The organism is Streptomyces roseifaciens (assembly GCF_001445655.1).
GTDB classification, from domain to species: Bacteria; Actinomycetota; Actinomycetes; order Streptomycetales; family Streptomycetaceae; genus Streptomyces; species Streptomyces aureoversilis.
In genome coordinates, this window is sequence record NZ_LNBE01000006.1 from 1 (window position 1) to 226867 (window position 226867).

Genomic DNA, 226867 nt, shown 5'->3' on the forward strand with positions numbered 1-226867 from the left:
CGACGGGCTCGGCCTTGCCGATCGCGTAGGCGACCTGGACCTCGCAGCGGGACGCCAGGCCTGCGGCGACGACGTTCTTGGCGACCCAGCGCATCGCGTACGCGGCCGAGCGGTCGACCTTGGACGGGTCCTTGCCCGAGAAGGCGCCGCCGCCGTGGCGGGCCATGCCGCCGTACGTGTCGATGATGATCTTCCGGCCGGTGAGGCCCGCGTCGCCCATGGGGCCGCCGATCTCGAAGCGGCCGGTGGGGTTGACCAGCAGCCGGTAGCCGTCGGTGTCGAGCTTGATGTCGTCCTCCACGAGCTCCTTGAGGACGTGCTCGACGACGAACTTACGGATGTCGGGGGCGAGGAGGGAGTCCAGGTCGACGTCGGAGGCGTGCTGGGAGGAGACGACCACGGTGTCGAGGCGGACGGCCTTGTTGCCGTCGTACTCGATGGTGACCTGGGTCTTGCCGTCGGGCCGCAGGTAGGGAACGGTCCCGTTCTTGCGGACCTCCGACAGACGGCGCGAGAGCCGGTGCGCCAGGTGGATCGGCAGCGGCATCAGCTCGGGCGTCTCGTCGCACGCGTAGCCGAACATCAGACCCTGGTCGCCCGCGCCCTGCCGGTCGAGCTCGTCCTCGTCACCCTCCACCCGCGACTCGTAGGCCGTGTCGACCCCCTGGGCGATGTCCGGCGACTGCGCGCCGATCGACACCGAGACGCCACACGAAGAACCGTCGAAACCCTTCGTCGAGGAGTCGTAGCCGATGTCCAGGATCTTCTTGCGGACCAGGCCGGGGATGTCGGCGTAGGCCCTGGTCGTCACCTCTCCGGCTATGTGCACCAGGCCGGTGGTGAGGAGCGTCTCCACGGCTACCCGGGAACCCGGGTCCTCCTTCAGGAGGGCGTCGAGGATCGTGTCGCTGATCTGGTCGGCGATCTTGTCGGGGTGACCCTCGGTCACGGACTCCGAAGTGAACAGGCGGCGGGACATCCACACATCCTTTTCTTGAATTCCGGGTCGGTAAGGCGGGCGACTCGCTCAAAGGGGTTTTGTTCAGGGGCGGTTCACTCGGGCTGAAGGGCGTCGGGGAGTGCCGAGGCCCTTTCGCGCAGCAGGTTCTTCTGCAATTTGCCCGTCGACGTCGTGGGGAGCTGCCCGAAGACGATCCGGTGCGGCGCCTTGAAGCGTGCGAGCCGGGCGCGCACGAATTCGATGAGTTCCTCCTCGCCGACGGCGCCTCCGGGGCGGCGGGAGACGAAGGCGACGGGGACCTCGCCCCAGACCGCGTGCGGGCCCGCCACCACGGCTGCCTCGGCCACCTCGGGGTGCGCGGTCAGGGCGTTCTCGACCTCCACCGAGGTGATGTTCTCGCCGCCGGAGATGATGACGTCCTTGGCGCGGTCGCGGATCTCGACGTAGCCGTCGGGGTGGTGCACGGCGAGGTCCCCGGTGCGGAACCACCCTCCGGCCGAGGCCTTCGCGGTGGCCTGCTCGTCGCGGTAGTAGCCGAGCATGACGTTGTTTCCGCGGAGGAGGATCTCGCCGATCGTCCCGCCGTCGGCGGGGACGTCGTCGCCGTTGCGGTCGACGACGCGCGCGGGTTCCCCGACGACGTTGGCGACGCCCTGCCGGCCGGCCTTGCGGACCCGGTCCTCGGGGGCGAGCGCGGCCCATTCGGGCTGCTGGATGCCGAGCAGCGCGTTGCCGAACGTTTCGGTGAGTCCGTAGAAGTGCGTGATGTTCAGGCCCAGTTCGGTCATCCGCGCCAGCAGGGCCGGCCGGGGCGGTGCGCCGCCCGCGAAGATCCGTACGGGGTGCGGGACGGGAGCCGCGTCCGGGTGGTCGGCGAGCATGGTCAGCACGGTCGGGGCCGCGCAGAGGTGGGTGACGCCGTCGGACCGGAGCGCCCGCCAGACCTCGGCAGGGTCGACCTTGCGCAGGCAGTGGTGCACGCCGCCCGCCGCGGTGACCGCCCAGGGGAAACACCATCCGTTGGTGTGGAACATGGGCAGCGTCCACAGGTAGCGCGAGGCCGGGTCCATCCGGGTGTGGAAGGCCATGGCCAGCGCATTCAGGTAGGCGCCCCGGTGGTGGTACATCACGCCCTTCGGGCGTCCGGTGGTGCCGCTGGTGTAGTTGACGGACAGCAGCCCGCGCTCGTCGGCGACCTCGACCTGGTGCGGCGCCGCTCCGGCGACCGCCTCGTCGTAGCGGTCCGAGCCGATGACGGCCGGCCGTTCGGCGAGCAGGCCGAGCGCGTTCTCCAGGCGGGGCAGGAGCTCTGTGTCGGCCAGCACCAGGCGGGCGCCGCTGTGTTCGAGGATGTAGGCGATCTCGGCGGGGGCCAGCCGGGTGTTGAGGGCGACGAGCACCGCACCGGCCAGGGGCACCCCGTAGTGCGCTTCGAGCGTCATGTGGGTGTTCGGCGCGAGGACGCACACCCGGTCGCCCGGCCGGACGTCGTTCTCCGCGAGCAGCCCCGCCAGCCGCCGGGAGCGGTCCCACAGCTCCGCGTACGTGCACCGGAAGTCGCCGTCGACGACGGCGGGGCGGTCGGCGAACACGGCGGCGGCGCGGCGCAGGAAGGAGACCGGCGTCAGCTCGGTGAAGGCGTGCCCCGGTGCGCCGGCCGCCGCCACCGCCGGCATCGTCACGCGCGCCTCGCGACGATGGCGAACATGTCCAGGGAGAGCGGGAGGACGGAGTGCAGGGCGAGGCCGGACTGCGCGAACAGGTCCGCGTACTCCTTCTCGCTGCGCTCGGTGCCGCCGACGAGGACCATCATCTGCAGGTCGAACCAGAGCCCGAGGGAGGACTCGCCGGTCGGCGGGATCGTGCGCTCCAGCACGATGACGGTGCCGTCCGGGTTCATGGCGTCGTGGCAGCGCTTCAGCAGGTCGACGCAGGACTCGTCGGAACGGCTGTGCAGGATGCGCGACCACAGGTAGACGTCGCCGCCGGTGGGGAGCGAGGCGGTGTAGTCGCCCTCGGCGTAGGAGACGCGGTCCGTGAGCCCGCGGTCCGCCATGGCGGCCTTCGCGGCCTCGATCACGTGCGCCTGGTCGAAGAGCACGCCTTCGACGTGGGGGGCCGCCTTCAGGACCTCGGAGAGCAGGGCGCCGGTGCCGCCCGCGATGTCGACGACGGTGCGCGCCGACGAGAAGTCGAAGACCTGCGGCAGGTCGCGGAAGAACGCGCCGCCGGCCATGGTGCCGTCGAACCGGCGGGCCGACTCCTGGTTGGCGGTGAAGTACGGGTACATCGGGGCGCCGAAGGTGGCCTCGAACGCGGGCTGGCCCGTCCTGACGTTGTGGAGCAGGTTTCCCCAGGTCTCGTAGAACTCCTCGCCGTACATCAGGGTGAGGTCGCGCAGGGAGTCGGGCGCGTCCTCCTTGAGGAGCTCGCCGGCCGGGGTGAGCGAGAAGCCGGTCTCGTCGTCGCCCTGCAGGATGCCGAGGCCGGTGAGGAAGCGCATGAGCTGGAACAGCGAGCGCTCGTGGGAGCCGGTGGCCTCGGCGAGCTCGCGGCTGGTGGTGAGGCCGCTCTCGATGTGCTCGGGGAGGCCCAGTTTGGTGGCCACGTAGACACTCTGCGAGGCCCAGTAGCCGATCATCAGGTCCAGAACCTTGCGGGACGGTGACGCAGTCATTGCATGGCCTTTCGGGGAACGTGCCGGATCACCGGCGGTTTCGCTGCTGTTCGGGCGCTTCCGTGCGGGGCGCTGCTGTTCGGGTGCTTCTTCTTTTAAAGAGGCGGGCCGTCTACGAGGCCCGCTTCGGGACGTTCTGCAGCCGCAGCTGTCCGCGGGCCAGGAGGGGGCCGGTGCCGCCGCCGGCCGTGATCTCCACGGACCACACCTGCTGGAGGCCGCCCTGGAACACCGGGTGCGCGGTGACGAGGGCCGGGCCGCCGGTGGTCGTGACGAACACGTCCGTCGCGTTGTGCACGCCCACGGCGAAGAGGCCGCGGTCCGCGACGGCCTTCGAGGCGCCGACGCTGGCCGCCCGTTCGACGACGGTGCTGTGGACGCCGCCGTGCACGACGCCCCAGGGGTTGTGGTGCTGCGGGCCGAGCTCGATGCGGCCCCGGACGCCGTCGCCCGCGACCTCGTCGAACTCCAGGCCCAGCGCCACGAGGAAGCGGCTCGCGGTGTCGAGGCCCAGGGCGGGGAATGCGGTCATGCCTGCTCCTGTCCCGTGCCGGCGCCGGTGTTCTGCAGCCGCACCTGGCCGCGGGCGAGGGGCTGTCCGTCGGAGACGGTGACCACCCAGATCTGCTGCGTACGGCCCTGGTGCACGGCTTCGGCGACGACCTCGGCCCGGCCCTCGGTCCGCGAGCGCAGCAGGTCGGTGGAGACGTGCACGGCCATGGCGTGCCGGCCGGGGCCGGCCGCCGCCGACGCCCCGAAGGAGGCCGCGCTCTCGACGGCGGTGGTGTAGACGCCGCCGTTGACGATGCCCCACGGGGTGTGGTGGTCCGGTCCGAGGTCGATGTGGCCGCGGACGCGGGTGGGGCTCACCTCGGTGACGACCAGCCCCGCCGCCGCGACGAACGCGCTCTCGGCCGGCCGGGGGTCAGCGGAAGGCCTGGACACCGGTCACCGCCTTGCCGATGGAGAGCAGGTGCATCTCCTCGGTGCCCTCGTAGGTGAGCACCGTCTCCAGGTTCACCATGTGCCGGAACACCGGGTACTCCAGGGTGATGCCGTTGCCGCCCAGGATCGTCCGGGCGCTGCGGGCGATGTCGAGCGCCGCGCGCACATTGGCGAGCTTGCCCACGCTGATCTGTACGGGGTCCAGGCGGCCGGCGTCCTTGAGCCGTCCGAGCCGGGCGGCCAGCAGGGACGCCTGGGCGACCTGCACGGCCATCTCCGACAGCTTCCGCTGGGTGAGCTGGAAGCCGGCCAGGGGACGGCCGAACTGCTCGCGCTGGCCCGCGTACTCCAGGGCCGTCTCGTAGCAGGCGCGGGCGGCTCCCACCGCGCCCCAGATGATCCCGAAGCGGGCCTCGCTCAGACAGCTCAGTGGCCCGGAGAGGCCCGCGGCGCCCGGCAGGACCGCGTCGGCGGGCAGGCGCACGCCGTCGAGGACGAGTTCACCGGTCACCGAGACGCGCAGCGACAGCTTCCGGGTGATCTTGTTGACGGTGAAGCCCGGCGTGCCGACCGGGACGACGAAGCCGCGGATGCCCTTCGCGCCCCGCTCGGGGTCGGTCTGCGCCCACACCACGGCCACGTCGGCGAACGGGCTGTTGGTGATCCACATCTTCGAGCCGTCGAGCACCCAGTCGTCGCCGTCGCGGCGGGCGCGGGTGCGCATGGCGCTCGGGTCCGAGCCGGCGTCCGGTTCCGTCAGGCCGAAGCAGCCGACGGCCTCGCCCGCGGCCATGGCCGGCAGCCACCGCTGCTTCTGCTCCTCCGAGCCCCACCGGTGGATGGCGTACATCGCCAGCGAGCCCTGGGTGGAGACGAAGGAGCGCAGCCCCGAGTCGACGGCCTCCAGCTCCCGGCAGGCCACCCCGTACGCCGTGGCGCCGGTGCCCGCGCAGCCGTAGCCGTCGAGGTGCATGCCGAGCAGTCCCAGGGCGCCGAGGTGCTTGACGACCTCGCGCGGCATGGTGTCGGCCTCGAACCACTCGGCGACGTGCGGGGCCAGCTCGGTCCGGGCGAAGGCCCGTACGGTGTCCCTGATGTCCCGCTCGGTCTCGCCGAGCTCGTCGTCGACCGCGAGGACGTCCACGGGGTCCAGTTCCGCGACGGAAAGCGGACTCATGATGACTTCTTTCTTGTGTCGGGCTGGTGTCAGGTTCCTCAGGAAAGGCCGAGCACGGCCCGCGCGATCGAGTCGCTGTCGCCCACGGTGATGGAGTTGACGTTGGGGCGGATGCCGGTCTCGGTGACCCAGTTCGCCCCTTCCGTCGGCACGCCGAACACATAGCGCCGCGGGTGGACCGACCCGTCGCTCCGGATGACGCGGAAGGGCCGCTCGGTGACGGCCACGCCGCCGGTGACGTACTCGCCGGCCGAAGCGGTCTGCACCGTGAAGTGCTTCACCTGCTGGTGCTTCTTGAGGTGGACGAGGATCGAGTTGTTCGTACGGGCGAGGTCCACCTTGGGAAGCCGGGCGTCGATGAGGACGGTGCCGGTGCGGACGTCACCGGGGACGGCCGAGCTGCCGACGAAGACGCCCCGCTCGTGGTCGCAGTCCACCGTGAACCGGGGACCGGCGACCTCGACCACGCCGGCGTCCATCAGCGCCACGAGCTCCTCGACCCGGCTCCAGGGCGGCCCCAGGGAGAGGAACGCGTGCAGCGAGTTGAACCAGCCCTCGACGTCGTCCTGGTACGAACGCCCCTCGATGCCGCCGTTGTTCATCACGTAGCGCATCTCGTTGCGGATGTCGCGCAGGACGTCCAGCGCGGACTTCACGGGGCTGCTGAGGTTGCCCCGGCGTGCCTCGGCGATGTCGTCCACCAGGTAGGAGCGCAGGAATCCGGTCCAGGCGCGGGAGGACGCGATGTCGCCGTCGGCCCACGGCCGGGCCACCCGGGCCCAGTCCCAGTACTGCTCCTCCGGGACGTCGAACTTGCGCAGGACGGTGCGCTCGGAGTCGCAGGACCAGGGGAGCAGGCTGTAGAGCGCGCCGAATTCGTCCGCGACCTCCTCCGACTCCCTGATCGCCACCAGGCGCCGGTAGTAGACGGTCTCGACCTCTTTGGCGATCAGCGGCCAGCAGTCGCGCCGGAAGTCGAGGGCCCCGGTCGGACCGGCGTTCGACCGCAGCTTGTCGATGTAGGCCTCGGTGAGGACCTTCGGCTCGTAGCGCAGGTCGCCCTTCTCGTTGTCCGCCCGGCCGTGCAGGGGCACGCCCCGGCGGGAGCCGCAGACGATGTGCGGCTCGCGTCCGGATGGGCGGTACGTCAGCCCGTCGCCGGTCCGTACGTACGTGCCGCCGCGGCCCTGGGTGAGCAGGGACATGTAGTCGAAGAAGGACAGCCCGAGGCCGCGGATGAGTACCCGCTGACCCGGGGCGATGCCGCTCAGGTCGGCGTCGGCGGGGTTGGCGGGCGGGAGGAAGAGGCCGCCCGTCGCCGCGGCGAAGCCCCGCAGGGTCTCCTCGTCGGCGGACGGGTGCACGGCCCCGTGCCCCGTGGCCAGCACGAGCTGGCCGACCTCGGCCGACCGCCCGGCGTCCGTGGTCACGAGCTGCCCGCCGGCCGCGGTGTCGGCCACCGAGACGACCTTTCCCCGGTGCTCGTGGACGTCGATGGTGTCCGGGCGGTTGCGCAGGATCTCGCCGTAGGCCCATTCGAGGTAGTGCCCGTAGAAGGACCTGCGGCAGTAACTGTTCTCGTGGACCTCCCGGGCCTCGGCCAGCACGGCCTCGGAGTAGCTCCCGGAGATGTCTCCCGCCGCCAGCCGGGCCGACCACTCGTACAGGCTCGGGCCCTTGCGGACCGGGCCGGACATCTTCACGGTGTCGTCCGCGAAGGCGGTGATCTGGGAGGCGACGATGTTCATGATGAGGTCGGGGGACTGATCGGTCCGCCAGACGTCACCGGAACCGAAGTTCCTGGGTTCGAAGAGATGGATGACAAGAGAATCGCCGATACGGTCACGCGCGTTCTCGACAATGCGCTCCAGGACGGACAATCCGCGAGGGCCCACGCCGACTATGCCAACCGTGTGCACTGCCCTAGGTTTCACAGTGGGACTCCGTTGAGGTTTTCCCAGTTCGGGGCGGCTTTGCCAGGTCCGCTGGTCAGGACATCGCGTCGCTGATCTGCTTGATCGACCGCACGGTGTCGATCGCGGCGGGAAACCCGCAGTACACGGCGCACTGGAGGGCGACCTCGACGAGTTCGTCGACCGTGCACCCGTTGCGCAGCGCGCCGCCGATGTGGAGCTCCAGCTCGTGCTTGCGGTTCATCGCCGTGAGGATGGCGACGGTGAGCAGGCTCCGGAACTTCCGGTCGAATGCGGGCCGTTGCCAGACGGTTCCCCAGGCGAGGCGTACGACCAGGTCCTGCAGCTCGGCTGCTCCTGCCCATGTGTCGGACACGCCGTCGACATAAGTGTTTCCCAGGACCTCGCGTCGCAGCGCGTCGCCGGCCGCCCACTCGGATCCAGGCATGCGTCATTCCCCCATGAATTACGTGAACTGCCGCCGCGCCTCTGCGGGACGGCAAGTCCTTGAGGGGAGCTGCCGGAGCGCTCCCTGGGAAAGACCCTGCCAGCGGGCCGTCCTGCTGCGACAGCTTCCGGGGGCGTCGTGATTGCGACTGTCGTAAACAGGAGAGTCACAAGACGGGTGTATGGGGCATGTATCGCCCGGCCGGGGGTCGGACCTCGTTCCGGATCCGGACGGCCGCCCTGTTCAGGAGCCGGACGGGGCCGTGTGGACGGGTGCCGGGAACAGGTCCGTCAGGAGCCGGTGGGGCCCCCTGCGCAGGGCCGTGCTGACCCGGTCGTCGCGCAGCGTCGCGTCGGCGCCGGGGCCTTGGCGGATGAGGAGGTCGGCGGGCGGGGGGACGGTGCCGCACGCGGGACACGCGCCGCCGGCGCCGATGTCGGTGCCGCACGCGGCATGGCTGAAGAGCCGGCGCGAGCCCTCCGGGGCGAGCCAGCGCTCACCCCACTGCGCCAGGGAGAACACGATCGGCCAGAGGTCGAGCCCGCGCTCGGTGAGGACGTAGTCGACCTCGACGCCCGTGGTGTGGGGGCGGCGCTCGACGACGCCCACCGCCGCGAGGGCCTTGAGGCGGTCGGCGAGCACGGCGCGCGGGATGCCGAGGTGGGCGTGGAAGTCGCCGAAGCGCCGCACTCCGTAGAAGCAGTCGCGGAGCACCAGGAGCGTCCACCGCTCCCCGACCACTTCGAGTGCCCGGGCCAGCGAACAGTCCTGGTCTGCGTAGCCACGTCCCAATGCCATGACGAAAGTCTAGCGGTGCAGTCACTGAACTATGTGGTTCAATGACTGAACTCCACCGATCTCCTGGGGGTAGTAGTGACGACCGAACCGGTCGAGCGCCGGTCCTCCGCCCGTGCGACTCTCGCGATCTCGTGCGTGGCCACCCTGCTCGTGCTCATCAACTTCACCGCCCCCGTGTCGACCGTGCAGACCGTCAGAGCGGCGCTCGGCTCCGGGCCGTCCGGGCAGACCTGGATCCTGGGCAGCATCAGCGTCGGCCTCGCTGCGTGCCTGATGGTGGCGGGGAGCCTCGCCGACGACTACGGCCGCAAGCGGATGTTCGTGATCGGCGGAGCGCTCCTGGTGCTCTCCACCGTGGTGTGCGCCGTCGCGCCCGTCACGCTCGTGTTCGTCCTCGGCCGCATCGTCCAGGGCGCGGCGAGCGCCGCTCTCCTGGCGTCCAGCCTCGGCCTCCTGGCCCATGCCTTCGCCCCCGGCCCCGAGCGGGCCCGGGCCACCGGCCTGTGGGGAGCGATGGTGGGCGGCGGCATCGCCATCGGCCCGGTGTTCTCCGCGCTGCTGGGCCGGGCCACCGACTGGCGGGTCACGTACTGGGTCCTCGCGGTGCTCGCCGCGCTGGTCATGCTCTGGGCCGCCCGCTCGCTGGAGGAGTCCCGCAGCGCGCACAAGCGCGCCTTCGACCTCGCCGGGGCGCTCACCCTCGCCGCGGGCATCACGCTGCTGATCGCGGGGCTCACCGAGGGCCGGGGCGGCTGGGGCAGGCCGCACGTCCTGATCTTCCTGGTCGCCGCGGTCGTCCTGCTGGCCGGCTTCGTGGCGGTCGAGAAGCGCGTCGCGGAGCCGATGCTGGAGCCGGGCTTCTTCCGGCGCCCGGCGTTCGTCGCCTCGGTCGTCGGCGCGCTGGTGACGGGCATGGGCGTGATCGGGCTGATGACGTACGTGCCGACGGCGGCGCAGAGCATGCAGGGGCTCAGCCCCCTGGGCAGCGCCGGCCTGCTCGCGTTCTGGTCCGGCCTGTCCTTCGTGGCCGCACCGCAGGCCCGCCGGTTCGTCGCCCGCGTCGGCGACCGCCAGCAGGTCGCCGCGGGCCTGGCCCTGTGCGGGATCGGCGAGCTCGCCCTGGCCGGGATCGGCGAGGAGTCCTCGTGGTGGCGGTTCGTGCCCGGCCTCGTGCTGGCGGGCCTCGGCAGCGGCGTGGTCAACGCGGCCCTCGCCGGGCTGGCCGTACGGAGCGTGCCCGCCCACCGCGTGGCGGTCGGCTCCGCGGCGAACAACGCCTCGCGCTACCTGGGTTCGTCCCTGGGCGTCGCGCTGGTCGCCGCGATCCTGGCGCTCGCCCCGCGCGGCGGGGGAGCCGCCCACGAGATGAGCACCGGCATGAGCTACGCCGCGGTCGTCTCCGGCTGCCTGGCGATCGCCGGCGCCGTCCTCGTCGCCCTGTGCCGCGAGCGCACGGAGCCGGCGGGTGCCGCCGTACCGGCCCCGGAGCCGCAGTTGTCGGAGCCGGTGTGAGGAACCCCGGGCCCGGCGGAGGGCCCGGTGGCCCCGGCCGTGCGGACCTCCGCACGGCCGCGGGCCGTTCCTGCCGTGGGCGGTTCCGGCCCCGGGCGTCCCGGCCGTGGAGGGTTCCGGCCGTGGCCGGTCGTTCACATCGTGGCGACCGGACTTCGTCCGCCCAGCAGCTCCTGCTCCCGTAGGAGGAAGCCCAGTTGGAGCCTGCTGGAGGCGCCGAGCTGCTGCATGATGTCGGAGACGTGGCGCTGGCAGGTGCGCACCGAGATGCCCAGGGCGCGCGCGGTCGTCCGGTCGTCCGCACCGTCGATCAGGTGCTGGAGGATGGAGCGCTTGGTCTGGTTCGCCAGGCCCTGGACGAACGTCCTCTCGCGCGGTTTGTCGATGGGTTCCCCGGTCGACCAGGCCGCGTTGAACATCTCGGCCGCGAAGGCGATGAGGTCGGCGTCCCGGACCACGAGCGCTCCGCCCGGGCTGTTGCGCAGCGGCACGACGAGCACCTCGCGGTCGAAGATGACGAACCGGGCCAGGTCCCCGGTGACCGTCCTGATCTCGACGCCCGCGCCGATGGCCTCCTCCGTGTGCCGCACCGTCGGCGGGTGGAAGCGCGCGGAGTACTGGTAGAGGGCGCGCAGGTGCACCCCGCGCCCGAGCAGCTGCTGGTAGCGGTAGCGGGCCTCGATCAGTTCCGCGTCGGGGTGGGCGCCGCCCGGCCGGGCGGACAGGACCTCCTCGCGGCAGTCGTCGGCGTACCGCTCGAGGGCCCGGACCACCTCCTCGTGCGATTCGATGCGCTCCAGGTGGGGGCCCTGCAGCGCCTGCTGCTGGGTGGCGTAGATGAGGCCGAGCTCGGCGATCTGCCCGCGCATCCACTGCAGGCCCAGCCGGGCGTTCTCCACCCGCTCTTCCCACTGCTCGAGGAGCCGGTCCGACACGCGGGCGGGGTCGACGGCGGCCAGGCAGTCGGCTCCCAGCCGCCGCACCAGACCGGTGGCGATGAGCTTGTCCACGGCCTGGATGCTGACGTCGCCGTGGGCGCCGGACATCAGCTCGTCTATGCGTACGAGACCCTGCCGGGCGATGTGCCGGTAGGTGACCAATTCGGCGGATGCCAGCTCTATCGACCCGGGGCCGGCGGCTGAGCGTTCTTTAACCAATGTGTCCATGTCAGCACCTCTCTGTTTATGTGTGCCGCAAAAGGGCGGAGAGTGGAGAAACAGGAGAACTCGGGAGTCAGCAGGGGCCGGTCTTCGCAGCTTAGATGTGGGAACGGGCGGGCAATCCGGTTAAATCAACCCCAATCACCGGGCACTTTTCCAAAGAATTACCTGTAATCTATTGCACACAACAACTTGTTTGCGGGCGTGCTTTCCCGGATAACCCGGGTCCCGGATCCGGGTCCCGGATAACGCCGAGGCCCCCCGGACCGCGCGGGAAGCGCGGCCCGGGGGGCCTCGGTGAATTCGCTCTGCCGGCCGGCCGCCGTCAGAACGGCCGGTCGTCCGTCCCGCCGTTGTCGGGAGAGGACTCGGCCTCGGCCTGCTTGGCCTGGACCTCGGGGTCGAGCGGCGAGGAGGAGGCCGCGGGACCCTTGCCGTCGACCGAGCTCAGCGGCGGGCGGTCGTGCACCTCGGTGGCCTCGGGCGGCTCCACCAGCCAGTCCGGGTTGGCCTGCCGGTCCCACCACTTCCAGGCGGCGTACGCGCCGCCGGCGATCAGGCCGACCACGGCGAGGCGCCGCAGCGCCCGCCCCGCCCGGCACCGCCGGTCCCGCCGGGCGATCAGCTTCTCGATCTCCTGGGGGCTGACCTGTCCGCGCAGCGCGGCGAAGGCCGCGGCGCTGCGGGCGACGGCCTCGTCCCGGACCGGCTCGACGGCCGTGCGGGCCCGCACGGCGGCCTGGTCGATCTTCGGGGGCAGGGCGTCGCGCGCCTGCTCGATCCGCGGGTGCAGGTGTGCGTCGTACTGGCAGCGGGCCTGGTGAGCGGCCTGGTGCGCGGCCTCCGCGACCTTGGGCGCCAGCCGGGTCCGGGCTTCGTGCGCATAGTGCACGGCGGCGTCCTTCGCGGTGCCGGCGTAGGGCGCCACCACTTCCGCGGCGTGCCGGACGCTGTCCTTCGCCGTGCTGGTCGCGGCGCGCACGCTGTCCTTGCGGGTCACGAGAACCTCCTCCTCGGTGGCGTATGTTTTGTCGCCTTTCCACCCAGTGAAAAATCATGCCTGGGGACGGGCGGTCCGGCACGTGCGGGCGGGCATCCGGGTCATCGGGGGACGGAGCGGGTGGGGACCCGGCTCGACCATGCCACGGTTCGGCGCGGCGCGCGGGCGTTTGCCCGCTACTCGCCGCGATCCCGTCCGTGCGAGGATCGGTAGCCGTCAGTGAAGACTATGGAAGGTAGATCGTGGCCGAGCAGCTTTACGCCACCCTGAAGACCAACCAGGGCGACATCGAGATCCGGCTCCTGCCGGACCACGCCCCGAAGACGGTCGCCAACTTCGTGGAGCTCGCCAAGGGCGAGCGCGCGTGGATCAACCCCGAGACGGGTCAGAAGACCACGGACAAGCTGTACGACGGCACGGTCTTCCACCGTGTCATCGAGGGCTTCATGATCCAGGGCGGCGACCCGCTGGGCAACGGCACCGGCGGCCCGGGCTACAAGTTCGCGGACGAGTTCCACCCGGACCTGTCCTTCAACAAGCCCTACCTGCTGGCCATGGCCAACGCCGGCCCGGGCACCAACGGCTCGCAGTTCTTCATCACCGTGTCGCCCACCACGTGGCTGACCGGCAAGCACACCATCTTCGGCGAGGTCTCCAGCGAGGCCGGCAAGAAGGTCGTGGACGCCATCGCCACCACCGACACCAACCCGCGCACCGACCGTCCGGTGAACGACGTGGTCATCGAGTCGGTCGTCATCGAGACCCGCTGACGGCGGACTCACGCTCCCTCGTCACGCCACGGGGGAACCCGGCGCCCCGCTCGTCCGTATGACGGGCGGGGCCGCGCGTCCCGGACAGGCCCGCCCACCACCGGCGCAAGGGGAACGCATGAACGACCAGGCCGTCGGCTGTTACCGGCATCCCGACCGGGAGACGGGCATCCGCTGCACCCGCTGCGAGCGGCCCATCTGCCCGGAGTGCATGGTGAGCGCGTCGGTCGGGTTCCAGTGCCCGGCCTGCGTCGCCGGCGGCTCCGGCACGGGGCACGCGCCGCAGGCCAGTGCTCCGCGCACGCTCGCGGGCGGCACCCACACGGCCGACCCCCGGCTGGTCACCAAGATCCTCCTGGGGATCAACGTCGCCCTGTGGATCGCGGTCATGGCCACCGGCGACGGCCTGCTGGACGATCTCGAACTGTTCGGGCGCGCCGTGCTCGGCGGCGAGCCCCAGGGCGTCGCCGAAGGCCAGTGGTACCGCCTGCTGACGTCGATGTTCCTGCACCAGGCGCCGATGCACATCGCCTTCAACATGCTCTCGCTGTGGTGGATCGGTCCCCCGCTGGAGGCGGCGCTGGGCCGGGCCCGCTATCTGGCGCTGTACCTGCTGTCCGGTCTGGGCGGCGCCGCCCTGACCTTCGTCGTCGCCGATCCCCGCCAGCCCTCGCTCGGCGCGTCGGGGGCGGTCTTCGGCCTGCTGGGCGCCACGGCGGTGCTGATGCGGCGGCTCAACTACGACATGCGCCCGGTCGTGGCGCTGCTCGTGCTCAACCTGATCTTCACCTTCACCTGGAGCAACATCGCCTGGGAGGCCCACATCGGCGGTCTGGTGGTGGGCACCGCCGTGGCCTACGGGATGGTGCACGCGCCCCGGGAGAAGCGGACGCTGGTCCAGGGGCTGACCTGCGGCCTGACGCTGCTGGTGATCGTCGCCGCGGTGGTCGTGCGGACGGCGACGCTGCCCGCGCTCACCGTGTTCCCGGGCTGACCGGGCTGACCGGGCGGTGGGTTGTCCACAGCGGGTACGGAATCTTGTGCATGGCGTGGGGAACACGTGTCCGTCCGTGCACACAGCTGCGTTTCCGCTGGTGGGCGGGGGCGCCCCAGGGCACCCCGCGCTGCCGACCAGTCACACCGGCGTCAACCCCGGGGAAGTTATCCACAGATCTTCTGAGTTTTTCCCCACTGTGGACGAGGGTGTGGATAACTCCTCGGAAGGCTCCCCGGAAGGCTTGCTACTTCCACTGCGTGGAGACTACGAACCCCGCTGCGATAAAGCCGAAACCGACCACAATGTTCCAGTTGTGGAGGGACTCCACGGGCATGTCACCGCTGGTCACGTAGAAGATGACGATCCAGGCCAGCCCGATCAGGAACATCGCCAGCATCAGCGGCGCCACCCAGCCCCGACCACTGCTGAGCTTGATGGTCTGCTGCTTCGCCGGCGGCGGCGTGAAGTCGTCCTTCTTGCGGATCCGTGACTTCGGCACGAGGAACTCTCCTGTCGATGCGCTGCGTGACCGCGCTGGGGAACAAGGCAAATGTACAAAGGGCTGGTCCGAGGCGGCGAGCGGCGGGAACGCCACCTTTCCCCGGGCGTCCGTTAGCGTAGTGCTTCCGTGGCGCCGGAGAGGATAAGGGTACGTTGAGTAATTCTGCGGACTCCACCAGCAGGCCGTCCCGGCGCTTCAAGCCCGTCCGGCTGCTGACCGGGGCCGTCTTCGCGCTGGCCGGTCTCATCTTCTGGATGAGCTTCAACACCGCCCACGGCACCAACATCCGCACCGACGACTCCATGCTCCGGCTCTCCGACCTCATCCAGGAGCGCAGCCGCAAGAACGCCGGTCTGGACGAGAGCGCCGCGGCCGCCCGCGCCCAGGTGGACGCCCTCGCCCGGCGCGACAACGGCAACACCGCCGCCCAGAACAAGAAGCTCGCCGACCTCGCGGCGGCCGCCGGCACCACGCCGATCAGCGGCTCGGGCCTGACCGTCACCCTCACCGACGCCCCGCCCAACGCCACGGCCAGGATCCCCGGCGTGCCGCAGCCGCAGCCCAACGACCTGGTCATCCATCAGCAGGACCTCCAGGCCGTCGTCAACGCCCTCTGGCGGGGCGGCGCCAAGGGCATCCAGGTCATGGACCAGCGGCTGATCTCCACCAGCGCCGTCCGCTGCGTCGGCAACACCCTGATCCTCCAGGGCCGCGTCTACTCCCCGCCCTACAAGGTGACGGCCGTCGGCGACCGCGGCGTGCTGCGCAAGGCGATCGACTCCTCCCCCGCGATCCAGAACTACCTCCAGTACGTGAACGCCTACGGGCTCGGCTGGAAAGTCGACCAGCACGACGCGGTGACTCTTCCCGGTTACTCGGGCACAGTGGACCTCCACTACGCCAAGCCCCTGGCGTGACCCCTGTGGTGGGTGACGCCACGACCCGGGAGGGGGCCCGCGGTGAGGCCCAGGACCGTCGTCCGCACCCTCAGCGAACTGTGCGTCACCACCGGCACCCTGCTCGTCCTCTTCGTCGTCTACGTCCTCTACTGGACGGGCGTGCGCGCCGACAGCGCCATGGACCGGGAGCTCAGCCGCCTCCAGGACCGGTGGTCGGGCGGCGCAGCGGTCACGGCCGGGGCCCCTGAGGCGCCTGTGCCGGGGGAATCGTCCGGAGAGCCGGCCGAAGGGCCCGGGGAGACCGGCCGGCCGCCTGACAGGCCCGCAGCGCCCTCCGCACAGCCCCCGCCGCCGCAGCGCCCGCACCCCGCGCCGGGCGGCGCGGGCGCAGGGCAGGCCGCGCCCGCGCGGCAGCAGGCCGCACCCGCCCGCCCAGGCGAGGCCTTCGCCGTCATGTACATCCCCCGCTTCGGCGCCGGCTGGGCCAAACCCGTCCTCGAGGGCACGGGCACCGGGCTCCTCAAGAAGGGCCTCGGCCACTACGAGCGGACGGCGCGCCCCGGCGGGACCGGCAACTTCGCGGTCGCCGGGCACCGCCGCACCTACGGCGACCCGTTCAAGGACCTCGACGAGCTGCGCCCGGGCGACGCCGTGGTGGTGGGCGACGGCACGACGTGGTTCACGTACCGCGTCGACCGCCGCCCGTACCGCACCCGGCCCGACGACACCGGCGTCATCGACCCCGTCCCCGCAGGCTCCGGCTTCCGCGGTCCCGGCCGCTATCTGACCCTCACCACCTGCGAACCGGAGTGGGGCCACAGCCACCGGCTGATCGTCTGGGCCCACCTCGACGCGACCTCGCCCGCGGCGCGGGGCCGACCCGGGGCTTTGTCCGGCTGACCCCCTCGGACCCCGCCCGCCCCTTAGTCTGGTGCTGCAATTTCGACTACGTCATCGGCAAGTGGGGACGGCATGTACGGCTGGATCTGGCGGCATCTGCCGGGCAACGCGTGGGTGCGGACACTGATCTCGCTGGTTCTCGTACTGGCGGTCGTCTACGCCCTCTTCCAGTACGTTTTCCCCTGGGCGGAACCGCTGCTGCCGTTCAACGACGTGACGGTCGACAACGGAATGGCGGTCAACCAGTGAGTGCGCGCATCCTCGTCGTGGACAACTACGACAGCTTCGTCTTCAACCTCGTCCAGTACCTCTACCAGCTAGGCGCCGAGTGCGAGGTGCGGCGCAACGACGAGGTCGAGCTCGGCCACGCCCAGGACGGCTTCGACGGCGTCCTGCTGTCCCCCGGGCCGGGAGCGCCGGAACAGGCGGGCGTGTGCATCGACATGGTGCGGCACTGCGCGCAGCACGGCATCCCCGTCTTCGGGGTCTGCCTGGGGATGCAGTCCATGGCCGTCGCGTACGGCGGCGTGGTCGGGCGGGCGCCCGAGCTGCTGCACGGCAAGACGTCGCTGGTGACGCACGAGGGCGCGGGCGTCTTCCAGGGCCTCCCCTCGCCCTTCACCGCCACCCGCTACCACTCCCTGGCCGTCGAGCGCGAGCACTGGCCGGACGAGCTGGAGATCACCGCCTGGACGGAGTCGGGCATCGCGATGGGCCTGCGCCACCGCGACCTGCCGGTCGAGGGCGTGCAGTTCCACCCCGAGTCCGTGCTCACCGAGTGGGGCCACCGGATGCTCGCCAACTGGCTGGTCGCCTGCGGTGACACCACGGCCGTGGAGCGATCGGCGGGCCTGGCCCCGGTGGTGGGCAAGGCCGGGGCGTGACCACGCCCCCGCGGGTCGTATCGCAGCCCCTGCCGCCCGAGGACCGGGCGACCATGGAGCTGCGCAGGGTGGAGGTGCCGTCCCAGGCGGCGCCCCGGCCCGTACGGACCGGGGGGCGTGCCGCGCGGCGGCATGCGGCCCGGCGGGCGCGCAGGGGCAGTCTGGGCGTGCGGCTGTGCCGTTTCACGGGCGAGCTGTTCATCACGGCCGGCCTGGTGATGCTGCTGTTCGTGGCCTACCAGCTGTGGTGGACGAACGTCCGCGCCCTGCAGCAGGCCGGCGGGGCCGCCCACCACCTGCAGAGCCGCTGGGACGAGGAGGAGCAGGGCGCCGACCGGGACGCCGGGGCGTTCTCGCCCGGCGAGGGCTTCGCGATCGTCTACATCCCGGCGCTGGACGTGAAGGCCCCGATCGCCGAGGGCGTCGGCAAGCAGAAGATCCTCGACCGCGGCATGGTCGGCCACTACGGGGAGGGTCCCCTCAAGACCGCGATGCCGTGGGACGAGAAGGGCAACTTCGCCCTCGCGGGGCACCGCAACACCCATGGCGAACCGTTCCGCTACGTCAACCGCCTGAAGCCCGGCGACAAGATCGTGGTGGAGACGCGCAGCGCCTTCTACACGTATGAGATGACGAGCCGTCTGGAGCAGACCCCACCGGCGAACGTCGGGGTCATCTCCCCTGTCCCCGCCGGCTCCGGCTTCCGCGGCCCCGGCCGCTACATCACGCTCACCACCTGTACCCCCGAGTTCACCAGTACCTACCGCCTGATCGTGTGGGGCAAGATGGTCGACGAGCGGCCCCGGAGCAAGGGAAAGCCGGATGCGCTCGTCAACTGAGACACGCGGGAAACGCGGGAAGAACAGCGAAGCGGGGGACGAACGTCTGTGGCACGGACTGACCGGGGACGGGGGCGCCTCGCCGTCGCCGTGAGCGTCATCGGCGAACTGCTGATCACGGCGGGCGTGGTCATGGCCCTCTTCGTCGTCTACTCCCTGTGGTGGACGAACGTCCTCGCCGACCGCGAGGCGAAGCGCCAGGGCCACGCGGTGCGCAACACCTGGGCGAAGCAGGGCCCGGGCGCCCTCGACACCAAGGACGGCATCGGCTTCCTGCACGTGCCGGCGATGAGGAACGGCGAGGTCCTGGTCAAGAGCGGCACCGCCACCGACGTCCTCAACGAGGGCGTCGCCGGCTTCTACCGCTCCCCGGTGAAGGCCGCCATGCCCTGGGACAAGCAGGGCAACTTCACCCTGGCCGCCCACCGGGACGGGCACGGCGCGAAGTTCCACAACATCGACAAGGTGAGGACCGGCGACCGGGTCGTCTTCGAGACGCGCGACGTCTGGTACGTCTACAAGGTCTACGCGGAGCTGAAGGAGACCTCGAAGTACAACGTCCAGGTCCTCGACCCGGTCCCGAAGGAGTCCGGCGTCACCAAGCCGGGCCGCTACCTGACCCTGACGACCTGCACGCCGGTCTACACCTCCGACTACCGCTACATCGTCTGGGCGGAGCTGGAGCGTACGGAGAAGGTCGACGCGGAGCGCACGAAGCCGCGCGAGCTGCGCTAGGCCTTTCCCCGAAGCCAGGTTCGGCACCGCCGGGCCGCGCCGTCGTGGTGGCCCGCCGCGGCGGCGGAAGAAAATGCCCGCCGCCACGGCGAAGTGCCACAACGGCGAGGGTCCGGCGGAAGAAGCACCCCGCCGGACCCTCGGTTCTGCCTGAACGCCGGAGGCGCTAGTGGCGGCGGCCGCCGATGAAGCCGCCTCCGATGAAGCCCGTGTCGCCGGTGGTGCCCTGGTCACCGCCGGGGGTGCCGGGGGTGCCCGTGTCACCGCCCGGGAGGCCCGCCGTGGTCGTCACGTCGACCGGGGAGTTCTTGGCGACCTGGGTGCCCGGCATCGGGTTCGTGGTCTGCACGACGGCGTTGTCGTCCTGCGGGCCCATGATGTTGCCGACCTTCAGGCCCGCGCCCTCGATCTCCTTCTTGGCGTCCTTGAGCTTGTGCGTCAGCACGCCCGGCACCGCGACGTTCTGCGAGCCCTTGGCCACGGTCAGGGTGACCGTGGAGCCCTGGGCGGCCTGGGTGTTGCCGTCGGGGCTCTGCTTGGTGACCGTGCCCGGGGCCTGTCCGGGGGCGTCCTCCTCGGTCACCGACACCTTGAAGCCGTTGTCCTGCAGCTGCTTCTTCGCGGCCTCGACGTTCTGGCCCACCACGGACGGCACCGTCTTGGTCGGCTTGGACTCCGCGACGGTCAGGGTGACCTCGGAGCCCTTCTCGGCCTTGGTGTCGCCCTTGGGGTTCTGCGAGAGGACCGTGCCCGCGGTGACGCCGTCGGTCACCTTGGTCTTGGTGCTGACCTGGAAGCCCTTGCCCTCCAGGATCTGCCGGGCGTTCTCCAGCTGCTTCTCGGTGACGTCCGGGACCTCGACCTTGGCCGCGCCCTCGGACACCTTGACCTTGACCTCGCCGCCGCGGTCGATCTTGCCGCCGCCCGTCGGGTCCTGCTCGCAGATCTTGCCCTTGGGCTGCTCGCAGGTGGCCGTGCCGTTCTCGACGACCTTGAAGTCGCCGTTGACGCCCTGCTGCTGAGCATCCTTCAGCGTCTGTCCGACGAGGTTGGGCACCGACACCTTGGAGGCGTTGTTGCTGCCGCTGAAGAGCGACTTGCCGATGAAGATCGCACCGACCAGCACCAGCACGCCCGCGAGGATCAGCAGGATCGTCGACAGGTTGCTCTTCTTGCCGCCGCCTCCGCCGCGCCGCCGGCCGCTGCCGTCGTCGTAGCCGCCGTACCCGCCGTCGTCGTCGCGGACGGGCGGCAGCATGGAGGTCTGACCCGGGCCCTGCTGCGGGGCCTGGGGGCGGAGCATGGCCGTCGGGGCGTCCGCGCCGTAGCCCACGACGCCCATGGAGGCCGTGGCGGCGACGGGCTGGCCCTCCAGGGCCGCCTCGATGTCGGCGCGCATCTCGTCGGCCGACTGGTAGCGGTAGTCCGGGTCCTTGGCCAGCGCCTTGAGGACGATGGCGTCCATCTCGGGCGTGATCTCGGGGTCGTGGACGCTCGGCGGGTTCGGCTCTTCCCGCACGTGCTGGTAGGCGACGGCCACGGGGGAGTCGCCGATGAACGGCGGCCGCACGGCCAGCAGCTCGTAGAGCAGGCAGCCGGTCGAGTAGAGGTCCGAGCGCGCGTCGACCTGCTCGCCCTTGGCCTGCTCCGGGGAGAGGTACTGGGCGGTGCCGATCACGGCCGCGGTCTGCGTCATCGTCATGCCGGAGTCGCCCATGGCGCGGGCGATGCCGAAGTCCATGACCTTGACCTGGCCGGTGCGGGTCAGCATGACGTTCGCCGGCTTGATGTCGCGGTGGACGATGCCGGCCCGGTGGGAGTACTCCAGCGCCTGCAGGACGCCGATGGTCATCTCCAGCGAACGCTCGGGCAGCAGCTTGCGCCCGGAGTGCAGCAGCTCGCGCAGCGTCGACCCGTCCACGTACTCCATGACGATGTACGGGATCGAGACGCCGTCGACGTAGTCCTCGCCGGTGTCGTAGACGGCGACGATCGACGGGTGGTTGAGCGAGGCGGCCGACTGGGCCTCACGGCGGAACCGGGCCTGGAAGGACGGGTCGCGGGCGAGGTCCACCCGCAGCGTCTTCACGGCGACGGTGCGGCCGAGCCGGGTGTCGTGGGCGAGGTAGACCTCGGCCATGCCACCGCGGCCGAGCACCGAGCCCAGCTCGTACCGGCCGCCGAGGCGACGCGGCTCTTCCATAGCTCCAGCCCTTCCGTTTTCCTGACCGCACCTTCACTACGTCCGGCGGTGTGCTGTCCGGCATACCGTACCCGGCACGTCGCGCCCCTTCCGGCCGCGACGGCCACCTGATACACGACCGGTACCGTCACCCGCGTCGCCGGACGCGGAGGTGAGCGGCCTCACTTCGAGGTGCTGAGCACCGCCTCCATGACCTTCTTCGCGATCGGCGCGGCGAGCGCGCCACCGGCGATGTCGTCACGCATCGTGTCCGAACCCTCGATCACGACGGCGACCGCGACGGGAGAGCCGTTGGCGCTCTTGGCGTAGGAGATGAACCAGGCGTACGGGTTCTCGCTGTTGGCCACGCCGTGCTGAGCGGTTCCGGTCTTGCCGCCGACCGTGACACCGGGGATCCGGCCGTTCTTGCCGGTGCCGTCGTTGACCACCGTCTCCATGGCCGACTGCAGCTTCCGGGCGGTGTCCCGCGACATCGCCTGGGACAGCTCCTTCGGCTGGTGCGTCTCGATCACGTTGAGGTTGGGGGCGCGCACCTTGTCGACCATGTACGGCTCCATGAGCTTGCCGTCATTGGCGACCGCGGCGGCCACCATGGCCATCTGCAGCGGCGTGGCGCGGTTGGAGGCCTGACCGATGCCGTCCATGGCGTTCTGCGGACGGTTGTCCTTGGGGTAGATGCTCTGGGCGGCGCGCACGGGGGTGTCGAGCTTGTCGTTGTTGTAGCCGAACTTCTGCGCCTGCTCCATCATCTTCTTGTTGCCGAGGTCGGCGCTGACCTTGCCGAAGACGGTGTTGCAGGACCACTGCATGGCCACCCGCAGCGAGGCGTCCTTGCAGGGGATGTCCCCCTCGTTCTTCAGCGGGGTGACCGTGTCCGGCAGCGTCCAGGGCAGCGGCGAGTCCGTCTTGGAGTCGACGTCCTTGTACAGCCCGTTCTCCAGGGCCGCAGCGGCCGTCACGACCTTGAAGGTCGAACCCGGCGGGTAGGTCTCGCGCAGCGCCCGGTTGAGCATGGGCTTGTTCTTGTCGCCGTCCAGCGACGTCCATTCCTTGCCGTCGTTGGCGCCCGCGATCTTCGACGGGTCGTAGGACGGCGTGGACGCCAGGGCGAGGATCTTGCCGGTGCGCGGGTCGATGGCCGCGACGGCGCCCTTCTTGTCGCCCAGGCCCTCGAAGGCGGCCTTCTGGGCCTTGCTGTTCAGGGTGGTGATCACGTCACCGCCCTTCTTCCCCTTGCCCGTGAGCATGTCGACGGTGCGGTTGAAGAACAGGCGGTCGTCGTCGCCGATGAGGACGCTGTCGTACAGCTTCTCCAGCTGGGTGGCGCCGTAGACCTGCGAGGAGCGGCCGGTGACGGGCGCCCACATGGCGCCGTCGTTGTACGTCCGCTTGTACTTGAAGTCCACGCCGCCGGTCTCCACGGAGCCGGTGATGGCCTGGCCGTCCACGATGATGTTGCCGCGGGGCTGGCTGTAGCGGGCGATGTCGACGCGGCGGTTGTTCTTGTGCGTCTTGAGGTCGTCCGCCTGGACGAACTGCAGCCAGTTGTCCCGCAGCAGCAGGGCCAGAACGAGGAGGCCGCAGAAGATCGCGATCCTGCGTACGGGCTTGTTCACGGGCGGACCACCTGGGTCATCTCGGCGTCTGTGGACGGGGCGGGGGCCGGGGCCGGACGCCGCGCCGTGTCGCTGATCTTTATCAGGATGGCGATCAGCGCCCAGTTGGCGATCACGGACGAACCGCCCTGGGCGAGGAACGGCATGGTCATACCGGTCAGCGGGATGAGGCCCATGACACCGCCCGCCACGACGAAGACCTGGATGCCGAAGGCGGCGGCGAGGCCGGTGGCGAGCAGCTTGCCGAAGGGGTCGCGGGCGGCGAGGGCCGTCCGCATGCCGCGCTCCACGATCAGGCCGTAGATCAGCAGGATCGCCATGGCGCCGGCCAGTCCGAGCTCCTCGCCGTAGGAGGCGAAGATGAAGTCGGAGTTGGCGGCGAACTGGATCAGGTCGGAGGCGCCCTGGCCCCAGCCGGTGCCGAAGACGCCGCCGGAGCCGAAGGCGAACATGGCCTGGGCGATCTGCTCGGTGGTGGCCCAGGACGGGCGCGGGTTGTCGTAGACCGCGAAGGGGTGCAGCCAGGCCATCACTCGGACCTTGACGTGCGGCTCGACGGAGCCGACGACGGCCGCGCCGCCCGCCGACATCAGCAGACCGAAGACGATCCAGCTGGTGCGCTCGGTGGCGACGTACAGCATGACGACGAACATGCCGAAGAACAGCAGCGACGAGCCCAGGTCGGTCTCGAAGACGAGGATGACGAGGCTGAGCGCCCAGACGGCGAGGATCGGGCCGAGGTCGCGGCCGCGGGGCAGGTAGAGCCCCATGAAGCGGCGGCTGGCCAGGGCCAGGGCGTCCCGCTTCACCATCAGGTAGCCGGCGAAGAAGATCGCCAGGATGATCTTCGCGAACTCACCGGGCTGGATGGAGCCGAGGCCGGGGATCGTGATCCAGATCTTGGCGCCGAACTTCCCGGGGAAGAACACCGGGGCGACCAGCAGGATCAGCGCGACCACCATCGAGATGTAGGTGTAGCGCTGCAGGATGCGGTGGTCCTTGAGGAAGATGATCACACCGACGAACAGTGCGATGCCCAAGGCCGAGAACATCAGCTGGTTGGGGGCGGAGGCCTGGAAGGTGAAGCCCTGGGCCTTGGCCAGGCGCGCCAGGCGCTCCGACTGGTCCAGCCGCCAGATCATCACGAGGCCGAGCCCGTTGAGCAGGGTGGCCAGCGGCAGCAGCAGCGGGTCGGCGTACTTGGCGAACTTGCGCACGACCAGGTGGCCGACGCCGCCGAGCAGGCCGAGGCCCAGCCCGTAGCCGAGCATGCCGGAGGGCATCTCGCCGTTGAGCGCGAGGCCGACGTTGGCGTAGGCGAAGCACGGCAGGATGACGGCGAACGCGAGCAGGGCGAGCTCGGTGTTGCGCCGGCTGGGCGGGCCCACGGTGCTGATCGTGGTCGTCGCGGTCGTGTTGCTGCCCGCGCTGGATGGCATGGATGGCATGGCTGACATGAGTTGATGGCCCCCTACGGCTTCACTGCTGAGCGCTGCACTGCGGGACCAACTTCTGCTCTTCCTCGGTGAGGGTGGGGACCGGGCTGGGCACCGGGCTTGCCTGGGCGGAGAGGCCGGTGGCTCCCGGCTTGGCGTCGGTCTTCGGGTCCTTGGGGTCCTTGGGGAGGTCGCCCACGGCACCGCCGGCCCGGTCGCCGCTCTGCTTCTCCTTCTCCCGCTGCTGCTGCTCGGCCTTGCGCCGCTCGTCTTCCTTCTTGCAGGCGCCGGCGAGCAGGGCGAGGTCCTTGGCCTTCTGCTCCGCCTTCTCGCGGCTGTCGAGGGCGATGGTGTCCTCGACGCGGCTGCGCTGGTCGACGGGCAGGTACTTGAGTTCGATCTCGGGGTGGTCCCGGTAGAGCTTGCTCAGGCTGACCCACGCCAGGTCCTGGTTGATGCCCTGGTAGACCGCCACGTGGTTGTTGTCCTTGGCGCCCACGTAGTACTGGGTCTGGGTCCAGCTGTAGCCGCCGTAGAGGCCGCCCGCGACGACGCCGAGGACGACGGCGAGGATCAGCGACCGCTTGAGCCACCGGCCGCGCCCGGGCTCCTTGACGAAGTCCTCGTCCATGAAGGCGCCGAACGAGCCGTCCGGTGTGCCGCCCATGCCGCCGTCGCCGCTGCCGGGCGGGCCGAAGGCGCCGCCGGGCTGCTGCACCGGCGCGGGCCGGTTGGCGCGGGCGTGCTCGGCGGCCCGCCCGGCCGGGGTCTGCATGGCGCCGTCGACGCCCATCTGCAGCTGGTTCTCGGCGACCGCGCCGACGATCACCGGCGTGTCGTTGAGCTGCTGGGCGAGGGTGTCGCCGCCGTCGACGTCGAGGACGTCGGCGACGATGCAGGTGATGTTGTCGGGACCGCCGCCGCGCAGGGCGAGCTGGATCAGCTCCTGGACCGTCTCGTGGGGGCCCTGGTAGCTGGCGAGGGTCTCCTCCATCGTCTGGTGGCTGACGACGCCGGACAGGCCGTCGGAGCAGATCAGATAGCGGTCGCCCGCGCGGACCTCGCGGATCGAGAGGTCGGGCTCGACGTGGTCGCCACTGCCCAGCGCGCGCATCAGCAGGGAGCGCTGCGGGTGGGTGGTGGCCTCCTCCTCGGTGATCCGGCCCTCGTCCACCAGCCGCTGCACCCAGGTGTGGTCCTGGGTGATCTGGGTGAGGACGCCGTCGCGCAGCAGGTACGCGCGGGAGTCGCCGACGTGCACGAGGCCGAGCCGCTGGCCGGTCCACAGCAGGGCGGTCAGGGTCGTGCCCATGCCCTCCAGCTGGGGGTCCTCCTCGACCATCACGCGCAGCTGGTCGTTGGCGCGCTGCACGGCGGTGCCGAGGGAGGTCAGGATGTCCGAGCCGGGGACGTCGTCGTCGAGCTGGACGAGGGTGGAGATCACCTCGGAGCTGGCGACCTCGCCCGCGGCCTGGCCGCCCATGCCGTCGGCGATGGCGAGCAGGCGCGGGCCGGCGTAACCGGAGTCCTCGTTGCCCTCCCGGATCATGCCCTTGTGCGATCCGGCGGCGAAGCGCAGTGACAGACTCATGCGCACCTCGCCCGTCGGCTCCGGGTACAGCCCCTTCCCAGCCACGCTGCCCACCCTCCGGTCGTCATGGTCCTACTACTTCCGCAGCTCGATGACGGTCTTGCCGATGCGGATCGGCGCGCCGAGCGGGATCGGGGTCGGGGTGGTCAGCCGCGTGCGGTCGAGATACGTGCCGTTGGTCGAACCCAGGTCCTCGACGATCCACTGGCCGTCGCGGTCGGGGTAGATCCTGGCATGCCGGCTGGAGGCGTAGTCGTCGTCCAGCACGATCGTGGAGTCGTGGGCGCGTCCCAGCGAGATGGTCTGGCCCTGGAGGGCGACCGTGGTGCCCGTGAGGGAGCCCTCGGAGACCACGAGCTTGGTGGGGGCGCCGCGGCGGCCCCGGTCCGCGCGCCGGTCGGCCCGGCGCCCGCCCGCCTGCTGCTGGCGCTGCTGCGGGGGCGCGGTCTGGGCCTGCGCGCGCTGCGGCTGCCGCTCGGGACCGCCCCGGCGGGAGCCACGCTGGGTGACCCGGGTGCCGAAGAGATCACTGCGGATGACCTGTACGGCCACGATCACGAACAGCCACAGTACGGCGAGGAAACCCAACCGCATGACCGTGAGGGTCAGCTCTGACATTGCCCCCGCTTCACCCTTCGGCTTGCCGATAAACGATGGTGGTGCTGCCCACGACGATCCGTGAGCCGTCGCGGAGCGTAGCGCGAGTGGTGTGCTGTCCGTCCACCACGATGCCGTTGGTCGACCCCAGGTCCTGAATGGTCGCGGGGGTGCCGACGCGGATTTCGCAGTGCCGGCGCGAGACGCCGGGGTCGTCGATCCGTACGTCCGCCTCGGTGCTGCGGCCCAGCACGAGGGTGGGTCGGGAGATCTGGTGCCGGGTGCCGTTGATCTCGATCCAGCGCCGGGTCTGGGCTCCGGGCACGCCTGCCGCGGGACCCTGGCCGCCCGTGCGCGGCGCGGGCCGGCCCGGGGGCGTGGAGGGCGGCGGCGACGCGGGCATGGGCGGCAGCCCGGACGGCGGTGCCGGATAGCCCGCGCCGTGCGTGGCGGGGCCGCCCGGGCGCGCCGGACCGGGGCGTGCGCTCTGCTGGCCTTGGTGCTCCTGCGACTCGCTGGCGGCGAGGGTGCGGCTGCGCACCCGGTACAGCCCGGTGTCGAGGTCGTCCGCCTTCTCCAGGTGGACCTTGATGGTCCCCATGAAGGTGTACCGCTGCTGCTTGGCGTAGTCGCGGACCATGCCGGAGAGCTCATCGCCGAGCTGTCCCGAGTACGGGCTGAGCCGCTCGAAGTCCGGGGTGCTCAGCTCCACGATGAAGTCGTTCGGGACGACGGTGCGGTCACGGTTCCAGATGGTGGCGTTGTTGTCGCACTCGCGCTGCAGCGCGCCGGCGATCTCGACCGGCTGCACCTCGGACTTGAACACCTTGGCGAAGGTGCCGTTCACGAGACCCTCGAGACGCTGCTCGAAGCGCTTCAGTACTCCCACGGGGCACCTCCTTCCCTCAGTGACGTTCCTGATGCTCGGTGTCGTTCCTGATACTGCTTACTGATCGTATCCACGCGTTGGGGAAACGGCCGGTTCCCCTTCGGGGCCAGGAGTGACGAGTGTCGCCCCGGCCTGCCCGGCGCGCCCCTTCCCGTCCCCTTCATTAGGGATCGTAGAGGCGGCCGGGAGCCAGTGTCCCGCAACCGGCGGGGTCCCCACCGGTCCCGGCGGCCCGGCACGGCTCCCAGCGGCCCGGACCGGGGAGAACGAGTGTGAAGGCACCCGCCAAGGCGTGCTAATGTTCTCGATGTCGGAAGGCGAACGGCGCAGAACCGGAAGGGCAAGCCCCCCGGAAAAGCTTCGGAAGCCCGAGGACGACACCCATGCGCGGGTGGCGGAATAGGCAGACGCGCTGGATTCAGGTTCCAGTGCCCGAAAGGGCGTGGGGGTTCAACTCCCCCCTCGCGCACAGTGAGGACAGACCCCTCAGAGTGACTCACGTCACTCTGAGGGGTCTGTCTCGTTTTGCGCCGGCTTGAACCGGAAGAGCTTGGCCGGAACGTGGCGCGCCGTAGTGACCGGAGTGGGAACATCATTCTGTAGTCGCACCAGGGCGCTGTGTGATCCGGAGGGGGACGCGGGGTGACTGGTAACCAGACGTCCGTTCTTTCGGAGTGGATCCTGCCCGCCGCCGTCTGTGCGCCCGTGACCTGGGTGTGCCTCGTCCACCGCTTCCGCGGGCAGGGGCGGCTGCTGGGGACGGTCAGGTCGGTGTCCTCGGCGCTCGCCGTGGTCCTGTGGACCTCCGCGATGGCCGCGCTGGCCAGTGGCCTGCTGTTACCGCACGCCTCCAGCGTGCCGCCGGCGGCGGTCGGCGTCGTGGCGGGGGCGGGGCTGGTGCCCAAGAAGAGGACCGAGCAGGCCGAGCATCCGGTGATGGCGATTGTCACACTGGGACATTCGCTGCTGATCAACAGTCTGATGCTGCGCCTGCAGACCGACCGGGCCGAATGGTGCGCCCGGATGACCGGCGGTTTCGACAACTGCTGGGAGCTCGACGTCTTCGCCGACCGGGTCGCGCGGCACCTGAGGGCCCGCGTGGACGTCCCCGGGCGCACGCCCAAGGGCAAGAGCGGGCTGGTGACCTCGATCAGGGACCGGTACGAGGAGGTGCGGGCCGCGGTGCAGCAGGCGGACATCCTCGAGACCGAGATCGAGAAGGCCTGCAAGGACGAGCAGCGCGAGCGGACGCCCCAGGAGGCCGGGCGGATGCTGCGGGCGTTCGGCGAGGCCGAGCACCTCTGTGCGTATCTGCTGGAGCTGGCGCACGCCCACGGCAAGCGCAGCGACGACAAGAAGATCCTGGCACTACGGCGGCAGCACTTGTACGCAGCTGCCGCCGAGGTCCCGGCGCGCTGAGTCAGTGGTGGGTCTTGGCCAACGCGCGTGCTGCCGCGGGCCCCTGGCGCTCGGCCGAAGGCGAATCGGAGAAGGAGATCTCCATCCTCAGGTCGAGCGCATCGGCCACGGCGGCCAGCGAACGCATCGTCAGATTTTCGTCGCCGGAGAGGATTTGGCTCACCCGGCCCGGGGACACGCCCATGCTGTCCGCCAAGTCCTTGCGCGTCATGCCCCGTTCGGCGAGGAGGCCCGCCAGGGATGCCGTCGCGTGGCGGGCGAGCCGGGCCCCGGCCGCATCGGCCGTCCGTCCTTGATCGTGCCTGTCACGCCACGCCATGCCTACCCCCAGGAACAGAAATCACGGCGCCCTTGGGCGCCTTCCCAGATAGAGGATGCCACCTTTAGCGCTAACTAAAAGCCTGCTTCCGGCTAAAGATTGCTCTGTCGGCGGAGAGTTCACCCTTTGATCAATCTGTGACCAGGCGTGATACGGCAATCGGTCGATTCCGGCCAGACTTCGGCCCGTCCGCGGAAATGGGGTTGCGGACGGGCCGGAGGGGCGCCCGGGGCGGGGCGCCGGGCGCCGGTCAGCGCGCCGCCGTGCCCTCCTCGTCCGCCGGCTCCTTGGGTGCGGCGGACGGAGCCGCGGCGGGGGCCGGGTCCTTCAGGAGGAACAGCAGCAGGAACGACAGCGCGGCGATGCCGCCGGCGATGCGGAAGCCGGTGGCGATCGACGTCGCGCCGACGGCCGGGCCGATCACCAGCGGCGCGGCGAACTGACCGGTGAAGTTGGCCGTGCCCGACAGGGACGTGGCCTGGCCGCGCAGGGCGGGCGGCGCGGTCTCGCCGATCATCACGGCGAGCGCGGGCACGGACATGCCCATGCCGAGCCCGAACAGCGCCGGGGCCAGGACGATCAGCACCGAGTTGCCCGCGGTCCCGGCGACCAGGAAGGCGGCCACCCACAGGACGACGGAGACCCGCAGCAGCCGGATGTAGCCCAGGCTCTTCTTGATCTTCGCGTAGGCCAGGCCGACCAGGGTGCCGGCGACCGAGGTGCTCGTCGTGTACAGCGCGACCAGGAACGGCGTCTCGACGCCGAGCTGCGCGAGCCGCTGGGGCAGGAAGACGGCGAGGACGTAGAGCAGGAACGAGCTGGTGAGCGACAGGGCGTACAGGCCCAGCAGACGGGGGCGCGAGCGCAGCAGAGTGATCGTTCCGCCACCGCCGCCGGGACGCTTGGCGTTCAGGCTCTTGGGCAGGGTGAACATCATCGCGATGCCGACCGGGATGCCCAGCAGGTAGATCGCGAAGGGGCCGTGCCAGGAGATCCCGCCGAGCGCGCCGCCGAGCAGCGGCCAGATGATCCCCCCGACGCTGATGGCGACCGAGCGCCACCCCGCCACGCGGTCCCGCTCCGGCCCTTCGTAGAGAGCCAGCAGGGCCACCGTCGTACCGGCGAAGACCGCGGCCGCGCCCACGCCGAACGCGAAGCGGCTGATTATCAGCGCCGTGTACGAGGTGGTGACCAGCCCGGCGCCGCCCGCGACGCCGTACAGCAGGAGCCCGGCCACCAGGGGCGTCTTCAGCCCCCAGCGGTCGATCGTCCAGCCGACGAGCGGGCTGGCGATCGCCAGGGACAGGCCGTGGGCGGTGAGGATCAGACCGGCACCGGTGCCGCTGACCCCGAGCTCGCCGCGGATGACGCCCACGACGGGGGTGAGGATCGTGCCCGCCATGACGGTGAGGGTGGACGCGAGCAGGAGTACGGCCAGGGCGGCCCGGCCGCGTGAGGCGGGCGGGGACGCGGCGGGTGATGACGGGGTGGGTGATGCCATCGGCGGAACCTTAGCTACATGACGGGGGTGGATGGTGCCGGGCGGCTCATGGGAGCGCCCTCCGGGAGCTCTCGCGCTAACCGACGACAGTCCAGGTGTCGTTGCCCGAGAGGAGGCTGGTGAGGTCGCCCTTGCCGTACTGCTCGACGGCCGCTTCGAGCTGGTCGGCCATCTGGGTGTCGTAGACGGGGCGGCGGGTGCTGCGGAAGATGCCGATGGGGGTGCGGTGGAGGGTGTCGGGGTCGGCGAGGCGGGAGAGGGCGAAGGCGGTGGTGGGGGACGCGGAGTGGGCGTCGTGGACGAGGACGTCGGCCTCGTTGCCGGGGGTGATGGTGACGGCCTTCAGGTCGCCGGTGGCGGGGTCGCGGACGATGCCCTTGTCGTTGTCCGTGCCGAAGCGGATGGGTTGGCCGTGTTCCAGGCGGATGACGGCTTCCTTGGCCTGGTCGCGGTCCTTCAGCGGTTCGAAGGCGCCGTCGTTGAAGATGTTGCAGTTCTGGTAGATCTCGACGAGGGCGGTGCCGGGGTGTTCGGCGGCCTGTTGCAGGACTTCGGTGAGGTGCTTGCGGTCGGAGTCGACGGTCCGGGCGACGAAGGATGCTTCGGCGCCGAGGGCGAGGGAGACCGGGTTGAAGGGTGCGTCCAGGGAGCCCATGGGCGTGGACTTGGTGATCTTCCCCGTCTCGGAGGTGGGGGAGTACTGGCCCTTGGTGAGGCCGTAGATGCGGTTGTTGAACAGCAGGATTTTGAGGTTGACGTTGCGGCGGAGGGCGTGGATGAGGTGGTTGCCGCCGATGGAGAGGGCGTCGCCGTCGCCGGTGACGACCCAGACGGAGAGGTCGCGGCGGCTGGTGGCGAGGCCGGTGGCGATGGCGGGGGCGCGTCCGTGGATGGAGTGCATCCCGTAGGTGTTCATGTAGTACGGGAAGCGGGAGGAGCAGCCGATGCCGGAGACGAAGACGATGTTCTCTTTGGCGAGGCCGAGTTGGGGCATGAAGCCCTGGACCGCGGCGAGGATGGCGTAGTCGCCGCAGCCGGGGCACCAGCGCACTTCCTGATCGGACTTGAAGTCCTTCATGGACTGCTGGGCTTCGGCCTTGGGCACCAGCTTCAGTGCCTCAGTCATCGATGGCCTCCTTGAGCACGGTGGCGAGCTGCTCGGCCTTGAACGGCATGCCGCTGACCTGGGTGTAGGAGCGGACGTCGACCAGGTAGCGGGCCCGCAGGAGCGTGGCGAGCTGGCCGAGGTTCATCTCCGGCACGACGACGGTGTCGTAGGTCGCGAGCACGTCCCCGAGATTGGCAGGGAACGGGTTGAGATGGCGCAGGTGCGCCTGCGCGACGTGGCCGCCTTCCGCGCGGACGCGGCGGACGGCTGCGGTGATCGGTCCGTAGGTCGAGCCCCAGCCCAGGACGAGGGTGCGGGCCTGCCCGGAGGGGTCGTCGACGGTGAGGTCCGGCACCGCGACACCGTCGGTTTTGGCTTGGCGGGTGCGGACCATGAAGTCGTGGTTGGCGGGGTCGTAGGAGATGTTGCCCGTGCCGTCCTGCTTCTCGATCCCGCCGATGCGGTGTTCCAGTCCCGGTGTGCCCGGGACGGCCCACGGGCGGGCCAGGGTCTGCGGGTCACGCTTGTACGGCCAGAACACCTCCGTGCCGTCGGCGAGCGTGTGGTTGGGGCCGGTGGCGAACTGCACCCGAAGATCCGGCAGTTCATCCGCCTCGGGGATCCGCCACGGCTCCGAACCATTGGCGAGGTAGCCGTCGGAGAGCAGGAAGACGGGGGTGCGGTAGGCCAGGGCGATCCGGGCCGCATCCAGGGCCGCGTCGAAGCAGTCCGCGGGGGTTTTCGGGGCGACGATGGGCACCGGCGCTTCGCCGTTGCGCCCGTACATCGCCTGCAGCAGATCCGCCTGCTCGGTCTTCGTCGGCAGGCCGGTGGAGGGGCCGCCGCGCTGGATGTCGACGATCAGCAGCGGCAGCTCCAAGGACACCGCGAGCCCGATCGTCTCCGACTTCAGCGCCACACCCGGCCCCGACGTCGTCGTCACCGCCAGCGCACCACCGAACGCTGCACCGAGGGCGGCGCCGATGCCGGCGATCTCGTCCTCGGCCTGGAACGTCCGCACACCGAAGTTCTTGTGCCGGGAGAGTTCGTGCAGGATGTCGGAGGCCGGGGTGATCGGGTACGAGCCCAGATACAGCGGCAGGTCGGCCTGCCGGGCGGCGGCGATCAGGCCGTAGGACAGGGCCAGGTTCCCGGAGATGTTCCGGTACGTACCGGCCGGGAACGCGGCCGTCGCCGGAGCCACCTCATACGAGACGGCGAAGTCCTCCGTCGTCTCGCCGAAGTTCCAGCCCGCCCGGAACGCGGCCACGTTCGCCTCGGCGATCTGCGGCTTCTTCGCGAACTTCTTCCGCAGGAACGCCTCGGTACCCTCGGTCGGCCGGTGATACATCCACGACAGCAGGCCCAGCGCGAACATGTTCTTGCTGCGCTCGGCCTCCTTCCGCGACAGCCCGAAGTCCTTGAGGGCTTCGATCGTCAGCGTCGTCAGCGGCACCGGATGGACGTTGTAGGCATCCAGCGTGCCGTCGTCGAGGGGGCTGGTGTCGTAGCCGACCTTGGCCATGGCCCGTTTGGCGAATTCGTCGGTGTTGACGATGATCTCGCCGCCCCGGGGCACGTCCGCGAGGTTCGCCTTCAGTGCCGCCGGGTTCATCGCCACCAGCACATCGGGGGCATCTCCCGGCGTGAGGATGTCGTGGTCGGCGAAGTGCAGCTGGAACGAGGAGACGCCCGGCAGGGTCCCGGCAGGAGCCCTGATCTCGGCGGGGAAGTTCGGCAGGGTGGAGAGGTCGTTGCCGAACGAGGCGGTCTCGGAAGTGAAACGGTCACCCGTCAGCTGCATGCCGTCCCCGGAGTCACCCGCGAAACGGATGATCACCCTGTCCAGCCGGCGCACCTCCTTGGCCGGTGGGCCCGGCAGGCCCGGCGGCGGGCCCGGCGGGCCGGGCTCTGCGGACGGCGACGACGGGCCGGTGTGCCCCTCCGTGACGGACATCAGGACGTGCTCCAGGGTTGTGGCTGCTGCAGGGGTGAGTGCCGTCCTGCCACTCCTTCAGATGCCGCTCGAGGATCACTCGAGCGGCACTCGAAGGCGGTGGCATGGATTCCGCCAAGCCGTCCGTTCTCAGTCATCGAGCAGCGGCTTCCACCACTCCGGGTGGTCCACGTACCAGCCGACGACGCGCTTCAGGCCCTCGTCGAGCGTCCACTGCGGCGCGTAGCCGAGCTCGGCGCGGATCTTGTCGTCGTTGATCGCGTAGCGGAAGTCGTGGCCCTTGCGGTCCGGGACGTGCTGCACCTTCGACCAGTCGTGGCCGGTCAGGTCGAGCAGCCGCTCGGTCATCTCGCGGTTGGTCAGGGCGGTGGCGCCGCCGATGTTGTACGTCTCGCCCGCGCGGCCGGCCGTGAGGACGAGCTGGATGGCCCGGCAGTGGTCGTCGACGTGCAGCCACTCGCGGATGTTGGTGCCCTCGCCGTAGAGCGGCACCTGCTGTCCCTGCAGGAGGCGGGTGACGAACTGCGGGATGAGCTTTTCGACGTGCTGGTGGGTGCCGTAGTTGTTGGAGCACCGGGTGATGCGCACGTTGAGCTTGTGGGTGCGGTGGTAGGCGCGGGCGAGGAGGTCGCTGCCGGCCTTCGACGCGGAGTACGGGGAGTTGGGCAGCAGGGGCGACTCCTCGGTCCACGTGCCGGTGGCGATGGATCCGTAGACCTCGTCGGTCGACACGTGCACCACGTTGTCCACGCCGGTGTACAGACAGGCGTCGAGGACGCTCTGGGTGCCCAGGACGTTGCTGTGGACGAAGGCGACCGCGCCGTCGACGGAGCGGTCGACGTGGGACTCGGCCGCGAAGTGGACGACGGCGTCGTGGCCGGGGAGCAGCTGGCGCAGCAGGTCCTGGTTGCAGACGTCGCCGCGGACGAAGGTCAGCCGCGGGTCGTCCATCGGCAGGTTGTCCGTGTTGCCGGCGTAGGTGAGCTTGTCGATGACGGTGACGTGCGCGTCCTCGTAGCCGCGGTAGCCGCCGGAGAGCATGGTGCGGACGTAGTGCGAGCCGATGAAGCCGGCGCCGCCGGTGACGAGGACCTTCATGCCATTACCTCCGCGCGCGTGTGGTCACCGATGATCAGCCGGCTGCCCGATGTGGCCGTGACGGGCGCCTGGACCCGGGCCCAGCGGCCGATGACGCAGCTCTGCAGGTCGCGGACGTCCTTGATGGCGGCGCCCTCGAGGATGATGGAGTCCTCGACGCCGGTGTCCTCCAGGACGCAGTCGCGCCCCACGGCCGTGTACGGGCCGACGTTGCTGCCGGTGATGACGCTTCCGGCGCCGATCACGAGCGGGCCGGTGAGCCTGGACCGGACGACGCGGGCGCCCGGCCCGAGGACGACGGGCCCCTGCAGAATGCTTTCCGCATCGACCTCGGCGCCCTCGCGGTCGGCGGCGGTGCCGGCGATGCGGTCGAGGATCTCCCGGTTGCACTCCAGCAGGTCGTCGATCTTGCCGGTGTCCTTCCAGTAGCCCTCGTACTCGCGGGCGGTGACCGTCCGGCCCGCGTCCACCAGGTGCTGGATGGCGTCGGTGATCTCCAGTTCGCCGCGGGCGCTGGGCTCGATGGCGCGCACCGCCTCGTGCACGGCGGCGGTGAAGAAGTACACGCCGATGACGGCGAGGTCGCTGCGCGGCGCGCTCGGCTTCTCCACGAGGGCGAGCACCCTGGAGTCGGCGTCGACCTCGGCCACGCCGTACTGGCGCGGGTCCTCCACCTTGGTGACCAGCACCTGGGCGTCGGGGCGGCGCTCGCGGAAGGCCTCGGCGGCCTCGGCGATGCCGTCGGCCAGGACGTTGTCCCCCAGGTACATCACGAAGTCGTCGTCGCCGAGGAAGCCGGCGGCGAGGGCCACGCAGTGCGCGAGCCCGAGCGGGGCCTCCTGGCGGATGTAGGTGAGGCGCAGCCCGAGCTGAGAGCCGTCTCCCACCGTGGCCTCGATCTGCGCCGCGTGGCCGCCGACGATGACGCCCACGTCCTCGATGCCGATGTCCCGCAGGTTTTCCAGGCAGTGCACCAGGACGGGTTTGTTCGCCACTGGGACCAGTTGTTTCGCCATCGAGTAGGTGAAGGGCCGCAGCCGCGTACCTTCGCCACCGGACAGGACCAGTGCTTTCATGGGTTCCCCAGAAATTCTCGCAAGGAGACAGGATCGGGGACAACGTGGTCGACCGCGCTCGACTCCGATTCGAGTCACCGTCGAACTAATGTTGACAACTTCTCTCCCCGTCGCGGTCGATGAGGACGAGGAGCTGAGGATCCATGGCGGAGCAGACGCAGGAGCAGCAGGCGCAGGCCCTGTCGCCGGACGAGGTCGGCGAGGTCTACGACGAGAAGGGCTGGCTCTGGGAGATCTTCATGGGCCAGAACCTGCACATCGGCTGGTGGGACGACGAGGCTCCGGAGACCGACCCGAAGGACCGGCTCACGGACGTCCTCATCGAGCAGGTCGGGCTGCGGTCCGGGCAGCACCTCCTGGACATCGGCTGCGGCCAGGGCCGCCCGGCGCTGCGGCTGGCCGAGGCCAGTGGCGGTGAGGTCACCGGCATCACGGTGAGCGCGGAGCAGGTCGCGGCCGGCACGGAGGCGGCGGCCGGGGCGGGCCTCGCGGACCGGGTGCGGTTCGCGCTGGCGGACGTGTCGGAACTGCCCTACGCGGACGGCGAGTTCGACGCGGCCTGGGCGATGGAGTCGCTGATGTACCTGGGCGACCGGCCCGCCGCGCTGCGCGAGATCGCGCGGGTGCTCAAGCCCGGCGGGGTGTTCGTGCTGTCCGACTACGTCGAGTCGGCCGAACTGGACGAGGAGTGGCGCAAGGTCCTGCTGGAGGGCTTCACGGTGGGCTCGCTGCCGACCGCGGACCAGTACGTCGAGATGATCGCCGGGGCGGGGCTGGCCGTCGAGCGGAACTTCGACGCGACCGCGCACCTGCGGCGCTCCGCGGCGCGGATCGACCAGCTCGTGGCGGACAACTACGACAAGGTCGTGGAGAAGGGCGGGCTGCAGTTCGCCGAGGAGTTCAAGGAGATGATCGGCCGGGTCTCGAAGCTGGAGCGGGACATGCTCGGCTACTCGGTGATCACGGTCCGCAAGCCGCTCGCCTGAGCCGCGGACTCCTTGCCGCTCGCCCGGGCAGCCGAGGGCCCCTTGCCGCTCGCCCGGGCCGCGGGTCCCCTGCCGTTCCGCCCGGGCCCCGGACCCCGGCGGAACGGGCCCGTCGAGCCGCCGTCGAGCAGGGTTCGAGGCCCGGTTCCAACGATGACCGCATGAAGATTCTCTTTGTTGCGGGAGGCACCTCCGGGGTGATCTTCGGCATCGTCCCGCTGGCCCAGGCCGCCCGCAACGCCGGGCACGAGGTCTTTATGGCCGCCCCCGAGAACATGATGGCGACCATCACGGGCGCCGGGATCCCCGGCGTCCCGGTCTCCGACGTGCCGATGATGGATCACCTCGTCGACCGGCGCGGCATCCGCGTGCCCATCCCCGAGGATCTTCACGAGCGCTACATCTTCAACGGGCGCACGTTCGGCCGCTACGCCGCCGCCTGCCTGGACGGCCTGCTGTCCCTGGTGGCGGACTGGCGTCCGGACGTCGTCGTGGGCGGGGCGCTCGCCTTCGCCGCGCCGCTGATCGCCGGGCACCTGGGCGTGCCGTACGTGAAGCAGGCCATCGACATGGGCGAGCCGCGCACGATCGACCTCGCGGCCGCCGCCGAGCTGGGCCCGGAGCTGGAGCGGCTCGGCATGTACGAGATGCCGCGCACGGATCTGTTCGTCGACATCTGTCCGCCCAGCCTGCGGCCCTCCGACGCGTTGCCCGCGCAGATGATGCGCTACGTGCCGTTCGCCACCCAGATGCCGGTCGAGCCGTGGATGTACACCAAGGGCGACCGGCCGCGGGTGCTGGTGTCGGCCGGCAGCCGGGTCACCCCGGAGTCCGACTTCGACATCCTCAGCGGCCTGGTCGACAAGGTCGGCAAGCTGGACGTAGAGCTGCTCATCGCCACGCCCGAGGCGGTCGCGGAGAAGCTGCGGCCGCTGCCGGACCACGTGCGGGCCGGCTGGATCCCGCTGCACCTGGTGGCCCCGACGTGCGACCTCGTCGTCCACCACGCGGGCGGCAACACGACGATGGGCTACCTCTCGTACGGCGTCCCCCAGGTGCTGGTGCCCTACCTGCCCTACTGCGTCGACTACTCGACGCGGCTCAGCGCGTACGGGGCCGCGACGATGATCGACCCCGCCGACGACAGCGCCGAGAACATCGCGCGCGTCTGCGCCGAGATGCTGGCCACCCCCTCCTACCGCGAGCGGGCCGCGGAGCTGGCCGCCGAGGTGTCCGCGCTGCCCACGTCCGCCGACGCGGTGCGGGCGATCGAGCGGCTCGCCGCCGCGGCCTGACCCCCGTACGCCCGCCACCGCACGCGTCCGTGCCACTTCGCGCCACATCGACTCCCAGGGGTACTACCAAATGATCAATCTCTTCCAGCCGCAGGTCGGTGACGCGGAACTCGCCGCCGTGGCCGAGGTGTTCGACAGCAAGTGGCTCGGGCACGGGCCGCGCACGAAGGCCTTCGAGGCGGCGTTCGCCGAGCGCCTCGGGGTCGCCCCGGAGCACGTCCTGTTCGTCAACTCCGGTACGGCCGGGCTGTTCCTGGCGCTCGAGGTCCTCGACCTGGCCGAGGGCGACGAGGTCGTCATCCCGTCCATGAGCTTCCTCGCGGCCGCCAACGCCATCGTCTCCACCGGCGCGACGCCCGTCTTCTGCGACGTCGACCCGCGGACGATGAACCCCACCTGGGAGCACATCGAGGCCGCGGTCACGCCGCGCACCAAGGCGGTCGTGGTGCTGCACTACGGCGGCTGCCCGGGCGACGTCGTGGAGATCGCCGAGCGCTGCCGGGAGCGGGGCCTCGCCCTGGTCGAGGACTCGGCCTGCTCGGTGGACTCCCGCGTGGACGGGCGTGCCGCCGGCTCCTTCGGCGACCTGGCCATGTGGAGCTTCGACGCCGCGAAGGTGCTGGTCACGGGCGACGGCGGGATGCTCTACGTACGGGACGCCGAGCGCGCGCAGCGGGCCCGCCGGCTCGCGTACCACGGGCTCGTGCAGGCCACCGGCCTCGCCTACGCGAAGGTCTCGCACCGCTGGTGGGAGCTGGAGGTCCCCGAGGTGGGCCGGCGCGTCATCGGCAACGACCTGACGGCCGCGATCGGCCTGGTGCAGCTCGGGCGGCTGCCGGAGTTCACCGGCCGGCGCAAGGAGATCGTCGCCCTGTACGACCGCGAACTCGCCGGTGTCGAGGGCGTGCGGACGCCTCCGCCGCTGCCGGCCGGGCACGAGTCCTCGCACTACTTCTACTGGGTGCAGATGGACGCGCGGATCCGCGACCAGGTCGCCTCCGACCTGCTGGCCGCCGACATCTACACGACCTTCCGCTACGCGCCGCTGCACAAGGTGCCCACCTACAAGTCCGGCGCCGAGCTGCCGGGCACCGAGCAGGCGTCCGGCGAGACCCTGTGCCTGCCGATCCACCCGGGGCTCGCCGACGCGGACGTGCTCACCGTGGTGGCGGAGCTGCGCAAGGCGATCGAGACGCGCACCCGGGACCTGGCCCCGGCCGCGGGCTGACCGGACGGGAGACCACGTCATGCGACTGCTGTTCATGTCCCCGCTGTCCAAGACCCTGCACGAGACGACCATCGGGCTCGACCTCGCGGACCAGCTCAAGGACGCCGGCGTCGTCAGTCACTTCGTGATCGACGAGTTCAACGAGGACCAGCTCAAGACCGCCGGATACGCGTACACCGTGATCACGCCCGCCATGGGCGGCCGGGTCCGCGAGGAGGTCGGGCGCGTCGTCGGGGAGTTCCGGCCGGACGCGATCGTCCTCAGCGACTACCTGGCGCACTGGCTGACCCACCTCGTCAGCTACGAGACCGACCCCTGGTACGTCGAGGACTTCGGCGTCCCGGTGATCCCCATCGACCTGCACGACCTGACGAACATCACGCGGGAGCTGGAGGTGCTGGGGAAGACCGTCGTCGCCGACGGCAACATCCTGGACATGCCCGTGCACCTGCACCCCGTGCCGATGGGCCGCCCGGAGGCCAGGGCCGGCGGGCAGGGCCTGCCGTACCGCGCCAACCGGGGCATCGCGCCGCTGACGGACGCGGAGCGGGCCGAGGTGCGCCGGTCGCTGGGGCTCGGCGGGGCGGAGCGGCTGCTGATGTTCCCGACGCTGCCGTGGCAGGAGACCATGCAGACGCGGGCCGGTCCCCGGACGCGCGAGCTGGCGGTCCGCGTGCCGCGGCTGATCGGGCACTACCTGCGGCAGCTCCCGGACGACACCCACTTCGTCGTCGCCGGGCCGTACCTGGACGGGCTGGGGCTGCCGCCCGAGCGCGTCCACGTGGAGTCCTCGTACACCGCTCAGCGCTACCACGCCCTGGTCGGCGCCTCGGACGCCGTGATGTCGGCCTTCGTGCCGTCCTACGCGCTCGAACGGGCCGTCCTCGCCGACGTGCCCGGGCTGTTCGCCGTCAACACCCACGACATGGCGGAGGCGGCGGGCGACGGCGGGCGGGCCGGGGCGCCGGACGGGCTCTCGCCCGCGGTCCGGGCGTGGCTCGCGGACTTCCCCGGCGCCGTCCCCGCGTTCCACATGTGGCCCCTGAGCTGGAACAAGGTCATGGGTCCGCTGCTGGTGGACAACCCGTTCGCCGACACCGCCGTACGCGCCGAGCTGTTCGACGAGCGGGCCGTCGTCGAGGGCCTGACGGGCATCCTCCACGACCCGCTGGTCCGCGGCCGCCTGGCGGAGGCGCGCGCGGCCTACCGGGACGGGATCGACCGGCTCCCGGAGACCGCCGAGGTCTTCGCCACCGCGGCGCAGCGCGTGGGCCTGACGCTCTGACGCGGGCCCGGCGGCTCTGAGCCTCCTTCGAGCGGCGCTCTAACCGGGTGCCGAATGCTGAAGCAACCGCACATCATGAGGAGGGCTGCCGTGTTCCGGCAGACAAGCGAATTCCACGACTGGTTCGCCGAACAGCGCGCGGCGCAGAACCACCGGGTGACGCCCGCCCCGCTGCGCGGGCTCGACGGCTGGTCGTTCGAGCCGGGGACCGGCGATATCCGGCACCGCAGCGGGCGGTTCTTCAGCATCGAGGGCATCGCGGCGGAGACCGACAACCGCGAGGTCGCCGTCTGGTCGCAGCCGATCATCGTGCAGCCGGAGTCCGGGATCCTGGGCATCCTGGTGAAGGAGTTCGCCGGCGTCCCGCACTTCCTGCTCCAGGTGAAGATGGAGCCGGGGAACATCAACATCCTGCAGCTCTCCCCGACCGTGCAGGCGACGCGGAGCAACTTCACCCGGGTGCACCAGGGGAACGCCGTCCCGTACCTGGAGCACTTCCTGGCGCCGCGCACCGGGCGGGTGATCTTCGACGCGCTGCAGTCGGAGCAGGGGTCGTGGTTCCTGGGCAAGCGCAACCGCAACATGATCATCGAGGCGGACGGGGACGTCCCCGTCCGCGACGGCTTCTGCTGGCTCACGCTCGACCAGATCGGCGAGCTGCTGAACGTCGAGAACCTCGTCAACATGGACACCCGCACCGTGCTGTCGGGCCTCCCCGACGGCTGGGCGGTCCAGGGCCGCACCACCGGCGCCGAGGGCCGGGCCCTGCACGGGACGGCCGCGCTGCTCAGCTGGTTCACCGAGGCCAAGGCCTCGCACCGGCTCGACCGCCGCCGCATCCCGCTGTCGGAGGTCGGTGGCTGGGCCGAGTCCGACGGGGCCGTGGTGCACGAGAGCGGCCGCTTCTTCAAGGTCATCGGCGTGGACGTCGAGGCCCAGGGCCGCGAGGTCGCCCGCTGGTCGCAGCCCATGATCGCGCCGGTCGGCCGGGGCGTGATCGCCTTCCTCACCCGGCGGATCGAGGGCACGGTCCACCTGCTGGTGAAGGCGCGCACCGAGGCGGGCAGCTTCGACGTCCTCGAAATGGGCCCCACCGTGCAGTGCGCGCCCGCCAACTACGAGGGCCTGCCCGCCGGGAGCCGTCCGCGGTTCCTGGACGAGGTGCTCTCGGCCGCCCCCGGGCGGGTCCTGCTGGACGTCGTCCACTCCGAGGAGGGCGGCCGCTTCTACCACGCGGAGAACCGCTACCTCGCGGTCGAGGCGCCCGACGACTTCCCGCTCGACGCCGGCCCGGACCACATATGGATGACGCCCCATCAGCTCGGGGCGATGGTCCGGCACTCCCACCACGTGAACGTCGAGGCCCGCAACCTCCTGGCCTGCCTGCGGTTCCTGCGGTGAACGCCGCGGAGCGGGACCCCGCGGCCGGGACCGTGCGCCTCGGCCTTCTGGGCTGCGCCGACATCGCCCTGCGCCGGGTGCTGCCCGCCGTGGCCCGGACCGGGGGCATCGCGCTCACGGCCGTGGCCGCCCGCGACGCCGCCCGGGCCGCGCAGGTCGCGCAGCAGTACGGGGCCGTGGCCGCCGCCGGCTACGCGGAGCTGCTGGAGCGGGACGACGTCGACGCCGTCTACGTGCCGCTGCCCTCGGCGCTGCACGCCGAGTGGACCGAGCGCGCGCTGCTCGCCGGGAAGCACGTCCTGGCCGAGAAGCCGCTGACCCTGGACGCCGGGGAGACGGCGCGGCTCGTGGACCTGGCCCGCTCCCGCGGGCTGGTGCTGATGGAGAACTTCATGTTCGTCCACCACCCGCAGCACCGGCGCGTGCGGCAGCTGCTGGACGAGGGCGCGATCGGCGAGCTCCGCACCCTCCACGCCGCGTTCGCCATCCCGCCGCGGCCCGACGACGACATCCGCTACCGGGCCGACCTCGGCGGCGGCGCGCTCTTCGACGTCGGCGTCTACCCGCTGCGGGCCGCCCAGCTGCTGCTCGGGCCCGGCCTGGAGGTGACCGGCGCGGACCTGCGCACCGATGCGGAGCGGGGTGTGGACGTCGCGGGCAGCGTGCTGCTGCGGCGCCACGACGGGGTGACCGCCCACCTCACGTTCGGCATGGAACACCACTACACGTCACGTTACGAAGTGCTCGGCAGCACGGGCCGGCTCCGCCTCGACCACGCCTTCACGCCCCCGGCCGGCCACCGCCCGGTGGTCGTCGTCGAGCGGCAGGGCGGTGTCGAGGAGCTGGAGCTGGAGCCGTTCGACCAGGTCACGGCCGCCGTCCGAGCGTTGGTGACGAGCATCGGATCCGGCGCCGGTACGACGACCGGCGAGGCGACCGTCCGCCACGCGGAGCTGGTCGCCGACGTCCACCGGGCAGGGCACGCGCGCAGAGGCCGGGCCGGCACTGCCCGACGACTCGCTGAGTACGCCGTAGGAGGCGAAGAGAAATGAACGAAGCCAAGGCCCGCATTCTGGAGCAGGTCCGTGCCTACCACGGCACGGACGAGAAGGAGTTCGTCCCCGGGGAGACCGGCGTGTGGCCGGCCGGTGCCGTCTTCGACGCCGACGACCGGGTGGCGCTGGTCGAGGCGGCGCTGGACATGCGCATCGCCGCCGGCGTGAGCTCCCGCCGCTTCGAGCGCCAGTTCGCCAAGTACTTCAAGCTGCGCAAGGCCCACCTGACCAACTCGGGCTCCTCGGCCAACCTGCTCGCGCTGTCCGCCTTCACCTCCCCGCAGCTGGAGGACCGGCGGCTGCAGCCCGGCGACGAGGTGATCACCGTGGCGGCGGGCTTCCCGACCACCGTCAACCCGATCATCCAGAACGGCCTGGTGCCCGTCTTCATCGACGTCGAGCTCGGCACGTACAACACGACGCCGGAGCGCATCGCCGAGGCCATCGGCCCGCGCACCAAGGCGATCATGATCGCGCACTCGCTGGGCAATCCCTTCGCCGTCGAGGAGGTCGCGAAGCTCGCCGAGGAGCACGACCTCTTCCTCATCGAGGACAACTGCGACGCCGTCGGCTCGCTCTACCGCGGCAAGCCCACCGGCACCTTCGGCGACATCGCCACCACCAGCTTCTACCCGGCGCACCACCTCGCGATGGGCGAGGGCGGCTGCGTGCTGACCGACAACCTCGCGCTCGCGCGCATCGTCGAGTCCATGCGCGACTGGGGCCGGGACTGCTGGTGCGAGCCGGGCGAGGACAACCGCTGCTTCAAGCGGTTCGACTACCAGATGGGCGACCTGCCGCACGGCTACGACCACAAGTACATCTTCTCGCACGTGGGTTACAACCTGAAGGCGACCGACCTCCAGGCCGCCCTCGGCCTCAGCCAGCTCTCCAAGATCGATGCGTTCGGCGAGGCCCGGCGCGCCAACTGGAAGCGGCTGCGCGAGGGCCTGGACGGGGTGCCGGGGCTGCTCCTGCCGGAGGCCACGCCCGACAGCGACCCCAGCTGGTTCGGCTTCGCCATCACCGTGCGGCCCGAGGCCCGCTACACCCGCAAGGACCTGGTGGCGTTCCTGGAGGGCCGGAAGATCGGCACCCGCCGCTTCTTCGCCGGCAACCTCACCCGCCACCCGGCCTACCTCGACCGCCCGCGCCGGATCAGCGGCTCGCTCGCCAACAGCGACCTCGTCGCCGAGCACACGTTCTGGATCGGCGTCTACCCCGGCCTCACCCCCGAGATGATCGACTACTCGGCCGAGTCCATCCGGGACTTCGCCGCGAAGAACTCCTGACGCCCGTACCTCCTGACGCCCGTACCTCCTGACGCGCGCCGGCCCCTCCCGGCGCGCCCGCACCGCTATCCACCGCACCACCGCACACCACAGGAGCCCTCACGATGACCAGGGACGCAGCCGCACCCACCCTGCTGCAGGCCGCCGCCGCGGCCGCCCCGCTCGCCGCCGCGCACGCCGCGGACGCGGAGGCGGACCGCCGTCTCTCCCCGCCCGTCGTGGAGGCGATCGTGGCCGCCGGGTTCTCCAGCCACTTCGCCCCGGCGGCGCTCGGCGGTGCGGCCGGCACCTTCGCGGAGCTCCTCGACGCCTCCGCGGCGCTCGGCGAGGGCTGCGCCTCGGCGGCCTGGTTCGCCTCCGTGATCGCCAGCGCCGGGCGGCTCACCGCCTACCTGCCGCAGGAGGGCCGCGAGGGCGTCTGGGCCAAGGGGCCGCAGACCGTCGTCGTCGCCGGGCTCATGCCCTCGGGGACCGCCGAGCGGGCCCCCGGCGGCGGCTGGCGCGTCACCGGCTCGTGGAACTACGTCAGCGCCGTCGACTTCTCCGACTGGACGCTCGTCGCCGCCCGCACCGGCGAGGAGGGCACCGGCGTGCGCGTCCTCGCCGTGCCCCGCACCGACTACGCGATCAGCGAGACGTGGCAGGTCATCGGCATGCGCGGCACCGGCAGCAACACCGTCGTGCTCGACGAGGTGCTGGTGCCCGACGCGTTCACCGTCCCCCTCGACGTGCTGCTCGCCGGCCTCGCCCCCGAGGCGGAGGCGGCCTGCCACCGGGTGCCGATGAAGGCCGCCAACGGCGTCACCCTCGCCGGGCCCCTGCTCGGCGCTACCCGGGGTGCGCTGCGCCGCTGGCGCGAGCTCGTCGCCGCCAAGCTGGCGGCCCCCGCGGGCGCCATCTCCGGCGGCTCCGACCACGGCACCTTCGAGCAGCTCCTGGCCCGCGCGGAGGGCGAGATCGACGCGGCCGGGCTGCTGCTGGAGCGCGTCGCCCGCACCACCGACTCCGGTGCCGTCGACGCGCTCGGCACCGCCCGCAACGGGCGGGACTGCGCGCTCGCCGCGGAGATGCTCGCGACGGTCTCCGACCGGCTGCTGCGCTCGGCCGGCACCCGCGCGCAGGCCGAGGGCGAGGAGCTCCAGCGGCGCTGGCGGGACGTCAACTGCGGTGCGGGCCACAGCGGTCTGCAGTTCCCGACGGCGGCGGGTGCGTACGCGCGGCTGCTGAACGCCTCCGCCTGACGATTCTTCGTACGAAAGCGCCGGACGGACCCGTCGCGGGTCCGTCCGGCGCTTCGTGTGCGGGGGGTCGGGTCAGATGCCCGCGGTCACCAGGCGGCGCTGCTGCGCGGGCACCTTGTCCGACGGGTTGAGCACGTCCAGCTGCAGCCGCTGCAGCTCGGGGGAGGGCTCGAGGCCCAGCTCGTCATTGAGGATCCGGCGCAGGCTCTGGTACGCCTGCAGGGCCTCGGCGCGCCGCCCGGAGTGGTTGAGGGCGGAGATCAGCTGGCCGTGGAACCACTCGTTGAGCGGGTAGTCGTTGACCAGCGCGCGCAGCAGCGGGATGGACTCGCGCTGCCGGCCGAGCTGGAGCTCCGCCTCGATGCGCAGCTCCAGGGCCCGGATGCGCAGCTCGTTGAGGTGCACGATGCGGCCGGTGAGGACGTCGCCCGCGGGGATGTTGGAGAGCGCGGGACCCCGCCAGAGGGCCAGCGCCTGCTCCAGGCGCTGGACCGCGGCCTCGGGCCTGCCGTTCTCCAGCGCCGTCTTCCCCTGCAGCACGAGGCGTTCGAAGATCTTGATGTCGACCTCGTGGTCCTCCACGCGGATGAGGTAGCCGGGCGGCTGGGTGATCAGCAGGGCCCGCTCGGCGGGCACCAGCCGCTCGGCTATGAACATCTTGCGCGCGTGGTAGATGTACGTCTGCAACGTGGTCAGGGCGCTGCGCGGCGGGGATTCGCCCCAGAGCTCCTGGATCAGCGATTCCGAGGTGACGATCTCGTTGGGCCGGGTCAGGAGCAGGGCCAGCGTCTGGCAGACCTTCGGCGTGCTGGGCAGGTGTGGTGGCCGTCCGTCTCCGGTGACGATCTCGAACGGGCCGATGAGGTTGAATCGCACTGCACACACTCCTGTACCGGGTGCAAAGATCCCTGTGCCGCGTTGAGCAAGATTGCTGACAACGTAGGTGTCTGCCGCACAAACCCCCCACTCCGATACGGTGAGAGTGTCAGGCTACCGACCGGTAGGTTTTCTTTTGTACGGGTCCCGTCACGTGTGCTTCATGCCTGTGTCATGCGTGGCACACGGGAAGCCCGCCGTGGTACTCGACCATCTCGGAGAAGAGCAGGCCCACGTCCAGCGGACGGCCGGGAGGCGCCCCCTTCTCCTCCGCGTAGGCGCGGTGCAGATTGGGCACCAGGCGCTCGGAGTCGAGCAGTTCGGCGTACTCCCCGAGATCCGCCTCGCGCGCGGCCTCCAGCGGGCCGATCCCCGCGGCGAGGCCCGCCTTCGCGATCTCCTGCACGCGCCGCAGGTACCCCTCCGTGACGTCCAGCAACTCCGGTCCGCCCACGGGGCCGTGGCCCGCCACGACCGTCACCGGACCGAGCGCGCGCAGCTGCTCGGTCACGGCCAGGGAGCCGGAGATCGAGCCCATCAGGCAGAACGGCGTGGCCCCCGACATCACCAGGTCGCCGGTGAACAGGACCCGCTGCTCGGGCAGCCAGACGACCGTGTCGTTGGTGGTGTGCGCGACGCCGAGGTGCAGCAGCTCGGCCGTGACGTCCCCGATGTGCAGGGTCAGCCGGTCGCGGAAGGTGAGGGTGGGCAGCTCGACGGAGACGTCGCCCCAGCACACCTCGGGCCACAGCCCCGTCAGGTGCAGGCCGACGTCCGCCATCTCGGTGCGGGTGCGCTCGTGGGAGACGACCACCGCGTCGTCGGCGAACAGGTAGTTGCCGAAGGTGTGGTCGCCGTGGGAGTGGGTGTTGACGACGAACTGCGGGGGCCGCGCCGTGAGCGGCGTGACGGCGTCCTTGAGGGCGCGCGCCCGCGCCTCCGTGGCGGCCGTGTCGACCAGGGCGGAGCGGTTGCCCGCGACGATGAGGCCGGCGTTGTTCAGGCACCAGCCGCCGTCGGGCTGGACGTAGGCGTGGACGTTCTCAGCGACCTCTTGGAGGCGGGGGGTGTCGTGGGTGTTCCTGGTGTTCCTGGTGTTCCTGGTGTTCACGGGGTGCGCTCCGTGGGTGGTCGGGGTGGGACCCGATCACTGTGGCCAGCGGGGATCGAGTGCGGGTCGAGGGGGGCGGGGTTGGATTTCCCCTGACCCGCCCCTTCCCGTAACCGGGGGCCAGCCCCCGGACCCCCGTATCGCGCTGAACGCGCTCGTCCTCAAGCGCCGGACAGGCTATTGGTTTGCTGAGCTGACAGCACCGCCGCCGCCAAACCCGCGTCCAGGACCGTTCCCGCCGTCGGTCTTCTCGTCGTGCCGAAGACCGCCGGGGCCACCGCCGCGCTGACCGTGTAGCCCGCGTCCAGCGTGTGGGACTCCAGGTGCCAGTCGCCGTCGTCGGCCGGCGAGCCGTCCGAGCGCAGCAGGCGGGACGTGGCGCCCGACGCGGCCGGGATCGTGAAGCCGAAGGAGGTGAAGGGCAGTCGCAGGCCCAGGCCCAGGGCCTTGCTGTACGCCTCCTTGAGGGTCCACAGCCGGATCATGGACGCGTTGCGGTCCTGCTCCGGCAGCCAGCCCAGCGCGGCCCGCTCGTAGGCGGTGAAGGACTCCTCGGCCAGGCCCGTGCCGTGGACGGTGCGTGCCGAGGACTCCACGTCGACCCCGATCGGGCCGACGTGGCTGAGGCCCACCGCGAGGATGTCCCCAGTGTGGCTCAGGCTCACCTCCAGCTGGCCGCAACCGCGCAGGTAGGGCCTGCCGTTGGGGTTGCGGGCCAGTTCCAGTTCGGCCGGGTCGGCGTCCAGGACGGCGGCCGCCGCGTACTTCAGCAGGAGCCGGGAGGCGGCGAAGCGCCGCCGCGTCCGGTCCTGGCGGATCCCGGCGTGGCGCTCCGCCTCCTGCCCGAGCAGCCTGCCGAGTTCGTCGTCCGGCAGGCCGTGGTCGCCCCAGTCGGCCATCAGCCCGTAGACGAGCGCGAAGCCCCGCTCCTCCATGGCGGTGTCCGTGGCGGTCCACGGGCCGTCCGGGGCCGTCACCCGGACCGGCGCCGAACCGGCCAGCCCCCGGCGACCGGATGTGGCCATGTCATCTCCCTCTATACGGTTGCCGGTTACGCGGCAGGTGCTACGCGGCGGGTGCGGCGCGGCGGGCGCTACGTGGCAGGCGGCGCGCCGCCCAGCAGCACGTCGTACAGGTCGAGGCTGCGGCCCTGCGTGCAGCGCTCCACCGCCGTCGCGAGCAGGGCCTCGCCGCGCCTGCCGTCGGCCGCGGGCTCCGGCAGGCCGAGGCGGAACTGGACCCTGCCGAGCGCGGCGATCAGCCAGGCGGGGTCGGACAGGAAGCCCGCCTCCCGCTCCTGCTCCCGCTCCCGGTCGCCGTGCAGCCACACGCCCAGGCAGGCGGCCGCCGCCGCGAGGAGGGTGTAGCGCTCGGCGAGGGCGTAGCCGTGCGGGGTGGCCAGGGCGGCGAGGTCCTGCTCGGGCAGCGCGCGGCACTCCTCGCCGAGCGCCCGCAGCTCCGCGGCCAGCGCCCGCACCTGGGAGCGCAGCGCCTCCCCGTCCGGGCCGGTGACCGGCAGGGCGTCCAGGGTCTCCTCGGCGTGCGGCAGCACCGCCATCAGCGTGTCCCCGCCGGCGGCGAGGTCGAGCCGTGCGGGGTCGAGCGGAGGCAGGGGCGCCGAGGCGGAGAACAGGCCGGGCGGCGGCGGGGCTGCGGTCCACGCAGTCCGGGCCAGGAAGGGGAGTTGGGGGACCAGGGTCGCCAGCGCCGCGGCGGCGCCGATGGGCCCGGGCGGGATCTCCGACAGGTCGCGCAGGTGTTTGCGGAACGTGCCGAAGCCGCCTTCCTCCTGCAGGGCGCGCGGCCCCAGGACGGCGGCGAGATCGCCTGTGCTCTGCTGCAGCATGCGTACCACCAGGCACATGGCGGCGGCCGTCCACACGCTGGACTCCTCCGGCAGGAGGTGCAGCGAGCGGATCGTGGCCAGCAGGAGGCAGTCGCACACCAGCATGTCCGCGAACGAGGACGTGATCGCGCGCCGCGCGTACCGCGAGGTCAGCGGGCGCACCCCCGGTGTGCGCTCCAGTACCGCCCCGACCACCGAGCGCAGCGCGGTGTCGGCGCAGCCGACCGCCATCGACGGCACGAGCGGCCTGCTGACCTGCAGGGACCGCAGCGCGACCGCCGTTCCGTCGCCGGGCGCGCCGAGCACGCTGCCCTCCGGTACGGGCCACCGGTCGAACTCCAGGAAGCCCGCGGGCAGCCGGCGCACCGCGGTGGCGTGGTACGGGGACAGCAGCCGCACGGCGTCCGGGGGCAGGTCGGCGCGGTCCAAGAGCAGCGCGGAGTGGGCGCCGTCGCCGTCCGCGTGCCGGGCCAGCAGAACGAAGCCCGCGGCGAGGGGGGCGTTGGCGATCAGCGGGCTGCGGCCGTCCAGCACCGCGCCGCCCTGCGGCGCGGGGGTCAGGGTGAGGTCGCCGCTGCTGAACTCGTTGCCGTAGGACATGTTCTGGAACGCGACGGACAGCCGCCCGCCGTCCAGGAGCAGCCGGGCCGTGCGGGCCTGCTGCTCAGCGGTCCCGTGGCACCAGGCGAACACCGCGGAGACCAGGGAGGCCGAGCCGTGGCCGCGGCCGAGGGCGAAGTCCCGCCGGAACACCGCGCGCAGCAGCTGCGTCGCGGTGTCCAGGCCGGTCAGCCGGCCGCCGAGGGGCTGCGGGACGATCTCCTCGCGCAGGCCGAACGCGTCCAGCAGGGGCTCGCCGCCCAGCGGCAGCTCGCCCCGGCGGTCGGCGGCCAGCACGGCGGCGTGGCCCAGCGGGTTGCCCGGGTCGCGGGGGTCGCCGAGGCTGCGCTCCAGTGCGGCCACACGCTCGGCGGAGGGGACGTCCTCGCTCGGGGAGCCGATGTCAGAAGACCTGGTCATGGGTGATCAGGCGGGACTTCAGCTGCACCTCGCCGCCGGTCACCACCAGCGTGTCGTGCACCGTGCAGCTCGGGTTGATCTCGGGCTTGCCGCCGGGGCGGACGGTCACCACGAGGGCGTACACGGTGGACTTGACCGTGCCGTCGTCCTGCGGGTCCAGGGCGATCTGGTTGAACCAGTGGCGGCGCGTGACCGGGTCGCCGTCGAACTTCTTGTGGAAGTTCACCAGCTCCTCGACGATGCCGGGGCGGCCGACGGCGGGCTCGGCGCCCGGCGAGTGCTGGAAGACGCCGTCCTCGGTGAACGTCGCCGCGTACTCCTCGAAGCGGCGGGCGTCGAGGTGGTGCATCTGGTGGGCGTAGAAGTGCTGGACCTGGGAGTGGAGCTCCGTCAGGGACTGGGTGGCGGTCATGGTGCCTCTCCGGGAAGGAAGGAAGAAGGGGGAGGGAAACGGGGGGGAGGAAAGGGGGGAGGGAGGCGTCAGCCGGCCTGTGCGGCGGCGCGCTGCTCGGCGTACGTCGCGGCGTGCGCCATGGTGGCGAGGCTGTTGCGGCCGAGGGCCTCGCGGAGGTAGGCGCGGGCGTCGGCGAGGGTGGCGTCCGCGCCCAGGACCTCGGTGACCGCCTCGGGGTTGACCGCCACGGTGTGCCGGGCGGTGGCGACGGCCCCGCCGCCGGGCTTGTCCGCGAAGTGCCACAGGCCGCTGTGGCCGAGCAGCAGCTTCGGCATGACGTGCTGCTTGTAGGCGATCCACTCCGGGCCGCGGCAGATGCGGGTGGAGCGGGTGGTGTGGGCGGAGCCGTCGGCGGTGACGGTGTCCATCTCCAGGTCCTGGATGCCGGGGACGTCCTCGGTCAGCCGGGCCTGCCGGACGTGCGGGAGCCGCTCCGCCCACAGGTCGGCGCGATCGACGAAGTCGAAGGCGTCGGCGGCCGAACCCGTCAGCTCCACGGTGTCGGTGAAGGAGAACACCACGTCGGACGCGGTGCCGCCGTACTCGGCGATCCGCGCCAGCGCCGCCAGCTCCTCGGGGCTGTTGCGGTCGAGCGCGGCGTTGACGGCCGCGACCGTCTCCGGCGCGTCGCCGACGGCCGTGAAGTCGTGGAGCAGCACCACGCGGGTGCCGCCGCCCGGCAGCGCCTCGAAGATCCACTCGCCGCCCATGGAGGCTATGGGGGCCGTGCTGCGCTCCTGCCGGAAGGTCACGCGCAGTGCCTCGGGGTCGAGGGTGCGCCGGGAGGTCCAGGTGCTGACCTTTCCGTTGACCGTGGCCCAGATCTCGAAGCGCTCCGCCCGCTCGCCGCGCTCCAGGTGGTGGACGTGGACGCTCGGCCCGAAGATCGCGGGCCAGGTCGTGACGTCCGCGACGAGGCCGTAGAGCACCTTGGGGGGCGCGGAAACATCCAGGGTGTGCTCGGTGTGGTGCCGGCGCGGTTCCGTCATGTCGTTCGTCTCCTCGGTGCGTACGGGGCCGGGCCCGGGCACGTGGGTGTCCCGTGCCCGGACCCGGGTGCTGCGTGGCCGCTCGGTGCGGCGCGCGGCGCGTCAGGCGGCGGCGGCCTCGGTGACCAGGCCGTTGACGAGGTCGATGAGCGCGCGCGGCGTCTCGACCTCGACGAGCTCGTCGTCCGGGACGACGACGCCGAACTCCTGCTTGATCTGGGCGGCGCTCTCCATCAGGGCGAGCGAGTCGTAGCCCAGCTCGTCGAAGGGACGGTCGGAGATGTCGCCGGTGATGTCGATGCTGTCGTCGACGCCGGCGCACTCGACGAGGATGCGGCGGACGTCGTCAACGGTCATGTGGGCCATGGGAAGCAGCACTCCAAGTGGGGAAGGGAAGGGGAGCCGGCAGCCGCCGGCGGGCATTACGCCCGGACGACGACGGCCGAGTTGAAGCCGTGCCGGCCGCGGGCGAGCACCAGGGCGGTGCGGACCGCCTGGTCGCGGGGCGCGCCCTGGACCAGGTCGAGGCCGTAGTCCTCGGGCACCGGGGCGCCCGTGGGGGTCGGCGGGATGACGCCGTCGCGGATCGACAGCAGCGCCGTCGCGACGTCGAGCGGGCCGCCGCCGGAGTAGAGCCGGCCGGTGAGGGCCTTCGGGGCGGTGACGGGCACCGCTCCGGCGCCGAAGAGGCCGCTGATGGCCGCGGCCTCCGCCGCGTCCAGCTCGGGCACGCCGGCGCCGTCGGCGAAGACCACGTCGATGTCGCCGGGCGCGAGGCCCGCGTCGGCCAGGGCGGCCTCCGCGGCACGGCGCAGGGCCGGGGGCCGGCCGGTGCCGGGGGCGGGGTCGAAGGTCGCGGCGTAGCCCGCGAGTTCGCCGTAGACCTGCTGCACGCCGCGCTCGCGGGCGCTCGCCTCGTCCTCGGCGACGAGGATGGCGCCGCCCTCGCCGGGCACGTAGCCCGAGGCGTCGGCGCTGAAGGGCAGGTAGGCGCGGGCGGGGTCGGTGGCGGTGGTGACGCGGCCGCCGGCCAGCTGGGAGACGTAGCCCCACGGGTCGAGGGCGGAGTCGACGCCGCCGGCCACGACGAGCGGGGTGCCGCGGCGGATCGTGCGGCGGGCGTGGCCGAGCGCGTCCAGGCCGCCGGCCTGCTCGCCGACGAGGGCGGCGCTCGGTCCGCGCAGCTTGTGGCGGATGGAGATCTGGCCGGTGTTGACCGCGTAGAACCACGCGAAGGACTCGTAGACGCTGACGAAGTCCGGGCCCTTGTTCCACAGCTTGTCGAACTCGCGGTGGGTGAAGTCGAAGCCGCCCAGCGCGTTGGAGGTGACGACGCCCATGTCGTAGTCCGGCAGGGTGTCGGGGGAGACGTCGGCGTCGGTGAGGGCCCAGTCGGCGGCGACGAGCGCGAGCCGCGTCGAGGGGTCGGTCTGCGGGAGCAGCCGGCTGTTGAGGTGCTCGGCCGCGTCGAAGTCGTCGATCTGGCCGGCGAGGGAGGCCGCGTAGCGGGAGGCGTCGAAGCGGGTGACGGGGCCGATGCCGGTGTGGCCCGCGAGCACCGCCTTCCAGAAGGCCTCGGTGCCGAGGCCGTTGGGGGCGGTGACGCCGATCCCGGTGATCACGGTCCGCCCGTTGAGGCCGTCCTTGCTGGTCATGCCTTCACTCCTTCCGGGGCGCGCAGGATCATCGCGCTCTGGAAACCGCCGAAGCCGCTGCCGACGGTCAGGACGGAGTCCACCCGCTGCTCGCGCGCGGTCAGCGGGACGTAGTCGAGGTCGCACTCGGGGTCGGGCGTGTGCAGGTTGGCCGTCGGCGGTACGACGTTGTGCTTGATGGCCAGGGCGCAGGCCGCGATCTCGATGGAGCCGATGGCGCCCAGGGAGTGGCCGACCATCGACTTGATGGAGCTGACCGGCACGTCGTAGGCGTGCTGCCCGAGTGCGATCTTGAACGCAGCCGTCTCGTGGCGGTCGTTCTGCTTGGTGCCGGAGCCGTGCGCGTTGACGTAGTCGACGACGGTCGGGTCGACGCGGGACTCGTCGAGCGCCGCGCGGATGGCCTCCGCCATCTCCCGGCCGTCCTTCTTCAGACCGGTCATGTGGTACGCGTTGCAGCGGGTGGCGTAGCCGGTGACCTCGGCGTAGATCTGTGCGCCGCGGGCCTTGGCGGCCTCGTACTCCTCCAGGACGAACATGGCGCTGCCCTCGGCGAGGACGAAGCCGTTGCGGGAGGCGTCGAACGGCCGGGAGGCGTGCTCGGGGTCGTCGTTGCGCGTGGTGGTGGCCTTGATCGCGTCGAAGCAGGCCAGCACGATCGGGGAGATCGGGGTGTCCGACGCACCGGCGATCATCACGTCGGCGGAGCCCTCGCGGATCAGCTGGACGCCGTAGCCCACGGCGTCGAGGCCGGAGGTGCAGCCGTCCGAGACCATGGTCACGGGGCCCTCGGCGCCGGCCGCCCAGGCGACCTCGGCGGGCATGACGCCCGGGCTGAGGTAGTCGAACATGTGCGGCGACAGGTAGTCGGGGTCGACGAGCCACTCGCGGCCCTTGTCGGCCATGACGAGGTACTCGTTCTCCAGGCTGGTGGCGGAGGCGACGGCGCTGCCGAGGCTCACGCCCACGCGGTGCGGGTCCACGCCGGCGAACTCCAGGCCGCTGTCGGCCACGGCCTCCCGGGTGCAGGCGACGGCGAACTGGGTCGCCCGGTCCATCCTGCGGATCTCCCGGGGGGAGAAGCCCTCGGCCTCGGGGAAGAAGTCGGCCTCGGCCGCCACCTGGGACCGGAACGCAGCCGCGTCGAAGAACGAGATCCGCCGGGTGGCGGTGCGGCCCGCGGTGAGCAGGTCCCAGAACTCCTTGGTGCCGGAGCCGCCCGGGGCGCGGACGCCGATACCGGTGATCACCACTCGTCGGGTCATCGCGTGGGCACGCCTTCCTTCGAGCTGAACATCGAGTCACGTTCCTTTCCGCTTGCCCTGCAGCGATGTCCACCGCTGCCTGTCCGGGACAGCGCCGTTGGCAAGGGAAACGGTGCGTCTCCGGCCTCGAACACCACTCGAAGACGGATGGGGTACCTCCACAAGAAACCGGCTGGCCGGTTTCTCTTGGTAATCCGACGTCAGAGGGGCCGTAGACAGGGCGCCTGGTCGGTTTCCAGTGGGGTTTGGGGTGGCGCAGAGGGGGACTAAAGCGCACAAAAGCGGGCATGGAAGATCATCGGATCAAGGTTTCGAAGAGTAATAGAAACAACGCAGTCGGTTTGGTACGGTCAAATGCGCCGTCGGTAGCCATCACGTGGGGAGAGACGATGGAAGCCAGATCCGTGCAACTCAGCCCTGTGTCCACCACTCCGTCCAGCACTCCGACCAGCACCTCGACCAGCACCCTGACCGCCGGGGAACCCCCCTTCGGGGAACCGTCCCCCGCCGGCCCCTGGGACGTGGAACCGGAGCTCTTCTCGTCGCTCACGCGCAACGACCAGCGCAGGATGGCGGAGCAGTACGTACGCGGCCTGCTGGAGGCGGAGGGCCGCAAGACCCTGCGCAACGTCGCGGAACAGATCGGCGGGAAGGCGCTCCAGCAGAGCGTCCACCACTTCATCACCGCCTCGTCCTGGAACTGGGCCCCGGTGCGGCGGGCGCTCGCGCGCCGCGCGGAGGAGGAGGTGCGCCCCCAGGCGTGGGTGGTCAACTCCACCGTCATCCCCAAGGCGGGGGTGCACTCGGTCGGCGTCGACCAGCAGTTCCTCCCCCACCTGGGCCAGACGGTCAACGGCCAGCGGGCGTTCAGCGTCTGGAGCGCCTCCGAGCGGGTCAGCGTGCCCTTCAACTGGAGCCTGGTGCTGTCCAGGAGCTGGCTGGAGGACCCGGCCCGGCGCAGCCGCGCCCACATACCCGACGCCAGCCGCGCCATCTCCCTGGAGGAGCACGCCGGCGCCGTGGCCCTGGAGGCCGCCGACTCCTGGGGGCTGCGCAGGCGCCCCGTCGTCGTGGACGTGGAGGGGCTCGACGCGGGGGCGACCGTGCGGCGCTTCGCGCGGGCGGGCCTCCCGCTGATCATGCGCATCGACGGCACGACCCCGCTGCGCGTCGACGGCACCCTGCTGCAGGGCTACAGCGACCGGGAGGTGCCCGCGCAGAACCTGATCGGCTCGATGAAGCGGATGCGCCGGCAGGTCGAGTGGTCCGACACCTCGGGGACGGGCTCGTACCGCGGGGTGGTGAGCGCGATCCCGGTGATCCTGTCGTGCCCCGCGCCCGCGGGCGGGCCCGGCGGCAGCCACCACCGGCCCATGCTGCTGATGGGCGACTGGGGCTCCTCCGACCGGTGGCCGTCGCGGATGTGGCTCACCGACTCGCGGCGGCTGCCGCTGGTCACCCTGCTGCGCCTGACCCGGCTCACGGGCGTCGTCCAGCGCGACTTCGCGGAGATCTCCGAGCACACCGGGATACGGGACTTCGCGGGCCGCTCGTTCCGAGGCTGGCACCGCCACGTCACCCTGGCCTCGGTCGCCCACCTCATCGCCGTGCGTGCGGGGGCGCGGCGCCTCCCGGCGCAGCGGCGGCGCGCGGCGGGGTCCGTCGCGCCGCTGTGTGCGTGAGCGGGGACGGACCCGGCGGATCAGCCCGCTGCGCCGGGGCCGGCGATCCCGTGGAAGCCCTTCCGGTAGTACAGGAGGGGCTCCCCCTCGCCGGCCTCGGCGTGCTCCACCTCGCCGAACAGCACGAGGTGGTCACCGGCCGGCACCTGCCGCTCGGTGCGGCACTCCAGCCGGGCGAGCGCGCCGGGCAGCAGGGGCAGCCCGCGCCGGGAGCGGGCCGTCCCCGGCTGGGGGAACTTGTCCGCGCCCCTGCGCGCGAAGAGCGCGGCCAGGTCCTGCTGGTCCCGGCCGAGCACGTGGACGACGAACCCCTCGGCGCCGGTGAAGGCGTCGAAGCAGTTGGCCCGCAGGTCCAGGCACACCAGCACCAGGGGCGGTTCGAGGGAGACGGAGGTGAAGGAGCTGGCAGTGAAACCGTGGCTGCGGCCCTGCGCATCCACGGTGGTCACGACCGTGACCCCGCTGGCCCAGCGGGCGAGGGACGTCCGGAACCGTTCGGCGGTGATCGTCTCTGCGAGCATCCCCCCACGCTGCTCAGCCCCGCTTGAGCCGGGATCGAGCCGTGGCGGAACCGCCGCGGCGGAACCCGGGCTTCGACCCCCTTTCGACCGGCCGTCGAGGCCACGGCGGCACCCTCGGCGCGACCGGCGTCATGGCGCCGTCAGTATTCGCAAACAGCTACGGAGGAACGATGGGCACGCAGAACGCCAAGGTCGCACTGGTGACCGGGGCAACCAGTGGCATCGGTCTGGCGATCGCCACCCACCTGGCCCGCAACGGCGCCCGCGTCTACCTGTGCGCCCGGGACGCGGAGAAGCTGGCGGAGACCGTCAAGTCCCTGCAGGACCAGGGCTTCGAGGCCGACGGCACCACCTGTGACGTGACCGACCGCGAGGACGTCAAGCGCTTCGTGGCCGCCGCGGTGGAGCGCTTCGGCACCGTCGACATCCTCGTCAACAACGCCGGCCGCAACGGCGGCGGCGCGATCGCCGAGATGTCCGACGAGCTCTGGTACGACGTGATCAACACCAACCTCAACAGCGTCTTCCTCGTGACGCGCGAGGTGCTGAGCGCCGGCGGCCTGCTCACCAAGGGCTGGGGCCGGATCGTCAACATCGCCTCGACCGCCGGCAAGCAGGGCGCCGTCACCGCCGCCCCGTACTCCGCCTCCAAGCACGGCGTGGTCGGCTTCACCAAGGCCCTCGGCCTCGACCTCGCGAAGACCGGCATCACCGTCAACGCCGTCTGCCCCGGCTTCGTCGAGACGCCGATGGCCGAGCGCGTCCGCGGCCACTACGCGGAGATGTACGGGATCACCCTGGAGGAGGCCGCCGAGAAGGTCACCACCCGGGTGCCGATCGGCCGTTACGTCGACGTCGAGGAGGTCGCGGCCATGGTCGACTACCTGGTCGGCGACGGCGCCTCGTCGGTGACCGCGCAGGCCCTCAACGTCTGCGGCGGCCTGGGCAACTACTAGGCGTCCCCGCGGTGCCGGGCCGGGCGCGGAACACACGTGTCCGGTTCGACCGCCGCTCGAATTCCGCACGAGCCCGTCGCGGCAGCCTGTGCAGGCACCACCCACAGGCAGGCAGGACGACAGGAGCGAGCGGTGACGGAGCGAGCGGTGACCGAGCAAGCGGTGACGGAACAAGCAGTGACGGATTCACCCGTAGGGACACGCATACGGACGGCGGCCGTGATCGGCGTGGGCACCATCGGCCTCGGCTGGGCCGCGCTGTTCGCCTCCGCCGGGCTGACCGTCCGGATCAACAGCCGGCGGCCTGACGCCGAGACGCACGTCAGGAATGCGTTCGAGCTGTACGCGGCCTCGCTGCCGGGCGGCCCCGCCGACCCGGCCGAGCTCGCCGCCCGCCTGGAGTTCGAACCCGACGTGGCCCGCGCCGTCGAGGGCGCCGACGTCGTCCAGGAGAACGCCCCCGAGAACCTGGCCCTCAAGCAGGACCTCTTCGCCCGGATCGGCGCCGCCGCCCCCGCCCACGCACTGCTCCTGTCCTCCACCTCCACGCTGCTCCCCGACGACCTGGGAGCGGGGATGGCCGACCCGGGCAGGCTGCTGGTCGCCCACCCCTTCAACCCGCCGCACATCGTGCCGCTGGTCGAGATCGTCACGGGCGAACGGACCGACCCGCAGGCCGTCGAGGAGACCGTGGCCTTCTACCGCGGCCTCGGCAAGACCCCCGTCGTGCTGCGCCGGGCCGTCCCCGGCTTCGTCGCCAACCGGCTGCAGTCCGCGCTGCTGCGCGAGAGCATCCACCTGGTCCGCGAGGGCGTCGTCTCCGTCGCCGAGCTCGACGAGATCGTCACTTCCTCGATCGGCGGCCGCTGGGCGGCGGTCGGCCCGTTCCGCGCCTTCCACCTCGGCGGCGGCCCCGGGGGCCTGCGCCACTGGTTCGAGCACCTCGGCGCCGGCCTGGAGAAGAGCTGGCAGGGGCTCGGCAACCCGCCGGTCGACGAGGAGACCGTCGCCCGGATCCTCGCCCAGGCGGAGGAGGCGTTCGGCGGCCGCACCTACGAGGAGCTCGCGGCCGAGCGCGACGCGAAGCAGACGCGGGTGATCGCGGCTGCGGGCACCGACGCCGACGCCGGTCCGGCGGAACGGGCGTAGCCGAGCGCGCCCATTCTGCGGACGGTCGGGTTCCGCTCGAAGAACGCTCGAAGTCCGCTCGAAGCCGGCTCGAAGAACGCTCGAAAGCCGCGCGGAATATCCGTTCGCCCGTTGACCTCAACTCTGGTTGAGGTTGAAAGATAAAGCGCACCAGCCCCACCAGAGTTCATCAGAGCCCAGCAGAGACCAGCAGAGTCCAGCAAAGTCCAGCAGCGTTCAGCAGAGAGAAGGACATGCCATGAAGGCGGCAGTTTTCCAGGAGTTCGGCGGCCCCGAGGTGCTCAAGGTCGAGGAGGTCGAGACCCCCCGTCCCGGCACCGGCGAGATCCGCGTGCGCGTCAAGGCCGCCGGTGTGCAGGCGTACGACACGGCCGTCCGCTCCGGCTGGAACCCGCCCGGCATGACCATCTCCTTCCCGCAGACCATCGGCAACGACTTCGCGGGCGTCGTCGACGAGCTCGGCGAGGGCGTCACCGAGTTCGCCGTCGGCGACGAGGTCCTGGGCTGGGCCCTGCTCTCCTGCTCCGCCGAGTACCTGGTCGTCTCCACCGAGCAGGTCGTCGCCAAGCCGTCGGGCATGCCGTGGGAGGTGGCCGGCGCGTTCTCCGCCTCGGCGCAGACCGCCCACACCGCGCTCCAGGCGCTGGAGATCGGCGCGGGCGACACCCTGCTCGTCCACGCGGCCGCCGGCGGCGTCGGCACGATCGCCGTGCAGCTGGCCCAGGTCCTGGGCGCCACGGCCATCGGCACCGCGAGCGAGCGCAACCACGAGTACCTGCGCTCGCTGGGCGCCACCCCCGTCACCTACGGCGAGGGCCTCGCCGACCGCGTCCGCGAGCTCGCCCCCGGCGGCGTCACCGCGGCCCTCGACGGCATCGGCGGCGACGCCCTCGACGTCTCCGTCGAGCTGGTGAAGGACAAGAACCGCATCGCCACCCTCGTCGACTTCGGCCGCGTCGAGGAGCTGGGCGTCCGCGCCGTCTTCAGCCAGCGGGCCAAGGAGCGCCTCGCCGGGCTCACCGCCCTCTACGCCGAGGGCAAGCTGCGCGTGGAGGTCTCCAAGACCTTCCCGCTGGAGCAGGCCGCGGACGCGCACCGCGAGATGGAGACCGGCCACGTGCGCGGAAAGATCGTCATCACCGTCGGCTGAACGATCGACCGAACGATCGACCGAGGAGACCTGCCATGAAGATCGAGATCTACTCCGACGTCCTGTGCCCGTGGTGCTACATCGGCAAGCGCCGGATAGCCGCCGCCCTGGACGGCTTCGCCCACCGCGACGAGCTGGAGATCGTCTGGCGCAGCTTCGAGCTCGCCCCGGGCGAGGGCAGCGAGCCCGGCCCGACGGCGGCCGAGGCCATGGCCGAGTGGACGGCCCCGGACGTGCTGCCGGGCCGGATCGAACTGATCAAGTCCCAGGGCCGGCAGGAGGGTCTGGAGCTCAACCTCCACAAGTCCCGCCCCGTGGGCACCTTCGACGCGCACCGGCTGACCCACTTCGCGGCCGAGCGCGGCCTGCTGGAGCCGGTCATGGAGCGGCTGTTCCACGCGTACCACACCGAGGCCCTCAACGTCGGGGACCGCGAGGTGCTGGTGCGGCTGGCGGGCGAGGCCGGGCTGGACGAGGACGAGGCCCGCGAGGTGCTGGAGAGCGACCGCTACGCGGACGCCGTGGTCGCCGACGGGAACCGCGCCCGCCAGTTCAACGTGACGGGCGTGCCGTCGGTCGTCATCGACGGCCGCATGCCGGTCTCCGGCGTGCAGGCGCCCGAGAAGCTGCTCACCTTCATCGAGCGCGCGTGGGAGCGGGCGCAGAAGGAGCCGGCGGCGTCCGTCTGAGGACGCCGCGAGGAGCCGGCGGCGGGTCCCCAGGCCGCCGCCACCAACAGTGATCTCCGCAGGTCCGTAGGGGTCCGCGCAGGTCCGCCCCAGGCCGAAAACCCGCTGCCACGGCCGGAATTCGATCCGCTCTCCATCGGGACTCCAGCCGCCTTCCGGAGTCTGTTCCCGGCGCTGGAATTGCTCCACGCCGTCTGAGAGAGGAAATGCAGTGCAGCACAAGTGGAAGCTGACGGGCGGACTTGCGGCCTCACTGGGGCTTGCTCTGACGGGGATCATGTCCTCGGCCGGAACGGCGAGTGCCGACACCGCGACGAAGACGCTCGATTACACCTGCCAGACCCGGTACGACGGCAACTGGATCCCGGTTCCGTACGCGCGTGACTTCACGACCACGGCGCCGGCCAAGGTCGCCCCGGGTCAGACCTTCAAGGTCACCTTCGACTCCGCCCCGATCAAGGCCGTGGCGGACTTCAACAAGCGCCTCAACACCGTGAACATCGCGTACAAGGTGCCGGCCAACGCCAAGGTCGTCGGCTACAAGCTGACCGGCGGCAGCAACCTCGGCTCCGCGAAGCAGTGGGTGGAGCGCAACGGCACCAACTTCGCCGTCAAGTCCGACGGCGAGTGGGCCGGCGGCGTCGAGTTCGACTTCCCGAACCTGGAGGTCACGCTCAAGGCCCCGACCACCAACGGCGCCATCCTCACCACCGGCGCGGGCGGCTCCAGCTTCAGCGACCCGGCCTTCTCCTGGAACCGGCTGCAGACCCAGCTGAACACCTGGGACCCGTTCCAGTGCTACGCCGACCCGGCCAAGCCGGTGACGTTCTCGACCACCCAGGTCGGTTACTGACCCAGCGGGTGACCGTCCCGGGCGCGGCTGCCGGAATGCCTCCCGGCAGCCGCGCCCGGGCGTCCGCCGCGCCGAAGTCCGCCGAACGAGAACGGGCACGTGATGAGCAGCGCAGTACAGCCTCCCGAGGACGCCGTACGGCCTTCCGGGGACCGGACCGTCGTCGCCGTCATCGGCGCGGGCACCATCGGGCTCGGCTGGATCGCCCTCTTCCTGGACCGGGGGCTCCGGGTCCGGGTCAACAGCAGACGCCCCGACGCCGAGCGGGTGGTCAGGGAGGGCCTCGCGGTCTTCGCCCCCACCCTGCCGGGCGGGCCCGCCGACGTCGACATGCTCATGGAGCACGTGGAGTTCGAGCCCGACATGGCCCGCGCCGTCCGCGGCGCGGCGGTCGTGCAGGAGAACGCACCCGACGACCTCGCCCTCAAGCAGGAGCTCTTCCGTACGGTCGAGCAGGCCGCTCCCGCGGAAGCCCTCCTGCTGTCCTCCACGTCCAAGCTGCTGCCCGACGACATGGGCGCGCTGATGGCCGAGCCGGGACGCGTCGTCGTGGGACACCCCTTCAACCCGCCGCACGTCGTCCCCCTGGTCGAGGTCGTCGGCGGCCGGCACACCCCCGCCGGGCTGATCGACGAGGTCACGGCGTTCTACCGGGCGGTGGGCAAGGTCCCCGTCGTCGTCCGCAAGCCCGTACCGCGCTTCGTCGCCAACCGCCTGCAGTCCGCGCTGCTGAGGGAGAGCATCCACCTCGTGCAGGAGGGCGTCGTCACGATGGCCGAACTCGACGCCGTCGTCACGCAGTCGATCGGCCTGCGCTGGGCCGTCGTGGGGCCGTTCGAGGCCTTCCACCTGGGCGGCGGCGAGGGCGGCCTGCGCCGCTGGCTGGGCGGCACGGCACCCGGCCTGGAGCGCGCCTGGCGCGCCACCGCCGTCCCGGCCCTGACGCCGGACGCCGTCGAGGCGCTCGGCGCCGAGGCGGACCGGACCTTCGGCACGGACCACGCCGCGCTATCGCGCGCCCGTGACGAGAAGCAGAACGCCGTGCTCGACGCGCTCGCGCGGATCGACGCCCGGCACCAGTCACACAGGGAAGACGAGAACATGGAACCCCAGCCCCAGTCCCAGCCTCAGCAGACCCAGCCGGCCCAGCAGCCCGAACCCCACGTCGTGGACTTCTGGTTCGACCCGCTGTGTCCCTTCGCCTGGATCGCCTCCCGGTGGATCACCGAGGTGGCCGAGAAGGCCCCGGTGACCGTCCGCTGGCACGCGATGAGCCTGGCCCTGCTCAACAGCGGCAAGGACATGCCCGAGGCGCGGCGCACGATGCTCGGCCTCTACTGGGGCCCGGTCCGGGTCCTGGCCGCCGCCCGCGCCGCCCACGGCGACGCCGTCACCGGCCCGCTCTACACGGCGATGGGCTCCCGCTTCCACGCCCCCGGCGGCATCTTCGAGCCGGTCCGCACCGCCCCGGCGGAGGAGTTCCGCGCGGCGATGATCGAGGGGCTGAGCAGGACGCGCCCGGACATCGAGGCGGCCCTGGCCGAGACCGGGCTGCCCGCCGGTCTGATCGACGCGATGGACGACGACCGCTGGGACGACGACCTGCGCGCCTCGCACGACCGGGTGCCCTCGGACGGCCTCGGCCAGGAGCTGATCGGCGTCCCGACGATCTCCGTGGACGGCGGCGCGGGCCAGTTCGGCCCGGTCCTGACGGAGATACCGCGCGGCGAGCGGGCGGTACGGCTCTGGGAGGCCTTCCGGACCCTGGCCGGCGACCCGGCGTTCTTCGAACTGAAGCAGAGCACGGGGCGCACCGAGCCCCTGACCCACTGACCCACCGATCCGACGGTCCGACGATGCGACCGAATCAACTGGAGGAATCTCAGATGCGTGTGATCCGTATCCGTGAGTTCGGGGGCCCGGAGGTCATGCGGGTCGAGGAGACCCCCGTGCCGCAGCCGGGTCCGGGCGAGGTGCTGATCGCCGCCGAGGCGATCAGCGTGGGCTTCGCGCAGACGCAGATGCGGCGCAACATCTTCCCCGCGCCGATGTGGCGGCCCGAGTTCCCGATCGTGCTCGGCGGCGACGTCATCGGCCGCGTCGCGGGCGTGGGCGCCGGGGTGACGGGCTTCCGCGAGGGCGACCGGGTCGGCGCGTTCACGCTCCACGGGGCGTACGCCGACTACGTGGTCGTCGATGCGGAAACGGTTCTGTCCGTGCCGGAGGGCCTCGACGCCGCACAGGCCACCGCCCTCCCCTCGCCCGGCCCCATCGGCACCGGCACCCTGGGCACGGCCGGCCTGCGCCCGGGCGAGAGCGTCCTGGTGCACGCCGCGTCCGGCGGCATCGGCCACCTGAGCGTGCAGTGGGCCAAGGCCCACGGCGCCGGCCCGGTCATCGCCACCGCGAGCTCGGCCGAGAAGCTCGACTTCGCCCGCGCCCTCGGCGCCGACGTCGTCGTCGACTACAGCCGCGAGGGCTGGGTCGACGAGGTCCGCGAGGCCACCGGCGGCGCCGGCGTCGACATCATCCTCGACAGCATCGGCGGCGACGTCCTCCGCCAGGGCGTCGGCCTGCTGGCCCCCTTCGGCCGCCTGGTCTTCTACGGCTCCGCGGGCGGCGGCCTGGAGATCCCCCGGATCTCGCCCATGGAACTCATCGAGATGAAGTTCATCACCGGCTTCGCCCTGTCCCGCTGGCGCGCCGCCCGCCCCAAGGAGTACCTCGCCAACCACGAGGAGCTGGCCGCCGGCCTCGCCGACGGCACGATCCGGCACGCGGTGCACGCCACGTACCCCCTCGAAGAGGTCGGCCGGGCCCACGAGGAGATCGAGTCCCGGGCCCACATCGGGCGCATCGTGCTGCTCCCCTGACACCCCCGAACCGAGATTGGAACCGCCTTGCCGGACACGAACGCCCTGAGCCCCACCCGCCTCGCCGTGATCGTCGGCAGCACCCGCAAGGACCGCTTCGGTCCGGTCGTCGCCGACTGGTTCACCGCCCACGCCCGTGAGCGCGCCGACCTGGACGTCGACGTCATCGACCTGGCCGAGGCCGACCTGCCGCACGTCCTGGAGGGAGCCGGCGAGGACGGCACGCACCCCTCGGCGGCGGTGCGCGCCTTCGCGGCGCGGATCGACCGGGCGGACGTCTTCGCCGTCATCACGCCCGAGTACAACCGCGGTTACCCCGCCTCGCTCAAGCAGGCCATCGACTCGGTGTACACCGAGTTCCACGCCAAGCCGGTCGGCTTCGTCAGCTACTCCGGCGGTGCGACCGGCGGCGTGCGCGCCGTCGAGCAGCTCCGTACGGTCTTCGCCGAGCTCCACACCGTGACCCTGCGGGACGGCGTGGCCATCCCCTCCGCCTTCGCCGCCTTCGACGACGACGGGCAGCCGCGGGACACCGAAGGCGTCAACGGCGCCGCGAAGAAGCTGCTCGACCAGCTGCTGTGGTGGGCCGTCGCCCTGCGCGAGGCGCGGGCCAAGACGCCGTACGCCGCCTGACGGTCCGCGGGCCGTGGTGGTCCGGCCGCCCGCGCCCGGCCGACAGAGCACCGTCCTGAAACGTCCAACATCCCACGTCCTAGGGAGCGATGTGTCCCGCCGCCTGTTCACTTCGGAGTCCGTGACCGAGGGTCACCCCGACAAGATCGCTGACCAGATCAGCGACACCATTCTCGACGCCCTGCTCAAGGAGGACCCGACCTCCCGCGTGGCCGTCGAGACCCTGATCACCACCGGCCTGGTGCACGTGGCCGGCGAGGTGACGACGAAGGCGTACGCGCCGATCGCCTCGCTCGTGCGCAACAAAATCCTCGAGATCGGCTACGACTCCTCGACGAAGGGTTTCGACGGTTCTTCGTGCGGTGTCTCGGTGTCGATCGGCGCGCAGTCGCCGGACATCGCCCAGGGTGTCGACACGGCCTACGAGTCGCGGGTGGAGGGTGACGAGGACGAGCTCGACCGGCAGGGCGCGGGCGACCAGGGTCTGATGTTCGGCTACGCGTGCGACGAGACGCCCGAGCTGATGCCGCTGCCGATCCACCTGGCGCACCGGCTCTCGCGCCGTCTGTCGGAGGTCCGCAAGAACGGGACCGTTCCGTACCTGCGGCCCGACGGCAAGACCCAGGTGACGATCGAGTACGACGGCAACAAGGCCGTCCGCCTCGACACGGTCGTGGTGTCCTCGCAGCACGCGTCGGACGTCGACCTGGACTCTCTTCTGGCTCCCGACATCCGTAAGTTCGTCGTCGAGCACGTCCTCAAGGAGCTGGTGGAGGACGGCATCGCACTGGACACCGACGGCTACCGGCTGCTGGTCAACCCCACGGGTCGCTTCGAGATCGGCGGCCCGATGGGTGACGCGGGTCTGACCGGTCGGAAGATCATCATCGACACGTACGGCGGCATGGCCCGCCACGGCGGCGGTGCGTTCTCGGGCAAGGACCCGTCCAAGGTCGACCGCTCGGCGGCGTACGCGATGCGCTGGGTCGCCAAGAACGTCGTGGCGGCCGGTCTGGCGTCGCGCTGCGAGGTGCAGGTGGCGTACGCGATCGGCAAGGCCGAGCCGGTGGGTCTGTTCGTGGAGACCTTCGGCACGAACACCGTCGACACGGACAAGATCGAGACTGCGATCGCCGAGGTGTTCGACCTCCGCCCGGCCGCGATCATCCGCGACCTCGACCTCCTCCGCCCGATCTACGCACAGACCGCCGCCTACGGCCACTTCGGCCGTGAGCTGCCGGACTTCACCTGGGAACGCACCGACCGCGTCACCGCCCTGAAGAAGGCCGCAGGGGCGTGATCAACCGAGCCGCAGGCAAGGAGAGAGCTCCCGTGCGCATCGCAGTCACCGGTTCGATCGCCACCGACCACCTGATGGTCTTCCCCGGACGCTTCGCCGACCAGCTCATCACCGAGCAGCTCGACAAGGTGTCCCTGTCCTTCCTCGTCGACCACCTCGAAGTCCGCAGGGGCGGTGTGGCGGCCAACATCTCCTTCGGCCTGGGCCGCCTCGGCCTGCGGCCCGTCCTCGTCGGCGCGGCCGGCGTCGACTTCGCCGAGTACGAGGCCTGGTTGCGCGCCGGCGGCGTGGACACCGGGTCCGTCCGGGTCAGCGAGACCCTCCACACGGCTCGCTTCGTCTGCACCACGGACGCCGACCAGAACCAGATCGCCACCTTCTACGCCGGCGCCATGGCCGAGGCCCGCGAGATCGAGCTGGCGCCGGTGGTGAGGCGGGTCGGTGGCCTCGACCTGGTCGTCGTCGCCCCCAACGACCCCGCCGCGATGCTCCGGCACACGGACGAGTGCCGGGCCACGGGCCTGCCCTTCGCCGCCGACCCCTCGCAGCAGCTCGCCCGGCTGGGCGCGGAGGAGACCCGCCGGCTGGTGGACGGCGCCCGGTTCCTGTTCACCAACGAGTACGAGGCCGCGCTGCTGCAGGAGCGCACCGGCTGGACGGCGGCCGAGGTCCTCGCGCGCGTGGGCACCTGGGTGACCACGCTGGGCGAGAACGGTGTGGTGATCACGGAGGAGGGCGGCGCGGAACTGCGCGTGCCCGCCGTTCCGACCGCTGACATCAAGGACCCGACGGGCGTCGGCGACGCCTTCCGGGCCGGGTTCCTCGCCGGCATCGTGTGGCAGCAGCCGTACGAGCGCGCCGCGCAACTGGGCTGCGCGCTGGCCACGCTGGTGCTGGAGTCCGTCGGCACGCAGGAGTACAAGCCGGCGTGGAGCGACCTGCTGGCCCGTATCGAGGACGCCTACGGGGCGCAGGCCGCACGGGAGATCGCCCCGCATCTGCCGCAGCTGTCGCCCCTGCCGGATCCGTCGACCGCGGGCGGCGCGTCGTGACTGCGGCTGCGACCGATGCTGCCGTCCGGGCCTCCGAACTGCGGGAGGCGCTCGCCTCCCGGGTCGTGGTGGCCGACGGCGCGATGGGCACGATGCTCCAGGCGCAGGACCCCAGCATGGAGGACTTCGAGCAGCTGGAGGGCTGCAACGAGGTCCTGAACGTGACCCGCCCCGACATCGTCCGCTCCGTCCACGAGGCCTACTTCTCCGTCGGCGTGGACTGCGTGGAGACCAACACCTTCGGCGCGAACCTGGCGGCGCTGGGCGAGTACGACATCCCCGAGCGGATCTTCGAGCTGTCGGAGGCGGGCGCCCGCATCGCGCGGGAGGTCGCGGACGAGTTCGCGGCCGGGGACGGGCGGGCCCGCTGGGTGCTGGGCTCGGTCGGCCCGGGCACGAAGCTGCCGACGCTCGGCCACGCCCCGTACGTGGCGCTGCGGGACGCGTACCAGCAGAACGTCGAGGGCCTGGTGGCCGGCGGCGCGGACGCGATCCTCGTGGAGACGACGCAGGACCTGCTGCAGACGAAGGCGTCGGTGATCGGCGCGCGGCGGGCGATGGCGGCCGCCGGGGTGGACCTGCCGCTGCTGGTGCAGGTCACGGTGGAGACCACCGGCACGATGCTGCTGGGATCGGAGATCGGGGCGGCGCTGACGGCCCTGGAGCCGCTGGGCATCGACATGATCGGCCTGAACTGCGCAACCGGCCCGGCCGAGATGAGCGAGCACCTGCGCTACCTCTCCCGGCACGCCCGTACGCGCGTCTCCGCCATGCCCAACGCGGGTCTGCCGGTGCTGGGGAAGAACGGCGCGCACTACCCGCTGTCGCCCGCCGAGCTGGCGGACGCCCACGGGTCGTTCGTGCGGGAGTACGGGCTCTCGCTGGTGGGCGGCTGCTGCGGCACGACGCCGGAGCACCTGCGGCAGGTCGTGGAGCGGGTGCGGGGCCTCACGCCGGCCGAGCGGGCGCCGCGCCCCGAGCCGGGTGCCGCATCGCTCTACCAGACGGTGCCCTTCCGGCAGGACGCGTCGTACCTCGCGATCGGCGAGCGGACGAACGCCAACGGTTCGAAGAAGTTCCGCGAGGCCATGCTGGAGGGCCGCTGGGACGACTGCGTGGAGATGGCCCGCGACCAGATCCGCGAGGGCGCGCACCTGCTGGACCTGTGCGTCGACTACGTGGGGCGCGACGGCGTCGCCGACATGGCCGAGATCGCGGGCCGCTTCGCCACCGCCTCCACCCTCCCCATCGTGCTGGACTCCACCGAGGTGGACGTGATCCGCGCGGGCCTGGAGAAGCTCGGCGGCCGGGCCGTGATCAACTCCGTGAACTACGAGGACGGCGACGGCCCCGACTCCCGCTTCGCGAAGGTGACGCGGCTGGCGGTGGAGCACGGCGCGGCGCTGATGGCCCTGACCATCGACGAGGAGGGCCAGGCCCGCACCGTCGAGCACAAGGTGGCCGTCGCCGAGCGGATCATCGCGGACCTGACCGGCAACTGGGGCATTCATGAGTGCGACATCCTCATCGACACCCTGACGTTCACGATCTGCACGGGCCAGGAGGAGTCCCGCAAGGACGGCGTCCACACGATCGAGGCGATCCGCGAGCTCAAGCGCCGCCACCCCGACGTGCAGACGACGCTGGGCCTGTCCAACATCTCCTTCGGCCTCAACCCGGCCGCTCGTCTCGTACTGAACTCGGTCTTCCTGGACGAGTGCGTGAAGGCCGGCCTGGACTCCGCCATCGTCCACGCCTCCAAGATCCTGCCGATCGCCCGGCTGGAGCAGGAGCACGTCGACGTCGCCCTCGATCTGATCCACGACCGGCGGCGGGAGGGCTACGACCCCCTCCAGAGGTTCCTCGAACTGTTCGAGGGCGTGGACACCAAGTCGATGAAGGCCGGGAAGGCCGAGGAGCTGCTGGCGCTGCCGCTGGAGGAGCGCTTGCGGCGGCGGATCATCGACGGGGAGAAGAACGGTCTCGAAGGCGATCTGGATGAGGCGCTGGCGGGGCGTCCGGCGTTGGAGATCGTCAATGACACGTTGCTGGAGGGCATGAAGGTCGTCGGTGAGTTGTTCGGGTCGGGGCAGATGCAGTTGCCGTTCGTGCTGCAGTCGGCCGAGGTGATGAAGACGGCGGTGGCGTATCTGGAGCCGCACATGGAGAAGTCGGATGCGGAGGGCAAGGGCACGATCGTGCTGGCCACGGTCCGTGGTGACGTCCATGACATCGGGAAGAACCTGGTCGACATCATCTTGTCCAACAACGGCTACAACGTCGTGAACCTGGGGATCAAGCAGCCGGTCTCGGCGATCCTGGAGGCGGCCGAGGAGCATCGTGCCGATGTGATCGGGATGTCGGGGCTGCTGGTGAAGTCCACGGTGATCATGAAGGAGAACCTGGAGGAGCTCAACCAGCGCAAGCTCGCCGCGCAGTATCCCGTGATCCTCGGTGGCGCCGCCCTGACCCGGGCATACGTCGAGCAGGATCTGCACGAGATCTACGAGGGTGAAGTCCGCTACGCGCGTGATGCTTTCGAGGGTCTGCGGCTGATGGACGCTTTGATCGCGGTGAAGCGGGGTGTGCCGGGTGCGGTGCTGCCGGAGCTGAAGCAGCGGCGGGTGGCGAAGCGTGCGGCGGCGGCCGTGCTGGAGGTGGAGGAGCCGGAGGGTTCCGGCCGCTCGGACGTCGCGATCGACAACCGGGTGCCGGAGCCGCCGTTCTGGGGCACGCGGGTGATCAAGGGGATCGGGCTGAAGGACTACGCGTCCTGGCTCGACGAAGGCGCCCTCTTCAAGGGCCAGTGGGGCCTGAAGCAGGCCCGCGCAGGCGGCCCCACCTACGAAGAACTCGTCGAGACCGAAGGCCGCCCCCGCCTGCGCGGCTGGCTGGAGAAACTCCACACGGACAACCTCCTGGAAGCGGCCGTCGTCTACGGCTACTTCCCCTGCTACTCCAAGGGCGACGACCTCATCCTCCTCAACGAGGACGGCACCGAGCGGACGCGTTTCACGTTCCCGCGGCAGCGGCGCGGGCGGCGGCTGTGCCTGGCGGACTACTTCCGGCCCGAGGAGTCGGGCGAGAAGGACGTCGTGGGCCTGCAGGTCGTCACCGTCGGCTCCCGTATCGGCGAGGCCACGGCCGAGCTGTTCGCCGCCGACGCCTACCGCGACTACCTCGAACTCCACGGCCTGTCCGTCCAGCTCGCCGAAGCCCTCGCCGAGTACTGGCACGCCCGCGTCCGCGCCGAACTCGGCTTCGCCGGCGAAGACCCCCAAGACGTAGAGGACATGTTCGCCCTCAAATACCGCGGCGCCCGCTTCTCCCTCGGCTACGGAGCCTGCCCCAACCTCGAAGACCGGGCAAAGATCGCCGACCTCCTGCAGCCCGAGCGGATCGGCGTCCACCTCTCCGAGGAATTCCAGCTCCACCCCGAACAGTCCACCGACGCCATCGTCATCCACCACCCCGACGCCACGTACTTCAACGCGCGCTGACTTCAACGCGCGCTGACTTCGACGTGCGCTGACTCCACCGCGTGCAGAGCCGGCCGCGCATCGGCGTATCCCTGTGAGGAAAGGAAGAGCATGGACGCGGAGGCCACACGGTCCCGAAGCACTCTGCGCGAGGTACTCGCGAGCGGCGGACGCTCGCGCTCGTACTCCTTCGAATTCTTCCCGCCGAAGACGGCGGACGGCGAACAGACCCTGTGGGACGCCGTCCGCCGCATCGAGGCGGTGGCCCCGACGTTCGTGTCGGTGACCTACGGGGCGGGCGGGTCCTCGCGCGACCGCACCGTGGCCGCCACCGAGCGCATCGCCTCCGAGACCACGCTCCGGCCGGTCGCCCACCTGACCGCGGTCGACCACTCCGTCGCCGAGCTGCGCCACATCATCGGGCAGTACGCCGCCGTCGGCATCAGCGACATCCTGGCCCTGCGCGGGGATCCGCCGGGCGACCCGCAGGGGGAGTGGCGGCGTCACCCCGAAGGCTTCTCCCACGCCCGGGAACTGGTCGAGCTCATCAAGGACTCGGGCAGCTTCACGGTCGGCGTGGCCGCGTTCCCCGAGCGCCACCCCCGGTCGGCGGACTGGGAGGACGACATCCGCCACTTCGTGGCCAAGTGCCGGGCCGGTGCCGACTACGCGATCACGCAGATGTTCTTCCACGTCGAGGACTACCTGCGGCTGCGGGACCGGGTCGCCGCGGCGGGCTGCACCGTCCCCATCATCCCGGCGATCATGCCGGCCACGCACGCGCGGCAGATCCGCCGGTTCGCCGAGCTCAGCAACGCGGCCTTCCCGCAGGACCTGGCTGACCGCCTCACCCGGGCCGCGGACCGCCCGCAGATCGCGCACCGCATCGGTGTGGACTACGCGACGGACATGGCCCGCAGGCTCCTCGACGAGGGGGCGCCGGGGCTGCACTACATCACCCTCAACCGGTCCACGGCGACGCTGGAGATCCACCAGAACCTGGGCTTGGGCTTGGGCTCGGGCTCGGGGCGGCGCGCGGCTGCGGCCTGACTTTCCTCTCTTCTCTTCCTTTCGTCTTTCGTTCAGTTCATTCGATTCATTCAGTTCATTCGGTTGATTCAGCTAAATCAGGGAGCTTTCGATGGCACGTCCCGCTGCCCAGGATTCGGCCCAGGACTTCAAGGTCGCGGATCTTTCGCTGGCGGCCTTCGGCCGTAAGGAGATCACGCTGGCCGAGCATGAGATGCCCGGTCTGATGGCGATCCGCAAGGAGTATGCGGAGGCGCAGCCGCTGGCGGGTGCGCGTATCACTGGTTCGCTGCACATGACGGTGCAGACGGCCGTTCTGATCGAGACCCTCGTGGCGCTGGGCGCGGAGGTGCGCTGGGCGTCCTGCAACATCTTCTCCACGCAGGACCACGCGGCCGCTGCCATCGCCGCGGCGGGCATTCCGGTGTTCGCCTGGAAGGGCGAGTCCCTGGAGGAGTACTGGTGGTGCACGGAGCAGGCCCTGACCTGGCCGGGCCACGCAGGTCCGAACATGATCCTGGACGACGGCGGTGACGCCACCCTCCTGGTCCACAAGGGCGCCGAGTACGAGAAGGCGGGCGCGGTTCCCGACCCGTCGACGGCCACCGACGAGGAGCACGCCGCTGTGCTGCGTCTCCTGCAGAACAGCGAACTCAACTGGTCCGTTGTGGCGTCGGAGATCCGTGGTGTCACGGAGGAGACGACGACGGGTGTGCATCGTCTGTACGAGATGCAGCGTGAGGGCACGTTGCTGTTCCCCGCGATCAATGTGAATGACGCGGTGACGAAGTCGAAGTTCGACAACAAGTACGGTTGCCGTCATTCGCTGATCGATGGGATCAACCGGGCCACGGATGTGCTGATCGGTGGCAAGGTCGCGGTGGTGTGTGGTTATGGCGATGTGGGCAAGGGGTGTGCGGAGTCGCTGCGCGGGCAGGGTGCGCGGGTGATCGTGACGGAGATCGACCCGATCAATGCGCTGCAGGCGGCGATGGACGGCTACCAGGTGACGACCCTGGAGGACGTCGTGGAGAGCGCGGACATCTTCGTGACCACGACGGGCAACAAGGACATCATCATGGCCTCGGACATGGCCCGGATGAAGCACCAGGCGATCGTGGGGAACATCGGTCACTTCGACAACGAGATCGACATGGCGGGTCTGGCGAAGATCCCGGGGATTGTGAAGGACGAGGTGAAGCCGCAGGTCCACACGTGGACGTTCGAGGACGGCAAGGTCCTGATCGTGCTGTCCGAGGGTCGTCTGCTGAACCTGGGGAACGCGACGGGTCACCCGTCGTTCGTGATGTCGAACTCTTTCGCGGACCAGACGCTGGCGCAGATCGAGCTGTTCACGAAGCCGGAGTCGTACCCGACGGATGTGTACGTCCTGCCGAAGCAGCTGGATGAGAAGGTGGCGCGGCTGCACCTGGATGCGCTGGGTGTGAAGCTGACCGAGCTCCGTCCGGAGCAGGCGGCCTACATTGGTGTCCCGGTCGAGGGTCCGTACAAGCCGGACCACTACCGCTACTGACACCGCTACTGGCACTGCTACTGGCACCGCTACTGACGCGTGGTCACCGAGTCGGCCGGCCTTCCTGGTCGGCCGACCGTTCTTTTCCGGCCCAAGAGTCGGAAAAGGGCTGGTAATGAAAACCATCTAGTTGGTTTTGTTTTGCTACACTTCTCACACGTTGAATACGGGTGACATGTCCCCGTCCACTTCCCACATCCCCGCGTCGGGGCGCCGGGGTTCGAGTTCGCGCGGGAGTCGTCCATGAGGAAGCAAGAGCGAGCAGAACGCACCCGCCGCGCACTGATCCACTCCGCCGCCGCCGCGTTCGACGAGTACGGGTACGCGAGTTCGCGGGTCTCGGGGATCAGCGCCAGGGCGGGGGTCAGCACCGGCGCGTTCCACTTCCACTTCGAGGACAAGGAGTCGCTGGCCGCGGCCGTCGAGTCCGAGGCGCGCGAGGCGCTCCTCACCATCACGCGCTGCGCGGACAGCAGCGACGAGCCGGCCCTGCAGGTGCTCGCGGACGCCTCCCACGCGATGGTGAGCCGCCTCCGCAGCGACCTGGTCGTGCGCGCCGGATTCCGTCTGAGCTGCGACGTCGCCGATGCGACGAGGCCCGACCTGCGCCGCCAGTGGCAGGACTTCGTACGGCGGCAGCTGGTGCGGGCGGGCAGCGAAGGGGCGCTCGCCGAAGGGGTGGCGCCGCAGGACGCGGCCACGGTCATCACGGCGTCGACGACGGGGCTGGAGGTGCTCGGCCGGGGCGACCAGGAATGGCTGTCCCGGGAGGCGGTGACGGCCTTCTGGCGGCTGCTGCTGCCCCGGCTCGCCGCGTCGCACATGGTCGGCCGGCTGGACCCGGCGGGGTCGGACGTGACGGCGGGGTACGGCGACGCGTACGCGACCCCGCCGATGCCGCAAGCGGTGGAGCAGGCTGCGTCCTGACCTCGGGGCGAGGCCGGGCCTGGGTGAAGGGGTGCTGGAAAGGCCCTGGAGGGGCTCTGGAATGGCTCTGGAGGGGTCCTGGAGCGGTGGTCGAGCCCGATCGCATAGCGTGACGAACTACCCCGTACATCCTTGACATACAAACTGGTCGGTTTGCTACGTTCGCGCTATGCGTCGGGGGTGTTCCGCGTGTGCCCTGCCGCTCATCCGCGAGGGCGCCCGCTGCGGTGCCCGTGGCTTCGAGGAGGCGTCGGTGCGAGCGTCGAAGGAAGAGATGACGGGGCCCGGTCTGGGGTCCACTTTCGCGGCCGCCCTGCATGACGGCCTGGCGCGTTACGGCTCGCTGAGGTCCTGGCGCGAGACGCCTGCTGCTCCTGCTGCCGCTCCTGCTGCTGCTCCTGCTGCGCACGCCGCTTCTGCCGCGTCCGCCCCGGCGTCCGAGCGGAAGGTTCCTGCCGCGGCCGCGCCGGATGCGGTGTCCGTCGCCGCGATGCTCGAAGAGGCCCTGCCGCCGTCCGCGCTGGCCGCGGTCGCCGGCGTGCTGCTGGAGTCCACCGCGCGGCAGATGCTGGGGGAGTCCGAAGCCGTCGGCGGCGACGAGGCGTTGCGCGCCCTCGGCATAGCCCAGGTGCTGGGCTACGCCACGGCGCGGGAGACCCGGGAGACCCGTGAGACCCGGGAGGCCAGGGAGGCCGCGGGGGCGGGGTCCGTGCCTCCCGCGGCCGTGTCGGCTGCGCTGCGAACGGTCAAGCAGTCGCTGGAACTTGCCGTGGGAGGCGCTACGGGCGCGGCCCGGGCGTGACCTCGTAGGCGAGGTAGGTCGGCGCCCCGGGCATGTTGATCTCGGCCTTGCCGGGCAGGTTCTCCAGCGCCTGCCGGATGGCGGCCATGCGGCCGTCGGTGTCGGAGTTCTCCACGAAGTTGCGGTAGTCGGCCTCGGTGGCCCAGTGGACGAGGTTCACGACGCGGGTGCCGTCCGTGCTGAGGTGGAACTGGGCCGAGCGGTATCCGGGGTGGAAGCGCACCCAGGTCTTCTGGATCTCGGTGAACGCCTTCAGGAGGGCGCGCTGCGTCTCGGGCCCGTCGACGGTGTAGTCGATGATCGAGTAGAAGCCGGATTCCTTGGTCATGGGTTCTCTCGCTCTCTCCCCCGCGTAGCCGGTGTGAGGCTTGTGATCGCATCATCGAACCTCGACTTTGCTTGAGGTCAAGGGGGCGCGGTGGCGTACGGCAACGATCCGGCCACGCCGTGCGCGGGCCGGGGCGGAGGTCCTCGGGCGGCGTCCCTTGGGTAGGTTCTCGGCAGCCGGGAAGGCCCATGCGAAGGGGGAGGTGGGTCGCGATGTCGCGACTGCCGTACGTGCCGGGGTTCGCGCGTCCGAAGGCGGAGGGCGGGTCGCCGAAGGCCGAGGGGAAGGCGCTGCGGGAGCGGGTGCCGCGGTCCGCGCACGCGGAGTGGACCGCCGGGCCGCGCCGGCCGGACGCGGTCGCCGCGGTGGAGGCGTCGAACGCGGGGCGGCTGCCGGAGCTCACGCCGATACGGGTCGGCCGGATGGCCGCGTCCCCCTTCGCGTTCCTGCGCGGGTCCGCAGGGCTGATGGGCCACGACCTGATGGACTCGCCCGTGACCGGGGTCGGCGCCCAGATCTGCGGAGACGCCCACGCCGCCAACTTCGGGCTCTACGGGGACGCGCGCGGCGAACTCGTCATCGACCTCAACGACTTCGACGAGACCCTGCGCGGGCCGTGGGAGTGGGACGTGAAGCGGCTCGCCGCGTCGCTGGTGCTGGCCGGGCGGGAGGCGGGCGCGGACGAGCCGACATGCCGGGCGGCGGCGCGGGACGCCGCCGGCTCCTACCGGCACACGATGCGGCTGCTGGCCCGGATGCCGGTCGCGGAGGCCTGGAACGCCATCGCCGACGAGCGGCTCGTCTCCCACGCGGACGCCCGCGAGCTGATCGGCACGCTGGAGCGGGTCGCGGAGAAGGCCCGGCGGAACACGAGCGCCCGCTTCGCGGCCAAGGCCACGGAGAAGACCGACGACGGGCGGCGCTTCGTGGACGCCCCGCCGGTGCTGCGCCGGCTGCCGGACGGCGAGGCGGGGGCGGTCGCCCTCGCCCTCGGCGACTACCTCGGCACGCTCCCGGAGGACCTGCTGCCGCTGACGGCGCGGTACGAGGTGCAGGACGTGGCCTTCCGCATCGTCGGCACCGGAAGCGTGGGGCTGCGCTCGTACGTGGTGCTGCTCCTGGACCACCGTGGCGAGCCGCTCGTCCTCCAGGTGAAGGAGGCCCGGCCCTCGGTCCTGCTGCCGTACGCGGAGAAGGCCGGCTTCGGCCTGCCGCCGGACGGGCACGAGGGGCGGCGTGTGGTGCTCGGCCAGAAGCGGATGCAGGTCGTCAGCGACGTGCTGCTGGGCTGGGCGACGGTCGAGGGCCGGCCGTACCAGGTGCGCCAGTTCCGCAACCGCAAGGGCAGCGTCGACCCGGCGGCCCTCACCCCCGACGAGCTGGACGACTACGCCCGCCTCACCGGCGCCCTCCTGGCCCGCGCCCACTCCCACACCGCGGACCCCCGCCTGATAGCGGCCTACTGCGGCAAGTCCACAGCCCTGGACGAGGCCGTAGCAGATTTCGCCCATACCTATGCAAACCAAACGGAAGCAGACCACGAGGCTTTGACGAAGGCAATCCGAACGGGCCGAATAGCGGCGGAGGCGGGCGTCTAGCGGGCGGGGCGCGGGGTGCGGGGCGCGGCGCGGGCGAGGCGGGGGGCGCGGGGCGCGGCGCGAGGCGTGGGGCGTGGCACGGGCGAGGCGCGGGCGAGGCGCGGGCGTGGCGCTCGACGCCGGGTCCGGGTCCGGGTCCGGGTCCGACGCCGGGTCCGGGGCCAGGTCCGGGGCCAGGTCCGCGGGCCTCAGGGCACGCCGGCCCCCGAGGCGAGAGCCGCAGGCAAAAAACTCCCGCCGCGACGGCGAGCAACCGAGACGGCGCATCCCGGCGGTGCCGGACGACCTGCTGCCGGGCGACCCGCTGCCGACCGGGTACCGCCGGCAGCGGGCCGCGGTGGGGGCCCGCCCGTGGCGGGGCCCGCAGGCAGAAAATCCCGCCGGGCCGCGACCCGGTCGCCCGGCGACAAGGGCGAGGGCCGGGCCGCCCGGCACAAAACGGGGCGCGGGCCGAGGCGGCCGGGGAACCCTCCGGGAGGGAACTACGCTGGTCGGGTGATGAATCCGGAAGCAGACACTTCCCGCCTGGAAAAGGCCGTCCGCACGGCCGAGACGGCGCTGATCGAGTTCGAGATCGCCGTGGAGACGTTCCGGGTGGAGGTGGAGAACTTCTCCCGCCTGCACCACCAGCGGCTCGGCCCGGTCTACGCCCGGCTCGACGAGCTGGAGGCGCAGATCGCCGAGGCCGTGGCCGCCCGCAGCGGCGACGCCGAGGATCTGCGCCGGGCCCGCGAGGCCCGGGCGCTGGTGCAGCCGCTGCCGGGCGTGGAGCAGCTCTTCGACGGCTGGCTGGACTCGGAAGGCCTCTCCCCGGAGGCGCAGGCGATGCTCACGGAGAAGCCGGTCCGCCCGCCGCGCCGGGTGCGCCCGAGCGACGAGGCCCGCAAGGCCTTCCGGGAGCTGGTCCGCGAGGCGCACCCGGACCTGGCGCGGAACGAGGACGAGCGGGTGCGCCGCGAGGCGTTCATCGTGCGGGTCAACGCCGCGTACGCGGACGGCGACGAGGCCCTGCTGCGGGAGCTGGCGGTGGAGTGGGCCGCGGGCCCGCCGCCGGAGCCCCGCCCGCTGGACGTGGCGGAGGAGCTCTACGCCCGCCTGGAGTGGCTGGCGCGGCGCAAGGAGATGCTGTCGGAGCTGGCGGCCGAGCTGGAGGGTTCGGCGATCGGCGCGATGCTGCGGATGGCGCCGGAGGACCCGGACGGTCTGCTGGAGGAGATCGCGGAGGGCCTGCGCGCCCAGGTCGCGGAGCGCGAGGCGCATCTGCGGGAGCTGGTCGGGTAGCGTCGTGGGCATGAGCTTTGGTTCCGGTATTCCCGCGGTCGGCGTCGACGCCCTTTCTCCCGAAGACTTTCTGCTGGACGTCCGCGAGGCCGACGAGTGGGCGGCGGGCCACGCGGAGGGCGCGCTGCACATTCCGATGAGCGACTTCGTGGCCCGCTTCGGCGAGCTGACGGAGAAGGCGCCCGACGGCGCCCGGATCAATGTCATCTGCCGTTCCGGCGGCCGGTCCGCGCAGGTCACCGCCTATCTGGTGCAGCAGGGCCTGGACGCGGTGAACGTCGCGGGCGGCATGCAGGACTGGGAGGCCGCGGGCCGCCCGGTCGTGGCCGGCAACGGCACCCCCGGCACCGTGATCTAGCAGCCCCGGTCTAGTGGTCGTCGGGCGCGTGGGCGGCCAGCAGGTCGCCCAGCGCCTCCTCGTGGGCCGCGGCGGGGCCGAGGGACAGCTCCAGCTGTTTGGCCCAGGCGTGGTAGCGGTGCAGGGCGTATTCGGTGTCGGCGCCGAAGCCGCCGTGCAGGTGCTGCGCGGTCTGCACCGCGCGGCGCACCCCTTCCGAAGCCCACACCTTGGCGACGGCGAGGTCGGCGGCGGCCGGGAGCGGCCCGCCCGCCCCGGATTCCAGCCGCCAGGCGGCCTGCCAGAGCGTGGCCTCCATCGCCCGCAGGTCGATGTAGCGGTCGGCGGCCTGGACGGCCACCGCCTGGAACGTGGCCAGCGGGAAGCCGAACTGCTCCCGTTTCCCCGTGTACGCACTGGTCATACGGCACACCGCCGTCCCCACGCCGAGCGCGAGCGCGCACGTCCCGACGGTGAGCAGCTCGCGCAGCCGCCCCCAGGCCCCTTCGACGGTGACGACCTGCGTGTCGTCGAGTCCTACGGAGTCGAGCCGCACCTCGGCGTACCGCTCGCCGTTGGTGGACACCTGCCCGGCCAGACCGACCCCCGGGTGATCGCGGGGGACGATCCCGAGCACGGAACGGCCGTCTCCGTGGCCGTCTCCGTGGCTGTCTCCGTGGCTGTCGGCGTGGCCGTCGGCGCGGTCACCGGTATGACCGTCCGCGATCTGCGCCGGGATCACCAGCACATCGGCGCACTGCGCCCACGGCACGGCCGTCTGGACGCCGTCGAGCACCCAGCCCGCCCCGGCCACCGGCCGTGCGCCGACCGCGAGTTCGGCCGCATCGTGCCCCGTGCGCCCGCTGGAGGCGACCGTGGCGACCAGCTCGCCCCGCCCGAGCGCGGGCAGGATCGCCGCCCCGGCCGGGCCGCCGTGCGTGCTGAGCGCGAGCGCCGTCGCACCGGACTCCAGCAGCGGCACCCGGGCGAGCACCTGCCCCGCCTCGCGCAGCACCAGGCACAGGGCGATCGGCCCGAGCCCCGCCCCGCCGTACTCGCCGGCGACGGTCAGGCTCAGCAGATCGGCGGCTGCCAGCCTGCGCCACAGCGCGCGGTCGAAGTCCTCCGCGACCGGGCCCCGGGAGAGGACCGGGCTGGGCACGCCGTCGGGGGAGACCCCGGAGAGGACGGCCTGCGCCGCTTCCCGGGCCGCCTGCTGTTCCTCGGTGAAGGTGAAGTCCACTGCCGCCGACCTCCCGCGCCTGTTGTCCGGCCCATCAAATCTGATGGTCCGTCAATCTAGGGCGGTGGGCGGCAAATGGGAACGCTCAGCGGTCGAAGTCGAGCTCCACCTCCTCCGTCAGCGGATGCGACTGGCACGCCAGCACATGGCCGCTCTCGATCTCTTCCGGCTCCAGTGCGAAGTTCCGGTCCATCCGCACCTCGCCCCTGACCAGGAACGCCCGGCACGTCCCGCACACCCCGCCCTTGCAGGCGTAGGGCGCGTCCGGCCGGTTCCGCAGGACCGTCTCCAGCAGCGACTCCCCTTCCCGCACCGGCCAGCTGCCGCCGCGCCCGTCGAGGTTCGCGGTCACCGTGCTGTGCGCGGGCGAGCCGGCGGGAGCGGCCTGGCCGGACTCCACGGCGGCACCGGACTCCACATGGAAGATCTCCTGGTGGATGCGTTCCCGCCCCACCCCGAGGCCGCGAAGCGCCCGCTCCGCACCCCGCACCAGGCCGAAGGGCCCGCACAGGAACCAGCCGCCGATCTCCTCCACCGGCACCAGCGCGGGCAGCAGCCGGGCCAGCCGCTCCTCGTCCAGCCGCCCGGACGGCAGTCCGGCCTGCTGCTCCTCGCGGGAGAGCGCGTGCACCAGCTGGAAGCGGTCGGGGAAGCGGTCCTTGAGGTCGGCGACCTCCTCCAGGAACATCGTGGAGGCGGCGGTCCGGTCGCTGCGTATGAGACAGAAGCGGGCCTCGGGCACCCTCGCCAGCAGGGTCGAGGCGATGGACAGCACGGGGGTGATCCCGCTGCCGCCCACGATCGCGGCGAAGTGCCCGGCGCGCGGCTCCAGCACGAACCGCCCGGCCGGTGCCATCACCTCCACGGTGTCCCCGGCGGCCAGCTCCTTGAGGGCGTACGTCGAGAACTCGCCGCCGTCGACCAGCCGCACGCCCACCCTCAGCTCCGCGGGGCCCGGCGCCCCGGGGGAGGGCGCGGGGGCGCACAGCGAATACGTACGGCGGATCTCGCCGCCGTCGCGGGTGGGGCGGCGGACGGCGATGTGCTGGCCGGGGGCGTAGCGGTAGGTCTCCCGCAGCTCGGGGGGCACGGCGAAGGCGACGGCGACCGAGTCGTCGGTGAGGGGGTCGACGGAGGCCACTCGCAGGGGGTGGAAGGCGCCGTGGCGGGCCGCTGCCATCTACAGCTCCTTGAAGTGGTCGAACGGCTCCCGGCACGCCTCGCAGCGGCGCAGGGCCTTGCAGGCGGTGGACGAGAAGCGGCTGAGCAGCGTGGTCTCGGTGGAGCCGCAGTGCGGGCACCGGATGCCCAGGCCGACCATGACGGGCCCGCCGGTGCCGGGGCCCGTGGGCCGGGGCGGCGCTATGCCGAACTCGGCGAGCTTGCGGCGCCCTTCGGCCGTGATGTCGTCCGTGGACCAGGCGGGGGAGAGCACGGTGCGGACGGACACCTCGGCCTGGCCGTGCTCGTGCAGCACGCGCTCGATGTCCGCGGACATGGCCTCGATCGCGGGGCAGCCGGTGTAGGTGGGGGTGAGCTCGACCTCGACCCGGCCGGGGCCGGTGACGTGCAGGTCGCGCAGCACGCCCAGCTCGGCCAGGGTGAGCACGGGCAGCTCGGGGTCGGGGACGGCTCCGGCCAGGGCGCGCAGCTGCTCCTCCAGGGCGGTGGGCGCGGTCACCATGACGCCCCCGGGTGGCTGCGGTGCAGATGCTGCATCTCCGCGAGCATCCGCCCGAACGGCTCGGTGTGGATGCCCTGCCGGCCCGCCCCGGCCGTCCACGCACCGCTCTGCGGGCCGGAGGGCAGGGTGAGCGTGGCGCGCTCGACGACGCCGGTCACCGCCGACAGCCAGGCCTCGCGCAGGGCGCTCCAGTCGACCGGCAGTCCCTCGACGGGTTCGAAGAGCTCGCCCGTGTACCTCCAGAGGGCGTCCAGGCCTCGCTGCATGCGGGCCCGGCTCTCCTCCGTGCCGTCGCCGAGCCGCAGCGTCCAGTGCTCGGCGTGGTCGCGGTGGTAGGCGACCTCCTTGACGGCCTTGCCGGCCAGCGGTGCGACCGGCCCGCCGGCCGTGGCCAGCTGCCCGTACAGCAGGTGCTGGTAGGTGGAGAAGTACAGCTGGCGGGCGATGGTGCGGGCGAAGTCGCCGTTGGGCTGCTCGACGAGCTGGGCGTTGCGGAACGCGCGCTCTTCCCGCAGATAGGCCAGCTCGTCCTCGTCGCCGACGAGGGAGAGCAGGGTGCGGGCCTGGCCGAGCAGGTCGAGGGCGATGTTGGCGAGGGCGACCTCCTCCTCGAGCACCGGGGCGTGCCCGGCCCACTCCCCCAGCCGGTGGGAGAGCACCAGGGCGTCGTCCCCGAGGGCCAGCGCGGCCGCGGCCAGGGGGGCTTCCACAGCGGTCACGGGCTCGCCGTTCACAGGTGCCGCACCCCTTCCGGGATCTCGTAGAAGGTCGGGTGGCGGTAGGGCTTGTCGGCCGCGGACTCGAAGAAGGGGTCCTTCTCGTCGGGGGAGGAGGCGGTGACCGCGGTGGAGGGCACCACCCAGATCGAGACCCCCTCGGAGCGGCGGGTGTAGAGGTCGCGGGCGTTGCGCAGGGCCATCTCCGCGTCCGGGGCGTGGAGGCTGCCCGCGTGGGTGTGGGCGAGGCCGCGCCTGCTGCGCACGAAGACCTCCCACAGCGGCCAGTCAGCGTTCGTCATGCCGTCGCCTTTCCGTGCTTGGCCGCGTATGCGGCGGCTGCCTCGCGCACCCATGCGCCCTCTTCATGGGCCCGCCGGCGCTGATCGATCCGCTGGTCGTTGCAGGGGCCGTTGCCGCGGAGCACCTCCTGGAACTCCGTCCAGTCGATGGGGCCGAAGTCGTGGTGCCCGCGCTCCTCGTTCCACCGGAGGCCGGGGTCGGGCAGGGTCAGGCCGAGGGAGTCGGCCTGGGGGACGCAGATGTCCACGAACCGCTGGCGCAGCTCGTCGTTGGAGTGCCGCTTGATCTTCCAGGCCATGGACTGGGCCGAATGGGAGGACTCGGCGTCGGGCGGGCCGAACATCATCAGTGAGGGCCACCACCAGCGGTCCACGGCGTCCTGCGCCATGGCGTGCTGGGCCTCGGTGCCACGGCTCAGGGCGAGCAGCAGCTCGTAGCCCTGGCGCTGGTGGAAGGACTCCTCCTTGCAGATGCGGACCATGGCGCGGGCGTAGGGCCCGTAGGAGCAGCGGCACAGCGGGACCTGGTTGGTGATCGCGGCGCCGTCGACGAGCCAGCCGATGGCGCCCACGTCGGCCCAGGTCAGGGTGGGGTAGTTGAAGATCGATGAGTACTTCTGGCGGCCCGAGTGGAGCTTGTCGAGCAGCTCGTCGCGCCCGGTGCCCAGGGTTTCGGCGGCGCTGTAGAGGTAGAGGCCGTGGCCGGCTTCGTCCTGCACCTTGGCCATGAGGATCGCCTTGCGGCGCAGCGAGGGCGCGCGGGTGATCCAGTTGGCCTCCGGCTGCATGCCGATGATCTCGGAGTGGGCGTGCTGCGCTATCTGGCGGACGAGGGTGGCGCGGTAGGCGTCGGGCATCCAGTCCCGCGGCTCGATGCGCTCGTCGGCCGCCACGGCGGCGTCGAAGGCCGCCTCGTAGCCCGCGGTGTCCCGGGCTCCTGTGTCCGGCGCCATCGTCGTCATGGCATGCCCCCTGCCTCTCCGCCCGCTTGCGACCGGCCCGACCGACCGATCGTTCGGTTCAATGGTGGTGCGGCCGCCCAGGGGTGTCAAGCCTGTGGATAACCCCCGGGCGCTGTGCCCCGCCGGACGACCTGGGTACCGTTCGGGTGCACAGCACAGGCAGGACGCAGGAACGGGGCGGGGCATGGAGTCGGATGACGGGCATGAGCGGGCCGGCGGCCTAGCGGGGCTGTCCCTGCCCGCGCGCCTCGTCGTCGCGGCGGGCGCAGCGGTGATCGCGGTGACGGCGGGGGTGCACCTGGCGATGGTGTTCCTGCACGTGGCGCCGTCGAACACGGTCACCAAGCAGAACGCGGCGGCGATAGACGACTACATCTATCCCGAGTACGAGCAGAACTGGAAGTTCTTCGCTCCCAACCCGCTCCAGCAGAACGTCGCCGTGCAGGCCCGCGCCGAGCTCGCCGGTCCCGACGGGCGGACCACGGTGACCGGCTGGACCGACCTGACCGCGAAGGACGGCGCCGCCATCCGGCACAACCTCCTCCCCAGCCACACGCAGCAGAACGAGCTGCGCCGGGCCTGGGACTTCTACACCAACTCCCATGACGTCAAGGAAGCGCCCAACGGGCTGCGCGGCGACCTCTCCGAGCAGTACATACGGCGCATCGTCGTCGGCCGCCTCGGCCCCGAGCAGGACGGGCGCAGCATCCGCCGCGTCCAGGTGCGCGCCGTGACCACCCTGGTCGCGCCGCCGGTCTGGAGCGACGAGAAGGGCGGGGCCAAGCCCGCCTACCGGGTGCTGGGCTGGTGGCCGGTCACCGCCGCCGACCGTACGGAGGCGAAGAACCGATGAGCACGACCCTGCCGCTCGGCGCCCGGATCACGCGCGCCGCCGACCGCGTCACGAGCAGCCCCCTCGGCGCCCACCAGACGGCCGTGATCCGTATTGGCCTCTCCTTCACGTGGCTGGTCTTCCTGCTGCGCGAATGGCCGAACCGGCACGAGATGTACGGGCCCGACGGGCCGTGGAGCTGGGAGATGGCGCGTCGGCTGACCGCCGACAACCACGCCTTCACCGCCCTGCTGTGGTCCGACGGCGGCCTGTGGTTCGAGGCCGTCTACGCCTTCGCCGTCGTGACCGCCGCCCTGCTGACCCTGGGCTGGCGCACCCGCACCATGACCGTGCTCTCCATGGTCGGCGTGCTGTCGCTGCAGAACCGCAGCGTCTTCCTCGGCGACGGCGGCGACAATGTCATCCACCTGATGGCCCTCTACCTGATCCTCACGCGCTGCGGGCGGGTCTGGTCGCTGGACGCCCGCCGCGCCGCGAAGCAGGCCGGCGCCCCCGCCCGCCCGGACGTGACGGGCATCGTGCTGTGGGCCGCCTGCGGGCTCGCGCTGGCCGCCGCGCAGATCCTCGGCGAAACCCGGATGTCCTGGACCGACCACGGCCCGCTGCCCGGCATCGGCTGGGCCACCGCGCTGTGGGGCCTGTGGCTCGTCCAGGCCCTGTGGTGGCTCGCGGGGCGCTACGCACCCGAACCCCGCGCCGTCCTGGACGTCCTGGCCAACCTGCTGCACAACGCGGGCCTGCTGGTGATCATGGCCGAGGTCTGCCTGATCTACGCCACGGCCGGCTGGTACAAGATCCAGGGCTCGCGCTGGCAGGACGGCACCGCGCTCTACTACCCGCTGCACCTCGACTACTTCTCGCCCTGGCCCGAGCTCTCCCACGCGCTCGCCGGCAGCGGACTGCTCGTGCTGCTGCTCAGCTACGGCACCGTGGCCGTGCAGGTCGCCTTCCCCTTCACCCTGCTCAACCGGCGGGTGAAGAACGTCCTGCTGGCCGTGATGATGATGGAGCACCTCGGCATCGCCCTCCTGCTCGGGCTGCCGTTCTTCTCCCTCGCGATGATCGTGGCCGACGCGGTCTTCCTCCCCACCTCCTTCCTGCGCCGTCTGGGCCCCCTCGCCGCCCGCGCCCGCGACCGGCTGCTGCCGGCCCGTAAGCAGCCCGTTCCGGCGCAGCGCGAAGGCGACGAAGCGGCCGCCCGGACTCTCGTAGGCTGAGGGCATGACCGAGGACGAAGCCGCTGCCGCCGTGCGGCAGTGGGGCGAGCACGCCCCCGACGCCGTACTGCTCGACGGCTTCCACGCCCTGAAGCACGCCCTGCGCTTCGGCGCGGAGGTACGGCTCGCGGTCACCAGCGACAAGGCGGCGGCCCTGGAGCTCGCCGCCGCGCTGGCCGACGACCTCACGGGCGTCCTCGCCGAGCGACTGGTGGAGATCCCGGCGCAGGCCCTGCGCGAGCTGGTGCCCAGGATCCACCCCACCGGCGTGGCCGCGCTCGCCGTGCGGCCGGCCCGCAGGGCGAACCTCGACGCGCTCTCACGGGCGCCCCGGCAGGCCCCCGTCGTCGTTCTGGACAACCCCCGCAACCTCGGCAACGTGGGCGCCGTGATCCGGCTGGCGGCCGGTTTCGGCGCCACCGGCGTCGTCACCACCGGGGACATGGACCCCTGGCACCCCAACGCCGTGCGCGCCGGGGCGGGCCTGCACTACGCCACCGCCGTCGAACGGCTGCCGCTGCCCGAGCTCCCGCCCGGGCCGCTGTACGCACTGGACCCTGAGGGCGACGACATCCGCTCCCTCACACTGCCCGACGACGCGCTGATCGCCTTCGGCTCCGAGCGCCACGGCATCTCGCCCGAGCTGCGCGAGAGGGCGACCCGGCTGGTCGCCCTCCCCATGCGGCCGCAGGTCTCCAGCTACAACCTCGCCACGAGCGTCGCCATGGCGCTGTTCCACTGGGGAGGACCGGGCCCGGACCGGGGCTAGGCCGGGCGGCGCACCTCGACCGTGCGGAAGCGGTTCGCGACGAACGCGCCGTCGCACAGGGCCGCATTGGCGGCGGGGTTGCCGCCGGAGCCGTGGAAGTCGGAGAAAGCCGCCGTCTGGTTCACGAACACCCCGCCCGTCAGGTTGAGCGAGAGCTGGGCGCACTCCTCCAGGCAGGCCTCCTCCACCAGCCGCTCGACCTCGGGCGACGTGGTGTACGCGCCGACGGTCATCGCGCCCTTCTCCCGCACCGTGCGGCGCAGCAGCTCCACGGCGTCCGCCGCGGAGTCGACGGCCACGGCGAAGGAGACCGGGCCGAAGCACTCCGAGAAGTAGGCCGCTTCGGCGTCGGGCTTGGCGCCGTCCAGCTTCACGATCACCGGGGTGCGGACGGTGGCGCCGGGGAACTCGGGGTTGGCCACCGTGCGGGAGGCGAGGGCGACTTCGCCGAGCTGCGCGGCGGCGTCGATCCGCTCCTTGACCTGGTTGTTGACGATGGCGCCCAGCAGGCCGTTCGCCCGGGCGTCGTCGCCCAGCAGGCCCTCGACCGCGGCGGCCAGGTCGGACACCACCTCGTCGTAGGACTTGTGCCCGGCGTCGGTGGCGATGCCCTCGCGGGGGATCAGGAAGTTCTGCGGGGTGGTGCACATCTGGCCGCTGTAGAGGGACAGCGAGAAGGCCAGGTTGCCGAGGAGGCCCTTGTAGTCGTCGGTGGAGTCGAGCACGACCGTGTTGACGCCGGCCTTCTCCGTGTAGACCTGCGCCTGGCGGGCGTTGGCCTCCAGCCAGTCGCCGAAGGCGGTGGAGCCGGTGTAGTCGATGATGCGGATCTCCGGGCGCACGGCCAGGGTCTTGGCGATGCCCTCGCCGTCCCGCTCGGCGGCCAGCGCCACCAGGTCGGGCGAGAAGCCGGCCTCGCGCAGCACCTCGCGCGCGATGCGCACGGTCAGGGCCAGGGGCAGCACCGCGCGCGGGTGCGGCTTGACCAGGACGGCGTTGCCCGTGGCGAGCGAGGCGAAGAAGCCGGGGAAGCCGTTCCACGTGGGGAAGGTGTTGCAGCCGATGAGCAGGGAGACGCCGCGCGGGACGGCCGTGAACTCCTTGCGCAGCTCCAGGGGATCGCGCTTGCCCTGCGGCTTGGACCACTGGGCCGAGCCGGGCGTGCGGACCTGCTCCGCATAGGCGTAGGCGACGGCCTCCAGGCCCCGGTCCTGGGCGTGCGGTCCGCCGGCCTGGAAGGCCATCATGAACGCCTGGCCGCTGGTGTGCATCACGGCGTGGGCGAACTCGTGCGAGCGGGCGTTGATCCGCGCGAGGATCTCCAGGCAGACCGCGGCCCGCACCTCCGGCCCCGCCTCGCGCCACTGCGGCATCGCCGCGCGCAGCGCCGGCAGCAGCTCGTCGACGGCCGGGTGCGGATACTCGATGCCGAGCTCGATCCCGAACGGCGACACCTCGGCGCCCGCCCAGCCGTCCGTGCCCGGCTGGTCCAGCTCGAAGCGCGTGCCGCGCAGCGCCTCGAAGGCGGCCTGGCCCTCGGCGGGGCTCAGGCTGCCCGGCACGGCGCCCTCCGCGCCGTAAGCCTTCGGGTGCTCGGGGAAGGGGGACCAGTAGGCGCGCGTGCGGACGGCATCCAGCGCCTGATCCAGGGTGGGGCGGTGCTTCTCGGTCAACTGAGCGGTGGTGAGTCCGGCGGTCACGGCTGACCAACTCCTTGTCGAGCGGGGCTCCGATACGGGGGACCAGACGCACCCCCGGTGGATACAGTAACCGAACGATCGGTCGGGACAAGGGGGCCCGGCAATCCTGTGGAAAAACACTTCGGGGAGGATCACTGCCATGACCGCAATCGACCCGGCCGGCACCGTTGCCGTCGTCGGCGCCGGCACCATGGGCCAGGGCATCGCCCAGGTCGCCCTGACCGCGGGCCACCCCGTGCGGCTGTACGACGCCGCGCCCGGCCGTGCGGAGGAGGCGGCGCGGGCGATCGCCGCCCGGCTCGGCCGCCTGGTGGACAAGGGCAGGCTCGACGCGGCCGGCCGGGACGCGGCTCTCGCCCGTCTGCGGCCCGCCGCACGGCTCGCCGAACTCGCCGACTCCGCGCTCGTCATCGAGGCGATTGTCGAGCAACTGCCCGCCAAGCAGAAGCTGTTCGCCGAGCTGGAATCGGTCGTTCCAGACGCGTGCCTGCTGGCCACCAACACCTCGTCCCTGTCGGTGACCGCCGTCGCCGGCGGCCTGAGGCTCCCCGGCCGCTTCGTCGGCCTGCACTTCTTCAACCCCGCACCGCTGCTGCCGCTGGTGGAGGTCGTCCGGGGCTTCGCCACGGACGCGGCTGCCGCCGAGCGGGCGGCGGCCACGGTGGCCGCGTGGGGCAAGACCGCGGTGACCTGCGCCGACACCCCCGGCTTCATCGTCAACCGGGTCGCCCGGCCCTTCTATGCGGAGGCCTTCCGCGTCTACGAGGAGGGCGGTGCCGACCCCGCGACCATCGACGCCGTGCTGCGGGAGTGCGGCGGGTTCCGTATGGGCCCCTTCGAGCTGACCGACCTCATCGGCCAGGATGTGAACAACGCTGTCACCCGTTCGGTCTACGAGGCGTTCTTCCACGATCCTCGGTTCACGCCCTCGCTCGCCCAGCAGCGGCTTGTGGAGGCCGGGCTCCTCGGCCGGAAGACCGGCCGCGGGTGGTTCGCCTACGGCGAGGGAGCCGAAAGGCCGGAGCCGGCCACGGCGGAGCCGTGCGAGCCGCCCGCGGAGATCGGCTGGCACGGCAAGGCCCCGCGCATCTGCGCCCCCCTGCGGGACATGATCGAGGAAGCCGGGATCAAGGTCGTGCGCGACCGTACGCCCTACGAACCCGGGTGGTACGTCCCGCTCCCCGACGGTGCGATGCTGACCCTCACCGGCGGTGAGGCGGCCACCCCCGAGAACGGCGGGACGCACATCTACTTCGACCTGGCCCACGACTACCGCACCTGCACGCGGATCGCCCTCGCACCCTCCGAGAATGCCTCGGCACGGGACGTGGAGGCCGCCGTGGGCCTGTTCCAGGCGCTCGGCAAGAAGGTCAGCGTCATCGCGGACGTCCCGGGTCTGATCGTCGCCCGTACGGTCGCCATGCTCGTCGATTTCGCCGAGGACGCCGCCGGGCGCGGCGTCGCGAGCCGCGAGGACATCGACACCGCCATGCGGCTGGGCGTGAACTACCCGCGCGGTCCGCTGGAGTGGGGCCGGGAGATCGGCCTGACCTGCGTGCGCGGCATTCTGTGGGGCCTGGCCCAGGACTATCCCGGCGGCCGCTACGACCCCTCCCTGTCCCTACGCCGCCGTGCGGCCGTCGAAGAGAGCCTGCTGTAATCATGACCATGGCCAAGCGCGACACCTACACGCCCGAATCGCTGCTCGCGGTCGCCGTCGAGGTGTTCAACGAGCGGGGCTACGACGGCACGTCCATGGAGCACCTCTCCAAGGCTGCCGGGATCTCCAAGTCCTCCATCTACCACCACGTGAAGGGCAAGGAAGAGCTGCTCCGGCTCGCGATAAGCCGTGCCCTGGACGGGCTCTTCGCCGTGCTGGACGAGCCGGGGGCGACCGGGGGACGCGCCGTCGACCGCCTGCAGTACGTCACCCGGCGCACCGTCGAGGTGCTCATGGCCGAGCTGCCCTACGTGACGCTGCTGCTGCGCGTGCGCGGCAACACCGACACCGAGCGCTGGGCGATGGAGCGCCGCCGCGAGTTCGACCACCGCGTCGCCGACCTGCTCAAGCAGGCGGCGGCCGACGGCGACCTGCGGGCGGACGTGGACGCACGGCTGGCCACCCGGCTGCTCTTCGGGATGATCAACTCCGTGGTGGAGTGGTACCGCCCCGGCCACGGCGGGGCGGCGACCAGCGAAGAAGTGGCCGATGCGGTGGTGCTGACGGCGTTCGCGGGCCTGCGCACCCCCGGGCGGGACTAGCCCTTCTCCTCGAGGTCCGTCTCCTCGAAGATCAGCAGCGTGCGGGTGCTGAGCACCTCGTCCATGGACTGGATGCGGGTCAGCACCAGCTCGCGCAGGGCGCGGTTGTCCTTGGTGTGCACCAGCAGGAGCACGTCGAAGTCCCCGCTGACCAGGGCGATGTGCGCGGCCCCCGGCAACTTCAGGAGCTTGTCGCGGACCGTGCGCCAGGAGTTCTGCACGATCTTCAGCGTGATGTACGCCGATGCACTCTGCCCCGCCCGCTCCTGGTCGACCCGCGCGCTGAAACCCCGGATCACCCCGTCGTCGATGAGCCGGTTGATCCGGGCGTAGGCGTTGGCGCGCGACACGTGCACACGCTCGGCGACGGAGCGTATCGACGCGCGTCCGTCGGCCTGGAGCATGCGCAGGATGGCGCGGTCTATCTCGTCCAGTGGCCGCGCCGGTGCCCTGCTCCCGGTGAAGGCCATCTGTTCGTCCGGCATGGCGTCCCGCCTCCCCCTCTTGGACGTCCTGGCCATATCTCAGGCTGTGGAGAACCGTTTGTCCACAGGCTCGGGCCGCCTGTAGCCAAAATGTGCCGACGACCGAACAATCGGTAGGGAGGGCGTCGGCGGGATTTCGCCGTACGTCCGGTCAAGCCCGTCCCCACAAAGGAGGTGCTCGTCATGACGGTTCTGGAGCAGCCCGGTTCCTACCGGCCCACCCCGCCCCCCGCCTGGCGGCCCCGCACCGACCCCGCACCCCTGCTTCCCGACGCGGAGCCGTATCGCGTGCTGGGCACCGAGGCGGCGGACGGGCTCGACGCCGGGCTGCTGCTCCGGCTCTACGGCCACCTCGTCCGCGGCCGGAGATACAACGCCCAGGCCACCGCGCTCACCCGCCAGGGACGGCTCGCCGTCTACCCCTCCTCCACCGGGCAGGAGGCGTGCGAGGTCGCCGCCGCGCTCGCCCTGCAGGAGCAGGACTGGCTCTTCCCGAGCTACCGCGACACCCTCGCCGCCGTCGCCCGCGGCCTCGACCCCGTCCAGGCGCTCACGCTCCTGCGCGGCGACTGGCACACCGGATACGACCCCCACGAGCACAGGATCGCACCGCTGTGCACCCCGCTGGCCACCCAGCTGCCGCACGCGGTGGGCCTCGCCCACGCCGCCCGCCTCAAGGGCGACGACGTGGTCGCGCTCGCCATGGTCGGCGACGGCGGCACCAGCGAGGGCGATTTCCACGAGGCGCTGAACTTCGCCGCCGTCTGGCGGGCCCCCGTCGTCTTCCTCGTGCAGAACAACGGCTTCGCGATCTCCGTGCCGCTCGCCAAGCAGACCGCGGCCCCCTCGCTCGCCCACAAGGCCGTCGGCTACGGCATGCCCGGCCGGCTCGTGGACGGCAACGACGCCGCCGCCGTCCACGAGGTGCTCACCGACGCCGTGCGGCGGGCCCGCGAAGGCGGCGGCCCCACCCTCGTGGAAGCCGTCACCTACCGCATGGACGCCCACACCAACGCCGACGACGCCACCCGCTACCGCAGCGACGCCGAAGTCGAGACCTGGCGCGGCCACGACCCCGTCGCCCTGCTGGAGCAGGAGCTGACCGCACGCAAGCTCCTGGACGAGGCCGGCATGGCCGCCGAGCGGGAAGCGGCCGAGCGCATGGCCGCCGACCTGCGCGAGCGCATGAACCAGGACCCCGTGCTGGACCCCATGGACCTCTTCACCCACGTCTACGCCGAGCAGACCGCCCAACTGCGGGAGCAGGCCGGGCTGCTGCGCGCCGAGCTCGACGCCGCGGCGGAAGCCGCCCCGGACTCCCCGGAAGGGACGCAGCGATGACCACCGCGGCTGTCAGGGCCGGAGCCCGGCCCTCCTCCATGGCCCAGGCCCTCAACCGGGCCCTGCGCGACGCCATGGCCGAGGACCCGTCCGTCCACGTCCTCGGAGAGGACGTCGGAGCGCTCGGCGGCGTCTTCCGCGTCACCGACGGCCTGGTGAAGGAGTTCGGCGAGGACCGCTGCACCGACACCCCGCTCGCCGAGGCCGGCATCCTCGGCACGGCCGTCGGCATGGCCATGTACGGGCTGCGGCCCGTGGTCGAGATGCAGTTCGACGCCTTCGCCTACCCCTCGTTCGAGCAGCTCATCAGCCACGTCGCCCGGATGCGCAACCGCACCCGCGGCGCCGTGTCCATGCCGCTCACCGTCCGCGTGCCCTACGGCGGCGGCATCGGCGGCGTCGAGCACCACAGCGACTCCTCCGAGGCGTACTACATGGCCACCCCCGGCCTCCACGTCGTCACCCCCGCCACCGTCGCCGACGCCTACGGGCTGCTGCGCGCGGCGATCGCCTCCGACGACCCCGTCGTCTTCCTGGAGCCCAAGCGGCTCTACTGGTCCAAGACCGAGTGGGACCCCGAGGCGCCCGAGGCGGTGCCCGCCATAGGGCGCGCCGCCGTCCGCCGCCGCGGCACCTCCGCCACGCTCATCACGTACGGGCCGTCGCTGCCGGTCTGCATGGAGGCGGCCGAGGCGGCCGTCGCCGAAGGCTGGGACCTCGAAGTCGTCGACCTGCGCTCCCTCGTGCCCTTCGACGAGGAGACGGTCTGCACCTCCGTCCGGCGCACCGGGCGCGCCGTGATCGTCCACGAGTCGACCGGATTCGGCGGCCCCGGCGGGGAGATCGCGGCCCGGATCACCGAGCGCTGCTTCCACCACCTGGAGGCGCCGGTGCTGCGCGTCGCCGGCTTCGACATCCCGTACCCGCCGCCGATGCTGGAGCGGCACCACCTGCCCGGGGTCGACCGGGTGCTGGACGCGGTCGCACGGCTGCAGTGGGAGGCGGAGAGCTGATGCCCGAGGTCAAGGAATTCCGGCTGCCCGATCTCGGCGAGGGGCTCACCGAGGCGGAGATCGTGCGCTGGCTGGTCGAGGTCGGCGAGGTCGTCGCCGTCGACCAGCCGGTCGTGGAGGTCGAGACGGCCAAGGCGATGGTCGAAGTCCCGTGTCCGTACGGGGGCGTGGTGACGGCGCGCTTCGGCGAGGAGGGCACGGAGCTTCCCGTGGGGGCGCCGCTGCTGACGGTCGCCGTCGGAGCGCCCGCGGAGACGGGGGCCGGCCCTGCGGCGGAGTCCTCCGGCAATGTGCTCGTGGGCTACGGCACGGGGGCGCCTGCGGCGCGGCGCCGCCGTGTCCGGCCACAGGCCGGTGGGTTCGGGGGCGCTTCCGGTGCGGGGTCCGCCTCCGGTGCCGGGTCCGCGGGCGGCTCGGCGGAGCCGGGTGCGCCGGGGGCAGGCGGGGACCGCCGGTCAGGTTCGTACGGGCCGGGCGCCGCTGCGGCTGAGGGGACGGCTGAGGCTTCCGGTGATCCTTCGGGCGGGGGTCCGGCCGGGCCGGACAGCCTGGAGGCGGGCGGGCACCGCCGATCCCGTTCGTATGGGCTGAGCGCCGCTGCGGCTGGGGGTATGGCCGAGGCGGCCGGCGGCCCTGCTGCCGGGGGGCCGGCCGGGGCGGCCAGTGGCCTTGCGGGGCGGGGAGCGTCTGCGGTCGTGACCGGAGAGCGGCGTGCCGGCGTGGTCGCGGCCGGGTCGGAAGGTCCCGCCTCCACCGGCCCCGTTCCCGTCGTCTCCCCCCTCGTCCGGAAGCTGGCCCGTGAACACGGGCTCGATCTGCGGGCCTTGACCGGGACCGGGCGGGACGGGCTGATTCTGCGCGCCGATGTGGAGCGTGCCGTGCGTGCCGCCGAGGCCGAGGCCGTGGCCGTCCCCGAGCCCACCTCGGCGGCCACCCCCGGCCCGGCGGGCGCCGAGCGCATCCCCCTGCGCGGGCTGCGCGGTGCCGTCGCCGAGAAGCTCGGCCGGAGCCGGCGGGAGATCCCCGACGCCACCTGCTGGGTGGACGCCGATGCCACCGAGCTGCTCGCCGCCCGCCGGGCCATGAACGCCGCTGGAGGGCCGAAAATCTCCCTCCTGGCCCTGCTCGCCCGCATCTGCACGGCCGCCCTGGCCCGGTATCCCGACCTCAACGCCACCGTCGACACCGAAGCCCGGGAGATCGTCCGCCTGCCCGGCGTCCACCTCGGCTTCGCGGCCCAGACCGAGCGCGGCCTGGTCGTCCCCGTCGTCCGGGACGCCCACCTGCGCAACGCCGCCGCCCTCTCCGCGGAGATCGCCCGCCTCACCGAGGCCGCGCGGTCCGGCACGCTGACGCCGGCCGACCTCACCGGCGGCACGTTCACGCTGAACAACTACGGCGTGTTCGGCGTCGACGGCTCCACGCCGATCATCAACCACCCCGAGGCGGCCATGCTCGGCGTCGGCCGGATAGTCCCCAAGCCCTGGGTCCACCAGGGAGAGTTGGCGGTACGGCACGTGGTGCAGCTGTCGTTCACCTTCGACCACCGGGTCTGTGACGGCGGCACGGCGGGAGGCTTCCTGAGGTACGTGGCCGACTGCGTCGAGCAGCCCGCTGTGTTGTTGCGCTCTCTCTGAGCTTTCGCCCCGCCCCGAACGGCCATACTCGTCGGGTGACTGGTTACGACGCGGTAGTGCTCGCCGGTGGCGCGGCCCGCAGACTGGGCGGCGCCGACAAACCCACCCTGCGCGTGGGCGGGCGGACGCTGCTGGACCGGGTGCTGGAGGCGTGCGCGGACGCCGAGGAGACCGTCGTCGTGGGGCCCCGCCGCCCCACCGCGCGGCCCGTGCGGTGGGCCCGCGAGGAGCCGCCCGGCGGCGGCCCCCTCGCCGGGCTCGCCGCCGGCCTGCGCCAGACGGCTTCCGCCACCACGCTCGTGCTCTCCGCCGACCTGCCGTTCCTGCGGGCCGAGACCGTACGGGCGCTGCTCGCCGCGGCGGCCACCGGCCGTCCGTACGTGGAGGGCGTTCTGCTCACCGACTTCGACGGGCGCGACCAGCCGCTGGTCGCCGCCTACCGCACGGAGCCGCTGCGCCGGGAGCTGGCGCTGCTCGCCGCCGAGCACGGCAGCCTCGCCGGGCTGCCCCTGCGGCTGCTCACCGACGAGCTGACCCTCGGCCGGTTCGCGCATCCGACGGCCTCCTTCGACTGCGACACCTGGGAGGACGTCGCCACCGCCCGCGCGCGCATCAGGGACGATGGGAGCGTGCTGGATGAATGGATCTCCGCGGCCAAGGCCGAACTCGGCATCGACCTCGACGTCGACACCACCGCCCTGCTGGACCTCGCGCGCGACGCCGCGCACGGCGTGGCCCGCCCCGCGGCGCCCCTGACGACGTTCCTCGTCGGCTACGCCGCGGGCCGCGCGGGCGGCGGCCCCGAAGCGGCGGCCGAAGCGACCCGCAAGGCCGTGGCACTCGCCCAGCGATGGGCGGCGGAAGCAGCTGCGGGGGCGGCTGCCGCCGAGGGGGGCGCGGCGGGGAAGCCCGCCGGGGACAGCGCAACCGGCAAGGCCGCCGACCGTGGCGTTGCCGGGAAGGCCGGTGGCCGTGGTGTGGATGGGAAGGCCGACGGGGCGCGATGAGTGACGCTGACGCGGATTCATCGCTCGACCGGGCGACGGACGAGGCACTGGCCCTCTTCGCCGACGACCGGCGGAGCCACCACGCCCGCCCCGCGGACCGCCACGCCGAGCGGCCCGCCCACGGCGTCGACGACGCCCCGCGCGGCAGCGCCCAAGCCCCGTACCTGTACTTCCCGTTCGACGAGATACCCGTCGGGGGCGGCGTGGTCGACGGCGGACGGAGCGTCGGCGCCACGCCCCGCAGGCACGGTCCCGAGGACGGGACCGGCCCCGCACCCGCCCCCGCCTTCGACGCCTTCCCCCTCATCGACGTCGCCGAGGACGAAAAGCGGGCCCGCCACATGACGGCCGACGCCACCCCCCACTCCACCCCCTGGCCCACGGCCCGTGCCGTAGCCGCCGCGGCCGCCGACGCCCTCCCCGCCGAGGAGCGGCCCCTCGGCGACGCCCTCGGGCAGGTCCTCGCCGAGCCGCTCGTCGCCCTCACCGACCTGCCCTCCTTCGACACCTCCGCCATGGACGGCTGGGCCGTCTCCGGCCCCGGCCCCTGGCGCCTGCCCCCGCCCGGCGAACAGGACGTCCTCGCCGGCCGCCCCGGCACGGGCCCGCTGCGCGACGGGCACGCCCTGCGGATCGCCACGGGGGCACGCATTCCGGCCGGGGCGACGGCCGTGCTCCGCAGCGAGCACGGCGAAGTCACCGTGCAGGGCGAGCTGCTCGCCGGCCGGCACGTCAGCCACGGCCAGGACATCCGGCCGCGCGGCGGCGAGTGCCTGCAGGGCGACCGGCTCGTGCCCGCGGGGACGGTCGTCACGCCGCCCCTGCTCGGCCTCGCGGCCGCCGCCGGCTACGACACGCTGACCGTCACCCGCCGCCCCCGCGTCGACGTGCTCGTCCTCGGCGACGAGCTCCTCCAGGAGGGCCTGCCCGAAGGCGGTCTGATCCGGGACGCGCTCGGCCCGATGCTCGGACCCTGGCTGCGGGCGCTCGGCGCCGAGCCGGGCGAGGCCCTGCGCATCGGTGACGACGCGGACGCGCTGTACGAGGCGCTGGCCGCCTCCACCGCGGACGTGGTCGTCACCACCGGCGGCACCGCCTCCGGGCCCGTGGACCACGTCCACCCCACGCTGCACCGCCTGGGCGCCGAGCTGCTGGTCGACGGCGTCTCCGTGCGGCCCGGGCACCCCATGCTGCTCGCCCGGCTCGCGCCCGGCCGCCTCGTCGTCGGGCTGCCCGGGAACCCGCTCGCCGCGGTGGCCGGTCTGCTGACGCTCGCCGAGCCGTTGCTGCGCACGCTCACCGGGCGCGCGGCGGACGAGCCCGCGCGGGCCGTGCCGGTGGAGCCGGTGCCCGGGCACCCTGCCGACACCCGGCTCGTGCCGGTCACGTACGAGGGCCCCGGCCGGGTGAGGCCTCTGCGGTTTCACGGGCCCGCGATGCTGCGGGGGCTGGCGGCGGCCGACGCGTTGGCGGTCGTGCCGCCGGGCGGCGCGGGACGGTCCGTGGACGTGGAGGTCCTGGGGCTCCCGTAGTCCCGGGGTCTCCGTGCCGGAGGGGTCAGTCCGCTTCGGGCGCCCCGGCCTTCCTGATCGTGATCACCCTGTCCGCCAGCTGCAGCGTCTCCACCTCCGGGTCCGTGAAGTGCAGGAGGCGGTGCCCGCGGACCACCGCCACGACCAGGTCCTCGCAGTCGCGCGGCGAGTGGCCCGCCTCCCGCTTGGTGACCGGGCGTTCGGCGACGTCCAGGCCGTTCCCGTACGTCAGCAGGTCCTCCAGGACCGTGCCGACGTTGGGGCTCATCATCGACATGCCGAGCAGGCGGCCGGCCGAGCTGGAGCTGGTCACGACCGTGTTCGCGCCGCTCTGCCGCAGCAGCGGCACGTTCTCGTCCTCCCGGACGGCGACGACGATCTTGGCCGACTTGTTCAGCTGCCGGGCCGTCAGGGTGACCAGCGCCGCCGTGTCGTCCCGCTGGGTGGTGATCACGACCTGCGAGGCCCGCGCCAGCTCCGCCCGCAGCAGGGTCTCGGAGCGCGTGGCGTCGCCCATGACGCCCACCAGGCCCTCGGCCGCCGCGGCGTCGACGACCTTCTTCTGCGGGTCGACCACGACGATCTGGTTCTTGGGCTTGCCCTGCCCGAGCAGCGTCTCGACGGCGTGCCGGCCCTTGGTGCCGTAGCCGACGACGACGGTGTGCTCCCGCATCCGGGACCTCCAACGGTGGATGCGCACCTCGTGGCGCGTCCGCTCGGTCAACACTTCCAGGGTCGTTCCCACCAAAATGATCAGGAACAGCACGCGCAGCGGCGTGACCAACAAGATATTCGTCAGCCGCGCCGAGTCGCTCACGGGCGTGATGTCGCCGTAGCCCGTGGTCGACAGCGTCACGGTCGCGTAGTAGGCGGCGTCCAGGAAGTCGACCCCGCCGTCGGAGTTGTCGTGGTAGCCCGCGCTGTCGGCGTAGACGATCAGCGTGGTGACGGCCAGCACCAGCAGGGCCATGACCAGCCGCTGCAGCACCTGCCGCAGCGGCGCCGCGACCCGCCGGGCGGGCATCACGATCGAGCGGCCCGCCTCGGCGTCGTCGTCGGCCTCGCTGCGGGTGCGGTTCCACAGGGTGCGGAACAGCGAGATCCGGTTCATCTTGCGCGTCACCATGGCCCCCATATTCCGTGATCTTCCCGGTGCCCCGGAGGTAGCCTCGCGACCATGTATGCGATCACCATTCCCGAACCAGGCGGGCCCGAGGCCCTGGTGTGGACCGAAGTGCCCGATCCCGTACCCGGTGAGGGCGAGGTTCTGGTCGAGGTCGTGGCCAGCGCGGTCAACCGTGCAGACGTCGTCCAGCGGCAGGGTTTCTACGACCCGCCGCCCGGCGCGTCCCCCTACCCGGGCCTGGAGTGCTCCGGCCGGATCGCGGCGCTCGGCCCCGGGGTCAGCGGCTGGGCGGTCGGCGACGAGGTGTGCGCGCTGCTGGCGGGCGGAGGGTACGCGCAGAAGGTCTGCGTCCCCGCGGGCCAGCTCCTGCCCGTCCCGGACGGCATGGACCTGGTCACGGCGGCCTGTCTGCCGGAGGTGACCGCGACCGTCTGGTCCAACGTGTTCATGGTGGCCCACCTGCGCCCCGGCGAGACCTTCCTGGTCCACGGCGGCGGCAGCGGCATCGGCACCATGGCCGTGCAGCTGGCCAAGGCCGTCGGTGCGCGCGTCGCCGTGACCGCGGGCAGCGGGGACAAGCTGGAGGCCTGCCGCGAGCTGGGGGCGGACATCCTCATCGACTACCGCGAGCAGGACTTCGTCGAGGAGCTGCACAAGGTCACCGGCGGCGTCGGAGCCGACGTCATCCTCGACATCGTCGGGGCGAAGTACCTCGAGCGGAACGTGGACGCCCTCGCCGTCAACGGCCGCCTGGTGATCATCGGCCTGCAGGGCGGCCGCACGGCCGAGCTCGACCTCGCCGCCCTCCTCACCAAGCGCGCCGCGGTCATGGGGACCTCCCTGCGCGGCCGCCCGCTGGCCGAGAAGACGGCGATCATCGCGGCCGTGCGGGAGCACGTGTGGCCGCTCATCGCCGGCGGACGGGTGCGGCCGGTCGTGGACCGCACGATGCCGATGTCGGAGGCCGCCGAGGCCCACCGCGTCATGGAGCAGAGCGCCCACGTGGGGAAGATCCTCCTCACGGTCTGAGCCGATGGACTCATGGTCTGAAACCGGTGCTCACGGTCTGAACCGATGGATCCGGCCGTTCCGGCGGTTCCGGCGGTTCCGGCCGGCCCGGTCCCCGGCCACCCTCCTGAACCACCCACCGCGCCGCCCCGCCCACCCCGTGTGAGGGTGGGTGCGAGCGGCTCCGGCGGCGAGCGGAGGGAGGCGACGTGGGCATGGGCGGCCGACTGCGGGCGGGCCTGCGGACCGGGTTCATAGCCGGGCCGGTGCTCGCGGCCACCGTGCTGGTCGTCGCCGTCGCACCGGGCCTGGAGCCCCCGGACCCGTCTCCCGGACGGCCTCCGCCGGGCCCGGCCGGCACCGCGCCCGGCCCCACGCTCCGCCCCCCGCCCCCGCCCCCGTCGGGCTCCGGTGAAGGCCGGCTCGCCGGGACGTCCGCGGGCGAGGGGCGCCTCCACCCCGGCCGGACGGCTCCGCCCTCGCCCTCCGGGATATCCGGGCCGCCCGGTCCGTCCGGGCCGCCCGGCGGGTCACCGTCCGCGGGCCCCTCCGACGCCCTTTCCGGCGACGGCGGCGAGGCCGCCGGCCCCGTGGAGGACGCGCCCGGGGAGGACGCCCCCGGCACCGGGCCCCCCGCGGCCGCCGACGAGGCGGGCGGCGCCGCCGAGCAGCCGCAGGGCCCCTTCGGACCGGTGACGCCCGACCCCGTCTCCACCCGCCCCGCCGCCGCCCGCAACGCCAGGAGCGCGGCCTACGGCGACCGCGTGCTGCGCGTCCTCCCCCTCGGCACGGGCCTCGCCCTCACCGGTCTCGGCCTCGGCTTCTTCGCCCTGCGGCTGAGGCGGCCGCGATAGGCCGCAGCCCGGCGTTGCGGGCGTCGACAAGACGATGAGATGCCGTACGCGAAGCCGCGGAAATGACGAACTGCCCGGGAAACCCCGGGAAAAAGGGGCGCACGGAGTGAAAAAGGGGCGCACGTCAGAGCGTGTGGCACGGTGGATCAGGCGTGTACGGGGGCATCAACAGGGGGAAATCACATGTGCGAGAGAATGGCGGCATGGATATGCCGAGGAATGAACGGTCGCAGGAGAGCCCGCAGGTCCTGGTCGTAGGCCCGGACGGCATGGCTCTCGGCAGCGCCAGCCCCGGCGGCGGGGAGGGCGACGACGAGTCGCGCGAGGTCCCGGTGACGGAGATGGTCGAACAGCCTGCGAAGGTCATGCGCATCGGCAGCATGATCAAGCAACTGTTGGAGGAAGTGCGGGCCGCCCCTCTCGACGAGGCGAGCAGGGTCCGGCTCAAGGAGATCCACCGCAGCTCCGTCAAGGAGCTGGAGGACGGCCTGGCCCCCGAGCTGGTCGAGGAGCTGGAGCGCCTGTCGCTTCCGTTCACCGACGACACGGTGCCGACCGAGGCGGAACTGCGCATTGCGCAGGCCCAGTTGGTCGGCTGGCTGGAAGGCCTGTTCCACGGCATCCAGACCGCGCTGTTCGCCCAGCAGATGGCGGCCCGCGCCCAGCTGGAGCAGATGCGCCGGGCGCTGCCGGCCGGTGTCCTCGGGGAGGACGACGGCGAGAGCCCGCAGCACGGCGGCGCGCGTTCGGGTCCTTACCTTTAAAGATCGGATCCGAAGGCCGAAGCCTGATGACCGAAACCGAAACTGAATAAGCGTCATTCCGCTTGTGCGTGTGCCCGGTACGTCCACTCAAGACGTACCGGGCACACGCACACGCACAAGCCCCCACAGGACCGGGGCCAGCATCCACAGGGCCGGGGCCCGAAGGCCCCGCCCGGGTCGATCAGGAGGCCGGGTCGCCCGTCGAGACGGTCAGCACGAACTGGTCCGACGGCGACTTCGGGTCGAACGGGTCGCCCGCGGCCGGCACCTGGTTGAGCACCGTGCCCTTGCCCCACGTGTTCTCGGACGACACGTCGATCCGGTACTTCCAGCCGGCGGCCTGCAGGCACGACTTCACCGAGTCGATGTACATGTACCGGAAGTCGGGAGCCGACTTCTTCGACTTGTCGCTGTAGTACTCGTAGGCCTTGGTGCACTTGGACGGGTCGATGGTCTTGCTCTTGTCGCCCTCCTTGTGCTTGCTCTGCGAGCCGCCGGTGGTGCCGCCCGCCGTGGTCGTGCCGCCGCCGCTGGTGCCGCCGCCACCGCCGGTGGTCGTGCCGCCGCCCGGGGTGACGGGCGCCTGGCTCTGCGTGCCGCCGGTGGTGCCGCCGGTGGTGCCCCCGGCCTCTTCGTTCTTCTCGCCGCCGCCGCTCAGCGCGATCGCCGCGATCACACCGATGACCGCGAGGCCCGCGACGACCGCGGAGCCGATGATGACGGGCTTGTTGCTCCTGCCGCCGCCCGACGGCGACCCGACGGAGGTCGACGGGCCGGAGGACGGGTTGATCGAGTAGGGCGGGGGCGTGCTGGGGCCCTGGGCGCCCTGGAAGGGCGCTACGGGCGTCGGGTAGCCCCCGGCGCCCTGGGCGGCCTGCTGAGCGCCCGAGGAGGGCCCGTAGCCGCCGTTGTACGGCCCGGGGGCCCCCGGGGCCTGGTAGGGCGTCTGGACGCCCCCCGGGCCCGGTGCGGGGGTCTGCTGGTCGACGGGCGGGAAGACGGCCGAGCTGACGCCCGCGCCGCTGCGCGCCGGGGGGCCGCCCGCGATGATGATCGGTGAGGGCGCGGTCTGCGCCGTGCTCGTCACCCGCGCGCACTCGTCGCGCATGGACTCGGCGCTCGGGAAGCGCTCGTTCGGGTTCTTCTTCAGCGCCCGGGCGACCAGGGCGTCGACCGCCGGCGGGATCGAGCGGTTGATCGAGGAGGGAGCGACCGGCTCCTCCTGGACGTGCGCGTAGGCGATGGCCAGCGGGGAGTCCGCGTCGAACGGCAGCCGTCCGGTCAGCAGCTCGAAGAGCATGATGCCGACCGAGTACAGGTCCGAGCGGGCGTCGACGCCGCGCCCGAGCGCCTGCTCGGGGGAGAGGTACTGGGGGGTGCCGACGACCATGCCGGTCTGCGTCATCGACGTGACGCCGGACTGCATGGCGCGGGCGATGCCGAAGTCCATGACCTTGACCACGCCGCGCTTGGTCATCATCACGTTGCCGGGCTTGATGTCGCGGTGGACCAGGCCCATCTCGTGGCTGACCTCGAGCGCCGCCAGCACATCGGCGGTGATCTTCAGCGCCTTCTCGGTCGGCATGGCGCCGTACTGGTGCACGTCGGCGTCGAGGACGGAGCGCAGCGGCTGGCCCTCGACGTACTCCATGACGATGTACGGCATGGTCGACCCGTCCAGGTCGTCCTCGCCCGTGTCGAACACCGAGACGATGTTGGTGTGTGTGAGCTTGGCGACGGCCTGCGCCTCGCGCCGGAACCGCTCGCGGAAGGACGCCTCGCGGCCCAGCTCCGTGTGGAGCGTCTTGATGGCGACCTGACGGTCCAGGACGGAGTCGTAGGCCAGGTGGACGGAGGCCATGCCGCCCTCGCCCAGCAGGTCGCGGAGCTGGTAGCGGCCGCCACCGACAGACCGGCCCGTGTAGCGGCCCTGTGCGCCGTCCTGGCTCATCGTTCTACTTCCCCCTTGGGCGCACTGCCTGGCATACGTTCCGGCATTCGGTTCGGCATACGGTTTGGCATGTGATTCGGCTTATGGTCCGCCGGCCCGGCGATCCGTACGGTGATCCGTGCGGCCCTGTTCCGTCGGTTCTGTCGATATATCTCGGCCAAGTCTGCCCCAGGTCGCGGGCACGTCAAGCCGCGTGCCCGTTCCGTGACGGGATGCGCGGCAAGACGTCACGAGATTTGCCTTGCCCGGGGCCGTACGGGTTTGATAGCGCGTCCATCCCGGACCGGCGCGCGCCGTGGAACCTGTAGCGTGCCTTAGCGGAAGACCGTTTTCCCACCGCAGCGCCTTCCGCGCGACGCGGCCAGACACGACGGCGAGGACTGATGGCACAGACGCAGAGCGCCCAGGGTCCGTCCGACCCTGACGCCAACGAGGGCGGAATGCCCGATGTGCCGGAAATGTGGGGTAACGGGGGGCTCGTCGGGGACGGACGTTACCGCCTCACGCACAGGCTGGGCCGCGGCGGCATGGCCGAGGTCTTCGCCGCCGAGGACGTGCGCCTGGGCCGCACGGTAGCGGTGAAGCTGCTCCGCGCCGACCTCGCCGAGGACCCGGTGTCCAAGGCCCGCTTCACCCGCGAGGCGCAGTCGGTCGCCGGGCTCAACCACCACGCGGTCGTCGCCGTTTACGACTCCGGCGAGGACACCGTCGGCCGCAACGTCGTGCCGTACATCGTCATGGAGCTGGTCGAAGGCCGCACCATCCGCGACCTGTTGCTCAACGCCGACGCCCCGCCGCCCGAGCAGGCGCTCATCATCGTCTCCGGCGTGCTGGAGGCCCTGGCCTACAGCCACCAGCACGGCATCGTGCACCGTGACATCAAGCCCGCCAACGTGATCATCACCAACAGCGGCGCGGTGAAGGTCATGGACTTCGGCATCGCCCGCGCCCTGCACGGCGCGGCCTCCACCATGACCCAGACCGGCATGGTCATGGGCACCCCGCAGTACCTCTCGCCCGAGCAGGCCCTCGGCAAGACCGTCGACGCCCGCTCGGACCTCTACGCCACCGGCTGCCTGCTCTACGAACTGCTGGCGCTGCGTCCGCCGTTCACCGGCGAGACCCCGCTCTCGGTCGTCTACCAGCACGTCCAGGACATGCCGGTGCCGCCGTCGCAGGTCCTCGGCAGCGTGCCGCCGGAGCTCGACGGCCTGGTCATGCGCTCCCTCGCCAAGGATCCGGACGACCGGTTCCAGAGCGCCGAGGAGATGCGCGGGCTGGTCCAGTACGCCCTGCAGATGCTGCACGACGCGGGCGCCCACTCCGGTGCCTGGGACACGGGCCCGATCGACCACATGGGCGGCGCCACGCAGGTGATGGGCGCCGTAGGCGGCCCGCACACCACCGCCATGCAGCACCCGCAGCACGGCGGCGGCACCTCCCAGCAGCCGATACTGCCGCCCCGCCACGGCGACGACGGCGGTTTCGACGGCTACGGCGGCAACGGCGGCCGGGGCGGCGGCAAGGGCAGGATGCTGCTCGTCGCCGCCGTCGTGGCGATCGTGCTGGTGGCGGGCGCGGTGTACGCGCTGAAGTCGTTCCAGACGAGCGGCGGCAAGACGGAGAGGAAGCCCGACAAGACCTCCGTCGGTCCGTCCACCCCCGGCCCCTCCGGCTCGCAGAGCCCCGACGCCCAGAAGTCCCCCTCCCCGGGCCACAACGGCACGACGGGCGACACGGGCCGTCAGCGCGATTCGGACAGCGAGGACGACACCACGGACACCGACGAGGGCACCGGCCGGCACAAGCCGTCGCACGGGACGTCCGCGCCGCCGTCCAGCGCCCCGCCCTCCACGGACCCGTCGACCCAGCCCGACCCGTCGAGCAAGCCGTCCACCGGCGGCGGCGACAACAAGCCCGGCACCACCGCGGGCCAGTCCGGCAGCACCGGTACCACCACGGGCACCACGACCGGGCAGACCGGCACCACCGGCACCACCGCCGGCCAGGGCGCCACGGGTACGACCCCGGGCACCTGATCCGGCCGGCGAGAAGCGGCAAGTACTTGAGGGCACCCGATGGCGCATCGGGTGCCCTCGGTCGTGTGCGCGGGGAAGCTCCCTGCGGGACCCCCGCTCACTCCGTGAACGCGTCCCGCACCGCCTCGTACGACCGCGTCCACCAGACCGTCAGCGCCGCCGAGGCCGGGAAGCCGGGGTCCGCGCGGTGGTCGCCCAGCTGGTAGCGCCAGCGCAGCATCCAGAAGTCGTTCAGCCGTTCCCACCACACGCGGTGGACGGCCGCGCCCAGCTCGGCCGGGTCCGCGCCGCTGGCCCGCCGGTACGCGCGCGCGTACGGGCGTATCTTCGCGAGGTCCAGCGTGCCGTCGGGGCGCAGGAAGAAGATGACGGCCGCGCGGACGGCCTCTTCGGCGCGGGGCTGCACGCCGAGGCGGTCCCAGTCGACGATCGCGGCGGGTTCGCCGCCGCGGTAGAGCAGGTTGAGCGGGTGGAAGTCGCCGTGCACCCAGCCGGGGGCGGTGCCGTCGGCGGGGCGGCGGTGGGCGTGGCGCTCCAGCAGGGCGCGGCGCTCGATCAGCCGGTGCTCGGCGAGTTCGTCGAAGGAGTCGCGGGGCCGGCTGCCCCCGCCCCGGCGTACGAGCCCGAGAAGCTCCTCGATGAGGGCGTACGTGTCCTGGGGGTCCGCCGATGCGTCTGCGGGCCGCCGGGCCCCTCCCAGGCCCTCACAGGCCCCTCCAGGGCCTTCTGCGGCCCCCGGTGGGCCGTCGGGGGGCTCCTCGCGGCAGACCTTGGCCAGGCAGGTGTGGACGTGGCCGAGCAGGGCGCCGAGCTTGCGCGACTGGGTGCGGGTCAGTTCGCCGCCGTCGCGGTGGCGGCCGTCGACCCACGGGTGGAGGGCGTAGCAGCGGCCGCCGAGGACGGTGACGGTCGTGCCGTCCGTGCGGGCCACGGGCGGGGCGACGGGCAGGCCGAGGGCGGCCAGGCGCAGGGTGACGCCGTGCTGGCGGGCGATGGCGGTCTGGTCGCCGTCGAGGTGGTGCTTGAGGAAGAAGTTGCCGCGGGTGGTGGTGAGGCGGTAGCCGCGGTTGAGGAGGCCCTCGGTCAGGGGGATGCAGGAGACGGGCTCGCCGGCGCGGTCGTAGCGGCGCAGCAGGGTGCGCAGGGTGCCGATGTCGGGTCCGATGTCGGGTTTGGCGGTGGGCGGGACATCGGTGACAAGTGAGCGTGGCACGTCCCAAATGTTAGATCACGCTGAGTGCGCGGCCTGTCGCGCGGGGACCCCTTCAAGGTGATGCAGGGTGATGAACTGCGGTTCGATGCACAGGTATTCGGGCCGGAAGGGTGCGGCGTCCGCCGTACGGGGCGGCCGGCCGAAGCGCTCCAGGTCGTCCCCGGAAGGGATGAAGAGGCGTGCCGTGCCGACGAATTGCACGGTCCACACCGCCTCGTCGCCCTCGCGCCGGTCGCTCAAGTTGTCGGCGCCGTAGGCGACGACGTTGCCGTCGCAGGCCTGGGCGTAGCCGAAGTCGCCGTGGAGACGGAGCAGGACGCTCCCGCCGGAGACGATGTGGCGGGCGACGGTGACGAAGGGGAGTGCGCGCATGCTGACCGAAAGGCGGCCGTAAGGGGTGCGGCCGAGCAGTTCGAGGGCTCGGTATCGGTCGGACGGCGCGGAGAGCATGGCACCACTGTGCACGCCCGCCACACCCGCCTCCAGGGGCACCCGCCCCTTTGGCGCGGGCCATAGGTCCCGAATCACCGGTTTACCGTAGATTCACCGCTTCTCGGCCTGCAGCCGGGCCACGTACGCCGCCGCCTGGGAGCGCCGCTCCATGCCGAGCTTGGAGAGCAGGCTGGAGACGTAGTTCTTGATCGTCTTTTCGGCCAGGTGCAGGCGTTCGCCGATCACGCGGTTGGTCAGGCCCTCGCCGATCAGGTCCAGGATCCGGCGCTCCTGGTCGGTCAGGCTCGCGAGCCGGTCGTCGCCCTTGGGGGCCTTGCCGTCGCGCAGCCGCTCCAGCACCCGCGCCGTCGCCACCGGGTCGAGCAGGGATTTCCCGGCCGCCACGTCCCGTACGGCGGCGAGCAGCTCATTGCCACGAATGGCTTTCAGTACGTAACCGGACGCGCCCGCCATGATCGCGTCGAAGAGTGCCTCGTCATCGGCGAAGGAGGTGAGCATCAGGCATTTGATGTGCTCATCCTGCGAACGGATTTCCCGGCAGACTTCGACCCCGCTGCCATCCGGAAGGCGAACGTCCAGAACAGCGACGTCCGGCCGCGTGGCCGGAATGCGCACCAGTGCGTCGGCGGCCGTACCGGCCTCCCCGACGACCTCGATGTCGGCCTCGACGGAGAGCATCTCGTGCACCCCGCGCCGGACGACCTCGTGGTCGTCGAGCAGAAATACCGTGATTTTTCCTTGTTCGGGCACAGGGCCAGTCTCACACACCGAGTCTTCCCCTGCTCTTGTCCTCCGGGATAACGTGCCGTCGTTCCGGCAGCCCGCACGGGCTGTGCTCACAAGGTCGTGACCAGGAGCGTCGCCCCGCTTTCTCGATTTACTTGGAAATCCAAGCAAAATTGCAGGTCAGGCGGGGTTTCGCAGGAATGCGGCCTTCTGGGTAACGTGCTTATTGCAGGCCTTTCGCCGGGGCGCCTGTCACGCCCGGTTCCGGCCTCGGCACACCCACCCCGTGTGCCGTCGGGGATCGAGCGAGCATTCTCCTGCCTCACGGCGGGGGAACCCCCTCTGGCCGCCGGCGACCCCGGGGGCCGGACAGACGGAGGAGCACACGTGACTGTGGACAGCACTGCCGCGCGCAAGCCGCGCCGCGGCGGCAGCAAGCGCGCCGGCGCCAAGACCGCCGCGGCGGCGGGCGCACCCGAGCTCGTACAGCTGCTGACGCCGGAGGGCGAGCGGGTCGAGCACCCCGACTACTCCATCGACCTGACCGCCGAGGAACTGCGTGGCCTGTACCGCGACATGGTGCTGACCCGCAGGTTCGACGCCGAGGCGACCACGCTGCAGCGCCAGGGGGAACTGGGCCTGTGGGCCTCCCTGCTGGGCCAGGAGGCCGCCCAGATCGGCTCCGGCCGGGCGACCCGCCCCGACGACTACGTCTTCCCGACCTACCGCGAGCACGGCGTGGCCTGGTGCCGCGGGGTCGACCCCACCAACCTGCTCGGCATGTTCCGCGGCGTGAACAACGGCGGCTGGGACCCGAACGAGAACAACTTCCACCTCTACACGATCGTCATCGGCTCGCAGGCGCTGCACGCGACCGGCTACGCCATGGGGATCACCAAGGACGGCGCCGACTCCGCCGTCATCGCCTACTTCGGCGACGGCGCCTCCAGCCAGGGCGACGTGGCCGAGGCGTTCACCTTCGCGGCCGTCTACAACGCCCCGGTCGTCTTCTTCTGCCAGAACAACCAGTGGGCCATCTCCGAGCCCACCGAGAAGCAGACCCGCGTCCCGCTCTACCAGCGCGCACAGGGCTACGGCTTCCCCGGTGTCCGCGTCGACGGCAACGACGTCCTCGCCTGCCTCGCCGTCACCAAGGCCGCCCTCGACCGGGCCCGCACCGGCCAGGGCCCGATGCTGATCGAGGCCTTCACGTACCGCATGGGCGCCCACACCACTTCCGACGACCCGACGCGCTACCGGCGCGACGAGGAGCGCGAGCTGTGGGAGGCCAAGGACCCGATCGCGCGCCTGCGCGCGTACCTGGAGCGCGAGGGCCACGCCGACGAGGCCTTCTTCGCCGCCCTGGAGACCGAGTCCGACGAGCTCGCCAAGCACGTCCGCGACCGCGTCCGCACCATGCCGGACCCCGACGACATGGCGATCTTCGACAACATCTACGCCGACGGCCACGCCCTCGTCGACGAGGAGCGCGCCCAGTTCGCCGCCTACCAGGCTTCGTTCGCCGAGGAGAGCCACTGATGACCGCCCAGAAGCTCTCCATCGTCAAGGCGATCAACGCCTCGCTGCGCACCGCGCTGGAGAACGACCCCAAGGTCCTCGTCATGGGCGAGGACGTCGGCAAGCTCGGCGGCGTCTTCCGCGTCACCGACGGCCTGCAGAAGGACTTCGGCGAGGACCGGGTCATCGACACCCCGCTCGCCGAGTCCGGCATCGTCGGCACCGCGATCGGCCTGGCCCTGCGCGGCTACCGCCCCGTCGTCGAGATCCAGTTCGACGGGTTCGTCTTCCCGGCGTACGACCAGATCGTCACCCAGCTGGCCAAGATGCACGCCCGTGCGCTCGGCAAGATCAAGCTGCCGGTCGTCATCCGCATCCCCTACGGCGGCGCCATCGGTGCCGTCGAGCACCACAGCGAGTCGCCCGAGACGCTGTTCGCCCACGTCGCGGGCCTGAAGGTGGTCTCCCCGTCGAACGCCTCGGACGCCTACTGGATGCTCCAGCAGGCCATCCAGAGCGACGACCCGGTGATCTACTTCGAGCCCAAGCGCCGCTACCACGACAAGTCCGAGCTCGACACGGAGGCCATCCCGGCCCCCCTGCACGCCGCCCGCGTCGCCCGCCCGGGCACGGACCTCACCCTCGCCGCCTACGGGCCGATGGTGAAGACCTGTCTGGAGGCCGCCGCCGCGGCCGAGGAGGAGGGCAAGTCCCTGGAGGTCCTGGACCTGCGCTCGATGTCGCCCGTCGACTTCGACGCGATCCAGGCGTCCGTGGAGCGCACCCGCCGCCTGGTCGTCGTCCACGAGGCCCCGGTCTTCCTGGGCACCGGCGCGGAGATCGCCGCCCGGATCACGGAGCGCTGCTTCTACCACCTGGAGGCACCGGTCCTGCGGGTCGGCGGATATCACGCGCCCTACCCGCCGTCCCGGCTCGAGGACGAGTACCTTCCGGGTCTGGACCGGGTGCTCGACGCCGTCGACCGCGCGCTGGCGTACTGAGGGGTTTGAGGAGAGTCGTGACCATGACTGCAAGGACCGCTAACGACCAGCGCTTCCGCGAGTTCAAGATGCCCGACGTGGGCGAGGGGCTCACCGAGGCCGAGATCCTCAAGTGGTACGTGGCCGTCGGCGACACCGTCGCCGACGGGCAGGTGGTGTGCGAGGTCGAGACGGCCAAGGCCGCCGTGGAGCTGCCGATCCCGTTCGATGGGGTCGTGCACGAACTGCGGTTCCCCGAGGGGACGACGGTCGACGTCGGCCAGGTGATCATCTCGGTCGACACCCAGCCCGGCGCGGGGCCGGCTGCGCCGGGCTCGCCGGAACCGGGTGAGGCTGCGGCTCCGGCCGCGCCCGCCGAGGAGGCGGAGGAGCCGCAGGGGCGGCAGGCCGTGCTGGTCGGCTACGGGGCGGCGCCGTCTTCTACGAAGCGGCGCGCTCGTAAGCAGCCGGTGCAGCAGGCGGCTTCCCCGGTGGCCGCCGCCGTTCAGGCCGAGCTCAACGGGCGTCCGGCCCCGGGCATGGCCGGGACCCCTGCGGCCGCGGAACCCGCGCCCATAGCGCCCGGAGCGGCGGCCGGAAAGATTTCCCCGGCCCCCGGCACGGGCCAGGCCCCCGCCGCACCGGCAGCCGCCCGTCCCCTCGCCAAGCCCCCCGTGCGCAAGCTCGCCAAGGACCTCGGGGTCGATCTCGCGTCCGTCGTGCCGTCCGGTGCCGACGGCATCGTGACCCGCGAGGACGTCCACGCCGCCGCTTCGGCCGCGACTGCCCCGGTCGCGGAGGAGCCGGCGGCCGTCGCGGGGGTGCCCGCGGCCGTGACGGACCTCGCCGCGCGCGAGACGCGGATCCCGGTCAAGGGCGTGCGCAAGGCCACCGCCCAGGCGATGGTCGCGAGCGCCTTCACCGCGCCGCACGTCACGGAGTTCGTCACCGTCGACGTGACCCGCACGATGAAGCTCGTGCAGAAGCTCAAGGACGACCCCGACATGGCGGGTCTGCGGGTCAACCCGCTGCTGCTCGTCGCGAAGGCATTCCTCGTCGCGATCAAGCGGAACCCGGACGTGAACGCGTCGTGGGACGAGGCCAACCAGGAGATCGTCCGCAAGGACTACGTGAACCTGGGCATCGCGGCGGCCACGCCGCGCGGGCTGATCGTGCCGAACATCAAGGACGCGGGCGTCAAGACGCTCCCCGAGCTGTCGACGGCGCTGTCCGAGCTGGTGGCGACCGCCCGCGAGGGGAAGACGAGCCCGGCGGCCATGTCCGGCGGCACGGTCACCATCACCAACGTGGGCGTCTTCGGCGTCGACACCGGCACGCCCATCCTCAACCCGGGCGAGTCCGCGATCCTGGCCGTCGGTGCGATCAAGCTGCAGCCGTGGGTGCACAAGGGCAAGGTCAAGCCGCGCCAGGTGACGACGCTGGCGCTCTCCTTCGACCACCGCCTGGTGGACGGGGAGCTGGGTTCGAAGGTGCTGGCCGACACGGCCGCCGTGCTCGAGAATCCGCAGCGGCTGATCACCTGGGGATAACACCGCCCAGGGGTGGTGCACCGGGCAATGGCATGGCGCAATGGCCCGGTGCAATGGCCCGGTGCAATAACCATTAGTTGAATCCGAAACGACAAAAGGCCCGGACGCCTCCCTCCTCACCCCCCTCCAGCGAGGAGAGAGATCGGCGTCCGGGCCTCTGCCGTCATGCGGAGCGGCCTCGGGAATCCCACCCAGGTCAGCGGCTGGAATAGCCCGTGCGGCGCAATTTACTTAAGATTGACCAACACTTGCAGTGTCGGAATTGGAGGACGCGTGGACGGCGCCGACCACGTGGACGGGGAATCCATCAGCCGTCTTCTCCGCGCCTGGCGGGCGCGCGTGGACGCACGTACCGTCCCCGAGCTGCGCGGTGTCCTCCCCCGCCCCGGCCGCCGCCTCTCCCAGGCCCACGTGGCCCGGCTCACCGGAGTGAGCGAGGGCTGGTACCGCGCGCTGGAGGCCGGCCGGCGTCAGGACTTCTCCGAGAATTTCCTGCTCCGGGTCGCCCGCGCACTCCGGCTGAGCGAGGCCGAGACGCTCACGCTCTTTCTCGCCGTGTGCGGCCGCCGCCCGCCCGGCGGACTCTCCCGCGAACCGGGCGGTGCGGGCGATCTGCCGCACGGCGTCAAAGTCCTGCTGGAACAGCAGGTCTCCTATCCCGCCTATCTCTCCGATGTGGCCTGGAATATCGTCGCGGCGAATTCCCTCATGGGCGAGTGGTTTCCCTGGGTGCGCAGGCCCGGCGCCAATCTCATGCGCTGGGCGCTGCTCGACCCCGAGGCCCGCGAGCAGATGCTCGACTGGGAGGACGCCTGTGCCCGGACGTACCTCGCGATGCTGCGCGTCGCCGCCAACAGCAACCCCGACAACGCCGAACTGCGCACGCTCGTGCGGGACATCCTCGACGCGGACGCCGACTGCCGGCGCATCTGGTCCGAGGAGCACGACGTGGTGGAGCACCGCGACGGCGACGTCTTCCGGCTGCAACTGCCGTTCCACGGTGGACGGGAGGTGCGTGTGACGAGTCATGTCCTGTTGCCGATACAGCGTCCTGACCTGAGGTTCGTCTTCATCACGCCCGCGGACGGCTGGACGGGGCCGCAATAACGGCTGGACGGAACCGCGCGGACGGCTGGACGGGGCCGTAAACCGGGGCGCCCGTTGTCCGGATCGCGGACCCCCTCTTTCTGCGTATATATGTTGTATCTAAGCTGTGCTCATGCCAACCGCCCCGCCCGTGCCGCTCCAGCGGACGAAGCAGCCCCCCGCCGCCGAACGCGTCTACGCGCACGTCAAGGAAGCCGTCCTGCACCGCCGTTACGAAGGCGGCACGCTGCTCACCGAGGGCGATCTGGCCGAGGCCACCGGCGTCTCGCGGACCCCCGTGCGCGAGGCGCTGCTGCGCCTGGAGGCCGAGGGGCTGATCAAGCTCTACCCGAAGAAGGGCGCCCTCGTCCTGCCCGTCTCCGCCCAGGAGATCGCGGACGTGGTCGAGACCCGGCTGCTGGTGGAGAAGTACGCGGCGGCCAAGGCCGTCCCCGCCTCCCCGCTGCTCATCGCCCGCCTGGAGGAACTGCTCGACGACATGGGCCGCCAGGCCGCCGCCGGCGACCTGGCCGCGGTCTCCGTCAGCGACCGCGCCTTCCACGCCGAGATCGTGCGCAGCGCCGGCAACCAGATCCTCTCCCGGCTCTACGACCAGCTGCGCGACCGGCAACTGCGGATGGGCGTGGCCGTGATGCACGCCCACCCCGACCGCATCGCCAAGAACCACAGCGAGCACACCGAGATCCTCGAAGCACTGCGCGCCGGTGACGCCGAGGGCGCCGTCGCCGTCATCGACCAGCACGTCAGCTGGGTGCGCAACCTGGCCCAGGGCGAGATCCGATGACCGAGCGGGGGGAACACCGATGAGTCAGGGGGCCGCAGCGCTGCCCGGCGACCCACCCGGCGGACGGCGCGCGGTCGCCGTCTGGGGGATCGGCGTCGGGGTGTACTTCGTCGCGATCATCTTCCGCACCAGCCTCGGCGTGGCCGGGATCGACGCCTCCGAGCGCTTCCACATCAACGCCTCCGCGCTGTCCACCTTCTCCATCCTCCAGCTGCTCGTGTACGCGGGCATGCAGATACCCGTCGGCCTGATGGTCGACCGGCTGGGCACCAAGAAGGTGCTGGCCCTCGGCGCCGTGCTGTTCACCGCCGGGCAGTTCGCCTTCGCGCTCTCCCACTCCTACGGGACGGCCCTGGCCAGCCGCGCCCTGCTCGGCTGCGGCGACGCGATGACGTTCATCAGCGTGCTGCGCCTGGGCGCCCGCTGGTTCCCCGCCCGCCGCGGCCCGATGATCGCGCAGGTCGCGGCGCTCTTCGGCATGGCGGGCAACCTCGTCTCCACGATGCTCCTGGCCCGGCTGCTGCACTCGGCCGGCTGGACCGCCACCTTCGGCGGCAGCGCGGCCGCGGGCGTCCTCGCCCTCGTCCTGATGCTGCTGTTCCTGAAGGACCACCCGGAAGGCCACGAGCCGCCGGCGGCCGCGCCCGCCGGGGGCAAGGGCTTCGTCCGCCGGCAGATCGTCCGGGCGTGGCGCGAGCCCGGCACCCGGCTCGGCATGTGGGTGCACTTCACGACGCAGTTCCCGGCGATGGTCTTCCTGCTGCTGTGGGGCATGCCCTTCCTCGTCGAGGCGGAGGGCCTGTCCCGGGAGACCGCGGGGCTGCTGCTGACCCTGGTCGTGCTCTCCAGCATGGCCGTGGGCCTGGTCTACGGGCAGATCATCGCCCGCCACCACGCGGCCCGGCTGCCGCTCGCGCTCGGCACGGTCGCCGCGACCGCGCTGGTGTGGGCGGCGGTGGCCGGCTGGCCCGGCGCGCACGCGCCCATGTGGCTGCTGGTGACCGAGTGCCTCGTGCTCGGCGCGTGCGGCCCCGCCTCGATGATCGGCTTCGACTTCGCCCGCCCCGCGAACCCGCCCGAGCGCCAGGGCACCGCCTCCGGCATCGTCAACATGGGCGGCTTCATCGCCTCGATGACGACGCTCCTGGCCGTGGGCGTGCTGCTCGACGCGACCGGGGACGACTACCGGGTCGCGTTCGCCTCCGTCTTCGTCCTGGAGGCGCTGGGGCTGTCGCAGATCCTGCGGCTGCGGACGCGGGCGCAGCAGCGCGAGCGCGAGCGGATCGTGGCGTCGAGGGTGGAGACGGTGCACGTACCGGCGTGAGCGGGCAGCCGCCCCGCCTAGGGAGTGATCGCGAACTCGCGGAGGACCGCCTCCGCGAGCTCCGTGTCCCCCTCCACCTTGATCCGCCCCGCCGCCGCCTCCGGATGCACCCGGCCGCACGCCAGCCGGGCGTACGTCTCCCAGTCCATCCCGAACGTGACCGTCGGGCCCAGCGACACACTGCTGTCGATCTTCCCCCGGCCCTGTGCGTCGATGCGCACGGTCCGCAGGAACTCCAGCGGGCCGTGCACGTCGAAGACGACCGCGGATCCCGGCGGCGCGCCCGCATCCTTGGCCACGACCTTCGGCAGGGCGCCCAGCAGGAAGTCACGGCAGATGACGGCCGCGGGCGAGTCGAGGTTGCCGGGCATGCCCAGGGCGCGCCGCAGGTCCTGCTCGTGCGTCCATACATCGAAGGCCCGTACCACCAGGGCCCGTTCGAGGGGCTGCTCGTTGCCGGAGCCGAGCGGCCAGCGGATCGCCGTCTGCGGCCCGCGCGATTCGTTGCGCAGCTGCCGGGAGCGGCGGATGACGACGAGCTCCAGCTCGGAGGTCATCTCCAGGGCCGTGTGGCAGCGCCGCACGTCGACCTGCACCTCGTTGTAGCGGGAGAACTCGTCGGTGACGTGGAAGAGGTCGCGCGGCAGCGTGTGCATCGGCCGCGGCTCGCCCAGCATCTCGGTCTCCACGCCGATGACGTGCGAGACGACGTCGCGCACCGACCAGCCCGGGCACTCGGTGGCCCGGTTCCAGTCGCTCTCGGCCAGCGGTGTGACCAGGTCGTTGATGGCTTCGATGGAGTGGGTCCAGGCGTCGATGGCCGGCTGAAGATTCGGGTGGACGGTCACGTGTTCCCTCGGGCGTGCTGGGCAGCGGGTGCGGGGCAAGTGCTGTCTGGGTGCTCTGCAGTTAAGTTACGCTGCGCACGGGCGACCCGGCAGAGGTTTCGTGTGCTGAGAGTGGTGGGTACCGTGCGCGCTTCCCTGATTCAGATAAACGTCGATCCGCAGGAGCCGGCCGCCGAGCGGCGCGCCCGCGCCGCCGCGCTCGTGCACGAGCAGGCCGGCAGCGATCTGGTCGTCCTGCCGGAGCTGTGGCACGTGGGGGCGTTCGCCTTCGAGTCGTTCGCGGACGCGGCGGAACCGTTGGACGGCCCCACGGCCCGCGCGATGTCCGCCGCGGCGCGCGACGCGGGGGTCTGGCTGCACGCCGGCTCCATCGTCGAGAAGGCCCCCGGCGGGGCGCTGTGCAACACCTCCCTGGTCTTCTCGCCCTCCGGCGAACTCGTCCGCACGTACCGGAAGATCCACCGCTTCGGCTTCGACAAGGGCGAGGCCGTCCTGATGACCGCCGGCACGGAGCCCGTCACCCTCCCCCTCCCGGACACCACGCTCGGCCTGGCCACCTGCTACGACCTGCGCTTCCCCGAACTGTTCCGGGCCCTGGTCGACGCCGGGGCGCAGACCTTCGTCGTCCCGGCCGGCTGGCCCGCGAAGCGGCGCGGCCACTGGACGCTGCTGGCCCGCGCACGGGCCGTCGAGAACCTGTCCTACGTGCTCGCCTGCGGCACGGCGGGCACCCACGCGGGCGTCGAGCAGGCCGGCCACAGCGTCGTCTTCGACCCCTGGGGCGAGACCGTCGCGGAGGCGGGCCCGGGGGAGGAGGTCCTCACCGTGGACCTCGACCCGGCGAGGGTCACGAAGGTCCGCGAGGAGTTCCCGGCGCTGAAGGACCGGGTGCTCGGGCGTTAACGGGCGGCGACCTCCCTGTTGTGCTTGTCCACCCATTCCCAGGTTGGGCTGAGCAGGCCGTCCCGGGTGTACTGCACACCCCTTTGCCGCCGAAGGAATGCCCGGTACTCCTTGCTGTGTGCATGCATGGTGCGCTCCAGTTCGTCGTCTCCTGCTGTTCCGACGAGATGAGCGGCATCGGTGCCCTGGAGTCGGCGCGTGCAGCGGATGAGCGCCCGCCGAGGCGCGGACGTTTCACCGATCCGCTCGGCCCGGACGGCCATAGCCTCCTCCAATGCGGCGAGCACGAAACCAGGCTGGACGTCCTTGGTGACACGCCAGGCGAGCACGGCGCAGGAGGGCAGGTCGACGACGAAGATCGTGTAGATCGCTTCGGATGACGTCCCGCCCCGGCGTGCGTCGATGAGCGTGTAATCGATGGCCAGCGTCCCGGCCGCGCCGGTACGGTGAGGGCCCGCCGCTGCTGCTCCGTGTCCACGAGGTGAGACTCCCGCAGCCTTGACGGCGTAGTAGGTGGACGGGGCGATCTCCAGCGTTCTGCAGATCGGCTCGACCCCGAACTCCTGTCGGTGGATGTCGATGAACTCGATCAGCGGACGGATCGCGGGTCGGGCTCCCGCATGAAGAAACCTGCTGCCTCCTTGAGGATCCTGTTGGCCCGCATCAGTTCGTTGATGCCCTTCTCCAACTCGGCGATGCGCCTGGCATCATCGGTCGACCTGCCCGGGCGGATCCTCGCGTCGATCTCGGCCTGACGGACCCACGCTCTCAGCGTTTCCCGGCCGATGCCGAGTTCTTGGGCGACCTGCGAAACCGATCCGTACGACGTGCGGTTGCGTTCGCGTGTCGTCATGACCATGTGCACGGCAAGCTGCCGCAGATCGTCCCGGTACTTCCTCTGGGCAGGCATGGGCAACCCCAGTTCCAAGCTTGATGGCCTACGGGAGGAGGCATTTACAGGCTTCATGCCCTCCAAGGAACGGAGTTTCCCCTGCTCGGTGGCGTGGCTACCAGGCTGGCGAGCACTGGCGAACCCTGGCGAATCCCGGATGAGCCATGGGGGGCGAACAGCGTTGCAATAGCGTTCCCGCGCGGAAGCCGATGGAGGACCGCAGGATGCGCCGCCACCCGTGCCCACGCTTACCGGAATTCCGCACGGAGGTGATGCATGACCGGTGTTCGACAGCTCCTGCGCACAGTGCGAGAAGCCCCAGCCAGGGCGCTTCTCGCTGGTGGCTCGTTTCTGGCCAATGTGGCTCGACTTGCCCTCGAGCTGGTCAGAGACGGCAGCGGATCCTGACTGGGGTCCCGTCGAAAGATCCGGGGGGTCGCCGTCGTGCGGCCCCTCGGCCTACTCCGGAGGTGCCCTCCAGGCGTGACCACCTTAAGTGGTCGGGGCAGCCCGCGTCAGGCATCTGTGACCGGGTACCGGGCTTTCCTTCGGGGCCTGCGAGCATGCATCGCCATTCTCGATTTCGGAGAATAGACAACAGAGCACCAAACTCTTCGCCACACTGACTGTGTGCACCAAGACACGTTCTGTGATCTGTACCTCCGTCTGTCCCTCGACCGGGATGGCAAGACCGCGATCGAACGGCAGGAAGCCGACTGCCGTGCCTGGGTCGAACGCAGCGGATTGACTGTCCGTAAGGTCCACATGGACAGGGGACGTTCCGGCTACAAGACTGTTGAGCGCAAGGGCTTCGACGCCGCGTTGACAGCAGTCACAGCCGGCGTCGTCGGCACACTGATCGTCTGGAAACTGGACCGCCTGTCCCGCAAGGGCATGGGCCAGGTGGGCGAGGTGCTGGATGACATCGAGAAGGCCGGCGGCCGCCTCGTCTCAGTCGTGGACGGTCTCGACACCTCGAACGACTCGGCGCGCACGGTTGTGGCCATGCTCGCTGAGCTCGCCCGGTCCGAATCCAAGAACCTCGGCACGCGCGTAGGCCATGCCAAGCAATACCTGCGGAGCAAGGGCCGGTGGATCGGTGGACAGCCTCCGTACGGGCTGCTCGCCGACCCGGGCACCAAGAAGCTCATCCATGACCCGGAGCATGCCGTCTACGCCCGCCTGATCGCGGATGAAGCGCTCGCCGGGACATCGTTGGTCAAGATCGCCCGGCTCCTCAATGAGTACGAGATCCTCTCGCCCAGGAGTGGACAGTGGAATGCGGCCAGCATCATGCAGCTCCTGCGTTCCCCGGCGTTCGCCGGCCTGATGCCGGAATCCGAGACCGTCGAGACGGATGACGGCGAGCGGAAGTACACGGGCAGGGTCTTCCCGTACCGCGACCCCGAGACGCTGGACACCGTCGGGATCGGTGAGGGGATCATCACGGTCGGAGAGCGTGAACAGATCATCCGCACGCTGGAATCCAGAACGTTCGTACATGCGGGAAAGCGAAGGCCGAAGCCCGAGGGGACGGCACTGCTCACAGGACTCGTCTATTGCGCGGTTCCTGGCTGCGGTCGCCGGATGCACCGTGTGGGCGGCAGCTATCAGTGCATGGCTCGCCGTGCGGGCAACCAGTGCATCGGAGCGTCGGCGCTGGCCGAGGCGGTTGACCACTACGTGACGGAACAGTTCCTCACCAGGCTTCCGGCGCTCGAACCGGACGATCCGCTCCTTGGCGCGATCGCGGATCGCTGGGCGCATCGCGTTGACCCGGAGACCTCTGCGAAACGTGATGCGCTGACTGCCGAGATCCAGGATGAGGAAGCCCGATTGGCCGACCTGGAGGACGCTCGCTATGTGCGTGGCGAGTTCAGCGGCGCCGCAGCCGTGGAACGCTACAACCGGCTTTCAGGGCGTTTGAGGCGGCGCATCGAGGGGCTTGGTGCAGGCCTCCGTAAGCTCTCCATGCCGTCCGTGGATGTGTCACCCATGCTCGACGCCCTCACCTTGCGGGAGGCGTGGGCGGACGCGACGAACGAAGACCGGCGCGATCGGTTGTCGCTCGCCATGGACCGGGTTGAAGTGAGCAAGGGGGTACGCGGACAGCGGATCATCCCCGAGCAACGCATCCGGATCGATTGGGCAAAGCCGGCGGGCACCGACACCGCTACCTGAGCACCACGGCGTGCGCCCCAGCTCGGAGAATCCGCCCTGCAGAGGGTGGGATCATCGCCGTGGTGGAGCGCGTCACATGAGCCGGCGGTTCGTACGGGTGTGATCCGTCGTTTACGGGCTGATGGCAAGCTTGAAGCATGAACGATGCCGCCCCGGCGCCCGCCACCCCCGCGCCCACGCCCCGCCGACGTGCCCGTGTTCGTGCCCCCGAGCTGATCGGCAAGGGTGGCTGGCTGAACACCGGAGGCAAGGAACTCACCCTCGCTGACCTGCGAGGCAAGTGCGTTATCGTCGATTTTTGGACGTTCTGCTGTGTGAACTGCCTGCACGTCCTGGACGAGCTGCGCGAGCTGGAGGAGAAGCACCGCGACACCGTGGTGATCATCGGTGTGCACTCGCCGAAGTTCGTGCACGAGGCCGAGCACCAGGCCGTCGTCGACGCCGTCGAGCGCTACGAGGTCCACCACCCCGTCCTCGACGACCCCGAGCTGGCCACGTGGAAGCAGTACGCCGTGCGCGCCTGGCCCACGCTCGTCGTGATCGACCCCGAGGGCTACATCGTCGCCCAGCACGCGGGTGAGGGACACGCGCACGCCCTGGAGAAGCTCGTCGGGGAGCTGGAGGCCGAGCACGAGGCCAAGGGGACGCTGCGTCGCGGCGACGGCCCGTACGTCGCCCCCGAGCCCGTCGCCACCGACCTGCGCTTCCCCGGCAAGGCCGTCGTGCTGCCCGGCGGCGGCTTCCTCGTCTCCGACTCCACGCGCCACCAGCTGGTCGAGCTGGCCGCCGACGGCGAGACGGTCGTCCGCCGCATCGGCAGCGGCGAGCGTGGCTTCGGCGCCGGCTCCTTCAGCGAGCCGCAGGGCCTCGCGCTCCTGCCGGGTGGCGACAAGGTCGTCGTCGCCGACACCGTCAACCACGCCCTGCGGACGTACGACCTGCAGACGGGCACCGTCGAGACCATCGCCGGCACCGGGCGCCAGTGGATGCAGGGACAGCCCACCTCCGGCCCCGCCCGCGAGGTCTCCCTGTCCTCCCCCTGGGACGTCGCCTGGTTCGCCGACCGGCTGTGGATCGCCATGGCCGGCGTGCACCAGCTGTGGACGTACGACCCGCGGACCGGCACCGTCGAGGTCGCGGCCGGCACGACCAACGAGGGGCTCGTCGACGGGCCCGCGCGCGAGGCCTGGTTCGCCCAGCCGTCCGGGCTCGCCGCGGCCGGGGACCGCCTGTGGGTCGCCGACTCCGAGACGTCCGCGCTGCGGTACGTCGAGCGCGACGGGGACGGCTTCGCCGTGCGCAGCGCCGTCGGCACCGGCCTCTTCGACTTCGGCCACCGGGACGGGGACGCAGCACAGGCGCTCTTCCAGCACCCGCTCGGCGTCACCGCCCTGCCCGACGGCTCCGTGGCCGTCTCCGACACGTACAACCACGCCCTGCGCCGCTACGACCCCGCGACCGGTGAGGTCACCACCCTCGCGACCGACCTGCGGGAGCCCTCCGCCGCGGTCCTCGCGGGCGACGACATCGTCGTCGTCGAGTCCGCCCGGCACCGGCTCACCCGGCTGCGCCTGCCCGAGGAGGCCGTACGGGTCGAGTCCGTCGCCCACCGCACACAGCGGGCCGCCACGGACGTCGCCCCCGGGCGGCTGCGGCTGGACGTCGTCTTCCAGGCCCCGGCCGGCCAGAAGCTCGACACGCGCTACGGGCCCTCCACGCGCCTGCTCGTCAGCTCCACCCCGCCCGAGCTCCTCGCGGAGGGCTCCGGGCAGGGCACGGACCTCGGCCGGGACCTGGTGCTGGGGGAGAGCGTGACGGAAGGCGTGCTGCACGTCTCCGCGATGGCGGCGTCCTGCGACGACGACCCGGAGAACGAGTACCCGGCGTGCCACATGCACCAGCAGGACTGGGGCGTCCCGGTGCGGATCACCGAGGGCGGCGCGGACCGGCTGCCGCTGGTGCTGGCGGGCCTGGACGGCTGACGGCGGCCGTCTGCTGTGGACGGCGGCCGTCTTCTTTATAAGAGGTGCGGATCACCGCGTGAAGCGGTGGTCCTCCTCGACCTCGACCACGCGCGCGGCCGGGTGCGGCGGCTGCGTCCGGCGGCGCTTGTAGATGCTCACGTACGCGCACGTGCCGATGATCCCCACCGCCATCAGGATGAGGCCCACCAAGGGGACGTTCATCCCGTCGACGCGCCAGTCCACCGCGAAGGTGAGGACCGCCCCGATCCCGATCAGACCGATGCACCATCCCATGCCCATGGCTGAAGCCTCCGAATCGATTGGCCGTTCCGGTGCCGGCACGCATGCGCCTACCCCGCACCGGAACGGCCAATCGGCCGGAGCCCTCAGCCCTTGAGCGCGGCGGTCTCGCCGTCCACCCAGTACGTGGCGCGGGCCTGGTCGTCGACGTGCAGCGAACCGCCCGGCAGGGCGGGCGCCGCCGGGTCGCCCGGCAGCGGGTCGCCGCCCGCCGTCTGGAAGGTCACCGACAGCTTCTTGACGTCCCGTCCGGGACCGCCCGAGCCGTCCGCCGCAGTGGGCGTGACGCCTGCGTACGCCGCCTTCCCGGGCGCGACCTTCACCGGCGCCTTCGGCTTGGACTCCTCCGCGACGCCCGCCGTCGCCTGGTCCTGGTCGAAGCGCAGGAACGGGAAGCCGTAAGCGGTGCAGGGCTTTCCGCCGGTGTTCGTCGCCACCAGCAGGAGACGGCCGCCCGGCGCCTTGCGGGCCTCGACCGTCAGGTCGCCGGGGCCGCAGGCGTCGCCCTTGTCCTGCGGCTTGGCGTCGTCCGCGGAGGGCGCCCCGGCGGCGTCGCCGGACGGGCTCGCCGCCGAGGCGCCCTTGCCCTTGCCGTCGTCCTTGCCGCCGTCGCTGCCACAGGCCGTGAGGCCGAGGGCGGCGGTGAAGGTGAGCGCTGCGCCCGCGAGGCGCAGCGCACGTCCGTGCCGCACGGGCCTCAGCCCTCGAGGAAGGCGGTGAGCGCCGCGGCCAGCAGGAAGGGGTCGTCCGCGCCGCACAGCTCCCGCGCCGAGTGCATGGACAGGCAGGCCACGCCGATGTCGACGGTGGCGATGCCGTGCCGGGCCGCGGTGATGGGGCCGATGGTGGTGCCGCACGGCATGGAGTTGTTGGAGACGAAGTGCTGCCAGGGCACGCCCGCGCGCTCGCAGGCGGCGGCGAAGACGGCCCGGCCGCTGCCGTCCGTGGCGTAGCGCTGGTTGACGTTCACCTTCAGGATCGGGCCGCCGTTGGGCACCGGGTGGTGGCCGGGCTCGTGGCGCTCGGAGTAGTTGGGGTGGACGGCGTGGCCGGTGTCGGAGGAGAGGCAGATCGTGCCGGCGAAGGCGCGGGCCTTGTCCTCGTACGTTCCGCCGCGGGCGAAGACGGATCGTTCCAGCACGTTTCCGAGCAGCGGGCCCTCGGCGCCGGTGTCGGACTGGCTGCCGTTCTCCTCGTGGTCGAACGCGGCCAGCACCGGGATGCAGGGCAGTCCCTCGGAGCCGACGGCGGCGATCAGCGCGGCCGTACCGGCGTGCACGGACAGCAGGTTGTCCATGCGCGGGCCGGCGAGGAGCTCCTGGTCGCGGCCGAGGTAGGCCGGCGGCTCGACGCTGTGGACCATCAGGTCCCAGCCGGTGACGTCCTCGGCGGCCAGACCCGCCTCCTGCGCGACGAAGCGGATCAGATCCCCCTCGCGCGGCTCGCCCAGGCCCCAGATCGGGGTCATGTGGCGCTGCTTGTCGAGCTTGAGGCCGTCCTGGTTGACGCCGCGGTCGAGGTGGATGGCGAGCTGCGGCACGCGCAGCAGGGGCCGGTCCACGTTGACGAGGCGGTGGCTGCCGTCCCGCAGCGAGACCCGGCCGGAGAGGCCGAGGTCGCGGTCCAGCCAGGTGTTGAGCAGCGTGCCGCCGTAGAGCTCGACGGCGACCTGGCGCCAGCCCGCCGCACCGGTGTCCGGCAGCGGCTTCACGCGCAGGTTGGGGGAGTCGGTGTGCGCACCGACGATCCGGAAGGGGGTGGCGGGCGTCGCGCCCTCCGGCACGTACCAGGCGATGATCGCGCCACCGCGCGTCACGTACTTGCCGCCGGTCGTGCCGTCCCACGCGTCGGTCTCTGCGACCTGACGGAAGCCCGCCTTCTCCAGCCGCTCCGCGGTGTTGGCCACCGCGTGGTACGGGGAGGGACTGGCGGCGAGGAAGGACATCAGGTCGTCGGTGTGGCCGCGGTCGAAGCGGTGCGCAGAGCTCATGCGATTCAGGATAAGGATCAGGGCAAGAGCCGGGCGCTGGTTTACGCCCGGGCTCTTGCCCCATCGTTCACACGGGCCTCAACAGCCCTGTTCTGTTAAAAGAAGCCGGTCGGAGACCGATCAGAACGCGGCCTCGTCCAGCTCCATCAGGGAGTTGTCGACGGCCTCGGCGAGCGAGCGCTCGACGGAGACGCGCGGCAGGACGTCGGTCGTGAAGAACTTCGCCGCCGCGATCTTGCCGGTGTAGAACGCCTTGTCCTTGGCGGAGGCGTCGGCGAGCTTCTCGGCGGCCACGGCCGCGCCCTTGAGCAGCAGGTAGGCGACGACGACGTCACCGGAGGCCAGGAGCAGGCGGGTGGTGTTCAGGCCGACCTTGTAGATGTTCTTGACGTCCTCGCCGGTGGCGGTGAGGTCGGTGATCATCTTGCCGACGATCGCCTCCAGGTCCACCGCGGCCTTGGCGAGCGCACCGCGGGCGCCGGCCAGGTCCTCGCCGCCGGCCTCGGTGGCCAGGAACTTCTTGATCTCCTCGGAGAGGGTGTTCAGGGCCTGGCCCTGGTCACGGACGATCTTCCGGAAGAAGAAGTCCTGCCCCTGGATCGCCGTGGTGCCCTCGTAGAGGGTGTCGATCTTCGCGTCGCGGATGTACTGCTCGATCGGGTACTCCTGCAGGTACCCGGAGCCGCCGAAGGTCTGCAGCGACTGGGCGAGCTGCTCGTAGGACTTCTCGGAGCCGTAGCCCTTGACGATCGGCAGGAGCAGGTCGTTGAGGCCGTGCAGCGCCTTGGCGTCCTCGCCCGCGGCCTCCTTGACCATGATCTCGTCCTGGACGGAGGCGGTGTAGAGCACGAGGGCGCGCATGCCCTCCGCGTACGCCTTCTGCGTCATGAGCGAGCGGCGCACGTCGGGGTGGTGCGTGATGGTGACCTTGGGCGCGGTCTTGTCCATGAAGTTCGCCAGGTCCGGGCCCTGCACGCGCTCCTTGGCGTACTCCAGCGCGTTGAGGTAGCCGGTGGAGAGGGTGGCGATGGCCTTCGTGCCGACCATCATCCGGGCGAACTCGATGATCATGAACATCTGGCGGATGCCGTCGTGCTTCTCGCCGATGAGCCAGCCCTTGGCGGGGTGCTTGTCGCCGAAGGTCATCTCGCAGGTGTTGGAGGCCTTCAGGCCCATCTTGTGCTCGACGTTGGTGGCGTAGACGCCGTTGCGCTCGCCCAGCTCGCCGGTCTCGAAGTCGAACTCGTACTTCGGCACGAGGAAGAGGGACAGGCCCTTGGTGCCCGGGCCGGCGCCCTCGGGGCGGGCGAGGACGTAGTGGAGGATGTTCTCCGCCATGTCGTGCTCACCCGAGGTGATGAAGCGCTTCACGCCCTCGATGTGCCAGGTGCCGTCCTCCTGCTGCACGGCCTTGGTGCGGCCGGCGCCCACGTCCGAGCCGGCGTCGGGCTCGGTCAGGACCATGGTGGAGCCCCACTGCTTCTCCACGGCGATCTTCGCGATGTGCTTCTGCTGCTCGGTGCCCTCGTCGAAGAGGATGCCGGCGAAGGCCGGGCCCGAGGAGTACATCCAGATGGCCGGGTTGGCACCCAGGATGGACTCGGCGTAGGCCCAGATCAGCGAGCGCGGGGCGGTGGTGCCGCCGATCTCCTCCGGGATGCCCAGACGCCACCACTCGGCGTCCATGTACGCCTGGTAGCTCTTCTTGAAGGTGTCCGGAATCGGGGCGGTGTTGGTCTCGGGGTCGAAGACCGGGGGGTTGCGGTCGGTGTCGGCGAAGGACTCGGCCAGCTCGTTCTCCGAGAGGCGCGTGATCTCCGACAGGATGTCCTTGGCGGTTTCGACGTCCATCTCCGCGAACGGGCCGGAGCCGTACAGCTTGTCGCGGCCGAGAACCTCGAAGAGGTTGAACTCGATGTCGCGGAGATTCGACTTGTAGTGGCCCATGACAACGGCTCCGTAGTGACTGGGAGGACGAACCCTCAAATACGTACCGGGCAGTAATCTGCATGATGCTACCCACCGGTAATAAGACGCAACCCCTGTTCGACCGACTGTGACCCTTTACGCTTTGGCCCATGTACGGCTACGACCAGAACGCGGGCACGCAGGGTTACGCGCCGCCGCCACCGCCGCCTCAGCAGCCCGGCGGCCCCGGCGTCTACGGCGAACAGCCGCTCTACCCGGAGCCGTCCCCTCCGTCGCTCGCCGATGCGGTGCGGGCCTTCACCACGGGATCGATGTCCGCGGAGGACTTCCAGACCGTCTTCTCCACGTCGAAGGTCTACTGCCCGCGCGGCGACAACCCGGGCTTCCTCGCGCTCCACAACACCCAGCAGCCGGTGATCCCGATGTTCACCTCGCTGAAGGAGCTGCGGCGGTACGCGGGCAAGGAGTCGAAGTACTTCGTCATCACGGGCGCGGAGGTGATCGACCTCCTGCCGACGGGCTACGGCTTCGTGCTCGACATCGAGGGAGACCACCGGATGGTGTTCGACGCGAAGGCGGTCGAGCAGATGGTGGACTTCACGATGCGGAGGCTCTACGGCTGAGCCGCGGGTGACGGCCGCTCGGCCCGCAGGGGCTCAGCCCCTGCCCGTCGCCCTCCGGTAGAGGGACTCGATTCCGTCGCCGAAGTACGAGCTGTACGACGTCTCCTCGTCGCCGCCCTCGTCGTGGCCGCCCACGACCCCGTTGATCGTGCCCAGCCCGCTCGCGGGGTCGACGTCCGTCAGGAACGGGCCGCCGCTGGTGCCGTTGGGCATGTCCGCGCAGTCGAAGCGGAGCTGGGTGGGGCTGTGGGTCTGCGTGCGGTTCTGGCAGGAGACCGGGCGCTCCTCCCCCAGGGGGTAGCCGATCACCCGCGCCGGCCGGTCCGCCGGCGGCCGGAAGCGTATCCGCTCCGCGCCCGTGACCTGCTCGATCGGCTTGCCGTCCCCGTCCGGCCGGCGCACCCGCAGGAACGCCACGTCGTAGTCCGGGTCGCGGTCGGCCGCCCACTCCGGGGCGATGTCCACCGACGTCGGCACCCACACGCCGTACGGGGCGACGCCGTCGCGGTAGCCCGGCACGAAGGCGATGTCGGTGCGGAAGCCGTCCAGGTGGACGCAGTGCGCGGCGGTGACGATCAGGTCGCCCTCGGGGCTGTGCACGACGCTCGCGCTGCAGCCGTGCCCGGGCTCGCCCTGGCCCGTGTAGAACAGCGGCCCGACGGCGGGCGAGGCCGGGGCCTCCGCGGCGCGCAGGGGCTCGGAGGCGGGGAGCGGGTCGGTCCTTCCGCTGTCCGCGGGCCTGAGCGGGGCCGTGTTCTTCTCGGTGCGGACGGCCGACCGCATGGCCTCCGCGGTTTCGTCCCCCTTCTCCTTCGGCTGGGCGAAGTGGCCGGAGGCGTCGCCGTCGGCCACGGGGGAATCCGTCGCGAGGCCGTGGTTCGCCACGACGACGCCGAGTCCGGCCAGCGCGACGACCGCGGCGACGAAGGCGGTGACGGCGGCCGGGCGGGGGCCGGTGGCGTTCTGGCGCATTGATCCAGTGTCCATGATCCGTGGCGGGGGCCGCCCCGGGGATCCGCCGCGGGGAATGCGGGGGTCCTTGCAGGTTGTTCACTCTTCAACTAAATTGAACGGTGAACGAACCGAGGAGGTCGTCATGCCAGCAGTGACCGTCGAGAACCCGTTGACCCTGCCGCGCGTCTCCGCCCCGGCGGGCGCCCCGCAGCGGCCGGTGCTGTACGTCGGCACGGCTCCGGCGGGTTTCGAGGGCGAGGGATTCCCCGTGCGCAGGGCCTTCGCGGGGATCAATTACAAGTACCTCGACCCGTTCATCATGATGGACCAGATGGGCGAGGTGGACTACGCCGCCGGCGAGCCCAAGGGCACCCCCTGGCACCCGCACCGCGGGTTCGAGACGGTGACCTACATCATCGACGGCACCTTCATCCACCGGGACTCGCACGGCGGCGGTGGCGTCATCACCGACGGCGACACGCAGTGGATGACGGCCGGCTCCGGGCTGCTGCACATCGAGACGCCGCCGGAGGAGCTCGTCACCAGCGGCGGCCTCTTCCACGGGCTCCAGCTGTGGGTGAACCTGCCCCGGGACGACAAGATGATCGCCCCGAAGTACCAGGACATCCGCGGGGGCAGCGTCAAGCTGCTGGCCTCCGGGGACGGCGGGTCGCTGGTCCGGCTGATCGCCGGTGACGTGGCCGGGCACGAGGGGCCGGGTGCGACGCACACGCCCATCACGATGATCCACGCCTCCGTGAGCCCCGGCGCGGAGCTGACGCTCCCGTGGCGCACCGACTTCAACGCCCTGGCCTACGGGCTCGCCGGGCACGGGTCGGCGGGCGCCGAGGGGCGGCCCTTCGCGATGGGGCAGACCGTCGTCTTCGGGCAGGGCGACTCGGTGACCATCCGGGCCGACAGGAAGCAGGAGTCCCGGACGGAGAACTTCGAGGTCGTGCTGCTGGGCGGACTGCCGATCCGCGAACCGATGCAGCACTACGGGCCGTTCGTCATGAACACCCACGCCGAACTGGCCCAGGCCTTCGACGACTACCAGGCGGGGCGACTGGGAGTGATCCCGGCGGCGTAGCCCTGACCGGCTAGCCGGCCGCGAGGGAGGTCACCCCCGCCCCCTCCTTCTCGTACAGCTCGAACCAGATGTTCTTGCCCTCTCCCCGCGGGTCCACCCCCCACGCCCCGGCCAGGATCTCCATCAGCACCAGCCCCCGCCCCGACGAGGCCATCTCCCCGGGGTGGCGCCGGTGGGGGAGTTCGTCGCTGCTGTCCGAGACGTCGACGCGGACGCACCGCGCCCCCGGCTCGCCGGTGATGCGGGCGATCAGCACCGCGTCCCCGTCCGTGTGGACGAGGACGTTGGTGACCATCTCCGAGACCATGAGGACGGCGGAGTCGGTCTGGTCCCCGTCCGGCCAGTCGTGCATGAGGTCCCGGACCTGCTGCCGCGCCTCGGCGATGCGTTCCGGTTCGGCCTGGGCGATGGTGAGGACGGTGCGCCGTACGGGCCGCGGTACGGCCGCGGGCCCGGCGCCGGCCGTGCCGTCGGCGCGGGCGAGCAGGAGGACGGCGATGTCGTCCTCGCGGCGGTCCAGGAGCGGGCCGGTCGTGTAGTGGGAGGAGGGGCCGTGGACGGCCTGGACGAGGGCGTCCGCGAGCGCCTCCAGGTCGCCGTCGGGCCCGCCGCCGTTGCAGGTCCCGGTCAGGTCCAGGGGCTGTCCTTCGATGACGCCGCGCAGCCGGTCCCACCCGCTGTCCAGGTCGTGGCCGCCGGTCTCGATCAGCCCGTCCGTGCAGACGATCATCGTCTCGCCGGGTTCGAGGACGAGCCGCGTCGTGGGGTAGTCGGTGTCGGGGTCGATGCCGAGCGGCAGTCCGCCCGCGGTGTTGCGGACGAGCATCGTGCCGTCACCGAGCCGGATGGCCGGGTTGGGGTGGCCGGCGCGGGCGATGTCGAGCCGCCCGCTCTCGGGGTCGACCTCGATGTACAGGCAGGTCGCGAAGCGCGGCTCGGCCTCGTCGCCCTCGGTCTCGGAGGCGTTGATCCCGGCCAGGAAGTGGGAGGCGCGGGAGAGGACCGCGTCGGGGTGGTGGCCTTCGGAGGCGTAGGCGCGCAGGGCGATCCGGAGCTGGCCCATGAGCCCGGCGGCCCGTACGTCGTGTCCTTGGACGTCGCCGATGACGAGGGCGATCCTGCCGAGGGGGAGCGGGATCATGTCGTACCAGTCGCCGCCGACCTCCAGTCCGCCGCCGGTGGGCACGTAGCGCGCGGCGACGGCCATGCCGGGGATGTCCTGCTGGAGGGTGGGCATCATCGACCGCTGCAGGCCGACGGTCAGTTCGCGCTCGGACTCGTGGACGCTGGCCCGGCTCAGGGCCTGGGCGAGCATCCGGGCCACGGTGGTCAGCACGGACCGCTCGTCGGGGGTGAAGGACACCGGCACGCTGAATCCGGCCATCCACGCCCCGATGATCTGTCCCGCGTTGATCAGCGGCAGGAACGCCCAGGACTGCCGGCCGAAGTGCGCGACGTCGTTCCAGGCCTCGGGGAAGCGGCGCTGGTAGTCCTCGGGGGCCGGCAGGTAGATGGCCCGGCCGGTGCGGATGACCTCGGCGGCGGGGTAGGCCGCGTCCATGGGCAGGTCCAGAAACGGTTCGGCGCTCCCGGGCGTGTACCCGTGGTGCCCGATCACCCGGACCCGGCTGCCCTCCCCGCTGAAGACCGCGAGCCCCGACGGCTCGAAGCCCGGCATCGACAGCCCCGCGGCCACCCGCAGCACCTCGGCGGTGGAGCGGGCCTCGGCGAGGGCGCGCCCCGCGTCCAGCAGGAACGCCTCCCGGTTGCGCCTCCAGTCGCCCGTGACGGTCGCCTGCGCCGCCGACGTCCCCGGCTGCGGCTCCGGCACCTCCTGCACCGTGCCGACGAGCACGAAGTCGATCCGCCCGGCGACCGCGGCCCGCAGCTGCGGGCGCAGCCGGACGCGCACCGTCCGCAGCACCCGGCCCTCGCCGTCCACCACCCGCAGCCGTGCCTCGGAGAGCGTCCCCTCGCTGACGGCCAGGCTGATGACGCCCTGGACCTCCACCCAGTCCACGGCGTGGAAGCGGGCCCTGGTGGCGGATTCCGTCAGCTCCGTACGGGTGGCCGGGAGCCCCAGCAGCCGGGCGGCCTCGGCGTCGAAGGTGGCGATGCGCGTGGCGTTGTCCCAGTGCCACAGGCCGGTCGCGGTGGCGGCCAGTACGTCCTCGGTGCGCATTGCCCTACTTTATGCAGGTCCGCGCAATGGGTACCACCGAAGGTACGGTGGGCGGATCTTCACAAGCGCGCAGTACCCTTGCTCCCGTGTTGTATGCACGCCAGCCCTGTGCCGCAGGTACGAGCCCTGTGCCGTAGGCGGGCTGGCCCACGCCCTCGATCACGACTTGGATGAACGATGCATCGGTACCGGTCCCACACCTGCGGCGAGCTCCGTGCGGCTGACGTCGACACCGACGTGCGACTGAGTGGCTGGCTGCACAATCGGCGCGACCTGGGCGGCATCCTCTTCATCGACCTGCGCGACCACCACGGCCTGGTGCAGCTCGTGGCCCGTCCCGGCACCCCCGCCAACGAGGCCCTGAGCCACCTCACCAAGGAGACGGTCGTCCGCATCGACGGCAAGGTCGTCAGCCGCGGTGCCGACAACGTCAACCCCGAGCTCCCCACCGGTGAGATCGAGGTCGAGGTCTCCGCCGTGGAGGTCCTGGGCGCCGCCGAGCCGCTGCCCTTCACGATCAACGCCGAGGACGGGGTGAACGAGGAGCGCCGCCTCGAGTACCGCTTCCTCGACCTGCGCCGCGAGCGCATGCACAGCAACATCATGCTGCGCTCGGCCGTCATCGCCTCCATCCGCGAGAAGATGACCAACCTCGGCTTCAACGAGATGGCCACCCCGATCCTGTCGGCCACCTCCCCCGAGGGCGCGCGCGACTTCCTGGTGCCGTCCCGTCTGCACGCGGGCAAGTTCTACGCCCTGCCGCAGGCCCCGCAGCAGTTCAAGCAGCTGCTGATGATCGCCGGCTTCGACCGCTACTTCCAGATCGCGCCGTGCTTCCGTGACGAGGACGCCCGCGCCGACCGCTCGCCGGGCGAGTTCTATCAGCTCGACGTGGAGATGTCCTTCGTCGAGCAGGAGGACGTCTTCCAGGTCATCGAGAAGGTCATGACCGACCTCTTCGAGGAGTTCGGCAACGGCCGCCACGTCACCTCCCCCTTCCCGCGGATCCCCTTCCGCGAGGCCATGCTCAAGTACGGCTCCGACAAGCCGGACCTGCGCGCCAAGCTGGAGCTCGTCGACGTCTCCGACGTCTTCGAGGGCTCGGAGTTCAAGGCCTTCGCCGGCAAGCACGTCCGCGCGCTGGCCGTCCCGGCCACCGGCGACCAGCCGCGCAAGTTCTTCGACGGCCTCGGCGACTACGCGGTCGAGCAGGGCGCGAAGGGTCTGGCCTGGGTCCGTGTCGGCGAGGAGAACGCCCTCACCGGCCCGATCGCCAAGTTCCTCACCGAGGAGAACGTCAAGGCCCTCGCCGAGCGCCTCGGCCTGGAGCCCGGCCACGCGATCTTCTTCGGCGCGGGCGAGTTCGACGAGGTCTCCAAGATCATGGGCGCCGTGCGCGTCGAGGCCGCCAAGCGCGCCGGCCAGTTCGAGGAGAACGTCTTCCGCTTCTGCTGGATCGTCGACTTCCCGATGTTCGAGAAGAACGAGGACACCGGCCAGATCGAGTTCTCGCACAACCCCTTCTCCATGCCGCAGGGCGGCCTGGAGGCGCTGAACACGATGGACCCGCTGGACATCCTGGCCTGGCAGTACGACATCGTCTGCAACGGCACCGAGCTGTCCTCCGGCGCCATCCGCAACCACGAGCCCGACGTCATGTACAAGGCGTTCGAGATCGCCGGTTACAGCAAGGAGGAGGTCGAGAAGGAGTTCGGCGGCATGCTGCGCGCCTTCAAGTTCGGCGCCCCGCCGCACGGCGGCATCGCCCCGGGCGTCGACCGCATCGTGATGCTCCTGGCCGACGAGCCGAACATCCGCGAGACCATCGCCTTCCCGCTCAACGGCAACGCGCAGGACCTGCTGATGGGCGCCCCGAGCGAGGTCGACGAGGCCCGCCTGAAGGAGCTCCACCTGTCGATCCGCAAGCCGGTCGTCAAGTAGTTCCTCGGTACGTCTGTACGTCCGTGAGCCCCCGCGCCGTCCTCGGCGCGGGGGCTCACGCGTGTCGTCAGCAGCCCGCCGTCAGTAGCCCGTCGCCCCGTCCGTGCGCTCGCGCAGCAGGTCCGCGTGCCCGTTGTGCCGCGCGTACTCCTCGATCATGTGAAGGAAGATCCACCGCAGGGACACCTCCCGGCCCTGCACCGCCCCCACGGCGTTGAGCGACAGGGGCGCGTAGGCGGCCCGGGCCCGCGCGATCTCCTCCTGCCACGCGCTCACGGCCCCCGCGAGACTCGCGTCCGGCGCCACGGCGAGGCCCGCGTTGGCGTCGCCCAGGTCCTCCGCGGTTCTCGCCTCGGCGCCCGCACCCGGCCCGTACAGCGGCGGCGCCGCCTCGCGCTGGAGCACTCTGCGGAACCACTGCCGCTCCACCTCGCCCATGTGCTGCACGAGGCCCAGCAGGCTCAGCGTGGAAGGCGGCGCCGCCGGCTCCCGCGCTTGCTCGTCGGTCAGGCCGTCCACCTTGCGCGCGAGGGTGGCGCGCTGGAAGTCCAGCCAACTCTCCAGTGTGGTGCGCTCATCGGCCGTCAGGGGTGGGATGGCCCGCTCTGTCGTCACCATGACGGCAGTGTCACATGAGCGCGGTCACCATGGGCAGCTTCGGGCAGCATCCCGCAGCGCTGTGCACGGCCCGCGACAGCTGCCGCCGCGTGATCGACGGCCGCCACAGCACGGAGCTCACGCCGTACGCCGCGACGGCCATCAGCTCGCTCTCCCCGAGCTCGTCCGCGACCAGCACCACCGGCGCCTCGCCCGCCCGCGTCAGCCGCCGTACGGTGGCCGCCGCGGCCGGGTCGTCGGCCCCCATGAGGACGAAGTCGACGTCCCCGTCCTCGCCCCGCCGCACCACCTGCACCTCGGGCAGTACGGCCCGCATCTCCCGGGAGAACCGGGCCCGCGCCAGCTCGTCGGTGGCGTGCACGCTGATGGTGATCGGCTTCTTGAACACTGCTCTTCCTCGTCTTCCCGGCTTCCCCCGTGCGGTGTGCTCCCAGCCTGGTCCGCCGGTCTCAACGGACGATTACCGTTCCATCAACGGGCACGCACGGAGGGCCCGGAACCTCCTCGGTTCCGGGCCCTCCGCTGCTTGTTCCACGGGGTGGCTAGGCCGCCGGCTCCTCGCCGCCGCCGAAGCGCTCGCGGTAGGCCTCCAGGTCGTCCTCGGTGATCTTCGCGAAGAGCACCGGCGGGACGCTGAACGGCGTGCCGGCCGGGATGAAGGACAGCGAGCGGGCCTCGTCCGCCGTGACCCACGTCCGCGTGTCGTCGGCGAGGTCGAACGCGAAGCGCAGGGCCGACGCCGACTGCGGGATGAACGGCTCCGAGATCACCGCGTACAGGTGGATCAGGTTCATCGCCGTGCGCAGCGTCAGCGCCGCGGCCTCCGGGTCGGTCTTGATCTCCAGCCAGGGGGCCTTCGTCTCCAGGTACGAGTTGCCCGCGCTCCACAGTGCGCGCAGGGCCTGGGCGGCCTTGCGGAACTGCATGGCCTCCATGTGCTCCTCGTACTCCTGGAGCAGCTGGGCGATCTCGCGGCCCAGGTTCGTCTCGGCCTCGCCCGCCTCGGAGCCGGCCGGGACCGTCTCGCCGAAGCGCTTCTTGGAGAAGGACAGGACGCGGTTGACGAAGTTGCCGAGGACGTCGGCCAGGTCCTTGTTCACCGTGGCCGAGAACAGCTCCCACGTGAACGACGTGTCGTCCGACTCGGGGGCGTTGGCCATCATGAAGTAGCGCCAGTAGTCGGCGGGCAGCAGCTCCAGTGCGTCGTGCGTGAAGACGCCGCGCTTCTGGGACGTGGAGAACTTGCCGCCGTAGTAGTTGAGCCAGTTGAAGGCCTTGACGTAGTCGACCTTCTTCCACGGCTCGCGCGTGCCCAGCTGGGTGGCCGGGAACATCACCGTGTGGAAGGGGACGTTGTCCTTGCCCATGAACTGGGTGTAGCGGACGTCCGTCGCCTCGTACCACCAGGACTTCCAGTCCCGGTTCTCCGGGTCCTGGCCCGCCCACTCCTTCGTCGCGCCGATGTACTCGATCGGGGCGTCGAACCAGACGTAGAAGACCTTGCCCTCGGCCGCCAGCTCCGGCCACGTGTCCGCCGGGACCGGCACGCCCCAGTCCAGGTCACGGGTGATGGCGCGGTCGTTCAGCCCCTCGGTCAGCCACTTGCGGGCGATCGAGGACGCCAGGACCGGCCAGTCCTTGCCGTGCTCGTCGATCCACGCCTCGACCTCGCCCTGCAGCTTGGACTGGAGGAGGAAGAGGTGCTTGGTCTCGCGGACCTCCAGCTCGCTGCTGCCGCTGATCGCCGAACGGGCGTCGATCAGGTCCGTCGGGTCCAGGACGCGCGTGCAGTTCTCGCACTGGTCGCCGCGGGCCTTGTCGTAGCCGCAGTGCGGGCACGTGCCCACGATGTAGCGGTCGGGGAGGAAGCGGCCGTCCGCCAGGGAGTAGACCTGGCGGATCGAGCGCTCCTCGATGAACCCGTTCTTCTGCAGCCGGCGCGCGAAGTGCTGCGTGATCTCGTGGTTCTCCGGCGAGGAGCTGCGGCCGAAGTAGTCGAAGGACAGCGCGAAGCCGTCGTAGACCGCCTTCTGCGCGTCGTGCTGCTGAGCACAGAAGTCGGCGACCGGCAGGCCGAGCTCCTTGGCGCCCAGCTCGGCCGGGGTCCCGTGCTCGTCGGTGGCACAGATGAACAGCGTCTCGCGACCGGTCTGGCGGAGGTACCGGGCGTACACGTCCGCCGGGAGCATGGACCCCACCATGTTGCCCAGGTGCTTGATCCCGTTGATATACGGAAGGGCGCTGGTGATGAGGTGTCGAGCCATTTCGGCTGCTCCCTGGTCGCGGGTGTATATGGAGGCCTTTAGCGTATCCGAGCGACCGGGTGTGACCGCGCGCCGTTTCTTCAGGCCATCCAGGCGCGCCAGGGCCGTGTGATCACCTCCCGGTAGGTGTGGTGGGAGGGGTTCCGCCCGGCGTGCCGGAAGGTCCACGTCTGGGCGTCGGCGAGGTCCTCCTGGGGGTCGGACCTCTCCTCGCAGACGGCGCACTGCATCGCGTACGTGACGGGCTCGGCGTCGGGCTCACGGTCGGGGGTGAGGGTCCAGATGCCGAAGCGGTAGACGCTCCGCGGGGGATTTTCATTACTCACGGCGTATAGATGCCCACGGGGGCGTAGCGTGACGTGTTACGAGATGGATACGGGCAGTGATGTGCGGAATCTCTGGCCAGAGGGTATGCCATCTGTGACAGGGGAGGGTCTACGGGCATGGGCGAGGTTTTTCTTCCGGTCAACCATCGGTATCTCGGAAACCAGTTCATGATGTGGCGGCAGGAGGCGGGCCTCTCGCGGGAGGAAGTGGCCGAGGCGGTCGGCTATTCCGCGGAAATGGTGAGGTCTGTGGAGCAGGGGCGCCGTGCGTGCCCGCCGCGGATGGCGGAGATCGCGGATGAGCTCTTCGGCGCGCGGGGGAAGTTGAAGGCGGGCCTCTCGTACCTGACGCGGGACAAGATCCCCAACCGCTCCCGGGACTTCATGGAGAGCGAGGCCATCGCGATTTCGTGGCGGTCCCTGGAGGGCCTGCTCATCCCGGGGCTGCTGCAGACCGAGGAGTACGCGCGCACGCTCATGAGCGGGGTCTGGCCCCCGGTGTCGCAGGAGAAGGTCGAGGAGAGGCTCTCGGTGCGCCTGGAGCGTCAGAAGCAACTGAGGAACAGGCCTACGGTGCCCTTCGGGTTCGTGGTCTTCGAGGCGGCGTTGCACGTTCCGCTGGCAGGCGCCGAGGCGCAAAAGCGGCAATTGCTGCATCTCGCGGAATCTGCGGAACTGCCGAACGTCACCTTTCAGATCCTGCCCTACGAGCGGGCTGTTCCTAGCGTGCTGAGCGGTGGGATGGTTCTTCTGGAAATGCCGGAGCTCCGTCGGGTCATCTATGTGATGGGTCAATCCCTGACTGAGCTGGTCACGGAGCCGAAGGATGTCAGCCACTTGGAGCAGAAGTACGCAAGGATTTCTGCCCAGGCCCTCGGTCCCGAGGACTCCGTGAAATTCATCGAGCGGATGGTGGACAGACTGTGAGCTACCAGTTGATGTGGTTCAAGTCCAGCTACAGCGACGAGGAAGGCGACAACTGCATCGAGATAGCCAATGGGCCGCGAGGCATACACATACGGGACTCAAAACAAAGGTCCGGCCCCCAAATCGCCGTAGGCGCCCCCGCCTGGGCGGGCTTCCTTACGTACATCGCCGCGGCGTAAACGGGCGCGCGGGGGTGCCCGAAACCGGCCAAAATACACGCCAGCCACATTTCGCCTGGTGCCCCCGCGTCCCGCTTGACACTCTGCCGCGGTGCTGCGTATTCACTTCACGGACACCGATCTGCTCAACACCCGCGTCGCCACCGCGCCGGACGCCTCGTGGGAACTGGTGCTGAGCCTGCGGCACTTACGAAGACGCGTCGTGCCGCCGCGCTACGCCGACTGGCACCGCGATGTCCTCGCACGGTTGCCGCACCCGCGGCCGCCCGAGGCGTACCACGAGGTGGCCGTCGAGCCGTACTGGGACGACATCCGGTCCAGCGTGGACGGCGACCGCGCGCTGCGGATCCGGGCCCTGCTCGACGGCGGGGTCAACGGGCTGCTCCGCAGCTACGTGCCCACCATGCGGTGGGTGCCGCCGACGCTGCACGTCCGCAGCGCCGTGGACAGGGACTATGACCTCCGCGGTCGCGGGCTGCTGCTCCAGCCGTCGTACTTCTGCCACGGCGTGGGGCACCTGCCGGAGGACCCGGACGTACCCCCGGTCCTCGTCCATCCCGCCGCTCAGCCGCAATCCGACCCCGGAGGGGACAAGGCGCTGGCCCGGCTGATGGGGGCGACGCGCGCCGGGATCCTGATCGCGGCCGGGACGGCCTGCACGTCGGGGGAGCTCGCCCGCCGCGTAGGCGTCTCCGCTCCGACGGTGAGTCATCACCTGTCGGCCCTGCGGGACGCGGGCCTGCTCAGGACCATGCCGCACGGAACGAGCGCGCTGCATGTCCGTACGCGTACGGGTTCCGCGCTCGTGAATTCGAGCTGCGAGTTTCGATGAGGTTCGAAGGCGCTGTCTTTCGTCCCGCACGGCGGACAGGATGGCGCACGAAACCGAAACGCTTCCTGCAAACGAGCGAAACAGGAGGGCTTTCGTATGAGATTCAAGCGTCTGGCCGTGGCCGGGGCGATTGCCGTCGCCACCGCGGGTTCGGGCCTTCTGGCCACCTCGCCGGCATCCGCGTCGACGGAGAGTTTCACGCAGAGCTGCTCGACCGGCTATGCGTGCCTGTTCTACCACCAGAACTACACCGGGGCGATCCACAAGCAGTCCCACAACGACGCGAACTACCGGAACGACAACTTCGTGTCGAGCAGCTCCACGCGGGGCAGCGAGGGGTCGAACGCGACGGTGCGGAACAACGCGGCGTCGGTCGACAACTGGGACTTCAACAGCGCCTTCACGGTCTACTCGCTGCCGAACTACCTGGGCGCGCACCAGCGCATCGCCCCGGGCGGGGCCGCGAACCTCAACAACCAGCTGCGGAACAACAACGAGTCGGGCCGGTTCGGCTGACCGAGCTCCCCTCGCGTACCGGTGGCCCCGCCTGTCTCCACAGGCGGGGCACCTGCGTGGGTTGCCGAGCTGCGGGTTTCGATGAGACGGACAGGAGGGCTTTCGTATGAGATTCAGACGTCCGGCCGTGGCCGGGGCGATCGCCGTCGCGGCCGTTCTGCCGGCCGTCGGCGGCTGTTCCTCGGGCTCCGGTGAGCCGAAGCGGTCCGCACCCGGCCCCGTACCGGTCGTCTCCGCCGTGCCCCGCCTCACCACGGCCGCCGGCTCCTCCCTCCCCATCGACCCCTACCTCCTCACCCATGACCAGGCCGACCGCCTCGACGCTGCACGGCGCACCCTCGTGGAACGCTGCATGCGCCGTTTCGAGGTCGCTTATCAACCGCCCGCTCCCTCCACCCCCTTCCGGCCGAAGACCCGTACCCAGTACCGCTACGGCGTCACCGATCCCGCCGACGCCGCCCGCTACGGCTTCGCGCCGCCCGGCAGCCCGCGGACCCCGCCCCCGCCGTCCGCGCCGCCGCCTTCCCTCTCCGCCGAGGCGACCGTCGTTCTCACCGGTACGGATGACCCGAAGGTCAAGCCCGGCAGCAGTGCCGCGAAGGGCGGCCGGCGGATCAATGGGCACAGGGTGCCCCCGGGCGGCTGTACGGGCGAGGCCCGTTCCGCGCTCCGCGCGGACAACGCCGAGGCCGGGGGAGACGCCCCGGTCGCCGACCGGATCAATTCCGGGAGCTTCGAGCGCTCGCAGCGCGACCCGCGCGTGGTGCGCGTCTTCGCCCAGTGGGCGTCCTGCATGAAGGAGCGCGGCTTCCCTTCGTACGACGATCCGATCAAGGCCGGGGCCGACGCGGCCTGGCGCACGCCCGAGCCGTCCGCGGAGGAGCGGGAGACGGCGGCGGCCGACGCGCGGTGCAAGGCGGAACACAACGTGGTGGGCGTCTGGTTCGCGGTCGACGCGGCGTACCAGCGGGAGGAGATCGACCGGAACGCGAAGGAGCTCGCCGCCGTCAAGGCGGAGCTCGCCGCCCGCCAGGAACTGGCCGGGGCTGCCCTGGGCACTCTCCCTCCCCAGCCCTAGGGTGGGCGGCCTGACCGCACGTTCCGACGTCCGCTCCGTACCCAGGAGGGTTCATGAGCGTCCACGCCACCACCACGTACCTGGTCAGGAACGAGAAGACCGGGCTGTACCTGACGGTCCGGGGACTCAGCAGGCACGACGCCGCCGACATCGTCCAGGAGCCGCTCCACGACTGGCCGCGGCGGGCGAGCCAGGCGTGGCGCCTGGAGCCCGGGCAGGGCGGCGAGCACGTCTACCGGCTGCAGAACCAGCACAGCGGGCGCTATCTGCAGGTGCGGTACTGCCGCAAGGACCCGGGCGCGCCGGCCGAGCAGCGGCACCTGGAGGAGAACGACCCGGCGTACCAGAGCCAGACCTGGGAGATCGGGAACGGCAGCGACTGCAGGATCGTCAACGTCCACAGCAGGCTGGGGCTGAACGTCCGCGGCCACTCGGCGGCCGCCGGTGCCGTCGTCGAGCAGCAGGCGGCGGGGGACGAGGAGAACAGGGTCTGGCGCTTCGAGGCCGTGGAGCCGCGCGGGGAGGCGAAGCTCTTCCACGCGCTGGCGGGGACGGTCGTGGAGCCGAGTTCACTCGGGATCCTGGCGACGCTCACCAATGCGCTCAAGGCCTCGCTGGAGGCGTCCGGCGGGATCTTCGGCACGGTCTCGAAGTGGGTGCCGGGGAGCACCACGCCGTACATCGTCTTCGACGGCTTCCGCGGCGACGAGGTCGTCCGCTTCTCGCAGCGGAACCGGGTGGAGGCCGGGCCGCGGAAGATCAGGGAGCAGTTCCCGCACCTGCCGAAGGAGTTCCACGGCGGCTTCGACTTCGTGACACGGGCGCCGGGGTGGAGCGAGCACCGGTACGTGGGCGTCAAGGGCGACCTGGCCGTCGAGTTCTCGGACCGGAGCAGCGGCGAGAGCCTGCGCAGCACCGACTTCCATTACCCGCGCGAGCAGCTGGAACCGGTGATCGGCGGGGCGGTGAAGGCGGCGGTGCAGGGGACGCCGGACGGGCGGTACCACCTGGTGTTCGGGGAGAAGGGCGCGGCGGCGCTGATCGACGTGCCGCGGGGGCCGGCGGCCGGGAAGCGGGGTGCGGACCGGCGCGACGTGCGGCCGGTGCGGCTGGACCACCTGCCCGAGCCGTGCAGGCCCGATGCCATCGCTTCGGCGGCCGTGGGCGACGAGATGCACTTCTTCGCGGTCAAGGGCGATCAGTACCTCGTCTTCACCTTCCGCGAGGTGATCCACGGGCCGGGGAAGATCCTCGACGCGTATCCGTTCCTGCTGGGGCTGTGGGGCTGAGCGAACGGCCTTGCCCGGGGCGTTGTGACCGGGTGGCGGGGGCTGCCCCTCCCGCCACCCGGTTCCCCTCCCTCTTGAAGGAAGTCACCAAGGGGGTCTCAGTGGAAAAGGGGGTCTCAGTGGAAGTAGACGACGTCGACCTGGCCGTCCGCCCGGTAGGAGAAGCCGGCTTCGCCGCTGCCTTCTCCGGGCGGGAGGGTGACGAAGTCGACGGCGTCCTGCAGGGAGGCGAACGTGCCCGCGTGGGACGTCTTCACCTCGCCTTCCTCGCTGGGGACGGCTTCGCCGGGAACGGCCATGTGGGAGCTCCTGTATTCCTGTGCCGATGCGCTGTATCCGAAGAGTGATCCTGCGATTACCAACCGTAGTTGTTCGATCGGCGGACCGTAACCGCGCTCCAGGGGCGCGCGGAGGCATCCCCAGGGGCGCGAACGGCGCGTTCATGTCACCGCTATCCGATCAATGGAGAGGTTTGCGAAACATGTCCTCCTGTACACCGCATCCTGGGAGGGGATGCGTTGTCGAAGGAGACGGACGAGGACATGCGGGTACTGGTCGCCGAGGACGAAGAGATACTGGCCGAGCTGATCGCCACGGGCCTGCGCCGGGCCGGATTCGCCGTGGACACCGTCTACAGCGGTGACGCCGCCATCGCCTACCTCTCCCTCCACGACTACGACGTCGTGGTCCTCGACCGCGACCTGCCCCGCGTCCACGGCGACGACGTCGCCCGGCACCTCGTCGCGAACGGCTCCCGCACCCGCATCCTGATGCTCACCGCCGCCGGCTCGATGGAGGACCGGGTGGCCGGGCTGGACCTGGGCGCCGACGACTACCTGCCCAAGCCGTTCGAATTCCCCGAGCTGATCTCGCGGGTGCGCGCCCTGCGGCGGCGCAGCGCCCGGCCGGCGCCGCCGCTCCTGGAGAAGGCCGGGCTGCGGCTCGACACGGTGCGCCGGACGGCCGACCGCGACGGCCGGGGCCTCGACCTCTCGCCCAAGGAGTTCGCCATCCTGCAGCTGCTGCTGGAGGCGGACGGGGCGGTCGTCAGCGCGGAGGAGCTGCTGGAGCGCGCGTGGGACGCCCACGCGGACCCCTTCACGGGCGCGGTGCGCGTGGCGATGAGCAAACTGCGCGGCAAGCTCGGGGAGCCGGCCCTGATCCGCACGGTGCAGGGCGTGGGGTACACGCTGTGAAACCGGTGAGGCGGCCGTTCCTCACGGCCCGTACGCGCATCGCCGTCGCCTTCGGCGGCATCTTCCTCGTGCTCGGCGGGGCCCTCCTGCTCACGGTGAACCTGCTCTCGCGCGCCGGCACCCGGGAGCGGGCGACGACCATCGCGCGGAACGCGGTGCCGGTCGAGCTCGTCCGGCCCGGGGAGACGGTGAACACGTGGACGGCGTACCGGATCTCCGGCGACGTCAGCGCCGCCGCCTCCCAGCAGATGGTCATGTGGTCGGCCGCGGCCCTGCTCGTGACGGCGCTGCTGGCGGTCGGCGTGGGGTGGTGGACGGCGGGCCGCTGCCTGCGCCCCGTCCAGGGCGCCTTCGAGAGCCAGCGGCGCTTCATCTCCAACGCCTCGCACGAGCTGCGCACACCGCTGGCCGTCCAGCGCACGGCGATCCAGGTGGGGCTGGACGGGGACCCGTCCCCGGACGAACTGGCCCACGTACGGACCACGCTCCTGGAGGCCAACCGCCGCTCCGAACGCCTCATCGACGGCCTGCTGCTGCTCGCCCGCAGCGACCGCGGCCTGGAGCGCCGCGACCCGCTCGACCTGGCCGAGATCGTCGCGGAAGAGGCCGGCGCCGTCGCGGGCCGCGCGGAGCGGGCCGGGGTGCGGCTGTCCGTGCACAGCGAGCGGGCGCCGCTGCGGGGGAACCGAGTGCTGCTGGGGCAGCTGGCCGGGAACCTGCTGCGGAACGCGGTGGAGTACAACCACCGCGGCGGTGACGTGGACGTGCTGGTCGAGCCGGGCCGGCTGGTGGTGCGCAACTCGGGGCCGGTCGTGGCCGCGGCGGACATCCCGGCCCTCTTCGAGCCGTTCCGGCGGGGGCGCGGCAAGGAACGGCTCTCCGGCGGCACGGGCCTGGGCCTGTCCATCGTCCAGTCGATCGCCCGCGCGCACGGGGGGCGGGCCCGGGCCGTGCCGAACCGGGGCGGGGGGCTGCGCGTGACCGTGGAAATACCGGAGCCGGGGCGGTGAGCGGGGGCTGGCCTGGCATGCGGAGGCCCGGGGCGGCGTTCCGCCCCGGGCCTCCGTACTGCTCACTGCTCACTTCTCGCTGCTCACTGCAACGTCAGTCCTTGACGATGCCCGCCGCCCGGGCCTCCTTCAGCCAGTCCGGGAACTCCACCATCAGCTCCGCGTAGAGCTGGGCGGCCGTCAGCGACTTCGGGTCGCGGCCCGCGTGGAAGAAGCCCGCGTTGTCGACGACGCGCTTCTCCGGCACGGGGAGGTCGTCCAGCTTGCGGAGGAAGTCGAAGCCCTTGCCCTCCGGGTCGCCGAAGGCGACGAACTGCCAGAAGATCGGCAGGTTCGCGCTCTCGCAGAGGGCGCGTTCCGCGGCCGGCTTGCTGTACGGGCCGCCGTCCGTCTGGAAGATGACGAACGCGGGGGCGGTCGAGCCGGAGTTCTTGTAGTGCTCGATCACCGCCTCCATCGCCCAGTGGTAGTTGGTGCGGCCCATGTGGCCCATGGAGGAGTGCAGTTCCCCGATGCGGCCCTCGTAGTTGCCGAGGTCGATCTCGGCCACGCCGTCGACGTCCGTCGAGAAGAAGACGACCGGGACCGTACCGTCGTCGTCCAGGTTGGCGGACAGGCCGAGGGCCTGCTCGGCGAGGTGCTGCACCGTGCCGTTCCTGTAGAACTCGCGCATCGAGCCGGAGCGGTCGAGAACGAGGTAGACGGCTGCGCGCTGCCCGGTCAGGCCCTGCTTCTCCAGGGAGACGCCGGCGGCCTTGTAGAGGCTCACCAGTCCGGGGGCGGACTTCTCCACCTTCGTGAGGCTGATGGCGGGGCTCTGCGCGGGGGTGTTCTGGGCGGGGGTGCCCTGGGCGGGCACGGTCTGCGGGGGAACGGCCTGTGCCGGGGCGGTCTGCGCAGGGACGGTCGGTGCGGAGACGGCCGGTGCGGAGACGGCCTGTCCGGAGACGGTTTCCGCCGGGGCTTCGTCGCGCGGCGGGAAGGCCGGGGCGGGCTCCGGCACCGGGCCCGGCGCGGGCTCCGGCTTGCGGACCGGGTCCGGGCCGGGGGCCGGCTCGGGCACCGGCTCGGGGTCGACCGGCGGGACGGGCTCCGGCTCGGGGATGGGCTTGGGCGTGGGCACCGGCGTGGGCTGCGGCTCGGGCTCCGGGCTCGGCTCCGGCGGGATCGGTCCCGGGCCCGGGCGCGGGCCGGGGGTGGGCCCGGGCCGCGGCGGCACGTGCGGCTCCAGCGGGCCGGGGTCGGGGATCGTGCCACCGTCCGGCTCACCGACCGGCTCGACGATCCGGCCTCCGCCGCCCTGCTGCGGGGGTACGGGTGCGCGGAAGGGCTCGGCGGCCGCCGGTTCGGCGACCGGGTCGCCGGCCGGGTCGGTGGTGCGGGCCGCGTCGTCGGCCTGCTGCGGGGGTACGGGTGCGCGGAGGGGCTCGGCGGCCGCCGGTTCGGCGGCAGGGTCGCCGGCCGGCTCGGCGGCCCTCGGCTCGGTGACCTTCGGCTCGGTGGCGGCCGCCGGCTCGGGGGCCGTTGCGGACGCCGCCGCGGGGACCGTCTCCTCCGCGGGGGCGGTCTTCTCCGCGGAGACCCGCGGGCGGGCCACGACCGGATCGGGGCGGGATTCCGTAAGAGAGGGGTCACGGGACTCCGTGCGCGCCTCGCCGGAGGCGGCCCGTGGCTCGGGCTCCTGCGAGGGCGCGGGCACGGAAGGCGGCGCGCTCTGCTGGGGCAGGCTCGCGTCGTCTCGCTCGGCCGTCGCTGTCCTGGACCGGCCGAACGCGTTCCGCAGCAGACTCCGAATGCCCATGTGGAGTAGTCCTTCACGTGTCTCGGGAGCTATGAAATGTCCGTGTTGCGGGTATACGTCCCCCGGGGGGACGGTGACGTAAGGCTAGCCGCCCCCCTATTCCCCGCATGCTCAGACCCTCGCGAGGCACTCCCGGCCGCCCCACGCACGGGGGACGGGCCCTACGCCCACTTGGGGCCACGGGAGTTCACACCACGTCAGGAGCGGGTGCCGCGGACAGCGTTTTCACGCCACTCGGAGCGTGAACCTCCGGGTCAGCGGCGCAGTGGCCGGACGAAGACCTCCAGGGCGTCCCCCACGTCCCCCGCGGCGGGCGGGCGCACGTGCCCCGCCGGCTGCCACTCCCACGCGCGGCGGGCGGCTTCCGCCTCCGGGGCGTGCGCGTCCGAGGGGGCCATGACCAGGGCCGCGAGCGCCGCGCCGCTGCCGGACAGCAGCCGGTCGTGCAGCCGCCGGCCGATGCCCTGGCGGCGGTGGCGGGGCGCGACCACGAGCTCGGCGACGGCGAAGACCCGGCCCGCGGCCGTCAGCTCCTCCAGCTCGTCGGGCACGGGTCCGACGAAGCCCTGCCACCGGGCGCTGTCGCGCGCGAGCGGATAGCCGTACGCGCAGCCCACCGGGCCGCCGGCGTCCGCGACCACCAGGTCGAAGCCCGGCCGCGCGGAGTGCTCGGCGAGCCGCTCGCGGAAGCGGTCGCGGCTGTGGAAGGGCTCCACGCGCGGCTCCCTCCCGGGCCCCTCGTGCGGCCCGCCGTGGCCGACATGTGGTCGGGCGTAGGCCGTGACGTGCAGATCCGCGAGAGCGTCGCGGTACTGGTCGGCCTGCCAGCGGCTCAGCCTGCGAAGGAAGACGTCACCCATGCGCCCTTCTTGCCCAGCGGAACCCGTACCCACCCGCCGATGCGCACGGTTTCCGGGGCGATAACGGCAGGGGGCGGACAGGCCACGGGCAGGACAAGAGCAGGGTAAGAAATCGGTCCAGGGCAACCCTGTCCGCCCATTCCGGCCTCTTCATCGGTGAATATCGCTTTACCGAACACGAGTACCCAGTACAGGGGCAGGGGGTTGAGAGACGCATGGGCCTGACCAGCAGGTCGCTCTTGTACACGGTGGTGTTCGTCGCCGTGGTGTGTGTGGGTCTCACCCTCTGGCTCTGGCCGCGGCTTTCCGGGCGCGGTGTGCTGCCCCTGCTCGGGCGGCTCGGCGCGATCCTGGTCACGCAGCTGACGATCATGTCCTCGGTGCTGCTCGCGGTGAACGCCGAGAACAGCTTCTACGGCTCGTGGGGCGAGCTGATCGGCAAGTACGACCGGGCGCCGGGGCAGGTCACCCAGGGCATCGAGAGCGGCGGCCCGAACGCCGCGGCGGTCGACGCGGGCAAGGGCGGGCTCGTGCAGCACACCGGCACGGAGGGGATCGACAAGACCGACATCCCGCAGGGGCCGAAGGACAAGGTCGGCGCGGTGGAGTCGGTGCGGCTCGTCGCCCGCCGCGCGGGGGTCGTGGAGCCGGCGTTCGTCTACCTGCCGCCGCAGTACTTCCAGGAGCAGTACAAGCGGCAGCGCTTCCCTGTGATCATCGCCATCAGCGGCTACCCCGGCGGCATCACGAACCTCTCCCACTTCCTGCGGGTGCCGAAGACGGCGAGCGAGCTGATCACCCAGCGCCGGATGCAGCCGACCGTGATCGTGATGGTCCGGCCGACGATAGCCCCGCCGCGCGACACCGAGTGCGTGGACGTCCCCGGCGGCCCGCAGGCGGAGACCTACTTCACCAAGGACCTGCCCGAGACCCTGAAGAGCGCCTACCGCGTCGGCCACGAAGCCAGCGCGTGGGGCGTCATGGGGTACTCCTCGGGCGGCACGTGCGCGCTGGAACTCGCCATGCGGCAGCCCGGAACGTATCCGGTGGCTGGCGCCCTCTCCGCCGACTACAAGATCAAGAATGATCTGACCACGGGAAACCTCTTCGGTGACGGCGAGGAGGGCGAGAAGAACAAGCGCGAGCACGATCTGATCTGGCGGCTGAACAACCTTCCGGTCCCGCGCGTCTCGGTGCTCGTCACCAGCAGCAAGGAAGGCGAGAAGAACTACAAGGAGACGGAGAAGTTCCTCAAGGCCGTCAAGGAGCCGATGACGGCGGCGAAGATCATTCTTCCGTCGGGGAGCCACAACTTCACCACGTGGCGGCGCGAGGTCGGGCCGACGCTGGAGTGGATGGGCAAGCAGATGACGTTCCCGCAGGACGTGAACAACTAGGGCGGTGTCCCCTCGGCCGTCCGGTCGGTCGTCCGGTTGGCCGTGTCTTCGGCCGTACGGTCAGCGGCCGTGCCTTCGGTCCTCCGGTCGGTCGTCCGGCCGGCCAGGCGATCGGACGGTGCCGACTGCTCCGGCCCGCTCAGCTCCTCGCTCAGCCAGGAGAACGCGGCCGGATACATGGAGATCCAGGTGTGGTAGTTGTGCCCGCCGGACGGGGCCACCATCGTCCGCAGCCGCACGCCGCTGCCGAGCGCCGCCTGCCGGAACTGCTCGATGAGCGAGGGCGGGCTGGCGCGGTCCTGCCGCGACGTCGCCAGGAACAGCCCCACGCCGGCGTCGTCGGTGTGCGACACCAGCCACATCGGGCTGTTGCGCTCGCGCAGCCCGGGATCCGGCAGCGCGCCCTGCGCACCCGTGAGCGGATCGGGGTCCAGGGCCGCGCCCGCCCCGAAGACCTTCGGGTACTGCAGGGGCAGCTTCGCCGCGCAGTAGCCGCCGGTCGAGATGCCCAGCAGGCCCCATGAGCGGGGGTCCTTCGCGGTCCGGAAGTGATGCCGGATCAGGTCCGGCACGTCCCGGGAGAGCCAGGTGGCGACCTTGTGCCCGGGGACGTCGGAACAGTCCGTGTCCAGCCCGCCGGGATCGATGACCGGCACGGCCAGGATGAACGGGCGGCTCGCCCCCGCCTGCAGCAGCTTCGCGTAGTCCCCCGGCATGTGGCCCTGCTCCAGCCACGACTGCGGGGAGCCGGGCACGCCGTGCAGCAGCATCACCACCGGAAAGGAGGACCGGCGGAAGCGCGGGTCGTCGTACTGCGGGGGTGTCCACACCATCACCTGGCCCGACAGCGCCGAGTGCGGCCCCCGGACGTACGTCTGCCGCATCCCCGCGTCGCCGCGCAGGAAACGGGCGCGCTCGGGAGGCGGGCCCGGCATCGCCACGGGGCCGCCGCCGGTGCGCCCCAGCAGGTCGTCCCAGGAGGCGTAGAGGCCGTAGCTGGTGTTGATCCAGGCGGCGACGACGCAGATGGCGGTGGCCTGGCAGAGCCCGATCAGGGCGACGCGCGACGCCCAGCGGACGGGGGCCGGGCCGGGGATGCGCGCCCAGAGCAGGAGCGTGGCCAGCACGGTGCAGACCGTCGCCGCGGCCAGCGCGGCGAAGAAGGCGGTTCCGGTGAGACTCATCGCCGGCGCGCTCCCTCCGCTGGCTCGGCTCGGCTCCCTCGCTCCGTCCATAGATACACGCTGGACGGGAGGCACATGGTGGAGGCGCACGTTGGCTTGTTCGCTCTCCTCCCTTGACGCCGGTGTGCTGCATACGCTCGACGCCGCGGGCGCTCCCGGTACCGGCTGCGGCCGCTGGATGCCCAGCCCCGCACCGCGCGCAGCGGTGCGCGGGCCCCATCGACCCGGAGGCGTGCCGTGGCCAAGCAGGACCGTGCGATCAGGACTCGACAGAACATCCTGGAAGCGGCCGCGGTGGTGTTCGACGAACGGGGCTACGACGCCGCCACGATCAACGAGATCCTGGCGCGGGCGGAGGTGACCAAGGGGGCGCTGTACTTCCACTTCCCCTCGAAGGAGGACCTCGCGCACGCCGTCATCGACGCCCAGGCCGAGGCGACGTCCGCGCTCCTGGACCTACCCGGGGGCTGCCGGATGCAGCGGCTCGTCGACCTCGGCATGGTCTTCTCGCACCAGCTGCTGGTGGATCCCGTGCTGCGCGGGAGCGTACGGCTGACGATGGAGCACGGCTCGCCCGCGCTCCACCGCAGCGGGCCCTTCACGGGGTGGACCGAGCTGCACACCCGGCTCCTGGTGGAGGGCAAGGAGCGGGGGGAGGTCTTACCGGACGTCGTGCCGTGGGAGGTCGCCGAGCTGATCGTCGGGGCGTTCGGGGGGATCAACGCGCTGTCGCAGTCGCTGTCCGACCGCGCGGACCTGGAACGGCGCGCGATCGTCCTCTACGAACACCTGATGCCCTCCGTCGCCGTACCCGCGGTCCTGGCCCGCCTGGACATGGCCCCGGGCCGCGGAGCGAGGGCGCTTGCCGCGCTGGAGCCGGTGGGGGTGGCTTAGGGGGACGCTGCCCTCGCGGGGCACCCGCCCACGGCTCGCCCTCGCGGGCGGCGCGCCCGTGCGTCCTTCCTCCGCCGCAGCGGTGGCGCGCCACGGTGGTGGTGTCCGGCGGTGCCGTTCGGGCCGTGGCCGGGGGTGGCTGGGCACCGCCGGGGTGCGTCGTCGTGGTTTCGCGCCGTTGCGGCGGAGGGTTGTGCGGGCTCGGCCCGGGGACGTCGGAGTTCCGGCCGGGGGCGGCCCGGCACCGCCGGACCGGGCCGTCTCCGCTGTGCGCCGTTGCGGCGGGGGCTCGGCCCGCGGCGTTAGTTGGCGGCCGCTGCTGTTGCGTTTTCCGGGGCGGGCCGTACGGTCGCCAGCGTGTCCAGGGCCACGTCCAGGAGCGCCTCGCGGCGCTCCTCCGGTGTGCCGCCCAGGGCGTCGGGGGTGAACGCCCCGAAGTGCACCGTCATCACCGCGCTCGCCACGCGCGCGTGGCACCCGAACGCCAGGTCGCCCGCGTGCATGAGCCGCGAGATCGAGGTGACCCGGTCGCGCAGCTCCTGGCCGATCGCCAGGTCCCGCAGGGTCGCCTGGTTCTCCTGCAGGATGTGGTAGATCGGCATCGCCGATCCCAGGGCCACGCTGTAGCGCCGCAGCAGCTCCCGCTTGGTCTCCATCGTGGCCGGCTGCTCCTCGGCCCAGGCGATGAGTTCGTCGACGGGCCTGCCCAGATCCCGGGAGATCGCGCTGAGGATGTCCTCCTTCGTCTTGAAGTGGTAGTACAGTGCCGCCTTCGTGACGCCGAGCTCCTCGGCGATCTCCCGTAGCGACGTCTTCTCGTAACCACGCGAGACGAAGAGGTCCAGGGCCGTTTTCTGGATGCGCTCCCGGGTGTCGCTCCTGCGCGCCTGAGGGGTGCTGCCCATGGGTCTCTCCTGCCGTTGTCGTGAACCTGTCGCCCCCCAGCCGAACCTACTTGACGCCCGGTTAGCTGACAGCCTTCCTTCCTGCCGATCCCAACTGACCGCGCCTGCAAGCAAGTGGACGTGCCGGTCCGCCTCCGCACGCGCCAGGGGGAGTGGAGATCATGCCGCAGAAAGAGCCCCCGGCGGAGGGCGCAGCGGCCGACCGCGACACCACCGACACGCAATACGTACATTGTCGTGGTCAGGATGGTCGCGTGGTGGCCAAGTGGCCATAGAGGCGGCCGACATGGGCCGCGTCAGCATCGTTCCCCGGACACCCCGTGAGGCGTGCATCGCCACCCATTCCTTGACATACGTGCTTGACGCTCCCCGGGGCGCGTCCTACGTTCTCCCTAACTAGCCAACCGACCGGCAAGTGTGGTCGGCGGGCATCGGAGGGGGGATCCGAACGGTGAAGGCGGACATGGTCCTGGACGTGATCTGCGTCCACTCCTACATCGGCTACACGCGACTCGTCCGCGCGGCCGAGCGGATGCGCAACCGCGGCACCGACGTCACGATCACCTTCCGCCCCTACGAGATCGCCCCCGCCGCCTCCGACAGCCCGCAGCCCCTGATGCCCGTACTGGAACGCATGCTCGGCCCGTACGCCGCGACCCAGGCCGAGATCTTCACCTGGCAGGCCGCCCGCGACGGGCTGGAACTGCGCTACGACCGGGCCGTCGCCACCGGCAGCTTCCGCGCCCACCTGCTCATCGGCCGCGCCGCGGAGCAGGGCCTGGCCGAGCCCGTGGTCGAACGGCTCTTCCGCGCGCACTTCACCGACGGCCTGCACATCGCGGGCGAGGAGACGCTGCGCGAGATCGCCGAGGAGTGCGGGGTGGACCTCGGGCCGGGCGGCGCAGGCGCGTTGGCGAAGGGCTCCGAGGAAGCCGAGGAACTGCGCGGTGAGTTGCACCGGCTGCGGCGCCACGGCGTGCCGACGCCCCCGGTGTTCAGGATCGGGAACGGGCAGATCCTGCTGGGCGTACAGACGGAGGACGCGCTGTACGAGGCGATGGCGGCGGCCGAGTCGGCGGCCGGGCCGGTGGCCGAGCCGACGATGGGGCCGGCGGTGGAGCCGGCCGCCGGGTCCGCGGCGGTGCGCCCCGTCGACGCCGCCTTCTGACGGGCGCGCTCCGGTATCACGGTATTACCGCGCACCGCCCCTTTCATTTGTCGGGCAGTAATTCTTCCGGCTGTCCTACGTGCGGTGACCCCACTGGCTCGAATGAGTGAAAGCCCGGAACCTCTGTATAAGGCCGGAGTTATTCAGAACGCTTTCCCAGTGGGGGCGCTACACGATCGAAAGGCTTAGGACGTGCTCAAGAAGGTAATTGCCTCGACCGCCCTCGCGGTGTCCACGGTCGGTGCCATCTCCGGCCCCGCGATGGCCATCGGGAACGACCAGGACGTCGCCAACGGCAACGCCGCGAAGACCGGTTACGGCAACACGCACACGGGCGGCAAGGAAAGCCCGCAGATGAGCCTGATCCAGGGCACGCTGAACAAGCCCTGCCTGGGCATCGGCAAGCTGGGTCTGCAGTCCCTGCTCCTGCTCATCAACATCGGCGTCCAGGACGTGCCGATCCTCACGTCGCAGCAGCAGCAGCAGTGCACCGACAACTCCACGATCAGCGACGGGGACGACCCGCTGTCGCACATCCTGTCGGAGATCCCGATCATCTCGGGCAACGGTTCCGGCAACAAGAGCGACGGTGGCCACGGCGGTCACGGCGGCCACGGCGATCACGGCGGCCACAACGGCTTCGGCCACAACGGCTTCGGTCACGGCGGTCACTGAGCCACCGGTGCGTAAGTCCCCTGCGGCGGGTGTGCGGGCCCCGCTGCAGGGGGCTTTCCCTTTCCCGAATTCCCCCGGCTGATGGACTGATGGGCCGATGGGCCGATGGGGTGAAGGGGCGGGCCGGGTAATAACCTCACGGCAATTCGCGAGTTAGGCAGAGAGCTCCCGTAATTCGTCGAGCCAGAACGAGGAACCAAGCGTGATCAAGAAAGTAGTGGCCACGACCGCCCTCGTGGCTTCCGCGGCCGCCGTGTCGGCGACCCCCGCGATGGCCGTCGGCAACGGCCAGGACGTTGCGAACGCCAACGGCGCGGGCCAGATGTACGGAAACACCTGGACGGGCGGCTACATGAGCCCGCAGATGGGCCTGATCAACGGCTCGCTGAACAAGCCGTGCATCGGCATCGGCAAGCTCGGCGCCCAGTCGCTGCTCGCCCTGATCAACATCGGTCTCCAGGACATCCCGATCCTCTCCTCGCAGCAGCAGCAGTCCTGCACGGAGAACTCCACGATCAGCGACGGGGACGACCCGCTGTCGCACATCCTGGACGAGATCCCGATCATCTCGGGCAACGGCTCCTGGAACAGCGAGCGCCACCACGGCGGTCACCACCGCCACGAGGGTCGTCACGACGACTGGGACCGTCACGACCACGACCGTCACGACCACCACGGCTACGGCGGTCACGGCTACGGCCACCACGACGACGGCCACCACGGCTACGGTCACCACGACGACGGGCACCACGGCCACTGATCCGTCTCGCTGACCCGTCACTGACCCGTCACTGATCCGTCCAGCCCGGATCGCAGTCCCCCACGCAACGGACGCCCCCGGTTACCCCGGGGGCGTCCGTCGCGTGTGTCCGTCGCGTTCGATCCGGCCCGCGCCGTCAGCGCACGCCCGCGTGCAGCCAGCCGACCTTGTCGTACATCTCGTCCGTGGTGAGGGAGCAGAGCATCCGGTTGCGCGCGCGGGCCGCGTCCCCCGCCGGGTGGTACAGCTGCCTGCCCATCTCCCGGGCCACCAGCTGCGTGCGCGAGGTCCGCTCGCAGCGCGCCGCGTTGTACTTCTCCAGCCGCCGCCCGAGGGAGGCCTCGCCCGGCTCCGCGCCCTGCAGCAGCTCGCCGAGCAGCACCGCGTCCTCCAGCGCCATGCACGCGCCCTGCGCGGCGTACTGCAGCATGGGGTGCGCGGCGTCGCCGAGGAGCGTCACCCGGCCGTCCGTCCAGTCCGGCACCGGGTCGCGGTCGCACAGCACCCACGCCCGCCAGCCCTGGCCGAGCTGCAGCAGCCGCCGTGCGGCGTGGCCCAGCTCGGGGAACTCGGCGATCACGTCCTCGGCCGGCACCGGCAGCCCCGCCACCGGGTCGGTGGCCGCGTCGTCCCGGGTGGCCGCCAGGTTGAGGCACTTGCCGCCCGCGATGGGGTAGTGCACGAAGTGCCACTTCGGCCCGGCCCACAGGGTCACGCTGTTCCAGCGCAGCTCCTGCGGCACCTGCTCCATGGGGATCACCGAGCGGTAGATGGTGTGCCCCGACACCCGCGGTTCGCCGTCGCCGACGAGCTGGCGGCGCACGGCCGAGCGGATCCCGTCGGCACCGATCAGCACGTCGCCGCGGAAGGAGCGCCCGGTGCACGTGACGGCGGTGACGCCCGTCGCGTCCTGCTCGTAGCGCACCACGTAGTGGCCGCCGAGGAGGGTGACGGCGGGGTGGGCGCGGCAGGCGTCGAGCAGCGCCTGGTAGAGGTCGCCGCGGTGCACGACGGCGTACGGGTTGCCGAAGCGCTCCCGGTAGGCGCCGGTGAGCGGCATGCGGGTGATGCGCTCGCCCGTCGTGCCGTCCATGAACTGCAGCTCGTCGATGAGCACCGCCCGCGCGCGGACCTCGGCGCCCACGCCGAGGCGGTCGAGGGCGTGGAAGGCGTTGGGGCCGAGCTGGATGCCGGCGCCGACCTCGCCGAAGACGTCGCTGCGCTCCAGCACGGTCGCCCGGTGACCCTGGCGGGCCACGGACACGGCGGCCGCGAGACCGCCGATGCCGCCCCCGGCGATAAGGATGTTGGCCATGTCGTCTCTCGCAGTCCTCTCGGTGACGCGGGGGCTCTCGGAGCCGTCGGACGGCTGTCAGGCTGTGGTGGTCAGGCCGTGGTGGTCAGGCCGTGGTGGTCAGGTTGTGGTCAGACGGCGGTCCGACGACGGTCAGACGGCGGTCCGACGACGGTCAGACGGCGGTCTTGCGGTCCAGGACCAGGTCGTGGCCGACGACGTAGGACGCCTCGTCGGAGGCGAGCCACAGCACGGTGTCGGCGATCTCCTCCACCTTGGCGCCGCGGCCCAGCGGGCACGGGCTGATCGCATTGATCCGGATGCCCTTGCCGATGTATTCGCGGGCGGCGGTCTGGGTGAGGGTGCTCACCGCGGCCTTCGACGCGGCGTACGCGCCGAGCCCCGGCAGCATGCCCTGGCTGCCGATGTTGCTGGCCGTATTCACGATCACGCCGCCGCCGTTGCGCTCCATGTGCGCGATCTCGTGCTTCATGGAAAGCCACACGCCGGTCAGATTGGCGGCCAGGGTCTCGCCCCAGACGCTTTCGCAGATCTCCGCCACCGGCTGGTTCGGGCCGAGTTCGGTGACATTGTTGAAGGCGACGTCCAGCCGCCCGTGCCGTTCGACGACGGCGGCCACGATCGCCTCCGCGTCGGACGCCCCGCCGTCCTCGCCGTGGTGGGTCACGTCGGCAATTCCGCAACTGGCGCTGCCGCCGAGTGCCTTGATCTCCTCAACGGTGTCGTGGAGCATTTCCGGGTGCCGGCCGGCGACCACGACCTCGGCGCCCTCACGTGCGAACGCAAAGGCGGCGGCGCGGCCGATGCCCTCGCCGCCCCCGGTGACCAGGACGACTTTGCCTGTGAATCGCTTGGACATCGCGTCTCTCTCCTGTTTCTGCGACTGCCGGATCGGATGCCGGGCCGGATGCCGGGTCGGCTGCCGGTGGGGGTCGTATCAACTGCCTCCAGCATCAGGGGAGTCGGGCGCCGGGCGAATATGCGCGTGGCGCACTTCGTCAGGTGGAAAGGGCGCGGTCGGGGGCGGTGCGCGGCACCTGACGCAGTAGCGGGAAGGGTTTTGACCGGGCTCCGGAATGCGGCGAAGACTCCCACTGACCGGCCTTTCGCCGGGCCCCTTTCCCCTTCCCCTTCCCCGTTGCCCGCTGCCCCCGCCGCCCGCAGGAGAACGCATGATTACGCTTTCGTGGACCCGCAAGGTCGACGCTGCAGACACCGGAGACACCGGAGACACTGCTGCCTCTGCCGGTAACACCGGAACCCCGTGCACCACGCGCGAGCAGCTGTGGCGCGTCCTGCTGCACAAGGCGGAGAACCCCGTCGGCTACGTGCCCGCCATCAGCGAGTGCCGGGTCCTGGAGCGCTACGAGGACGGGTTCCTGCGCGAGGCCCGGCGCGGCTCGCGGCTGCTGGTCCAGCGCGTCACGCCGGACGAGGCCGCCGGGCGCATCACCTTCCGGCACGCGGACTCCTCCGACCTCGCGGTGATCACCAACCAGGTGGGCGAGGACGAGGACGGCGACCTCACCCTCACCCTCAGCATCACCCTGACCGAGGCCCCGTCGTCGGCCGTGCTGCGCGAGAACTCCTACCTCCACGAACTCGACGCCGACTTCGCCGCGACCCTCGACGCCATGACGGCGGTGCTGCGGCGCAACGCCCTGCAGGGGGCCGGCGATGCGTGAGCACGGCACCAGGGCGTACTCGCGCCGCCAGGTCGTCGCCGGTGCCGCCGCCGTGGGTGCGGCGGCGGCACTGGGCGGCCCGGCGGCGACGGCCCTGGCCGAAGGCACCGGACCCGGCACCGGCCCCGGCGCCGAGGCGGCTGCCTTCGGGCCGCTGACCGTCCGCCCCTCCGACCGGCGCTACGCCGACCTGGTCTGGGGCGCCAACCGCCGCTGGGTCGGCACGCCCGACGCCGTACGCCTCGTCGGGTCGGCCGACCACGTGCTCGCGGCCGTCCAGGAGGCCGTCGACACCGGCCGGAAGCCCGCCGTGCGCAGCGGAGGCCACTGCTACGAGAACTTCGTGACCACGGACGACGTACGGCTCGTCATCGACACGGGCTCGATGGACCGCGTCGGCTACGACGCCGGCCGACGCGCCTTCTTCATCGAACCCGGCGCCCGCCTGGGGGACGCCTACCGCGCCCTGTACCGGGGCTGGGGCGTGACCGTGCCCGGCGGCACCTGCCCCTCGGTGGGCGCGGGCGGGCACATCGTCGGCGGCGGCTACGGGGCCCTGTCCCGGCTGCACGGCCTCGTCGTGGACCACCTGTACGGGATCGAGGCGGTCGTCGTCGACGCGAACGGCACCGCCCGGAAGGTGGTCGCCACGCGGGAGGAGAACGATCCCAACCGTGAGCTGCTGTGGGCGCACACGGGCGCGGGCGGAGGCGCGCTCGGAGTGGTCACGCGGTATCTGATGCGGTCGCCGGGGGCAGGCGGGGCGGACCCGGCCGGGCTGCTGCCGCAGCCGCCGTCCGAGGTGCACGTCTCCACGGTCACCTGGCCGTGGGAGGGGATGACCGAGGCGGCGTTCACCACGATCCTGCGGAACTACGGCCGGTGGTGCGAGCGCAACAGCGCGCCCGGCTCCCCGTACGCGAGCCTGTTCAGCCAGCTGAAGCCGACGCACAAGTCCGCCGGGTCGTTCTCCATGACGACGCAGATCGACGCGTCCGTACCGAACGCGTCCGGGCTGCTGGACGCCTTCCTGGCCACCGTCTCCCAGGGCGTGGGCGTCCGCCACCGGGTGGACGACCGCCGGACGATCTCCTGGCTGCACGCCACCACGTCCTGGCCGGGCTTCACCGCGCCCGACACCACGACCCGGTTCAAGGCCAAGTCCGCGTACATGCGGAAGGGGTTCCCGGAGGACCAGCTCAAGGCGTTCTACCGGCACCTGACCCGGGACGACTTCTCCGGGCCCATGTCCGTGGTCATGATCAGCGCGTACGGGGGGCGGGTGAACGCGGTCGGCCCGGCGGAGACGGCCGTGCCGCAGCGCGACTCCGTCATGAAGCTGCACTACATCACCTTCTGGCAGAACGCGGCGGACGACGAGCGGCACCTGACCTGGATCCGCGAGTTCTACCAGGACGTCTACGCGGCGTCCGGGGGCGTGCCCAGGCCGGGGGACGTGACGGACGGCTGCTTCGTCAACTACGCGGACGCCGACCTGAACACGGCGCGGTGGAACGGATCCGGAGTGCCGTGGCACGAGCTGTACTTCAAGGGGAACTACCGCAGGCTGCAGGCGGTGAAGGCGCGGTGGGACCCGAGGGACGTGTTCCGGCACGAGCAGTCGGTGAGGCTGCCGGGACGGGGGTGAGGCCTCCCCTCGTGCGTACATGCGGGCGTGCGCGTGTACGCACTTACGTAATTACGCACGTACATGCGACGAGCGAACCACATCCAGGGCAAGCCGTAGAAAGAGCACGGAAAGAGGGAAGTCATGTCCTCCGGTTACGCACCGGCTCCGGGCGCGGTCGCGCGCACCGGACGCGGTTTCGCCCTGCTGGGCGCCGTGCAGGTCGTTCTGATCCTGGCCATCACGATGCTGTCGCCGGCGCTGCCGGCGATCCAGCACGACCTCGGGTTGTCCGGTGCGCAGCTGACGCTGGTCAGCGCCGCGTACGGGCTGTCGTTCAGCGGCCTGCTGATGCTGGGCGGGCGGCTGGCGGACCTCATGGGGCGGCGCAGGGCGCTGGTGGCCGGGGCCGCCGTCTTCGGGCTGGCCTCGGCGGCCGCAGGCCTCGGCCCCGGCTTCGCCTTTCTCCTGGGCGGCCGTTTCGTCCAGGGCGTCGGGGCGGCGCTCGCGGCACCCGCCGCGATGTCCCTCGTCCGCTCCCTCTACCCCGACGAGGCCCGGCACGCGCGGGCGCTCGCGGTGTGGGGCGGGCTGGCCGGCTTCGGGGCGACGGCGGGCATGCTGCTGTCCGGGACGGTCTCGACGTGGGTGTCGTGGCGGTGGTCGTTCGTGGTGCCCGTGGCGGTGTCGCTGGTCGCCGTGGTCGCGGCACGGCGGGTGCTGCCCGCGGGGCCCGATCCGGTGCGGGTGCCGCTGGACGTGCCGGGCGCGGTGCTGGTCACGGCCGGGCTGACCGTCATGAGCTACGGGCTCGTGGAGGCGGGCGAGCGGCCTTGGGGCGCGGGCGTGGTGTGGGGGCCGATCGCGGCCGGGGTGCTGCTGCTCGCCGCGTTCGTGGCGGTCGAGCTGCGGGTGTCGCACCCGCTGGTGCCGCTGGGGTTCCTGGCACGGCGGCACCGGGCCACGGCCCTGTGGGCCGTCTTCATCGGCTCGGCCGGAATGTCGACGATCTTCTTCCTGCTGTCCCTGTACTTCCAGGAGGTGCGGGACGCCTCCCCGCTGCTGACGTCCGCGGCCTTCCTGCCCTTCAGCGCGGCGCAGGTCGTCACCGGGATGCTGGCCGGGCGGCTGATCGGGCGCTTCGGCGGCCGTGCCGTCACGGTGGGCGGGCTGGTGGTCGCGGCCGCCGGGCTGGTGCTGATCGGGCAGCTGGGCGCGGACAGCGCCTACGCGGGCACGCTGCTCGCCGGCCTCATCGTCTTCCCCGTGGGCATCGCGTGCGTCTTCTCCGGGTCGACCGTCGTCGCCCTGGAGGACGTCGAGGACGAGCGCGCCGGGCTCGCCGGCGGCGTCGTCAACACGGCGATGGAGGTCGGCCCCACGGTCGGCCTGGCCGTCCTCGTCTCCCTGGCCACGGCCCACGCGAGCAGCCTGCGGGACGCGGGGAAGGGCATCGGCTCGGCGACGAGCTCCGGGTACGCCTTCGCGCTGCTGATCGCGGCGGCGGCGTTCGCGGCCTCCGCGGTGGTGTCGGCGGTGCTGCTGCGGTCGCGGGGCGGGGCGCGGGGGGCGCGGAGCGGGGGCGGTTCCGCATCTGCCGGTGCGGAAACCGTCCGGAGCGCGGCGCCGCCGGAGGCTGTGGTGGGGGTTGCCCGGAGCGGGGGTGGAGGCGGGGCCGTCTAGACCGGGGCTCGTCCTCTTCTGCCTCCTCTTCCTCTGCCTCCTCTCCCTCCTCCTCTTCCTTCTGCCGCGACGGCGATCGGCCGTCGCGGCAGAAGCGCGTCGCCCGGGCAAGTACATGCCGTGCGTACGAGTCGAGCGCCGTACGGGCGAACCGCCCGCACGGCGCTCGAGGATTCGAGGGCGTGCCGTTCAGACACCCAGCGCCGCACCCCCGTCCACCGTCAGGTCGTGCATCGTGATGTGGGACGCCGCGTCGGACAGCAGGAACACCACTGCCTGGGCCACATTCTCCGGGCGGGCCAGTTTCCGCAGCGGAATTCCCACCCGGTACGAACTCGCGACGCCTTCGATCGACGCCTTGCGGGCCGCGTCGCCGTCCTTCCACATATCACTGAGCATCGGTGTCTCGGTCGAGCCGGGCGCCACCAGATTGCAGCGGATCCCGTGCTTGGCGACCTCCAGTCCCATGCACTTGGTGAACATCGTGGCCGCGGCCTTGGACGCCGAATAGGCCGCCATCTCCACCCGCGCCGTGCCGGCCGCGTTCGAGGCGACCGTCACCACCGCTCCCCGCCCGCGCGGCACCATGCGGTTGACGACGGCGCGGGAGACGAAGAAGACGCCGCTGGTGTTGACGGCGAAGGTGAACTTCCAGTCCTCGTCCGTCAGCCGGCGCGCTTCGGAGAGCCGGAGCACGCCGGCGGCGTTGACCAGGTAGTCCAGCGGTCCGAGGCGACGCTCGACCGCGTCGACGACCGCCTCCACTTCCGGGCTGGAGGTGACGTCCCCGGGGAATGCCTCCACCAGCAGGCCGTCCGCGGTGAGCTTTTCGACGCAGGCCCGCAGCCGGACCTCGTCCTTGTCGACCGCCGCTACGGCGACTCCCTTCTCTGCCAGCGTGCGGACGACCGATTCTCCTATTCCGCCTGCCGCCCCGGTGACGAGAGCGACTTTTCCTTCCATCGAAACCTCCATACCCGGGAGTTCATGGCACGTCCGTGAACAATTCTCGGCAAAACTGGGTGGCAGGTGAAGCGAGGTTTTCTCACTCCGTCAGGTGACGGCGTGGTTCCATAAAGTGCCGGTGGTCATTGCGAATTGGTGGTGCGGGCGGGGGTGGGGCCACGGGCCGGCGCGGGGCGGGAGCGGAGGCCGGCGGGCCGCCCAAGTGGCCCACGATTTTGTGCGCAAAGTGCACCACAGCCCTGGACACTCGACCCCGTAGATTGATCTTCAGAACGAACGACACACTGCATCACCGCACTTCAGAGGAGCCCCCCATGTCCGAGTCCCAGAGCCCCGCCACCGCCCCCGTGCTCGTCCGCGCCGCCGAGGCCACCGTCCTCAGCGACGCCCCCGGCTCCCTGATCACCCTCCTCGCGGACTCGGACACCACCGGCGGTGCGTTCACCAGCAACCGCGCCACGCTCGCCGAGGGCACGGCCGGCGCCCCGGCCCACTTCCACACCCGTGCCACCGAGTTCTTCTTCGTCCTCGACGGCGCGCTGGAGGTGCTGACGGGGGAGACCGTCGTGACGCTGGAGAAGAACGACTTCCTCGCCGTGCCGCCCGGCATGCCCCACGCCTTCGCCCCGGCGGCCGGCCGCTCCGCCGACGCCCTGGTCGTCTTCACGCCGGGCATGGGCCGCTTCGACTACTACCGCCTGCTGGACCGCGTGGCCCGGGGCGAGGCGAGCGTCGAGGAGATCAAGGAGTCGGCCGAGCGCTACGACAACCACTACGTGGACAGCCCGGTCTGGCGCGCGCACCGCGCTGCGGCGTAACCGGTCGGCGTCTTCGGCACCCGCTGCCCTCCGGCGCCCGCTGCCCTCCGGCGTCCCCCTTGCGTAACACCTTCGCTGCGTAGTTCCCCGCCCCCCGCCTCGAACTCCTGACCTGTCGCACAGAGGTGTTAACGTCGCAGCGATCTGAAGAGATCACATCAAGCAAGGGACGGGGGTCCACGGCGTGGCAGCGGCGCGCAAAGTGGGACGCAAGTACGAGAGCGGCGGACCCAAGGGTGAAATCGCCCTCGTCAAGGCATCGGCGGTGCTCGTCGCCGTCGTCGTCAGCTGGCACCTGGCCGTCTGGGCCACGGCCGAGAACATGGCCCTGTCGAACGTCCTGGCCACGGCGGGTGCCCTCGCGGCGCACAAGCCGCTGACCGGCCTGGGTGACGGCATCGTGCCGGCGTCGCCCAATGTCACCCTCGCGGTCTGGCTGGGCTTCCTCCTCGGCCCGATCGCGCTCGTCATGCTGGCCGTACGGGCCCGGGAGCGCCGTGTCCGGGGCGCGGGCGGCGAGGGTCTCGCCTCCGCGACCGAGGCCCGCGACATGCTCGGCGAGAAGCGCGCCCGCAAGGCCGCCAAGATGACGCGCGCGACGTCGTTCGCCGGCAAGGACGGCAAGTTCGACCCCAAGGCCGCGGCGCGTGCGGAGCTCCGCGAGGTCGGCTGGATGCTCGGCACGCAGGTCCGCACCGGGCAGCCGCTGGTAGCCACGCCGGAGGACTCCGTCGCGGTCATCGCTCCCTCCGGCGGTGGCAAGTCCCGCAACGTCGTCATCCCCGCGTGCCTGGACGCGCCGGGGCCGCTCGTCGTCACCTCCACGCGCGCCGACGTCCTCGACGTCATCGCCGAACCGCGCTCGCGCATGGGCCGGGTGTGGGTCTTCGACCCGCTCGACACCGTCGGCTGGCCGCACAAGATGGTCTGGGACCCGGTGGCCGGGTGCCAGGAGGGCGAGACCGCCACGTCGCGCGCCCTGTCGTTCTCCGTCGGCATGGGTGCGGACGACAGCTCCTCCAGCAACGGCAGCTTCTTCCAGCAGACGGCGTCGTCCGCGCTGACGAGGCTCCTCCACGCCGCGGCCCTCGAAGGCAAGACCATCGAGCACGTCATGCGCTGGGCCACCAACCTGGAGAAGGCCAGCGAGCCGCGGGCCATCCTCACCGACCACCCCAACGCCGAACCCGGCTGGGACGTCCTGCTGCGCTCCGTGTCGACCGGTGCCGACGAGACCGTCGCCTCGACCCGGCAGACCCTCGCCGCGCAGATCGAACCGCTCGCCCTGCGCAAGGTGCTGCGCTGCGTCACCCCGCAGCCGGGCGTGCCGACCTTCGACCCGGACGCGTTCGTCGCCTCCCGCGACACCCTGGTCCTCATCAGCGACTCCAACGCCTCGACGAACGTCTCGCCGCTGACGACGATGCTGCTGGGCGAGGTCGTCGACGCGGCCAAGCGCCGGGCGCCGCGGCTGCCGTCGGGCCGGCTGGACCCGTTCCTGCGCCTCGTCCTGGACGAGGTCGCCAACGTGGCCCCGCTGCCGAAGCTGCCGTCGCTGGCCTCCGACGCCCGCGGATACGGCATCCACATCGTCTACGCCCTGCAGTCCCTGGCCCAGGCCGTGCTCCGGTGGGGACAGCACGAGGCCGACACGCTCCTCGACAACGCCGCGGCCACCCTCGTCATGGGCGGCCTGAAGGACGTCGAGGCGCTGCGCCGCTTCTCCGAGCTCGTCGGCGAGGCCGAGCTCGTCGAACTCTCGAAGTCGCGCGACACCCAGCGCCTCTTCGGCTACGGCACCAACGAGGTCGAGCGCGAACGCCGCATCCTCCGCCCCGAGGAGATCCGCCAGCTGCCGCACGGCCGGGCGCTCCTCCTCTTCCGCGGCGCGCCGGGCGTCATCGCCGAGCTGCTGCCGTGGGACCAGCGACGGGACGGAGCAGCGCTGCGGGCGGGCGAGCACGCGACGAGGGCGTCGCGGATCGGGCCGCCGCCGCTGGAGAGCGCGGGCGCGTAGGACGTGGGCGCGTAGGACGTGGACGCGTAGGACGTAGGAGGCGCGGTAAGGCGTGGAAGACCAACTGCGGGACGAAGAACTGCGGGACGAAGTCAGGGCCCTCAAGGAGGAGATCGAAACCCTCCGGGAGTGGCGCACCCAGCTCGAAGCGGCGGTCAAGAACTTCGCGACGGGCATCAAGGCGAACCAGGCCGAGATCACGGAGGTCGTCGGGGAGGTCATCGACCGGCTGCACGCGGTGGAGGCGGCGACGGCGCGCCCCGCCGGGAGCGCGGCTGCCGGCACCGACCACCAGCCGTGGTCGCTGCGCGCGACGGAGGCCGACTGGCGCGGGCTGGCCGACTGGCTGGACTGGCTCGGCCGGCACTACGCGCCGCAGCTGCACCTGCGCATCTGGCCGTGCTGGCCGCTGCACGGCGGCGTCACGGAGGAACTGGCCGCCCTGCACGCGTCCTGGCGCGCCGCCACGGAGGCGGACGCCGACCCGTCGCGCGAGGGCAGCGACCTCGCGTACTGGCACCAGATGTGGCTGTGGCCGACGATCGAGCGCATCCGGCAGCACTACATGTTCAGCGAGTGCGAGGACGACCACTCCCCGGACCGCCCCGGCCGGCCGACGGACGGGACGGCGCTGAAGAAGCGCATGGCGGAGGCGGAGGCGGAGAGGCGCCGCCTGGAGCAGGCGAAGTACGACTACTTCGTGAAGACGGCACCGGAGTATCCGGCGGAGCGCCCGTCGAGCCTGTGGCGGTGCGCGGCGGGCCGCGACGAGGACTGGGAGTACCTGTCGCTGCTGGACTGGCAGTGGCACAAGGCGGCGGAGACCGCCGTCCGGCTGCCGCCGCCGGAGGCCGCGCGCCACCCGGTGACGGCCGACCGCGCCGGGGAGCTGCAGGCGGACCGGCAGGGCTGGGTCCGCTACTGGGCGCGGTACGCGGACGAGACCGCGTACCGGGCCGGGGAGCAGCCGGTGTCGGTGGTGCGCCGCCGCCGCAGCCCGGAGCGCATCTACGACGAGGCGTACAAGACCTGGAACGAGTGGGGCCCGACGCAGGCCGTCCACGACTTCTTCGACGCCCGCCCCTCGAACCCGCCGCACCTGGTGGAGATCGACGCGGCGAAGGCGGCGCGACTGCTGACGGAACTCCACGGCGCGAAGGGGGCGACGGAGCTGTGACGACGACGAACAAGGCCGTCGCGGCCTGGAAGGACGACGCCTCGGAACCGGGCCGCCGCCTGGAACTCACGGCGGAGCAGAACGGTGTGGTGACGGCCCGCTGGGAGGCGGCGAGGGTGGCCCACAAGGGCCTGGACGCGGTGATGGAAGGCGTTCAGCAGGCCCTGGCGGACTCCCACGGCGCGAAACTGGAAGGCAAACTGCACCGCCTGAAAGGCCTCAAGGCCTTCCGCCGCAAGGCCGCCATGGAACTGGACGACCGCGTCCCCCTGCAAACGATCGTCCGCAAGGTCCAGGATCTCAACCGCTACACCCTGGTCTTCGACGTGAAGTCGTACACCGAAGGCGTCCGCCACACGTACGCCCTGCTGCACGAGCGCGGCTACGTCATCGTCCCCGATTCGGAGCAGAACACCTGGGAGGATCCCGTCCACAAGGGATTCCGCGCGGTGTGGCAACAGCCCGACGGCACGGTGAAGTTCGAGATCGCCTTCCACACGCCCGACAGCTATCGGGTGAAGACGGAGAACCACCTTCTCTACGATCTGTACCGCTCTAGCCGGCTCCGCCCCCTGGGCGAGGAGGCGGAGAACACGGCCGAGTCCGACGAGGACGCGGCGAAGGTGGTTCAGAGCCGGCGGTACAGCGAGATTCCTGCGAAGGGAAGCAAGTGATGAGTGAGCAGTACGCATACTTTGTGGAAGCGGCCCCGCCCTACACGGAGGAGCGGCCGTCCGGCCTCTGGCGCCGGCTGGGCGACGAGTGGGAATACCTCTCGCTGCTGGACTGGCAGTGGCACGCCCTCAAGGACAGCACGGTCAAGTCCGCCCCGGACGCGGACGAGCTGTACCCGGTGACGGCGGAGCGGGCCGTCGCGCTGGAGGCCGACCGGCAGGTGTGGATGCGCTACTGGGCGCTCTACGTCGACGAGGAGGACTGGAAGGACGGCGAGCAGCCCACCACCGTCGTCCGGCGCCGGAGCAGCCCCGAGCGCCGTCTGGACGAGTCGTTCCAGAGGGGCGAGGTCTGGGGTCCCACGAATGCGGTCTTCGACGCCCGCGACCTGCGCACCTCCAATCCTCCTTATCTGAAGGAACTGAGTGCGGATGAGGCCGAGGCGCTGCTGCAGGAGCTGTTCGGTCTGACGGGGGTCACCGAGCTGTGAGTGCGCAAACGGGGGCCTGGGAGGGCGAGGGCTACAAGCTCAGCCCGGAACAGAATCGTGTCGTCACCGAGCGGTGGGAGCGGGCTGCCGCCGCGCGGGACGGCATGGACGCCATGATGAAGGACGTCCAGCAGGCGACGGCCCAGTCGCACGGCGGCAAGCTGGAGGGTCTGGAGTATTCGCTCAAGGACGTGGATTCGTTCCGGCGCAAAGCCGCGACGGCCGCCACGGAGTGGAATACCCCGGTCGAGAAGACGGCACGCAAGGTCAACGACCTCAATCGGTACACCCTGACCTTCGAGCCGGATTCCTACACCGAAGGCGTGGAGCAGACCTACGAACGGCTCCGTGAGTCCGGGTACGAGCCCACTGCCGAGAAGAACACCTGGCAGGACCCGGTGTACAAGGGGGTGAATACCACCTGGCAGCACACGGAGTCGGAAGAGAAGTTCGAGCTGCAGTTCCACACTCCGGACAGCTTCAAAGCCAAGATGGAGAATCACGAGCTCTACGAGATCTCCCGCGGGAATGAACTCGATGAGCTCAGCCAGGGTGACGGCAGGCTGGCGAAGTCCTACCAGGACGCCGCCAATCACCTGCAGAACGAGCGGTACAAGAACGTAGAGATCCCGCCCGGCCAGGAGCGGATCGGCGAGCAGCTGATCCGGGACGAGCTCAATCCCCGGGTGCCCCCGGAGCACGTGGAGCTGATCCGCCAGAAGGAAGCGGAGAAGCTCGCCGAGAACGTGGTCAAGGCCCAGGCCAAAGCCGAGGCCAAGGCCCAGGCCGAGCGTGCGGTCCTCGGGCTGGACGGGCCGGGCCTGGGAGAAACCCAGGGTCTACGCAACAGGTTGGCCACAAAACCCCCCGCGGAAGAACCCCGGCAAAAGACGGCCGGGCCCCGAATCGACCCGCCGCCGTCCCAGTCGCGGAACCGGGGGCCCCTGGTCAGGTGAGGTGGGCCACGTAGCGGATGACCTCTCACCCCGAACCGCCCGCAATGTCGTGAATTCGGGGTGCGGTCACTGTTCCGTAGTTGTTCAGATCCCAACAGCTTCTGTTCAAATCAAGCTGTTTGACGATCAGAAATGGGCCAAGTACTGTCCAGCCACTCAGGCCTAGCACGGGGGAAGGGTCACCAGGGTTGAGCACGTTCAAGACGGTCATGCGGCGGATTCTGAATCTGCCGGAGCCGCGGAGCGACGCGGCCAAGGTCCAGGCCAAGAGCAAGGGCAAGGGCAGGAAGGGCGAAGCCTCTCTGCCGGGCCCCCCGCCCGCCGACCTTGCCCCCGCTCCGCCGGCCGGGCAGCCTTCCCCCGCGCGCCAGGCCCCCGCCGGACTCCAGCAGTGGACCGACGCGGCGGCCCGGCTCCAGGGCCAGACCCCGTCCCCGCAGCCCGTCCCGGCTGCCGCAGCAGGTGCCGGGGCCGGTGCCGTTGCGGGCACGGGTGCCGACGCCGCCAAGGGCCGTGACCTGCCCTGGCAGCTCGAGGACGAGAACAGCGGCACCAAGTTCCTGGTCAAGGCCGGTCGCGGCGCGCTCTGGGCCGTCGTCGCCCTGGCCGCGATCACGGGCATCCGCTCGTGGTTCTGGGCGCCCGAGCCGCCCAAGGCACCCGTCCAGGTCAGCAGCGGTCCCACCTATCCGGTGCAGGAGGCCCAGGCCGTCGCCGCCCGTTTCGCGCGGTCGTACCTGAGCTGGGACGAGAGCGACCCCAAGGCGCGCGCCGAGGCCCTGGCCCGGGACATGGCCAAGGGCGTCGACACCGCCGCCGGCTGGAACCAGAAGGGCCACCAGGAAGTCCTCGCGGCCCAGCCGGGCGCCGTCACCGAGGAGAAGGACAAGAGGGCCCGCGTCCGCGTCGACGTGCTGGTCAAGGGCTCCGGGACGGACGGGTCGCCCAAGACGGACGACAAGTCCAAGGACAAGAAGGACGACCCCAAGAAGGACGACAAGGCCGCCAAGGACGACGGGAAGGACAAGGACCCCCGGGCCGCAAGCGGCCCCCGCTGGGTCGGCCTGGAGATCCCCGTCGTCCACACCTCCGGCCGCATCGTCGTGACGGGCCATCCCGGCATGGTCGGCGTGCCGACCGTCGGCACGTCCGCGCCCGCCCTGAACGCCAAGTCCACCGACCTGGACTTCAGCGAGAAGACGCGTGGTGTCGTCGAGGAGTTCTTCACCAAGTACGCGACCGGTGAGGCCGAATCCGTCGCGGCGCCCGGGGCCTCCGTCGCGCCCCTCCCGCCCGGCGTGAGCCTCGGTGGCCTCCGCAACTGGTCGGTCGACGAGGGCAGCGGTACCGACCGGATCGGCACCGCGACCGTCACCTGGCTGACCGGCGGCGCCGAACTCGAGGAGACCTACCGGGTCAAGCTGACCCGCGTGGCGTCGGCCAAGGCCGAGCGCTGGCAGGTCTCCGAGATCCACGGCGGCATGTCCTCGTAGGGCCGGAGCGTCCCGCACCCGCGCGGGGCCACGGCCCTGTTCCCGGCTCCGGCCGCACCTGCCGCCGGCCGTGCCGTCGTGCCCGGCCGGGCGGCCGGGCGTCCTCACCTGTCCGCTCCCACTCCAAGCAAGGGGAAGAAAATGATGGAACTCGCGCTGACCAATGGCGCCGAACTCAAGAACTGGGTCATCACCCTCGCCGGCAACATCTTCCTGATCGTGCTCGCGGTCCGGGCCATCGGCCACTACGCGAAGCGCGAGTGGGGCGAGCTGCTCGCGCACTTCATGGCGGGCGTCGTCGTGGCCGGTTTCGTCTACGCGTCGGACAGCACCAAGGGCATGCTCACGGCGATCTGGACCAAAGTGGCGGGCGCATGAGGGTAGGGCATACCTTCACCCGCCACTTCGACCTGGAGACACGCCAGCACGAGCTGCTCGGCATGGACCTCGGCGAGGGCCCGACCCGTCGGGTCCTCGTCACCGGCGCGGTCATCTACGCGGTGTGGATGGGCGCGTTGCTCCTCGTCTTCGGCTGGCCGTCGGAGCTCTTCTTCACCCTTTACTTCGCCCCGCCCGCACTGATCACCTTCTACGGGTCCCAGCGCTCGCGGCGCAATGAGCGGCGCTGGAACCTCACCCAGTGGGCGCTCACCATCCGGTACCTGATGGTGGGGCACCGGCCGGTCATCAACGGCGGCCGGCGCGCCGCCGACCGCTCGGAGTGGCTGCCGCTGCGGGCCCGGCTCGGGGAGAAGACCGAGCAGGCCCTCTCCTACCCCGGCATGAGCGTCTTCGAGGGGCTCCTGGGCCCGGAGGAGCCGCAGCGCACGGCCGGCCGGGCCGTCAAGCTCGATGCCCGGCCCCGCCTGTACGGGCCGGACCACGTCTATCGCGCCCGCATGCGCAGCCTGTCCGCCAAGGACCGCAAGGCGGCCGGGCAGCAGGCCGCGCAGCAGCGGGCCGCCCGGCAGGCCCAGCCGGCTCAGCAGGTATGGACGGGCGGCCGTACGGCGCCCATGCCCGCGCCGATGGCCGCCCAGCGGGCCAGGGCGGGCCAGGAAGGTATGTGATTCGCGATGAAGTTCACCAAGGGCATCGCCCGCTTTTTCGGGGTCGACGGCGACCGCTCCGCCCCGCCCCCGCGCTACGTCGGACTGGCGGACGGCCTGGTCATCACCGAGACGCACGCCGAGGCGTGGTTCGTGCTGGGCAGTTCCAACACCGACCTGATGTCGGAATCGGCGCGCGACGGCGAGCACGACCAGGCCAGCAGCGCCCTGGCCCGTACGCTCTCGGGCTACGACTGCCACCTCAAGGTCCTGTGGGCGCCGCTGAACGCGGAGGAGTACCGGAACGAGGCGGAGAGCCTGTTCACGGCGGGCAACTTCGCCGACTGGGCCGACATGCGGGTCGAGCGGCTGAACCAGCTCGAGCTCCCCACACGCATGCTGATGCTCGGCGTGCGCATCGCCGAACGCTCCAACCAGGCCAAGGCCCGCGGCAGCAGAGGGGCGCAGAACGCGCTGGGCATCGGCTCGACGTCGGTCTCGCCGAAGGAGATCGCCCGGCTGGACGCCCTCACCCGGCGCCTCGGCCGCCAGCTGGAGACGACGCCGTGGAAGGCACAGCCGGCTGCCGTCGAGATGCTGGCCTGGATGATCGCGCGTGAGCAGCGCCGCGACACGGTCCTGCCGAACCCGGACGCCGACGGGATGATCACCGGCGCCAAGCTTGCCCAGCTCACCCGCGGCCGCGTGCTGCCCTACCCCGACCACCTGCGCATCGTCGACCAGCGCGGCGAGACCAGCACCTGGGTCTCGGTGCTCACCATGGACGGCTTCCCCGAGGAGATGGAATCGCCCGGGGCGGGCGAGTGGCTGCGGGCGGTCGCCGAGATCACGTACGTGCCCGAATACGCGGACGACGACGATTACGGGACGGACATCCAGGTCAAGCCGGTCAACCCCGAGCCGTCCGTCCGCTTCAAGGTGATGCACAAGCGGGACGCCCTGAAGCAGATCGACGAGGTCCGCCGGCTCGCCAAGGAGCAGCGGCAGAGCGCCGCCAAGCACTCCGCGGGCGAGACCGCGCAGGAGATCGAGGAGACCGAGGAGACGATGACGTCCCTCTCGCGCGACATGAAGCGCGAGGACGTCACGCTGCTGGAGGACCATCCGCGGCTGGTCGTCACCAGCGACATCTCCCTGGAGGACCTGCGGGCCCGCTGCGACGCCGTCATCGGCTTCTACGGCGGCCTCGGCATCGAGGTCAGCATCGGCGCCGAGGAACAGCGCGAGCTGTGGCTGGAGACCCAGGCGGGCGACATACTGCGCGTGCCCGACCTGGTGCACACCCGCACGGTAGGCGCGTTCGCCGGCTCCTGGTTCTGGGGCGGCGCGGCGGTCGGCGACGACACCGGCCCGATCATCGGCTACCTGACCGGTTCGACGCCCGGCGTCGTCCGCAACGACCTGACCGGCGGATCCGAGCGCGGTGACGCCACGACCTCGGCCTTCATCGGCCGCAGCGGCCGCGGCAAGACGACCGCGATGATGCTGTCCCTGCTGGACTCCGGCTTCCGCGGCTCGTTCGTGCTCGCGCTGGACTTCAAGGGCGACATGGGCGGCCTGGTCTCGGCCGGCCAGCGGTACGGGCTCAACGCCCACGTCATCGAGACCGGCGCCCAGTACGCCGGTGTGGCCGACCTGTTCACCCTGCTGTCCGGTGAGAGCGCCGAGCGCGCGCAGACCGAGGTCCCGGCGCAGCTGGGCATCGCCCTGCCGCAGCACCTGCGCATGCGCGGTGCGGAGACCCCCATCCAGAGCGCGGTCAACGAGATCATCGCCGCAGGCGACCCGGCGACGTGGAAGGTCATCGAGTACCTGCGCCGCTCCGAGGACGAACTGGCCCGTGAGGCCGGCGACGCCCTCTACGAACTGTCGCTCACCGGCCTTGGCGCGCCCTTCATGGGCAAGCCCTCCGGCACCACGCTGATCACCCCGTCGCCCGGCATCTGGGTCGTCCAGGTCCCCGGCATCACCCTGCCGTCGCCCGACGACGCCCGCGACGACTGGTCCGTCCACCAGCGGCTCTCGGTGGCACTGGTCCACTCCCTGCTCGCCTACGGCATCAGCATGGCCGGCCGGAAGGACCTGCGCGGCCTGCGCAAGGTCGTCGCGGTGCCCGAGGTCCACGTCCTCACGGCCACGCGCGAGGGCAGCTCGTTCCTCCAGTACATCGCCCGAGTCGGCCGAGCGCTGCACACCGCGCTCGTCGTCGACACCCAGGACCCGGAGTCGCTGGCGAGCCTCACGGGCCTCGTCGAGCAGATGACGACGGTCTTCGGCTTCCAGCTGACGACGCCCGAGCAGCAGGACGCGATGGCGGACCTGCTGGACCTGCCGAAGGGCGACCACACGAGGCAGCTCATCCAGGCCATCGGCGTGGACGTGACCCAGGAGATCCGCCACGGCCACTGCATCATGCGCGACCGCCGCTTCAGCAGCGCGACCGTGCAGTTCGACGTGCCGTCGATGGAGATGCTGGAGCTGCTGAACACGACGCCGAAGACGACCGGCGTCGTCGCGGAACAGCCTGCGGTGTCCATGAGCAAGACCGAACCCGAGGAGGCAATGGCGTGAAACGGGTTGCGGCAGTGGCGGTTGCGGCGGCGTCGGTCCTGGCGGTCGCCGGGTGCTCGTCGTCGGGTGATGGCAAGAACAAGGGCGGCGAGAGCCGGGGCAACCCTGGGGTCACCAAGGAAGAACGCGAACGGGCCGACGCGGAGGCGCGGGAACGGGCGAAGGACACGGCGGCGATGAAGGATGCCGCGGTCCGGTACGTGAAGGCGTATGTCGCCCACGACGTGCGGACGATGTGCAGCCTGATGACGCCGAACAGGCGTGGTGGCGACGGGAGCTTCGACGGGTGCGTGAAGCATTTCGAGGAGCTGGGCGATGGGAAGCCCGGGTCCGAGGTCACCGTGAGCGTCGAGGGGTCGCCGGTGGACGTGTCGCCGATCGGGACGCACCCCCAGGGGACCGGCCTGATGGTGAAGCAGACCACCGCCGACGGTGCGGGGGCGTCCGTTCGCCGGCAGGCCATGCGCATGCTCAAGACTGACGGCGCGTGGCTGGTCGACCAGAAGGTCACTGTCCGGGACGAGGACATGTCCGCCGGCAATCCGGTCCGCAACGTCCTGATGAGGTCCCCGGAATGAGGCTTCCCCGGTTCAGGAACGTCGTCATACCCCTCCTCGGCGCGCTCACCACGCTCATGGTCACCGCGGGGGCCGCGGCGGCCGAAGACAAGCACAAGAAGTACAACCCCGCGGGCATTGGCGACCTGCTGAAGACTCCTCGCGTCGGGGAGGGTAAGGGCTCCACCCTCTACGAGCAGTACGGGTCCGTCCTCTACTACCGGCTCGACAACGAGCTGGGGTGGAAGGACATCGGCTGGAGCATGCTCAACGGCATCTCCGATCTCTTCATGGGCCTGACGGTCTTCATCACCCAGACGGCCGTGGTCGCCGTACAGTGGACGCTGGGCTTCACCGACGTCAAAGAGATCCACGACGCGATCACCACGGCCATTTCCAAGGCGGGCGGAACGGTCTCCTCGACCTTGCTGCCCTCGGCCCTCGCCGTGGGCGCGCTGGTCGCTTGGGCCAATCACCGCAAGGCGGCCGGCAGCAGTCTCGGCCAGCTCGGCTGGGTGGCGGCCTCGGGCATTCTGGCCGTGTCCCTCATCAGTACCCCCGGCGTGTGGGTCGACAGCCTCGAGAGCGTGCGCAAGGTCGGTTCCACCATCGCGATGGAGGCCACCAGCGCCGGCATGACCGGCAAATCGCAGGAGCCCATCGCGATCGGGGAGAACCCGGACCTCAGCCAGAACGACAAGGACAGCGAGCAGACCAAGAAGGACAAACTGGTCCGCAAGTCCACCGATGCGATCTGGCGGTCCTACGTCGTCACGCCGTGGTGCATCGCCGAGTTCGGCAACCTCAACACCTGCAAGGAATTCGGCGAACGGGTCCTTCAGAAGACGGACCAGCCGACGGACGACGACGACTTCGACGACGCGCGGGAGCAGTTCCTGAGCGAAACGCTCAGCGACGAGGCGCTCGGCAAACCGGCCATGAAGTGGCGGCAGGGCAAGAACGCCGGCCGTGTCACGGTCGCGCTGGCCGCCTTCGTCTGTGCGACGTTGTTCGCCATCCTCGCCATCATCCTGGCCTTCGCTTCGCTCGCTTCGCTGATCGGTGCCTTGATGCTGCTGCTCGCCGGTGTGGTCTTCGCCTGCCTGTGGGTGATCCCCGGAAGGCCGCGGCAGTGGGGCCTGCGCTGGTTCGACGCCCTGCTGGGCTTCGCCCTGCAGTCGTTCGTGAGCACGATGGTGCTCGGCGTCGTCCTGGTGCTGAACACGGTCAGCATCACATTCCTGGGCGGCTCCGGCGGTTACTTCGCCGCCAGCGCCGTCAGCATCACCAGTGCGATCGTGGCGTTCAAGTTCCGCGCCGTGATGGACAGCATCGTCGGTGTCACCGGCGCGCTGACTCCGGGAGGTTCGGCGATGGGCATGGCCATGGGACGCGGGGCCAGCAGGCTCGCCGGCCGGATGGTCGGCAAGCCCGCCGGCTGGGCGGGCCGCCAGGCGGCACGTCCCGCCAAGTGGGCCGCCGGGAAGGCCAAGGACGCCGCGGTGGGCGGCATCAAGATGGGTGCCGGCGCCGCTGCGCGGGGCGGCTTCAGGGCTGCTTCCGCAGGGGTCGAGCAGCTGGGCAAGGCCAAGGAGCGCGGTCTCCAGGCCATGGCCTCCTGGGCCTCCGATGCCGCGGCCGGTGGCGGAGCGAGTCGCTCCGGCGGTGGCGCGGCGAGTCGCCCGGGCGCTTCCGCCAACTCCCAGAACGAGCGTCGCCGTGCGGGCGGCCTCGATACGCCCGGCGGCAAGACCATCGCGACCCTGCCGGAGCGGCGTACCACCGCCGTGGGCAACATCCGGGCGCGGGCCACGGCCCGCTCCGGGGAGGCGAACACCGGACGTCCGAACTCCGCACGTCCGAACGGCGCCCGTCCCCAGCAGGGTGCAGCGCAGGGAGGGAGCAAGGGGCCGCTGACGCAGAACGGTGCGCGGCTCAATTCTGCGAAGCAGGACGGTAAGGGCGGCCAGGCCAACCACCGGTTCCGTCCCACGCGTCCGCACACCCCGCCGCCGCGCCAGCAGCGCATCTCCGAGGCCCGCCGGACGGCGAGCACGGCCGCGGCCTCGGGCGGCGCCGCGAGCCGCCGGAGTGCTCCGGCCCAGGCGAAACGTTCCGCCGCTCCGGCACCCACAACCAACCGGCGTCGCCGCAGGGGGAACTCGTGAGCAAGGACAACGGGCCGCAGACCCCGGCCGAGTGGCGGGAGCTGCTCAACACCCCGTACGACTACCCGGAGGAGATCGAAGAGGCCCCCAAGCGGTCCGTGCGCCGCCGGGCCCGCAAGATCTACCGCCAGGACCAGAAGGCGGAGCTCAAGCGGCGCCTTGCGGATGAGCGGCGCCGGGAGCCGGTCACCGCGGGCGGCGCAATCCTGGTGATCGCCGGGTTCCTGGCTCTCGGCGCGGCCGCCACCCACTGGTGGCCGAACGACGCCCCGGCGAAGGTCGTACGGGCGGGGAGCGCGCCGGAGACCCGGACGGAGTCGGCGCCCGCCCAGGGGGCCGGCGCCCCCGCCGCCCCGTCGCCCTCCGCCTCGGCCCCGGCCCTGCCGAAGGTGGACCTCAGCAAGCCGGAGAAGGCGGCGGAGGGATGGGCGCGGGTCTACTGGGCCCGCAACCCGCCCGTGGACAAGACTCACAAGGCGGTGGTGGACCGCGCAGCGCCGTGGATGACCTCCGCCCTGCGCGAGAACCTCAAGAAGTTCGACGACGCGGCGTGGAACGAGATGGTCTCCAACGGCGGCGTGTCCACCGTGGACAAGGTCACCGTCGGCCCCGCCGACGACGACCGGGTGCGCAGTCAGGTCGACACGCCCCTGCGCGTCTGGCGCAAGGTCACCGTGAACACCACGGTCGCCGGCTACCGCAAGTACAACGAGTCCAAGGTTCTCCTCACCGAGGTCACGCGCGACGGCAACGAGTGGCGCGTGGGCCGGATCCTGGGGGTCTGAGTCAGTGGACGGACGTCAGGCCCTCGCCCTGGCGGCGGGGGGAGCCCGGCGTGCCCTGGTGCTCAAGCTCGGGCTCCCCGTCGCGGCCGTCTTCATGGTCATGCTCATCATCTTCGGCGCGGTGTCGGGCATCGGCGGGGTCAGCTCGGCCTCTGCCGCGGGCTGCGGCGAATGGGGACAGCCGGCCGACGACGGGGAGCAGGGCAACGGGCAGCCGGGTAATGCCAACGGCGGTGCGAGTAAGGAGCTGCGTGCCCGGCAGGTCGCCAACGCCAAGATCATCGATGAGGTCGCGAAGGAGGGGAAGCTGCCCGGGCGAGCCACGCTCATCGCGCTGATGACCGCTCTCGCCGAGTCGCAGCTGGACAACATCAACTACGGCGACCGGGACTCGGTCGGCCTGTTCCAGCAGCGCCCGGTGGCGGGCTGGGGCACCAAAGAACAGATCATGGACCCCAAGTACGCGGCCAAGATGTTCTTCTTCGGCGGCGACAGCGGCGACCCGCCGGGCCTGGAGGACGTCCCCTGGGAGAACCTGTCGCTCAACGACGCCGCCCAGAAGGTGCAGCGGTCCGGCTTCCCCAACGCCTACGGGCCGAAGGAGACGCAGGCCCGCAGCATTGCCAAGGAAGCCGGAATCGACACGGAGCGGTCCGGTGAGAACCACCCCAAGAAGCCGGGTTCGAACACGTCCGGAGGAAGTGCCGGGAACAGCGGTAACAGCAACGGCAAGGACCCCGACGAACCCCCGGACGACTGCAACACCTCGGGCAAGCCGGGCAAGCCGGGCGAGCCCTTCCACGACGGCAACGCGAACTGGCCCGACAAGGTGAGGAACCCGCGCTCCACTGCCGACGCGATCAAGTGGGCGAAGGCCGAGGCCGACAGCCACCGCGCGAACTGGTACCAGAAGTGCCTTGCCTTCACATCCATCGCCTATGGATGGAACTACTCCGGTACGAACTACGCCATCGACCACTACCAGGTCGAAATGCCGAAGGACATGCGGCACGACGGCGACCGCAATCCGCCGGTCGGCGCGCTCATGTTCTGGGACACCGGGCACCGGGCCGGACACGTCGCCATCTACGTGGGCGACGGGAAGATCGCGTCCAATGACATCGGGGTCATCGGCGAGATATCGATCGTCCCCGCCACCGATATCGAAACCAAGTGGAACTCCAAGTATCTGGGCTGGTCACCCCCCTACTACCCCAACGGTGGGTGATCCGGGTCATCATTACCCGGGGGACCGCGGCACCCTGCGTGCCGCGGCCCCCTTGGCCTGCTGGCGGCGGCGGTACGTAAGGAATGACCATGCCTGTTGTGACGGACCTCGACTCGGTCCCTCTGACGCCTGTCTACACCATCGTCATCGACGCAATGGGCGGGGCGACGATCGATGGGGAGCCGGTCGACAACCTGCCGGGCGCGGATGCGCGGACCTCGGCGCTGTCCGAGATACGGGTGCGGGCGGCCCTGCGCGGGCACCCCATACGGATCAATGCCAAGGAGCCCGACGGCTCGGTCTGGCCGCTGATCGTCGACCACGACGGGGCGGTGACGCCGATGCCGGGGCCGCATCCGGCGCCTGCGCCGGTTCCGGCTCCTGCTCCGGCTCCTGTGGTGCCTCAGCCTGCCCCCGTGGCGCCGGTGCCCGCCCCTGTGGCACCCGCACCCGCACCCGCACCTGCGCCCGCGCCCGCGCCGGTGGCGGAGCACTTTGCCCCGCCCGTGCTCACACCCGCCCCCGTACCCCCGCCCCTTCAGGCCCCTCCCCTCCAAGCCCCTCTCGCGGTGCCCGCCCCGCCGGCCCCCGCGCCCATCCCCAGCCCCCACTGGGCCACCCCCCTCCCCCCGCACCACACCGAGGGCTTCGGGCGGATCGTCGCTGCCGAGTTGCGCGGGGATCTGGTCGGGGCCGCGCTCGCCGCGCGGGAGCTGGAAGGGGTGCTTGACAAGGAGTACGGGCCGTTGCACCCGCACACCGTCGGCGTGCTGGGGACGCGGGCCTGGCTCGCGCTGCTGCTGCAGGAGGACTGGGCCGCGATCATGCGGCTGCACCTGCGGACGGCCGAGCGCCGCCACAACGCCCAGGCCCCCGCCGACGAGACCCGCCGCATCCTGCGCAACGCGCGTGCCGTGTGGTGGCGGCTCGCCGCCGTCGACCGGGCCGAGGCGGACGAGATCCAGCCGGAGCTGCAGCGCGTATCCGACCTGGTCGAAGGCGTCCTTCCGGAATAATCGCGATCATGCTGCCGCCCACATCGCCGCCCGGCTCGTACGAAAGCGGTCCACACGGAAGCGGTCCGCACGGAAGCGGTCCACACGAAAGCGGTCCGCACGGACTGCACCGGCGTCTGCTGCCGGACGTGATGGCGGCGGGCTCCGCGTATCCGCTCCTCCTCAGTGGTGCCTACGCCCGGGAGGCGCACGGTCTCCTCGAACCGGGGGCCGTTCGCAGGGACACGGGCCTGGAGCTGGCCACCGAGGCGCCGGACGCCATGGCCGAGCTCGTGTCCGCCGTCTGCAACGGGTTGCAGGAGCGCGGCTGGCAGGCCGAACCGCTCGAGGGCGGGCTCGTCGTCACCGACGCCGCGACCGGTGAGCACTGCGCCGTCGCCCTCCGCAAGGAGACCCTGTGGCGGCCGCCGGTGCTGGGTCCGTACGGGCCCGTGCCCGCCGTCGAGGACGTGGTCGGCATGGCCGTACGCGACCTCGCGGACCTCGGGCTCGCCCGGGACCTCGTCGACGTGCGGGCCGCATCCGCCGACTGGTCGCACGTCGAGCTGGAGGAGCTCGGCCGCCGGCACGCCGGCACGGACGCCGCCGCCTTCGACCTCACCGACCTCCAGGCCCGGCTCGCCGGCGCCGAGTGGATCGCCGACTCCGAGTTCGCCGCCTACGGACTCGACGACACCGACCGCGCCGAGCTGCTGCGCTGGGCCGAGGCATGGGTGGACGACATCGCCGAGCGGCTGATGGAGGAGGCCCCGTACGAGGATCAGGACGAGGAAGACGAAGAAGGCGAAGAAGAGGAAGAGAGCTGATCGTTCGTCTTGACCTCAAGCTTGCTTGAGATTCCATCCTTGAGTCATCGCCTCACGCCAAGGGATGGATGGAACGACGATGACGGACACAGCTGCTGCTCCGGGTTCCCCGGGCGCCCCGGTGATCGACCGGCGCCGTATGAGACTGGTCATGGCCGGCCTGATGCTCGGCCTGTTCATGTCGGCGCTCGACCAGACCATCATCTCCGCGGCGCTCCGCACCATCGCCGACGACCTCAACGGCCTCTCGCAGCAGGCCTGGGCCAACACCTCGTACATGATCACCTCGGTGATCACCACGGCCCTCTACGGCAAGCTCTCCGACATCTACGGGCGCCGGCCGCTCTACGTCATCGCCGTGACGGTCTTCGTCGTCGGCTCGGTGCTGTGCGGGCTCGCCCAGTCCATGGTGATGCTGTCGGTCTTCCGGGGCATCCAGGGACTCGGTGCGGGCGGTCTGATGAGCCTCGCGTTCGCCATCCTGGCCGACCTGCTGCCGCCCGCCGAACGCAGCCGCTACCAGGCCTGGTTCGGTGCCGTCTTCGGCGTCTCGGCCGTGGTCGGACCGGTCGTCGGCGGGTTCTTCGCCGGGCTGGACAGCTTCGCCGGTGCCGCCGGCTGGCGCTGGGCCTTCTTCATCAACGTGCCGATCGGCATCGCCACCGTCCTGATCGTCCTCAGCCAGGTGCGCGTCCAGAACGACCGCTCCAAGGACAAGCCGGACATCGCCGGGGTCATCACGCTCGTCCTCTTCCTGGTGCCCGTGCTCTTCGCCGTCGAAGAAGGGCCGAAGTGGGGCTGGGGCTCGGCCGGCACGCTGGGGCTGTTCGCCGTGGGGGCCGTGGGGCTCGTGCTGTTCGTGATGGCACAGCGGCGGGCCGGTGGTGCCGCCCTGCTCCCCACCCCCATGTTCCGCAGCCCCGTCTTCACCCTCTACAACGCCGTCAACACGATCGTCGGCGCCGCCGTCTTCGGCTCGCTCGCCGTCCTCCCGCTCTACCTCCAGATCGTCAAGGGCCTCTCGCCGACCCAGGCCGGCCTGATGATGCTCCCGCAGACCTTCGGCATCATCGTCGCCGGGCGGCTGTGCAGCGCCTACGTCACGCGTACGGGCCGCTTCAAGGGCGCCATGCTCACCGGCATCGTGCTCATCATGGCCGGCACGTTCTGGTTCGCGACGTTCGGCGCCGACACGGCCCTGTGGCAGCCCGCGGCCGCCGCCGCCGTCATGGGCATCGGCATCGGCGTGTGCTGGCAGGTCATGCTGGTCGCCATCCAGCGGGGCCTGGAACCGCAGTACATGGGCGCCGGCATCGGGTCCTTCGCCTTCTTCCGCTCCATCGGCGGCACCGTCGGCATCAGCGTCTTCTTCTCGCTCTTCTTCGGCTCGGTGGGCGGCCGGATCTCCGACGCCTACGCCGGCGCCGCCTCCGACCCGGGCTTCAAGGAGGCCCTCGCCGACCCGTCCGTGACGTCCCAGCCCGCCAACCAGACCCTGCTCGCCGGCCGCAACGGCGCCGTCTCCCTGGACGACAGCTCCTTCCTGGCCCACGCCGACGCCCGCCTGGCCCACCCCTTCCTCGAGGGCATGGCCCAGGCCATGCAGACGGTCTACCTGGTGAGCGGCTTCCTGCTGGCCCTGGGCCTGGTCATGGCCCTCATCCCCAGGGACCGCCGCCCGGAGGCCGATGCCGCAACGGCTCCCTCGGCTCCGTCACCGAAGAAGGTCGCGGCACATCAGTGACGCGCGCGCAGCAATGCGAGCAGGGCCCGGGTCACAGACCCGGGCCCTGCTCGCCATCAGTCGCCGTCGCCGGTCAGCAGATCGGCGACGGGCAGCCGCACGGAGACTGTGCCTCCCGGATTGAGAGCCACCAACACCTCCGGCGGAAGGTGTTCGAGCAACGTCCGGCACGGGCGGCGCTGCAACGTCGGCGCGGAGGCTGGGGCCTGCTCGGCGCTAGTGAAGACGGGGACGAAAGTGCCCGGTCGTCGGCGTACGACGCGATTCCCGGCCCTTCGCCCGGGACGGGAAGACCATGTCCTGCCGCAGGGCGGCTCGCACTGCGGCGTCGGAGCTCTAGCCGGTGGCGGCGAGCTGCATCGCCGCCACGGTAGCGGGGATTGTGCTGGAGTGCGCCGGACAGCTCCCTGCGCTCGTCGACCTTCCACGCGCCGACGATGCCGGACGGCGGCACCTCGCTGGCGGGGTCGAAGTCGGGGTCCACGGCGTACACCCAGCCGCCGGGCCGGGTAGCGGCTTCAGCGCGCAGGGTGTCGGTTGTCGGCGGCACCGGCCTGAGGCCCCGCTCACCCTGTGGGCATTCCCTTTGCATTGGCTTCCCGTAGGCTCTCCCACATTTCGGAATACTCGGGTGTGATGGATTCGAGGGTGCCGCCGCCACGCTCGACCAAGACAAGAGCTACCGAGATGAAGCCGCTAAGCAAAGATCTGAAAGCCTTGTTGTTCGAGTTCTGATAGGTCGCCAATAGGCTGTCGATGAATTTTGAGAATTCGCGTATGGAGATCTCGCATTCATCTTCGATGACAGGTCCGAGTCCCGTCTCTTCGCCGGTCAGGTGAGACAGGATCTCGGCCTGTCCTAGGAACACTCTGGCGACAGAGTTCGAGGGGTTCCAGATGTCTTCGTCGCCCATTTGGAAATAGCAGCTCATTCTGCCCACCTGACCTTCACCCTAGATCCTGGGTTCCTTGATTCCCATTCTTTTATACCAGACTCCACTGCGGCCCTGAAGTCTGGAGTCGCTCCGGGCTGTGTGAAATCCAGCCCGAGGGGGGCTTGTTCGTAGCCCTCCATGTGCGGACGGGCGCGCACGTAGGAATCCAATTTTTTGTGCACGTGCTTGTTGATCCATTTGTCGACGTCTACTCGGGGGTCCTGTCCGGTTGCCGTTTTCTCTTCCCATAGTGTTCCGTCGCGGATGCTGTCGATATCAGTGATGGTGTCCGACAGGTTGTTCAGGTCGTCCACCACATAGTTTGTATCCCCTTCGCGAGGGGGTCGTATTCGGTTCGACAAGCCGTCCTCGCCGACTGTCGCCATCCGATCCATTTTTGGTGGCGAAGGTGACTCGAGGCTGCTTGTATCTTCGGGGTTTGGTGTATCGCCGCCACTGCTGTGCTCGACTGGGACGTCCTGGAACGACGGCATGGAAATTCCGTCAGGGGGGAGTTCTGCTTCATCGGACGGATCTGGTGCATCGTCGGGGTCCCATTCCGGTGCCTCGGCAGTAGTTGCCGGTGAGCGTTCCGCAGCGTCGGCTGTGCTGGTGTCGTGCGGCTCGGTGGGATCTGGGGCTTCGTCCGGATCACCCGCACTTTCGGAGCGCGAAGGTGCTTTTGCCTCTTCTGCTGTTTCCTCCGGCGGCCCCTCTGCCTCAGCTGTTGGTGCGGTCTCGGCGGTGGGCGGTTCTGGTGCGTTGTGGGACTCGTCCTCAAACCTGGGCCCGGAGTCAGGTGACGGCTCAGGCTTGTCGGCCTCCGCCGAGCCCTCGGGTTGATCAGGTTCCTGACCTTCGTCGGGGCTTAGGGTCTCCGGTGTCTGGTCCGGCTCGGTGGAATCGGCTGCTTCTACAGTGCGTTCGGTCCCGCTGCCGGGAGATTCGGACACGTCTGCCAGCTCAGCAGCAGCCTCATCTTTGGGCCGTGACGTCTCGTCCGCATCCGGCGGCTTAGTCGGCTCCTGCGCCTCCCTCGTCTTCTCGGAGGGGTCAGGGGCGTCTTCTGTGTCCTCCGGCTGCTCCTTCTTTCCTACTTCTGCCTCTCCCGCTTCCGTCGGCTCTGGTGCAGTGTCGGGTGCCTCCCCCTCGTCAGAAGCCTCGCCTCCGTCCTTCGGCCCAGCGGGTGCTTCCACGGGCTCGGGCTCTTCCTCTTCCCTCGCGGCATCTTCCGCTTTCGTCGGCTCCGGTGCGTCGTCGTCGGAAGTCCCTCCCGCAGCTGCGACGTCGCCGCCGGATTCCGGCACCTGCTCAGGCGGCGTCTCGGGGGAGGAGGTCGGCTCAGGCGCTTCCTGGGCCTGCGTCGGTTCGGGCGCCTCGTCCGTACCGGATTCCGCGGTTGGCGGCTGCTCGGGTGGTCTCTCGGTCTCGGTGGGGCGATCGCTCATGACTTAGTTCTCGTTCGGCTTCGGCCGGCATCAGCTCCGGCATCCGCATCGGTATGGGCAGCAGAGGTATTCCTGCGGTACAGCCGCACCCACGGCAGCGTCTTCCTCTTCCACGCCGCTTGGGCGACGTGGATGAAGCCGCAGGCGCGGTAGTCGTCGACGGTGTTGGCGATTTCCGCTACCCAGTCCGCCGTGCGGGACCACCACTCGGGCTGGGCGGCCGAGGTCTTGGGGTAGTCGGCCACGCGCTTCTTCAGCTCGTCGCCGTGCGGCCAACGCCGCTGTCGCCGCCCGTCCGCGTGGCGCGCAGCGGTATCGGCAGCCTTCGCAGTCGGCGAAGGGGCGAGCGCAGGGTCGTAACCTCCTGTTGTCCTGGAAGCCTTGGGGAGCTCGTAAATGGTTGGTGCCATTACCCGTCACCTGCGGCGCCGTCGCCCTCGTTCGAGGTCACGAACCTCCGCCGGTTGTTTCCGGAGCGCAGCCTGATCCATGTGTCGTCGGCCTCGGGGTCGGGATCCAACTCGTCGAAGCCGTCCAGCGCCCCGTCCGTCGGGGTCAGGTCGTCCGGCCCGTCACCCGAGCGGCGACCACCGGAGGGCCGTCCCCCCTGTTCCGGGTCCGGGTCCGCTGCGGGAACGTCGTCCTTCGGGGCCTCTGACCCAGTGGCCGGATCGGGGGCTTCCTCCGGGTTGTCCGGGGGTTCGGTCGCCGAGGGCGCCTCGGTGTCCGGCTCCTGTTGGTCTTCCGGCGCACGCCTCGCGTGGGTGTCCTGAGGCTTGGCAGGTTCGGGGGCTTCGTCCGGGTCGTCCGGGCCGTCCGGGGCCTCAGCGCGCGAGGCCGTTTCCGCTGCTTTCTCCGCCGGCTTCGGTGCGGCGTCGGCTGGTTCCGGGGCGTCGTCAGGGGACTCGGGTGTGTTCTGCGACCCTTCCGATGATGCGGCCGGTTCAACCGCTTCAGCCGGTTCAGCCGGCTCGGGCGCCTCGTCCGTATCGCGCGCATCCGCAGGCTCCGGGGCGTCTTCCGTGGACTCGTCGGCGTCCTCGGCGTCCTCGGTGTCTTCTGTGTCCTCCGCTTCCTCCGGCTCCTCTGCGTCCTCTTCCTCCTCCTCGTCCTCCTCCGCTTCCTCCTCCTCGTCTTCCATGTCTTCCTCGTCTTCTTCCTCGGCCTCCTCGTCCTCTTCCGTGTCCTCCGGGTCTTCAGACTCCTCCGGTTCCTCCGCGTCCTCCGACTCCTCAGGGTCCTCCGGCTCTTCCGCCGCCTCCGACCCCTCGGCCTTCTCCGGCTCCTCGGCCTGCTCCGCCTCCTCCGGTTTCTCTGCCTCCGTCGGCTCCGGCGCGGCGTCGGACGCCTCACTCCCGTCGGAATGCTCGCCCCCGTCAGAGGACTCGCCACCGTCCTCGGGCTCAGTGGGCTCTTCCGCCGGCTCGGATGCGCCCTCCGCCTCCGCCTCCGCCCCCGCCGGCTCGGGCGCATCCTCCGCCTCCGCCGGCTCCGGTGCGTCGTCGGAAGCCTCGCCCCCGTCGGAGGCCTCGCCCGATTCGGGCGACTGCTCAGGTCGCTCTGCCGGCTCTGCCGGCTCAGGCGCGGACGGTTCGGGTGCGTCCTGCGCCTCCGTGGGTTCCGGGGCCTCGTCCGCCGCCCCGGATTCCGGGGACGGCGGTTGCTCGGGGGGCTCTTCTCTCTCGGTGGGGCGGTCGCTCATGACTCAGTTCTCGCACCAGCACCAGCACCGGCCCCGGTGGCAGCCCCGCCCCCAGCCCCGCCCCCGCCCCCGCCTCCGGCAGCAACCCCAGCCCCGCCCCCGGCATTGCTGCGATACAGCCGCACCCACGGCAGCGTCTTCCTCTTCCACGCCGCTTGGGCGACGTGGATGAAGACGCAGGCGCGGTAGTCGTCGACCGCGTCCGCCGCCGCGCCCGGCGGGGCTACGGTGTCGGCGATTTCCGCGACCCAGTCCGCCGTGCGGGACCACCACTCGGCCTGGGCGGCCGAGGTCTTGGGGTAGTCGGCCACGCGCTTCTTCAGCTCGGTCCCGTGCTCCGGCCACACCGCTGTCGCCGCCCGTGAGCGGAACGCGCAGCGGTGCCGGCAGCCCTCGCAGTCGGCGAAGGGGGCGAGGGCCGCGTCGACGGCCGGTGTTGTGGCGGCGAAGGCGCGGAAGCGGTCGGCCAGTTCCGCGTTGCCGGCGAGCGGCGCCCGCGCGACCCCGGTCTCCGCGGCCGCCTCGGCGCGTACGTTCGGGACCCGGATGAGGGCCGGCCGGTCGATGCCGTCGTGGTGGGCGAAGGCCTGGAACGGTTCCAGGGACGACGCGAACCGCTCCTGGTCGGGGGAGAACCGCATCGTGCCGCCGATCAGCTCCCGGTCCGTGGCGGACGGCAGGCGGTGCATGACCTTCAGGTTGGTGTTCTTGTACGCGTCCTCGATGAGCTTCTCGGGGACCTGTTCGACGATCACCAGGCCTTCCCCGTACTTGCGGTTCTCGGCGAGCGTGTTGGCGAAGGCCTGCGCCGCGCGGGCCTGCGCGTTGCCCTCCTTGCCGTCCCCGCCGGAGGCGACGGGGCGCCCGAGCAGCCGGTGGGCCTCCTCGATGACGGTGACGTGGGAGAGCCCGTCGCCCCGCCGGGTCGCCTTGTAGTGCTCCGTCATGGTCTGCAGGATCAGCGCGGTGACGAGGGACTGTTCCTTCTCGTTGTCGCCGACGCCGGCCAGCTCGATGACGACCGGGCGGTTGAGGAGCTCCTCGACGGGGTACGAGCGTGCGCAGTCCAGCGTGCTGCCGCAGGCGCCCTCCGCGAGGGATTCGGCCCGCAGCCTGGACGCGGCGATGATGTTGTCCTTGACCTCGCCGGAGTACCCGAGCTGGTCGCACTCCTTGCGCATCTCGGCGATGAAGTCGCGGAGGGTGGGCCACGCCCCGTCGTGGGCGGGCGTGGAGACGTCGGTGGGGACGATGCCCTTCCGCGCGTACGTGTTGCGCAGGGCCTTGTTGTAGATGGCCGGCAGGGGGTCCCAGAGGCCGAACGCCGCGTCGAAGCAGGCGAGCAGTCCGGCGGTGTGGGTGCTGATCCGGACCCCGTGCGGCACCTCGAAGGGGTTGAGCCGGAACGGCGCCGTGTTCTCGTCGCCGACGGTGAGGACGAGGAGGTCCTCGAAGCCGGGGCGGGTGGCGAGCCAGCGGTAGTCGTCGAGCTCGGAGTTGACCGGTTCCAGCACGAGGAACGGCACCTTGTGGTCCCGCCAGAGCTGCTGGGTGAAGGCCAGGGTCGTGTTGGTCTTGCCCGAGCCGGTCGTCCCGACGAACAGCGCGTGCCGGGAGAGGGACCCCAGCTCCACGCCGAGCGGCCCGGCCGGCGCGCCGTGCACCAGCTGCCGGCCGAGTTCGATGGCGGGGCCTTGCGGCCGGTAGTCGGTTTCCAGGGCCATGTCAGGCCTGCGTACGGGGAAGCCGGTCATGTGCCCGTGCACGGCGAGGGGAAGCCGCAGCGCCGCACCCGCCTCCCGCGCGTCGACCAGCTCGGAGAGCAGGCGCAGCGGCGGCGACAGCGGTTCGGGCAGCTGCCAGCGCTGGTCGCCGCCCCAGCGGGCGTGCTCCAGCGTCGTGATGCCGGTCCACGCCGCGGCCAGCTCCGGCGGAGCCGGCCGTACGGTGACGTGGGCCGGGCCGGTGAAGGTCTCGGTCAGTGCGGTGCCCTGGCCGGGCCGTTCCTGCGGGGAGACCGTGGCGCCGACGAGTTCGGCGAGGGACTCGGGGAGCGGGTTCGGGGAGGCGAGCGCGATGCGGATGCGGAAGGCGCGGTCGGTGTAGCGGCGCGCGGCGTCCGCGTACACCTTCGCCGCGTCCACGGCGAAGTTGTCCGGGGAGAGCTGGGTCGCCGGGCCCCACAGGCCCTCCGGCAGCTGTCCCGGCGTCCCCAGCCGCCCGTAGTGGGTGGCGATCTGGTGCAGCATCGGTCCGAGGTCGTCGGGCACCCGGTACGGTTCGAGGCCGACCGTCAGCATGAGCGGGTACGGGTGTGCCGCGACCGCCTGCCACAGCGCGTCCCACGGTGGCGCCGCGGCGGTGAACGGCTGCGGGGCGAGGTAGTACTGAACGCCCGCGTCGGGCCGGTTGGGCAGGCCCGTCCGGTAGCGCTTGCGGATCTCGGCCAGGCCGGCCGGGTCGGGGGTGAACGGCGTGAGCCACCGCGCCACTTCGGCCGCGTCCTCGACCGGGGCGGCGTGCACGTGGTGCGGCAGCTGCCCCAGCCGGTCGCGGAGCGCGAGGGCCGCCGCGACCGCGGACTCCTGTGCCGCGGCCGGATCGTGCGGGTCGTCGCCGCGCACCCGGGCCAGCAGCGCGCACGAGATCCTGCGCGTGGCCGGGTCCGTCAGATAGCGCAGTTCGATGCGCGTGTCGTGGTGGGTGTCCCACTGGCCCGCCAGCCAGGCCGCCTCTGCGGCGACCGCCTTGATCCGGCGCTCTTCCTCGGGGAGGTCGGCGTACTCCCGGGTCTCGGTGAGGTCGGCGGCGGCCTCGATGCGAACGGCCGCCCAGGCCCACACCGACGTGCCGTTGCCGACGGTCAGGACGCCCGGCGGGGGCGTCCTGTCGCTCTGCTGGTCCATGGTGCTCAGCTGGTCCACGGGGAAGCGGGGCCGCCCGGCGCCGGCGGAGCCGGCGGCGCGGGGTGCGGCGTGGGGTGCGGCACGGGCTGCACCGGGGGTGCGGCGGGCGCGGCGGGCATGACCGGCGGCGCGGGCGGAGCCGGCGGGCCGGCGGGACCCTGGCCGGGCGCGGACATGATCGGGAGGTTCTGCCCGAAGGTCGAGGCGATGGGCACCTCGATGCCCTGGACCGCGATCTCCACGCCTTCCCGGACCGCCGAGTGCACGGCCTCGCGCATGGCACGCGGCCGCTCGGTGCGGAGCATCTGGTTGACGTCACCGGTGCGGCCCATGATCCCGCCGACGAGATCCTTGAAGTACGTGCCGATGATCACCGCGCCCGGGCGGATGCGCCACATCGTCCAGCCGAGATAGAGGCTGGTGCCGTACTCGAAGACGGATACGTAGGTCACGTACCGGCCGCTGCTGACGACGAGACGGTTGCTGACCGCCTCCGGCTGCAGGATGTCGCTGCGGATGCGGGACGGCACGGCCGTCACCGGGATGCGGCGGCGGGACAGCGCGCCGTAGATCGCCGCGTAGGCGGAGGGGGAGGCCTGCGCCTTGTCCTCCAGCAGGGTCCGCCACTCCGAGACGGGCTCGGTGAGGCCGTTGAAGAGCAGGATCAACCAGAAGATGATGAATCCCAGAATTCCGCCCACGTTGAGGCCGGTTTCGGCCTCGCCGAAGTCGAAGTCGTTCGTCAGCAGGGCGAACAGCCAGCAGGTGAGGAACACCAGGATCGAGGTGAGGGCCGCGCTCGCCCAGAGGCCGAAGACCGTCCGGAGCGTGACCGACTCGTCGAAGCCCAGCTCGATCTGCTGGTACTTCAGGGTCTGGTTCCGGTAGGAGCCGTTGGGGCCTGCGGATTCCGAGGCCGCCCAGCCGCCCGGTCCGGGGCTGCCGCCGCCCGGATAAGTGCTCATGTCGTACTCCGCATCGGGTCTGACGTAGAAGACCGTTGATCGTTTGGCACGGCAACTTATCGGAATTTCATGCCGGACAGGCCGGTCGGCCGGGAACGGGTGTGCAAAAGCCCCGAAAGACCGTCAGCGGACACCGCCAGGGGACACCGCCAGCGGATACCTCCGGCGGATACCGCCGACGGATACCTCCGGTGGACACCGTCAGCAGCGGACCGTCTGCCCGCTCTGGCGGATGATGGTGTCGCCGGACATCCAGCCCGCGGTCTTCGTCCCCTCCATGCGGACGTAAATCCACTTGTGGCCGTACGAGTTCTCGACGGAGCAGTGGAACCAGACCTTCGTGCCGCTCTTGGCCGGGGCCACGGAGCCGCAGACCTTGTAGGGCCCGTTGAGGACGTGGCGATCGCCGGACACGTATCCGTACGTGCCCGGCTTCGGGTCGTGGTGGCTCCAGCCGCTGCAGGTCGTCGGCACCGAACTGCTGGGCTTGGCCGAGGAGGCGCTGGGCTTGGCCGACGGAGAGGCCGACGAGGGCGAGGCGGACGGCTTCTTGGAGGCGCTCGCGGACGGCGAGGCGCCCGGGGAGTGCAGGCCGGTGGCCACTCCGCCCTCGTTCGGCTGCTCACCGGCCGACGGCGAGCCGGTCGCCGCCGGCGCCGCTGCCGGGGGCTCGTCGTTCTTCTTGCCGCCGTTGCCGGTCAGGGCGTACGTGACGCCGCCTCCCGCGAGCACGACGAGGGCGGCCGCCGCTGCGATGAGGGTCCGGCTGCGGCGCCGTCCGCGGTCGGCTGCGGCGCGGCCGGGGCCGGGAGCGGGCGCCGCGTGACCCGCGGCGGGGGCGTGGCCCGCGACCGGTGCGCCGGAGCCGGACTGCGGAAGCTGCGGGGACTGCGGGAACTGTGGGGACTGCGGGAACTGCGGAGGCTGTGCGTGCAGCGGGCCCGGCGCCGGATGGCCGGCGTACGGGGACTGAGGGAAAGGCTGCGGCGAGGGCGCCGGAGGAGACTGCGGCGAAGGTCCCGGCGCAGGCTGCTGCGAGGACTGCTGGAAAGGCCCCGTGTACGACGGCGCGGCACCGAAACCCGGCGGCGGCGCCGGAGCAACGGCCTGCGTGGGTACGGGGGAGGGGGCCGGGGCGGGGGCCTGCGGCATGAGGTTCGCCGTATTGGCTGTATTGGCCGTATTGGCTGTGTCCACCGTGTTCGCCGTCATGCCCGCGGCGACCCGCTCCAGCATCTCGCGCGCCTGGTCCGCGGTCGGCCGGTGCTCCGGCTCCTTCGCCATCAGCGCCTGCAGTACGGGCGTGAGCGGCCCCGCCCGCCGGGGCTCCGGCAGCGGCTCGGTGACGATCGCCGAGAGCGTGGACCACACGGACGTCCGGCGGAACGGCGACGTGCCCTCCACGGCCGCGTACAGCGTCATGCCCAGCGACCAGATGTCCGACGCGGGGCCCGGCTCCCGGCCCTGCGCGCGCTCCGGCGGCAGGTAGTCGAGGGAGCCGACGAGCTGGCCGCTCTGGGTCAGCTTGGCCATGGCCTCGTCGCCGGAGGCCTCCATGCTGGCGATGCCGAAGTCGGTGAGCACGACCCTCCCCCAGCCTCCGGCCGGGGGGACCCCCATCTCGCTTTGCTCGCCATGCTCCAGCAGCACGTTCCCCGGCTTGACGTCGCGGTGCAGCACGCCGGCCCGGTGCGCGGCGTCGAGCGCGTCCATCAGCCTGGCGCCGATCGCCGCCGCCTCGTGCGGCTCCAGCGTGCCGCGCTCGCCCAGCACGTCGTCGAGCGAGGGCCCGTCGACGAGCTCCATGACGATGACCGGCAGGCCCTGCTCCTCGGTCACGTCGTGCACGGTGACCACGCCGCCGTGCCGGATGCGGGCGGCGGCCTGCGCCTCCCGCTGCATCCGGGTCCGCAGGTCGAGCAGTTCGGCCTCGGCGGAGTCGGTGAAGGCCCGCAGGACCTTGACCGCGACCTCCCGGTTGAGCAGTTCGTCCACCGCCCGCGCGACCACTCCCATGCCGCCGCGCCCGATCGTCGCCGTCACCCGGTAACGGCCGCCGAGGACCTTGCCTATCAGCTCGTCGCCGTTCGTTTCCCCCGCCGTCACCACGCGCTCCGTTCCGTCAGTGTTGGCCGCCGCATCCGGCGGCCCAGGGTAAACAAACAAGGCCCAGGTCGTTGACCTGGGCCTTCCTTTGATGACTTCTACGTCTTGTGGAGCGGGTGACGAGAATCGAACTCGCGCTCTGAGCTTGGGAAGCTCATGTTCTACCATTAAACTACACCCGCGAGGGCGCCTGTTTTACGGGCGCCTCATCTTCGCACACTCTACCCCATCGAAGGCCCCCGGTGCACTCACCGTGCGGGCCTTCGTGCTGTGTGTGGAGAGTGTGGGGCCGGTGGGGATGCGTGCGTGGGGGCCGGGAGTTGGGGCGTACCGTGGGGCGGCGGAAGCCGGTGGGGGACTGCCGGGAGTGCCGCGTAGGAGCGAGTCCCGTACATCCCCTAATGTGGCTTTTGTCTTTCACGTGAATGGGGAAAGGGAGCTCTATGGAGCGCACCGTCGTTCGTTGTGCCGAAGGGCACGTCTTCAGCACCGCTTCGTTCCCGATGCAGCACCTCGGACCCGACCGGATCGGCCCGGGGCGGCTGCTGCGCTGCCCGCGCTGCGCCCGGCTGCGGCATTCCGTTCCGGTGGCCCTGCAGAAGCGCTGAGCGGCCGCCGCGCGGACGGTGATCAAGCGGCGCGGGCCCGGTCCGCTCGGACCGGGCCCGCGTTGTCCGTCTTCTCCGCGTATCCTCGACCCGTGCTTCTCTCAGACAAGGACATCCGGACCGAGATCGACGCAGGCCGCGTGCGGATCGACCCGTTCGACGAATCGATGGTGCAGCCGTCGAGCATCGACGTGCGGCTCGACCGCTACTTCCGGGTGTTCGAGAACCACCGGTACCCGCACATCGACCCCGCGGTCGAGCAGGCGGACCTCACCCGCGAGGTGGTGCCGGAGGGCGACGAGGCGTTCATCCTGCACCCCGGTGAGTTCGTGCTCGCCTCGACGTACGAGGTCATCACGCTCCCCGGCGACATCGCCTCGCGACTGGAGGGCAAGTCCAGCCTGGGCCGGCTCGGCCTGCTGACGCACTCGACGGCCGGCTTCATCGACCCGGGCTTCTCCGGTCACGTGACGCTGGAGCTGTCGAACATGGCCACGCTGCCGATCAAGCTGTGGCCGGGGATGAAGATCGGGCAGCTGTGCATGTTCCGCCTGACCTCTCCCGTCGAGCATCCTTACGGGTCCGCGAAGCACGGTTCCCGCTACCAGGGACAGCGTGGGCCCACGCCCTCGCGGTCCTTCCAGAATTTCCACCGCACCCAGGTCTGAGCAGCAGAGCAAAAGGCGAAGAGCAACAGTGAGTGAGATCCGCGAGAACCTGACCTACCCGATCTTCGGGGAGGCCATCCGTGAGCTGGCGCAGACCATCGCGGACGACGGCTACGAGCCGGACATCATCCTGTCCATCGCGCGTGGCGGCGTCTTCGTCGCGGGCGGCCTCGCCTACGCGCTGGACTGCAAGAACATCCACCTGGTGAACGTGGAGTTCTACACCGGCGTCGGCACCACGCTCGAGATGCCGGTCATGCTCTCCCCCGTCCCGAACGCGATCGACTTCTCCAACAAGAAGGTCCTGATCGCCGACGACGTCGCGGACACCGGCAAGACGCTCAAGCTCGTCCACGACTTCTGCCTCGAGCACGTCGCCGAGGTGCGCAGCGCCGTGATCTACGAGAAGAGCCACTCGCTCGTGAAGTGCGAGTACGTCTGGAAGAAGACGGACGAGTGGATCAACTTCCCGTGGTCCGTCGAGCCGCCGGTCGTGCGCCGTGAGGGCCAGGTCCTCGACGCCTGATCGCAGCAAGCAGAAGCAAGCAAAAGCTGAGGCCCTTGTCCCCGCCGTCGCGGCGGGGACAAGGGCCTCAGCTCTTTGTGCACGTGATCAGAGCGTGCCCAGCTTCACGATCGACAGCAGGGCGATCAGCTGGATCGCCGACGCGCCCAGCGCCCGCGGCCACGGGATGTCGTGCGACTTGCTGACCATAGACGTGAACAGGTAGCCCGCCAGCAGCCACGTCGCCCAGCCCAGCACCTGCACCACCAGGTTGTCGCCGCCGAGGAACATGGCGAAGAGCAGGCGGGGCGCGTCCGTGAGCGACATGATCAGCATCGACAGGCCGACCGTCGGCTGCCACATGCCGTCGCCGCCGAGCTGCCGGGCCAGCGTGTGGGTGACCGCGCCCAGCAGCAGGCCGGCGAGCACCATGACCACGCCGGTGATCAGGACCGACGGCAGGCTGTTGGCGAGCGAGGCGTTGAGGACGTCCTCGCGGGCCTTGTCGAAGCCGAAGACGGCGAGCAGGCCGTAGGCGAACGTGACGATCAGGGCCGGGATCCACACGGCGTGGTCGCGCATCTGCCAGAAGGTGGCGGACGGGCGCATCACTATGCCCGTCAGCAGCTCCTTCCACGGCAGGCGCGGGCCCGGGGGCGGCGCGGGGGCGTTGTTGTACGGGTCCTGCCCGGCGTAGGGATCCTGGCCGCCGTACGGGTCCTGGCCGCCGTAGCCGCCCTGGCCGTACGGGTCCTGGCCGCCGCCGTAGGCGTCGGGGCCCTCGCCGATGCTGAACTGCCGGGTGTGGCCGGGGTCGTCGCCGCCGGGGCCGTGGCCCTGCCCGTAGTACGGGTCCTGTCCCTGGCCTCCGTGGCCGTAGCCGCCCTGGCCGTACGGCTGGTGGCCCGGGCCCGGCCCGGGGCCGTGTCCCTGCGGGCCGCCGCCGGCGCCGAAGTACTCCGGCTCGCCGTACGGCGGGGGCTGCTGCTGCCACTGGCCGCCGCCCGCGCCACTGCCGCCGGCGTAGCCGCCCTGGCCGCCGTGCGGGGCCCGGTACTGTCCCGGGCGCTGTCCTTGCTGCGCGGGGCCGGGGTCGTTCGAGCCCTGTCCGCGTCCCATCCTGAATCCAGCCACGCTTCGAACGTACCCGCTCCCTGAGAGTGCCGAGACGGGCCCGGGAGAACGGGCCCGCCATTGCGGCCGAGCTGTGACATCCCCTAAGGGAAATATCGGGGGTTGGTGAGCCGATCGCCGTCACGGCCGCACCTGCTGCACCAGCCGTACCCGCCCTGCCCGCCGTCCCCGCAGCCCCCGCCGTACCTGCCGCCTCCGCGGCCTCGGCGGCTCTTCACCGCCGCTTCACCACCGCGTAGACCGGCGAGAAGATCATGCCACCGAGGAGGACCCAGCCGCCTGCCTGCAGGAGGGCCTGCGCGGTGCCCGAGGGGTCCTCTCCGCGCAGCGCCGGCGTGCAGCCGTAGGCCGCCAGCACCGCGACGGCGGCGTGCACCGACTGCATGACCGGTGACCACGGCAGCTTGCGCAGGGAGCCGCCGTTGATGCCCAGGGAGAAGAGCAGCACCCAGGGGAGCAGGCACAGCCCGACGATCAGGGCGATCGCGTTGACGATGTTGCCCTCAAGGTTCGGCTGCCACTTCCCGGCCGCCATCCGGCGCAGCTTCTCCTCCCTGCCCAGGTACGCGCCGAGCGAGGGGTCGTCGGGCGCCCACATGGCCGTGAGCAGGCCGCCCTCGCGGACGGGGTCGTGGTAGGTCGTCCTGCCGGTGGCGAGCTTCGCCGGGCTGCCGGGGACCGTCACCGTCAGCTCGTACACGTACCCCCGGACGAGCTCGGGATTGTCGTCGTCGTACTCCTTCTCCAGGAGACGCGCCTGCACGACGGTCGCGACGGCGACCTCGGCGCCGGCGTGCTGGATGGCGGTCTGCCGGCTGTCGGAGCCGGGCATGCCGTGCAGGCTGAGGGCGGTCAGGGTGGCCGTGAGGGCGAGGGCCGAGACGGCCAGCTGCCGGGCCTTGGACAGGGCCGTGGAGGCGAAGGAGTCCGGCACGGGCCGGAAGCGGCTCTGCTGGACGCGGCGTGCCGCCCGCCGCCCCGTCTCCTTCTCCAGGACGGCCTTGACCTCTTCGCGCTCCTTGCGCAGCCCGTACCAGCGCCGCACCCACAGCAGCGCGGCCCGCTGGACCCACGCGGCGGCCGCAGCCCACACGCAGATGAGGACCCCGGTGTGCGGCGCGGGCTGGTAGTCGATGCCCGCTGCCCAGATGCACGCCGCGACGACGGCGGCGTAGGTAAGGGCCGCACTCGCGCGTACGGCCTGCGTCAGCGCGTTCTGCATGACACGCGCTCCCCCCTGATTCACTTCCGGTCGGTTTTCCTCGGTGGTCCCCGGTGTTCCCCGTCATCAAGTGGATCATGAAAAGGCAGCGGCCGGTGCCCGCGGACCGTCGCGGGCACCGGCCGTGCGTCCTTGCGGAGAGGCCTACTTCACCGGCTCCGGGTCCGGCTTCGGAGCGCCGGCCGGCTCGCCGTCGCCGCCGTCGCCGTTGCCCTCGTCGCCGTTGCCGTCCTCCTCCGGCGCCGCGGGCGTCCTGACCGACTCCAGCAGGAGCTGGGCGACGTCCACGACCTGGATGGACTCCTTGGCCTTGCCGTCGTTCTTCTTGCCGTTGACCGAGTCGGTCAGCATGACGAGGCAGAAGGGGCAGGCGGTGGAGACGATGTCCGGGTTGAGGGACAGCGCCTCGTCGACGCGCTCGTTGTTGATGCGCTTGCCGATCCGCTCCTCCATCCACATGCGCGCGCCGCCGGCGCCGCAGCAGAAGCCGCGCTCCTTGTGGCGGTGCATCTCCTCGTTCCGCAGGCCCGGCACCTTGGCGATGATCTCGCGCGGCGGCGTGTAGACCTTGTTGTGGCGGCCCAGGTAGCAGGGGTCGTGGTACGTGATCAGACCCTCGACCGGGGTGACGGGGACCAGCTTGCCCTCGTCGATGAGGTGCTGCAGCAGCTGCGTGTGGTGGATGACCTCGTACTCGCCGCCGAGCTGCGGGTACTCGTTGGCGATGGTGTTGAAGCAGTGCGGGCAGGTCGCGACGATCTTCTTCTTCGCCTTCTCGACCTTGACGGCCTCCTCGCCGTCCTCGCCGTCGCTCTCGCCGAAGGCCATGTTCAGCATCTCGACGTTCTGCTGGCCGAGCTGCTGGAAGAGGAACTCGTTGCCCAGGCGGCGGGCGGAGTCACCGGTGCAGGCCTCGTCGCCGCCCATGATGGCGAACTTCACGCCCGCCATGTGCAGCAGCTCCGCGAAGGCCTTCGTGGTCTTCTTGGCGCGGTCCTCCAGGGCGCCGGCGCAGCCGACCCAGTAGAGGTAGTCGACCTCGGTGAGGTCCTCGATGTCCTTGCCGACGACCGGGACCTCGAAGCCGACCTCCTTGGTCCACTGCAGGCGCTGCTTCTTCGCCAGGCCCCAGGGGTTGCCCTTCTTCTCCAGGTTCTTGAGCATCGTGCCCGCCTCGGACGGGAAGGAGCTCTCGATCATCACCTGGTAGCGGCGCATGTCGACGATGTGGTCGACGTGCTCGATGTCGACCGGGCACTGCTCGACGCAGGCGCCGCAGGTGGTGCAGGACCACAGGACGTCCGGGTCGATGACGCCGTTCTCTTCGAGGGTGCCGATCAGGGGGCGCTCGGCCTCGGCCAGGGCCGCCGCCGGGACGTCCTTCAGCTGCTCCTCGGTCGCCTTCTCGTTGCCCTCGGCGTCCTTGCCGCCGCCGGCGAGCAGGTACGGGGCCTTGGCGTGGGCGTGGTCGCGCAGCGCCATGATCAGCAGCTTCGGGGACAGCGGCTTGCCGGTGTTCCAGGCGGGGCACTGCGACTGGCAGCGGCCGCACTCGGTGCAGGTGGAGAAGTCGAGGAGGCCCTTCCAGGAGAACTCCTCGACCTTGGAGACGCCGAAGACGTCGTCCTCACCCGGGTCCTCGAAGTCGATCGGCTTGCCGGCGCTCGCCATCGGCAGCAGCGCGCCGAGGGCGACGTCGCCGCTCTCCTCGCGCTTGAACCAGATGTTCGGGAAGGCCAGGAAGCGGTGCCAGGCCACACCCATGTCGGTCTTCAGGGCGACCGTGATCATCCAGATGAAGGACGTCGCGATCTTCAGGCCCGCGAAGAAGTAGGTGAGGTTCTGGAGCGTGGAGAGGTCCATCCCCTCCAGCCACGACACGACCGGGTACGAGATGAAGAACGAGGCCTCGTAGCCGTCCACGTGGTGCTGGGCGCCTTCGAGGGCGTGCAGCATGAAGATGCAGACGCCGACGATGAGGATGACGGCCTCGACGAAGTACGCCTGGCCGGTGTTGGAGCCGGCGAAGCGGGACTTGCGGCCCGGCTTGCCCGGCCGGTTCAGCTGCCGGATGACGATGAGGGTCAGGATGCCGAGCGCGGTCATCGTGCCGAGGAACTCGACGAAGACGTTGTACGGGGCCCAGTCACCGATGATCGGCAGGATCCAGTCGGCCTTGAAGAGCTGGCCGATGGCGTTGACGATCGTCAGCAGCAGCGAGAAGAAGCCCACCGCCACGAACCAGTGCGCCACGCCGACGATGCCCCAGCGGTTCATCCGGGTGTGGCCCAGGAACTCCTTGGCCACGGTGACGGTGCGCTGCACGGGCTCGCCGGTCCGGCTGCCCGCGGGGACGGGCTGACCGAGCCGCATGAAGCGGTAGATCTGCAGGATGGCACGGCCGAACAGCGCTACGCCGACCGCGATTAGGACCAGCGACACGATGATCGCGGCGAGTTGCATGGGAACGGCTCCTCGAACCTGCGAGAGCGGGATTACTGTCTAGTAACTTATCCAGTCCGTACGAGACTACTCACTCTCCCGCGCGCGATATAGCCGCATCGCCGGTGATCTGTGTCGCTCAGGGCACCCTCAGTGGAGCTCCGGCAGCACCAGGCGGCGGACCGGATGCGTCCGCAGGCGGACGTCCCGCTCGATGCGGCGGGCGCGCAGGTGCAGCGCCGTGCAGGCCGCGGTGGTGGCCAGCGCGAGGCCGATCGCGCCGACGAGTCCCCAGTGCGCCGCCATCACGTCGAGGAAGTAGGCGGGGACGCAGACGAGCAGGCCGTAGGTCCGCAGGTTCCAGAGGCGGCCGCCGCCGCGCGTGATCGTCCGCCGGCTCAGCAGGCCCCGGTTGACCCACAGGCCCGTCTCCCGGACGACGCCGTTCCGCAGGAGGTACGACCAGCCGAGGACGATCTGGACGACGGCCGCCTCGGGCACGAGGTTCGCCCACTCCCAGGAGTTCGTGGTGTGCGCCATGGCGCCCCAGACGGCGACCCCCGACGCGGCGATGCACAGCAGCACGATCAGCCGGTAGTGCCAGCTGCGGACGTAGCGGTAGGCCGTGTTCAGGGGGCGCTCCGGCAGGGTGTCCCAGCTCCGCTGGTCGGCGAACTCGGCCAGGGCCAGGCAGATCGCCGCCCGCAGTCGCAGCTTCCGGGGCAGGGCGTTCAGGAACCGTATCCGGAGCGGGTGCAGGCCCGCCTCGCGGAGCACGGCCAGGGTGGTGGCGAGCAGGGCGTCCTGATCCCGGCTGTTCATGTCGGCCGTGCCGGGGCGCAGGTAGTTGGTCTCCAGGTGGTGGGCGAGCTGGCGGCGGTAGACCGAGGCGGTGTCCTGGGTGAAGACGTACCGGATGCTGCCCCGCGCTCCGAGCACCTGCTGCAGCTCCCGCACCACGTCCCTCTCGACCCGGGGAGCGTGCGCCAGGACCTCGCGGGGGCCGTCCGCGGAGTACTGGACGAGGCTCAGGGCCGCCACGATGCGCGGGTCCGGGGGGATGGGCTCCGGCAGGGGGAGCGGCAGCATCGGGTCCCGGACGAAGACGGCGGCGATGCGCCCGGCGATGGCGACGAGGGCGTCCCCGGGGCCGTGGGAGAACGGGCGCCACACCCAGGTCAGGCAGTCGAAGGGGGCCGCAGGCACCGGCGCGGTGCGCAGCTCCGCCTCGATCTCGGGAACTGACAGCAGCTCGCCGAGGTAGGCGGCGCACAGGGACGTCATCTGGGTGCTCGTGTCCGCCCACAGCAGGGTGTTCAGGGCGAGCGCCGCGCGCGGCGTGCGGATGGCCCACAGGGCTTCGAGCGCCTGCGGTTCGCCCTGTGCCGCCAGGCGCTTCAGCACGGGTACGGCGATGTCGCCCATGGCGGTGATGGCGGGCCCCGCGGCGTACCAGGGGATGCCGCCCGCCAGGACGTCCGCCGCCCGGGGGAGGTGCGTCGCCGCCAGGGCGTGGCAGGCCGCGGTCGCGCGGGCGCGGTCGTCGCTGTGGGCGGTCTGCCGCAGGAAGTCGAAGACCTGGACGCCGCGCGGGCGGCGGTCCGCGGCCACGAGGCCGAACGCCGCGATGACCGCCTGGTCGCTGCTGGACTCGCTGCCGAGCCGGTCGCGGAAGTGGCCGATGATCTCGCCGGCCAGGGTGTCGTCCACCATGTGCGCGTCGGCGAGGCACTGGAACGCCAGCAGGGGGTCCTGGGCGTAGACGGTCCGGATGACCTCGGTGCAGTCGCGCTCCTCCACCCCGCACCACAGCCGCACCGTCTCCCGCCAGGTGTGCGGGTCCTTGCCGTAGCGGCGCAGCAGGCCCAGGGGGTCGCCGGCCAGCAGGCCGGCCGCCAGGTACTCCTGGAGCGTGAGGTGGGCGAACTGGTAGCGCTCGCCGTTGTCCACGGCCAGCAGGAGGCCGCTGCGGTCGACGATCTCCTTGAGGACGTCCTTGTCGAGGTCGGCCGGCCTGCCCTTGGCCTCCAGGACGGACCGCACGGTCTCCAGCACGCTCTCCTCGGGGAGGGCGAGCCGGTCGTGGTTGGCCGCGGGGGTGTCCTGGGCGGCCAGCGCCAGGTGGTGCAGGGCGGCCTTCTTCAGCGGGTGGGCGAAGGTGGGGCGGCGGCGCTGGTCGATCAGCAGGTTGTCGACGACCTGCTTGTAGAAGTCGGCCCGGGTGTGCGGCAGGACCTGGTCGGTGCCCGCGTACACGTAGCTGTAGAGGTAGGCGATCATCGTCAGCAGCAGCGGGTTGCGCGCCAGGGGCATCAGCTGCGGGGTGTCCCGCAGGGCGGCCATCAGCTGCTCCACCGTCTCGGTCGCGGTGCCCTCGGGCCAGGGCCAGCCGCCCAGGAACCGGCGTATCAGGTGCTCGTCGAAGTCCTCGACCCGCAGGGTCTGGTGGAACTGCTCGGCGAACTGCGCCTCGTACACCGCGACGCGGCAGGTGACCACGATCCGGCAGGACGCGTACACCTGCGCGAACTCCCTGATCTTCTCGACCGCGGCGTCACGGTGGGCGCTGGTGACCTCGTCGAGCCCGTCGAAGTAGAGCGTGAGGTGGCCCTCCCGCAGGGCGCGCTTGACCCAGTTGTGCGCGCTGGGGAAGTTGTGGCGCTTGAAGTGGTCGACGATGTGCTCCTCGAGCGACCAGTCGAGGTTGTTGTTGAGCCGGTGCAGTTCCAGCAGGACCGGGATGCCGCCGATGTCGCCCAGGTCCACGCGGGGCTGCTTGCCGGGGCGCCGGGCGGGGCGCAGCCGCTGCCGGGCCCACACGAGGATCTCGTGCCGCAGGAGCATCGTCTTGCCGGCGCCCGGCACGCCGAGGACCACGGAGTGCCGGCCCTGCCGCAGCGTGGCGGCCGGCTCGCCGGGCCTGCGGCCGCCGCCGCCCGACACCCCGGCCGACCCCGCCGTGGCCCCGCTGGGGGCCGCGAAGCGCAGGGGGACGTAGACGGACTCCATGGGCAGCTTGAGGTCGTCGTCGGCCTGGAAGGAGACCGCGAACTTGTCGTGCCGGTCGTGCACGGCGCGGATGTAGCGCGCGAGTGCGGTCCGGCGGAGCAGCCGGCTGCCCGCCAGCCTGCTGTAGAGGAATTCGGCGAAAGCCTTCAGCTTCGCGCCCAGCCAGCTCTTGGCCACGGCGGCGACGATGCCGAGGACGAAGAGCCCTGCTCCCACGCCCCACTGCTGGAACTGGTCCCACATCTGCGGTCCCCCTCCCCCGAGAATCGCAGGCTAGAACCATCCGCAACGTGAACGCGCCCCCCTTTCCGCACCGGTCTCGGTGAACCGCAGCGGGCCTGTCCCGACGCGCCCTGTGCGCGCTCCCCGCGCGCCCCCGGTTGCAGGTGTACACACCCACTCTGCGCATAAGGCCCGCATAAGACTTGAGTCCCCCCGACTCAGCTCCGTTGACAGGGACGGATCCGTGTTGCACGCTTGAGCCTGTTCCACTCAAGTCAGCTGGAGGAATCGACATGGCACGTGCGGTCGGCATCGACCTGGGTACGACGAACTCCGTCGTCAGTGTTCTCGAAGGCGGTGAGCCCACCGTCATCACCAACGCCGAGGGCGCCAGGACCACGCCGTCCGTCGTCGCCTTCGCGAAGAACGGCGAGGTGCTCGTCGGCGAGGTCGCCAAGCGCCAGGCTGTCACCAACGTCGACCGGACGATCCGCTCCGTCAAGCGCCACATGGGCACTGACTGGAAGATCAACCTGGACGGCAAGGACTTCAACCCGCAGCAGATGAGCGCCTTCATCCTGCAGAAGCTGAAGCGTGACGCCGAGGCGTACCTGGGCGAGAAGGTCACGGACGCGGTCATCACCGTCCCGGCGTACTTCAACGACTCCGAGCGCCAGGCCACCAAGGAGGCCGGTGAGATCGCGGGTCTGAACGTCCTGCGCATCGTCAACGAGCCCACCGCGGCCGCCCTGGCCTACGGTCTCGACAAGGACGACCAGACCATTCTCGTCTTCGACCTCGGTGGCGGCACCTTCGACGTCTCGCTGCTCGAGATCGGCGACGGCGTCGTCGAGGTCAAGGCCACCAACGGCGACAACCACCTCGGTGGTGACGACTGGGACCAGCGCGTCGTCGACTACCTGGTCAAGCAGTTCGCCAACGGTCACGGCGTGGACCTGTCCAAGGACAAGATGGCCCTCCAGCGCCTCCGCGAGGCCGCCGAGAAGGCCAAGATCGAGCTGTCCTCGTCCACCGAGACGACGATCAACCTGCCCTACATCACGGCCTCCGCCGAGGGCCCGCTGCACCTGGACGAGAAGCTCACGCGCGCCCAGTTCCAGCAGCTCACCGCGGACCTGCTGGAGCGCTGCAAGACCCCGTTCCACAACGTCATCAAGGACGCGGGCATTGCCCTCTCCGAGATCGACCACGTGGTCCTCGTCGGCGGCTCCACCCGCATGCCCGCCGTCGCCGAGCTCGTCAAGGAGCTGACCGGCGGCAACGAGGCCAACAAGGGCGTCAACCCGGACGAGGTCGTCGCCATCGGCGCCGCCCTGCAGGCCGGTGTCCTCAAGGGTGAGGTCAAGGACGTCCTGCTCCTCGACGTCACCCCGCTGTCCCTCGGCATCGAGACCAAGGGCGGCATCATGACCAAGCTCATCGAGCGCAACACCACGATCCCGACCAAGCGGTCCGAGATCTTCACGACGGCCGAGGACAACCAGCCGTCCGTGCAGATCCAGGTCTACCAGGGCGAGCGCGAGATCGCGGCGTACAACAAGAAGCTCGGCATGTTCGAGCTGACCGGTCTGCCGCCGGCCCCGCGCGGGGTCCCGCAGATCGAGGTCGCCTTCGACATCGACGCCAACGGCATCATGCACGTGACCGCGAAGGACCTCGGCACGGGCAAGGAGCAGAAGATGACCGTCACCGGTGGCTCCTCGCTGCCGAAGGACGAGGTCAACCGGATGCGCGAAGAGGCCGAGAAGTACGCCGAGGAGGACCACGCGCGCCGTGAGGCCGCCGAGTCCCGCAACCAGGGCGAGCAGCTCGTCTACCAGACCGAGAAGTTCCTCAAGGACAACGAGGACAAGGTCCCGGCGGACGTGAAGACCGAGGTCGAGACCGCGCTCACCGAGCTGAAGGAGAAGCTCAAGGGCGAGGACACGGCCGAGATCCGCACCGCCACGGAGAAGGTCGCCGCCGTCTCCCAGAAGCTGGGCCAGGCCATGTACGCCGACGCCCAGGCCGCCCAGGGTGCCGCCGGCGCCGAGGGCGCGGGCGCCGGTGCCGGCCACGCCAAGGCCGAGGACGACGTCGTCGACGCCGAGATCGTGGACGAGGACAAGCCGAAGGGCGGTGCGGCGTGACGGAGGAGACCCCGGGCTTTGACAACGAGAAGAAGCCTGAAGGCCCCTCCGACGCCGCCGAATCCGAAGAAGCGGCGCAGGGCGCCGGGTCCGCCGACAAGGCGGGCCCGGGCTCTGCCCCCTCCGGCGAGGAGCTGGTGGAGGTGGGCCTGAAGGCCCAGCTGGACCAGGCCCAGGCCGCGCTCAACGAGCGCACCGCGGACCTCCAGCGCCTCCAGGCGGAGTACCAGAACTACCGCCGCCGGGTCGAGCGGGACCGGGTCACGGTCAAGGAGATCGCCGTCGCGAACCTCCTGTCCGAGCTCCTGCCCACGCTCGACGACATCGGCCGCGCCCGTGACCACGGCGAGCTCGTCGGCGGCTTCAAGTCCGTCGCCGAGTCCCTGGAGACGATCGTCGCCAAGATGGGGCTGCAGCAGTTCGGCAAGGAGGGCGAGCCCTTCGACCCGCTGGTGCACGAGGCGCTGATGCACAGCTACGCGCCCGACGTGACCGAGACCACGTGCGTGCAGATCCTGCAGCCGGGGTATCGCATCGGCGAGCGCACGATCCGCCCCGCGCGGGTCGCCGTCGCCGAGCCCCAGCCGGGCGCCCAGGGCGCCAAGGGCGAGGGCGAGGAAGCCGGTTCCGGCTCCGACGAGGAGAGCGGTGGCCCGGACAAGGGCTGACGCTGACCCGATGAATCACCGCAGGGAACGGAAGGAGGGACACCGAGGATGAGCACGAAGGACTTCCTGGAGAAGGACTACTACAAGGTCCTCGGTGTGCCCAAGGACGCCACCGAGGCCGAGATCAAGAAGGCGTACCGGAAGCTCGCCCGCGAGTACCACCCGGACGCCAACAAGGGCGACGCCAAGGCCGAGGAGCGCTTCAAGGAGATCTCCGAGGCGAACGACGTCCTGGCCGACCCCAAGCGGCGCAAGGAGTACGACGACGCCCGCGCCCTCTTCGCCAACGGCGGCTTCCGCCCGGGGCCGGGCGGCGCGGGCGGCGGCTCCTTCAACTTCGACCTGGGCGACCTCTTCGGCGGCGCCCAGGGCGGAGGCGGCGGCACCGGCGGCTTCGGCGGCGGCCTCGGCGACGTCTTCGGCGGCCTGTTCAACCGCGGCGGCACGCGCACCCAGCCGCGCCGCGGCCAGGACATCGAGTCCGAGGTGTCCCTGAACTTCACCGAGGCGGTCGACGGGGCCACCGTGCCCCTGCGCATGTCCTCTTCGGCCGCCTGCAAGGCCTGCTCCGGCACCGGCGACAAAAACGGTACGCCTCGCGTCTGCCCGACCTGCGTCGGCACCGGCCAGGTGTCGCACGGCTCCGGCGGCGGCTTCTCCATGACCGACCCGTGCCCCGACTGCAAGGGCCGCGGCCTCATCCCGGAGAACCCCTGCGACGTCTGCCACGGCAGCGGTCGCGCCAAGTCCTCCCGCACCATGCAGGTCCGCATCCCCGCCGGAGTCTCCGACGGCCAGCGGATCCGGCTGCGCGGCAAGGGCGCCCCGGGCGAGCGCGGCGGTCCCAACGGCGACCTCTACGTCGTCGTGCACGTCGGCGCCCACCCCGTCTTCGGCCGCAAGGACGACAACCTCACCGTCACCGTGCCCGTCACCTTCCCGGAGGCGGTCCTCGGCGGCGAGATCAAGGTGCCCACCCTCGGCGGCCCCCCGGTCACCCTCAAGCTGCCGCCCGGCACGCCCAACGGCCGCACCATGCGCGCCCGCGGCAAGGGCGCGGTCCGCAAGGACGGCACCCGCGGCGACCTGCTGGTCACAGTGGAGGTGACCGTGCCCAAGGATCTCGGCGACAAGGCCCGGGAAGCCCTGCAGACCTACCGCGAGGCCACTGCGGATCAGGACCCGCGGGCAGAGCTCTTCCAGGCCGCGAAGGGAGCGTGACCCCATGGATGGGACCGGCCGACGGCGCAATCCGTACGAGCTGACCGACGAGTCGCCGGTCTACGTCATCTCGGTCGCCGCGCAACTGTCGGGCCTGCACCCGCAGACCCTCCGGCAGTACGACCGGCTCGGCCTGGTCTCACCCGATCGCGCCGCAGGGCGCGGCCGGCGCTACTCCGCGCGGGACATCGAACAGCTGCGGCAGGTGCAGCAGCTGAGCCAGGACGAGGGCATCAACCTCGCCGGCATCAAGCGCATCATCGAGCTGGAGAACCAGGTGGCCGCGCTCAAGGCGCGCGTCGCCGAGCTGCAGGGCGTCGTCGAGGGCGCCGCCGTGGCCCGGCAGCAGGCGGAGGCCGCGGTCCACGCCTCGTACCGCCGCGACCTGGTCCCGTACCAGGACGTCCAGCAGACGAGCGCGCTGGTGGTGTGGCGCCCGAGGCGCGACCAGTAGGGGCGCACGCAGCGGGGAAACCAGCTGGGAACGCAGTACGAAAGGGCCGGGTGAGCACGCCGCTCACCCGGCCCTTTCGCATGCCGCCGTATGCCGCGGCACTGGCATAAAGCTGTGTGTCCCCTGCAGCAACCTGACAGCTTTTCCCCACCGGACGCTCCGCCTCCGCTGGCAGAGTCTTCCCCACGGAACAACGACGTTGGGGGAAACGTGAAGACCGGAAATCTCGCCAAGAAGGCCGCTGCAGTCCTCGTTCCCGGGGTGTCCCTGATGGTCTTCGCGCTGCCGGGCACGGCGGCCGCCGCGTCCGCTCCGGCGGAGGTGCGGGCGGTCCACGGTCTGCAGGGTCTGCACGTTTTGCAGGGCCTGCAGGGCCTGCAGGGCCTGTGCGGGATACCGGCCAAGGTCGTCGACCGTCTGCCGGTCTGTCATCGTGTCAACGGGTGGCAGTGACAAGGAAGTCGGCTTCGGAGCCCCGGTCTGCAATGCGGCAGGCCGGGGCTTCGCCGTGTACGCAATGAGAAGCGAATCGGAGGAATGGCGTGGCGAGGACGGAGTTCACGGAAGCGGTGGTGGCGCGCGCGGCGCCCACCGCCGCGCCCCCGGAGACGGCCGTGATCAGGCTCGTGGGAGCGCTGCCCGCGGGCTGGGACTGCAACTGGCGGCTTCGGGAGGACGGGATCCTGCTGAGGGTGCAGCCAGCCGCCGGCGCCGGCCCCGGCGCCGTGGCGCAGTGGCTGGCCGGGGTGCTCGACGCCGGCGGGCTGCGGGGGTGGCGGGCGGTCCGCTAGAACCGGGCCGCCACCAGAACCGGGCCGCCGCTAGATCCAGCCGCGCTCCCGCGCGAGCAGCGCGGCGTGCGCACGGCTGGAGGCGTCGAGGACGCGCAGCAGGTCCGCGACGTGGCGGCGGTAGGTGCGGACGGAGATGCCCAGGTCACGGGCGCCGATCTCGTCCTTGCCGACGCGGCACATCGACTCCAGGACCCGCTGTTCCACGGCGGAGAGCCCGGCGGCTCCTTCGGCCGGTTCCTCGATCAGCGCGGCGAGGTCGGTGGCCTGGTCCCAGATCTTCTCGAACAGCGCCAGGATGTTGGCGACCAGGCCCGTCTCCTGGGCGATCAGGGCGCCGCGCGAGGTGTCGTCGGGGTCGGCGGGCACCAGCGCGGTGTGCCGGTCGTAGACGAGGATCCGCTCGGAGATGTCGCAGGCGACGCGGATCCGGGCGCCCTGTGTGGTGAGTTCGCGCAGGTAGGCGACGGTCGGCGGGTGGTCGAGCGCCTCCTTGAGCACGACGTTGCGGATCCGTACGCCGCGGCGCAGACAGCGTGTGTCGAGCGGCCGGGCGTGGTCGATGTTCTCCTGGGTGAGCGCGGTGTAGGGCTCGACGGACAGGATCTCCTCGCGGGCGAAGAAGGCCAGGTCGTCGATGCGGTTGCGGATCTGGGACAGGTCCTCCATGCGCTCCACGCCCTTGGGGGCGGGGGTGCGCAGCCCCTGCTCCACGCGCAGCTCCGCGACCAGGTGGCGGGCCTGGGTGACCTGTTGCAGCTCGTGGTGGAGCTCGCGGAGCCGCAGGTCGGTGAGGCGGTCCACGGCTACCTCCGGGTCGGCCGGGGTGACGGCCCCGTCGTCGGCGCGGCGCAGCAGGCCGAGCCCGTACAGCCGGTCCAGGGAGGTGCGGACGGTGTCCTTCGGTGCGTGGATCCTCAGATGGATGTCCTCGGCAGCAGTGCCGGGATTGCGCAGAAAGTGCCGGTAGATACCCTCTTCTGGCGTGCTGAGCCCCAACAGACCCATGCCCATGCCTGACTTGCTCATGGTTCCCCCGTGTGCGATTGGCCGGCGGTCGGCCCGCGTGGTCAGTCGCGAGCGCGGTGGTGCGTAACCGCCGGTACATCGCCCAAAGCGTAATGCAACGGTAAAGCCGCTGGCCACGACGATTCCCTCCGTGACGACGCAGCAAGCTGTAGCCGGGGTTGCAGGAACCTGCCTCCGAAGAACGGGTCCCGGCCCGCGTCGCCTTGGCAGGCTGGAGCGTGCCGGAAGGCTGAGACCGACGAGGGGAATCCGGATGAGATCAGCGATTGCCGAGGGACAGCACGACTTCACCACGCTCACCGACCGCGAGGTGGAGGTCCTGCTCCTGCTGGCCTCGGGGGAACAGAACAGGCGCCTCGCACGGCGGCTGGGGATTGCGGAGCGGACCGTACGGGCCCACACCGCGAACATCGTGCGCAAGCTCGACCTGCGGTCCAGGTTCGAGGCGGCGATCGTGTCGCACGTCTACGCGGAGGACATCAGGAGCCTGTGCAGCACGGGCGGCAGGGTGGCTGCGTAGCCCGCGGTAGCCCGTACGGAGAAGACCCCCGTACGGAGAAGACCTGAGCACGAAGTCGACCTGAACACAGAGACGGACAGGCCCCGTCGGAGACTCTCCGGCGGGGCCTTCGTGATGCTCCGGGCGTGGCGCTCACCCCGGGATCAGTTCGGCGGCGGCCTCGATGGCCATCATCCACATCGGCTGTCCGCCGGTGCCGAACGCCGCTGCGAGCGCGTAGCCGACGGAGGCGTCGGCGGGGGAGACGTCCGCCCCCTCCTTCCACTCGGCCAGCACCCGGCCGTCGCCGTCGGAGGAGAAGTCGCCGATGTGCTTCCCGTCCTTCAGCAGCCGGCTGCCGGCGATGGAGTCCGGCACCAGGCGGTACGTGATGCCGTCGCGGGTGACGTCCACGGCGTACGAGCGTCGCGACAGCTTGCCCTTGCCCGGCGCGAGGCGGACGGGGTCGCCGTCGACGGTCATGGTCAGGTGCGCGCCCTTGCGGGTGCCGATGGGGACGTGGGCGTCGGTCTCCGCCCCGGCGGCGCGGTCCAGCGCGGCCGGGGGTATGGCGTCGCCCAGGACCTCGACCCAGCCCTCCTCGTCGTTCAGCAGGACGGTGATCTCGCCGAAGCGGTCGTCCTGGACGGGGCCGGTGGGTGCCTCGTCCTCGACGGGTGCCTCGTCCTTGGTGAGGACCACGTCCTTGGCGGGTGCCTCGTCCTCGGAGGCAGCGGGCTTGCCGCCGGTCGCGTGCGTCATGTGGGGGGTACTCCTTCAGTGTGGTCAGTACTGACGGTCGTGCGGGCCGGTACGGGTCAGTGCGAGACGGCGAGCTGAGTGGCGGCCAGGTCCCGGTAGAGCTCGTCCCGGTCAAGTAGTTCCTCGTGCCGTCCATGGTCACGCACGCGGCCGCCTTCCAGGAGGACGAGCCGGTCCGCGGACGTCACGGTGGAGAGCCGGTGCGCGATGAGCAGCACCGTGCAGTGCTCCGCGGCCTTCTCCACGGTCTGCCGCAGCGCCGTCTCGCTCAGCCCGTCGAGGTGCGCGGTGACCTCGTCGAGCAGCAGCACCTGCGGGCGGCGCAGCAGGGCGCGGGCGATGGCCAGCCGCTGCCGCTGCCCTCCGGAGAGGGCGGTGCCGCGGGTGCCGACGGCGGTGTCCAGCCCGTCGGGCAGCCCCGCGACGTACGTGTCGAGCAGCGTCTGCCGCAGGACCTCCGCGATCTGCTCCTCCGTGGCGTCGGGCGCCGCGTACAGCAGGTTCTCGCGGATCGTGCCGGCGAGCATGGGCGCGTCCTGCTCGACGTAGGCGATGCGGCGGCGCACCTCGGCCCGGCCGAGCGTGGCGATGTCCGTGTCGCCGAGCAGGATCCGGCCGCCGTCCACGTCGTAGAAGCGCTGGAGCAGGGAGAACACGGTGGTCTTGCCGGTGCCCGAGGGGCCTATGACGGCGGTGACCTTGCCGGCCGGGGCGGTGAAGCCGACGCCGTCCAGGACGGGGGTCCGGCCCGGGTAGGCGAAGGTGACGTCGTCGAGGACGACGCGGGGCGGCGGGCCCGTGGGGCGGGCCGGCACGGTGTCGACGTCGTCCTCGGTCTCCATCTGCGTGACCTCCTCGATGCGGGCGAGGGCGCCGAGGCCCTGCTGCAGCGAGGTGGTGCCGCCGACGAGGGAGAGGATCGGCCCGCCGAGGTTGAACAGGTAGAGCAGGAAGGCGATCAGCGCGGCCAGGTCGAGCGTCCCGGTGGCGACCAGGGCGCCGCCGAAGCCGATCACGGCCAGGAAGGATGCCTGGACGACCATGCCCGTCAGCACCGCGATGATGGCCTGGTAGCGGGCGCCGACCAGGCCGGCGCGGTAGGCGTCCTCGGCGGCGGCCACGGCCCGTGCGGTCTCCGTCGCCTCCCCGCCGTTGGCCTTCACGGTGCGGGCGGCGCCCAGGGCGCGGTCGAGGGCGGCGCCGATGTCGCCCACCGACTCCTGGGAGCGCGTGGTCACCCGGCGGATCCGCGGCATGACCACGCCCACGGAGACGCCCGCCACGATGAGCACGCCCGAGGTGATGCCGAGCAGCGGCAGGCTGGTGATGCCCATCAGGACGATGGTGGCCAGCAGGTGGATGCCGCCGTCCACGAGCTGGATCAGCCCGTTGGTGGCGGCGTGCTGCACCAGCGTGCTGTCGGAGGTGACGCGGGTCGTCAGGCCGCCGGGCTCCACGCGGTCCAGCTCGGCGGTGCGCAGCCGGATCAGACGGGTGATCAGGCCCCGGCGTACGTGCAGGACCACCCGCTCCGCCGTCCGCTCGCTCAGCCAGGACTGGGCCCAGGTGAGCCCGATCGAGACGGCGAGCAGCCCGAGCAGCAGCAGGAGCGTGTTCCGCAGGCTGCCGCCGGTCATGAGCGCGGTCAGCGCGTCCTCGATGACCATGGGCTGGGCCAGCCCGGCGGCGCTGCCTCCCAAAGTCAGCAGCAGCACCAGCGCGAGGACGCGGCGATGCGGGCGCGCGTACGCGAGCAGGGCCCGCAGCGGAGGCCGCGGGGCGGTCGTGGTGTCGTGCGCTTCAGGTGATTTCACCCTCGTAGTTCTAGCTCTCCTACGCGGGCGCGCGAAATTGGCGGTTACGGCATTGCCGGGTGCGGCAATGCCGTGCGGGGCAATGCCGTTGGGGGTGATGCCGCGTCGGGCAATGCCGGGTCGGGCAATGCCTTTTGCGGCATGGCCGCTAGTGGCAATAGCGGGGGTTCGCCGACCCGGGTGAATATCTACCTGTCCGCAGCGGACACCGGGTCGGAAGACACCAACTCCCGCTCCCGGAAACCACTTTGAGAATGTGGAGACATTCATCATGCAGAACGTCAACGAGAAGGACCTGTTCGACGGCTACACCGCCTACACCTCCGCCGAGGAGCTGGGCCTGTACGACGGCAAGGACGCCGCCCCCGCGTTCAGCCCCACCATCCCGTGGGCGATCCGCGCCGGCCTGATCACCGCCCGCTCCTCGCAGCAGTGCGCTGCGGCGATCGGTTCCTTCACCGCCCGCACGATCGAGAGCAAGTGCTGATCACTCGGTGAGCCGCGGGGGCCGGCCGGCCGCGTACGCCGCACCGGCCGGCCCCCGGCCCCCAGAACTTCTCTTCCGCCCCCAGGCCTGCCGAAGGAGGCCCGTGCCATGGAAATTCCCGACGCCGGATTCCGGCGCGTCCTCGTGGTGGGCACGGGAGCGCTCAGCGTCTCCTTCCTGCCCTTCTGGATCAACTGGCTGCAGGATTCCTTTCCGGCGCTGGAGAAACGGGTCGCACTGACCCGCTCCGCCCGCCGCTTCGTCTCGCCCGACGCCGTCGCGGCCCTTTCCCGCCAGGACGTCTTCACCGACGACTGGGACAGCGCACCGCCCGGCAAGGCCCCGCACGTCGAACTCGCCGCCTGGGCCGACCTCGTCCTCGTGCACCCCGCCACGGTGCACTTCCTGAGCCGGTACGCACTGGGGCTCGCCGACACCCCCGTGCTGCTGGCCCTCCAGACCACCCGGGCCGTGGTGGGAGTGGCCCCCGCACTCCCGCCGGGCGCTCAGCACAGCCCGGTGGTCCAGGGCCATCTGGCGGCGCTGCGCGCCCGCCCCGGCGTCGTCGTCGCCCCGACCGTCCCCGCGGAGAGCGCCACCACGGGCGAGCGGGACGACGGGGGTGCGGCGCCCATGCCGGAGCTGTTCAGGCTCTGCGCCGAGTACAAGGCGAAGTTGACGCAGCAGGAGCAGGAGCAGGAGCAGGAGCAGCAGCGGGATCCGCAACCGCAACTGCAACCGCAACCGGAGCTTCGGACGGAGACCCGCTCGTGACCCCTCCGGACGACGCCGGCGAGCTCGTGGGCGAGTACGTCACCGGCCTCCAGCACACCCGTGTGCACCGCTCGGCGCACGGCGGCTTCGTGTGGTGGCACCGGCCGGGCGCGCTGCGCCCCGGCCCGCTCGCCGCACCCGCGGCGGCGGCCGTACCCGACCTGTCCGACCTGCCCGGCGCCGCACTGCTCGTCGCCCCCGTCCCCTTCGGCGACGGCCTGCTGCACCGTGCGCCGGGAGCGGTATCCGTGGTCACGTGGCTGGCCGACCCGCGCCCGGGTGCCCGGCAGTTGGCGGCGCACGCGCTCGCCACCGCGGGCCGTTCCCTGCGCGCGCTGCACGGCACGCCGCTGCCGCCCGGCCCCCCGCCGGGACCGCCGGAGGCCCTGCGGCGGATGCGCGCGTGGGCCGACGGCGCGGACGGGCTCCTGCCCGGCGCCGCGCGCCTGCGCGAGGAGACCCTCGCCGCGTGGGGATCCGCCCGGCTGGAGCGGGTCCGCGCCTGGTGGGAGGAGGCCGTCGCGCCGCCGGTCGCCTCGCTGATCCACGGCGGAGCCTCCCTCGGAGCGCTCGTACCGCCCCTGCACCGGGGCCGGACCGCGCTGCTCACCGGGGAGGACCTCGCCGCCGCGAGCCCTGCGCTCGACCTCGGCTGGCTGCTCGGCGACCTCGCCGAACTCGCCTGGTCCGCAGGGCGGTACGGGGCGCCGGGGCCGTCGGACGCACCCGGTCCGCCGGGCGCCACCGGCGGGCCCGACCTGCGGCAGGTGCTGCTGGCCGGCTACGGCCTGGACGGCTCGGACGACCCGGGCGGTTCGGGCGGCCCGGAAGACCCGGACGGCCCGGGCGGCCCGGATCCGGCGGCCGTCGCCCGCGCCGCGGTCCTGCGCGTCGTCACCCACATGCAGGACTTCGCCTCCTACTGCGACTGGAGCGACGAACTGCGCGACTACATCGCCTTCACTGCCGAGCTGATCGATGAGGAGGGCCGCCGGGCGGTCCCCGGAGGAACGTCATGACCACCACCACGTCCGACACGGCCACCACGTCCGACACGGCCGAACAGCCCACGCTGCAGCGGTTCCAGCCCACCGACCTCGACGCGTCCCCCGAGGTGAACGCCCTGCTCGAACGGCTCGGCCTCGGCAGCCTCGCCACCGAGGGCCTCACCTCCTTCGGCGGCCGCAACGACAACTGGGCCGGCCGCACCAGCGGCGGACACCAGGTGTTCGTGAAGACCGTGGCCCGTATCCCCGAGGGCGGGAGCCCCCAGCTGGAGCGCGCCCTGGCCTTCGAAGGCCTCGCCCGGCACCTGCCGGCCGGCTCGCCGCTGCGCACGCCCGGCCACCTCGGCTCGGACCGTACGGCCGCCGTCGGCGTCTACCGGCTGCTGCCCGGCGCCCGCTCGGGCTCCGAGCTCGCCCTCGACGACGAGTTCGACGAGGAGCTCTGCCGCGAGGCGGGGCGGGCCGTCGGCGCACTGCACGCGCTCCCCGCCGCCCCTGCAGCCGCCGACGGGGGTACGGACGTCCCCGCATTCGCCGACGGGGATGCGGACTTCCCCGCCGTCGACACCGAGGAGGCGCCGCTCCCGCCCATGCCCTGGCTGGAAGCCCTCCCGTGGAGCGCCGTGCAGGAGCGCAGCATGGGCCAGATCGCCGCCTGGCGGCTGGTGCAGGACGACGCCGAGGTCATCGCCGCCCTGCACGCCCTGCGCGCCGCCGAACGCTCCGCACCGCACGCCCCCACCCACTGCGACCTGCGGTTCGACCAGTTCCTGCGGCACGACGGGACGCTCTACCTCTGCGACTGGGAGGAGTTCCGGCTCGCCGACCCGGCCCGCGACGTCGGCGCCTTCGCCGGCGAGTGGCTCTTCCACGCCACCTACCAGGTGTTCGCCCCGGGCACCGGACAGGACGGCCCCGCCGCCGGGTTCGGCCTCGACCACGCCGAGATCATCGAGCGCGGCGCGGCGAGCCTGCGCCGCCACACCCCCCGGATCACCGCCTTCTGGCAGGGCTACCTCGAACAGCACGCCCCCGACCCCGGGCTCGCCGAGCGGGCCGCGGCCTTCGCGGGCTGGCACATGTTCGACCGGCTGCTCGCCACGGCCGAGCTGCACGCGACCCTCAACCCGGTCGCCCGCGCCGCCGCGGGCATCGGCCGGACGCTGCTGCTCAACCCGGCGGGCGCCGTCGCCACCCTCGGATTCACCCAGCCCTCCGGGAGCCCCCGATGACCCTCACCACCGACATCCACACTGTCCCGGCGCGGGGCCTCGCCCCCGGGCTCGCCGCCGCCCTTGGGACCGTCTCGGTCCGGGACGACGGCTGCCAGGCCACCGTCGCCGGGCGCACCCTCTCCGCCGACAGCCCGCGCGACCTGCGCGGACGCCTCACCAACGCGCTCTACGAGGAGCTGCACGCGGGCCGCGACGGCAAGGCGCGCGACACGGACACGCCGCCGCGGCGGAGCCTGCGCGACCCCGCCCTGGAGCGCCGCCTGGCCGCCGCCGTCCCCCACGACCGCACGCCCACCCGCGGCCTGCTGATCGAGGTGCTCCGCGGGGACACGGAGGGGGACGCTTCCGGCGGCCGGCTGATCGTCCGCCTCCCCGAGGTCACGGCCCGCGTCCCCGCCGACCGGCTGCTGACCCCCGGCACCCCCGAGCCGGGACAGACCGTCGAGCTCTCCCTGGAAGCCGCACGGCCCGCGCTCTCACCCGGCTTCTTCTACGTCATGGGCTCGCGGGCGCTGCCCCGCCCCACGGGCGCCGTGCGCCGGATCTTCCTGCACGCGGCCGACGCGGACGCCGCCGTCGTCCTGTGGGGTGCCGCCCTGACCGCCCTGGAGCGGGCGGAGGCCCGCTACCACGCCAAGGTCCTCTCCGACCCGCAGGACTACCCGCGCCGCGACGGCATCGTCGTCTACCTGCACGGCGACCACGTACCCGGCGAGCAGGCCGTCGTCCGGGCCGTGGCGCAGCTCCCCGGGAAGGGCACGGAGACCTCCGTCTTCACCGAGCGGCTCGCACCGGGCGTGGCCGCGTCCTGGGACCCCGAGGACCCGCGCCCCGGCCAGGACGGCATGAGCTTCGGCCAGCACCGGGCCTTCGCCCTGGCCACCGCCCTCATCGACCACGCCCTGAGCCGGGACGCGGCCGCCGGGACCCGCGAGGACCACATCGTGCGGTCCTTCCTTGAGGCGGGCATCGACCCGTGGCGGCCCGACCGCAACCTGACCTCGCCCTCCACCGCCCACCACGTCTCCGGGAGCTGAGCCGACATGACCACCGACACCGCAGTGACCGCTGACACCGCAGTGGTCGACGACGCAGAGGCCGGCATGAGCGGCTTCGCCGTCGCCATCACCGCCGCCTACAGCGACGCCCTCGCCGAGGTCTACGACGACATCTACCCGGGCACCCCCGACCTGGAGGACATCGGCGACTTCCTGCTCACCCTCACCGAGCCCGGCGCGAGCGTCCTCGAACTCGGCGTCGGCACCGGCCGCGTGGCGCTTCCGCTCGCCGACAAGGGCTTCGCCGTCCACGGCGTCGACGCCTCCGAGGGCATGCTCGCCCGCCTCGCCGAGAAGGACCCCGAGGGGCGCATCACCCCCGTGCTCGGCGACTTCGCCACGCTCGACCTCGGCCGCACCTTCGACGTCGTCCTCGCCCCGTTCAACGCCCTGTGCTGCGCCGTCACCCCGGCCGAGCAGATCGCCCTCATCCACGCCGTCGCCCGGCACACCGCGCCGGGCGGGCACGTGGTGATCGAGACGTTCGACCCCAGCGACTACCACGTGCAGAAGAAGAACGAGGTGAACACGTACCCGATCGGCGCCCGCGGCGCCATGATCGAGTCCGTCGGCGTGCTGCCCGCCTCGCAGAACATGATGATGCAGAACACCCTCTTCCTCGACGGGGAGGCGCCCAAGTCCGCGACCACGGTCATGCGGTACCTGTGGCCCAGCGAGCTGGACCTGCTGGCGGGCCTCGCCCGCCTGGAGCTCGCGGACCGTTACGCGGGCTGGCAGAAGCAGCCCTTCGACGGCGGCGACAGCCGGAAGATGGTCGTCTCCGTCTACCGGCCGCTGTGAGTCGGGGGGTCGGGGGTCCGCCCGCTGTGGGCCGGGTGGTCGGGGGTCCGCCCGCTGTGGGCCGGGTGGTCGAGGGCCTGCCCGCTGTGCGCCCCGCCGTCCTCGCCCACCGGCTGGACAACGGCCTGCACCTCACGGTCGAGCCCGATCCCGGGCCCGGCCGCGGGCTCGTCGCCGTCGCCCTCACCGTCGCCGCGGGCGGCGACCACGATCCCGCGGGCCGCCACGGCATGGCCCACCTCGTGGAGCACCTGATGTTCCCCCGGGGAACGGACGCCGGTCCGGACGCCGATCCGGCCGGCGGTCCGGACGGCCACGCCGGCCGCGTCGAGGGCGCGGGCGGCATGTGCAACGCGGAGACCCACCGCGACCACACCGTCTTCCACACGGTCGCCCCGGCGGACGCCTTCCCCGGCATCCTGGAGGGCGAGGCGCGCCGCCTGCTGGAATTCGCCCCGTCCGACGCCGCCGTCCGCACCGAGACGGAGATCATCGGTGAGGAGATCCGGGGCGCGGTCGGCGGTGGCCGGCTGTGGGACACGGCGTACGCCTCGCTCCACCCCGGCAGCCGCGACGCCTACGGCACGGTCGCCGAGCTCCGCCACGCCACGGCCGCCGAGGCCGTGGCCTTCCACCGCGCGCACTACACGGCCGGGGCGATGGCGCTGACGGTCGTGGGGGACGTGGACGCCGCGCGGGTCGCGGAGCGGGTGGGGGAGCTGTTCGGGGGAGTGCCCGCGGGGCCTGCCCGTCGGGGCGCGACGCCCACCGCGGCACCGGCGGCCGCGGGCGGCATCCCGTACGCCGTCTCCGGCGTCGCCCTCGCCCACGCCCTCCCGGACGCGGTGCGCGAGCGGCACGCCTACCTCGCGCACGTGGTGCTGGCCGAGCTGATGGGGCGCGGACGGCTCTCCCGTGCCGTACGCGCGGACGCCCGGCAGCGGCTCACGGCGGCGAGCATCCACTGCGGCTACTACGGGCAGTGGCTCGCGACGGCCGCGCCCGACCTGGCGATGGTCCTGCTGGGGCGGTCGCCCGGCACCGGCACCGGCGAAGCCGTGGACGCGTGGCAGGAGGTTCTGCGGGAGACGGCGGACACCCCTCCCACCGACGTCGAACACCGGCGCGCCGTCAACGCGTTGCTGGTGAACTGCCACCGCAACGCGGACTCCCTCACGGCCCGGGCGGTCGCCCACGGCCGGGCCGCCCTGCTGTTCCCCGGGGACAGCGGTCCGGGCAACGGTCCGGACGCGCTGCCGGAGCAGCTGGCCCGCGTGACTCCGGCGGATGTGGCTGCCGCCGCCCGCAGGCTCCTCACCGCACCGTACGGCGTGACCGAACTCGTAGGAGGCACCCAGTGAAGCGGCCCTCGGCCCGCAGCGTGCTCGGCAACGGCCTGCAAGTGGTCGTCGTCGAGGCCCCCGGCGCGCCCCTGGCCGAGATCCGGCTCGTCGTCCCGTACGCCCTGTCGGACCCGCGCGAGGCGTCCGTACGCGAGCTGCTCGCCGCCCGCCTGGGCACCGGCAGCACGACCCGCGACCGGCAGGCCGTCGCCGACCGGACGGCGGACCTCGGCGCGGAACTGTCCACGGTCGTCACCGTGGAGCAGCTGCTGCTGTCGGCGAGCGTGCTGTCCGAGGGGCTGGAGGGGATGCTGGAACTCCTGGGAGACCTCCTCGTCCGCCCGGCCTACCGCGACCTGCCCTCCTCCGCCGGCCCGTCCGCCGCCCCGGCCGCGCGCCCGGCCGGCCCCCGCACCGCCCTGCGCCGCGCCGTCCTGACCCACGCCTTCGGCCCGCACCCGCTGGCGGCCGAGCCCTCGCCCCCGTCACCGGTGACGGCGGACGAGCTGTACGCCCTGCACCGGTGCGCCGTGGTCCCGGCGGGATCGGTGCTCCTGGTGATGACGGGCGCGGCCCCCGGCCACGTCCTGCAGCTGGTCACCGAGCACCTCGGCCCGTGGGCCGGCGGCCCGTCCGGCCTGGCCCTGCCGCCCTTCCGGCGCGCGGAGCCCGCGCCCGGCCGGCTGGCCCTGCACCACCCCGGCGCCGGGCAGGCCCTCCTCCTGACGGCAGGCCCGGCCGTGCCGTCCGCCGACCCCGGCCACGCCGCCCTCCACCTCGCCCGGCTCGTCCTCGGCGGCCACTCCTCCTCCCGGCTCACGCAGCGGCTGCGCGAGCGGCACGCGCTGGCCTACGCCGTCTCCGCCGACCTCCGCGAGAACGCCGCGGGCAGCTGGCTGGAGATCGAGTGCGCGGGCGCCCCGGGCACGGCGGACCGCATGGCGGCCGAGGTCACGGACGTCCTGCGGGAACTCGCCGACGACGGCCCCACGCCCCGCGAGACCGAGCGCGTCCGCCGCTACGCCGCCGGGTTCACCCGCTTCGCCCTCGCGACGCGGGCGGAGGAGGCGAGCGCCCTCGCCGGATTCGCGGCGAGGGGCATGGACGTGGACTGGCTGCCGGCGTACGCGGAGGTGCTGGGCGCCGTGACCCATTCCCAAGTGGCCGAAGCGGCGGCCGGCTTCCTGCAGCCTTCCCGCACCCTGACGGCCACGATCGACGATGATCAGGAAGGAACGACCCGGTGAGCACGAGCCCGGACCGGAACACGCCCCCGGCGGTCCTCTACCCCCTCCAGCCGGACCACCCGGAGCTGGTGGCCCCCTTCGCCGCGCTCGTGCAGCGCTCCGGCGCCCGGCGCCTGTGGCTGTGCCAGTCCTTCAAGGCCGAGCCGCACCAGGTGCTGGCGTACCTCGCCGGAGCCGGGTACGGCGACGTGTCCGTCGGGACGAGCGTCGGCGTGATGCCGCTGCGCCACCCGTACGAGGCGGCGCACCAGGCCCGTTCGCTGGCGCTGCTCACCGGGCGGCCGGTGGTGGCCGGGTTCGGCATCGGCACCCCCGACTTCGTGGCCGCCCTGACCGGCAGCCCGTACAAGAGCCCGCGCACGGCCGTCCGCGACTACCTCACCTCCGTACGGGCCCTGCTGGACGGCGAGGCCGTCGACCACGACGGGCCGTACCACCACCTCGACGCGAGGCTGCTGCCGCTGGACCACGAGCCGGTGGAGGTCGGGGCGGGCGTGCTGCGGCCGGGCATGGCCCGCACCGCCGGGGAGGTCGCCGACGTCGCGATCACCTGGATGACGCCGCCCGCGTACGTACGGGACGTGCTCGTCCCCGCGCTGCAGGAGGGCGCCGACGCCGCGGGCCGCCCGGCGCGTCCCCGCGTCGCCACGGCCGTGCACGTCGCGGTGGCCCGCCCCGGCCGCGACCTCCGCCGCACGGCCCTCGCCGGAGCCGGCGAACACCTCAAGGGCCCGCACTACGCCGACATGCTCCGCCGCGCGGGCGTCCCTGTCGGCTCTGTCGGCCCGGCCGGCCCGGCGGACGCTTCCGCAACGGCCACGGCCCTCCTGGACCACTCCGTGGTCGTCACCGGCACCCCGCAGGAGATAGCGGAGCGCCTGGCCGAGTACCGCGGCAGCGGCGTCGACGAGATCATGCTGAACCCGGCGGGCGTGATGCTCACCGAGGGCGTCCACGCGGCGGTGGAGGACATGGAGGAGATCATCGCGGCGTGCGGGTGAGCGACGGCGTGCGGGTGAGTGACAGGGCGGCGGGGCGGCCGGGCGGACAGGCCCGGCCGCCCCGCGCGTAATCGGTCCTACTCCTCGTTGAGCGGGCTCACGAACTCCAGGGTGAAGGTCTCCTGGAACTCCGGCTTCGGCTCGACGAGCGTGATCTGCGCACCGCGGTGGCCGGAGCGCCAGGCGTGCTGCTGCTTCTCCGACAGGATCTTGACCCCGCCGATGACCCGCTCGAAGACGAACTTCTCCCACTCGCCGCGCGGGACGGAGTTGACGTAGAGCTTCCCCTCCGGGATCACGAGGCCGGCCGCCTCGTGATGGGCGAGGTGGATCACGTACGGCGACCCCGGGATGGGCTCGACGGGCTCGATGATCCAGTCCTGCTCGATCGGGAGCGGGTTCATGCGGTCGGTGATGACGGGCGCGCCGTGCTTGAGGGCGTGCTCGGTGGCCGTCACCAGGGAGGTCGGGCCGATGATGTGGGCGTGGATCTTGTAGATGCCAGGACGTACCGGGATCAGAGGCATGTGCAGGACTCCCTCTCTCTCGCGGTGTGGCAGCGCACCTGACGTAACGTCAGGGCCGGCGGGCGAACTGTCCCACCATCGCGGTGCGCCGGGCGGGCGTACAGGTCCGGATAACGCCAAGTCGACGACGGCGCGGATCGCTCGATCGCATTTGCGAGTGCGGCGGTTGCTACGACCCCTTCCGGGGCCACCAGGACCCCTCCGGGGTCACTCCGCGACCTGATACGCGCTCTGAGTGCGGGCGCGTTGCATGCGGCGGTGGACGTCCGTCTTGGCCGCGGGGTCCAGGGTCTCCGGCAGGGCCTGGAACGACTCCGGCCGGACGTCGAGCAGGCTCACGATCTCCTCCCCGGTCACGACGGTGAGCAGCAGGTGACACCGCCACTGGGGCGACACCTCGGGCCGGTGCCGGAGCTCGTGGACGAACAGGGGGAACAGGTGGTGCGTCGCCGACGCCGCGGCGTGTTCGCGTACCCACTCGACGGGCAGCCGCTGGCTGAAGCCGAGCGCCGCGGCCTCCTCCTCCAGGAGCAGGAGCCGCTCCGTGCTGACGGCCCGGATGGTGCGGGGGAGCGGGGCGGTCATGAAGCCTCCTGCCACTCGGCGGCGACGTGCGCGGCCTTCCAGCGGGAGACGATCTCGGTGCGGGGCGCGGTGAGGGTGTCCTCGAAGCGGTCCTGGAGGCCGGGGAGGCACAGCCGCCGGCCACTGCGGAGCCGGACCTGCAGGTGGTAGTAGGGGTGCGGGCTGTAGCCGCCGTGCTTGGTGACGTCGACGGAGGCGATGTCCTGCCAGGGGATGAAGCGGCGGCGGAAGATGCCGCGGGTGCGGACGCCGTCGGGCGTGGTCCAGGTGCGCCAGACGAAGGCGAGGGCGGAGAAGGGGGTGAGGCTGAGCATCAGGATCCCGAAGGCGAGCATGAGGTCGGGGCTCGGGTAGTTGGCGACGCTGCCCTGACGGACGCTGCCGTCCCAGTGGCCGAGGTAGTGCGCCCAGCCGAGGCCGAAGGTCACCCAGAGCAGGCAGAGGATGCCGCAGAGGGTCATGAGGGCCATCCCCACCCACTCGGCCTTGCTGACGACGATCCGGTATTCGTTGACGTCCACGTATGGAGCGTATGCGGCGATCAGGGCGGGATTACCCGGGGGATGTGGTCAGTTGCGCCGTTTTAACGCCGCGGCGTTGGCTCCGCGGCCGAATTCCGCCAGCGGCGTCGGCGCGGGCCGCGGACGCTGGACGCATGACTGCATTCACCCCCCTCCCCATCCCCGCCGCCGCACTCGACGAGCTCCGGGCCGTCGACGACTCCGGGCGGCCGCTGCAGCCGTACACCGCACGCGAGGACGGCGTGCCCCTGGAGTGCGTGGGCAGCCCGCTGCGCTGCTGCCTGCGGTCCATCGAGCCGGGCGAGCGGGTCGCACTCGTCTCCTACGCGCCACTGCGCCGCTGGGCCACGGCGACGGGCGCCGCGCCCGGGGCGTACGAAGAGGTGGGGCCGGTGTTCATCCACGCCGAGGAGTGCGGGGGGCCGCAGGAGGCCGGGCGTCAGCCCTTCGCCCGGCCGGGGGCGCTGCGTACGATCCGCCGCTACAACGCGGAGGGGCACATCGTGGGGGGCCGCCTCTTCGAGATCCCCGAGGACGCGGAGCCCGGCTTCGAGCGGGCATTCGAGGAGGCGTTCGCCGATCCGGAGGTGGCGCTGGTGCACGTACGGGCGCTGGAGTACGGGTGCTTCCAGTACGAGGTGCGACGCCCGTAGCGGGGGCGGCACCTCCGGGGAGTGCGGGCCGTCCGGGTCCTCCCCATGATGCCGCCGACGCCGAACACGTTGCACTCGATGGTCGTCTCCGAGAGGCAGGCCTCCCCGGTCACGCACCGCCGGACGCCACCAGCCCCAGCGCCTTCGTGACGGTGATCTCGACGAGGACGCGGTCGGGGTTGGGCGAGGGCATCCGCCCGTACCGCTCGGCGTAGCGGTTGACGGCGTCGGCGATCGCGTCGGCCTCCGTGCGGACGACGGCGCGCCCCTCCAGCGTGGCCCACTTCCGCTCGCCGATCTGGCACACCGCGACCCGTGCACCGTCGGGCCCGGCGGCGAGGATGTTGGCGACCTTGCGGCTGTTCTTGTTGGTGATCACCCGCGCGATCCCGGCCTCGTGGTCGAAGGTCACGCCGACGGGCACGAGGTGCGGGCTGCCGTCGGGGCGCGTGGTGGTGAGGGTGCAGATGTGCCGCTCCCGCCAGAAGTCGACATAGGCGGCGTCGAGATTGCGCAGATCGTGGGCCATACGGGAAGCGTAGTCGCGCGCCTGTGTGCCGCTCAGGCGAGCTCGGACGTCTCCAGGTCGAAGGCGAAGGGAGGGGGAAGGGGGAGGAGTCTCCCGTACGCCACGGAGCGGCTTTCGGCGTAGCCCTCCGCGGACGGGGCGCCCCGGAAGAGGCGTTTCTCGTGCGGCGCGAACGTGGCGTCGGGGATCACGTGGTCCGGCGGGCTGCCGGCTGCCCCCGGCATGGTCAGTCCTTTATGGCCCGAGCGGGTCCAGGAAGAGCTCCAGCAGGATGTCGTTCTGCACGGGTATGAGTCTTGTCGGCCCGCCGCGGAGGCGGTGAGAGGTCCGGGAACATGCGCCTGGAAGGGCGGTCGCCGAACACCCCTGCGAGGCTCTGTGTCCCCGCAGCCGTCCGGCCGCGGAGCGGCGCGTCGCCCCTCCCGGGCGGACCATGGGTAGTGGTCCGGGAAGGGCCCGCCCGGCCGGATTCGGCCGGGTCCGTGCCCGGTGGCGCTGGCGCGCCGAAGGTTGAGTGGAATAGGCTCAACTTATCGCATGTTGCCCTAGGCAGGGTGGCTGGCCGTCGAGGCAAGGCCACCGGGACAAGGCCGCCGAGACAAGGAGGAGCGCACCGTCGTGGATGCCGAGCTGACCAACAGGAGCCGGGAGGCGCTGAGCGGGGCCAGTGAGCGGGCCGTGTCGGCCGGGCATGCCGATATGACGCCCGTGCACCTGCTGCTGGCGCTGCTCGCCGGGCAGGACAACGAGAACATCATGGACCTGCTGGCCGCCGTCGAGGCCGATGCCGCCGCGCTGCGGTCGGGCGCCGAGCGGCTGCTGGCGGCGGAGCCGAGCGTGCGGGGCGCGACCGTCGCGCCGCCGCAGCCCAGCCGCGAGCTGCTCGCCGTCATCGCCGACGCGTCGCAGCGCGCCCGCGAGCTGGGCGACACCTACATTTCCACCGAGCACCTGCTGATCGGCCTCGCCGCCAAGGGCGGCCGCACCGGCGAGCTGCTGGATCAGCAGGGCGCCTCCGCACGGCGTCTGCTGGATGCGTTCGAGACCGCGAGGGGCGGGCAGCGAGTGACCACTGCCGATCCGGAGGGCACGTACAAGGCCCTGGAGAAGTTCGGTGCGGATCTGACCGCGGCCGCCCGCGAGGGCCGGCTCGACCCCGTCATCGGGCGGGACACCGAGATCCGCCGCGTGGTGCAGGTCCTCTCGCGCCGTACGAAGAACAACCCCGTCCTCATCGGCGAGCCCGGCGTCGGCAAGACGGCCGTCGTCGAGGGCCTCGCGCAGCGGATAGTGAAGGGCGACGTCCCCGAGTCGCTGCGCAACAAGCGCCTGGTCTCCCTCGACCTGGGCGCGATGGTGGCCGGCGCGAAGTACCGGGGCGAGTTCGAGGAGCGGCTGAAGACCGTCCTGGCCGAGATCAAGGCCAGCGAGGGCCAGATCATCACCTTCATCGACGAGCTGCACACCGTCGTGGGGGCCGGCGCCGGCGGCGACTCCGCCATGGACGCGGGCAACATGCTCAAGCCCATGCTGGCCCGTGGCGAGCTGCGCATGGTCGGCGCGACGACGCTGGACGAGTACCGCGAGCGGATCGAGAAGGACCCGGCCCTGGAGCGCCGCTTCCAGCAGGTGCTGGTCGCCGAGCCCTCCGTCGAGGACTCGATCGCGATCCTGCGCGGGCTGAAGGGCCGCTACGAGGCCCACCACAAGGTCCAGATCGCCGACTCCGCCCTGGTCGCCGCCGCCACCCTCTCCGACCGCTACATCACCTCCCGCTTCCTGCCCGACAAGGCCATCGACCTCGTCGACGAGGCGGCCTCCCGGCTGCGCATGGAGATCGACTCCTCGCCCGTCGAGATCGACGAGCTCCAGCGCGCCGTGGACCGGCTGAAGATGGAGGAGCTCGCCCTGTCCAAGGAGTCGGACGAGGCCAGCAAGCAGCGCCTGGAGAAGCTGCGCCGCGACCTCGCCGACAAGGAGGAGGAGCTGCGCGGCCTGACCGCCCGCTGGGAGCGCGAGAAGCAGTCCCTGAACCGGGTGGGCGAGCTCAAGGAGCGCCTGGACGAGCTGCGCGGCCAGGCGGAGCGCGCCCAGCGCGACGGCGACTTCGACACCGCCTCCAAGCTGCTCTACGGGGAGATCCCCGGCCTGGAGCGCGAGCTGGAGGCGGCGGCCGAGGCCGAGGCGGAGGCCGAGCAGGATGCCGCCGCGAAGGACCTCATGGTCAAGGAGGAGGTCGGCCCGGACGACATCGCCGACGTCGTCGCCTCCTGGACCGGCATCCCGGCCGGCCGTCTGCTGGAGGGCGAATCGCAGAAGCTGCTGCGCATGGAGGAGGAGCTGGGCAAGCGGCTCATCGGCCAGGCCGAGGCCGTGCAGGCCGTCTCCGACGCGGTGCGCCGCTCGCGCGCCGGCGTCGCCGACCCCGACCGGCCGACCGGCTCGTTCCTCTTCCTCGGCCCGACCGGCGTCGGCAAGACCGAGCTGGCCAAGGCCCTCGCCGACTTCCTCTTCGACGACGAGCGGGCCATGGTCCGCATCGACATGAGCGAGTACAGCGAGAAGCACTCGGTCGCCCGTCTGGTCGGCGCGCCCCCCGGCTACGTCGGCTACGAGGAGGGCGGGCAGCTCACCGAGGCCGTCCGCCGCCGCCCGTACAGCGTCGTCCTGCTGGACGAGGTCGAGAAGGCCCACCACGAGGTCTTCGACATCCTCCTGCAGGTGCTGGACGACGGGCGCCTCACCGACGGCCAGGGCCGCACCGTCGACTTCCGCAACACCATCCTCATCCTCACCTCCAACCTTGGATCCACCTATCTGGTGGACCCCCTGCTCAAGGAGGACCAGAAGCGGGAGAAGGTCCTGGAGACCGTACGGGCCTCCTTCCGGCCCGAGTTCCTCAACCGCCTCGACGACCTGGTGGTCTTCCACCCCCTCGGCGTGGACCAGCTGGAGCGCATCGCCGCCCTCCAGATCGGCCACCTCCAGCGCCGCCTCGCCGACCGCCGGCTCGTGCTCGACGTCACGCCCGGGGCCATGCGCTGGCTCGCCACCCTCGGCCACGACCCGTCCGCCCCGGACGGCGCCGCGCCCGACCTCGCCTACGGCGCCCGGCCGCTGCGCCGCCTGGTCCAGACGGCCATCGGCGACCGGCTCGCCAAGGCCATCCTCGGCGGGGAGGTCCACGACGGGGACACGGTGCGGGTCGGCATCGCCGCGGACGGTGACGGGCTGACGGTGGTCCCGGTGGGGGCGGAGGAGCTCGCGAAGACGCCGTGACATCCGTCCGGGCGGGGGTTGCCAGCCCCCGCCCGGGATGGGGGAGGATGGCGTGAGACCGTACGAAGGGAATAACACGGTGAGCATCGACCCGTCCTCGATCCCGAATTTCGGGGGACAGCCCGAACCGCAGCCTGAGGCGGGCCCGACCGGCCCCGTCATCCCCGACCAGGACCTGGTCAAGCAGCTCCTCGACCAGATGGAGCTGAAGTACGTCGTGGACGACGAGGGTGACCTCGCCGCCCCGTGGGAGCAGTTCCGCACGTACTTCATGTTCCGGGGCGAGGAGGAGCAGCAGGTCTTCTCCGTGCGGACGTTCTACGACCGCCCGCACGCCATCGACGAGAAGGCCCGCCTGCTGGAGGCCGTCGACGACTGGAACCGCCGCACGCTGTGGCCGAAGGTCTACACCCACACCAACGACGACGGCACGGTCCGCCTGATCGGCGAGGCGCAGATGCTGATCGGCGTGGGCGTGTCCCTGGAGCACTTCGTCTCCAGCACGGTCAGCTGGGTCCGCGCGTCCATCGAGTTCGACAAGTGGCTCGTCGAGCAGCTGGGCCTGGAGGCGGACGCGGAGTCGGGCGACGACAAGCCGGACGACGAGCCGCCGCACCCCACGTCCGCGTGATCGCCTCCCGGCGGGGGCCCGTGGCTTTTGCGGCGCCCCACGCCGGAGGGTTCTTCGGCTGACGCCGGTCGGCACCGCCGGGCTGCGCCGCGACGGCGCGCGACCCCCACCGGGGTGCCCGGCGGTGCAGAGCCGGCCGCAGCCCCGCGGCACCGCCGCCCTCACATCGGCATCCGCGCCACCGTCAGCAGGTACGTCCCGTAGAAGAACGACAGCCCGGCCATGGCCGTGACCGTCGTCAGAAGGGTGCGGCGCCGCGCGCGCGTCAGTGCCAGGGCCGCCGGGAGCAGCAGGGGGAACGCCGGCATCAGGAACCGCGGCTTGGACGCGAAGTAGCTCGATCCGCCGACCGCGATGACGACGAGCACGAGCGTGTAGACCAGCAGCGCCGCGTGCGGCCGCGGGGGCTCCAGGAGCAGCAGGGCCAGCGCGACGAGCGCGACGGCGATGACGGCCACGGTCATGTAGTAGGCCATGGAGTCCCGCCCGGTGATCAGGTGCCGGACGAACCGCAGCGCGTCCCGCCCGAAGTCGAACCGCGAGCCCCACAGCCGCTGCACTTCGAAGTAGCCGAACAGGCCGTTGCCGGAGCGGTATCCGGCCCAGACGACGTAGCCGGTCCAGCCGAGCGGGGCGAGGGCGGCGCCCGTCCACACCCGCGGGTTCCTGCGGGCCTCCGGCTGCCGCCACAGGGTGTGCGCGGTGACGCAGACGACGGCCGCGGCCACCGCGATGCCGTTGGGCCGGGAGAGCCCGGCGAGCAGGGAGAGCGCTCCGGCCCACAGCGGCCGTCCGGTGATCAGCGCGTAGAGCGCCCACGCCGCGAACGCGGTCATCAGCGGCTCGGTGTAGGCCATGGACTGCACGATCGCGTGCGGCAGCAGCCCCCACAGCACGACGAGGAGCGTCGCCGTCGTGCGCCCGTACAGGCGCTCGCCGAGCGCGTAGATGCCCCAGGCGGCGAGCACGGCCGACAGCCAGGCGACGAACAGGCCCGCGCCGACGACGCTGAGCGGGGTGACGGTGGAGACGGCCCGCACCAGGCCGGGGAAGAGCGGGAAGAACGCGAGGTCGTTGAAGACGACGCCGCGGGTGGTGGGCGAGGGGAGGATCAGGCCGTAGCCGTGCCGGGCGATGCCGGCGTACCAGATGCCGTCCCAGGAGTGGCCGAGCAGCGTGCGCGGGTGGCGGCCGATCCACCAGGCCCAGGCGGCCATCGTCGCCATGCCGGTCAGCCGGGCCGCCGCGTAGAACGCGAGGGCGGGCGCCGCCCTGCGCAGGGCGGCCCGCGCCCGCTCGGCACGGCGGACGCGGGCGTTGCCGGACGCGGGGCGCGGCTCCGGCGCCCGGACGGGCACGGCGGTGTCGGCTGACACGGGGGGACCTCCGGCATCCTCGGCCTCTCGGCCTCGGCTTCTGGGCCTTCTCGGCACCCGTGACCGGGCCTCGGCGGCACCTGTGACTGGGCCTTGTCGGCACCTCGACCTTGCGGCGCCCGTCGCGCGCGCGCGAGCGGGAGCGCCCGTAAGCGGTGCGCCTTCCACCCGCTCGGCGGGCAGCGCGGAGTGTCTGCGCGGTCCGCGCCGCACCGTGTGCTGTGGCGGGTGTGAGCGGGTGCGGCCCCCGTGGCGTGCCCTGTGCCCGCGTGCACCCGCCTGCATATCGTGAGGCCGGCTCAGGAACCGACAGGGAAGCGGGATCGCATGAACAAGGACTGGAGCCCGGCCGCCCGGGTGCAGGGCCTCGGCACCTCGGTCTTCACGGAGATGACGGAGCTCGCGCGGCGCACGGGGGCGGTCAATCTCGGCCAGGGCGTGCCGGAGCTGCCGTCTCCGCCCGGCCTGCTGAAGGAGGTCTCGGCGGCGGTCCTGGCGGGCAGCAACCAGTACCCGCCGGCCGCCGGTTTCCCCGTGCTGCGCGAGGCGGTCGCGGCGCACCAGTCCCGGCGCTACGGGCTGGAGTACGACCCGCAGGACGAGGTGCTGGTGACGACGGGGGCGACGGAGGCCCTCGCCTCGGCGCTGCTCGCGCTGTGCGACCCGGGCGACGAGGTGCTGGCCTTCGACCCCTGCTACGACGCCTATCCGGCGGGCGCCCGCTTCGCCGGCGCGAAGGTCGTCGGGGTCCCGCTCGCCGAACAGGGCGACACCTTCGTGCTGGACGCGGACGCGCTGCGGGCCGCCGTCA

General features: G+C 71.5%; 208 protein-coding genes, 2 tRNA genes, 1 pseudogene and 1 other annotated feature (1 of these 212 cut by a window edge). Of the genes and pseudogenes, 120 read left to right on the forward strand and 91 right to left on the reverse strand.

Annotated features, from left to right (window positions below):
• The 9 genes from metK (AS857_RS34000) to AS857_RS34040 all read right to left on the reverse strand — a co-directional run.
• Window positions 1–979: methionine adenosyltransferase (gene metK / locus AS857_RS34000; protein ID WP_058047332.1), on the reverse strand; the 979-nt coding region annotated here is incomplete at its 3' end.
• 74 nt (window positions 980–1053) lie between these two features.
• Window positions 1054–2637 (reverse strand): AMP-binding protein, encoded by a 1584-nt coding sequence (locus AS857_RS34005; RefSeq protein ID WP_058047333.1) that lies wholly within the window; start codon window positions 2635–2637, stop codon window positions 1054–1056.
• A gap of 2 nt (window positions 2638–2639) precedes the next feature.
• A complete protein-coding gene (locus AS857_RS34010; protein WP_063804432.1) occupies window positions 2640–3638 on the reverse strand; it encodes a methyltransferase in 999 nt (332 codons plus the stop codon).
• 112 nt (window positions 3639–3750) lie between these two features.
• Window positions 3751–4170, reverse strand: a complete 420-nt coding sequence (locus AS857_RS34015; protein WP_058047335.1) for a PaaI family thioesterase — start codon at window positions 4168–4170, stop codon at window positions 3751–3753.
• Complete coding sequence (locus AS857_RS34020) at window positions 4167–4583, reverse strand: PaaI family thioesterase (protein ID WP_058047336.1); 417 nt, start codon at window positions 4581–4583, stop codon at window positions 4167–4169. The genes AS857_RS34015 and AS857_RS34020 overlap by 4 nt, the downstream gene beginning before the upstream one ends.
• Window positions 4564–5760 (reverse strand): acyl-CoA dehydrogenase family protein, encoded by a 1197-nt coding sequence (locus AS857_RS34025; RefSeq protein ID WP_058047337.1) that lies wholly within the window; start codon window positions 5758–5760, stop codon window positions 4564–4566. Before AS857_RS34025 ends, AS857_RS34020 begins: the two co-directional genes overlap by 20 nt.
• A gap of 38 nt (window positions 5761–5798) precedes the next feature.
• Window positions 5799–7655: an FAD/NAD(P)-binding protein gene (locus AS857_RS34030; protein ID WP_144440919.1), complete on the reverse strand. Its 1857-nt coding sequence runs from the start codon at window positions 7653–7655 to the stop codon at window positions 5799–5801.
• A 94-nt stretch (window positions 7656–7749) separates the two neighbouring features.
• Complete coding sequence (locus AS857_RS34035; RefSeq protein ID WP_058047339.1) at window positions 7750–8121, reverse strand: carboxymuconolactone decarboxylase family protein; 372 nt, start codon at window positions 8119–8121, stop codon at window positions 7750–7752.
• A 243-nt stretch (window positions 8122–8364) separates the two neighbouring features.
• Entirely contained in the window at window positions 8365–8919 is a 555-nt protein-coding gene (locus AS857_RS34040; protein ID WP_058047340.1) for a winged helix-turn-helix transcriptional regulator, read from the reverse strand.
• A gap of 75 nt (window positions 8920–8994) precedes the next feature.
• Between AS857_RS34040 and AS857_RS34045 the strand changes: the two genes are divergently transcribed.
• Window positions 8995–10431, forward strand: a complete 1437-nt coding sequence (locus AS857_RS34045) for an MFS transporter (RefSeq protein ID WP_245700769.1) — start codon at window positions 8995–8997, stop codon at window positions 10429–10431.
• A 134-nt stretch (window positions 10432–10565) separates the two neighbouring features.
• On the opposite strand, the gene AS857_RS34050 is transcribed toward AS857_RS34045, so the two are convergent.
• Together AS857_RS34050 and AS857_RS34055 are read right to left on the reverse strand one after the other, a co-directional pair.
• Window positions 10566–11597, reverse strand: a complete 1032-nt coding sequence (locus AS857_RS34050) for a LuxR C-terminal-related transcriptional regulator (RefSeq protein ID WP_144440920.1) — start codon at window positions 11595–11597, stop codon at window positions 10566–10568.
• 319 nt (window positions 11598–11916) lie between these two features.
• Window positions 11917–12591 (reverse strand): DUF5324 family protein, encoded by a 675-nt coding sequence (locus tag AS857_RS34055; RefSeq protein ID WP_058047342.1) that lies wholly within the window; start codon window positions 12589–12591, stop codon window positions 11917–11919.
• A 242-nt stretch (window positions 12592–12833) separates the two neighbouring features.
• Here AS857_RS34055 and AS857_RS34060 point away from each other — a divergent pair, with 242 nt between their 5' ends.
• Both AS857_RS34060 and AS857_RS34065 read left to right on the forward strand, forming a co-directional pair.
• A complete protein-coding gene (locus AS857_RS34060) occupies window positions 12834–13361 on the forward strand; it encodes a peptidylprolyl isomerase (protein WP_058047343.1) in 528 nt (175 codons plus the stop codon).
• A 118-nt stretch (window positions 13362–13479) separates the two neighbouring features.
• A complete protein-coding gene (locus AS857_RS34065; protein WP_079110913.1) occupies window positions 13480–14355 on the forward strand; it encodes a rhomboid family intramembrane serine protease in 876 nt (291 codons plus the stop codon).
• A 247-nt stretch (window positions 14356–14602) separates the two neighbouring features.
• Here AS857_RS34065 and crgA read toward each other — a convergent pair whose 3' ends face one another.
• Window positions 14603–14857, reverse strand: a complete 255-nt coding sequence (gene crgA / locus AS857_RS34070; protein ID WP_058047345.1) for a cell division protein CrgA — start codon at window positions 14855–14857, stop codon at window positions 14603–14605.
• Between the two features lie 155 nt (window positions 14858–15012).
• Here crgA and AS857_RS34075 point away from each other — a divergent pair, with 155 nt between their 5' ends.
• The 6 genes from AS857_RS34075 (at window position 15013) to AS857_RS34095 (ending at window position 19117) form a co-directional block, all read left to right on the forward strand.
• A complete protein-coding gene (locus AS857_RS34075) occupies window positions 15013–15777 on the forward strand; it encodes a DUF881 domain-containing protein (protein ID WP_058047346.1) in 765 nt (254 codons plus the stop codon).
• A gap of 42 nt (window positions 15778–15819) precedes the next feature.
• Window positions 15820–16659, forward strand: coding sequence for a class E sortase (locus AS857_RS34080; RefSeq protein WP_058047347.1), 840 nt, complete (start codon window positions 15820–15822; stop codon window positions 16657–16659).
• Between the two features lie 72 nt (window positions 16660–16731).
• A complete protein-coding gene (locus AS857_RS40525; protein ID WP_168092637.1) occupies window positions 16732–16908 on the forward strand; it encodes a hypothetical protein in 177 nt (58 codons plus the stop codon).
• Window positions 16905–17543 carry an aminodeoxychorismate/anthranilate synthase component II gene (locus tag AS857_RS34085; RefSeq protein ID WP_058047348.1) on the forward strand — a complete coding sequence of 213 codons (639 nt, stop codon included), beginning with the start codon at window positions 16905–16907 and terminating at the stop codon, window positions 17541–17543. Before AS857_RS40525 ends, AS857_RS34085 begins: the two co-directional genes overlap by 4 nt.
• Window positions 17540–18382, forward strand: coding sequence for a class E sortase (locus AS857_RS34090; RefSeq protein WP_420824003.1), 843 nt, complete (start codon window positions 17540–17542; stop codon window positions 18380–18382). The genes AS857_RS34085 and AS857_RS34090 overlap by 4 nt, the downstream gene beginning before the upstream one ends.
• 48 nt (window positions 18383–18430) lie before the next feature.
• The gene (locus AS857_RS34095; protein ID WP_058047349.1) at window positions 18431–19117 is read left to right on the forward strand and encodes a class E sortase; all 687 of its coding nucleotides are present in this window, start codon (window positions 18431–18433) and stop codon (window positions 19115–19117) included.
• 166 nt (window positions 19118–19283) lie between these two features.
• Here the strand turns inward: AS857_RS34095 and pknB are convergent, their stop codons facing one another.
• The 6 genes from pknB to AS857_RS34125 form a co-directional block, all read right to left on the reverse strand.
• Window positions 19284–21320: a Stk1 family PASTA domain-containing Ser/Thr kinase gene (gene pknB, locus AS857_RS34100; RefSeq protein WP_058047350.1), complete on the reverse strand. Its 2037-nt coding sequence runs from the start codon at window positions 21318–21320 to the stop codon at window positions 19284–19286.
• Window positions 21321–21481: 161 nt separating this feature from the next.
• Window positions 21482–22936 (reverse strand): penicillin-binding transpeptidase domain-containing protein, encoded by a 1455-nt coding sequence (locus tag AS857_RS34105; RefSeq protein ID WP_058047351.1) that lies wholly within the window; start codon window positions 22934–22936, stop codon window positions 21482–21484.
• Window positions 22933–24375: an FtsW/RodA/SpoVE family cell cycle protein gene (locus AS857_RS34110; protein WP_058047551.1), complete on the reverse strand. Its 1443-nt coding sequence runs from the start codon at window positions 24373–24375 to the stop codon at window positions 22933–22935. The genes AS857_RS34105 and AS857_RS34110 overlap by 4 nt, the downstream gene beginning before the upstream one ends.
• Window positions 24376–24415: 40 nt before the next feature.
• Window positions 24416–25963 carry a Stp1/IreP family PP2C-type Ser/Thr phosphatase gene (locus AS857_RS34115; protein ID WP_079110942.1) on the reverse strand — a complete coding sequence of 516 codons (1548 nt, stop codon included), beginning with the start codon at window positions 25961–25963 and terminating at the stop codon, window positions 24416–24418.
• Window positions 25964–26038: 75 nt separating this feature from the next.
• A complete protein-coding gene (locus AS857_RS34120; RefSeq protein WP_058047352.1) occupies window positions 26039–26581 on the reverse strand; it encodes an FHA domain-containing protein FhaB/FipA in 543 nt (180 codons plus the stop codon).
• Between the two features lie 10 nt (window positions 26582–26591).
• Window positions 26592–27449 (reverse strand): FhaA domain-containing protein, encoded by an 858-nt coding sequence (locus tag AS857_RS34125; RefSeq protein ID WP_058047353.1) that lies wholly within the window; start codon window positions 27447–27449, stop codon window positions 26592–26594.
• Between the two features lie 385 nt (window positions 27450–27834).
• On the opposite strand from AS857_RS34125, the gene AS857_RS34130 reads away from it, so the two are divergent.
• Window positions 27835–27918 (forward strand) — tRNA-Leu (locus AS857_RS34130).
• 173 nt (window positions 27919–28091) lie between these two features.
• Window positions 28092–28868 (forward strand): PIN domain-containing protein, encoded by a 777-nt coding sequence (locus AS857_RS34135; protein WP_144440921.1) that lies wholly within the window; start codon window positions 28092–28094, stop codon window positions 28866–28868.
• Between the two features lies 1 nt (window position 28869).
• Here AS857_RS34135 and AS857_RS34140 read toward each other — a convergent pair whose 3' ends face one another.
• The 6 genes from AS857_RS34140 to AS857_RS34165 form a co-directional block, all read right to left on the reverse strand.
• Window positions 28870–29187 carry a helix-turn-helix domain-containing protein gene (locus AS857_RS34140; RefSeq protein WP_058047355.1) on the reverse strand — a complete coding sequence of 106 codons (318 nt, stop codon included), beginning with the start codon at window positions 29185–29187 and terminating at the stop codon, window positions 28870–28872.
• A gap of 250 nt (window positions 29188–29437) precedes the next feature.
• A complete protein-coding gene (locus tag AS857_RS34145; RefSeq protein WP_079110915.1) occupies window positions 29438–30688 on the reverse strand; it encodes an MFS transporter in 1251 nt (416 codons plus the stop codon).
• A gap of 76 nt (window positions 30689–30764) precedes the next feature.
• Window positions 30765–31814, reverse strand: a complete 1050-nt coding sequence (locus tag AS857_RS34150; RefSeq protein WP_058047356.1) for a 2-oxoacid:ferredoxin oxidoreductase subunit beta — start codon at window positions 31812–31814, stop codon at window positions 30765–30767.
• Window positions 31807–33753, reverse strand: coding sequence for a 2-oxoacid:acceptor oxidoreductase subunit alpha (locus tag AS857_RS34155; RefSeq protein ID WP_058047357.1), 1947 nt, complete (start codon window positions 33751–33753; stop codon window positions 31807–31809). The genes AS857_RS34150 and AS857_RS34155 overlap by 8 nt, the downstream gene beginning before the upstream one ends.
• A gap of 129 nt (window positions 33754–33882) precedes the next feature.
• The gene (gene rfbB, locus AS857_RS34160) at window positions 33883–34851 is read right to left on the reverse strand and encodes a dTDP-glucose 4,6-dehydratase (protein WP_058047358.1); all 969 of its coding nucleotides are present in this window, start codon (window positions 34849–34851) and stop codon (window positions 33883–33885) included.
• Window positions 34848–35927, reverse strand: a complete 1080-nt coding sequence (locus AS857_RS34165; RefSeq protein ID WP_058047359.1) for a glucose-1-phosphate thymidylyltransferase — start codon at window positions 35925–35927, stop codon at window positions 34848–34850. Before AS857_RS34165 ends, rfbB begins: the two co-directional genes overlap by 4 nt.
• Window positions 35928–36070: 143 nt before the next feature.
• Between AS857_RS34165 and AS857_RS34170 the strand changes: the two genes are divergently transcribed.
• The 8 genes from AS857_RS34170 (at window position 36071) to AS857_RS34205 (ending at window position 45710) form a co-directional block, all read left to right on the forward strand.
• Window positions 36071–36913 (forward strand): class I SAM-dependent methyltransferase, encoded by an 843-nt coding sequence (locus tag AS857_RS34170; protein ID WP_058047360.1) that lies wholly within the window; start codon window positions 36071–36073, stop codon window positions 36911–36913.
• A 161-nt stretch (window positions 36914–37074) separates the two neighbouring features.
• On the forward strand, window positions 37075–38208 hold the full coding sequence (locus AS857_RS34175; protein ID WP_058047361.1) for a nucleotide disphospho-sugar-binding domain-containing protein: 1134 nt from the start codon (window positions 37075–37077) through the stop codon (window positions 38206–38208).
• Window positions 38209–38278: 70 nt separating this feature from the next.
• Window positions 38279–39436, forward strand: a complete 1158-nt coding sequence (locus AS857_RS34180) for a DegT/DnrJ/EryC1/StrS family aminotransferase (protein WP_058047362.1) — start codon at window positions 38279–38281, stop codon at window positions 39434–39436.
• A gap of 19 nt (window positions 39437–39455) precedes the next feature.
• Window positions 39456–40721: a DUF6365 family protein gene (locus tag AS857_RS34185; RefSeq protein ID WP_058047363.1), complete on the forward strand. Its 1266-nt coding sequence runs from the start codon at window positions 39456–39458 to the stop codon at window positions 40719–40721.
• Window positions 40722–40811: 90 nt separating this feature from the next.
• Window positions 40812–42122 (forward strand): NDP-hexose 2,3-dehydratase family protein, encoded by a 1311-nt coding sequence (locus tag AS857_RS34190; RefSeq protein ID WP_058047364.1) that lies wholly within the window; start codon window positions 40812–40814, stop codon window positions 42120–42122.
• Window positions 42119–43174, forward strand: a complete 1056-nt coding sequence (locus AS857_RS34195; RefSeq protein ID WP_063804433.1) for a Gfo/Idh/MocA family protein — start codon at window positions 42119–42121, stop codon at window positions 43172–43174. Before AS857_RS34190 ends, AS857_RS34195 begins: the two co-directional genes overlap by 4 nt.
• Window positions 43171–44469 carry a lipopolysaccharide biosynthesis protein RfbH gene (gene rfbH / locus AS857_RS34200; protein WP_058047365.1) on the forward strand — a complete coding sequence of 433 codons (1299 nt, stop codon included), beginning with the start codon at window positions 43171–43173 and terminating at the stop codon, window positions 44467–44469. Before AS857_RS34195 ends, rfbH begins: the two co-directional genes overlap by 4 nt.
• Before the next feature lie 104 nt (window positions 44470–44573).
• Window positions 44574–45710: an acyl-CoA dehydrogenase family protein gene (locus AS857_RS34205; protein ID WP_058047366.1), complete on the forward strand. Its 1137-nt coding sequence runs from the start codon at window positions 44574–44576 to the stop codon at window positions 45708–45710.
• Between the two features lie 72 nt (window positions 45711–45782).
• Here the strand turns inward: AS857_RS34205 and AS857_RS34210 are convergent, their stop codons facing one another.
• The 9 genes from AS857_RS34210 to AS857_RS34250 all read right to left on the reverse strand — a co-directional run bounded on the left by AS857_RS34210 (window position 45783) and on the right by AS857_RS34250 (window position 54926).
• Window positions 45783–46586 carry an AfsR/SARP family transcriptional regulator gene (locus AS857_RS34210; RefSeq protein ID WP_058047367.1) on the reverse strand — a complete coding sequence of 268 codons (804 nt, stop codon included), beginning with the start codon at window positions 46584–46586 and terminating at the stop codon, window positions 45783–45785.
• 172 nt (window positions 46587–46758) lie between these two features.
• A complete protein-coding gene (locus tag AS857_RS34215) occupies window positions 46759–47697 on the reverse strand; it encodes an MBL fold metallo-hydrolase (protein ID WP_058047368.1) in 939 nt (312 codons plus the stop codon).
• A 161-nt stretch (window positions 47698–47858) separates the two neighbouring features.
• Window positions 47859–48722 carry a 4'-phosphopantetheinyl transferase family protein gene (locus tag AS857_RS34220; protein WP_058047369.1) on the reverse strand — a complete coding sequence of 288 codons (864 nt, stop codon included), beginning with the start codon at window positions 48720–48722 and terminating at the stop codon, window positions 47859–47861.
• A gap of 68 nt (window positions 48723–48790) precedes the next feature.
• Entirely contained in the window at window positions 48791–50563 is a 1773-nt protein-coding gene (locus AS857_RS34225; protein ID WP_063804434.1) for an acyl-CoA dehydrogenase family protein, read from the reverse strand.
• Window positions 50547–50975 carry a nuclear transport factor 2 family protein gene (locus AS857_RS34230; protein ID WP_058047371.1) on the reverse strand — a complete coding sequence of 143 codons (429 nt, stop codon included), beginning with the start codon at window positions 50973–50975 and terminating at the stop codon, window positions 50547–50549. The genes AS857_RS34225 and AS857_RS34230 overlap by 17 nt, the downstream gene beginning before the upstream one ends.
• A gap of 68 nt (window positions 50976–51043) precedes the next feature.
• Window positions 51044–52006, reverse strand: a complete 963-nt coding sequence (locus AS857_RS34235) for an aromatase/cyclase (protein ID WP_058047554.1) — start codon at window positions 52004–52006, stop codon at window positions 51044–51046.
• Between the two features lie 102 nt (window positions 52007–52108).
• The gene (locus AS857_RS34240) at window positions 52109–52372 is read right to left on the reverse strand and encodes an acyl carrier protein (protein ID WP_058047372.1); all 264 of its coding nucleotides are present in this window, start codon (window positions 52370–52372) and stop codon (window positions 52109–52111) included.
• A 56-nt stretch (window positions 52373–52428) separates the two neighbouring features.
• Window positions 52429–53661 carry a ketosynthase chain-length factor gene (locus AS857_RS34245; protein ID WP_058047373.1) on the reverse strand — a complete coding sequence of 411 codons (1233 nt, stop codon included), beginning with the start codon at window positions 53659–53661 and terminating at the stop codon, window positions 52429–52431.
• Window positions 53658–54926 (reverse strand): beta-ketoacyl-[acyl-carrier-protein] synthase family protein, encoded by a 1269-nt coding sequence (locus AS857_RS34250; RefSeq protein ID WP_058047374.1) that lies wholly within the window; start codon window positions 54924–54926, stop codon window positions 53658–53660. Before AS857_RS34250 ends, AS857_RS34245 begins: the two co-directional genes overlap by 4 nt.
• Window positions 54927–55393: 467 nt before the next feature.
• Here AS857_RS34250 and AS857_RS34255 point away from each other — a divergent pair, with 467 nt between their 5' ends.
• Complete coding sequence (locus tag AS857_RS34255; protein WP_420824007.1) at window positions 55394–56608, forward strand: IS701 family transposase; 1215 nt, start codon at window positions 55394–55396, stop codon at window positions 56606–56608.
• A gap of 20 nt (window positions 56609–56628) precedes the next feature.
• On the opposite strand, the gene AS857_RS34260 is transcribed toward AS857_RS34255, so the two are convergent.
• A complete protein-coding gene (locus tag AS857_RS34260) occupies window positions 56629–57129 on the reverse strand; it encodes a flavin reductase family protein (RefSeq protein WP_058047376.1) in 501 nt (166 codons plus the stop codon).
• Window positions 57130–57299: 170 nt separating this feature from the next.
• Between AS857_RS34260 and fabG the strand changes: the two genes are divergently transcribed.
• The 15 genes from fabG (at window position 57300) to AS857_RS40530 (ending at window position 75555) form a co-directional block, all read left to right on the forward strand.
• Window positions 57300–58085 (forward strand): 3-oxoacyl-ACP reductase FabG, encoded by a 786-nt coding sequence (gene fabG / locus AS857_RS34265; RefSeq protein WP_058047377.1) that lies wholly within the window; start codon window positions 57300–57302, stop codon window positions 58083–58085.
• Window positions 58086–58232: 147 nt separating this feature from the next.
• Complete coding sequence (locus AS857_RS34270) at window positions 58233–59234, forward strand: 3-hydroxyacyl-CoA dehydrogenase NAD-binding domain-containing protein (protein WP_420824004.1); 1002 nt, start codon at window positions 58233–58235, stop codon at window positions 59232–59234.
• 238 nt (window positions 59235–59472) lie between these two features.
• Complete coding sequence (locus AS857_RS34275) at window positions 59473–60384, forward strand: NADP-dependent oxidoreductase (RefSeq protein ID WP_058047378.1); 912 nt, start codon at window positions 59473–59475, stop codon at window positions 60382–60384.
• Between the two features lie 35 nt (window positions 60385–60419).
• Window positions 60420–61073 carry a DsbA family oxidoreductase gene (locus tag AS857_RS34280; protein WP_058047379.1) on the forward strand — a complete coding sequence of 218 codons (654 nt, stop codon included), beginning with the start codon at window positions 60420–60422 and terminating at the stop codon, window positions 61071–61073.
• Between the two features lie 211 nt (window positions 61074–61284).
• Window positions 61285–61926, forward strand: a complete 642-nt coding sequence (locus AS857_RS34285; RefSeq protein WP_058047380.1) for a hypothetical protein — start codon at window positions 61285–61287, stop codon at window positions 61924–61926.
• A gap of 102 nt (window positions 61927–62028) precedes the next feature.
• The gene (locus AS857_RS42165; RefSeq protein ID WP_079110920.1) at window positions 62029–63759 is read left to right on the forward strand and encodes a mycothiol-dependent nitroreductase Rv2466c family protein; all 1731 of its coding nucleotides are present in this window, start codon (window positions 62029–62031) and stop codon (window positions 63757–63759) included.
• A 53-nt stretch (window positions 63760–63812) separates the two neighbouring features.
• A complete protein-coding gene (locus tag AS857_RS34295; RefSeq protein WP_058047381.1) occupies window positions 63813–64799 on the forward strand; it encodes a quinone oxidoreductase family protein in 987 nt (328 codons plus the stop codon).
• Between the two features lie 27 nt (window positions 64800–64826).
• The gene (locus tag AS857_RS34300) at window positions 64827–65432 is read left to right on the forward strand and encodes an NADPH-dependent FMN reductase (RefSeq protein WP_216824030.1); all 606 of its coding nucleotides are present in this window, start codon (window positions 64827–64829) and stop codon (window positions 65430–65432) included.
• Between the two features lie 91 nt (window positions 65433–65523).
• Window positions 65524–66732 (forward strand): methionine adenosyltransferase, encoded by a 1209-nt coding sequence (gene metK / locus AS857_RS34305; protein ID WP_058047382.1) that lies wholly within the window; start codon window positions 65524–65526, stop codon window positions 66730–66732.
• A gap of 32 nt (window positions 66733–66764) precedes the next feature.
• Complete coding sequence (locus AS857_RS34310) at window positions 66765–67784, forward strand: carbohydrate kinase family protein (protein ID WP_058047383.1); 1020 nt, start codon at window positions 66765–66767, stop codon at window positions 67782–67784.
• Window positions 67781–71284 (forward strand): methionine synthase, encoded by a 3504-nt coding sequence (gene metH / locus AS857_RS34315; protein ID WP_058047384.1) that lies wholly within the window; start codon window positions 67781–67783, stop codon window positions 71282–71284. The genes AS857_RS34310 and metH overlap by 4 nt, the downstream gene beginning before the upstream one ends.
• 90 nt (window positions 71285–71374) lie before the next feature.
• Window positions 71375–72313 (forward strand): methylenetetrahydrofolate reductase [NAD(P)H], encoded by a 939-nt coding sequence (gene metF / locus AS857_RS34320; protein ID WP_063278457.1) that lies wholly within the window; start codon window positions 71375–71377, stop codon window positions 72311–72313.
• 91 nt (window positions 72314–72404) lie between these two features.
• Window positions 72405–73826: an adenosylhomocysteinase gene (ahcY, locus tag AS857_RS34325; RefSeq protein WP_058047385.1), complete on the forward strand. Its 1422-nt coding sequence runs from the start codon at window positions 72405–72407 to the stop codon at window positions 73824–73826.
• Window positions 73827–74069: 243 nt separating this feature from the next.
• Complete coding sequence (locus AS857_RS34330) at window positions 74070–74753, forward strand: ScbR family autoregulator-binding transcription factor (RefSeq protein WP_063804435.1); 684 nt, start codon at window positions 74070–74072, stop codon at window positions 74751–74753.
• Between the two features lie 253 nt (window positions 74754–75006).
• Window positions 75007–75555: a hypothetical protein gene (locus AS857_RS40530; RefSeq protein ID WP_173864871.1), complete on the forward strand. Its 549-nt coding sequence runs from the start codon at window positions 75007–75009 to the stop codon at window positions 75553–75555.
• On the opposite strand, the gene AS857_RS34340 is transcribed toward AS857_RS40530, so the two are convergent.
• Complete coding sequence (locus AS857_RS34340; RefSeq protein ID WP_058047387.1) at window positions 75533–75883, reverse strand: antibiotic biosynthesis monooxygenase; 351 nt, start codon at window positions 75881–75883, stop codon at window positions 75533–75535. The two genes, AS857_RS40530 and AS857_RS34340, sit on opposite strands and share 23 nt — an antisense overlap.
• A gap of 188 nt (window positions 75884–76071) precedes the next feature.
• Between AS857_RS34340 and AS857_RS34345 the strand changes: the two genes are divergently transcribed.
• The 3 genes from AS857_RS34345 (at window position 76072) to AS857_RS34355 (ending at window position 79120) form a co-directional block, all read left to right on the forward strand.
• Window positions 76072–77481: a DUF2252 domain-containing protein gene (locus AS857_RS34345; protein WP_058047388.1), complete on the forward strand. Its 1410-nt coding sequence runs from the start codon at window positions 76072–76074 to the stop codon at window positions 77479–77481.
• Window positions 77482–77979: 498 nt separating this feature from the next.
• Window positions 77980–78762, forward strand: coding sequence for a J domain-containing protein (locus tag AS857_RS34350; protein WP_058047389.1), 783 nt, complete (start codon window positions 77980–77982; stop codon window positions 78760–78762).
• A 10-nt stretch (window positions 78763–78772) separates the two neighbouring features.
• A complete protein-coding gene (locus AS857_RS34355) occupies window positions 78773–79120 on the forward strand; it encodes a rhodanese-like domain-containing protein (protein ID WP_058047558.1) in 348 nt (115 codons plus the stop codon).
• A 10-nt stretch (window positions 79121–79130) separates the two neighbouring features.
• Here AS857_RS34355 and AS857_RS34360 read toward each other — a convergent pair whose 3' ends face one another.
• The 6 genes from AS857_RS34360 to paaA form a co-directional block, all read right to left on the reverse strand.
• Window positions 79131–80342: an acyl-CoA dehydrogenase family protein gene (locus tag AS857_RS34360; RefSeq protein WP_058047390.1), complete on the reverse strand. Its 1212-nt coding sequence runs from the start codon at window positions 80340–80342 to the stop codon at window positions 79131–79133.
• Between the two features lie 85 nt (window positions 80343–80427).
• Entirely contained in the window at window positions 80428–81522 is a 1095-nt protein-coding gene (locus AS857_RS34365) for a 2Fe-2S iron-sulfur cluster-binding protein (protein WP_058047391.1), read from the reverse strand.
• Window positions 81523–82026: a 1,2-phenylacetyl-CoA epoxidase subunit PaaD gene (paaD, locus tag AS857_RS34370; protein ID WP_058047392.1), complete on the reverse strand. Its 504-nt coding sequence runs from the start codon at window positions 82024–82026 to the stop codon at window positions 81523–81525.
• Entirely contained in the window at window positions 82020–82745 is a 726-nt protein-coding gene (gene paaC, locus AS857_RS34375) for a 1,2-phenylacetyl-CoA epoxidase subunit PaaC (RefSeq protein WP_058047559.1), read from the reverse strand. The genes paaD and paaC overlap by 7 nt, the downstream gene beginning before the upstream one ends.
• Window positions 82746–82756: 11 nt before the next feature.
• Window positions 82757–83044: a 1,2-phenylacetyl-CoA epoxidase subunit PaaB gene (gene paaB, locus AS857_RS34380; protein ID WP_058047393.1), complete on the reverse strand. Its 288-nt coding sequence runs from the start codon at window positions 83042–83044 to the stop codon at window positions 82757–82759.
• Window positions 83041–84006 carry a 1,2-phenylacetyl-CoA epoxidase subunit PaaA gene (gene paaA / locus AS857_RS34385; RefSeq protein ID WP_058047394.1) on the reverse strand — a complete coding sequence of 322 codons (966 nt, stop codon included), beginning with the start codon at window positions 84004–84006 and terminating at the stop codon, window positions 83041–83043. Before paaA ends, paaB begins: the two co-directional genes overlap by 4 nt.
• Window positions 84007–84190: 184 nt before the next feature.
• On the opposite strand from paaA, the gene AS857_RS34390 reads away from it, so the two are divergent.
• From AS857_RS34390 to AS857_RS34400, 3 genes are read left to right on the forward strand one after another with little or no spacing between them, the layout of a single operon-like run.
• Complete coding sequence (locus AS857_RS34390; protein ID WP_058047395.1) at window positions 84191–84859, forward strand: DUF5819 family protein; 669 nt, start codon at window positions 84191–84193, stop codon at window positions 84857–84859.
• Complete coding sequence (locus AS857_RS34395) at window positions 84856–86076, forward strand: HTTM domain-containing protein (RefSeq protein WP_058047396.1); 1221 nt, start codon at window positions 84856–84858, stop codon at window positions 86074–86076. The genes AS857_RS34390 and AS857_RS34395 overlap by 4 nt, the downstream gene beginning before the upstream one ends.
• A 4-nt stretch (window positions 86077–86080) precedes the next feature.
• Entirely contained in the window at window positions 86081–86845 is a 765-nt protein-coding gene (locus AS857_RS34400) for a TrmH family RNA methyltransferase (RefSeq protein WP_058047397.1), read from the forward strand.
• On the opposite strand, the gene paaN is transcribed toward AS857_RS34400, so the two are convergent.
• Window positions 86842–88545, reverse strand: a complete 1704-nt coding sequence (paaN, locus tag AS857_RS34405) for a phenylacetic acid degradation protein PaaN (RefSeq protein WP_058047398.1) — start codon at window positions 88543–88545, stop codon at window positions 86842–86844. The genes AS857_RS34400 and paaN overlap by 4 nt on opposite strands.
• A gap of 139 nt (window positions 88546–88684) precedes the next feature.
• Between paaN and AS857_RS34410 the strand changes: the two genes are divergently transcribed.
• A complete protein-coding gene (locus AS857_RS34410) occupies window positions 88685–90205 on the forward strand; it encodes a 3-hydroxyacyl-CoA dehydrogenase (RefSeq protein WP_058047399.1) in 1521 nt (506 codons plus the stop codon).
• Between the two features lie 2 nt (window positions 90206–90207).
• Window positions 90208–90807, forward strand: a complete 600-nt coding sequence (locus tag AS857_RS34415; RefSeq protein ID WP_058047400.1) for a TetR/AcrR family transcriptional regulator — start codon at window positions 90208–90210, stop codon at window positions 90805–90807.
• Here AS857_RS34415 and AS857_RS34420 read toward each other — a convergent pair.
• Window positions 90804–91292: an Lrp/AsnC family transcriptional regulator gene (locus AS857_RS34420; RefSeq protein WP_058047401.1), complete on the reverse strand. Its 489-nt coding sequence runs from the start codon at window positions 91290–91292 to the stop codon at window positions 90804–90806. The two genes, AS857_RS34415 and AS857_RS34420, sit on opposite strands and share 4 nt — an antisense overlap.
• A 183-nt stretch (window positions 91293–91475) precedes the next feature.
• Between AS857_RS34420 and pdhA (AS857_RS34425) the strand changes: the two genes are divergently transcribed.
• Genes pdhA (AS857_RS34425) through AS857_RS34445 form a run of 5 tightly spaced genes read left to right on the forward strand, consistent with a single transcriptional unit; the run spans window position 91476 to window position 97822 of the window.
• On the forward strand, window positions 91476–92633 hold the full coding sequence (gene pdhA, locus AS857_RS34425; RefSeq protein WP_058047402.1) for a pyruvate dehydrogenase (acetyl-transferring) E1 component subunit alpha: 1158 nt from the start codon (window positions 91476–91478) through the stop codon (window positions 92631–92633).
• On the forward strand, window positions 92630–93646 hold the full coding sequence (locus AS857_RS34430; protein ID WP_058047403.1) for an alpha-ketoacid dehydrogenase subunit beta: 1017 nt from the start codon (window positions 92630–92632) through the stop codon (window positions 93644–93646). Before pdhA (AS857_RS34425) ends, AS857_RS34430 begins: the two co-directional genes overlap by 4 nt.
• Window positions 93646–95283, forward strand: a complete 1638-nt coding sequence (locus AS857_RS34435; protein WP_058047404.1) for a dihydrolipoamide acetyltransferase family protein — start codon at window positions 93646–93648, stop codon at window positions 95281–95283. Before AS857_RS34430 ends, AS857_RS34435 begins: the two co-directional genes overlap by 1 nt.
• 35 nt (window positions 95284–95318) lie before the next feature.
• The gene (locus AS857_RS34440; protein WP_058047405.1) at window positions 95319–96290 is read left to right on the forward strand and encodes an NTP transferase domain-containing protein; all 972 of its coding nucleotides are present in this window, start codon (window positions 95319–95321) and stop codon (window positions 96288–96290) included.
• Complete coding sequence (locus AS857_RS34445; RefSeq protein ID WP_079110922.1) at window positions 96287–97822, forward strand: molybdopterin molybdotransferase MoeA; 1536 nt, start codon at window positions 96287–96289, stop codon at window positions 97820–97822. The genes AS857_RS34440 and AS857_RS34445 overlap by 4 nt, the downstream gene beginning before the upstream one ends.
• A 25-nt stretch (window positions 97823–97847) precedes the next feature.
• On the opposite strand, the gene AS857_RS34450 is transcribed toward AS857_RS34445, so the two are convergent.
• Window positions 97848–98948 carry a potassium channel family protein gene (locus AS857_RS34450; protein ID WP_245700771.1) on the reverse strand — a complete coding sequence of 367 codons (1101 nt, stop codon included), beginning with the start codon at window positions 98946–98948 and terminating at the stop codon, window positions 97848–97850.
• Window positions 98949–98999: 51 nt separating this feature from the next.
• Here AS857_RS34450 and AS857_RS34455 point away from each other — a divergent pair, with 51 nt between their 5' ends.
• From AS857_RS34455 to AS857_RS34465, 3 genes are all read left to right on the forward strand, one after another.
• A complete protein-coding gene (locus AS857_RS34455; RefSeq protein ID WP_058047406.1) occupies window positions 99000–99977 on the forward strand; it encodes an NAD(P)H-quinone oxidoreductase in 978 nt (325 codons plus the stop codon).
• Between the two features lie 194 nt (window positions 99978–100171).
• Window positions 100172–100810, forward strand: a complete 639-nt coding sequence (locus AS857_RS34460; protein ID WP_058047407.1) for a hypothetical protein — start codon at window positions 100172–100174, stop codon at window positions 100808–100810.
• A 203-nt stretch (window positions 100811–101013) separates the two neighbouring features.
• Window positions 101014–101574 (forward strand): bacterial proteasome activator family protein, encoded by a 561-nt coding sequence (locus tag AS857_RS34465; protein WP_058047408.1) that lies wholly within the window; start codon window positions 101014–101016, stop codon window positions 101572–101574.
• 181 nt (window positions 101575–101755) lie between these two features.
• On the opposite strand, the gene AS857_RS34470 is transcribed toward AS857_RS34465, so the two are convergent.
• Window positions 101756–103525, reverse strand: a complete 1770-nt coding sequence (locus AS857_RS34470) for a protein kinase domain-containing protein (protein ID WP_058047409.1) — start codon at window positions 103523–103525, stop codon at window positions 101756–101758.
• A 383-nt stretch (window positions 103526–103908) separates the two neighbouring features.
• Between AS857_RS34470 and AS857_RS34475 the strand changes: the two genes are divergently transcribed.
• On the forward strand, window positions 103909–105564 hold the full coding sequence (locus AS857_RS34475; RefSeq protein WP_058047410.1) for a protein kinase domain-containing protein: 1656 nt from the start codon (window positions 103909–103911) through the stop codon (window positions 105562–105564).
• Window positions 105565–105661: 97 nt separating this feature from the next.
• Here the strand turns inward: AS857_RS34475 and AS857_RS34480 are convergent, their stop codons facing one another.
• The 3 genes from AS857_RS34480 to AS857_RS34490 form a co-directional block, all read right to left on the reverse strand.
• A complete protein-coding gene (locus AS857_RS34480) occupies window positions 105662–106777 on the reverse strand; it encodes a phosphotransferase (protein WP_079110923.1) in 1116 nt (371 codons plus the stop codon).
• Window positions 106778–106792: 15 nt separating this feature from the next.
• Window positions 106793–107227: a pyridoxamine 5'-phosphate oxidase family protein gene (locus tag AS857_RS34485; protein WP_058047411.1), complete on the reverse strand. Its 435-nt coding sequence runs from the start codon at window positions 107225–107227 to the stop codon at window positions 106793–106795.
• A 93-nt stretch (window positions 107228–107320) separates the two neighbouring features.
• Window positions 107321–107980 carry a response regulator gene (locus tag AS857_RS34490; RefSeq protein ID WP_058047412.1) on the reverse strand — a complete coding sequence of 220 codons (660 nt, stop codon included), beginning with the start codon at window positions 107978–107980 and terminating at the stop codon, window positions 107321–107323.
• 363 nt (window positions 107981–108343) lie between these two features.
• Between AS857_RS34490 and pdhA (AS857_RS34495) the strand changes: the two genes are divergently transcribed.
• The 6 genes from pdhA (AS857_RS34495) (at window position 108344) to AS857_RS34520 (ending at window position 115219) form a co-directional block, all read left to right on the forward strand.
• A complete protein-coding gene (gene pdhA / locus AS857_RS34495; protein ID WP_058047413.1) occupies window positions 108344–109495 on the forward strand; it encodes a pyruvate dehydrogenase (acetyl-transferring) E1 component subunit alpha in 1152 nt (383 codons plus the stop codon).
• Complete coding sequence (locus AS857_RS34500) at window positions 109495–110475, forward strand: alpha-ketoacid dehydrogenase subunit beta (protein ID WP_058047414.1); 981 nt, start codon at window positions 109495–109497, stop codon at window positions 110473–110475. Before pdhA (AS857_RS34495) ends, AS857_RS34500 begins: the two co-directional genes overlap by 1 nt.
• Before the next feature lie 23 nt (window positions 110476–110498).
• Window positions 110499–112004, forward strand: a complete 1506-nt coding sequence (locus tag AS857_RS34505; protein WP_058047562.1) for a dihydrolipoamide acetyltransferase family protein — start codon at window positions 110499–110501, stop codon at window positions 112002–112004.
• Window positions 112005–112277: 273 nt separating this feature from the next.
• Window positions 112278–113111, forward strand: a complete 834-nt coding sequence (locus AS857_RS34510) for a helix-turn-helix transcriptional regulator (RefSeq protein ID WP_160330288.1) — start codon at window positions 112278–112280, stop codon at window positions 113109–113111.
• Window positions 113112–113223: 112 nt separating this feature from the next.
• Window positions 113224–113895, forward strand: a complete 672-nt coding sequence (locus AS857_RS34515) for a GntR family transcriptional regulator (protein ID WP_058047564.1) — start codon at window positions 113224–113226, stop codon at window positions 113893–113895.
• A gap of 19 nt (window positions 113896–113914) precedes the next feature.
• Window positions 113915–115219, forward strand: a complete 1305-nt coding sequence (locus AS857_RS34520) for an MFS transporter (RefSeq protein ID WP_058047415.1) — start codon at window positions 113915–113917, stop codon at window positions 115217–115219.
• A 17-nt stretch (window positions 115220–115236) separates the two neighbouring features.
• On the opposite strand, the gene AS857_RS34525 is transcribed toward AS857_RS34520, so the two are convergent.
• Window positions 115237–116067: a maleylpyruvate isomerase family mycothiol-dependent enzyme gene (locus AS857_RS34525; protein ID WP_058047416.1), complete on the reverse strand. Its 831-nt coding sequence runs from the start codon at window positions 116065–116067 to the stop codon at window positions 115237–115239.
• A 123-nt stretch (window positions 116068–116190) separates the two neighbouring features.
• On the opposite strand from AS857_RS34525, the gene AS857_RS34530 reads away from it, so the two are divergent.
• Window positions 116191–116970: a carbon-nitrogen family hydrolase gene (locus tag AS857_RS34530; RefSeq protein ID WP_058047565.1), complete on the forward strand. Its 780-nt coding sequence runs from the start codon at window positions 116191–116193 to the stop codon at window positions 116968–116970.
• On the opposite strand, the gene AS857_RS34535 is transcribed toward AS857_RS34530, so the two are convergent.
• Both AS857_RS34535 and AS857_RS34540 read right to left on the reverse strand, forming a co-directional pair.
• Window positions 116967–117299 (reverse strand): hypothetical protein, encoded by a 333-nt coding sequence (locus AS857_RS34535; protein WP_058047417.1) that lies wholly within the window; start codon window positions 117297–117299, stop codon window positions 116967–116969. The genes AS857_RS34530 and AS857_RS34535 overlap by 4 nt on opposite strands.
• Window positions 117300–117488: 189 nt before the next feature.
• Window positions 117489–117605, reverse strand: a sequence feature (AL1L pseudoknot).
• The gene (locus tag AS857_RS34540; RefSeq protein ID WP_160330289.1) at window positions 117560–117898 is read right to left on the reverse strand and encodes a transposase; all 339 of its coding nucleotides are present in this window, start codon (window positions 117896–117898) and stop codon (window positions 117560–117562) included. Its footprint overlaps the feature before it by 46 nt.
• Window positions 117899–118492: 594 nt before the next feature.
• On the opposite strand from AS857_RS34540, the gene AS857_RS34545 reads away from it, so the two are divergent.
• Window positions 118493–120043: a recombinase family protein gene (locus AS857_RS34545; RefSeq protein WP_058047418.1), complete on the forward strand. Its 1551-nt coding sequence runs from the start codon at window positions 118493–118495 to the stop codon at window positions 120041–120043.
• A gap of 137 nt (window positions 120044–120180) precedes the next feature.
• Window positions 120181–122025, forward strand: a complete 1845-nt coding sequence (locus AS857_RS34550) for an NHL domain-containing thioredoxin family protein (protein WP_058047419.1) — start codon at window positions 120181–120183, stop codon at window positions 122023–122025.
• Window positions 122026–122076: 51 nt separating this feature from the next.
• Here AS857_RS34550 and AS857_RS34555 read toward each other — a convergent pair whose 3' ends face one another.
• From AS857_RS34555 to AS857_RS34570, 4 genes are all read right to left on the reverse strand, one after another.
• Window positions 122077–122307: a hypothetical protein gene (locus AS857_RS34555; RefSeq protein ID WP_058047420.1), complete on the reverse strand. Its 231-nt coding sequence runs from the start codon at window positions 122305–122307 to the stop codon at window positions 122077–122079.
• Between the two features lie 86 nt (window positions 122308–122393).
• Complete coding sequence (locus tag AS857_RS34560) at window positions 122394–122999, reverse strand: DUF4232 domain-containing protein (RefSeq protein ID WP_058047421.1); 606 nt, start codon at window positions 122997–122999, stop codon at window positions 122394–122396.
• Window positions 123000–123004: 5 nt separating this feature from the next.
• Window positions 123005–124297 carry a M18 family aminopeptidase gene (locus AS857_RS34565; protein ID WP_058047422.1) on the reverse strand — a complete coding sequence of 431 codons (1293 nt, stop codon included), beginning with the start codon at window positions 124295–124297 and terminating at the stop codon, window positions 123005–123007.
• A 120-nt stretch (window positions 124298–124417) separates the two neighbouring features.
• Entirely contained in the window at window positions 124418–126244 is a 1827-nt protein-coding gene (locus tag AS857_RS34570; RefSeq protein ID WP_058047423.1) for an acyl-CoA dehydrogenase, read from the reverse strand.
• Window positions 126245–126375: 131 nt separating this feature from the next.
• Between AS857_RS34570 and AS857_RS34575 the strand changes: the two genes are divergently transcribed.
• On the forward strand, window positions 126376–126849 hold the full coding sequence (locus AS857_RS34575) for an SseB family protein (RefSeq protein ID WP_058047424.1): 474 nt from the start codon (window positions 126376–126378) through the stop codon (window positions 126847–126849).
• 33 nt (window positions 126850–126882) lie between these two features.
• Here the strand turns inward: AS857_RS34575 and AS857_RS34580 are convergent, their stop codons facing one another.
• Window positions 126883–127821 carry a trypsin-like serine peptidase gene (locus AS857_RS34580; protein ID WP_058047425.1) on the reverse strand — a complete coding sequence of 313 codons (939 nt, stop codon included), beginning with the start codon at window positions 127819–127821 and terminating at the stop codon, window positions 126883–126885.
• A 124-nt stretch (window positions 127822–127945) separates the two neighbouring features.
• Between AS857_RS34580 and AS857_RS34585 the strand changes: the two genes are divergently transcribed.
• Window positions 127946–128893 carry a pirin family protein gene (locus AS857_RS34585; RefSeq protein WP_058047426.1) on the forward strand — a complete coding sequence of 316 codons (948 nt, stop codon included), beginning with the start codon at window positions 127946–127948 and terminating at the stop codon, window positions 128891–128893.
• 10 nt (window positions 128894–128903) lie between these two features.
• On the opposite strand, the gene AS857_RS34590 is transcribed toward AS857_RS34585, so the two are convergent.
• Window positions 128904–131075 carry an ATP-binding SpoIIE family protein phosphatase gene (locus AS857_RS34590; RefSeq protein ID WP_058047427.1) on the reverse strand — a complete coding sequence of 724 codons (2172 nt, stop codon included), beginning with the start codon at window positions 131073–131075 and terminating at the stop codon, window positions 128904–128906.
• Window positions 131076–131252: 177 nt separating this feature from the next.
• Between AS857_RS34590 and aspS the strand changes: the two genes are divergently transcribed.
• Entirely contained in the window at window positions 131253–133016 is a 1764-nt protein-coding gene (aspS, locus tag AS857_RS34595; protein ID WP_058047428.1) for an aspartate--tRNA ligase, read from the forward strand.
• An 81-nt stretch (window positions 133017–133097) separates the two neighbouring features.
• On the opposite strand, the gene AS857_RS34600 is transcribed toward aspS, so the two are convergent.
• From AS857_RS34600 to AS857_RS34615, 4 genes are all read right to left on the reverse strand, one after another.
• Window positions 133098–133634: a DinB family protein gene (locus tag AS857_RS34600; RefSeq protein WP_058047429.1), complete on the reverse strand. Its 537-nt coding sequence runs from the start codon at window positions 133632–133634 to the stop codon at window positions 133098–133100.
• A 10-nt stretch (window positions 133635–133644) separates the two neighbouring features.
• A complete protein-coding gene (locus AS857_RS40175; protein ID WP_058047430.1) occupies window positions 133645–134022 on the reverse strand; it encodes a hypothetical protein in 378 nt (125 codons plus the stop codon).
• A 154-nt stretch (window positions 134023–134176) separates the two neighbouring features.
• A complete protein-coding gene (gene metG, locus AS857_RS34610; RefSeq protein WP_058047431.1) occupies window positions 134177–135898 on the reverse strand; it encodes a methionine--tRNA ligase in 1722 nt (573 codons plus the stop codon).
• 80 nt (window positions 135899–135978) lie between these two features.
• Window positions 135979–136224 carry a DUF7848 domain-containing protein gene (locus AS857_RS34615; protein WP_058047432.1) on the reverse strand — a complete coding sequence of 82 codons (246 nt, stop codon included), beginning with the start codon at window positions 136222–136224 and terminating at the stop codon, window positions 135979–135981.
• A gap of 117 nt (window positions 136225–136341) precedes the next feature.
• Between AS857_RS34615 and AS857_RS34620 the strand changes: the two genes are divergently transcribed.
• The 6 genes from AS857_RS34620 to AS857_RS34645 all read left to right on the forward strand — a co-directional run bounded on the left by AS857_RS34620 (window position 136342) and on the right by AS857_RS34645 (window position 141045).
• Window positions 136342–137151, forward strand: coding sequence for a helix-turn-helix domain-containing protein (locus AS857_RS34620; protein WP_058047433.1), 810 nt, complete (start codon window positions 136342–136344; stop codon window positions 137149–137151).
• Between the two features lie 11 nt (window positions 137152–137162).
• Window positions 137163–137330: a DUF397 domain-containing protein gene (locus AS857_RS34625; RefSeq protein ID WP_063278458.1), complete on the forward strand. Its 168-nt coding sequence runs from the start codon at window positions 137163–137165 to the stop codon at window positions 137328–137330.
• Window positions 137331–137421: 91 nt separating this feature from the next.
• Window positions 137422–138162, forward strand: coding sequence for an ArsR/SmtB family transcription factor (locus AS857_RS34630; protein WP_058047435.1), 741 nt, complete (start codon window positions 137422–137424; stop codon window positions 138160–138162).
• 96 nt (window positions 138163–138258) lie between these two features.
• Window positions 138259–138678 (forward strand): peptidase inhibitor family I36 protein, encoded by a 420-nt coding sequence (locus AS857_RS34635; RefSeq protein ID WP_058047436.1) that lies wholly within the window; start codon window positions 138259–138261, stop codon window positions 138676–138678.
• Window positions 138679–138784: 106 nt separating this feature from the next.
• A complete protein-coding gene (locus AS857_RS34640) occupies window positions 138785–139756 on the forward strand; it encodes a hypothetical protein (protein WP_063804437.1) in 972 nt (323 codons plus the stop codon).
• A gap of 53 nt (window positions 139757–139809) precedes the next feature.
• Complete coding sequence (locus AS857_RS34645) at window positions 139810–141045, forward strand: RICIN domain-containing protein (RefSeq protein ID WP_058047438.1); 1236 nt, start codon at window positions 139810–139812, stop codon at window positions 141043–141045.
• Window positions 141046–141161: 116 nt separating this feature from the next.
• On the opposite strand, the gene AS857_RS34650 is transcribed toward AS857_RS34645, so the two are convergent.
• Complete coding sequence (locus AS857_RS34650; protein ID WP_058047439.1) at window positions 141162–141344, reverse strand: hypothetical protein; 183 nt, start codon at window positions 141342–141344, stop codon at window positions 141162–141164.
• Window positions 141345–141587: 243 nt separating this feature from the next.
• Between AS857_RS34650 and AS857_RS34655 the strand changes: the two genes are divergently transcribed.
• Complete coding sequence (locus AS857_RS34655; protein ID WP_058047567.1) at window positions 141588–142241, forward strand: response regulator transcription factor; 654 nt, start codon at window positions 141588–141590, stop codon at window positions 142239–142241.
• Window positions 142242–142246: 5 nt separating this feature from the next.
• Window positions 142247–143251 (forward strand): sensor histidine kinase, encoded by a 1005-nt coding sequence (locus tag AS857_RS34660; protein WP_245700772.1) that lies wholly within the window; start codon window positions 142247–142249, stop codon window positions 143249–143251.
• A gap of 94 nt (window positions 143252–143345) precedes the next feature.
• On the opposite strand, the gene AS857_RS42015 is transcribed toward AS857_RS34660, so the two are convergent.
• Both AS857_RS42015 and AS857_RS34670 read right to left on the reverse strand, forming a co-directional pair.
• Complete coding sequence (locus AS857_RS42015; protein WP_079110927.1) at window positions 143346–145052, reverse strand: vWA domain-containing protein; 1707 nt, start codon at window positions 145050–145052, stop codon at window positions 143346–143348.
• A gap of 254 nt (window positions 145053–145306) precedes the next feature.
• Window positions 145307–145912: a GNAT family N-acetyltransferase gene (locus tag AS857_RS34670; protein ID WP_058047441.1), complete on the reverse strand. Its 606-nt coding sequence runs from the start codon at window positions 145910–145912 to the stop codon at window positions 145307–145309.
• Between the two features lie 215 nt (window positions 145913–146127).
• Here AS857_RS34670 and AS857_RS34675 point away from each other — a divergent pair, with 215 nt between their 5' ends.
• Window positions 146128–147309 (forward strand): alpha/beta hydrolase, encoded by a 1182-nt coding sequence (locus AS857_RS34675; RefSeq protein WP_058047442.1) that lies wholly within the window; start codon window positions 146128–146130, stop codon window positions 147307–147309.
• On the opposite strand, the gene AS857_RS34680 is transcribed toward AS857_RS34675, so the two are convergent.
• Window positions 147306–148493, reverse strand: a complete 1188-nt coding sequence (locus AS857_RS34680) for an alpha/beta hydrolase (protein ID WP_079110928.1) — start codon at window positions 148491–148493, stop codon at window positions 147306–147308. The two genes, AS857_RS34675 and AS857_RS34680, sit on opposite strands and share 4 nt — an antisense overlap.
• A gap of 237 nt (window positions 148494–148730) precedes the next feature.
• Between AS857_RS34680 and AS857_RS34685 the strand changes: the two genes are divergently transcribed.
• Window positions 148731–149387 carry a ScbR family autoregulator-binding transcription factor gene (locus AS857_RS34685; RefSeq protein ID WP_058047443.1) on the forward strand — a complete coding sequence of 219 codons (657 nt, stop codon included), beginning with the start codon at window positions 148731–148733 and terminating at the stop codon, window positions 149385–149387.
• Between the two features lie 302 nt (window positions 149388–149689).
• Here AS857_RS34685 and AS857_RS34690 read toward each other — a convergent pair whose 3' ends face one another.
• A complete protein-coding gene (locus tag AS857_RS34690; protein WP_058047444.1) occupies window positions 149690–150292 on the reverse strand; it encodes a TetR/AcrR family transcriptional regulator in 603 nt (200 codons plus the stop codon).
• Window positions 150293–150743: 451 nt separating this feature from the next.
• Here AS857_RS34690 and AS857_RS34695 point away from each other — a divergent pair, with 451 nt between their 5' ends.
• The 3 genes and pseudogenes from AS857_RS34695 to AS857_RS34705 form a co-directional block, all read left to right on the forward strand.
• Window positions 150744–151460: a DsbA family oxidoreductase gene (locus AS857_RS34695; protein WP_058047445.1), complete on the forward strand. Its 717-nt coding sequence runs from the start codon at window positions 150744–150746 to the stop codon at window positions 151458–151460.
• Between the two features lie 192 nt (window positions 151461–151652).
• Window positions 151653–152135, forward strand: a complete 483-nt coding sequence (locus AS857_RS34700) for a rodlin (RefSeq protein ID WP_338058295.1) — start codon at window positions 151653–151655, stop codon at window positions 152133–152135.
• A 202-nt stretch (window positions 152136–152337) separates the two neighbouring features.
• Window positions 152338–152724, forward strand: a pseudogene (locus tag AS857_RS34705) (rodlin); the annotation flags it as partial.
• 307 nt (window positions 152725–153031) lie between these two features.
• Here the strand turns inward: AS857_RS34705 and AS857_RS34710 are convergent.
• Window positions 153032–154210: a 3-hydroxybenzoate 6-monooxygenase gene (locus AS857_RS34710; RefSeq protein ID WP_058047446.1), complete on the reverse strand. Its 1179-nt coding sequence runs from the start codon at window positions 154208–154210 to the stop codon at window positions 153032–153034.
• Between the two features lie 154 nt (window positions 154211–154364).
• Window positions 154365–155069, reverse strand: coding sequence for an SDR family NAD(P)-dependent oxidoreductase (locus AS857_RS34715; RefSeq protein ID WP_058047447.1), 705 nt, complete (start codon window positions 155067–155069; stop codon window positions 154365–154367).
• 313 nt (window positions 155070–155382) lie between these two features.
• Between AS857_RS34715 and AS857_RS34720 the strand changes: the two genes are divergently transcribed.
• The 3 genes from AS857_RS34720 to AS857_RS34730 all read left to right on the forward strand — a co-directional run bounded on the left by AS857_RS34720 (window position 155383) and on the right by AS857_RS34730 (window position 159205).
• Window positions 155383–155895 carry an SRPBCC family protein gene (locus AS857_RS34720; protein ID WP_058047448.1) on the forward strand — a complete coding sequence of 171 codons (513 nt, stop codon included), beginning with the start codon at window positions 155383–155385 and terminating at the stop codon, window positions 155893–155895.
• Window positions 155888–157543, forward strand: a complete 1656-nt coding sequence (locus tag AS857_RS34725) for an FAD-binding oxidoreductase (protein ID WP_058047449.1) — start codon at window positions 155888–155890, stop codon at window positions 157541–157543. Before AS857_RS34720 ends, AS857_RS34725 begins: the two co-directional genes overlap by 8 nt.
• A 123-nt stretch (window positions 157544–157666) precedes the next feature.
• Window positions 157667–159205: an MFS transporter gene (locus AS857_RS34730; protein ID WP_063804438.1), complete on the forward strand. Its 1539-nt coding sequence runs from the start codon at window positions 157667–157669 to the stop codon at window positions 159203–159205.
• 189 nt (window positions 159206–159394) lie between these two features.
• On the opposite strand, the gene AS857_RS34735 is transcribed toward AS857_RS34730, so the two are convergent.
• Entirely contained in the window at window positions 159395–160168 is a 774-nt protein-coding gene (locus AS857_RS34735; protein WP_058047450.1) for a 2,3-dihydro-2,3-dihydroxybenzoate dehydrogenase, read from the reverse strand.
• 317 nt (window positions 160169–160485) lie between these two features.
• Between AS857_RS34735 and AS857_RS34740 the strand changes: the two genes are divergently transcribed.
• The 17 genes from AS857_RS34740 (at window position 160486) to AS857_RS34820 (ending at window position 179742) form a co-directional block, all read left to right on the forward strand.
• Window positions 160486–160989 carry a cupin domain-containing protein gene (locus tag AS857_RS34740; RefSeq protein ID WP_058047451.1) on the forward strand — a complete coding sequence of 168 codons (504 nt, stop codon included), beginning with the start codon at window positions 160486–160488 and terminating at the stop codon, window positions 160987–160989.
• Between the two features lie 202 nt (window positions 160990–161191).
• Entirely contained in the window at window positions 161192–163006 is a 1815-nt protein-coding gene (locus AS857_RS34745; protein ID WP_058047452.1) for a type IV secretory system conjugative DNA transfer family protein, read from the forward strand.
• A 52-nt stretch (window positions 163007–163058) separates the two neighbouring features.
• Window positions 163059–164183, forward strand: coding sequence for a hypothetical protein (locus tag AS857_RS38330; protein WP_058047453.1), 1125 nt, complete (start codon window positions 163059–163061; stop codon window positions 164181–164183).
• Window positions 164180–164857: a hypothetical protein gene (locus AS857_RS34755; RefSeq protein ID WP_058047454.1), complete on the forward strand. Its 678-nt coding sequence runs from the start codon at window positions 164180–164182 to the stop codon at window positions 164855–164857. The genes AS857_RS38330 and AS857_RS34755 overlap by 4 nt, the downstream gene beginning before the upstream one ends.
• Window positions 164857–165348: a hypothetical protein gene (locus tag AS857_RS34760; RefSeq protein ID WP_058047455.1), complete on the forward strand. Its 492-nt coding sequence runs from the start codon at window positions 164857–164859 to the stop codon at window positions 165346–165348. Before AS857_RS34755 ends, AS857_RS34760 begins: the two co-directional genes overlap by 1 nt.
• Window positions 165345–166304, forward strand: coding sequence for a hypothetical protein (locus AS857_RS34765; RefSeq protein ID WP_058047456.1), 960 nt, complete (start codon window positions 165345–165347; stop codon window positions 166302–166304). Before AS857_RS34760 ends, AS857_RS34765 begins: the two co-directional genes overlap by 4 nt.
• Window positions 166305–166492: 188 nt before the next feature.
• The gene (locus AS857_RS34770) at window positions 166493–167797 is read left to right on the forward strand and encodes a conjugal transfer protein (protein WP_058047457.1); all 1305 of its coding nucleotides are present in this window, start codon (window positions 166493–166495) and stop codon (window positions 167795–167797) included.
• A gap of 141 nt (window positions 167798–167938) precedes the next feature.
• On the forward strand, window positions 167939–168175 hold the full coding sequence (locus AS857_RS34775) for a hypothetical protein (protein ID WP_063804439.1): 237 nt from the start codon (window positions 167939–167941) through the stop codon (window positions 168173–168175).
• A complete protein-coding gene (locus AS857_RS34780) occupies window positions 168172–168867 on the forward strand; it encodes a hypothetical protein (protein WP_058047459.1) in 696 nt (231 codons plus the stop codon). Before AS857_RS34775 ends, AS857_RS34780 begins: the two co-directional genes overlap by 4 nt.
• A 6-nt stretch (window positions 168868–168873) precedes the next feature.
• Window positions 168874–171438 carry an ATP-binding protein gene (locus AS857_RS34785; RefSeq protein WP_058047460.1) on the forward strand — a complete coding sequence of 855 codons (2565 nt, stop codon included), beginning with the start codon at window positions 168874–168876 and terminating at the stop codon, window positions 171436–171438.
• Window positions 171435–172016, forward strand: a complete 582-nt coding sequence (locus tag AS857_RS34790; RefSeq protein WP_144440922.1) for a hypothetical protein — start codon at window positions 171435–171437, stop codon at window positions 172014–172016. The genes AS857_RS34785 and AS857_RS34790 overlap by 4 nt, the downstream gene beginning before the upstream one ends.
• A complete protein-coding gene (locus tag AS857_RS34795; RefSeq protein WP_058047462.1) occupies window positions 172013–174163 on the forward strand; it encodes a type IV secretion system protein in 2151 nt (716 codons plus the stop codon). Before AS857_RS34790 ends, AS857_RS34795 begins: the two co-directional genes overlap by 4 nt.
• Window positions 174160–174948, forward strand: coding sequence for a hypothetical protein (locus AS857_RS34800; protein WP_058047463.1), 789 nt, complete (start codon window positions 174160–174162; stop codon window positions 174946–174948). The genes AS857_RS34795 and AS857_RS34800 overlap by 4 nt, the downstream gene beginning before the upstream one ends.
• A 4-nt stretch (window positions 174949–174952) precedes the next feature.
• Entirely contained in the window at window positions 174953–176176 is a 1224-nt protein-coding gene (locus AS857_RS34805; RefSeq protein ID WP_058047464.1) for a hypothetical protein, read from the forward strand.
• Between the two features lie 89 nt (window positions 176177–176265).
• A complete protein-coding gene (locus AS857_RS40750) occupies window positions 176266–177192 on the forward strand; it encodes a hypothetical protein (protein WP_216824031.1) in 927 nt (308 codons plus the stop codon).
• 131 nt (window positions 177193–177323) lie between these two features.
• Window positions 177324–177998, forward strand: a complete 675-nt coding sequence (locus AS857_RS34815; protein WP_058047466.1) for a hypothetical protein — start codon at window positions 177324–177326, stop codon at window positions 177996–177998.
• 79 nt (window positions 177999–178077) lie between these two features.
• Window positions 178078–179742, forward strand: a complete 1665-nt coding sequence (locus tag AS857_RS34820) for an MDR family MFS transporter (protein ID WP_058047467.1) — start codon at window positions 178078–178080, stop codon at window positions 179740–179742.
• A gap of 56 nt (window positions 179743–179798) precedes the next feature.
• Here the strand turns inward: AS857_RS34820 and AS857_RS42480 are convergent, their stop codons facing one another.
• The 9 genes from AS857_RS42480 to AS857_RS34850 all read right to left on the reverse strand — a co-directional run bounded on the left by AS857_RS42480 (window position 179799) and on the right by AS857_RS34850 (window position 189986).
• Window positions 179799–180170, reverse strand: a complete 372-nt coding sequence (locus AS857_RS42480) for an SseB family protein (RefSeq protein WP_160330290.1) — start codon at window positions 180168–180170, stop codon at window positions 179799–179801.
• A gap of 138 nt (window positions 180171–180308) precedes the next feature.
• On the reverse strand, window positions 180309–180656 hold the full coding sequence (locus tag AS857_RS34825; protein ID WP_144440923.1) for a DUF6086 family protein: 348 nt from the start codon (window positions 180654–180656) through the stop codon (window positions 180309–180311).
• Between the two features lie 14 nt (window positions 180657–180670).
• Window positions 180671–182125: a hypothetical protein gene (locus tag AS857_RS39715; protein ID WP_144440924.1), complete on the reverse strand. Its 1455-nt coding sequence runs from the start codon at window positions 182123–182125 to the stop codon at window positions 180671–180673.
• Complete coding sequence (locus AS857_RS39720; RefSeq protein WP_144440925.1) at window positions 182122–182535, reverse strand: hypothetical protein; 414 nt, start codon at window positions 182533–182535, stop codon at window positions 182122–182124. The genes AS857_RS39715 and AS857_RS39720 overlap by 4 nt, the downstream gene beginning before the upstream one ends.
• Window positions 182535–183827 carry a hypothetical protein gene (locus tag AS857_RS40185; RefSeq protein WP_058047469.1) on the reverse strand — a complete coding sequence of 431 codons (1293 nt, stop codon included), beginning with the start codon at window positions 183825–183827 and terminating at the stop codon, window positions 182535–182537. Before AS857_RS40185 ends, AS857_RS39720 begins: the two co-directional genes overlap by 1 nt.
• Window positions 183824–186751: an ATP-binding protein gene (locus AS857_RS34835; protein ID WP_144440926.1), complete on the reverse strand. Its 2928-nt coding sequence runs from the start codon at window positions 186749–186751 to the stop codon at window positions 183824–183826. Before AS857_RS34835 ends, AS857_RS40185 begins: the two co-directional genes overlap by 4 nt.
• A complete protein-coding gene (locus AS857_RS34840) occupies window positions 186739–187698 on the reverse strand; it encodes a hypothetical protein (protein WP_058047471.1) in 960 nt (319 codons plus the stop codon). The genes AS857_RS34835 and AS857_RS34840 overlap by 13 nt, the downstream gene beginning before the upstream one ends.
• A 201-nt stretch (window positions 187699–187899) precedes the next feature.
• Window positions 187900–189804: a serine/threonine-protein kinase gene (locus tag AS857_RS34845; protein ID WP_058047569.1), complete on the reverse strand. Its 1905-nt coding sequence runs from the start codon at window positions 189802–189804 to the stop codon at window positions 187900–187902.
• Window positions 189805–189912: 108 nt separating this feature from the next.
• A tRNA-Gly gene (locus AS857_RS34850) sits at window positions 189913–189986 on the reverse strand.
• A 261-nt stretch (window positions 189987–190247) separates the two neighbouring features.
• On the opposite strand from AS857_RS34850, the gene AS857_RS34855 reads away from it, so the two are divergent.
• From AS857_RS34855 to AS857_RS34865, 3 genes are all read left to right on the forward strand, one after another.
• Window positions 190248–190412, forward strand: coding sequence for a hypothetical protein (locus AS857_RS34855; RefSeq protein ID WP_173864874.1), 165 nt, complete (start codon window positions 190248–190250; stop codon window positions 190410–190412).
• A gap of 92 nt (window positions 190413–190504) precedes the next feature.
• A complete protein-coding gene (gene dcd, locus AS857_RS34860) occupies window positions 190505–191080 on the forward strand; it encodes a dCTP deaminase (protein ID WP_058047472.1) in 576 nt (191 codons plus the stop codon).
• A 28-nt stretch (window positions 191081–191108) separates the two neighbouring features.
• Entirely contained in the window at window positions 191109–191606 is a 498-nt protein-coding gene (locus AS857_RS34865; protein WP_058047473.1) for a phosphoribosyltransferase, read from the forward strand.
• Window positions 191607–191693: 87 nt separating this feature from the next.
• On the opposite strand, the gene AS857_RS34870 is transcribed toward AS857_RS34865, so the two are convergent.
• From AS857_RS34870 to AS857_RS34885, 4 genes are all read right to left on the reverse strand, one after another.
• Window positions 191694–192704, reverse strand: coding sequence for a Yip1 family protein (locus tag AS857_RS34870; RefSeq protein WP_107105763.1), 1011 nt, complete (start codon window positions 192702–192704; stop codon window positions 191694–191696).
• Window positions 192705–192933: 229 nt separating this feature from the next.
• Complete coding sequence (locus AS857_RS34875; RefSeq protein WP_058047475.1) at window positions 192934–193941, reverse strand: hypothetical protein; 1008 nt, start codon at window positions 193939–193941, stop codon at window positions 192934–192936.
• A 144-nt stretch (window positions 193942–194085) separates the two neighbouring features.
• On the reverse strand, window positions 194086–196404 hold the full coding sequence (locus AS857_RS34880; RefSeq protein WP_058047476.1) for a (Fe-S)-binding protein: 2319 nt from the start codon (window positions 196402–196404) through the stop codon (window positions 194086–194088).
• A gap of 129 nt (window positions 196405–196533) precedes the next feature.
• The gene (locus AS857_RS34885) at window positions 196534–199635 is read right to left on the reverse strand and encodes an NACHT domain-containing protein (protein WP_058047477.1); all 3102 of its coding nucleotides are present in this window, start codon (window positions 199633–199635) and stop codon (window positions 196534–196536) included.
• 272 nt (window positions 199636–199907) lie between these two features.
• On the opposite strand from AS857_RS34885, the gene dnaK reads away from it, so the two are divergent.
• The 6 genes from dnaK (at window position 199908) to AS857_RS34915 (ending at window position 204898) form a co-directional block, all read left to right on the forward strand.
• Entirely contained in the window at window positions 199908–201764 is a 1857-nt protein-coding gene (dnaK, locus tag AS857_RS34890) for a molecular chaperone DnaK (RefSeq protein ID WP_058047478.1), read from the forward strand.
• Window positions 201761–202432: a nucleotide exchange factor GrpE gene (grpE, locus tag AS857_RS34895; protein ID WP_058047479.1), complete on the forward strand. Its 672-nt coding sequence runs from the start codon at window positions 201761–201763 to the stop codon at window positions 202430–202432. Before dnaK ends, grpE begins: the two co-directional genes overlap by 4 nt.
• Window positions 202433–202480: 48 nt before the next feature.
• On the forward strand, window positions 202481–203653 hold the full coding sequence (gene dnaJ / locus AS857_RS34900; RefSeq protein WP_058047480.1) for a molecular chaperone DnaJ: 1173 nt from the start codon (window positions 202481–202483) through the stop codon (window positions 203651–203653).
• A 4-nt stretch (window positions 203654–203657) separates the two neighbouring features.
• Window positions 203658–204107 carry a heat shock protein transcriptional repressor HspR gene (locus tag AS857_RS34905; protein ID WP_058047481.1) on the forward strand — a complete coding sequence of 150 codons (450 nt, stop codon included), beginning with the start codon at window positions 203658–203660 and terminating at the stop codon, window positions 204105–204107.
• 210 nt (window positions 204108–204317) lie between these two features.
• Window positions 204318–204560, forward strand: a complete 243-nt coding sequence (locus AS857_RS34910) for a hypothetical protein (RefSeq protein WP_058047482.1) — start codon at window positions 204318–204320, stop codon at window positions 204558–204560.
• A gap of 89 nt (window positions 204561–204649) precedes the next feature.
• Window positions 204650–204898 (forward strand): hypothetical protein, encoded by a 249-nt coding sequence (locus AS857_RS34915; RefSeq protein ID WP_058047483.1) that lies wholly within the window; start codon window positions 204650–204652, stop codon window positions 204896–204898.
• Between the two features lie 30 nt (window positions 204899–204928).
• Here AS857_RS34915 and AS857_RS34920 read toward each other — a convergent pair whose 3' ends face one another.
• Window positions 204929–205927, reverse strand: coding sequence for a helix-turn-helix transcriptional regulator (locus tag AS857_RS34920; RefSeq protein WP_420824005.1), 999 nt, complete (start codon window positions 205925–205927; stop codon window positions 204929–204931).
• A 253-nt stretch (window positions 205928–206180) separates the two neighbouring features.
• Here AS857_RS34920 and AS857_RS34925 point away from each other — a divergent pair, with 253 nt between their 5' ends.
• Window positions 206181–206447, forward strand: coding sequence for a helix-turn-helix domain-containing protein (locus AS857_RS34925; protein WP_058047485.1), 267 nt, complete (start codon window positions 206181–206183; stop codon window positions 206445–206447).
• A 132-nt stretch (window positions 206448–206579) separates the two neighbouring features.
• Here the strand turns inward: AS857_RS34925 and AS857_RS34930 are convergent, their stop codons facing one another.
• Complete coding sequence (locus AS857_RS34930) at window positions 206580–207188, reverse strand: hypothetical protein (protein ID WP_245700773.1); 609 nt, start codon at window positions 207186–207188, stop codon at window positions 206580–206582.
• 56 nt (window positions 207189–207244) lie between these two features.
• On the reverse strand, window positions 207245–209002 hold the full coding sequence (locus tag AS857_RS34935; RefSeq protein WP_058047486.1) for an ABC transporter ATP-binding protein: 1758 nt from the start codon (window positions 209000–209002) through the stop codon (window positions 207245–207247).
• Window positions 209003–209273: 271 nt separating this feature from the next.
• Between AS857_RS34935 and lxmA the strand changes: the two genes are divergently transcribed.
• From lxmA to lxmJ, 9 genes are all read left to right on the forward strand, one after another.
• Window positions 209274–209489: a lexapeptide family class V lantibiotic gene (gene lxmA / locus AS857_RS34940; RefSeq protein ID WP_058047571.1), complete on the forward strand. Its 216-nt coding sequence runs from the start codon at window positions 209274–209276 to the stop codon at window positions 209487–209489.
• Window positions 209490–209597: 108 nt separating this feature from the next.
• The gene (gene lxmD, locus AS857_RS34945) at window positions 209598–210263 is read left to right on the forward strand and encodes a peptide terminal cysteine decarboxylase LxmD (RefSeq protein ID WP_063804440.1); all 666 of its coding nucleotides are present in this window, start codon (window positions 209598–209600) and stop codon (window positions 210261–210263) included.
• A complete protein-coding gene (locus AS857_RS34950) occupies window positions 210260–211282 on the forward strand; it encodes a hypothetical protein (protein WP_058047487.1) in 1023 nt (340 codons plus the stop codon). The genes lxmD and AS857_RS34950 overlap by 4 nt, the downstream gene beginning before the upstream one ends.
• The gene (lxmK, locus tag AS857_RS34955) at window positions 211279–212502 is read left to right on the forward strand and encodes a class V lanthionine synthetase subunit LxmK (protein ID WP_058047488.1); all 1224 of its coding nucleotides are present in this window, start codon (window positions 211279–211281) and stop codon (window positions 212500–212502) included. The genes AS857_RS34950 and lxmK overlap by 4 nt, the downstream gene beginning before the upstream one ends.
• Window positions 212499–213542 carry a T3SS effector HopA1 family protein gene (locus tag AS857_RS34960; protein ID WP_058047489.1) on the forward strand — a complete coding sequence of 348 codons (1044 nt, stop codon included), beginning with the start codon at window positions 212499–212501 and terminating at the stop codon, window positions 213540–213542. Before lxmK ends, AS857_RS34960 begins: the two co-directional genes overlap by 4 nt.
• A gap of 6 nt (window positions 213543–213548) precedes the next feature.
• Window positions 213549–214364 (forward strand): class I SAM-dependent methyltransferase, encoded by an 816-nt coding sequence (locus AS857_RS34965; RefSeq protein WP_058047490.1) that lies wholly within the window; start codon window positions 213549–213551, stop codon window positions 214362–214364.
• A 56-nt stretch (window positions 214365–214420) separates the two neighbouring features.
• Window positions 214421–215725, forward strand: a complete 1305-nt coding sequence (locus AS857_RS34970) for a M16 family metallopeptidase (RefSeq protein ID WP_058047491.1) — start codon at window positions 214421–214423, stop codon at window positions 215723–215725.
• Window positions 215722–216954 carry a M16 family metallopeptidase gene (locus AS857_RS34975; RefSeq protein ID WP_058047492.1) on the forward strand — a complete coding sequence of 411 codons (1233 nt, stop codon included), beginning with the start codon at window positions 215722–215724 and terminating at the stop codon, window positions 216952–216954. The genes AS857_RS34970 and AS857_RS34975 overlap by 4 nt, the downstream gene beginning before the upstream one ends.
• Window positions 216951–217955 carry a F420-dependent peptide dehydroalanine reductase LxmJ gene (gene lxmJ, locus AS857_RS34980; RefSeq protein ID WP_058047493.1) on the forward strand — a complete coding sequence of 335 codons (1005 nt, stop codon included), beginning with the start codon at window positions 216951–216953 and terminating at the stop codon, window positions 217953–217955. The genes AS857_RS34975 and lxmJ overlap by 4 nt, the downstream gene beginning before the upstream one ends.
• A gap of 77 nt (window positions 217956–218032) precedes the next feature.
• Here lxmJ and AS857_RS34985 read toward each other — a convergent pair whose 3' ends face one another.
• From AS857_RS34985 to AS857_RS34995, 3 genes are all read right to left on the reverse strand, one after another.
• Window positions 218033–218482 (reverse strand): hypothetical protein, encoded by a 450-nt coding sequence (locus AS857_RS34985; RefSeq protein ID WP_058047494.1) that lies wholly within the window; start codon window positions 218480–218482, stop codon window positions 218033–218035.
• A 207-nt stretch (window positions 218483–218689) separates the two neighbouring features.
• Window positions 218690–219067 (reverse strand): hypothetical protein, encoded by a 378-nt coding sequence (locus AS857_RS34990; protein ID WP_058047495.1) that lies wholly within the window; start codon window positions 219065–219067, stop codon window positions 218690–218692.
• Window positions 219064–219588 (reverse strand): PH domain-containing protein, encoded by a 525-nt coding sequence (locus AS857_RS34995; RefSeq protein WP_058047496.1) that lies wholly within the window; start codon window positions 219586–219588, stop codon window positions 219064–219066. Before AS857_RS34995 ends, AS857_RS34990 begins: the two co-directional genes overlap by 4 nt.
• A 134-nt stretch (window positions 219589–219722) precedes the next feature.
• On the opposite strand from AS857_RS34995, the gene AS857_RS35000 reads away from it, so the two are divergent.
• On the forward strand, window positions 219723–220241 hold the full coding sequence (locus tag AS857_RS35000; RefSeq protein ID WP_058047497.1) for a DUF1203 domain-containing protein: 519 nt from the start codon (window positions 219723–219725) through the stop codon (window positions 220239–220241).
• A gap of 109 nt (window positions 220242–220350) precedes the next feature.
• Here the strand turns inward: AS857_RS35000 and AS857_RS35005 are convergent, their stop codons facing one another.
• Both AS857_RS35005 and AS857_RS35010 read right to left on the reverse strand, forming a co-directional pair.
• The gene (locus tag AS857_RS35005) at window positions 220351–220770 is read right to left on the reverse strand and encodes a pyridoxamine 5'-phosphate oxidase family protein (RefSeq protein WP_058047498.1); all 420 of its coding nucleotides are present in this window, start codon (window positions 220768–220770) and stop codon (window positions 220351–220353) included.
• Window positions 220771–220802: 32 nt separating this feature from the next.
• Window positions 220803–220994, reverse strand: coding sequence for a hypothetical protein (locus tag AS857_RS35010; protein WP_058047499.1), 192 nt, complete (start codon window positions 220992–220994; stop codon window positions 220803–220805).
• A 394-nt stretch (window positions 220995–221388) separates the two neighbouring features.
• Between AS857_RS35010 and clpB the strand changes: the two genes are divergently transcribed.
• Complete coding sequence (gene clpB / locus AS857_RS35015) at window positions 221389–224049, forward strand: ATP-dependent chaperone ClpB (protein ID WP_058047500.1); 2661 nt, start codon at window positions 221389–221391, stop codon at window positions 224047–224049.
• 79 nt (window positions 224050–224128) lie between these two features.
• The gene (locus AS857_RS35020; protein ID WP_058047501.1) at window positions 224129–224680 is read left to right on the forward strand and encodes a YbjN domain-containing protein; all 552 of its coding nucleotides are present in this window, start codon (window positions 224129–224131) and stop codon (window positions 224678–224680) included.
• A 161-nt stretch (window positions 224681–224841) separates the two neighbouring features.
• Here the strand turns inward: AS857_RS35020 and AS857_RS35025 are convergent, their stop codons facing one another.
• The gene (locus AS857_RS35025) at window positions 224842–226056 is read right to left on the reverse strand and encodes a hypothetical protein (RefSeq protein ID WP_058047502.1); all 1215 of its coding nucleotides are present in this window, start codon (window positions 226054–226056) and stop codon (window positions 224842–224844) included.
• A gap of 327 nt (window positions 226057–226383) precedes the next feature.
• Here AS857_RS35025 and AS857_RS35030 point away from each other — a divergent pair, with 327 nt between their 5' ends.
• Window positions 226384–226867: the start of an aminotransferase class I/II-fold pyridoxal phosphate-dependent enzyme gene (locus AS857_RS35030; RefSeq protein WP_058047503.1), read on the forward strand. 686 nt of this gene lie beyond the right edge of the window; only the first 484 of its 1170 coding nucleotides appear in the window; it begins with the start codon at window positions 226384–226386; the stop codon falls past the right edge of the window.

Bases quoted from the DNA above. Each gene is read 5' to 3' on its own strand.
- AS857_RS34005 (WP_058047333.1), bottom strand. From the start codon at position 2,637: ATGCCGGCGGTGGCGGCGGCCGGCGCACCGGGGCACGCCTTCACCGAG.
- AS857_RS34010 (WP_063804432.1), bottom strand. From the start codon at position 3,638: ATGACTGCGTCACCGTCCCGCAAGGTTCTGGACCTGATGATCGGCTAC.
- AS857_RS34015 (WP_058047335.1), bottom strand. From the start codon at position 4,170: ATGACCGCATTCCCCGCCCTGGGCCTCGACACCGCGAGCCGCTTCCTC.
- AS857_RS34025 (WP_058047337.1), bottom strand. From the start codon at position 5,760: ATGAGTCCGCTTTCCGTCGCGGAACTGGACCCCGTGGACGTCCTCGCG.
- AS857_RS34035 (WP_058047339.1), bottom strand. From the start codon at position 8,121: ATGCCTGGATCCGAGTGGGCGGCCGGCGACGCGCTGCGACGCGAGGTC.
- AS857_RS34040 (WP_058047340.1), bottom strand. From the start codon at position 8,919: ATGGCATTGGGACGTGGCTACGCAGACCAGGACTGTTCGCTGGCCCGG.
- AS857_RS34050 (WP_144440920.1), bottom strand. From the start codon at position 11,597: ATGGACACATTGGTTAAAGAACGCTCAGCCGCCGGCCCCGGGTCGATA.
- AS857_RS34065 (WP_079110913.1), top strand. From the start codon at position 13,480: ATGAACGACCAGGCCGTCGGCTGTTACCGGCATCCCGACCGGGAGACG.
- AS857_RS40525 (WP_168092637.1), top strand. From the start codon at position 16,732: ATGTACGGCTGGATCTGGCGGCATCTGCCGGGCAACGCGTGGGTGCGG.
- pknB (WP_058047350.1), bottom strand. From the start codon at position 21,320: ATGGAAGAGCCGCGTCGCCTCGGCGGCCGGTACGAGCTGGGCTCGGTG.
- AS857_RS34110 (WP_058047551.1), bottom strand. From the start codon at position 24,375: ATGCCATCCAGCGCGGGCAGCAACACGACCGCGACGACCACGATCAGC.
- AS857_RS34115 (WP_079110942.1), bottom strand. From the start codon at position 25,963: ATGAGTCTGTCACTGCGCTTCGCCGCCGGATCGCACAAGGGCATGATC.
- AS857_RS34120 (WP_058047352.1), bottom strand. From the start codon at position 26,581: ATGTCAGAGCTGACCCTCACGGTCATGCGGTTGGGTTTCCTCGCCGTA.
- AS857_RS34140 (WP_058047355.1), bottom strand. From the start codon at position 29,187: ATGGCGTGGCGTGACAGGCACGATCAAGGACGGACGGCCGATGCGGCC.
- AS857_RS34145 (WP_079110915.1), bottom strand. From the start codon at position 30,688: ATGGCATCACCCACCCCGTCATCACCCGCCGCGTCCCCGCCCGCCTCA.
- AS857_RS34150 (WP_058047356.1), bottom strand. From the start codon at position 31,814: ATGACTGAGGCACTGAAGCTGGTGCCCAAGGCCGAAGCCCAGCAGTCC.
- AS857_RS34155 (WP_058047357.1), bottom strand. From the start codon at position 33,753: ATGTCCGTCACGGAGGGGCACACCGGCCCGTCGTCGCCGTCCGCAGAG.
- rfbB (WP_058047358.1), bottom strand. From the start codon at position 34,851: ATGAAGGTCCTCGTCACCGGCGGCGCCGGCTTCATCGGCTCGCACTAC.
- AS857_RS34165 (WP_058047359.1), bottom strand. From the start codon at position 35,927: ATGAAAGCACTGGTCCTGTCCGGTGGCGAAGGTACGCGGCTGCGGCCC.
- AS857_RS34170 (WP_058047360.1), top strand. From the start codon at position 36,071: ATGGCGGAGCAGACGCAGGAGCAGCAGGCGCAGGCCCTGTCGCCGGAC.
- AS857_RS34175 (WP_058047361.1), top strand. From the start codon at position 37,075: ATGAAGATTCTCTTTGTTGCGGGAGGCACCTCCGGGGTGATCTTCGGC.
- AS857_RS34180 (WP_058047362.1), top strand. From the start codon at position 38,279: ATGATCAATCTCTTCCAGCCGCAGGTCGGTGACGCGGAACTCGCCGCC.
- AS857_RS34185 (WP_058047363.1), top strand. From the start codon at position 39,456: ATGCGACTGCTGTTCATGTCCCCGCTGTCCAAGACCCTGCACGAGACG.
- rfbH (WP_058047365.1), top strand. From the start codon at position 43,171: ATGAACGAAGCCAAGGCCCGCATTCTGGAGCAGGTCCGTGCCTACCAC.
- AS857_RS34205 (WP_058047366.1), top strand. From the start codon at position 44,574: ATGACCAGGGACGCAGCCGCACCCACCCTGCTGCAGGCCGCCGCCGCG.
- AS857_RS34220 (WP_058047369.1), bottom strand. From the start codon at position 48,722: ATGGCCACATCCGGTCGCCGGGGGCTGGCCGGTTCGGCGCCGGTCCGG.
- AS857_RS34225 (WP_063804434.1), bottom strand. From the start codon at position 50,563: ATGACCAGGTCTTCTGACATCGGCTCCCCGAGCGAGGACGTCCCCTCC.
- AS857_RS34230 (WP_058047371.1), bottom strand. From the start codon at position 50,975: ATGACCGCCACCCAGTCCCTGACGGAGCTCCACTCCCAGGTCCAGCAC.
- AS857_RS34235 (WP_058047554.1), bottom strand. From the start codon at position 52,006: ATGACGGAACCGCGCCGGCACCACACCGAGCACACCCTGGATGTTTCC.
- AS857_RS34240 (WP_058047372.1), bottom strand. From the start codon at position 52,372: ATGGCCCACATGACCGTTGACGACGTCCGCCGCATCCTCGTCGAGTGC.
- AS857_RS34245 (WP_058047373.1), bottom strand. From the start codon at position 53,661: ATGACCAGCAAGGACGGCCTCAACGGGCGGACCGTGATCACCGGGATC.
- AS857_RS34250 (WP_058047374.1), bottom strand. From the start codon at position 54,926: ATGACCCGACGAGTGGTGATCACCGGTATCGGCGTCCGCGCCCCGGGC.
- AS857_RS34260 (WP_058047376.1), bottom strand. From the start codon at position 57,129: ATGCTCGCAGAGACGATCACCGCCGAACGGTTCCGGACGTCCCTCGCC.
- fabG (WP_058047377.1), top strand. From the start codon at position 57,300: ATGGGCACGCAGAACGCCAAGGTCGCACTGGTGACCGGGGCAACCAGT.
- AS857_RS34275 (WP_058047378.1), top strand. From the start codon at position 59,473: ATGAAGGCGGCAGTTTTCCAGGAGTTCGGCGGCCCCGAGGTGCTCAAG.
- AS857_RS34280 (WP_058047379.1), top strand. From the start codon at position 60,420: ATGAAGATCGAGATCTACTCCGACGTCCTGTGCCCGTGGTGCTACATC.
- AS857_RS42165 (WP_079110920.1), top strand. From the start codon at position 62,029: ATGAGCAGCGCAGTACAGCCTCCCGAGGACGCCGTACGGCCTTCCGGG.
- AS857_RS34295 (WP_058047381.1), top strand. From the start codon at position 63,813: ATGCGTGTGATCCGTATCCGTGAGTTCGGGGGCCCGGAGGTCATGCGG.
- metF (WP_063278457.1), top strand. From the start codon at position 71,375: ATGGACGCGGAGGCCACACGGTCCCGAAGCACTCTGCGCGAGGTACTC.
- ahcY (WP_058047385.1), top strand. From the start codon at position 72,405: ATGGCACGTCCCGCTGCCCAGGATTCGGCCCAGGACTTCAAGGTCGCG.
- AS857_RS34330 (WP_063804435.1), top strand. From the start codon at position 74,070: ATGAGGAAGCAAGAGCGAGCAGAACGCACCCGCCGCGCACTGATCCAC.
- AS857_RS34340 (WP_058047387.1), bottom strand. From the start codon at position 75,883: ATGACCAAGGAATCCGGCTTCTACTCGATCATCGACTACACCGTCGAC.
- AS857_RS34345 (WP_058047388.1), top strand. From the start codon at position 76,072: ATGCGAAGGGGGAGGTGGGTCGCGATGTCGCGACTGCCGTACGTGCCG.
- AS857_RS34350 (WP_058047389.1), top strand. From the start codon at position 77,980: ATGAATCCGGAAGCAGACACTTCCCGCCTGGAAAAGGCCGTCCGCACG.
- AS857_RS34355 (WP_058047558.1), top strand. From the start codon at position 78,773: ATGAGCTTTGGTTCCGGTATTCCCGCGGTCGGCGTCGACGCCCTTTCT.
- AS857_RS34365 (WP_058047391.1), bottom strand. From the start codon at position 81,522: ATGGCAGCGGCCCGCCACGGCGCCTTCCACCCCCTGCGAGTGGCCTCC.
- paaD (WP_058047392.1), bottom strand. From the start codon at position 82,026: ATGGTGACCGCGCCCACCGCCCTGGAGGAGCAGCTGCGCGCCCTGGCC.
- paaB (WP_058047393.1), bottom strand. From the start codon at position 83,044: ATGACGAACGCTGACTGGCCGCTGTGGGAGGTCTTCGTGCGCAGCAGG.
- paaA (WP_058047394.1), bottom strand. From the start codon at position 84,006: ATGACGACGATGGCGCCGGACACAGGAGCCCGGGACACCGCGGGCTAC.
- AS857_RS34390 (WP_058047395.1), top strand. From the start codon at position 84,191: ATGGAGTCGGATGACGGGCATGAGCGGGCCGGCGGCCTAGCGGGGCTG.
- AS857_RS34395 (WP_058047396.1), top strand. From the start codon at position 84,856: ATGAGCACGACCCTGCCGCTCGGCGCCCGGATCACGCGCGCCGCCGAC.
- AS857_RS34400 (WP_058047397.1), top strand. From the start codon at position 86,081: ATGACCGAGGACGAAGCCGCTGCCGCCGTGCGGCAGTGGGGCGAGCAC.
- AS857_RS34410 (WP_058047399.1), top strand. From the start codon at position 88,685: ATGACCGCAATCGACCCGGCCGGCACCGTTGCCGTCGTCGGCGCCGGC.
- AS857_RS34415 (WP_058047400.1), top strand. From the start codon at position 90,208: ATGACCATGGCCAAGCGCGACACCTACACGCCCGAATCGCTGCTCGCG.
- AS857_RS34420 (WP_058047401.1), bottom strand. From the start codon at position 91,292: ATGCCGGACGAACAGATGGCCTTCACCGGGAGCAGGGCACCGGCGCGG.
- pdhA (WP_058047402.1), top strand. From the start codon at position 91,476: ATGACGGTTCTGGAGCAGCCCGGTTCCTACCGGCCCACCCCGCCCCCC.
- AS857_RS34430 (WP_058047403.1), top strand. From the start codon at position 92,630: ATGACCACCGCGGCTGTCAGGGCCGGAGCCCGGCCCTCCTCCATGGCC.
- AS857_RS34435 (WP_058047404.1), top strand. From the start codon at position 93,646: ATGCCCGAGGTCAAGGAATTCCGGCTGCCCGATCTCGGCGAGGGGCTC.
- AS857_RS34445 (WP_079110922.1), top strand. From the start codon at position 96,287: ATGAGTGACGCTGACGCGGATTCATCGCTCGACCGGGCGACGGACGAG.
- AS857_RS34450 (WP_245700771.1), bottom strand. From the start codon at position 98,948: ATGGTGACGCGCAAGATGAACCGGATCTCGCTGTTCCGCACCCTGTGG.
- AS857_RS34455 (WP_058047406.1), top strand. From the start codon at position 99,000: ATGTATGCGATCACCATTCCCGAACCAGGCGGGCCCGAGGCCCTGGTG.
- AS857_RS34460 (WP_058047407.1), top strand. From the start codon at position 100,172: ATGGGCGGCCGACTGCGGGCGGGCCTGCGGACCGGGTTCATAGCCGGG.
- AS857_RS34465 (WP_058047408.1), top strand. From the start codon at position 101,014: ATGGATATGCCGAGGAATGAACGGTCGCAGGAGAGCCCGCAGGTCCTG.
- AS857_RS34470 (WP_058047409.1), bottom strand. From the start codon at position 103,525: ATGAGCCAGGACGGCGCACAGGGCCGCTACACGGGCCGGTCTGTCGGT.
- AS857_RS34475 (WP_058047410.1), top strand. From the start codon at position 103,909: ATGGCACAGACGCAGAGCGCCCAGGGTCCGTCCGACCCTGACGCCAAC.
- AS857_RS34485 (WP_058047411.1), bottom strand. From the start codon at position 107,227: ATGCTCTCCGCGCCGTCCGACCGATACCGAGCCCTCGAACTGCTCGGC.
- AS857_RS34500 (WP_058047414.1), top strand. From the start codon at position 109,495: ATGACCGCCCAGAAGCTCTCCATCGTCAAGGCGATCAACGCCTCGCTG.
- AS857_RS34505 (WP_058047562.1), top strand. From the start codon at position 110,499: ATGACTGCAAGGACCGCTAACGACCAGCGCTTCCGCGAGTTCAAGATG.
- AS857_RS34515 (WP_058047564.1), top strand. From the start codon at position 113,224: ATGCCAACCGCCCCGCCCGTGCCGCTCCAGCGGACGAAGCAGCCCCCC.
- AS857_RS34520 (WP_058047415.1), top strand. From the start codon at position 113,915: ATGAGTCAGGGGGCCGCAGCGCTGCCCGGCGACCCACCCGGCGGACGG.
- AS857_RS34550 (WP_058047419.1), top strand. From the start codon at position 120,181: ATGAACGATGCCGCCCCGGCGCCCGCCACCCCCGCGCCCACGCCCCGC.
- AS857_RS34555 (WP_058047420.1), bottom strand. From the start codon at position 122,307: ATGGGCATGGGATGGTGCATCGGTCTGATCGGGATCGGGGCGGTCCTC.
- AS857_RS34565 (WP_058047422.1), bottom strand. From the start codon at position 124,297: ATGAGCTCTGCGCACCGCTTCGACCGCGGCCACACCGACGACCTGATG.
- AS857_RS34570 (WP_058047423.1), bottom strand. From the start codon at position 126,244: ATGGGCCACTACAAGTCGAATCTCCGCGACATCGAGTTCAACCTCTTC.
- AS857_RS34575 (WP_058047424.1), top strand. From the start codon at position 126,376: ATGTACGGCTACGACCAGAACGCGGGCACGCAGGGTTACGCGCCGCCG.
- AS857_RS34580 (WP_058047425.1), bottom strand. From the start codon at position 127,821: ATGCGCCAGAACGCCACCGGCCCCCGCCCGGCCGCCGTCACCGCCTTC.
- AS857_RS34585 (WP_058047426.1), top strand. From the start codon at position 127,946: ATGCCAGCAGTGACCGTCGAGAACCCGTTGACCCTGCCGCGCGTCTCC.
- AS857_RS34590 (WP_058047427.1), bottom strand. From the start codon at position 131,075: ATGCGCACCGAGGACGTACTGGCCGCCACCGCGACCGGCCTGTGGCAC.
- aspS (WP_058047428.1), top strand. From the start codon at position 131,253: ATGCATCGGTACCGGTCCCACACCTGCGGCGAGCTCCGTGCGGCTGAC.
- AS857_RS34600 (WP_058047429.1), bottom strand. From the start codon at position 133,634: ATGGTGACGACAGAGCGGGCCATCCCACCCCTGACGGCCGATGAGCGC.
- metG (WP_058047431.1), bottom strand. From the start codon at position 135,898: ATGGCTCGACACCTCATCACCAGCGCCCTTCCGTATATCAACGGGATC.
- AS857_RS34620 (WP_058047433.1), top strand. From the start codon at position 136,342: ATGGGCGAGGTTTTTCTTCCGGTCAACCATCGGTATCTCGGAAACCAG.
- AS857_RS34625 (WP_063278458.1), top strand. From the start codon at position 137,163: ATGTGGTTCAAGTCCAGCTACAGCGACGAGGAAGGCGACAACTGCATC.
- AS857_RS34635 (WP_058047436.1), top strand. From the start codon at position 138,259: ATGAGATTCAAGCGTCTGGCCGTGGCCGGGGCGATTGCCGTCGCCACC.
- AS857_RS34640 (WP_063804437.1), top strand. From the start codon at position 138,785: ATGAGATTCAGACGTCCGGCCGTGGCCGGGGCGATCGCCGTCGCGGCC.
- AS857_RS34645 (WP_058047438.1), top strand. From the start codon at position 139,810: ATGAGCGTCCACGCCACCACCACGTACCTGGTCAGGAACGAGAAGACC.
- AS857_RS34650 (WP_058047439.1), bottom strand. From the start codon at position 141,344: ATGGCCGTTCCCGGCGAAGCCGTCCCCAGCGAGGAAGGCGAGGTGAAG.
- AS857_RS34655 (WP_058047567.1), top strand. From the start codon at position 141,588: ATGCGGGTACTGGTCGCCGAGGACGAAGAGATACTGGCCGAGCTGATC.
- AS857_RS42015 (WP_079110927.1), bottom strand. From the start codon at position 145,052: ATGGGCATTCGGAGTCTGCTGCGGAACGCGTTCGGCCGGTCCAGGACA.
- AS857_RS34670 (WP_058047441.1), bottom strand. From the start codon at position 145,912: ATGGGTGACGTCTTCCTTCGCAGGCTGAGCCGCTGGCAGGCCGACCAG.
- AS857_RS34675 (WP_058047442.1), top strand. From the start codon at position 146,128: ATGGGCCTGACCAGCAGGTCGCTCTTGTACACGGTGGTGTTCGTCGCC.
- AS857_RS34680 (WP_079110928.1), bottom strand. From the start codon at position 148,493: ATGAGTCTCACCGGAACCGCCTTCTTCGCCGCGCTGGCCGCGGCGACG.
- AS857_RS34690 (WP_058047444.1), bottom strand. From the start codon at position 150,292: ATGGGCAGCACCCCTCAGGCGCGCAGGAGCGACACCCGGGAGCGCATC.
- AS857_RS34710 (WP_058047446.1), bottom strand. From the start codon at position 154,210: ATGGCCAACATCCTTATCGCCGGGGGCGGCATCGGCGGTCTCGCGGCC.
- AS857_RS34715 (WP_058047447.1), bottom strand. From the start codon at position 155,069: ATGTCCAAGCGATTCACAGGCAAAGTCGTCCTGGTCACCGGGGGCGGC.
- AS857_RS34720 (WP_058047448.1), top strand. From the start codon at position 155,383: ATGATTACGCTTTCGTGGACCCGCAAGGTCGACGCTGCAGACACCGGA.
- AS857_RS34725 (WP_058047449.1), top strand. From the start codon at position 155,888: ATGCGTGAGCACGGCACCAGGGCGTACTCGCGCCGCCAGGTCGTCGCC.
- AS857_RS34730 (WP_063804438.1), top strand. From the start codon at position 157,667: ATGTCCTCCGGTTACGCACCGGCTCCGGGCGCGGTCGCGCGCACCGGA.
- AS857_RS34735 (WP_058047450.1), bottom strand. From the start codon at position 160,168: ATGGAAGGAAAAGTCGCTCTCGTCACCGGGGCGGCAGGCGGAATAGGA.
- AS857_RS34740 (WP_058047451.1), top strand. From the start codon at position 160,486: ATGTCCGAGTCCCAGAGCCCCGCCACCGCCCCCGTGCTCGTCCGCGCC.
- AS857_RS34760 (WP_058047455.1), top strand. From the start codon at position 164,857: ATGAGTGAGCAGTACGCATACTTTGTGGAAGCGGCCCCGCCCTACACG.
- AS857_RS34775 (WP_063804439.1), top strand. From the start codon at position 167,939: ATGATGGAACTCGCGCTGACCAATGGCGCCGAACTCAAGAACTGGGTC.
- AS857_RS34780 (WP_058047459.1), top strand. From the start codon at position 168,172: ATGAGGGTAGGGCATACCTTCACCCGCCACTTCGACCTGGAGACACGC.
- AS857_RS34785 (WP_058047460.1), top strand. From the start codon at position 168,874: ATGAAGTTCACCAAGGGCATCGCCCGCTTTTTCGGGGTCGACGGCGAC.
- AS857_RS34795 (WP_058047462.1), top strand. From the start codon at position 172,013: ATGAGGCTTCCCCGGTTCAGGAACGTCGTCATACCCCTCCTCGGCGCG.
- AS857_RS40750 (WP_216824031.1), top strand. From the start codon at position 176,266: ATGCCTGTTGTGACGGACCTCGACTCGGTCCCTCTGACGCCTGTCTAC.
- AS857_RS34815 (WP_058047466.1), top strand. From the start codon at position 177,324: ATGGCGGCGGGCTCCGCGTATCCGCTCCTCCTCAGTGGTGCCTACGCC.
- AS857_RS34820 (WP_058047467.1), top strand. From the start codon at position 178,078: ATGACGGACACAGCTGCTGCTCCGGGTTCCCCGGGCGCCCCGGTGATC.
- AS857_RS34825 (WP_144440923.1), bottom strand. From the start codon at position 180,656: ATGGGCGACGAAGACATCTGGAACCCCTCGAACTCTGTCGCCAGAGTG.
- AS857_RS39715 (WP_144440924.1), bottom strand. From the start codon at position 182,125: ATGAGCGATCGCCCCACCGAGACCGAGAGACCACCCGAGCAGCCGCCA.
- AS857_RS39720 (WP_144440925.1), bottom strand. From the start codon at position 182,535: ATGGCACCAACCATTTACGAGCTCCCCAAGGCTTCCAGGACAACAGGA.
- AS857_RS40185 (WP_058047469.1), bottom strand. From the start codon at position 183,827: ATGAGCGACCGCCCCACCGAGAGAGAAGAGCCCCCCGAGCAACCGCCG.
- AS857_RS34840 (WP_058047471.1), bottom strand. From the start codon at position 187,698: ATGAGCACTTATCCGGGCGGCGGCAGCCCCGGACCGGGCGGCTGGGCG.
- AS857_RS34855 (WP_173864874.1), top strand. From the start codon at position 190,248: ATGGAGCGCACCGTCGTTCGTTGTGCCGAAGGGCACGTCTTCAGCACC.
- AS857_RS34870 (WP_107105763.1), bottom strand. From the start codon at position 192,704: ATGGGACGCGGACAGGGCTCGAACGACCCCGGCCCCGCGCAGCAAGGA.
- AS857_RS34875 (WP_058047475.1), bottom strand. From the start codon at position 193,941: ATGCAGAACGCGCTGACGCAGGCCGTACGCGCGAGTGCGGCCCTTACC.
- AS857_RS34880 (WP_058047476.1), bottom strand. From the start codon at position 196,404: ATGCAACTCGCCGCGATCATCGTGTCGCTGGTCCTAATCGCGGTCGGC.
- AS857_RS34885 (WP_058047477.1), bottom strand. From the start codon at position 199,635: ATGTGGGACCAGTTCCAGCAGTGGGGCGTGGGAGCAGGGCTCTTCGTC.
- dnaK (WP_058047478.1), top strand. From the start codon at position 199,908: ATGGCACGTGCGGTCGGCATCGACCTGGGTACGACGAACTCCGTCGTC.
- dnaJ (WP_058047480.1), top strand. From the start codon at position 202,481: ATGAGCACGAAGGACTTCCTGGAGAAGGACTACTACAAGGTCCTCGGT.
- AS857_RS34905 (WP_058047481.1), top strand. From the start codon at position 203,658: ATGGATGGGACCGGCCGACGGCGCAATCCGTACGAGCTGACCGACGAG.
- AS857_RS34920 (WP_420824005.1), bottom strand. From the start codon at position 205,927: ATGAGCAAGTCAGGCATGGGCATGGGTCTGTTGGGGCTCAGCACGCCA.
- AS857_RS34925 (WP_058047485.1), top strand. From the start codon at position 206,181: ATGAGATCAGCGATTGCCGAGGGACAGCACGACTTCACCACGCTCACC.
- AS857_RS34930 (WP_245700773.1), bottom strand. From the start codon at position 207,188: ATGACGCACGCGACCGGCGGCAAGCCCGCTGCCTCCGAGGACGAGGCA.
- lxmA (WP_058047571.1), top strand. From the start codon at position 209,274: ATGCAGAACGTCAACGAGAAGGACCTGTTCGACGGCTACACCGCCTAC.
- lxmD (WP_063804440.1), top strand. From the start codon at position 209,598: ATGGAAATTCCCGACGCCGGATTCCGGCGCGTCCTCGTGGTGGGCACG.
- lxmK (WP_058047488.1), top strand. From the start codon at position 211,279: ATGACCACCACCACGTCCGACACGGCCACCACGTCCGACACGGCCGAA.
- AS857_RS34960 (WP_058047489.1), top strand. From the start codon at position 212,499: ATGACCCTCACCACCGACATCCACACTGTCCCGGCGCGGGGCCTCGCC.
- AS857_RS34965 (WP_058047490.1), top strand. From the start codon at position 213,549: ATGACCACCGACACCGCAGTGACCGCTGACACCGCAGTGGTCGACGAC.
- AS857_RS34985 (WP_058047494.1), bottom strand. From the start codon at position 218,482: ATGCCTCTGATCCCGGTACGTCCTGGCATCTACAAGATCCACGCCCAC.
- AS857_RS34990 (WP_058047495.1), bottom strand. From the start codon at position 219,067: ATGACCGCCCCGCTCCCCCGCACCATCCGGGCCGTCAGCACGGAGCGG.
- AS857_RS35000 (WP_058047497.1), top strand. From the start codon at position 219,723: ATGACTGCATTCACCCCCCTCCCCATCCCCGCCGCCGCACTCGACGAG.
- AS857_RS35005 (WP_058047498.1), bottom strand. From the start codon at position 220,770: ATGGCCCACGATCTGCGCAATCTCGACGCCGCCTATGTCGACTTCTGG.
- AS857_RS35010 (WP_058047499.1), bottom strand. From the start codon at position 220,994: ATGCCGGGGGCAGCCGGCAGCCCGCCGGACCACGTGATCCCCGACGCC.